At 61.1% G+C, this 227,025-nt stretch carries 215 protein-coding genes and 1 tRNA gene (1 of these 216 only partly in view); 111 read left to right on the plus strand and 105 right to left on the minus strand.

Annotated elements, in window-relative coordinates:
• Positions 1-143: 143 nt before the first annotated feature.
• Positions 144-1,547: a lipopolysaccharide assembly protein LapB gene (locus tag Q1A91_RS17680; RefSeq protein WP_299880573.1), complete on the plus strand. Its 1,404-nt coding sequence runs from the start codon at positions 144-146 to the stop codon at positions 1,545-1,547.
• 170 nt (positions 1,548-1,717) lie between these two features.
• Here the strand turns inward: Q1A91_RS17680 and Q1A91_RS17685 are convergent, their stop codons facing one another.
• From Q1A91_RS17685 to Q1A91_RS17725, 9 genes are all read right to left on the minus strand, one after another.
• Complete coding sequence (locus Q1A91_RS17685; RefSeq protein WP_299880577.1) at positions 1,718-4,165, minus strand: FAD-dependent oxidoreductase; 2,448 nt, start codon at positions 4,163-4,165, stop codon at positions 1,718-1,720.
• Positions 4,166-4,240: 75 nt separating this feature from the next.
• Complete coding sequence (locus tag Q1A91_RS17690; protein WP_299880580.1) at positions 4,241-5,239, minus strand: GlxA family transcriptional regulator; 999 nt, start codon at positions 5,237-5,239, stop codon at positions 4,241-4,243.
• A gap of 7 nt (positions 5,240-5,246) precedes the next feature.
• Positions 5,247-6,140, minus strand: a complete 894-nt coding sequence (locus tag Q1A91_RS17695; protein ID WP_299880583.1) for a homocysteine S-methyltransferase family protein — start codon at positions 6,138-6,140, stop codon at positions 5,247-5,249.
• Positions 6,137-8,590 carry an FAD-dependent oxidoreductase gene (locus tag Q1A91_RS17700; protein ID WP_299880585.1) on the minus strand — a complete coding sequence of 818 codons (2,454 nt, stop codon included), beginning with the start codon at positions 8,588-8,590 and terminating at the stop codon, positions 6,137-6,139. The genes Q1A91_RS17695 and Q1A91_RS17700 overlap by 4 nt, the downstream gene beginning before the upstream one ends.
• 12 nt (positions 8,591-8,602) lie before the next feature.
• Positions 8,603-8,986 carry a GFA family protein gene (locus Q1A91_RS17705; RefSeq protein ID WP_299880587.1) on the minus strand — a complete coding sequence of 128 codons (384 nt, stop codon included), beginning with the start codon at positions 8,984-8,986 and terminating at the stop codon, positions 8,603-8,605.
• Positions 8,987-8,988: 2 nt separating this feature from the next.
• Entirely contained in the window at positions 8,989-9,609 is a 621-nt protein-coding gene (locus Q1A91_RS17710) for a LysE family translocator (RefSeq protein ID WP_299880590.1), read from the minus strand.
• Between the two features lies 1 nt (position 9,610).
• Positions 9,611-10,183, minus strand: coding sequence for a helix-turn-helix domain-containing protein (locus tag Q1A91_RS17715; RefSeq protein WP_299880593.1), 573 nt, complete (start codon positions 10,181-10,183; stop codon positions 9,611-9,613).
• 91 nt (positions 10,184-10,274) lie between these two features.
• Positions 10,275-10,730: a GAF domain-containing protein gene (locus Q1A91_RS17720; RefSeq protein WP_299880596.1), complete on the minus strand. Its 456-nt coding sequence runs from the start codon at positions 10,728-10,730 to the stop codon at positions 10,275-10,277.
• A gap of 108 nt (positions 10,731-10,838) precedes the next feature.
• Complete coding sequence (locus Q1A91_RS17725; protein ID WP_299880599.1) at positions 10,839-12,011, minus strand: acetyl-CoA C-acyltransferase; 1,173 nt, start codon at positions 12,009-12,011, stop codon at positions 10,839-10,841.
• A gap of 86 nt (positions 12,012-12,097) precedes the next feature.
• Between Q1A91_RS17725 and Q1A91_RS17730 the strand changes: the two genes are divergently transcribed.
• From Q1A91_RS17730 to Q1A91_RS17740, 3 genes are all read left to right on the plus strand, one after another.
• On the plus strand, positions 12,098-12,436 hold the full coding sequence (locus tag Q1A91_RS17730; protein ID WP_299880602.1) for an STAS domain-containing protein: 339 nt from the start codon (positions 12,098-12,100) through the stop codon (positions 12,434-12,436).
• 43 nt (positions 12,437-12,479) lie between these two features.
• A complete protein-coding gene (locus Q1A91_RS17735; protein ID WP_299880605.1) occupies positions 12,480-12,923 on the plus strand; it encodes an ATP-binding protein in 444 nt (147 codons plus the stop codon).
• Between the two features lie 473 nt (positions 12,924-13,396).
• On the plus strand, positions 13,397-14,974 hold the full coding sequence (locus Q1A91_RS17740; protein WP_299880607.1) for a gamma-glutamyltransferase family protein: 1,578 nt from the start codon (positions 13,397-13,399) through the stop codon (positions 14,972-14,974).
• A 126-nt stretch (positions 14,975-15,100) separates the two neighbouring features.
• Here Q1A91_RS17740 and hspQ read toward each other — a convergent pair whose 3' ends face one another.
• Positions 15,101-15,427, minus strand: a complete 327-nt coding sequence (hspQ, locus tag Q1A91_RS17745) for a heat shock protein HspQ (protein WP_299880609.1) — start codon at positions 15,425-15,427, stop codon at positions 15,101-15,103.
• An 87-nt stretch (positions 15,428-15,514) separates the two neighbouring features.
• Here hspQ and Q1A91_RS17750 point away from each other — a divergent pair, with 87 nt between their 5' ends.
• The 3 genes from Q1A91_RS17750 (at position 15,515) to Q1A91_RS17760 (ending at position 18,499) form a co-directional block, all read left to right on the plus strand.
• The gene (locus Q1A91_RS17750) at positions 15,515-16,396 is read left to right on the plus strand and encodes an AEC family transporter (protein ID WP_299880613.1); all 882 of its coding nucleotides are present in this window, start codon (positions 15,515-15,517) and stop codon (positions 16,394-16,396) included.
• Positions 16,397-16,467: 71 nt separating this feature from the next.
• Positions 16,468-17,055, plus strand: a complete 588-nt coding sequence (locus Q1A91_RS17755) for a lytic transglycosylase (protein ID WP_299880615.1) — start codon at positions 16,468-16,470, stop codon at positions 17,053-17,055.
• Between the two features lie 82 nt (positions 17,056-17,137).
• Positions 17,138-18,499 (plus strand): hypothetical protein, encoded by a 1,362-nt coding sequence (locus Q1A91_RS17760; protein WP_299880618.1) that lies wholly within the window; start codon positions 17,138-17,140, stop codon positions 18,497-18,499.
• Here the strand turns inward: Q1A91_RS17760 and Q1A91_RS17765 are convergent, their stop codons facing one another.
• Together Q1A91_RS17765 and Q1A91_RS17770 are read right to left on the minus strand one after the other, a co-directional pair.
• On the minus strand, positions 18,500-19,099 hold the full coding sequence (locus Q1A91_RS17765; protein ID WP_299880621.1) for an outer membrane lipoprotein carrier protein LolA: 600 nt from the start codon (positions 19,097-19,099) through the stop codon (positions 18,500-18,502).
• A gap of 132 nt (positions 19,100-19,231) precedes the next feature.
• Positions 19,232-20,113: a LysR family transcriptional regulator gene (locus tag Q1A91_RS17770; RefSeq protein WP_299880624.1), complete on the minus strand. Its 882-nt coding sequence runs from the start codon at positions 20,111-20,113 to the stop codon at positions 19,232-19,234.
• Positions 20,114-20,202: 89 nt separating this feature from the next.
• Between Q1A91_RS17770 and Q1A91_RS17775 the strand changes: the two genes are divergently transcribed.
• On the plus strand, positions 20,203-21,060 hold the full coding sequence (locus tag Q1A91_RS17775) for an NAD-dependent epimerase/dehydratase family protein (protein ID WP_367278691.1): 858 nt from the start codon (positions 20,203-20,205) through the stop codon (positions 21,058-21,060).
• Between the two features lie 68 nt (positions 21,061-21,128).
• Here Q1A91_RS17775 and Q1A91_RS17780 read toward each other — a convergent pair whose 3' ends face one another.
• From Q1A91_RS17780 to Q1A91_RS17790, 3 genes are all read right to left on the minus strand, one after another.
• On the minus strand, positions 21,129-23,984 hold the full coding sequence (locus tag Q1A91_RS17780; protein WP_299880630.1) for a DNA translocase FtsK: 2,856 nt from the start codon (positions 23,982-23,984) through the stop codon (positions 21,129-21,131).
• 14 nt (positions 23,985-23,998) lie between these two features.
• Positions 23,999-25,186: an aminotransferase class I/II-fold pyridoxal phosphate-dependent enzyme gene (locus Q1A91_RS17785; RefSeq protein WP_299880633.1), complete on the minus strand. Its 1,188-nt coding sequence runs from the start codon at positions 25,184-25,186 to the stop codon at positions 23,999-24,001.
• A gap of 127 nt (positions 25,187-25,313) precedes the next feature.
• Positions 25,314-26,648, minus strand: a complete 1,335-nt coding sequence (locus Q1A91_RS17790) for an amidase (protein WP_299880636.1) — start codon at positions 26,646-26,648, stop codon at positions 25,314-25,316.
• A gap of 87 nt (positions 26,649-26,735) precedes the next feature.
• Here Q1A91_RS17790 and Q1A91_RS17795 point away from each other — a divergent pair, with 87 nt between their 5' ends.
• Entirely contained in the window at positions 26,736-27,962 is a 1,227-nt protein-coding gene (locus tag Q1A91_RS17795) for an FAD-dependent monooxygenase (protein ID WP_299880639.1), read from the plus strand.
• Here Q1A91_RS17795 and Q1A91_RS17800 read toward each other — a convergent pair.
• The 6 genes from Q1A91_RS17800 to Q1A91_RS17825 all read right to left on the minus strand — a co-directional run bounded on the left by Q1A91_RS17800 (position 27,959) and on the right by Q1A91_RS17825 (position 32,550).
• A complete protein-coding gene (locus Q1A91_RS17800; RefSeq protein WP_299880641.1) occupies positions 27,959-28,144 on the minus strand; it encodes a Trm112 family protein in 186 nt (61 codons plus the stop codon). The two genes, Q1A91_RS17795 and Q1A91_RS17800, sit on opposite strands and share 4 nt — an antisense overlap.
• Positions 28,141-28,797: an LON peptidase substrate-binding domain-containing protein gene (locus Q1A91_RS17805; protein WP_299880644.1), complete on the minus strand. Its 657-nt coding sequence runs from the start codon at positions 28,795-28,797 to the stop codon at positions 28,141-28,143. Before Q1A91_RS17805 ends, Q1A91_RS17800 begins: the two co-directional genes overlap by 4 nt.
• A 27-nt stretch (positions 28,798-28,824) precedes the next feature.
• On the minus strand, positions 28,825-29,745 hold the full coding sequence (gene trxA / locus Q1A91_RS17810; protein WP_299880647.1) for a thioredoxin: 921 nt from the start codon (positions 29,743-29,745) through the stop codon (positions 28,825-28,827).
• Positions 29,746-29,800: 55 nt separating this feature from the next.
• Positions 29,801-30,589 carry an exodeoxyribonuclease III gene (locus Q1A91_RS17815; RefSeq protein ID WP_299880650.1) on the minus strand — a complete coding sequence of 263 codons (789 nt, stop codon included), beginning with the start codon at positions 30,587-30,589 and terminating at the stop codon, positions 29,801-29,803.
• A gap of 67 nt (positions 30,590-30,656) precedes the next feature.
• Positions 30,657-31,619, minus strand: a complete 963-nt coding sequence (locus Q1A91_RS17820; RefSeq protein ID WP_299880653.1) for a zinc-dependent alcohol dehydrogenase family protein — start codon at positions 31,617-31,619, stop codon at positions 30,657-30,659.
• Between the two features lie 244 nt (positions 31,620-31,863).
• Complete coding sequence (locus Q1A91_RS17825) at positions 31,864-32,550, minus strand: response regulator transcription factor (RefSeq protein WP_299880656.1); 687 nt, start codon at positions 32,548-32,550, stop codon at positions 31,864-31,866.
• A 166-nt stretch (positions 32,551-32,716) separates the two neighbouring features.
• Here Q1A91_RS17825 and ribA point away from each other — a divergent pair, with 166 nt between their 5' ends.
• Together ribA and Q1A91_RS17835 are read left to right on the plus strand one after the other, a co-directional pair.
• Positions 32,717-33,805: a GTP cyclohydrolase II gene (ribA, locus tag Q1A91_RS17830; RefSeq protein WP_299880659.1), complete on the plus strand. Its 1,089-nt coding sequence runs from the start codon at positions 32,717-32,719 to the stop codon at positions 33,803-33,805.
• Positions 33,802-34,296, plus strand: coding sequence for a L,D-transpeptidase family protein (locus Q1A91_RS17835; RefSeq protein ID WP_299880662.1), 495 nt, complete (start codon positions 33,802-33,804; stop codon positions 34,294-34,296). Before ribA ends, Q1A91_RS17835 begins: the two co-directional genes overlap by 4 nt.
• Before the next feature lie 69 nt (positions 34,297-34,365).
• On the opposite strand, the gene Q1A91_RS17840 is transcribed toward Q1A91_RS17835, so the two are convergent.
• Positions 34,366-35,019 (minus strand): YggS family pyridoxal phosphate-dependent enzyme, encoded by a 654-nt coding sequence (locus tag Q1A91_RS17840; protein WP_299880665.1) that lies wholly within the window; start codon positions 35,017-35,019, stop codon positions 34,366-34,368.
• Positions 35,020-35,138: 119 nt separating this feature from the next.
• Positions 35,139-36,242, minus strand: coding sequence for a porin (locus tag Q1A91_RS17845; protein ID WP_299880668.1), 1,104 nt, complete (start codon positions 36,240-36,242; stop codon positions 35,139-35,141).
• A gap of 288 nt (positions 36,243-36,530) precedes the next feature.
• Between Q1A91_RS17845 and Q1A91_RS17850 the strand changes: the two genes are divergently transcribed.
• The 5 genes from Q1A91_RS17850 to Q1A91_RS17870 all read left to right on the plus strand — a co-directional run bounded on the left by Q1A91_RS17850 (position 36,531) and on the right by Q1A91_RS17870 (position 41,771).
• Complete coding sequence (locus Q1A91_RS17850) at positions 36,531-37,025, plus strand: DUF3576 domain-containing protein (RefSeq protein WP_299880671.1); 495 nt, start codon at positions 36,531-36,533, stop codon at positions 37,023-37,025.
• Between the two features lie 83 nt (positions 37,026-37,108).
• A complete protein-coding gene (gene leuS / locus Q1A91_RS17855) occupies positions 37,109-39,700 on the plus strand; it encodes a leucine--tRNA ligase (protein WP_299880674.1) in 2,592 nt (863 codons plus the stop codon).
• Complete coding sequence (gene lptE, locus Q1A91_RS17860) at positions 39,687-40,169, plus strand: LPS assembly lipoprotein LptE (RefSeq protein ID WP_299880677.1); 483 nt, start codon at positions 39,687-39,689, stop codon at positions 40,167-40,169. Before leuS ends, lptE begins: the two co-directional genes overlap by 14 nt.
• Positions 40,166-41,164 (plus strand): DNA polymerase III subunit delta, encoded by a 999-nt coding sequence (holA, locus tag Q1A91_RS17865; RefSeq protein ID WP_299880680.1) that lies wholly within the window; start codon positions 40,166-40,168, stop codon positions 41,162-41,164. Before lptE ends, holA begins: the two co-directional genes overlap by 4 nt.
• Before the next feature lie 19 nt (positions 41,165-41,183).
• Positions 41,184-41,771: a glutathione S-transferase family protein gene (locus Q1A91_RS17870; protein WP_299880683.1), complete on the plus strand. Its 588-nt coding sequence runs from the start codon at positions 41,184-41,186 to the stop codon at positions 41,769-41,771.
• Here the strand turns inward: Q1A91_RS17870 and Q1A91_RS17875 are convergent.
• On the minus strand, positions 41,746-42,942 hold the full coding sequence (locus Q1A91_RS17875; RefSeq protein WP_299880686.1) for a TIGR03862 family flavoprotein: 1,197 nt from the start codon (positions 42,940-42,942) through the stop codon (positions 41,746-41,748). The genes Q1A91_RS17870 and Q1A91_RS17875 overlap by 26 nt on opposite strands.
• Entirely contained in the window at positions 42,939-44,270 is a 1,332-nt protein-coding gene (locus tag Q1A91_RS17880) for a mechanosensitive ion channel domain-containing protein (RefSeq protein ID WP_299880689.1), read from the minus strand. Before Q1A91_RS17880 ends, Q1A91_RS17875 begins: the two co-directional genes overlap by 4 nt.
• Positions 44,271-44,346: 76 nt before the next feature.
• On the opposite strand from Q1A91_RS17880, the gene Q1A91_RS17885 reads away from it, so the two are divergent.
• The gene (locus Q1A91_RS17885; protein ID WP_299880692.1) at positions 44,347-44,640 is read left to right on the plus strand and encodes an HNH endonuclease; all 294 of its coding nucleotides are present in this window, start codon (positions 44,347-44,349) and stop codon (positions 44,638-44,640) included.
• Between the two features lie 145 nt (positions 44,641-44,785).
• Here the strand turns inward: Q1A91_RS17885 and Q1A91_RS17890 are convergent, their stop codons facing one another.
• Positions 44,786-45,397, minus strand: coding sequence for an enoyl-CoA hydratase/isomerase family protein (locus Q1A91_RS17890; protein WP_299880695.1), 612 nt, complete (start codon positions 45,395-45,397; stop codon positions 44,786-44,788).
• Positions 45,394-46,143, minus strand: a complete 750-nt coding sequence (locus Q1A91_RS17895) for an SDR family oxidoreductase (protein WP_299880698.1) — start codon at positions 46,141-46,143, stop codon at positions 45,394-45,396. Before Q1A91_RS17895 ends, Q1A91_RS17890 begins: the two co-directional genes overlap by 4 nt.
• Before the next feature lie 155 nt (positions 46,144-46,298).
• Here Q1A91_RS17895 and Q1A91_RS17900 point away from each other — a divergent pair, with 155 nt between their 5' ends.
• The 6 genes from Q1A91_RS17900 (at position 46,299) to lpxK (ending at position 52,570) form a co-directional block, all read left to right on the plus strand.
• Positions 46,299-47,834, plus strand: coding sequence for a DUF2125 domain-containing protein (locus Q1A91_RS17900; protein WP_299880701.1), 1,536 nt, complete (start codon positions 46,299-46,301; stop codon positions 47,832-47,834).
• A 116-nt stretch (positions 47,835-47,950) separates the two neighbouring features.
• Positions 47,951-49,297 (plus strand): TldD/PmbA family protein, encoded by a 1,347-nt coding sequence (locus Q1A91_RS17905; RefSeq protein WP_299880704.1) that lies wholly within the window; start codon positions 47,951-47,953, stop codon positions 49,295-49,297.
• The gene (locus Q1A91_RS17910) at positions 49,284-50,060 is read left to right on the plus strand and encodes a 3'(2'),5'-bisphosphate nucleotidase CysQ (protein WP_299880707.1); all 777 of its coding nucleotides are present in this window, start codon (positions 49,284-49,286) and stop codon (positions 50,058-50,060) included. Before Q1A91_RS17905 ends, Q1A91_RS17910 begins: the two co-directional genes overlap by 14 nt.
• A 51-nt stretch (positions 50,061-50,111) precedes the next feature.
• Entirely contained in the window at positions 50,112-50,354 is a 243-nt protein-coding gene (locus Q1A91_RS17915) for a DUF4170 domain-containing protein (RefSeq protein ID WP_299880709.1), read from the plus strand.
• Between the two features lie 6 nt (positions 50,355-50,360).
• A complete protein-coding gene (locus Q1A91_RS17920; RefSeq protein WP_299880711.1) occupies positions 50,361-51,581 on the plus strand; it encodes a glycosyltransferase N-terminal domain-containing protein in 1,221 nt (406 codons plus the stop codon).
• Positions 51,578-52,570: a tetraacyldisaccharide 4'-kinase gene (lpxK, locus tag Q1A91_RS17925; RefSeq protein ID WP_299880714.1), complete on the plus strand. Its 993-nt coding sequence runs from the start codon at positions 51,578-51,580 to the stop codon at positions 52,568-52,570. Before Q1A91_RS17920 ends, lpxK begins: the two co-directional genes overlap by 4 nt.
• 55 nt (positions 52,571-52,625) lie before the next feature.
• Here the strand turns inward: lpxK and Q1A91_RS17930 are convergent, their stop codons facing one another.
• Genes Q1A91_RS17930 through Q1A91_RS17940 form a run of 3 tightly spaced genes read right to left on the minus strand, consistent with a single transcriptional unit; the run spans position 52,626 to position 54,980 of the window.
• Positions 52,626-53,738: a CaiB/BaiF CoA-transferase family protein gene (locus Q1A91_RS17930; protein ID WP_299880717.1), complete on the minus strand. Its 1,113-nt coding sequence runs from the start codon at positions 53,736-53,738 to the stop codon at positions 52,626-52,628.
• The gene (locus tag Q1A91_RS17935) at positions 53,738-54,421 is read right to left on the minus strand and encodes a DsbA family protein (RefSeq protein ID WP_299880720.1); all 684 of its coding nucleotides are present in this window, start codon (positions 54,419-54,421) and stop codon (positions 53,738-53,740) included. Before Q1A91_RS17935 ends, Q1A91_RS17930 begins: the two co-directional genes overlap by 1 nt.
• A gap of 52 nt (positions 54,422-54,473) precedes the next feature.
• On the minus strand, positions 54,474-54,980 hold the full coding sequence (locus Q1A91_RS17940; RefSeq protein ID WP_299880723.1) for a DUF721 domain-containing protein: 507 nt from the start codon (positions 54,978-54,980) through the stop codon (positions 54,474-54,476).
• 82 nt (positions 54,981-55,062) lie between these two features.
• Between Q1A91_RS17940 and mutY the strand changes: the two genes are divergently transcribed.
• From mutY to Q1A91_RS17960, 4 genes are all read left to right on the plus strand, one after another.
• The gene (gene mutY / locus Q1A91_RS17945) at positions 55,063-56,130 is read left to right on the plus strand and encodes an A/G-specific adenine glycosylase (RefSeq protein ID WP_299880726.1); all 1,068 of its coding nucleotides are present in this window, start codon (positions 55,063-55,065) and stop codon (positions 56,128-56,130) included.
• A 68-nt stretch (positions 56,131-56,198) separates the two neighbouring features.
• Entirely contained in the window at positions 56,199-57,347 is a 1,149-nt protein-coding gene (locus tag Q1A91_RS17950) for an alkane 1-monooxygenase (RefSeq protein WP_299880729.1), read from the plus strand.
• A gap of 59 nt (positions 57,348-57,406) precedes the next feature.
• On the plus strand, positions 57,407-57,832 hold the full coding sequence (locus tag Q1A91_RS17955; RefSeq protein ID WP_299880732.1) for a response regulator: 426 nt from the start codon (positions 57,407-57,409) through the stop codon (positions 57,830-57,832).
• A 60-nt stretch (positions 57,833-57,892) separates the two neighbouring features.
• Positions 57,893-58,744, plus strand: coding sequence for an MBL fold metallo-hydrolase (locus Q1A91_RS17960; protein ID WP_299880735.1), 852 nt, complete (start codon positions 57,893-57,895; stop codon positions 58,742-58,744).
• 105 nt (positions 58,745-58,849) lie between these two features.
• On the opposite strand, the gene Q1A91_RS17965 is transcribed toward Q1A91_RS17960, so the two are convergent.
• The 3 genes from Q1A91_RS17965 to Q1A91_RS17975 form a co-directional block, all read right to left on the minus strand.
• The gene (locus tag Q1A91_RS17965; RefSeq protein WP_299880738.1) at positions 58,850-59,950 is read right to left on the minus strand and encodes a site-specific DNA-methyltransferase; all 1,101 of its coding nucleotides are present in this window, start codon (positions 59,948-59,950) and stop codon (positions 58,850-58,852) included.
• Positions 59,951-60,064: 114 nt separating this feature from the next.
• A complete protein-coding gene (locus tag Q1A91_RS17970; RefSeq protein WP_299880740.1) occupies positions 60,065-60,670 on the minus strand; it encodes a ribonuclease HII in 606 nt (201 codons plus the stop codon).
• A gap of 117 nt (positions 60,671-60,787) precedes the next feature.
• On the minus strand, positions 60,788-61,258 hold the full coding sequence (locus Q1A91_RS17975; RefSeq protein WP_299880743.1) for a hypothetical protein: 471 nt from the start codon (positions 61,256-61,258) through the stop codon (positions 60,788-60,790).
• 182 nt (positions 61,259-61,440) lie between these two features.
• Between Q1A91_RS17975 and Q1A91_RS17980 the strand changes: the two genes are divergently transcribed.
• From Q1A91_RS17980 to Q1A91_RS18000, 5 genes are all read left to right on the plus strand, one after another.
• Entirely contained in the window at positions 61,441-61,731 is a 291-nt protein-coding gene (locus Q1A91_RS17980) for a hypothetical protein (RefSeq protein ID WP_299880746.1), read from the plus strand.
• 1 nt (position 61,732) lies between these two features.
• Positions 61,733-62,407, plus strand: a complete 675-nt coding sequence (locus Q1A91_RS17985; protein WP_299881385.1) for a hypothetical protein — start codon at positions 61,733-61,735, stop codon at positions 62,405-62,407.
• Between the two features lie 68 nt (positions 62,408-62,475).
• Positions 62,476-63,252 (plus strand): HpcH/HpaI aldolase/citrate lyase family protein, encoded by a 777-nt coding sequence (locus tag Q1A91_RS17990; protein ID WP_299880749.1) that lies wholly within the window; start codon positions 62,476-62,478, stop codon positions 63,250-63,252.
• Positions 63,249-64,430 carry an MFS transporter gene (locus tag Q1A91_RS17995; protein WP_299880752.1) on the plus strand — a complete coding sequence of 394 codons (1,182 nt, stop codon included), beginning with the start codon at positions 63,249-63,251 and terminating at the stop codon, positions 64,428-64,430. The genes Q1A91_RS17990 and Q1A91_RS17995 overlap by 4 nt, the downstream gene beginning before the upstream one ends.
• 75 nt (positions 64,431-64,505) lie before the next feature.
• A complete protein-coding gene (locus Q1A91_RS18000; RefSeq protein ID WP_299880755.1) occupies positions 64,506-65,528 on the plus strand; it encodes an aspartate-semialdehyde dehydrogenase in 1,023 nt (340 codons plus the stop codon).
• Between the two features lie 50 nt (positions 65,529-65,578).
• Here Q1A91_RS18000 and Q1A91_RS18005 read toward each other — a convergent pair whose 3' ends face one another.
• From Q1A91_RS18005 to Q1A91_RS18020, 4 genes are read right to left on the minus strand one after another with little or no spacing between them, the layout of a single operon-like run.
• A complete protein-coding gene (locus Q1A91_RS18005; protein ID WP_299880758.1) occupies positions 65,579-66,343 on the minus strand; it encodes a hypothetical protein in 765 nt (254 codons plus the stop codon).
• Between the two features lie 35 nt (positions 66,344-66,378).
• Entirely contained in the window at positions 66,379-66,690 is a 312-nt protein-coding gene (locus Q1A91_RS18010) for a transcriptional regulator (protein WP_299880761.1), read from the minus strand.
• A 4-nt stretch (positions 66,691-66,694) separates the two neighbouring features.
• Positions 66,695-67,675, minus strand: a complete 981-nt coding sequence (locus tag Q1A91_RS18015; RefSeq protein ID WP_299880764.1) for a sodium-dependent bicarbonate transport family permease — start codon at positions 67,673-67,675, stop codon at positions 66,695-66,697.
• Between the two features lie 58 nt (positions 67,676-67,733).
• Positions 67,734-68,384: a carbonic anhydrase gene (locus tag Q1A91_RS18020; protein ID WP_299880766.1), complete on the minus strand. Its 651-nt coding sequence runs from the start codon at positions 68,382-68,384 to the stop codon at positions 67,734-67,736.
• Between the two features lie 162 nt (positions 68,385-68,546).
• Between Q1A91_RS18020 and Q1A91_RS18025 the strand changes: the two genes are divergently transcribed.
• From Q1A91_RS18025 to Q1A91_RS18035, 3 genes are all read left to right on the plus strand, one after another.
• Positions 68,547-68,909, plus strand: a complete 363-nt coding sequence (locus tag Q1A91_RS18025) for a hypothetical protein (RefSeq protein ID WP_299880769.1) — start codon at positions 68,547-68,549, stop codon at positions 68,907-68,909.
• 99 nt (positions 68,910-69,008) lie between these two features.
• The gene (locus tag Q1A91_RS18030; RefSeq protein WP_299880772.1) at positions 69,009-70,391 is read left to right on the plus strand and encodes a M17 family metallopeptidase; all 1,383 of its coding nucleotides are present in this window, start codon (positions 69,009-69,011) and stop codon (positions 70,389-70,391) included.
• 44 nt (positions 70,392-70,435) lie between these two features.
• A complete protein-coding gene (locus Q1A91_RS18035) occupies positions 70,436-71,203 on the plus strand; it encodes an NlpC/P60 family protein (RefSeq protein ID WP_299880775.1) in 768 nt (255 codons plus the stop codon).
• 137 nt (positions 71,204-71,340) lie between these two features.
• On the opposite strand, the gene Q1A91_RS18040 is transcribed toward Q1A91_RS18035, so the two are convergent.
• Positions 71,341-71,688 carry a DUF2794 domain-containing protein gene (locus Q1A91_RS18040; protein ID WP_299880777.1) on the minus strand — a complete coding sequence of 116 codons (348 nt, stop codon included), beginning with the start codon at positions 71,686-71,688 and terminating at the stop codon, positions 71,341-71,343.
• 124 nt (positions 71,689-71,812) lie between these two features.
• Between Q1A91_RS18040 and paaI the strand changes: the two genes are divergently transcribed.
• Positions 71,813-72,253, plus strand: a complete 441-nt coding sequence (gene paaI, locus Q1A91_RS18045) for a hydroxyphenylacetyl-CoA thioesterase PaaI (RefSeq protein WP_299880780.1) — start codon at positions 71,813-71,815, stop codon at positions 72,251-72,253.
• Positions 72,250-73,560: a phenylacetate--CoA ligase PaaK gene (gene paaK, locus Q1A91_RS18050; protein ID WP_299880783.1), complete on the plus strand. Its 1,311-nt coding sequence runs from the start codon at positions 72,250-72,252 to the stop codon at positions 73,558-73,560. Before paaI ends, paaK begins: the two co-directional genes overlap by 4 nt.
• 101 nt (positions 73,561-73,661) lie before the next feature.
• Here paaK and Q1A91_RS18055 read toward each other — a convergent pair whose 3' ends face one another.
• Positions 73,662-74,279: a TetR/AcrR family transcriptional regulator gene (locus tag Q1A91_RS18055; RefSeq protein ID WP_299880787.1), complete on the minus strand. Its 618-nt coding sequence runs from the start codon at positions 74,277-74,279 to the stop codon at positions 73,662-73,664.
• Between the two features lie 205 nt (positions 74,280-74,484).
• On the opposite strand from Q1A91_RS18055, the gene Q1A91_RS18060 reads away from it, so the two are divergent.
• The 5 genes from Q1A91_RS18060 (at position 74,485) to Q1A91_RS18080 (ending at position 78,315) form a co-directional block, all read left to right on the plus strand.
• On the plus strand, positions 74,485-75,411 hold the full coding sequence (locus tag Q1A91_RS18060; RefSeq protein ID WP_299880790.1) for an AEC family transporter: 927 nt from the start codon (positions 74,485-74,487) through the stop codon (positions 75,409-75,411).
• Between the two features lie 25 nt (positions 75,412-75,436).
• A complete protein-coding gene (fghA, locus tag Q1A91_RS18065) occupies positions 75,437-76,270 on the plus strand; it encodes an S-formylglutathione hydrolase (RefSeq protein ID WP_299880793.1) in 834 nt (277 codons plus the stop codon).
• On the plus strand, positions 76,267-76,719 hold the full coding sequence (locus Q1A91_RS18070; RefSeq protein WP_299880796.1) for a YaiI/YqxD family protein: 453 nt from the start codon (positions 76,267-76,269) through the stop codon (positions 76,717-76,719). The genes fghA and Q1A91_RS18070 overlap by 4 nt, the downstream gene beginning before the upstream one ends.
• 67 nt (positions 76,720-76,786) lie before the next feature.
• Entirely contained in the window at positions 76,787-77,407 is a 621-nt protein-coding gene (locus Q1A91_RS18075; protein WP_299880798.1) for an HAD family phosphatase, read from the plus strand.
• Positions 77,404-78,315 (plus strand): ornithine cyclodeaminase, encoded by a 912-nt coding sequence (locus tag Q1A91_RS18080; protein ID WP_299880801.1) that lies wholly within the window; start codon positions 77,404-77,406, stop codon positions 78,313-78,315. The genes Q1A91_RS18075 and Q1A91_RS18080 overlap by 4 nt, the downstream gene beginning before the upstream one ends.
• Here the strand turns inward: Q1A91_RS18080 and Q1A91_RS18085 are convergent.
• Entirely contained in the window at positions 78,312-79,553 is a 1,242-nt protein-coding gene (locus Q1A91_RS18085; RefSeq protein WP_299880805.1) for an MFS transporter, read from the minus strand. The genes Q1A91_RS18080 and Q1A91_RS18085 overlap by 4 nt on opposite strands.
• Positions 79,554-79,691: 138 nt before the next feature.
• Between Q1A91_RS18085 and zapE the strand changes: the two genes are divergently transcribed.
• Positions 79,692-80,753: a cell division protein ZapE gene (gene zapE, locus Q1A91_RS18090; RefSeq protein WP_299880808.1), complete on the plus strand. Its 1,062-nt coding sequence runs from the start codon at positions 79,692-79,694 to the stop codon at positions 80,751-80,753.
• 22 nt (positions 80,754-80,775) lie between these two features.
• Here the strand turns inward: zapE and Q1A91_RS18095 are convergent, their stop codons facing one another.
• From Q1A91_RS18095 to Q1A91_RS18115, 5 genes are all read right to left on the minus strand, one after another.
• A complete protein-coding gene (locus Q1A91_RS18095) occupies positions 80,776-80,970 on the minus strand; it encodes a hypothetical protein (RefSeq protein ID WP_299880811.1) in 195 nt (64 codons plus the stop codon).
• 129 nt (positions 80,971-81,099) lie between these two features.
• Positions 81,100-82,374, minus strand: coding sequence for a folylpolyglutamate synthase/dihydrofolate synthase family protein (locus Q1A91_RS18100; RefSeq protein WP_299880814.1), 1,275 nt, complete (start codon positions 82,372-82,374; stop codon positions 81,100-81,102).
• Positions 82,371-83,318, minus strand: a complete 948-nt coding sequence (accD, locus tag Q1A91_RS18105) for an acetyl-CoA carboxylase, carboxyltransferase subunit beta (protein WP_299880817.1) — start codon at positions 83,316-83,318, stop codon at positions 82,371-82,373. The genes Q1A91_RS18100 and accD overlap by 4 nt, the downstream gene beginning before the upstream one ends.
• A 58-nt stretch (positions 83,319-83,376) precedes the next feature.
• The gene (locus tag Q1A91_RS18110) at positions 83,377-84,276 is read right to left on the minus strand and encodes a CPBP family intramembrane glutamic endopeptidase (protein ID WP_299880821.1); all 900 of its coding nucleotides are present in this window, start codon (positions 84,274-84,276) and stop codon (positions 83,377-83,379) included.
• Entirely contained in the window at positions 84,273-87,407 is a 3,135-nt protein-coding gene (locus Q1A91_RS18115) for an ABC transporter transmembrane domain-containing protein (RefSeq protein ID WP_367278693.1), read from the minus strand. The genes Q1A91_RS18110 and Q1A91_RS18115 overlap by 4 nt, the downstream gene beginning before the upstream one ends.
• 154 nt (positions 87,408-87,561) lie before the next feature.
• Here Q1A91_RS18115 and ilvD point away from each other — a divergent pair, with 154 nt between their 5' ends.
• The 4 genes from ilvD to Q1A91_RS18135 all read left to right on the plus strand — a co-directional run bounded on the left by ilvD (position 87,562) and on the right by Q1A91_RS18135 (position 91,149).
• Positions 87,562-89,328, plus strand: coding sequence for a dihydroxy-acid dehydratase (gene ilvD, locus Q1A91_RS18120; RefSeq protein ID WP_299880824.1), 1,767 nt, complete (start codon positions 87,562-87,564; stop codon positions 89,326-89,328).
• Positions 89,309-89,878, plus strand: a complete 570-nt coding sequence (locus Q1A91_RS18125) for a hypothetical protein (RefSeq protein ID WP_299880826.1) — start codon at positions 89,309-89,311, stop codon at positions 89,876-89,878. The genes ilvD and Q1A91_RS18125 overlap by 20 nt, the downstream gene beginning before the upstream one ends.
• Before the next feature lie 116 nt (positions 89,879-89,994).
• Positions 89,995-90,768 carry a DUF6478 family protein gene (locus Q1A91_RS18130; RefSeq protein WP_299880829.1) on the plus strand — a complete coding sequence of 258 codons (774 nt, stop codon included), beginning with the start codon at positions 89,995-89,997 and terminating at the stop codon, positions 90,766-90,768.
• Between the two features lie 12 nt (positions 90,769-90,780).
• Positions 90,781-91,149, plus strand: coding sequence for a hypothetical protein (locus Q1A91_RS18135; protein WP_299880832.1), 369 nt, complete (start codon positions 90,781-90,783; stop codon positions 91,147-91,149).
• A 44-nt stretch (positions 91,150-91,193) separates the two neighbouring features.
• Here Q1A91_RS18135 and Q1A91_RS18140 read toward each other — a convergent pair whose 3' ends face one another.
• On the minus strand, positions 91,194-91,787 hold the full coding sequence (locus tag Q1A91_RS18140) for a YceI family protein (RefSeq protein ID WP_299880836.1): 594 nt from the start codon (positions 91,785-91,787) through the stop codon (positions 91,194-91,196).
• Positions 91,788-91,923: 136 nt separating this feature from the next.
• Between Q1A91_RS18140 and Q1A91_RS18145 the strand changes: the two genes are divergently transcribed.
• The gene (locus tag Q1A91_RS18145) at positions 91,924-92,412 is read left to right on the plus strand and encodes an RNA polymerase sigma factor (RefSeq protein WP_299880838.1); all 489 of its coding nucleotides are present in this window, start codon (positions 91,924-91,926) and stop codon (positions 92,410-92,412) included.
• Positions 92,409-93,191, plus strand: a complete 783-nt coding sequence (locus tag Q1A91_RS18150) for a hypothetical protein (RefSeq protein WP_299880841.1) — start codon at positions 92,409-92,411, stop codon at positions 93,189-93,191. The genes Q1A91_RS18145 and Q1A91_RS18150 overlap by 4 nt, the downstream gene beginning before the upstream one ends.
• An 85-nt stretch (positions 93,192-93,276) precedes the next feature.
• Here Q1A91_RS18150 and Q1A91_RS18155 read toward each other — a convergent pair whose 3' ends face one another.
• The 3 genes from Q1A91_RS18155 to Q1A91_RS18165 all read right to left on the minus strand — a co-directional run bounded on the left by Q1A91_RS18155 (position 93,277) and on the right by Q1A91_RS18165 (position 96,575).
• The gene (locus tag Q1A91_RS18155; RefSeq protein ID WP_299880843.1) at positions 93,277-94,287 is read right to left on the minus strand and encodes a cytochrome d ubiquinol oxidase subunit II; all 1,011 of its coding nucleotides are present in this window, start codon (positions 94,285-94,287) and stop codon (positions 93,277-93,279) included.
• A gap of 2 nt (positions 94,288-94,289) precedes the next feature.
• On the minus strand, positions 94,290-95,678 hold the full coding sequence (locus tag Q1A91_RS18160; RefSeq protein ID WP_299880846.1) for a cytochrome ubiquinol oxidase subunit I: 1,389 nt from the start codon (positions 95,676-95,678) through the stop codon (positions 94,290-94,292).
• 192 nt (positions 95,679-95,870) lie between these two features.
• Entirely contained in the window at positions 95,871-96,575 is a 705-nt protein-coding gene (locus Q1A91_RS18165) for a hypothetical protein (RefSeq protein WP_299880849.1), read from the minus strand.
• A 318-nt stretch (positions 96,576-96,893) separates the two neighbouring features.
• Here Q1A91_RS18165 and Q1A91_RS18170 point away from each other — a divergent pair, with 318 nt between their 5' ends.
• Positions 96,894-97,820 carry a DMT family transporter gene (locus tag Q1A91_RS18170; RefSeq protein WP_299880852.1) on the plus strand — a complete coding sequence of 309 codons (927 nt, stop codon included), beginning with the start codon at positions 96,894-96,896 and terminating at the stop codon, positions 97,818-97,820.
• Position 97,821: 1 nt separating this feature from the next.
• Here the strand turns inward: Q1A91_RS18170 and Q1A91_RS18175 are convergent, their stop codons facing one another.
• A complete protein-coding gene (locus Q1A91_RS18175; RefSeq protein WP_299880855.1) occupies positions 97,822-98,862 on the minus strand; it encodes an alpha/beta hydrolase fold domain-containing protein in 1,041 nt (346 codons plus the stop codon).
• An 88-nt stretch (positions 98,863-98,950) separates the two neighbouring features.
• On the opposite strand from Q1A91_RS18175, the gene Q1A91_RS18180 reads away from it, so the two are divergent.
• Positions 98,951-99,775: a helix-turn-helix domain-containing protein gene (locus tag Q1A91_RS18180; protein ID WP_299880858.1), complete on the plus strand. Its 825-nt coding sequence runs from the start codon at positions 98,951-98,953 to the stop codon at positions 99,773-99,775.
• A gap of 114 nt (positions 99,776-99,889) precedes the next feature.
• Positions 99,890-101,281, plus strand: coding sequence for an FAD/NAD(P)-binding protein (locus Q1A91_RS18185; protein WP_299880861.1), 1,392 nt, complete (start codon positions 99,890-99,892; stop codon positions 101,279-101,281).
• A 67-nt stretch (positions 101,282-101,348) separates the two neighbouring features.
• Here the strand turns inward: Q1A91_RS18185 and Q1A91_RS18190 are convergent, their stop codons facing one another.
• The 3 genes from Q1A91_RS18190 to gpmI are packed head-to-tail and all read right to left on the minus strand — an operon-like array spanning position 101,349 to position 105,343.
• Positions 101,349-102,683, minus strand: a complete 1,335-nt coding sequence (locus Q1A91_RS18190; RefSeq protein WP_299880864.1) for a S41 family peptidase — start codon at positions 102,681-102,683, stop codon at positions 101,349-101,351.
• Between the two features lie 3 nt (positions 102,684-102,686).
• Positions 102,687-103,823 carry a peptidoglycan DD-metalloendopeptidase family protein gene (locus Q1A91_RS18195; RefSeq protein WP_299880867.1) on the minus strand — a complete coding sequence of 379 codons (1,137 nt, stop codon included), beginning with the start codon at positions 103,821-103,823 and terminating at the stop codon, positions 102,687-102,689.
• Between the two features lie 2 nt (positions 103,824-103,825).
• On the minus strand, positions 103,826-105,343 hold the full coding sequence (gene gpmI / locus Q1A91_RS18200) for a 2,3-bisphosphoglycerate-independent phosphoglycerate mutase (RefSeq protein ID WP_299880870.1): 1,518 nt from the start codon (positions 105,341-105,343) through the stop codon (positions 103,826-103,828).
• Between the two features lie 157 nt (positions 105,344-105,500).
• Here gpmI and Q1A91_RS18205 point away from each other — a divergent pair, with 157 nt between their 5' ends.
• The 7 genes from Q1A91_RS18205 (at position 105,501) to Q1A91_RS18235 (ending at position 112,254) form a co-directional block, all read left to right on the plus strand.
• A complete protein-coding gene (locus Q1A91_RS18205; protein ID WP_299880873.1) occupies positions 105,501-105,962 on the plus strand; it encodes a DUF1203 domain-containing protein in 462 nt (153 codons plus the stop codon).
• Positions 105,963-106,036: 74 nt separating this feature from the next.
• Positions 106,037-106,216 carry a zinc-finger domain-containing protein gene (locus tag Q1A91_RS18210; protein WP_299880876.1) on the plus strand — a complete coding sequence of 60 codons (180 nt, stop codon included), beginning with the start codon at positions 106,037-106,039 and terminating at the stop codon, positions 106,214-106,216.
• A 204-nt stretch (positions 106,217-106,420) separates the two neighbouring features.
• Positions 106,421-109,213 (plus strand): DNA polymerase I, encoded by a 2,793-nt coding sequence (polA, locus tag Q1A91_RS18215; protein WP_299880879.1) that lies wholly within the window; start codon positions 106,421-106,423, stop codon positions 109,211-109,213.
• A gap of 442 nt (positions 109,214-109,655) precedes the next feature.
• Positions 109,656-110,309, plus strand: a complete 654-nt coding sequence (locus Q1A91_RS18220; protein ID WP_299880882.1) for a Crp/Fnr family transcriptional regulator — start codon at positions 109,656-109,658, stop codon at positions 110,307-110,309.
• Positions 110,310-110,376: 67 nt separating this feature from the next.
• Positions 110,377-110,850: a GNAT family N-acetyltransferase gene (locus Q1A91_RS18225; RefSeq protein WP_299880885.1), complete on the plus strand. Its 474-nt coding sequence runs from the start codon at positions 110,377-110,379 to the stop codon at positions 110,848-110,850.
• A gap of 44 nt (positions 110,851-110,894) precedes the next feature.
• Positions 110,895-111,533 carry a glutathione S-transferase gene (locus Q1A91_RS18230; protein ID WP_299880888.1) on the plus strand — a complete coding sequence of 213 codons (639 nt, stop codon included), beginning with the start codon at positions 110,895-110,897 and terminating at the stop codon, positions 111,531-111,533.
• A 109-nt stretch (positions 111,534-111,642) separates the two neighbouring features.
• On the plus strand, positions 111,643-112,254 hold the full coding sequence (locus tag Q1A91_RS18235; RefSeq protein WP_299880891.1) for a PEP-CTERM sorting domain-containing protein: 612 nt from the start codon (positions 111,643-111,645) through the stop codon (positions 112,252-112,254).
• Positions 112,255-112,420: 166 nt separating this feature from the next.
• Here the strand turns inward: Q1A91_RS18235 and Q1A91_RS18240 are convergent, their stop codons facing one another.
• Both Q1A91_RS18240 and Q1A91_RS18245 read right to left on the minus strand, forming a co-directional pair.
• Positions 112,421-112,642, minus strand: a complete 222-nt coding sequence (locus tag Q1A91_RS18240) for a DUF2798 domain-containing protein (protein ID WP_299880894.1) — start codon at positions 112,640-112,642, stop codon at positions 112,421-112,423.
• Positions 112,643-112,743: 101 nt separating this feature from the next.
• Positions 112,744-113,328, minus strand: a complete 585-nt coding sequence (locus tag Q1A91_RS18245; protein WP_299881390.1) for a DUF1285 domain-containing protein — start codon at positions 113,326-113,328, stop codon at positions 112,744-112,746.
• A gap of 70 nt (positions 113,329-113,398) precedes the next feature.
• Between Q1A91_RS18245 and Q1A91_RS18250 the strand changes: the two genes are divergently transcribed.
• The 4 genes from Q1A91_RS18250 to Q1A91_RS18265 are packed head-to-tail and all read left to right on the plus strand — an operon-like array spanning position 113,399 to position 120,106.
• On the plus strand, positions 113,399-114,406 hold the full coding sequence (locus Q1A91_RS18250) for a MoxR family ATPase (protein ID WP_299880897.1): 1,008 nt from the start codon (positions 113,399-113,401) through the stop codon (positions 114,404-114,406).
• Positions 114,403-115,287, plus strand: a complete 885-nt coding sequence (locus Q1A91_RS18255; RefSeq protein WP_299880900.1) for a DUF58 domain-containing protein — start codon at positions 114,403-114,405, stop codon at positions 115,285-115,287. Before Q1A91_RS18250 ends, Q1A91_RS18255 begins: the two co-directional genes overlap by 4 nt.
• Positions 115,284-118,067, plus strand: coding sequence for a DUF4159 domain-containing protein (locus tag Q1A91_RS18260; RefSeq protein ID WP_299880903.1), 2,784 nt, complete (start codon positions 115,284-115,286; stop codon positions 118,065-118,067). Before Q1A91_RS18255 ends, Q1A91_RS18260 begins: the two co-directional genes overlap by 4 nt.
• Positions 118,064-120,106 (plus strand): hypothetical protein, encoded by a 2,043-nt coding sequence (locus tag Q1A91_RS18265; RefSeq protein WP_299880905.1) that lies wholly within the window; start codon positions 118,064-118,066, stop codon positions 120,104-120,106. The genes Q1A91_RS18260 and Q1A91_RS18265 overlap by 4 nt, the downstream gene beginning before the upstream one ends.
• Here Q1A91_RS18265 and Q1A91_RS18270 read toward each other — a convergent pair.
• The 4 genes from Q1A91_RS18270 to Q1A91_RS18285 all read right to left on the minus strand — a co-directional run bounded on the left by Q1A91_RS18270 (position 120,103) and on the right by Q1A91_RS18285 (position 129,182).
• Entirely contained in the window at positions 120,103-121,002 is a 900-nt protein-coding gene (locus Q1A91_RS18270) for a hypothetical protein (RefSeq protein WP_299880908.1), read from the minus strand. The genes Q1A91_RS18265 and Q1A91_RS18270 overlap by 4 nt on opposite strands.
• The gene (locus Q1A91_RS18275; RefSeq protein WP_299880911.1) at positions 120,987-121,634 is read right to left on the minus strand and encodes a DUF1007 family protein; all 648 of its coding nucleotides are present in this window, start codon (positions 121,632-121,634) and stop codon (positions 120,987-120,989) included. The genes Q1A91_RS18270 and Q1A91_RS18275 overlap by 16 nt, the downstream gene beginning before the upstream one ends.
• Positions 121,635-121,710: 76 nt before the next feature.
• The gene (pbpC, locus tag Q1A91_RS18280; protein ID WP_299880914.1) at positions 121,711-123,732 is read right to left on the minus strand and encodes a penicillin-binding protein 1C; all 2,022 of its coding nucleotides are present in this window, start codon (positions 123,730-123,732) and stop codon (positions 121,711-121,713) included.
• Positions 123,729-129,182, minus strand: a complete 5,454-nt coding sequence (locus tag Q1A91_RS18285) for an alpha-2-macroglobulin family protein (RefSeq protein WP_299880917.1) — start codon at positions 129,180-129,182, stop codon at positions 123,729-123,731. The genes pbpC and Q1A91_RS18285 overlap by 4 nt, the downstream gene beginning before the upstream one ends.
• Positions 129,183-129,308: 126 nt before the next feature.
• Between Q1A91_RS18285 and Q1A91_RS18290 the strand changes: the two genes are divergently transcribed.
• Entirely contained in the window at positions 129,309-131,486 is a 2,178-nt protein-coding gene (locus Q1A91_RS18290) for an ATP-binding protein (protein ID WP_299880920.1), read from the plus strand.
• Here Q1A91_RS18290 and yaaA read toward each other — a convergent pair.
• The 4 genes from yaaA to Q1A91_RS18310 all read right to left on the minus strand — a co-directional run bounded on the left by yaaA (position 131,471) and on the right by Q1A91_RS18310 (position 135,085).
• Positions 131,471-132,250 (minus strand): peroxide stress protein YaaA, encoded by a 780-nt coding sequence (gene yaaA, locus Q1A91_RS18295; RefSeq protein ID WP_299880922.1) that lies wholly within the window; start codon positions 132,248-132,250, stop codon positions 131,471-131,473. The two genes, Q1A91_RS18290 and yaaA, sit on opposite strands and share 16 nt — an antisense overlap.
• A 27-nt stretch (positions 132,251-132,277) precedes the next feature.
• On the minus strand, positions 132,278-134,323 hold the full coding sequence (gene recQ, locus Q1A91_RS18300) for a DNA helicase RecQ (RefSeq protein WP_299880925.1): 2,046 nt from the start codon (positions 134,321-134,323) through the stop codon (positions 132,278-132,280).
• A 75-nt stretch (positions 134,324-134,398) separates the two neighbouring features.
• Positions 134,399-134,686 carry a YggT family protein gene (locus tag Q1A91_RS18305; RefSeq protein WP_299880927.1) on the minus strand — a complete coding sequence of 96 codons (288 nt, stop codon included), beginning with the start codon at positions 134,684-134,686 and terminating at the stop codon, positions 134,399-134,401.
• A 72-nt stretch (positions 134,687-134,758) separates the two neighbouring features.
• Complete coding sequence (locus Q1A91_RS18310; RefSeq protein WP_299880930.1) at positions 134,759-135,085, minus strand: BLUF domain-containing protein; 327 nt, start codon at positions 135,083-135,085, stop codon at positions 134,759-134,761.
• 221 nt (positions 135,086-135,306) lie between these two features.
• Here Q1A91_RS18310 and Q1A91_RS18315 point away from each other — a divergent pair, with 221 nt between their 5' ends.
• The 5 genes from Q1A91_RS18315 to arfB all read left to right on the plus strand — a co-directional run bounded on the left by Q1A91_RS18315 (position 135,307) and on the right by arfB (position 140,020).
• The gene (locus tag Q1A91_RS18315; RefSeq protein ID WP_299880932.1) at positions 135,307-136,680 is read left to right on the plus strand and encodes an MFS transporter; all 1,374 of its coding nucleotides are present in this window, start codon (positions 135,307-135,309) and stop codon (positions 136,678-136,680) included.
• Positions 136,677-137,621, plus strand: a complete 945-nt coding sequence (gene mepA / locus Q1A91_RS18320) for a penicillin-insensitive murein endopeptidase (protein WP_299880935.1) — start codon at positions 136,677-136,679, stop codon at positions 137,619-137,621. The genes Q1A91_RS18315 and mepA overlap by 4 nt, the downstream gene beginning before the upstream one ends.
• Positions 137,622-137,659: 38 nt before the next feature.
• Positions 137,660-138,499 (plus strand): esterase-like activity of phytase family protein, encoded by an 840-nt coding sequence (locus Q1A91_RS18325; protein ID WP_299880938.1) that lies wholly within the window; start codon positions 137,660-137,662, stop codon positions 138,497-138,499.
• Between the two features lie 92 nt (positions 138,500-138,591).
• The gene (locus tag Q1A91_RS18330; protein WP_299880941.1) at positions 138,592-139,212 is read left to right on the plus strand and encodes a queuosine precursor transporter; all 621 of its coding nucleotides are present in this window, start codon (positions 138,592-138,594) and stop codon (positions 139,210-139,212) included.
• Between the two features lie 385 nt (positions 139,213-139,597).
• Positions 139,598-140,020, plus strand: coding sequence for an alternative ribosome rescue aminoacyl-tRNA hydrolase ArfB (gene arfB / locus Q1A91_RS18335; RefSeq protein WP_299880944.1), 423 nt, complete (start codon positions 139,598-139,600; stop codon positions 140,018-140,020).
• Here arfB and Q1A91_RS18340 read toward each other — a convergent pair.
• From Q1A91_RS18340 to smpB, 4 genes are all read right to left on the minus strand, one after another.
• Complete coding sequence (locus Q1A91_RS18340; protein ID WP_299880947.1) at positions 140,017-141,201, minus strand: amino acid aminotransferase; 1,185 nt, start codon at positions 141,199-141,201, stop codon at positions 140,017-140,019. The two genes, arfB and Q1A91_RS18340, sit on opposite strands and share 4 nt — an antisense overlap.
• Entirely contained in the window at positions 141,201-142,055 is an 855-nt protein-coding gene (gene sseA, locus Q1A91_RS18345; protein ID WP_299880950.1) for a 3-mercaptopyruvate sulfurtransferase, read from the minus strand. Before sseA ends, Q1A91_RS18340 begins: the two co-directional genes overlap by 1 nt.
• 82 nt (positions 142,056-142,137) lie before the next feature.
• Entirely contained in the window at positions 142,138-142,785 is a 648-nt protein-coding gene (locus Q1A91_RS18350; RefSeq protein WP_299880953.1) for a glutathione S-transferase family protein, read from the minus strand.
• On the minus strand, positions 142,778-143,266 hold the full coding sequence (smpB, locus tag Q1A91_RS18355; RefSeq protein ID WP_299880956.1) for an SsrA-binding protein SmpB: 489 nt from the start codon (positions 143,264-143,266) through the stop codon (positions 142,778-142,780). The genes Q1A91_RS18350 and smpB overlap by 8 nt, the downstream gene beginning before the upstream one ends.
• A 184-nt stretch (positions 143,267-143,450) precedes the next feature.
• Here smpB and Q1A91_RS18360 point away from each other — a divergent pair, with 184 nt between their 5' ends.
• Together Q1A91_RS18360 and Q1A91_RS18365 are read left to right on the plus strand one after the other, a co-directional pair.
• Positions 143,451-144,140, plus strand: coding sequence for an SGNH/GDSL hydrolase family protein (locus tag Q1A91_RS18360; RefSeq protein WP_299880959.1), 690 nt, complete (start codon positions 143,451-143,453; stop codon positions 144,138-144,140).
• Positions 144,141-144,217: 77 nt separating this feature from the next.
• On the plus strand, positions 144,218-145,912 hold the full coding sequence (locus Q1A91_RS18365) for a hypothetical protein (protein ID WP_299880962.1): 1,695 nt from the start codon (positions 144,218-144,220) through the stop codon (positions 145,910-145,912).
• A 108-nt stretch (positions 145,913-146,020) separates the two neighbouring features.
• Here the strand turns inward: Q1A91_RS18365 and Q1A91_RS18370 are convergent, their stop codons facing one another.
• Positions 146,021-146,839 (minus strand): sulfotransferase family protein, encoded by an 819-nt coding sequence (locus Q1A91_RS18370; RefSeq protein ID WP_299880965.1) that lies wholly within the window; start codon positions 146,837-146,839, stop codon positions 146,021-146,023.
• Positions 146,840-146,981: 142 nt separating this feature from the next.
• On the opposite strand from Q1A91_RS18370, the gene Q1A91_RS18375 reads away from it, so the two are divergent.
• A complete protein-coding gene (locus Q1A91_RS18375) occupies positions 146,982-148,559 on the plus strand; it encodes a DUF5928 domain-containing protein (protein ID WP_299880968.1) in 1,578 nt (525 codons plus the stop codon).
• Between the two features lie 101 nt (positions 148,560-148,660).
• Here the strand turns inward: Q1A91_RS18375 and Q1A91_RS18380 are convergent, their stop codons facing one another.
• From Q1A91_RS18380 to Q1A91_RS18425, 11 genes are all read right to left on the minus strand, one after another.
• Positions 148,661-149,293, minus strand: coding sequence for a DUF1523 family protein (locus Q1A91_RS18380; protein ID WP_299880971.1), 633 nt, complete (start codon positions 149,291-149,293; stop codon positions 148,661-148,663).
• 11 nt (positions 149,294-149,304) lie between these two features.
• Positions 149,305-149,571 (minus strand): hypothetical protein, encoded by a 267-nt coding sequence (locus tag Q1A91_RS18385; RefSeq protein WP_299880974.1) that lies wholly within the window; start codon positions 149,569-149,571, stop codon positions 149,305-149,307.
• Positions 149,568-150,935 carry a DUF6638 family protein gene (locus Q1A91_RS18390; protein ID WP_299880977.1) on the minus strand — a complete coding sequence of 456 codons (1,368 nt, stop codon included), beginning with the start codon at positions 150,933-150,935 and terminating at the stop codon, positions 149,568-149,570. Before Q1A91_RS18390 ends, Q1A91_RS18385 begins: the two co-directional genes overlap by 4 nt.
• Positions 150,932-151,789 carry a putative phage abortive infection protein gene (locus Q1A91_RS18395; protein ID WP_299880980.1) on the minus strand — a complete coding sequence of 286 codons (858 nt, stop codon included), beginning with the start codon at positions 151,787-151,789 and terminating at the stop codon, positions 150,932-150,934. The genes Q1A91_RS18390 and Q1A91_RS18395 overlap by 4 nt, the downstream gene beginning before the upstream one ends.
• Positions 151,790-151,889: 100 nt before the next feature.
• Positions 151,890-153,827: an ATP-binding protein gene (locus Q1A91_RS18400; protein WP_299880984.1), complete on the minus strand. Its 1,938-nt coding sequence runs from the start codon at positions 153,825-153,827 to the stop codon at positions 151,890-151,892.
• 197 nt (positions 153,828-154,024) lie between these two features.
• Positions 154,025-155,152: a hypothetical protein gene (locus tag Q1A91_RS18405; protein ID WP_299880987.1), complete on the minus strand. Its 1,128-nt coding sequence runs from the start codon at positions 155,150-155,152 to the stop codon at positions 154,025-154,027.
• Complete coding sequence (locus Q1A91_RS23715; RefSeq protein ID WP_367278694.1) at positions 155,145-155,426, minus strand: type II toxin-antitoxin system RelE/ParE family toxin; 282 nt, start codon at positions 155,424-155,426, stop codon at positions 155,145-155,147. The genes Q1A91_RS18405 and Q1A91_RS23715 overlap by 8 nt, the downstream gene beginning before the upstream one ends.
• 4 nt (positions 155,427-155,430) lie before the next feature.
• A complete protein-coding gene (locus Q1A91_RS18410; protein WP_299880990.1) occupies positions 155,431-155,697 on the minus strand; it encodes a hypothetical protein in 267 nt (88 codons plus the stop codon).
• Between the two features lie 223 nt (positions 155,698-155,920).
• Complete coding sequence (locus Q1A91_RS18415; RefSeq protein ID WP_299880993.1) at positions 155,921-156,997, minus strand: hypothetical protein; 1,077 nt, start codon at positions 156,995-156,997, stop codon at positions 155,921-155,923.
• Between the two features lie 126 nt (positions 156,998-157,123).
• Positions 157,124-158,338 carry an MFS transporter gene (locus Q1A91_RS18420; protein ID WP_299880996.1) on the minus strand — a complete coding sequence of 405 codons (1,215 nt, stop codon included), beginning with the start codon at positions 158,336-158,338 and terminating at the stop codon, positions 157,124-157,126.
• A gap of 17 nt (positions 158,339-158,355) precedes the next feature.
• Positions 158,356-159,144: an alpha/beta hydrolase gene (locus Q1A91_RS18425; RefSeq protein WP_299880999.1), complete on the minus strand. Its 789-nt coding sequence runs from the start codon at positions 159,142-159,144 to the stop codon at positions 158,356-158,358.
• 106 nt (positions 159,145-159,250) lie between these two features.
• Between Q1A91_RS18425 and Q1A91_RS18430 the strand changes: the two genes are divergently transcribed.
• Positions 159,251-160,723 carry an NAD-dependent succinate-semialdehyde dehydrogenase gene (locus tag Q1A91_RS18430; protein ID WP_299881002.1) on the plus strand — a complete coding sequence of 491 codons (1,473 nt, stop codon included), beginning with the start codon at positions 159,251-159,253 and terminating at the stop codon, positions 160,721-160,723.
• Between the two features lie 49 nt (positions 160,724-160,772).
• On the opposite strand, the gene Q1A91_RS18435 is transcribed toward Q1A91_RS18430, so the two are convergent.
• A complete protein-coding gene (locus Q1A91_RS18435; RefSeq protein ID WP_299881005.1) occupies positions 160,773-161,417 on the minus strand; it encodes a hypothetical protein in 645 nt (214 codons plus the stop codon).
• A 77-nt stretch (positions 161,418-161,494) separates the two neighbouring features.
• Between Q1A91_RS18435 and Q1A91_RS18440 the strand changes: the two genes are divergently transcribed.
• Both Q1A91_RS18440 and Q1A91_RS18445 read left to right on the plus strand, forming a co-directional pair.
• Positions 161,495-162,028, plus strand: a complete 534-nt coding sequence (locus tag Q1A91_RS18440; RefSeq protein ID WP_299881008.1) for an RNA polymerase sigma factor — start codon at positions 161,495-161,497, stop codon at positions 162,026-162,028.
• Positions 162,025-163,917, plus strand: coding sequence for a VWA domain-containing protein (locus Q1A91_RS18445; RefSeq protein WP_299881011.1), 1,893 nt, complete (start codon positions 162,025-162,027; stop codon positions 163,915-163,917). Before Q1A91_RS18440 ends, Q1A91_RS18445 begins: the two co-directional genes overlap by 4 nt.
• Positions 163,918-164,145: 228 nt before the next feature.
• Here the strand turns inward: Q1A91_RS18445 and Q1A91_RS18450 are convergent, their stop codons facing one another.
• From Q1A91_RS18450 to Q1A91_RS18470, 5 genes are all read right to left on the minus strand, one after another.
• Positions 164,146-164,616, minus strand: coding sequence for an Hsp20 family protein (locus Q1A91_RS18450; protein WP_299881014.1), 471 nt, complete (start codon positions 164,614-164,616; stop codon positions 164,146-164,148).
• 158 nt (positions 164,617-164,774) lie between these two features.
• The gene (locus tag Q1A91_RS18455) at positions 164,775-165,563 is read right to left on the minus strand and encodes a trypsin-like serine protease (RefSeq protein ID WP_299881393.1); all 789 of its coding nucleotides are present in this window, start codon (positions 165,561-165,563) and stop codon (positions 164,775-164,777) included.
• Between the two features lie 93 nt (positions 165,564-165,656).
• Entirely contained in the window at positions 165,657-167,003 is a 1,347-nt protein-coding gene (gene glcF / locus Q1A91_RS18460; protein WP_299881017.1) for a glycolate oxidase subunit GlcF, read from the minus strand.
• Positions 167,003-168,142 (minus strand): FAD-binding protein, encoded by a 1,140-nt coding sequence (locus Q1A91_RS18465; RefSeq protein WP_299881020.1) that lies wholly within the window; start codon positions 168,140-168,142, stop codon positions 167,003-167,005. The genes glcF and Q1A91_RS18465 overlap by 1 nt, the downstream gene beginning before the upstream one ends.
• Before the next feature lie 19 nt (positions 168,143-168,161).
• Complete coding sequence (locus tag Q1A91_RS18470; protein ID WP_299881023.1) at positions 168,162-169,604, minus strand: FAD-linked oxidase C-terminal domain-containing protein; 1,443 nt, start codon at positions 169,602-169,604, stop codon at positions 168,162-168,164.
• 80 nt (positions 169,605-169,684) lie between these two features.
• Between Q1A91_RS18470 and Q1A91_RS18475 the strand changes: the two genes are divergently transcribed.
• From Q1A91_RS18475 to leuB, 8 genes are all read left to right on the plus strand, one after another.
• Positions 169,685-170,377, plus strand: coding sequence for a DUF599 domain-containing protein (locus tag Q1A91_RS18475; protein ID WP_299881026.1), 693 nt, complete (start codon positions 169,685-169,687; stop codon positions 170,375-170,377).
• Between the two features lie 72 nt (positions 170,378-170,449).
• On the plus strand, positions 170,450-170,803 hold the full coding sequence (locus tag Q1A91_RS18480; RefSeq protein WP_299881028.1) for a hypothetical protein: 354 nt from the start codon (positions 170,450-170,452) through the stop codon (positions 170,801-170,803).
• Between the two features lie 124 nt (positions 170,804-170,927).
• Positions 170,928-171,050, plus strand: a complete 123-nt coding sequence (locus Q1A91_RS18485; protein ID WP_299881030.1) for a hypothetical protein — start codon at positions 170,928-170,930, stop codon at positions 171,048-171,050.
• A 70-nt stretch (positions 171,051-171,120) separates the two neighbouring features.
• Positions 171,121-172,524, plus strand: a complete 1,404-nt coding sequence (leuC, locus tag Q1A91_RS18490; protein WP_299881033.1) for a 3-isopropylmalate dehydratase large subunit — start codon at positions 171,121-171,123, stop codon at positions 172,522-172,524.
• 117 nt (positions 172,525-172,641) lie between these two features.
• Positions 172,642-173,247 carry a 3-isopropylmalate dehydratase small subunit gene (gene leuD / locus Q1A91_RS18495; RefSeq protein ID WP_299881036.1) on the plus strand — a complete coding sequence of 202 codons (606 nt, stop codon included), beginning with the start codon at positions 172,642-172,644 and terminating at the stop codon, positions 173,245-173,247.
• A gap of 329 nt (positions 173,248-173,576) precedes the next feature.
• Positions 173,577-174,413, plus strand: coding sequence for a hypothetical protein (locus Q1A91_RS18500; protein ID WP_299881040.1), 837 nt, complete (start codon positions 173,577-173,579; stop codon positions 174,411-174,413).
• Complete coding sequence (locus Q1A91_RS18505) at positions 174,410-175,408, plus strand: endonuclease/exonuclease/phosphatase family protein (RefSeq protein ID WP_299881083.1); 999 nt, start codon at positions 174,410-174,412, stop codon at positions 175,406-175,408. Before Q1A91_RS18500 ends, Q1A91_RS18505 begins: the two co-directional genes overlap by 4 nt.
• A 64-nt stretch (positions 175,409-175,472) precedes the next feature.
• Positions 175,473-176,579, plus strand: a complete 1,107-nt coding sequence (gene leuB, locus Q1A91_RS18510) for a 3-isopropylmalate dehydrogenase (protein ID WP_299881087.1) — start codon at positions 175,473-175,475, stop codon at positions 176,577-176,579.
• Between the two features lie 58 nt (positions 176,580-176,637).
• On the opposite strand, the gene Q1A91_RS18515 is transcribed toward leuB, so the two are convergent.
• Positions 176,638-179,139: a methyl-accepting chemotaxis protein gene (locus Q1A91_RS18515; protein WP_367278696.1), complete on the minus strand. Its 2,502-nt coding sequence runs from the start codon at positions 179,137-179,139 to the stop codon at positions 176,638-176,640.
• A 141-nt stretch (positions 179,140-179,280) separates the two neighbouring features.
• On the opposite strand from Q1A91_RS18515, the gene glpD reads away from it, so the two are divergent.
• Together glpD and glpK are read left to right on the plus strand one after the other, a co-directional pair.
• Positions 179,281-180,861, plus strand: coding sequence for a glycerol-3-phosphate dehydrogenase (glpD, locus tag Q1A91_RS18520; protein ID WP_299881090.1), 1,581 nt, complete (start codon positions 179,281-179,283; stop codon positions 180,859-180,861).
• A 48-nt stretch (positions 180,862-180,909) separates the two neighbouring features.
• Positions 180,910-182,397: a glycerol kinase GlpK gene (glpK, locus tag Q1A91_RS18525; protein ID WP_299881093.1), complete on the plus strand. Its 1,488-nt coding sequence runs from the start codon at positions 180,910-180,912 to the stop codon at positions 182,395-182,397.
• Positions 182,398-182,401: 4 nt separating this feature from the next.
• Here the strand turns inward: glpK and Q1A91_RS18530 are convergent, their stop codons facing one another.
• Both Q1A91_RS18530 and Q1A91_RS18535 read right to left on the minus strand, forming a co-directional pair.
• Positions 182,402-183,841, minus strand: coding sequence for an alpha/beta fold hydrolase (locus tag Q1A91_RS18530; RefSeq protein WP_299881095.1), 1,440 nt, complete (start codon positions 183,839-183,841; stop codon positions 182,402-182,404).
• 132 nt (positions 183,842-183,973) lie between these two features.
• Entirely contained in the window at positions 183,974-184,423 is a 450-nt protein-coding gene (locus Q1A91_RS18535) for a MarR family winged helix-turn-helix transcriptional regulator (protein ID WP_299881098.1), read from the minus strand.
• Between the two features lie 72 nt (positions 184,424-184,495).
• On the opposite strand from Q1A91_RS18535, the gene hmgA reads away from it, so the two are divergent.
• From hmgA to maiA, 7 genes are all read left to right on the plus strand, one after another.
• Complete coding sequence (gene hmgA / locus Q1A91_RS18540) at positions 184,496-185,857, plus strand: homogentisate 1,2-dioxygenase (protein ID WP_299881101.1); 1,362 nt, start codon at positions 184,496-184,498, stop codon at positions 185,855-185,857.
• Entirely contained in the window at positions 185,854-186,042 is a 189-nt protein-coding gene (locus Q1A91_RS18545; protein WP_299881104.1) for a hypothetical protein, read from the plus strand. Before hmgA ends, Q1A91_RS18545 begins: the two co-directional genes overlap by 4 nt.
• A gap of 35 nt (positions 186,043-186,077) precedes the next feature.
• Entirely contained in the window at positions 186,078-187,331 is a 1,254-nt protein-coding gene (gene fahA / locus Q1A91_RS18550; RefSeq protein ID WP_299881107.1) for a fumarylacetoacetase, read from the plus strand.
• 72 nt (positions 187,332-187,403) lie between these two features.
• Positions 187,404-188,354: an MBL fold metallo-hydrolase gene (locus Q1A91_RS18555; protein WP_299881110.1), complete on the plus strand. Its 951-nt coding sequence runs from the start codon at positions 187,404-187,406 to the stop codon at positions 188,352-188,354.
• Positions 188,355-188,380: 26 nt separating this feature from the next.
• On the plus strand, positions 188,381-190,009 hold the full coding sequence (locus Q1A91_RS18560) for an FAD-dependent oxidoreductase (RefSeq protein ID WP_299881113.1): 1,629 nt from the start codon (positions 188,381-188,383) through the stop codon (positions 190,007-190,009).
• Positions 190,006-190,188: a DUF2783 domain-containing protein gene (locus tag Q1A91_RS18565; RefSeq protein WP_299881116.1), complete on the plus strand. Its 183-nt coding sequence runs from the start codon at positions 190,006-190,008 to the stop codon at positions 190,186-190,188. Before Q1A91_RS18560 ends, Q1A91_RS18565 begins: the two co-directional genes overlap by 4 nt.
• Positions 190,185-190,799: a maleylacetoacetate isomerase gene (gene maiA, locus Q1A91_RS18570; protein WP_299881119.1), complete on the plus strand. Its 615-nt coding sequence runs from the start codon at positions 190,185-190,187 to the stop codon at positions 190,797-190,799. Before Q1A91_RS18565 ends, maiA begins: the two co-directional genes overlap by 4 nt.
• A 37-nt stretch (positions 190,800-190,836) precedes the next feature.
• Here the strand turns inward: maiA and Q1A91_RS18575 are convergent.
• Positions 190,837-190,913 (minus strand) — tRNA-Arg (locus Q1A91_RS18575).
• Between the two features lie 123 nt (positions 190,914-191,036).
• On the opposite strand from Q1A91_RS18575, the gene Q1A91_RS18580 reads away from it, so the two are divergent.
• Together Q1A91_RS18580 and Q1A91_RS18585 are read left to right on the plus strand one after the other, a co-directional pair.
• On the plus strand, positions 191,037-192,071 hold the full coding sequence (locus Q1A91_RS18580; RefSeq protein WP_299881122.1) for a LacI family DNA-binding transcriptional regulator: 1,035 nt from the start codon (positions 191,037-191,039) through the stop codon (positions 192,069-192,071).
• 5 nt (positions 192,072-192,076) lie between these two features.
• Positions 192,077-193,297 (plus strand): crosslink repair DNA glycosylase YcaQ family protein, encoded by a 1,221-nt coding sequence (locus Q1A91_RS18585; protein ID WP_299881125.1) that lies wholly within the window; start codon positions 192,077-192,079, stop codon positions 193,295-193,297.
• On the opposite strand, the gene Q1A91_RS18590 is transcribed toward Q1A91_RS18585, so the two are convergent.
• The 4 genes from Q1A91_RS18590 to Q1A91_RS18605 all read right to left on the minus strand — a co-directional run bounded on the left by Q1A91_RS18590 (position 193,277) and on the right by Q1A91_RS18605 (position 197,513).
• Complete coding sequence (locus tag Q1A91_RS18590) at positions 193,277-194,050, minus strand: IclR family transcriptional regulator (protein WP_299881128.1); 774 nt, start codon at positions 194,048-194,050, stop codon at positions 193,277-193,279. The two genes, Q1A91_RS18585 and Q1A91_RS18590, sit on opposite strands and share 21 nt — an antisense overlap.
• 56 nt (positions 194,051-194,106) lie before the next feature.
• Positions 194,107-195,501: a TRAP transporter large permease gene (locus Q1A91_RS18595; protein WP_299881131.1), complete on the minus strand. Its 1,395-nt coding sequence runs from the start codon at positions 195,499-195,501 to the stop codon at positions 194,107-194,109.
• Positions 195,501-196,169 carry a TRAP transporter small permease gene (locus Q1A91_RS18600; protein WP_299881134.1) on the minus strand — a complete coding sequence of 223 codons (669 nt, stop codon included), beginning with the start codon at positions 196,167-196,169 and terminating at the stop codon, positions 195,501-195,503. Before Q1A91_RS18600 ends, Q1A91_RS18595 begins: the two co-directional genes overlap by 1 nt.
• A gap of 114 nt (positions 196,170-196,283) precedes the next feature.
• The gene (locus Q1A91_RS18605) at positions 196,284-197,513 is read right to left on the minus strand and encodes a TRAP transporter substrate-binding protein (protein WP_299881137.1); all 1,230 of its coding nucleotides are present in this window, start codon (positions 197,511-197,513) and stop codon (positions 196,284-196,286) included.
• Between the two features lie 119 nt (positions 197,514-197,632).
• Between Q1A91_RS18605 and Q1A91_RS18610 the strand changes: the two genes are divergently transcribed.
• Complete coding sequence (locus Q1A91_RS18610) at positions 197,633-199,234, plus strand: GMC family oxidoreductase (RefSeq protein ID WP_299881140.1); 1,602 nt, start codon at positions 197,633-197,635, stop codon at positions 199,232-199,234.
• On the opposite strand, the gene Q1A91_RS18615 is transcribed toward Q1A91_RS18610, so the two are convergent.
• Entirely contained in the window at positions 199,231-199,923 is a 693-nt protein-coding gene (locus Q1A91_RS18615; RefSeq protein ID WP_299881143.1) for an aspartate/glutamate racemase family protein, read from the minus strand. The genes Q1A91_RS18610 and Q1A91_RS18615 overlap by 4 nt on opposite strands.
• Positions 199,924-200,100: 177 nt before the next feature.
• On the opposite strand from Q1A91_RS18615, the gene Q1A91_RS18620 reads away from it, so the two are divergent.
• The 10 genes from Q1A91_RS18620 to Q1A91_RS18665 all read left to right on the plus strand — a co-directional run bounded on the left by Q1A91_RS18620 (position 200,101) and on the right by Q1A91_RS18665 (position 209,022).
• Positions 200,101-201,345: an FAD-binding oxidoreductase gene (locus Q1A91_RS18620; RefSeq protein WP_299881399.1), complete on the plus strand. Its 1,245-nt coding sequence runs from the start codon at positions 200,101-200,103 to the stop codon at positions 201,343-201,345.
• A gap of 22 nt (positions 201,346-201,367) precedes the next feature.
• On the plus strand, positions 201,368-202,357 hold the full coding sequence (locus Q1A91_RS18625) for a TRAP transporter substrate-binding protein (protein ID WP_299881146.1): 990 nt from the start codon (positions 201,368-201,370) through the stop codon (positions 202,355-202,357).
• A 48-nt stretch (positions 202,358-202,405) separates the two neighbouring features.
• Positions 202,406-203,212 carry a class I SAM-dependent methyltransferase gene (locus Q1A91_RS18630; protein ID WP_299881149.1) on the plus strand — a complete coding sequence of 269 codons (807 nt, stop codon included), beginning with the start codon at positions 202,406-202,408 and terminating at the stop codon, positions 203,210-203,212.
• Complete coding sequence (locus Q1A91_RS18635) at positions 203,209-203,730, plus strand: TRAP transporter small permease (protein WP_299881152.1); 522 nt, start codon at positions 203,209-203,211, stop codon at positions 203,728-203,730. The genes Q1A91_RS18630 and Q1A91_RS18635 overlap by 4 nt, the downstream gene beginning before the upstream one ends.
• A 4-nt stretch (positions 203,731-203,734) precedes the next feature.
• The gene (locus tag Q1A91_RS18640) at positions 203,735-205,051 is read left to right on the plus strand and encodes a TRAP transporter large permease (protein WP_299881155.1); all 1,317 of its coding nucleotides are present in this window, start codon (positions 203,735-203,737) and stop codon (positions 205,049-205,051) included.
• 3 nt (positions 205,052-205,054) lie between these two features.
• Positions 205,055-205,993: a hypothetical protein gene (locus Q1A91_RS18645; protein WP_299881158.1), complete on the plus strand. Its 939-nt coding sequence runs from the start codon at positions 205,055-205,057 to the stop codon at positions 205,991-205,993.
• Positions 205,986-206,720 carry a carboxyltransferase domain-containing protein gene (locus Q1A91_RS18650; protein WP_299881161.1) on the plus strand — a complete coding sequence of 245 codons (735 nt, stop codon included), beginning with the start codon at positions 205,986-205,988 and terminating at the stop codon, positions 206,718-206,720. Before Q1A91_RS18645 ends, Q1A91_RS18650 begins: the two co-directional genes overlap by 8 nt.
• Entirely contained in the window at positions 206,717-207,739 is a 1,023-nt protein-coding gene (locus Q1A91_RS18655; protein WP_299881164.1) for a biotin-dependent carboxyltransferase family protein, read from the plus strand. Before Q1A91_RS18650 ends, Q1A91_RS18655 begins: the two co-directional genes overlap by 4 nt.
• Positions 207,740-207,743: 4 nt before the next feature.
• Positions 207,744-208,514: a LamB/YcsF family protein gene (locus tag Q1A91_RS18660; RefSeq protein ID WP_299881165.1), complete on the plus strand. Its 771-nt coding sequence runs from the start codon at positions 207,744-207,746 to the stop codon at positions 208,512-208,514.
• Between the two features lie 271 nt (positions 208,515-208,785).
• A complete protein-coding gene (locus Q1A91_RS18665; protein ID WP_299881166.1) occupies positions 208,786-209,022 on the plus strand; it encodes a hypothetical protein in 237 nt (78 codons plus the stop codon).
• 25 nt (positions 209,023-209,047) lie between these two features.
• Here the strand turns inward: Q1A91_RS18665 and speB are convergent, their stop codons facing one another.
• The 3 genes from speB to bktB all read right to left on the minus strand — a co-directional run bounded on the left by speB (position 209,048) and on the right by bktB (position 213,289).
• On the minus strand, positions 209,048-209,992 hold the full coding sequence (gene speB, locus Q1A91_RS18670) for an agmatinase (RefSeq protein WP_299881168.1): 945 nt from the start codon (positions 209,990-209,992) through the stop codon (positions 209,048-209,050).
• Positions 209,993-210,058: 66 nt separating this feature from the next.
• Positions 210,059-212,032 carry a DEAD/DEAH box helicase gene (locus tag Q1A91_RS18675; protein ID WP_299881170.1) on the minus strand — a complete coding sequence of 658 codons (1,974 nt, stop codon included), beginning with the start codon at positions 212,030-212,032 and terminating at the stop codon, positions 210,059-210,061.
• An 81-nt stretch (positions 212,033-212,113) separates the two neighbouring features.
• Entirely contained in the window at positions 212,114-213,289 is a 1,176-nt protein-coding gene (bktB, locus tag Q1A91_RS18680) for a beta-ketothiolase BktB (protein WP_299881173.1), read from the minus strand.
• Between the two features lie 147 nt (positions 213,290-213,436).
• On the opposite strand from bktB, the gene Q1A91_RS18685 reads away from it, so the two are divergent.
• Complete coding sequence (locus Q1A91_RS18685) at positions 213,437-214,198, plus strand: PhnD/SsuA/transferrin family substrate-binding protein (RefSeq protein ID WP_299881176.1); 762 nt, start codon at positions 213,437-213,439, stop codon at positions 214,196-214,198.
• Positions 214,199-214,202: 4 nt separating this feature from the next.
• On the opposite strand, the gene hpaH is transcribed toward Q1A91_RS18685, so the two are convergent.
• From hpaH to Q1A91_RS18715, 6 genes are read right to left on the minus strand one after another with little or no spacing between them, the layout of a single operon-like run.
• On the minus strand, positions 214,203-215,003 hold the full coding sequence (hpaH, locus tag Q1A91_RS18690; protein WP_299881179.1) for a 2-oxo-hept-4-ene-1,7-dioate hydratase: 801 nt from the start codon (positions 215,001-215,003) through the stop codon (positions 214,203-214,205).
• Positions 215,000-215,854: a fumarylacetoacetate hydrolase family protein gene (locus tag Q1A91_RS18695; RefSeq protein WP_299881182.1), complete on the minus strand. Its 855-nt coding sequence runs from the start codon at positions 215,852-215,854 to the stop codon at positions 215,000-215,002. Before Q1A91_RS18695 ends, hpaH begins: the two co-directional genes overlap by 4 nt.
• On the minus strand, positions 215,851-217,254 hold the full coding sequence (locus Q1A91_RS18700) for a pyridoxal-dependent decarboxylase (RefSeq protein WP_299881185.1): 1,404 nt from the start codon (positions 217,252-217,254) through the stop codon (positions 215,851-215,853). Before Q1A91_RS18700 ends, Q1A91_RS18695 begins: the two co-directional genes overlap by 4 nt.
• Entirely contained in the window at positions 217,251-218,234 is a 984-nt protein-coding gene (gene hpaD, locus Q1A91_RS18705; RefSeq protein ID WP_299881188.1) for a 3,4-dihydroxyphenylacetate 2,3-dioxygenase, read from the minus strand. The genes Q1A91_RS18700 and hpaD overlap by 4 nt, the downstream gene beginning before the upstream one ends.
• A gap of 14 nt (positions 218,235-218,248) precedes the next feature.
• The gene (hpaE, locus tag Q1A91_RS18710) at positions 218,249-219,760 is read right to left on the minus strand and encodes a 5-carboxymethyl-2-hydroxymuconate semialdehyde dehydrogenase (protein WP_299881191.1); all 1,512 of its coding nucleotides are present in this window, start codon (positions 219,758-219,760) and stop codon (positions 218,249-218,251) included.
• A complete protein-coding gene (locus tag Q1A91_RS18715; RefSeq protein WP_299881194.1) occupies positions 219,757-220,146 on the minus strand; it encodes a 5-carboxymethyl-2-hydroxymuconate isomerase in 390 nt (129 codons plus the stop codon). The genes hpaE and Q1A91_RS18715 overlap by 4 nt, the downstream gene beginning before the upstream one ends.
• Positions 220,147-220,244: 98 nt before the next feature.
• Here Q1A91_RS18715 and hpaR point away from each other — a divergent pair, with 98 nt between their 5' ends.
• A complete protein-coding gene (gene hpaR / locus Q1A91_RS18720; protein ID WP_299881197.1) occupies positions 220,245-220,682 on the plus strand; it encodes a homoprotocatechuate degradation operon regulator HpaR in 438 nt (145 codons plus the stop codon).
• Here hpaR and Q1A91_RS18725 read toward each other — a convergent pair.
• Together Q1A91_RS18725 and Q1A91_RS18730 are read right to left on the minus strand one after the other, a co-directional pair.
• Positions 220,656-222,041: an aminotransferase class III-fold pyridoxal phosphate-dependent enzyme gene (locus Q1A91_RS18725; RefSeq protein WP_299881200.1), complete on the minus strand. Its 1,386-nt coding sequence runs from the start codon at positions 222,039-222,041 to the stop codon at positions 220,656-220,658. The two genes, hpaR and Q1A91_RS18725, sit on opposite strands and share 27 nt — an antisense overlap.
• A complete protein-coding gene (locus Q1A91_RS18730) occupies positions 222,038-222,859 on the minus strand; it encodes an IclR family transcriptional regulator (RefSeq protein WP_299881203.1) in 822 nt (273 codons plus the stop codon). The genes Q1A91_RS18725 and Q1A91_RS18730 overlap by 4 nt, the downstream gene beginning before the upstream one ends.
• Before the next feature lie 114 nt (positions 222,860-222,973).
• Here Q1A91_RS18730 and Q1A91_RS18735 point away from each other — a divergent pair, with 114 nt between their 5' ends.
• The 4 genes from Q1A91_RS18735 to Q1A91_RS18750 all read left to right on the plus strand — a co-directional run.
• Positions 222,974-223,915 carry a tripartite tricarboxylate transporter substrate-binding protein gene (locus tag Q1A91_RS18735; protein WP_299881206.1) on the plus strand — a complete coding sequence of 314 codons (942 nt, stop codon included), beginning with the start codon at positions 222,974-222,976 and terminating at the stop codon, positions 223,913-223,915.
• Positions 223,916-223,989: 74 nt separating this feature from the next.
• Positions 223,990-224,529: a tripartite tricarboxylate transporter TctB family protein gene (locus tag Q1A91_RS18740; RefSeq protein ID WP_299881209.1), complete on the plus strand. Its 540-nt coding sequence runs from the start codon at positions 223,990-223,992 to the stop codon at positions 224,527-224,529.
• 12 nt (positions 224,530-224,541) lie between these two features.
• A complete protein-coding gene (locus Q1A91_RS18745) occupies positions 224,542-226,059 on the plus strand; it encodes a tripartite tricarboxylate transporter permease (protein WP_299881212.1) in 1,518 nt (505 codons plus the stop codon).
• Positions 226,060-226,064: 5 nt separating this feature from the next.
• On the plus strand, positions 226,065-227,025 hold the 5' portion of the coding sequence (locus tag Q1A91_RS18750) for an aldehyde dehydrogenase (protein ID WP_299881402.1). 524 nt of this gene lie beyond the right edge of the window; 961 of the gene's 1,485 nt are visible here — the first part of the coding sequence; the start codon lies at positions 226,065-226,067; its stop codon lies beyond the right edge, outside the window.

Consider the following 227,025-nt stretch of genomic DNA (forward strand, 5'->3'; position numbering starts at 1 on the left):
GGTACCTAAGCCCTATCACATTCGAGGAGCGAGCTATGAAAGCTTAAGTTGCCGTCTACGAAACCAGCAGCAGGCCACTGTCGCTCCCTCGGATCAAGGGTTTCACGACGGTGCCTCGTCAGGGTGCAATGGAGTTGGAAGGAGTGATCCCAACCCGCGAACAAATGCTTGCCCATGGTGCTGTGACCCATGTGCTGGCTGGAACAGTGGCCACCGAAGGCGACCAATTGGTTATCAGATCCCAGTTGAGCGCTATTGATGAAGGAAGTGGTTTCGAAGCCACCGAACTGGAGTCATACAGCGCTCCTGAAGAGCTGTTTGCCAAACTCGCCGAACAAAAGCTTGGACTTACGTCCGCTCTGAACGTTCCTTTGCGCCCGCAGGAGCGCATTGTTCTGGAGCGTGTTCCAACCAAAAATGTCCAAGCGTACCTGCTGTATGCAGAGGCCTTGCATGCCTGGAGGACAGGAGAAATTGCCGACATAAAGCAAGCATTGGCACTGTTGGAACGGGCCAAAGAGATTGATCCGCAGTTCTTTGATGCGAGGGGCACTTATGCCTATCTGAACTACTATGTCTGGTACATGGGCATGAACCCCGTGCGCAACAATCTGGATGCACATGATGCTGCGGTCGCGACATCGACGAAGTTGCTTGAGGATGATCCACTGAACTCTGTTGCATTGTTCGTTCAGTCGGCGATCATGCTGCACAGAGACCGCGAACAAGCTCTGACCATGGCGCGCGGTGCGATTTTCCAGAAGCGGGAGGACCCCAGCTTGCGCCGTGCGTTGGGTTGGGCATTGCTGAGCAACAACCTTCAAAAAGAGGCCCTGGCAGAATTCGAATCCTATCTGGAACTTTCACCCCGACTAACAGCCGAAGAAACACTCGATATCACAAACGCCTTTCTAAGGTTGGACGAACCGGAACGCGCCTTAGAAGTACTATCACAGTTCGATCCAGAAGCCTTGACGGGGCTTTCAGCACTGGTCACTCAGGCAGAGATGTATTCGCGCCTTGGAAATCAGGAAAAAGGTGAAGAGTTTGCGCGCCAATTCCTTCAGTTTTTGCCTTTCTATAGCGTCATGTGGGACGAGCCCAAATTTCGAACTTACGAAGATCCATCTGTTTTTCAAAGCTATTCTGAGGCTCTGCAAGATGTCGGAGTTCCGCTTTGGCCGTTGAACTTTGACAATGGACGAGAGGCGGATCGGCTGAACGAAGAGTCCCTGCACAAGCTTTTCGCCCGCAGCTTCACGACAATTGACACAATAGATCCGGTCGGTGGGCCTTACACCAGCCAATACAACAGCGACGGATCGGTCAGCCTGCGCTACGGATTCCTCCCTGAGATCGAGTTTCAGGGGACGTGGGAGGTCGATGGCAATGAAATCTGCCAGAAGTTCCCCGGTATTTCCATGGGACTGCGAGTTTGCGAAAGGGTCTATCTTGACCGGTCAGAGTCAACACCGGACACGCCTCGATACGTCCAATTGAACGGTTTCGGCCTGCACCGCTTCGGCGTTCAGTATAACGGCGATTAGGCGGCAAACCAGTTAACTTAATGCCGATTGGTCATCACTGCCGCTTTCAGTACCAATGTCAGCAAAGTGCGCTTCTGTGTCATCTACGCTCTTCGCAGCATCCGGAACATTGGCCTCCAACCAGACATCCCCCGAACGCACCAAACGGGGCGCTCAGGCTCGATGTCCCGTCAAACCTTCACCCGCTCCGACTTCGGATCATACATCGGCTTCAAAGAAGCCTCCGCTTTCACCCGCACACCGGCCACATCAATCTCGTAGGTGGAGCCCAGCACATCCGCCGTACTCTCCCCCTTGCACGGCACATACCCCAGACCCATCGCACCGCCCAGCGCGTGACCATAGGCCCCCGAACTGAGATAGCCGACGATCTCACCATCCCGCACAATCGGTTCGTTGTGATACAAAAGCGGCTCGGGGTCGGTCAGCTTGAACTGCACCATGCGGTTTTCCAGCCCCTTCTCCTGCTTGTCCAGAACCGCCTCACGTCCGATGTAGTTGGGCTTGTCCTTCTTCACGGCAAAGCCAAGGCCCGCTTCCAACACATGATCCTCTGAGGTGATGTCATGGCCGAAGTGCCGAAACCCCTTTTCGATCCGGCAAGTGTCCATCATGTGCATCCCGCACAGGCGCTGGCCCAGATCCAGACCGGCTTCTGCCATCACCTCAAAGACGTGACCACATTGATCAGCGGAGACGTAGATCTCCCAGCCCAGCTCCCCCACATAGGTGACGCGGTGCGCACGGGCGAGGCCCATGCCAATCTCGATCTCCTGCGCGGTCCCGAAGGGGTTGGCGTCATTGCTGAAGTCATTGGGTGAAATCCGCTGCAACACCTCGCGGGAACGTGGCCCCATCAGCGCCAGGACACCTTCGCCCGCGGTCACATCGGTGATCACCACCCGGTGGTCGCCCACGTGGCGCTGCATCCATGTCTGATCGGCCAGACGGGTCGCGGCGGGCGTCACCACCAGATAGGCGGTTTCGGACAGGCGGGTGACGGTCACATCCGCCTCGATCCCGCCGCGCGCGTTCAGGAACTGCGTGTAGACGATCTTGCCCACGGGCACCGCATAGTCGCCGCCGCCCACATAGTTCAGGAAGGCTTCCGCATCCGGCCCCTCCACACGGATTTTCCCGAAAGAGGACATGTCATACATGCCCACGGATTCCCGCACGGCCATGTGTTCCTCGCGGACGTTGTCAAAGAAGTTCTGCCGCGACCAGCTGTAGTGGTAGGCGCCTTCCTGCCCGTCACGCGCAAACCAGTTGGCGCGCTCCCAACCGGCCAATTCGCCCATCACCGCACCACGCTCAACAAGGTGGTGGTGGAAAGGTGTGCGGCGGATGCCCCGTGCGGTGGCCTTCTGGCGGAAGGGGAAGTGATCGGCATAGAGCAGGCCCAGCGTCTCCTTGGAGCGTTCGGCCAGATAGGTTTTGTTGCCCTGAAACGGCTGCATACGGGAGATGTCCACATCGCCCAGATCAAACGGCTTTTCGCCCGCGTCCATCCACTGCGCCAGCGCCATGCCCGCCCCGCCTGCGGATTGGATGCCGATGGAATTGAACCCGGCGGCAACCCAGACATTGTCCATCTCTGGCGCAAGGCCAAGGTGGTAGGCGTCATCGGGAGTGAAGCTTTCGGGACCGTTGAAGAAGGTGTGAATCCCCGCTTCCGCCAGCATCGGCATCCGGGCGACGGCATTCTCAAGGATCGGCTCGAAGTGGTCAAAATCCTCGGGCAGTTGGTCGAATTCGAAATCCGCCGGGATACCGTCCAACGCCCAGGGTTTGGACACCGGCTCAAACGCCCCCAGCAGCATCTTGCCCGCGTCTTCCTTGTAGTAGGCGCATTCGTCCGGCACCCGCAGCACCGGCAGTTGCTTCAGCCCCTCAATCGCCTCGGTCACGATGTAGAAGTGTTCGCAAGCCTGAAGCGGGACATTCACCCCCAGCATCCGGCCCACGTCGTGGCCCCACATGCCGCCGCAATTGACCACATGATCGCAGGTGATTTTGCCCTCACTGCCGTCGCCGTTAACGAAGTTGACAGCTGTCAACTTGTTAAGGTTTCGTTCAGCATTGGTCACTTTCACCCGCTCGATGATCCTGGCGCCGCGCTGCCGCGCGCCCTTGGCCAAGGCCAATGCGATGTTGGCCGGATCGCCCTGCCCGTCCTTGTCCAGGTACACCGCGCCCTTCACCCCGTCGATGTTGAGATGTTCATACTTCTCAAGCACTTCCTTGGCGGTGATTTCTTCCACGTCGACGCCGAAAGCCCGCGCCATCGCCGCCTGACGGTAGATCTCCTCACGCCGTTCTTCGGTCAGGGCGACGGTGATCGATCCCACCCGTTTGAAGCCGGTGGCCACGCCCGTTTCCGCTTCCAGATCGCCGTAGAGTTCCTGGCTGTACTTCGCCAGCTTGGTCATGTTCGCGGTTGCGCGCAGCTGCGCAATCAGGCCCGCCGCATGCCATGTGGTGCCGGAGGTCAGCTGTTTGCGTTCCAGCAGCACCACGTCTTTCCACCCCAGTTTGGCAAGGTGGTAAGCCACGGAACAGCCAATGACACCGCCACCAATGATGACAACGCGGGCGTGGGAGGGAACGTCAGACATGAGCCAAACCTTTCAGCATTCAGAATGCCCCTTCTAGACACGTTCAGCGGTCCGGGGCGGGTGTAAAAACGACAGCTATTTGGGGGGAACCGCTGCGGGATGCGGGATGCGCCGCATGCGGCGCGCTTCGGCCGGGGTGTGGCCGAAGACAGATTTGTAGAGCGGGGCGAAACCACTGGAGAAGCCACAGGCCAGACCCACTTCGCGGATGCTGAGCGAGGTGTTCAGCAACAAGGTGGAGGCCTTGTTCAGCCGCAGTTCGCGGTAATAGCTGTTGGGGGTCATGCCCAGCGTGCGGGCGAACTTGCGCTCCAGCGACCGGGAGGAGACTTTCAGGCGCGCGCAGATGTCATGGATCGCCAGCGGTTCTTCCATGTGGGATTGCATCAGGGTGATGCAGGCGTCGATGTCCGGGTCCCCCGTGGGGGCAACCTCGGACCGGGCGAACGGCTGCGGGGTGCGCAGATCGCGGATGCGGTCATGCAGCAGGATGTCCGCAACGTTCATCAGCGCCGGGCGGGAGATGTGATCGCCCACAATCGACAGCATCAGATCGACGGTGGACCCCATGCCGGCACAGGTGGTGATGCCCTCGTGGTCTGACGCCAGTTGCGCGCCCCAGTCGCTGGCATCTGTCTGCTCGGACAGGATCAGGCGGTTCTCCCAATGCGTCGTATGTGCCGCACCTTTGCCATCGGCCTGAATGAACAGGCTGGCGGCTTCGGCCAGCAGGAAGATGCGCGCCCGCCGCCCCCGGTAGAGCTTGAGAAACCCCCGCAGGGGCAGGTTCAGGGTCGCGGTATCGCTGTTGCCCAGAAAGACGGCATAATCGACAGAGACTTTCTCAGGCGGCGGCAGGGTTTCGACCATCGCCGCGCTGCTGGAAATCACGCAGCCGCCCACCGCTGAGCGGTAGGTCCATGTAAAGACCTCATGCTGGCTGACCCGGTTGGCAAGGCGCAACACATCCGTCACGGCTGCCAGTTCGGTCAGCACAAAGTCTGCTTCGACGTAGATGTCGAAACTTGCCGCGCGGGGGGCGGCGCGGTCCAGCAGAGAGGAGCCCCGGCCCACCGCCCGCCTAGACGATGGTATGGCCCGCCGCACGCAGCCGCGCAGCGAGGGTTGCGATATGGGCCGGGCTGACTTCGCAGCACCCGCCGACGATGGTGGCCCCGCCTTCAACCCACCCCATGGCATGATCCGCATAGTCGTCCGGAGAGAAATCCCGCCGCGCGCTCAGGCTGTCGACTGTGGGGGCGTCTTCCAGAAAGCCATCGCTGATGGCAGTGAAGCCATTGGCGTAAGCGCCATAGGGCAAGCCGGATTGTGCCAGCACCGGCAGTCCGGTGGTGATGGCTTCCGGCGTGGAACAGTTGAGCAGCACCGCCGCAACGCCGCCTTCTGCCAGAACCGGCAGGATGTCGGTCAGCGGTTCCCCCGAACGCAGGCGCGTGCCGTCGTTGTCATCCACCGAGAACGCCAGCCACACGGGTTTGCCCGCAACCGCAGCGCCTTCGCGCACCGCGCGGGCATGCGCGAGGGAGACCACCGTTTCGCAGATCACCAGATCACACCAATCCGCATGCCGCGCCGCCACTTCCGCAAAGAGCGCGGCGGCCTTCTCATGCGCGGGCAGCAGGTCGGGGCGGTAGGACGCCCCAAGCGGCCCGATCGCCAGCGCACGGCGCACGTCCCGCCCGGCAGAGGCGGCCACCAGCAGATCGCGCGCCGCGTCGTGCAGTTCGGCAAAACTCGAGGTTGGTTCGCCCATCGCAAGCCGGTCATGGTGGATGGCATAGGTGTTGGAGGTGCCCACTGTCGCACCGGCTTCATAGAAGTCGGTGTGCACGGCCTGCACCAAGGCCGGATCATCCATCATGATCTGCGTGGACCACAGCGGCGTGGGAGCGGCAGTGCTGCGGTGCACCAACTCCTGCCCCATGCCACCATCCAGAAGGGTGATGCCGGTCATGCGCGGATCCGTTCGTTGGCCGGATCCCACAGCGGCTGATCGGGCTGCACCACGGCTTTGCAGAGCGTGCCGTAGATGTTGACCTCCACCTCTGTTCCCGGCTCTGCCAGATCGGCGCGGATGGTGCCCAGCGCGATGGATCTGCCCACCCGGTAGCCCCAATCGCCGGAGGTGGTCTCTCCGATGATTTCGCCATTGTGCGACACGGGCGACATATAGGGCGCATCGGCATCGCCTGCGTCCACGATCATGGTGACAAAGCGTTTCTTGATGCCCTGCTGCTTTTCCGCTGCAAGTGCTGCTTTGCCGGGGAAATCCTGCGGTTTGTCGAATTTGACCCAACGGTCCAGCCCGGCTTCGAGCATGGAGTAATCAGTGGAGAGGTCGCCCTTCCACGTCCGATAGCCTTTTTCGATCCGCATCGCGTTGAGGGCATACATGCCGAAAGGGGTCGCGCCAGCTGCCTTGACGGCCGCGTAGACAGGCGCGCTGTCGGAGAAGGAGGTATGCACCTCCCAGCCCAACTCGCCCGCGAAGGACACGCGGAACAGCTTGGCCGGTTTGCCCGCAACGGTGGCGTCCTGAATGGACATCCATGTGGCAGAGAAATCCGCGCCTTCGGTGATGCCGCTGAGCAGATCGCGGGACGCAGGGCCGGTGACAATCAGGGTGGACCAGTCGGTTGTGATGTCGGTCAGCGTCAGCGACCCATCGGCAGGCAGGCGACCCTTCAGGAGCTCAAAGTCATGCCACAACGCCACGGCGGCGGTCATCAGCCAGAAATCATCCTCACCCCAGCGGATCACGGTCATTTCTGTCAGGATGCGCCCCCGGCTGTCTGCGAAATAGGCCAGGTTCATGCGGCCCACTTTCGGCAGCGCGCCGGTGATCTGACCGCGCAGCCATTCCGCCGCACCGCTGCCCGACAGCGTGTAGCGCGAGAAGCCCGGTATATCGAGCACGCCAGCATGGTCGCGCACGGCTTCGACTTCGTCCTTGATGCGGGCGGCCCATGGGCCATTGCGGTCCCAGGTCTGTGTGCTTTCCTCGGAGGTGTCATCACCCGGTTGCGCGAACCAATTGGCGCGCTCCCACCCGTTGTAGGCACCCATTTGCGCGCCAGAATCCAGCAGGGCCTGATGGTTCGGCGACAGTTTCTTGTCACGGCCCGCAGGCCATTCGTGGTGCGGGAAGTGCATGGCGTATTCGTGGCCGTAGGTTTCCAGCGCCTTGGACAGGCAATAATCGTGATCGCAGTGATCGGTGTAGCGGCGCGGATCGACGGACCACATGTCCAGCTCCGTCTCGCCGTGCATGATCCATTCGGACAGCACCTTGCCCGCACCGCCGCCCTGCGCGATGCCGAAGGTAAAGGAATGCCCCTCAAAGGCGTTCTTCACACCCGGCATCGGGCCGATCATCGGTAGGCCATCGGGGGCGTAGGGGATGGGCCCGTTGATGTTACGCTCCACCCCGCCCTGACCCAGCAGGGGCACACGGGCCATGGCGTCTTCGATGTAGAATTCCAGCCGCTCCAGATCATCAGGGTAAAGCTGGAAGGAGAAATCCTCGGGCATGGGATCGTCGGGTGTGACCCAATGCGCTTTGCAATTGCGCTCATAAGGGCCGAGGTTCAGGCCGTGTTTGTCCTGCCGCAGGTAGTAGGAAATATCCACGTCGCGCACGAGCGGCACCTTGTGGCCTTTCTCCTTGGTCCATGCCTCCAGTTCGGGAAGCTGGCCGGTCAGGAAATACTGGTGGGACATGACAACCATGGGCACGGTGCGCCCGCCGAAGGGTTTGAACATCTCTCCCACGCGTTGCGCGTAGTAGCCGGCACAGTTCACCACGATCTCGGCGCGGATGTCGCCCTTATCGGTCTTGACGATCCATTCGTCACCGTCGCGGTCCAGCCCTTTCATCGGGCAGAAGCGTTCAATCCGTCCGCCCGCATCCCGCGCGCCTTTGGCCATGGCCTGCGTCAGTTGTGCAGGGTCGATGTCACCGTCCAGCGGGTCCCACATGCCGCCCATCAGGTCGTGGGTCTCCAGGAAGGGGTGGTGTTCGCGGAGTTCCGCGTTCGTCAGAATGTCCATTTGCAGCCCCTGATAGCGGGCCTGTGCGGCGACTTTTTCGAACTCCTGCATCCGCTCCTTGGTATGGGCCAGCCGCAGTGATCCGGTGACGTGGTAGTTCATCGGGTAATCCACATCGTCGGCCAGCGTGCGGTACATCTCCAGCCCGAAGCGCTGCATGTTCATCACCGCCCAGTTGCCCGCAAAGTTGGGGCAATTGCCCGCCGCGTGCCATGTGGAGCCGGCAGTGAGTTCGTTTTTCTCCAAAAGCACGCAGTCTTTCCAGCCTGCCTTGGCCAGATGATACAGCGTGGAGGTGCCGACGACACCGCCGCCGATGATGACCACGCGGGCCGTTGTTGGAAAGTCTGACATGGCTTGTGTCCCTTATTGATCGTGCTGCGGCAGGTCGTCCGCGATTTCGTAATAGTCACCCTTGTCGGCGACAAAGATGTGCTTTTCGGTGGTGATCCCGGTGGCCCCCTCAAGGGTGCCGGACATCACGGAGGTGGCGCCGTTGTCGGCGTCATGCCGCCAGAACAGTGAGGACCCGCAGGTGGCGCAAAACCCGCGTTGGGCCTGCGGCGAGGATTGATACCAGCGCAGGCTGTCGTCCCTTGTGATCTTGAGTTGATCCGGCCCCACTTGGGTGGCGGAAACGTAGTGCCCGCTGGTCTTGCGACACTGCAGGCAGTGGCAGGCGACGGAATTGCGCAGCGTGCCGGTGAGGGTGTAGGTGACGCCCCCGCAGAGGCAGCTTCCGGTGTGCATGATCAGGCCCTTCCCGGTGTGGTGGCAGCGCCCAGCAGGACGCCGTAGATGACAAAACACGCGCCCATCAGGCGGCGGAACCAAACGTTGAACACAGCACCAAGGGCCGCGCGACCGATGCCTGCGCCCAGCGCGGTGAAGCCGGTGTAGCTGAGGAAGGTCAGCGTCAGGGCGGTGGGAATGATGACGGTCATCTGGTCCCAGATCGGCACGTCCGGCTGGACGAATTGCGAAAACGCGGCGAGGTAGCCAGCGACGCTCTTGGGGTTGATCACCGCGATGGCGAGGGCGTGGAGGTAGATGGAGCGCGCCGGGCGCTCTTCCACCGCGGGCGGTGTCTTCGCCCGGAGGATGGTGCGGAGGCCGAGGTAGATGAGGAAGCCTGCACCGATGTATTTCGCCACAGTGAAAGCGGCGGGAGAGGCCGCGATCAGGGCGGTGATGCCCAGGGCGGAGAGGACAAGGAAGAGGCTCGCCTGCGTCAGGATTGCCAGAACGCCGATCATCGCGCGGCCAAAGGGCAGGTGCATGCCGTTGGTGATGCAGTTGACCGCATTGGGGCCGGGGGTGGTGACGAACACCACCCAGAACAGCGCGAATATGGTCCATGCCTCGAAACTCATATCAATACACCGGCGGCGCGATGACCCAGATCGCGACAGCAGGATCAGGGTACGGGTTGGCCCAGCGGAACGCCTCCCCCCGGATGCGGAAGCTGTCGCCGGGGTTCAGGAGGTGCGTATGGCCCGCGACTTCGATTTCGAGCTTGCCGGAGAGGATATAGCCGACTTCCTGCGTTGGACGGCTGACGGGCACCTTGATCCGGCTGTGCGGCTGGAAGGTGGAATGCACCATTTCAAAGTCGTCGGTCAGATCGGGGGAGAGGAGTTCCTCAACCAGCCCCATGATCTTGGTCCCGATGGGACGGCGGGCATCGCGGCGCACGACATAGCCTGCTTCATGCGCGGGTGCTGCGCCATGGCGGAAGAGCATGGAGACGGAGACCTCAAGGCAGGCCGCGATGGCGCGCAGGTCGGTGATGCCGGGGTCGGAAATGTCGCGTTCGACCTGGCTGAGCCAGCCGACAGAGCAGTCGAGCGCTTCGGCCATCTGCGCCAGCGTCAACCCACGGCTTTTGCGCAGGGCGCGCAGGTCAGCGCCAAGGCTGTGCGGCGTATCCGGGCGGCTGTGCTCCATGCGATTCCCTGTGAAATTATCCGTTCCTTTTTCATGTCTGGCAGAGCAGGATGAAAAAATCTACAAAAATTTCACGCCGCAGCTGCGAAGGTCAACAGGCGGAGAAGGTCTCTCTCAGGATCGCGGCGAGGGCATCGGCATCTGCGCGGGTGAAGGCATCGGGCTGGTCACTGTCCAGATCGAACACGGCCAGCAGATCGCCCGCACCATTCCAGACGGGCAGCACCAGTTCTGACCGCGTCGACGCAGCGCAGGCGATATGGCCGGGGAAAGCATCCACGTCCGCAACAAGCTGAGTTTCCCCACGCCGCGCCGCAGCGCCGCAGACGCCCCGTGAAAAGGGAATGGTCAGGCAGCCATGTCCCCCCTGATAGGGGCCGATCTTGAGCATTTCAGGCCCGGTCACGCGGTAAAACCCGGTCCAGTCGAAGCGATTGTCGCTGTGATGCACTTCGCAGGCGACAGTGGCCATGAGGGCGATGGGATCATCCTCCCCCTCGGTCAGGGAGGCGATGGTCTTGGCGAGGGTTGGGTATGAGACCTGCATGGACGGTTCCCGGTGGAGAGTGCGGAGAAGGGGCCAGGGCCCCTTGTGGATATTTAAGGCCAAAAAGAGGAGGGGCGTTGGTGGGCACCCTCCCCCTTGTGGCAGGTGTCAGGGGCGCTCAATCGCGATGGCCGTGCCTTCGCCGCCGCCGATGCAGATGGCGGCGATGCCGCGTTTGAGGTTGTGGCGTTCGAGGGCGTTGAGCAGTGTGACCATGATGCGCGCACCGGAGGCGCCGATGGGATGGCCCAGCGCACAGGCGCCGCCGTTGACGTTCACCTGTGCGTGCGACAGGCCCATTTCATGCATGAAAGCGAGCGGGACAACGGCGAAGGCTTCGTTCACTTCCCACAGGTCAACGTCAGATGTGTCCCACCCGAGTTGCGTCAGCAGCTTTTGCGCGGCGGGCACGGGGGCCGTGGTGAAGAGGCCCGGCGCCTGGGCGTGGCTGGCGTGGCCCATGATGCGGGCGCGGATGTTCAGGCCGTTGGCGTTGGCGTGATCCGCGCTGCTGAGCACTAGCGCCGCCGCGCCGTCGGAGATGGAGGAGCTGTTCGCCGCAGTCACTGTGCCGCCCTCACGGAAAGCGGGTTTGAGTTGCGGGATTTTATCGGGGCGGGCGTTGCCGGGTTGCTCATCCGCGCTGATGGTTGTGGTGCCTTTGCGGGTCTTGAGATCCACGGGGGTGATTTCACCGTCAAAGCTGCCGTTCTGCTGCGCCTCAATCGCGCGGGAGAGCGACGCCAGCGCGTAGTCGTCCTGTCGTTCGCGGGTGAACTGGAAGGTTTCGGCGCAATCCTCAGCAAAGGTGCCCATCAGGCGGCCCTTGTCATAGGCGTCTTCCAACCCGTCGAGGAACATGTGGTCAACCACCGCCGCATGGCCCAGCCGCGCGCCACCGCGCATCTTGGGCAGGACGTAAGGCGCGCCTGTCATGCTTTCCATGCCGCCTGCGATCATCACATCCGTGTGGCCGAGCGCGATCTGGTCAAAGGCGATCATCGCCGCTTTCATGCCGGAGCCGCACATCTTGTTGAGGGTGGTGGCGGGCACCTCTTCGCCCAGACCGGCGTGAAAACCTGCCTGGCGCGCGGGCGCCTGTCCCTGCCCTGCGGGCAAAACACAGCCCATCAGCACTTCCTGTGCCGTGGCCGCACCTGCATCAGCCAAAGCGGCACGGATCGCATGGCCGCCCAGTTCCGCCGCTGTCAGATCCGAAAACGCCCCCTGAAACCCGCCCATTGCCGTGCGTGACGCGCCAGAAATAACCGTATGTCGCATGTTCGTCCCCTTCTGAGCCGTTTGATCATGGAATGGTAAGGCTTTGAGGTTAGCCACATGCCATCCGAATTTGTCAGGTGTTTAGTATGAAAATATCAACCAGAACAGAAGGGGACATCTGCATCCTGTGTGTCGAGGAAGCGCGGATTGATGCGGCCTCTGCCCTCGCCTTCAAGGAAGGCGTGCGTAGCGCGGCAGCGGAGGCGCCGCCGATAGTCATTCTTGACCTGCAACAGGTCACCTTTATCGATTCAAGTGGATTGGGGGCCATTGTGGCGATCTTGAAGCATGTGACGCCGGACAGAAAGCTGGTTCTTGCCGGGCTGACCCCGGCGGTACAGCGGGTGTTTGAACTGACCCGGATGGACAAGGTATTCGCCCTCTACCCCACACTGGATGCGGCTTTGGGAACATGTGGTGCCTGAGCACAGATGCGGGTTTGACACCTATGCACGGCAGCGTGGCCCCATGTTGAAACCGATCGAGCTTTGTCTTGTGAACAGGGATCATGGCGTGCGGGACGCCCTGGCCCGCCTGCTGGTGGCGCTGGGTCCGCTGAACCTCGGGGCGGAGGAGCGCAATACTGTTGAGCTGGTGCTGGCAGAGGTGCTGAACAACATCCTTGAACATGCCTACCCCGGCATCGGGCCCCTGGGCACCGTCCGGATATCTGTCGAAGCGCGCAGCAACGGGCTGCACATCAGCGTGCTGGACGATGGCGCGCCCATGCCGGACGGGCAAGCCCCCCTTGGCACCGCGCAGGATCTGAACATGGGCATCCCGGACTTGCCGGAGGGGGGATTTGGCTGGTTCCTGATCCGCGATCTGGCCAAGGACGTACAATACAGGCGCGTGGCCGGGCACAACCAGCTGGACCTGCGCCTTGCCATCGCCCTGCCCCGAAACCACTAGGTGTTTGGTCCCGGCACTCTCGCCCAGCGGGCAATTTGCGACACATATCTGCCGAGAGGGCGCAGGGCGATGCGCGGGACTCTTGTTGAATTTCAAGCGGATGTGGCGTTTCCTGGTGGGATAGTGCATGCGCGATACCCAGTCGGGCAGCGGCGCCTGGGGAACATCCGTCAGAGCCGCTGGCGTCACCGGGTTGATGGGGCCTGATCCAAAGTCGTGTTCGGCCTGATCCGGCCACGCAAAACGCCCCGCTGCTGCCTTAATCGCGCCCACAAAAACCCAACAAGGGTCGCGAAGTGATCACAATTGCGCCCCCTTTGAACAGCATAAGGGACGGGTAGCTGCATATGGCTTCCCTCGGCGCTGCGTTTTATAGCCCCCACCCAGTGCGTGGCGTCGAGGCACTTCTCTTTCTGATTGGCTCTGGCCTGCGACCGTTCTAGGTATGCAGCACTGTCATCAGGAGAGGCTCCATGCGCGATTTTCACCTTCCCGGACGTTCTGCCGTTCTTGCCACCCAAGGCATGTGTGCAACCTCGCACCCGCTTGCGGCGCAGACCGCAATCGACATCCTGTCGCGCGGCGGCAACGCGATGGATGCCGCGATAGCGGGTGCTGTTCTGCTGGGGATTTGTGAGCCGCAGATGACCGGGATCGGGGGAGATTGTTTTGTGCTCTATACCCGGCCCGGAGACGATGAGATTCACGCGCTGAACGGATCGGGCCGTGCGCCCGCCGGGCTGGACGCCGCGATGCTGCGGGCAGAGGGCCACAGCGTTGTGCCGCCCTATGGCCCCCATGCTGTGACCGTGCCCGGCGCGATGGATGCCTTTTGTCATCTGTCCGAAACCGAAGGCAAGCTGGGACTGGATGTGATCCTGGCGCCGACGATCCATTATGCAGAAACCGGCGTGCCGGTGGCCCCGCGCGTGGCTTTTGACTGGGCGCGGGAGACGGAGAAGCTGCAAGGGGCGGCGCGCGATGCCTATCTGGTCGGCGGTCGTGCGCCGGTCATCGGGGAGATGTTCCGCGCCCCCGGTCAGGCAGAGGTACTGCGCCGGGTCGCCAAGGAGGGGCGCAAGGCGTTCTATGAGGGCGAAGTGGCGGAAGATATGCTGGCGTGCCTCAATGGGCTGGGCGGGGTGCACCGGGCTGAGGATTTCGCCTCCGTCGCGGCAACCCCCACAGCGCCGATCAGCGCCATCTATGGCGATCTGGAGGTGGTGGAACATCTCCCGAACGGGCATGGTGCGACGGCTTTGCTGATGCTCAACATCCTGTCGCATTTCGACATCGCTGCCATGGAGGGTCTCGGTGCGGAGCGTGTGCACATCGAAGCGGAAGCCGCCAAGCTGGCTTATGACGCGCGCAACCGGTTCCTGTCGGATCTCGATCACATGGAGCGGTTGGAGCATATGCTCGCGCCTGAGACCGCAGCGAAGCTGGCAAGGCTGATTGATCCCAAACGCGCGATGGCCTCCCCCGCCGCCGTGTCAGAGCAGGTGCACAAGGATACGATCTATATCACCGTGGTGGACAAGGACGGCATGGCTGTCTCGATGATCTATTCGATCTTCCATGGGTTTGGATCGGGGATTGCCTCGGACAAGTTTGGCATTCTGATGCAGAACCGGGGCGCGGGTTTCACGTTGCAGGAAGGCCACCCGAATGAGATGAAAGGCGGCAAACGGCCCCTGCACACGATCATTCCGGGCATGATCCGTGAGGCCGACGGGGCATTGATGCCCTTTGGGGTCATGGGCGGGCAGTACCAGCCCACGGGCCACGCGCGGCTGGCGTCGAACATCGCGGATTTCGGTATCGAATTGCAGGCCGCGCTGGATGCGCCACGTGCGTTTTCGGATAGTGGTGTATTGAAGGTGGAACGGGGCTACACCGATGCGGTGCGCGCGACCCTGAGCGATATGGGCCACACCGTTGAGATCCCGGAGACCGCGATTGGTGGGGCGCAGGCGATCCGGCGGCGGACGGATGGCGTGCTGGAAGGCGCGTCTGATCCGCGTAAAGACGGCTGTGCTTTGGGGTATTGAGGCGGAGGTGGCGGCCTGAACAACTGGCCCGCGCGCGGGGGATGTGGCACTTGGATATTTAAGGCCAAAAAGAGGGGCCACGCTGCGCAGGGGGATTGCCGCCGGGCACCCGGACGCAGGTGTGGGTCAGTTCAGTTGGAAATGCAGCGGGTAAGAGCCATCGGTGAAGGGGCCAAAGAGGTCCGGGATATCGGGATGGTCCACAGGCTCGCCGGAGTAATCCGCGATCAGGTTCTGCTCTGACACATAGGCCACGTAGTAGCTTTGATCGTTCTCTGCCAGCAGGTGATAGAACGGCTGATCCTTGATGGGACGGTTTTCTTCGGGGATTGCCTCATACCATTCTTCGGTATTGGCAAATTCCGGATCGACGTCAAAAATCACCCCTCGGAAGGGATGTTTCTTGTGACGGACGATTTGTCCGAGGTGGTATTTCGCACAACTACGTATCATTACAACTACAGCCCCTACCCCCCACTTGTACGCTGTTCAAGCGGGTTTTGTCCAATAATCCCGATGTGATCCGAAGGAAACAGTCTGTTGACCCTTGCCCTGACCGTGCTGGAAATCGTCGCCCCCGTTTTCATTCTGGCAGCCGTTGGTTTTGCCTGGGTGAAGGCCGGGATCGAGTACCGGATCGCCTTTGTCACGCAATTGTCGATGACCTTGGCGGTGCCCTGTCTGATCTTTGTTTCCTTGATGAAAACGCAGGTCGAGCCTGCGGCGCTGACCGCGCTGACGCTGGCCAGCATGGCGGCCTATGGTGCGTTGTCGGTGGTGATCATCGCGCTGATCCGGGCGCTCAGGCTCAGCCGTCCGACCTATGCCGCGCCGTTGATTTTCGGCAACACCGGAAACCTCGGCCTGCCGCTGGCGCTGTTTGCCTTTGGGGAAGTGGGGCTTGATTACGCGGTGGTGGTTTTTGCCGTTATGGCGGTCTGGTCCTTTACCTTTGGCATCTGGCTGGTGGCGGGCGCAGGGTCGCTCGGCAAGGTGCTGCGCGAGCCGCTGGTGGGGGCGACCCTGCTGGGGGCATTGTTCCTGTGGCAGGGGTGGGAAACGCCGACGCCAATCACCCATGCGCTGGAGCTGATCGGGCAGATGGCGATCCCGCTGATGCTGATCACCCTTGGCGTGGCCGTGGCGCGGCTGACACCCGGCGGCGTGGGGCGCGCGGTGGCCCTGTCAGCGGTGAAGCTGGCGCTGTGTGTGGGCATCGCATGGGGGGTTGGGGTGTGGTTCGAACTGGACCGCACCGCCTTTGGCGTGCTGGTCTTGCAGGTGGCAACACCGGTCGCCGTGACCTCCTTCATGCTGGTGGAGAAGTACGGCGCGGATTCGAATGCGGTGGCCGGGTTGGTGGTGGTTTCCACGCTCATGGCGATCGGCGCCTTGCCGCTGTTGCTGGCCGTCTTGCTTTGAAAATAGGTTGGGAATTCCCGCCCGGATAGGGTATCTTGCGCCAAAATATAAAAAACGAAAGCGAGAGGCAGATGAGCAAAACTCTTCGCGCGTTGATTGTTGTGTTGTTGGTCGCATCCTGCGGCGGGGGGCAATCCTCTGCGCCTCGGGATCTGGACAACGCCTGCGCAATTCTCAAACAGCGCCCCGGTTATTTGAAGGCTTTCCGCGCCACGGAAAGAAAATGGGGCGTGCCGGTGCATGTTCAGATGGCGACGATCTATCAGGAGAGCAAGTTTGTCTCCGATGCCCGCACGCCGTTCCGATACACGCTGGGGGTGATCCCGATGGGTCGCCAGTCCAGCGCATTCGGCTATTCCCAGGCGTTGGATGGCACATGGGATGAATACCGCGAAGCCGCCGGCGGCTTTGGCGCGCGCCGCGACCGGATCAGCGATGCGGCAGACTTCATGGGCTGGTACATGAACCAGACCCGCGACCGCAATGGCATCGCCCTGTCGGACGCCCGCAACCAGTATCTGGCTTATCACGAGGGCCACACCGGTTTTGCGAGGGGCAGCTACAACGGAAAAAGCTGGCTGCTGAATGTGTCGCAGAAGGTGGCAGACCGCTCTGTTCTGTATGAGCAGCAGTTGGGGGCTTGCCGGGTTCGGCGATAGAGCGACGGGTCAGTCGGCTGAAATCGCCCAACAATCGCCATGAAGGGTTACTAAACTTTAAGGCGATTGATGGAGAGACTTGATGACCCCGCTCTTGATTGCCCTGCTGGCCGCTGGCGGCGCCGGAATGGCGCTGATGATGGATACGTCCTCTGACGAGGGGGATGTGGCCAGCGAAGAAGACCTGACCGAAGAACAGGACGCCCCGGAAGAACCGGAGGAAGAAGAGCCGGACCTTGGCGCGTCGGTGGTCGAATTGGAAGACGGACGGATCGAGGTTGAACTGGGGGAGGATGAGACGGGGTCGCTTTTGGCGCTTGTCGAGGAAGCCTATCAGAACGGCGGCAACAGCGCTGGTGGCGAAGACGTTCGAATGACGTTGTATCTGGTGCCGGAAGACGTTGAATTGCCCGCCAACAGACTGGACTTGCCAGATACCGCCACAACTGACGTATACGGTGCGCCCTTTGAAAAAGAGTGGGGCATAGACTGGGAACGCGACGACATTGCTGGTTACTACAATCTGACCGAGCTGGGGGAATGGGATCTCGGCAGCGTCTATTCGAGCAGTACAAACACCCAAGACGGAACAGGCGCAAACACATACTATAGCGACCGAACCGAAATTGAGTTCGTTTCAGACAGCGAAATCAGGGGCCTCGTCATTGACTATATCTCCGGTCAGTTCCTCAGTGATGGGGTGTTCAGATACCACGACGACCTGAGCTTCCTTGACGGGACACAGGCTCTGCATGGAACTAACGACGCAGATGTGCTCATACCGACGGAGGACGTGAGCTTTGTGAACGGGCGTGCCGGGGACGACTTCATCGAGGCTTCAGAAGCTGTGCTGAAAGGCGGCGATGGCGACGACACCATCGTTGGAACAGATTCACACCTGATCGACGGGCAGCGCGGTGACGACTTTATCATCGCGAAAGACAACGCGGCGGCTTGGGGAGGGCAGGGAAATGACACCCTCATAGGAAATGGCGGACCTAATATGGATTTGTTCGGCGATATCGGTGACGACACGTTAATCGCGCTGACCAATTCCGACCTGAGCGGGGACCACTACTCTTACCGCGAGCCTGGGCTCGCCGGAACCGATACCTTCATGGTGTCGGATCAGGGTTTGGGAAGCATAGCATCTGGTGAACCTGTGCAAATATCCAACATTTACGATTTTAACAGCAGCGTTGATCAACTGGTCGTATTGACCCAGGACGGTAACGAACCTGTCTCGGTCGTCTATGAACCGCGCTATACTCCCGATGACGGCAGCTATCCGCGCGTCAGAGGCGGGCACCTGACACTGACCTATACGAACGGTTCCGTCGGGCACATCTTCATGGATGAGGTGGATCCCGCCAATGTGACGTTCCGCGATCTGGATGATGTGTTGGCGATTTATGCCGCAGAAAGCGAACCGCTCGCGTCCTGATCAGCGGTTCACCCCCGGACTGCCCACATCAAACAGCGTATTGGGCAGGTTGCCGCCTTTTTGCAGATCACCCAGCACCACGGTCGTCTGACCGCCACTGCCATCGTTGATGATCCACTGGCGCAATTCCACCGGGTTGCCGGTGAACTTCATCTGGATGTTGCCATATTGGGTGTTGTCGGGGTCTTGCGCCGTCACAATGGTGGCAGTGCCATCATAGTCATGCCCCGTCACCATCCGCGCGCGGTCCAGATCGACGTTTCGGGCAAGGATGATCGACAGTGGCGTCCGGCTGAGCGGGTAGCTCTCGGCGGGCTGGTTGGACTTTTTGTCAAAGATCACAACGGTGTTGGACCCCGCGACCACAAGTGCCGATTCAGGCGGGTTGTATTCAAACCGCACCTTGCCGGGGCGTTTGATGTAGATCGTGCCGGTGCTGATGGAGCCGTCCCCGTTGATCTGGGTGAACTCTCCCTTCGCGGTTTGCAGCTTGTTGAGATAGCCCGAAATCTGGCTCAGCGGCAGTTTCTGGGCAGCAGCGGCAAGGGGCAGCGACAGGGACAGGCCTGCCGCAAGGATGAGGGGGGTGATGAAACGCATGCTCGTCTTCCTTTTGTTTGCACCAGACATAGGGTGAAAGCCGGTGTTATGCGATAACGGCCCGCGGATTTTTGCCGGGATCGCCGCAAGAGCGCCCGAGGGCCAGGCCCCATTCATCTCGTACCGCTGGCGTCAAAACCGCTCGGCCAGAAAATCCCAGACCCGTTTGACCCGTGGCGTCTTGTGCAACGCCTCATGCGCGGCGAGCCAGACCGGCAAAGCAGGCAGATCGGGCTGTATGTTCAGGCGCTGCACGCGCGGTTCTGCGTCGCCAATCACGGCCTGCATCGCCCCCACGCCACAGCCCGCGCAGACCAGCTGCCAGAACACCGCCTGATCATCGCAGCGCACGCCAAAGAAATCGCGCGATACGTCAAAGCCAAAACCGCGCATCGCGCGCAGGATCTGATCATCCCGGTCGAAGCCGACAAAGGGTATGTGTTTGAGGTCTTCAAGGTTTCGAGGTTGGCCAAAGCGCGCCAGCACGCCATGGGCCGCGTAAAGCGCAAGCGGTTGGTCGGCGATTTTGCGCGTCACCACGTCCAGTTGCGTGGGCTGGAACATGCGCAGGGCGATGTCGGCCTCCCGGAACAGCAGGTTTTCGGAGGTGTCAGAGGGGACAAGCTCAAGCGCGATATCGGGTTCGGCCAGACGCAGATCCGCAAGGATCGGGGGCAGGATGGCGTGGGACACCACCACGCTGGCGGTGATCCGGACGGTGCCGGAGAGTTGCTGATCACGCCCGGCGGCCAGCATGCCCAGCCGGGCGGAAGCTGCCGCCATTTCCCGCGCGGGTGCCAGCAGCGACGCACCCACATCCGTCAGGCGCAATCCGCCCGCTTCGCGGATGAACAGCGCCGCCCCGAGAGAGGCTTCGGCGGCCTTGATATGGCGTCCCAGCGTCGGCTGGCTTTGCCCCAACGCGCGCGCCGCGGCACTGAGCGATCCGGTTTCGGCCACGGTGAGGAACGCACGGATGTAGGTCCAGTCGAGCGTGTTTGCAGATTGCTCCATTCAAATATGAATACCCGATCATCTCTTTTCCGCAATACCATATCATTTCTGGACACCCCATCTTCATCAGGCAGATGAAGGAGAGTGTGATGAACAAGCAGGTATTGATCCTTGGGGCCTCTGGCCGCATTGGCCGCCACAGCGTTGCGGCGTTTGAGCAGGCAGGGTGGACGGTGCGGACATATGACCGGGCGACGGGCGACATGAGGGCTGCGGCTCAGGGCTGCGATGTGATTGTGAACGGGCTGAACCCACCGAACTATCACAATTGGGCAAAGACCATCCCCGCAATCACCAGAGACGTCATTGCCGCCGCAAGGGCCAGCGGGGCGACAGTCATCATCCCCGGCAACGTTTACCACTTTGGCGATCAGGGCGGGACATGGTCAGAGCACACACCGCCCCGCCCCGTCAGCCGCAAGGGCCGCATCCGGCTGGAGATGGAGCGGGAGTATGCCGCAAGCGGGGTGCAGACGATCATCCTGCGGGCTGGCAATTTCATGGATCCGGATCGGCAGGGTTGTATCCTTGCGGCGCTCTACCTGCGGGCCATTGAAAAGGGCAAGATCACCCTGCCCGGCCCGGCGCAGACCCGTCAGGCCATGTGTTACCTGCCCGATTGGGCCCGCGCCTGTGTGGCCTTGGCAGAGATGCGGGGAGATCTGGCGCAGTTTGAAGATATCCCCTTTGCCGGTCATACGCTGAGCGCGCAGGAGATGAAGACCGCGCTGGAACGGATAACGGGGCGTGCGTTGACCTTTACCCGCTTCCCCTGGTGGGTGATGACACTGGCCGCCCCTGTGTGGGAATTGGCGCGGGAAATGCAGGAGATGCGATACTTGTGGCAGACCGATCATGCGCTGTCGGATGCGCGGCTGAAGACGCTGCTGCCCGCGTTTGAAAGCACGCCGCTGGACGATGTGATGCGCGCATGTTTGCCGGGGTAAAAAAACACCGCTGAACCCTGCGGTTCGGCGGTGCTAAAGCGTGCCGTCAGGGATGGAGGAGGTAAGCCTTACCCCTGTTCCGGCACCAGAATGTCGCGTTTGCCCACGTGGTTGGCAGGAGAGACGAGGCCTTCGTCCTCCATCTGCTCCACCAGACGCGCGGCTTTGTTGTAGCCAATCGCCAGCTTGCGCTGGATGTAGGAGGTGGAACACTTGCGGTCCTTGATCACCACCTGCACGGCTTGATCATAAAGCGCGTCTTCACCATCGGTATTGCCGCCGGTGTTCAGGCCCAGCACCGTGTCGATGTCGGCCTCCTGTTCGCTCGCCGGGCCTTCGACAACGCCGTTTACATAGTCAGGTTCGCCAAACTGCTTGAGGTGGTTGACGATTTCCTCGACTTCCTCATCGCTCACGAATGGGCCGTGGCAGCGCACGATTTTGGAACCGCCAGCCATATAGAGCATGTCGCCCATGCCCAGCAGTTGCTCCGCACCCATCTCACCCAGAATGGTGCGGCTGTCGATCTTGGAGGTCACCTGGAAGGAAATCCGGGTGGGGAAGTTCGCCTTGATCGTGCCGGTGATGACGTCCACGGAGGGACGCTGCGTGGCCATGATCAGGTGGATGCCGGAGGCACGGGCCATCTGCGCCAGACGCTGGATGCAGGCTTCGATCTCCTTGCCCGCGACCATCATCAGGTCGGCCATCTCGTCCACGATGACGACGATATAGGGCAAGGTTTCGGGTGTTGTCTCTTCGGTCTCGAACACCGGCTCGCCAGTGTCATCGTCAAAGCCCGTCTGCACGGTGCGCTCAAAAATCTCCCCTTTGGAGAGCGCTTCGCGCACGCGACCGTTGTAGCCTTCGATGTTGCGCACGCCCATCTTGGACATCTTGCGGTAGCGTTCTTCCATCTCCCCCACGGTCCATTTCAGCGCCACCAGCGCCTTTTTGGGGTCCGTCACAACGGGGGAGAGCAGATGCGGGATGCCGTCATAGACGGAGAGTTCCAGCATCTTGGGGTCAATCATGATCATCCGGCATTCTTCCGGCGTCAGCTTGTAGAGCAGGCTGAGGATCATGGTGTTGATCGCAACGGATTTACCGGAACCCGTTGTACCGGCGATCAGCAGGTGCGGCATCTTGGCGAGGTTCGCCACGACCGGTTCGCCGCCGATGTCCTTGCCCAAAGCCAGCGGCAGGCGCTGGTTGCCGTCGCCAAAGTCACGGGTGGAGAGGATTTCGCGCAGAACCACCTTCTCGCGGTTTTCATTAGGCAGTTCGATGCCAATCACGGAACGGCCCGGCACGGTGGAGACACGGGCAGAGAGCGCGGCCATCGAGCGCGCGATGTCATCGGCAAGGCCAATCACACGTGACGCCTTGAGGCCCGGCGCGGGTTCAAGTTCATACATGGTGACAACAGGGCCAGGACGCACGGCGACGATTTCGCCTTTGACGCCGTAGTCATCCAGCACCGTTTCCAGCATCCGCGCGTTTTCTTCCAGCGCTTCATCAGACAGGTGCAGACGCTCCACCGTTTCGGGGCTTTCGAGCAATGCCAGCGGCGGAAGCTCAAAACCCGGATGGGTGTCTTCGAACGTGAGTTGCGGCTGCGCTTCGGCCTGCGCCTGTTTGGAGGGCTGCGGCGCCTTGCGGATGGGTTGTTGGACGACCTTGCGCGGCTCGGCCACGGGGATCGTGGGCGCGGGCGGCACCGGGGCGGCATCGGCCAGTGGTCGTTCGATGACCTCCGGCTCGATATACTCGGGCGCGGCGACGCTGGGTGCGGTCAGCGGGGGTTCCACGGGCAGCGGCGTTGCAGCCGCCGTCAGCGGCGGTTCTGGCGGCAATTGCGCGGTGTTCAGCACCAGCGGATCAGGACCACGGCCCCGCCCGCGGGTCAGCGGTGCTGTGGCGGGCGTGTGCACGGCGGTGGTGCTGCGCACGCGGTTCTTGATCACAGAGGCGATCTTGGATTTGATGCGTTCCTCGCCCGGTGCTTCCACATCGTCCACTTCGGCGTTCTCAACCAATTCAGGCTCAGGCATGGATTCGGGGCGTTTGATCAGGCCGGGCATCCGCGCCAGCAGCCCGGTTTTCGCTTCGGCCTGGGGGGCGAAATCGGCAGGCAATTCCGGCGCACCTGCGGTCGGGATGACCTGCTGCGCCTCGAAAGCGGCGTTTTCGGCGGCCATGACCTTGCGTTCTTCCCGGCGTTCGGCCTGACGGGCCTGCAACCCCTGGGCCGCCTGCACTGCACCGCTGGCGCCACGGCCCAACAGGTTCATCAAGGTGGCATAGGCCATAATCGTGCCCAGCAGCATGAATTTGGTGATGCGTGACAACTCCGCGCGGGTGAAGCCCAGCACAAAGGTACCCAGCGCCAGAATGGCAACGCCCATGAGCACGGACATCAGTTTGACCGTAAAGGTGGAGCCCACTGGGAGCACGGTCAGCACGGCCCCCATGACAGTATCCCCAAACAGACCCCCCAGCCCAAAGCTGTGGGTCTGCAACCAATCGGCATCCGGAGCGAGAGTGGCGGCATAGATCGCCCCCAAAGCCACCGCAATCGGGGCAAAGATCAGACGCCCGACGGCGCGTTCCTGTCCACTGTGCAGGGCAAAGCGCACGCCCCAGACCACCAGACACACGGCAATGCCCCATGCGCCCCAGCCCACGATCATAAACAGTGGTGCGGCGATGGAGGCCCCGATCCGGCCCATCCAGTTCTGCACAGGTGCATCCGTGGAGACCATCCAGTTGGGATCATCCGGCGTGTAGCTGCCGATCATCATCGCGGCCATGACGCCCAATACGATCAACACCAGCCCCAGCAGTTCCTTGCCGCGCTTTTCCAGCGCCTCAGCCACTTTACTGTCGAGCAGTGGATCGCGCCCGCGTGTCTGATATGCCATACCCTTGGTCCCTCTTATACCGCGTAGAGGCAGTCGCGGATCAATTCCAACCCGCGTGCCGTCTGTTCTTGTGGAGCCACCAAGGCGGCTCTTATGTATGTCTTGCCGGGGTTGTCCTGCCCCGGAACGGCCTGCGCCAGATAGCCACCCGGCAGCACTTTCACGCCTGTTTCCTTCCACAGCTTGAGCGCTGCGGTCTCATCATCCTCAACCGGCAGCCACAGGAAAAACCCGGCTTCAGGGCTTTGATATCCCGGTACATTGCCGAAAATGCGGTCAGCGGCGTCGAATTTCGCGGCATAAAGGCGGCGGTTTTCCTCAACGTGGTCTTCATCCGCCCAGACGGCAGCGGCAGCGGCCTGCAAGGGCAGCGGCAAAGGGGCACCGGCGTAGTTGCGCAATTGCTTGATCTGGGCAATCGTCTCTGGTCCGCTGGCCACGAAACCTGACCGCAGGCCGGGCAGGTTGGAGCGTTTGGAGAGCGAATGGAAGGCGACGATGCGGTTGCGGTCGGTGCCCACAGCCTCCGCCACTTGCAGCACGCCGACAGGCGGCGTGTCGCGGTAGATCTCGGAGTAGCATTCGTCCGCGAAGATGAAGAAATCGTATCTCTCAGCAAGCGCGATGAGGTCCGCCCAATAGGCGTGATCGGCCACAGCGCCCTGCGGGTTCGCCGGGGAGCAGATATAAACGGCAGCGGTGCGGGCCAGCACATCCTCGGAAACGGAGGAGAAATCAGGCAGGTGGCCTGTCTCCGCCGTGGCGTTGACCATGATCGGATCAGCGGCACCGGAAATCGCGCCGATCATGTAGACTTGGTAAAACGGGTTCGGCATCAGGATGGCGGGCTTCTGGCCGTTCTTCGTCTCAGGACACAAGGCAATCACGGCGTTATAGAGCCCTTCGCGGGTGCCGTTGAGCGCCATGACTTCGCTGGCCGGGTCCATCGCCACATCGTAACGCCGTTTGATCCAGTCGGTGATTGCACCCTTCAGCTCAGGCGAACCGTCATTGGGCGGGTAGCTGTTGAAACCTGCGGCATTGTCGGTGATCACATCGGTGACCCAAGCCGGAAAGGCGTGTTTTGGCTCACCAATTGTCATCTGAATCAGCGGCCCACCCCCTTCGTGCACGTCCAACAGGGCGCGCAGACGCGGCCACGCATGGGCCGGAAGGGTTGAAAACCGCTCAGGATAGATCATCAAAAAACTGCCTCGGGTCGGGATCGTTATCGTCCCGTTGCCCATAAAGTACCCAAGGCCCCCGCTCAGGTCCAGACAATTGGGGCGGGCGCAGGGCTATTGTGGCATTTGGGCCAGTCTTGCAAAATCAGTCTGAAGACAGCGCGGCCTCTGCCGCGACGCCAAGGCGCAGCAGGTGTTCTTCCATCAACGGCGGGGCCATCATCATCAGCCCGCAGGACGGCGTGCCCGTGGGCAGGGTCAGCGCACACAGGCCCATCAGATTGCCAATCCGGGTGTTGCGCAGCGCCAGCAGGTTTTCCGACAGATAGTAATCGTGATCCTCCTCCAGCCGCTTGAGGTTTGGCGGCATGATGCAGGAAGAGGGCAGCAGCACCGCGTCATACCCCGCCACAGCGGTGTCATACCCCAGCCGCGCCGCTTCGAGCCTGGCCCAGGCGGAGACATAATCCGGCCCGGAATGATTGCCGCCCAGACGGAACCGCTCCAGAATTTCGTGGTACATCGCGTCCGGGCGCGCCTCAATCACATCGCGCCAAAGCCCGTAAGCCTCTGTTGTATAGAGACAAGTGGCAAGGGGCATGGCATCTGCCACCTCTGGCACCTCGATCCAGTCGATCTTTGCCCCCGCCGCTTTCAGCTTGTCGAGCGCGCCGGCAAAGGCGTCCGCAGGTTCATCGCGCATTTCATCTTGCGCCACGGTGCAGAGCACTGCCAAACGGCGGCCTTTCAGCGATGTGCCACGCAGATCAGCGGCCTTGCGCCCCTCCATCGCGGCCAGCAGCAGTGCTGCATCCTCAACCGAGCGGGTGAGCGGGCCGATGGTGTCGAATTTCAGCGCCAGCGGCACGACCCCTTCGAGCGTCAGACGGCCCGCAGTGGTTTTCAGGCCGACCAGATCGTTCCACGCCGCAGGGATGCGCACCGAACCGCCCGTATCAGACCCGATCCCCGCAGCCGCCAGATCAAAGGCGACCGAGGCCGCAGCACCAGAGGAAGACCCACCTGACACAGCGTCTTCATCGTTCACGCAAGGGGGTGTTGCGGTGCTGGGGTTGTAGCCGAGACCGGAAAAGGCCAACTCGCTCATGTGGGTTTTGCCAAGGCAGACCAGCCCCGCTGCCGTGGCATTGGTGAGCACGGTGGCGTCCAGATCAGGCACCCGGCCTTCCAGCAATTTCGATCCTGCCTCTGTCTTCACGCCAGCGGTATCGAACAGGTCTTTCCACGATATCGGCACACCATCGAGCGGCGACAAACGGTGACCTGTCTTCGCGCGTTCCGCTGCGGCGGTGGCTTCGGCCAGTGCCCGATCGTGGGTGACCCGCGCGTAGATGCGGTCTTTCATGGGGTGGGCATCGATGGCGTCCAGATAGGTCTGGCACAGTGCAACCGGGTCGATCTCTCCCGCGTCAATCCCCCGCCCCAGCGCTGCTGCGGTCATTTTCAGCCAGTCCTGCATGTCGTCTTCCCCTCCCCCCAATTTGCCGTGACGGTAGCGACGCTTGCGCGCATGGACAATCCCCTGCCCTGCGCCTTATGCAACGGTATGGAATTTGATCACGATATTGCGGTCATCGGCGGCGGGTTGAATGGCACCGCGCTGGCGTTGGCCTTGGCGCAGATTGGTCTGGATGTCTGCGTGATCGATCCCCATCCGGTGAAGCTGCGCAAGAATGCAGGGTTCGACGGGCGGTCCTATGCGTTGGCGCTGACCTCCACACGGCTGCTGGACGGGATCGGGCTGTGGGATGCGGTGGCGGATCACGCCCAGCCGATGTTGCAGATCAAGGTCACGGACGGGCGCGCGGGCGAAGGCCCTTCGCCGCTGTCGATGCAGTTTGATCATGCCGAGATCGAAGAAGGCCCGATGGGGTATATGGTCGAGGACCGCCATCTGCGGCGCGCCCTGCTGGACGCCGTGGGCGCGGCCAAGGGGCTGACGCGCTATGACAGACAATCTGTGGTGGCGCAGGATGCGGCGGGCGCGGGCATAGCGTTGACGTTGGACACGGGCAAGACGCTGCGCACCCGGCTGGCGGTGGGCGCGGATGGCCGGCGCAGCGACACGGCTGCGCGCGCTGGGATCAAACGCATCGGGTGGTCCTATGGCCAGACCGCATTGGTCTGCGCGATCAGTCACGCCGAACCGCATCACGGCATCGCGCATCAGTTCTTCATGCCGCCCGGCCCGCTGGCGATCCTGCCGCTGACCGGGAACCGATCCTCCATTGTGTGGAGCGAGACCGCCACCAACGCTGCTGCGATACATGGTTTGCCGGATGCGGCATATCTGGACGTCCTGCGCCCGCGTTTCGGCAGCTTTCTGGGAGAGATCAGTCTGGCTGGCGCCCGCTATACCTATCCCCTCGGACTGTCGCTGGCGCATCAGATGATTGCGCCACGGATCGCACTGGTGGGGGATGCGGCGCATGGGGTGCATCCCATCGCGGGGCAAGGATTGAACGCGGGCCTGCGCGACATTGCAGCCCTGGCAGAGGTGCTGGCCGATGCCCACCGCCGGGGGGAGGATTTCGGCGCAGAGACGGCATTGATCCAGTACCAGACATGGCGGCGGTTCGATAATGCAACGCTTGCGCTGGCGACAGATGGCTTCAATCGGCTGTTCTCTAACGACAATCCGATCATCCGCATGGCGCGGGACATTGGCATGGGCGCGATCAACGCGATGCCGGGTCTGCGGCGTGGGTTTATTCGTGAAGCAGCAGGATTGACCGGAGACCTGCCGCGCCTGATGCGCGGACAGCCGCTTTAGGCGAGCGCGCGCGCCTCATCAATCAGCATGACAGGAATGCCGTTGCGGATTGGGAAAGCAAGGTGAGCAGCGTCTGACACCAGTTCCTGCGCGTCCGCGTCGTAGCGCAGGGTGGTTTGGGTGCGGGGGCAAATCAACGCCTCCAGCATCCGGCGGTCGAAAGGGGTCTGTTCTTCGCTCATTGCAGCAACCCTTCGTCTTCACCGCCGCGCAGGGAGTATTCAATCAGCGTGACCAGCGTTTCACGCCGCGTCTCAAGCGAGGGCGCTTCGAGGAGCGCCTGCTTATCTTCCGGCTCAAATTCCAGCATCATCGACAGGGAGTTGATCAAAAGCTCATCCTCGGCTTCTTTCAGCGTGTCCCAGTCGGCAGACAGGCCCCGCACTTCAAAATAACGGCCCAGCGTTTCAAGGAAATGCGGGCGGTTGAAACCCAGATCAAAATCCTCTTTCCCCAGATCGCGCTCGAACCCTTCCCAACTCACCTCTCCCCGGCGGTAGGGTTGGAACCCGTCCAGTTCCTGCCGCAGCCGGAACCGGGAGACACCGCCAAGCGTGATCATGTAGCGCCCATCCTCCGTCTCCGAGAACTGGGTAATGCGGCCCGCACAGCCGATGGAATAGAGGCTGGGGCCATTGTCCCCCTCCTTGCCCTTGGCACGGCGGAGCGGTTGGATCATCCCGATGATACGCGCGTCTGTTTTCAGCGCGTCCTCGATCATCTGTAGATACCGCGGCTCAAATATGTGCAGCGGCAGGCGAGACCGGGGCAGCAGCAGCGCGCCACCCAGCGGAAACATCGGAATTGTATCTGGAAGATCTGTTGGCTTGATCATTTCAAACCACCTAGCGCGCCGATGTGATCAGGCAAATATCAGCGAACTTAATTTCCGCCGCCCGTTCAAAACCACCGGGTCTTCGGGCTTGAGTGCGTCGAAAATGGTGAAAAGCTGAGTTTTTGCAGCACCTTCATTCCATTCACGGTCGCGCTTGAAGAGCTCAAGCAGTTGCGCCACCGCCCCTTCTGCGTCGCCATTCGCATAAAGCGCCTGCGCCAGATCGAACCGCGCCTGATGATCGTTTTCATCCGCCTCAACCGCCGCTGTCAGGTCCGCGACCGGGCCCGCATCCGCTGCCTGTTTGGCAAGGTTGAGTTGCGCATGGGCCGCTTCCAGTTCCGGCGCGTTCGAGATTTCGATGGGCGCGCCGTTGAGCAGGGCTTCGGCCTGTTCCAGATCGTCCGCCGCGATATAGGCACGCACCATGCCGCCGTAGGCCGCCGCGTTCTGCGGGTCTTCGCCCAGGATCGCGGCAAAGGTTTGCGCGGCATCCGCCGCCGCCCCTTCGGCCAGCATTTCCTCTGCCGCTTCAATGGCTTCCGCAAGGCCGTCACCGCCCGCTTCACCGCCGCCTGCGGCAACAACACGGTCCACAAATGCCTTCAATTCGGACTGCGGCACAGCGCCCTGAAAGCCATCAATCGGTTGCCCCTTGTGGAAGGCAAAGACCGTCGGGATCGACTGGATCTGCAACTGCCCCGCGATCATCTGCGCCTCATCCACGTTGACCTTGGCCATCCTCACCGCCCCTTTGGCGGCGCGCACGGCGTCTTCCAGCATCGGGCCGAGTGTCTTGCACGGGCCGCACCATGGGGCCCAGAAATCAACGATCACCGGGACGGTTTGGGAAGCCTCGACCACATCGGACATGAAGGTCGCTTCCGACACATCCTTGATCAGGTCGGCATCATCGGCAGGCGCGCCAGCGTTCAGGTTCAGTTCCATGTCGTATATCCTCGCGATCCGCGTTTGCCCCTATATGAGGGCTGCGCGGGTGATGTCAAAGGTCGAAGGTGGCAAAAACCGGGGCGTGGTCGCTGGGCTGCTCCCATCCGCGCACATCGCGCAGCACCCGGCTGGAGTGTGCGGCATTGGCGATGTCGGGCGTGGCCCAGACGTGATCGAGCCTGCGCCCCTTGTCGGCCCCGTTCCAATCGGGTGAACGGTAAGACCACCAGCTGTAGAGCCGCCCCTCGGGGATGTCCTTGCGGGTGATGTCCACCCATTTGCCCGCATCCTGCGTTTCGGCCAAGGCTTCCACCTCAATGGGCGTGTGGCTGACAACTTTCAGCAGTTTCTTGTGGTCCCAAACGTCATCCTCACGCGGGGCGATGTTCAGATCGCCGACAAGGATCGACTTTGCCGGAGCGTCCTTGTGGAACCAGTCGCGCATCTCAGTCAGGTAATCGAGCTTCTGGCCGAATTTCTCATTCACCGCGCGGTCGGGTTTGTCACCGCCCGCAGGCACATAGAAGTTGTGGATGGTGGTGCCGTTCTCCAGCCGCCCCGCGATGTGGCGGGCGTGGCCCAGCGAGGCGAAATCCTCTGCGCCTGCTTCCTCAATCGGCAGACGGGAAAGGATTGCGACGCCGTTGTAGCCCTTCTGACCACGCGCCACCGTGTGGCTGTAGCCTGCGGCCTGAAACACCTCCATCGGGATCTTGTCGACGGGGCTTTTGCACTCCTGTAGGCAGAGAACATCCGGGCCTTCCTCCGCCAACAGACGGGTGACCAGCGGCGCACGCAGTCGGACCGAGTTGATGTTCCAGGTGGCGAGGGTGAATGGCATGAGGCAGCTCCGGCAGATGGGGTTGCGCGCAACCTAACGCGTGCTCCCGCCAGCCGCCATCGCCAAATCAGACCCCGTTGGGTGCAAGGATCACTTTGCCTGTGCGTTCACCCGCCCAGGAGACTTTCGCCGCCTCTGCCACGTCATCAAGGCTGAAGTGCGCAGCCACGGGTGCGTGCAAAGTGCCTGCCAGCACCGCTTTGGTCAGCTCACCATAAAGCGCACGCCGGGTATCGCCGCTGGCCTGCTGGAACCAAGTCATCAGCCAGAAACCGCGCATTTTCAGATCATTGAAGATCAGCATCCCCGCATCCACCGTGCAGGGCTGTTGCGACATGCCGCCGTAGTTCACCAATGTGCCGCCGCGTTCCAGCGTCTGCGCCAGACGACCAAAGGTATCCCCCGCCACCGCATCAATCCCCAGCTTCATCTTCGCCCCGGTGGCCGCCTTGACCTCCGATGCCAGATCCGGCCCATCCACCAGAACGATGTCCGCGCCCAGTTCTTTCAGCCCGGCGATTGCACTTTCGCGGCGCACCACGCTGACAACGTTGATGCCTGCGGCTCTGGCCAATTGCACCAGATATCCGCCCACAGCCGAATTCGCGGCGGACTGGATCATCCAATCGCCCTCCTTGAGGTCCACAAACTCCGTCAGCAGCAATTGTGCGGTGGCCGGATTGACCAGCAGCATCGACAATTGGTCCAGATCCCCTTCGGGCAGCGGCACCAGCGCGCGCGGATTGCAGACCACTTCGCTGACCCATGTGCCGTCTCCGGCAGGCAGAAGAACCAACTGTCCATTGCCTTCCCCCTCGACAATACGTCCCAGCCCTTCGTTCCCGGCGGTGGCGGGCAGCGGTGGCTTTACCCCGTATTCACCTGCTATCTGGATCAGGTCAGACGGGTTGATCGGCGCCCGCAAGACTTCAACGCGCACCTGCCCCTCGGCCAAAGGAGCACTGGGTTCCTCAACCACCTGCAAGACTTTCGCCGGATTACCGAATGTTTCGTAGATCACTTTTTTCATGATGGTCTCCCCTTTGGGGGACACCGTGCCATGCGTGACCACAGACAACCAGACCCGCGCCCCAACGTCACATGCGACTTTCCGCTGCACAAAAAAAGAGGCCAGGCACAAGGCCTGGCCCAAGTCCAACAGGGAGGTATGTGTCATTACCCGGACACAAACTTCGGGATCTTCCACCGGGGGAACGTCATGAAAACCGTTCCTCCAGTATATGTACGCGCGAGATCGGAAAAAGTTCAGAAGATCACGACATTAATCTGTACCCACCACTTTCCGTAACAAGAAGGCGTGCGTTTGACGGATCTGGTTCAATTTTTTGGCGGAGCCGATAAATATGCGTCTCCAGCGTGTGGGTGGTGACACCGGCGTTGTATCCCCAGACCTCGTGCAGCAGCACATCGCGCGGCACCACACCGTCATTGGAGCGGTAGAGGAACTTGAGAATGTTCGTCTCTTTCTCCGTCAGACGCACCTTTTTGTCGTCTTCAGTGATCAGCATCTTCATGGATGGCTTGAAGGTATAGGGCCCAAGCTGGAACACGGCGTCCTCGGACTGCTCATGCTGGCGCAGCTGGGCGCGGATGCGGGCCAGCAACACGGGAAACTTGAAGGGTTTGGAGACGTAGTCATTCGCCCCCGCGTCCAGCCCCAGAATGGTGTCTGCATCACCGTCATGGCCGGTCAGCATCATGATCGGGCTTTTGACGCCCTGTTTGCGCATCAAGCGGCACAGCTCGCGCCCATCTGTATCGGGCAGCCCCACGTCGAGGATGACCAGATCATACAACGCCTCCTTGGCGCGGGACATCCCATCGGCTCCGTTCGCGGCCTCAAAGACATCAAAGTCCTCTGTCATGATCAATTGTTCGCTCAACGCTTCGCGCAGATCATCATCATCGTCCACGAGCAGGATTTTTTTCAACTGGGCCATGGTCACTCTCTTGGTTGCCTGCCCTATAGATGTGCGGCACAGGCCTGTAGGGCAAGGAATGCAGCTCAGGTTTCACGCCCTCGTGTCGCAGGGACCTCTAATGTTTCAATTTGGGGGGCATTGGCCTAGATATGTTTCAGAACACACACGAAAACCGGACCCGCAGATGAGCCTTGGCCCCGACATTACCGAACAACTGGCCCGCGCCCGCGCTGATCTGCGCATGGGTGTGCCGGTGGTGTTGCGCGGGCCATTGCCCGCCCTTGTGCTGGCAGCAGAGACCCTGTCGCCACAGCGGCTGGCGGATGTGCTGGCGCTTGGCGGCTCCCCGGTGCTGGCCATCACGGCGCGGCGGGCGGCAACGTTGAAGGCGCATGTCTATGACGGTGATCTGGCACGGGTGAACCTGCCTGCGGATGCGACCCCCGCCTGGGTCCAAAGCATCGCGGACCCCGCGGATGATCTGCGCGCGCCGATGAAAGGCCCGTTTGTCTGCGCCCGCGGCGGCGACGTCCGCGCCCACCGCACTGCATTGGCGTTGTGCAAGGGCGCGCGGCTGTTGCCTGCGGCCTTGATCCTCGACCTGCCAGCAGGCTCAGCTCTAGGGCGTGTGGCAGGGCTGACGGAACTCGCATTGGAGGCAGCCGCCGCCACCCTTGAGCATTCAAGCCCCCTGCATCCGGTGGTGAACGCGCGCCTGCCGATGGATGTCTCTGAGGCGGGTCGGCTGCACATTTTCCGCCCCGAAGACGGCGGAGAGGAGCATTACGCCATCGAAATCGGCCGCCCGGATCGCGCCAAACCGGTGCTCAGCCGCCTGCATTCCGCGTGCTTTACCGGCGATCTGATGGGCAGCCTCAAATGCGATTGCGGCCCGCAATTGCGCGCCGCCCTCGCCCAGATGGGAGAGGAAGGACACGGCGTGCTCCTCTACCTCAATCAGGAGGGGCGCGGGATCGGGCTGGCCAACAAGATGCGCGCCTATTCGTTGCAGGACCAGGGCTTCGACACGGTGGAGGCAAACCACAGGCTGGGCTTTGAAGATGATGAACGGGATTTTCAGATCGGCGCCAACATCCTGAAATCCATGGGCTTCTCTGCTGTACGCCTGCTCACGAACAATCCACGCAAGGTGGAGATGATGGAGATGAGCGGCGTCGCTGTTGCAGAACGGGTGGCGCTGCGCGTGGGCGAGAATCGCCATAACGCGGGCTATCTGGCGACAAAGGCCAGGAAGTCCGGGCATCTTCTGTGACACCGGACGATCTGGTCCTGACCCCGCGTGGCGTGCGGTTTCAGGGGCGATACTATCCCTGTACCATCGGCAAGGGCGGGTTGACCCGCCACAAAGCCGAAGGGGATGGCGGCACACCCTATGGCATTCACCGCATCACCGGCATGCTTTATCGGCCGGACCGCATGGCATGCCCCACCGGTTGGGCCGTGCCCATTGGCCCTGGAGATCTGTGGTCAGATGACCCCAAGGCGGATGATTACAATACCATGGTCCGCGCGCCCTATGGGTTCAGCCACGAAGTGCTGCGCCGCCCGGATCCGCTGTATGATCTGGTGATCCTGACCGACTGGAACTGGCCCTACGCCGTGTCGGCTCGCGGCTCCGCGATCTTCATCCACCAATGGCGCAGACCCGGCGCGCCCACCGAAGGCTGCATCGCCTTTCCCCGATGGGCGCTTCGCCAGATTGCGCAACGGATTCGACACAAGACAAGACTTATCGTGAAGTAAGAGCGCACCACCCCTTCCAAATGGTTCAAAAAACCCCGCCGGAGGCACAAAATCGAAAGGCGGACCCCATCAAACCGCGACCCGTTCTCCGAAAATCGCCGATCCCACCCGTACATGGGTCGCACCCAGCGCAATCGCCCGCTCAAAATCGCTGCTCATCCCCATGGACAGCCCCTGCAATCCGTTCCGCTCGGCAATCTTGGCCAGTAGCGCGAAATGCAGGCTGGGCTCTTCCTCGACAGGCGGGATACACATCAGGCCTTTGACCGGCAGATCCAGTGCGCGGCATTCGGCGATGAAGGCATCCGCGTCCATCGGCAGCGCGCCTGCCTTTTGCGGCTCTTCGCCGGTATTGATCTGAATGAACAGATCCGGACAGGCCCCTTCCTCCTGCGCCAGCCGCGCAAGGGTCTTGGCCAGTTTCGCGCGATCCACCGAATGGATCGCATCGAACAGCCCCATCGCCTGCCGCGCCTTGTTGGTTTGCAAGGGTCCGATGAGATGCAGGTCAATGCCGTCAAAACGCTCCCGGAACATCGGCCATTTCCCCGCCGCTTCCTGGACCTTGTTTTCGCCGTAACACCGGTGACCCTGCTCCAGCACGGCCTCGACCCGGTCGTTCGGTTGAACCTTGCTCACCGCGATCAGCTTGACCGATCCGGGTGCACGACCTGCGCCTGCTTCGGCAGAAGCGATGCGGGTGATAATATCTGATAGGCCCATGCAGCGTTTCTCCGGTTTTGGGTCGGGTTCATTAGGACCGCGACAAAACACCAGCACTGCGAAAAAGAAAAGGGGCGGACCAAAGGCCCGCCCCAAATCATGTGGTAGATACGTTCAACTTAGAAGTTGAAGCGCACACCGAAGTCAGCACTTGTACCACCGCTCAGACGCTTGGCGATACCACCGCGCAGCGATGTACCGCCGCCCAGGTCGTGGTTGAAGTCGATGCCGTAGCCTGTGTCAGGCTGGTTGTCTGCGTCAGCAATGTAAGCTTCGATGTTTGTGGCTGCGCCAACGTCGAATTTTGCTGCGAGAACAACGTGGTCACCATTTGTGCCGTTGTCAGCCCATGTCAGGAATACGTCGGCTGGGCCGATGGAACCACCGATGGATGCAGTCACTTCGGTGTCTGTTGCCAGGTCGGAGTCCTGCACACCCAAAGCAGCTGTCCAGCCGCTGAATGTGTATGCGATGTGACCCGCAACACGATCGTTGGTGTCGGAAGCAGACACGTGGATGCTCAGATCACCAGCGGAGTAGATTGCTTCAACACCGTTGGAACCTGCGGAACCTGCGCCACCGGAAGAGTAGGCATCTGCGCCGAAGGCATAGGCAGTGTAGTCATAGCCCAGACCGGTCAGGCCGAGGTCAATTGGGTACTGACCAGGCATGAATTCGATCGCGCCGAAGATGTTACCAACACCAACTTCCAGGCCACCGGAGCGAGCGAAGAAGCGAACGCCGTTGATGCCTGTGCCGGAGTTGCCAGCTTCTGCAACTGCGTCTGTTTCGTTCTGCTGGATACGCGCCCGTGCACCGAATGTGATGCCGGAGTCGGATTCAGCGGATACGTCGATCTGCAGGCGGAAACGGCTTGTGATGTCGACAGAGTCGTCACCGGCTGTACCATCAATTGCGTCCAGTGCGGCTGCATCGTTAGCAGCTGTTGCAGCGGCTGCATCAGCAGCTGCGATGTCCGCAGCAGTCAATGTGCCGTTTGCAGTGTTGGTCGCAACTGTCGCAGCAGCTGCGGCGGACGCGGCCGCGGAAGCTGTTGCAGCAGCCTGAGCGGCTGCGATCTGCGCTGCTGTACCAGTGGCCGCAACTGCGGGTGTGTCCTGATAGATGACACCAAAGCGGCCATAACCGCTAAAGCTTACGTCTGCTGCTGCAACGCTGGCTGTCGCGACCAGAGCTGTTGTAGCGAAGAGAACTTTTTTCATGAGTTTTCCCTCGGTTTGAAATCATATGCCCAGACCGGGGAATCCGGAAAGGGTATGCAGGGTGTTTGCATCCAATGGCCTGTCCTTTGCAAGAAGCCTGAAACCACGGCCTGCATTGCCGCATCCAATGGTGCACCTTTGCCACAGTTTTCCCACCTTACCCCGGCTGACTGGCCTAAATCCCCTATTCTAAAGGTCGATAGCCCGCACAACAGTACCGCACATATGCCTTGCCCCGCCCCCACGGCTTGGGTAGACCAAAGTGCAAACAGGCAAAGGATGGCTGGAATGACTCCTCGGACAGCTGGTAGAATCGCTCTTATTTTGGTGGCCATTGCATCTTTGGCGGCATGTGGCACTCGGTTTGGCTCGCCAGCGACAGAGCGGCCAGAGTATTACAACAATCAAAACATCCCCAGTAGCGTAGAATCCAACCCGAATAATACAGTCTGGTCAATCTTCCGGGCGCGTCAGGTGGACAATACGGTATCCGTCAACAAATACCTCTGGTCCGCTTCACTGGAAGTGCTGAACTTCCTGCCTGTGCAGTCCGTTGACCCCTATACCGGCGTCATCGTCACCGGCTATGGCACGCCACCGGGTGGCGGCAGATCCTACCGCGCGACGGTACTGATTGACGATCCGGCGCTTGACGCCCGCTCTCTCAATGTTGCGCTGCAAACCAGCGGCGGTCGCCCGGTCAGCGCGGCAACGGCCCGCGCGGTTGAGGACGCGATCCTATCGCGCGCCCGTGAAATGCGCATCGCCGACAACCGTTTCTAAGCCCCAGCGCTTAACGCCAATCTTGTCGCCGGGCCCTGTAGCAACCAGCAGCCCGGCGTTTTTATGTTCTACGAAAGCATCCGATGACCCGCTACACCCCGTCCGAAATTGAAGCCCGCTGGCAAGCTGCCTGGGAAGAGAGTGCCGTTTTCAAGGCCGTCCGCTCTGCCGACAAGCCAAAGTACTATGTGCTTGAGATGTTCCCCTACCCCTCGGGCCGCATCCACATGGGGCACGTGCGCAACTACACCATGGGCGACGTGATCGCGCGCTACAAGCTGGCTACGGGGCATAACGTGCTGCACCCGATGGGGTGGGACGCCTTTGGGATGCCTGCCGAAAACGCCGCCATGGCGATTGGCGGCCATCCAAAGGACTGGACCTATGGCAACATCAAGGACATGCGCGACCAGATGAAACCGCTGGGCCTGTCGATTGACTGGTCCCGCGAATTCGCAACCTGTGATCCGGAATATTACGGCCAGCAACAGGCGCTTTTCCTTGATTTCCTTGCCGAAGGCCTTGTGTACCGCAAGAACGCCATCGTGAACTGGGATCCGGTCGATATGACCGTGCTGGCCAATGAACAGGTCGAAGCCGGCCGCGGCTGGCGCTCTGGCGCATTGGTGGAACGGCGGGAACTCACCCAGTGGTTCTTCAAGATTTCCGACCATTCAGAGGAATTGCTGAGCGCGCTTGAAACCCTTGATAATTGGCCTGCCAAGGTCAAACTCATGCAAGCCAACTGGATCGGCAAATCGCGTGGCTTGCAGTTTGCCTTCTCCACCGTGAACGCACCTGAAGGGCATGACCGGATTGAGGTCTATACCACACGGCCCGACACGCTGTTGGGCGCGTCATTCGTGGGCGTCTCCCCCGATCACCCGCTCGCCAAAGAGCTTGAGAGAGGCAACCCGGATGTCGCCGCTTTCTGTGCGGAATGCCGCAAGGGTGGCACAACGGAAGAAGCGATTGAAACGGCAGAGAAGCTGGGCTTTGACACGGGCATCACCGTGCGCCACCCCTTTGATACGGCGCATGAATTGCCGGTCTATATCGCCAACTTCATCCTGATGGACTACGGCACGGGTGCCATCTTCGGCTGCCCCGCCCATGATGAGCGGGATTTCGAATTCGCCACAAAGTACGGCTTGCCGATCATCTCCACCTATTTGCCGTCCGAGGACAGCGCGGACGTGCTGGAAGAGGCATATGTGCCCGCCAAGACGGACAAGGTTTTCTACAACCGCGGCTTCGCGGGAGAGCAATGGCAGACCGGCAGTGAGGCCATTGATACCGCCATTGCCTTTTGCGAATCCAACGGCGTGGGGCAAGGCGTCACCAAATTCCGCCTGCGCGACTGGGGGTTGAGCCGCCAGCGCTATTGGGGCTGCCCCATCCCGGTGGTGCATTGCGACACCTGCGGCGTGGTGCCCGAAAAGAAAGAGAACCTGCCGATCGAGCTGCCCTATGACGTGAGCTTTGACACGCCGGGCAACCCGCTTGACCGTCATCCGACATGGCGCGACTGCGCCTGCCCGTCCTGTGGCGCCCCTGCCAGACGTGAAACGGACACGATGGACACCTTTGTGGACAGCTCGTGGTACTTCGCACGGTTCACGGCACCCGACGCAGACACCCCGACTGTGATGGAGGACGCCTCCTACTGGATGAATGTGGACCAGTATATCGGCGGGATCGAGCATGCGATCTTGCACCTGCTCTATTCGCGCTTCTTCGCCCGTGCGATGCAGATCACCGGGCATCTGCCGGAAAGCGCGGTCGAACCCTTCGATGCGCTCTTTACCCAAGGCATGGTGACCCATGAGATTTACCAAACCCATGGCCGTACCCGCGCCGGTGACCGGCGCGGCGAAGGTGTGCCTTTCACCCGCTATCACTTCCCCGAAGAAGTGACCCAGCGCGATGGCAAGATGGTGCTCATCACCGACGGCACGGAGGTGGAGATTGTGCCGTCCGCCAAGATGTCGAAATCCAAAAAGAACGTTGTGGACCCGCTGAACATCATCTCTGCCTACGGCGCCGACACCGCCCGCTGGTTCGTGTTGAGCGATTCGCCTCCCGAACGGGACGTGGAGTGGACGGCCAGCGGTGCCGAAGCTGCGCACAAGCACCTCAGCCGCGTCTGGAACCTCTGCGACCGCATCAGCGCGATGGACAAGGACGCCAAGGGTGAAGGCGACGACGACCTGTTGCGCGCCATGCACAAGACCAGCCATGATGTGACCATGGGGGTGGAGAGCTTTGGCTTTAATGCTGCCATCGCAAAGCTTTATGCTTTCACTGCGACCTTGCAAAAGTCCAAGGCCAGCCACGCGGCACAACGTGAAGCCGTGATGACGCTGGCGCAGCTGATGTCACCGATGACCCCGCATTTGTCCGAAGACATCTGGGCCCATCAGGGTGGCGAAGGGCTGATCGTGACGGCCCCCTGGCCGCAGGCGGATGAGGCGATGCTGGTGGATGACACGGTCACCCTGCCCATTCAGGTCAACGGCAAACGCCGCGCGGAAATACAGGTTCCTGCCGACATGCCGAAAGAAGAGGTTGAAAAGATCGCGCTGGCCCACGAAGCTGTCGTTCGAACCCTTGATGGAGCGGCACCCAAGAAAGTCATCGTGGTGCCCGGACGGATTGTGAATGTCGTTGCCTAACTATCGCGCCCTGTTGTTCGTGCTGCCGCTGCTGGCGGCCTGCGGGTTCACGCCTGTTTACGGCCCCGGAGGCAGCGGCGGCGCGTTGCAAAATCGCGTGCTGGTCACCGCGCCCGAAGACCGCAACAGCTTCGTGCTGACCCGCGAAATTGAAACACGGTTGGGCCGGGCGAACAGCCCGGCATATGGGCTCGACGTCACGATCACCACGACCGAGGAACGCATCGCCATTGACCGCGAAGGCAACACAACGCGCTTCAATCTGGTCGGCGTGGCGGATTACGCGCTGCGCGATACCGCCACGGGTCAGATCGTCACCTCCGGCACGGTGGAGAACTTCACCGGCTATTCTGCGACAGGCACCACAGTGGCCACACTGGCGGGCGAGCAGGACGCGCAGGAGCGTCTGATGACCATTCTGGCCGAACAGATCGTGACGCGGCTTTATGCTGCTGATCTGGGCCAATGAAGCTCAGCCCGCGCGAGGCGACCGGGTATTTTGCCAAACCTGACCCTGCCAAAACGGGCTTGCTGATCTATGGCAGCGACGCAATGCGGGTCGCCCTGAAACGGCAGGAAGTGTTGAAAGCGCTCCTTGGTCCCGCAGCAGAAGAAGAAATGCGCCTGACCCGCATTCCTGCGGCGGATCTGCGTAAAGACCCCGCAATGCTGATGGATGCGATCAAAGCCGTCGGTTTCTTCCCCGGCCCGCGCGCGGCCTTTGTCGAAGACGCCAACGAAAATGTCGCCAAGCCCGTGCTGGACGCATTGGCAGACTGGCAACCGGGGGATGCGCAGATCATCGTGACCGCTGGCGCGCTCAAGAAAACCTCGAAAATCCTCAAGGCATTTGAAGCGCATCAAAACACCTATGCCACGGCGATCTACGACGATCCCCCCGACCGGGCAGAGATTGAACGCATGTTGGCCGAGGCCAGGCTGCGCCCCGAAGGGGACGCGATGGCGGTGCTGACCGATCTGGCACAGGCGCTGGATCCGGGCGATTTTCGCCAGACACTGGAAAAGCTGTCCTTGTACAAAAGCGGCGATGACACGCCCCTGTCCGCCGATGACATTGCCAATTGCGCACCGACCTCCACCGAAGCCGATGTAGACGACATCCTGCATGTGGTGGCTGAAGCCCGCGCCGCAGAGATCGGCCCGGTGATGCAAAAGCTGCAAGCCCAAGGGGTGAATGCGGTCACGCTGACGATTATGGCCACCCGGCATTTCATGACCCTCTACCGTGTTGCCGCCAACCCCGGCGCGCCAATGTGGGGTGTGCGCGACCGCGCGCGCGCCACGCGGCAGGCCCAAAGCTGGGGCGCGGCCAAGCTGGAAACCGCCCTGGGCGTGTTGACCGAAACCGATCTGACCCTGCGATCCGCAGGGCAACATGCGCCTGCGCTGGCTTTGGTCGAACGCGCGTTCATCCGGCTGGCGATGCTGGGCGCGCAAAGATAAGTTCAAGGAGTATGAACCCATGTACACCGTTGTTGGTGCTGTAAAATCTCGTGCGTTCCGGGTCATGTGGATGTTGGAAGAACTGGGCGAGGCCTATGAGGTCAATCCCGCCGCTCCACGGTCAGACGAGGCTTTGAAGCATAACCCATCGGGCAAGATCCCCGCCCTTTTGGACGGCGATCACGTGCTGACCGATTCCGTGGCCATCATGACCTATCTGGGCGACAAGCACGGCGGCCTCACAGCGCCTGCGGGCACGCCCGAACGCGCAGCACAGGACGCCAAGACGCTGTGGCTGATTGATGAGTTTGACGCCATCCTTTGGGCCGCCGCCAAACACAGCTTTGTCCTGCCCGAGGACCTGCGGGTCCCCGCGATCAAGGACAGCCTGAAAGCGGAGTTCCTGCGGTCCTCCGCAACGCTGTCAGAACAGCTTGAGGGTCCGTTCCTGTGTGGCGATCAGATGACCCATGCCGATATTCTGGCCGTGCACTGCATCAACTGGTCCGTGGGCGCGGGTTTCCCCAAAGTCGACAAGAAACTGTGGGACTGGGCATCCGGTTTGCGCAACCGGCCTGCCTTCAAAGCGGCGCAGGCGCGGGGTTGAGCACCCATTTGGCCGCATGCTGCCCCGCCCAGCGACCCGTCGCCAGACAGGCAGAGATCAGATAGCCGCCCGTGGGCGCTTCCCAATCCAGCATCTCCCCGGCGGCAAAAACGCCCGGCAGGGCGCGCAGCATCAACTCCGCATCCAGTGCCGCAAAGGGCACGCCGCCTGCGGTTGAAATCGCCTCGTCCATAGGGCGCAGACCTGCGTGTTTGATCGGCAGCGCCTTGATCAGCCGCGCCGTGGCCCGCAACCCATCCGGCAAGGGACGCGCCATTTCCTGCAACAGCGCAATCTGCTGAGGCGACAGTTTCAACGTCTTGCGCAGGTGGTTCGACAGGCTCGCCTTGCCGCGGGGTTTGCTGAGCTTTGAAGTGATCTCCGGCACGGTCAGATGGGGCAGCAGATCAACAACCAGCGGATGCCCCTCCCGCACACCGCGCGAAACGGAATAGATTCCGCCCCCTTCCAACCCGCCCGCTGACAATGTCGCCTCCCCCTTTGAGGCAAAAGGCCCTGCCGACCACGCAACGCCTTTCAATGGCGCACCCAGATGTTTGGCCATATGCGCAGACCAGGCCACCGCAATCCCTGCATTCGCCGCTGCAAAGGGTGCGGTTGGAATACCCTCGTCCGCCAGCGTCCTCGCCCAGGCACCCGTCGCGCCCAGCCGCGCCCAACTGGCCCCGCCCAGTGCGAGAACCGTCACATCCGGCGTCAAGGTCTGCACCCCACCTGGCGTTTCAAACACCAAAGCGCCCGCATCCCAGCCCTGCCATGCCCAGCGCGTGTGCACCTGAACCCCGAGCGCAGCCAGACGCCCCATCCACGCCCGCAACAAGGGGGAGGCTTTCATCGCCACCGGAAACACCCGCCCCGTGGAGCCGATAAACACCTCCTGCCCCAGTCCGCGCGCCCAGGCCTGCACCGCATCCGCATCAAAGGCCTCCAAAACCGGGGTCAGCGGCCCGCGCGCCTCGGCAAAGGCTTCCATGAAGACTGTGGCATTTTCCGCCTTGGTCAGGTTCAACCCCGACTTGCCCGCCATCAGAAACTTGCGCCCAACGGAAGGTTTTGCTTCGCAGATGGTGACCTGCACACCGGCTTCCGCCAGGACCTCCGCTGCCATCAACCCGGCAGGGCCAGCGCCAATGACAATAGCGCCGCTCATGCCTCTGCCTGTGGCAACCCGCCTTTGATCTCCACCACCCGCTGCGGGAAGGGGATCTCTATCCCGGCATCCTTCAGCGCGTTCCAGATCAGGAACAGCACATCGGAGGTGTATTTGTTCGGACCGTCGTCCAGCCCGTTGACCCAGAATTCCACCGCGAAATCCACGCCACTGTCGCCGAACCCGCGCAACTCGCAATCGGGGGGATAGGGTTCATCCAGAACCTCCGGGTGTTTCGCCACAGCCGCCTCTACGAGCGCGGGCACCAGATTGATGTCGGTGTCATAGCTGACGGAAAAAGGCGCCTCATACCGGTTGGCGGACCCGCTGTCGGAATAATTCGCCACCCGCGTGGTGATGAAATCCTCATTCGGGACCACGATCCAGCGGCCGTCGAAGGTCTCCAGAATGGTGGCGCGCGCCATCATCTTGACGATGGTGCCTGCCTCCCCGCCGTCCAGTTCGACATAATCGCCGACGGTCGCCTGCCCCTCAACCAGCAGGATCACACCGGAAATGAAGTTCGACGCGATCTTTTGCAGGCCAAACCCCAGACCCACACCAATTGCACCACCAAGCACCGCAAGGGCACTCAGGTTGATGCCCATGATGTTCATCAACAGAATGAAGGCGAGGCCGAAAATCAGGAACTCCACCACTTTGATCAGCAACTGCCGGATGGAGGGGCGCATTTCCTCGTTGCGCGAAATAATCTGCGTGGATTGCTGGTTGGACCATTGCCCGAGCCAGAACAGAATGGCCCCGGCAATCACCCCGCGCACGATGGAGATGAGCGAGAACTGGATATTCCCCACACCCACAACCGTTTCCGTCAGCGCCAGCGTCACCATGTCCAGCAGGCCAAAGGTGTAGAGCGCCATGATCGGCAGCAGAATGTAGCGACCCAACAGCTTCAAAAACGGCTCAGTGATGATGTCACGCACCAGCGCGCGGGCAGCAAGGAACAGGAACAGGCGTTTGCCAAAGGCGATCACCGCACCGCTGTCGAAAAGCGACCGCACGATGCTCTCACCCACCCCCGTCAGCGCATAGGCCAGCAACGGCGTAATGAGCGGTAGAAATTGCAGCACGAAATTGCGCGGCTTGGTCAGGATGTTCTGCGTCTCACCGGGGTCAATCACCCGCGCCAACGCAGGCCGCAACCGCCGGGAGACCAGCAGCGCCAGCACATAGGCCACCACGAGAAGCGCAAACTGTGACCAGGCCGCCGGGCTCAGCAGCCAGCTGAGCGCCAGTTCATAGGCCTGCAACGCATAGCCCGCCGCTTGCTGAACGATTTCCGGCTGTTGGGAGAGATCAAACTCCATGGATCAGACCTTGTCTTGTTGGCAGGGCGCGCCATCCTCTTGCCTGCCCCGCCCGCCCGGATCAAGGTCTTTGCCCATGTCAGACCCGATTTGTCCCCTCTGCCTGCGCCCGATCCCTGTGGGTGTGCCGCAAAGCCTGCATCATCTGACCCCGAAGCTGAAAGGCGGCAAGGGCGGCCCCGTGGTGTTGATGCACCACATCTGCCACCGCGAAATCCATGCGTCGCTGACCGAAGCGGAACTGGCACGGGACTACAGCACGCCCGAAGCCCTGCGCAGCCACCCAAGGCTGGCCAGATTCGCGGCCTGGGTGGCCAAACGTCCACCGTCCTTCCGCAGCAAGGTCCCCGGCAAGCGGAGAGGCCGCTGAACAGGACAAGGTTGGTCTTCCAAATGGTTTTAAAAACCCCCTCGGAGAGCTAAAATCTCTTCTGGTGCACCAAAAGAGATTTCAGGCCTCTGGCAGGGTTTTTAGAACCATTTGGAAGGGGAGGCTTTGCAGGACCCCGTTCGCGTTAGCTCTGGCAAAGGCGTTTGATGCCCGCGGCAATTTCAGGTTTCGCGGCGAGGGTATCAGCCGCCAGTTCATGTGCATGCTGCAACAGGGCATCGGTTTCAACGATCCGGTCGATGAGACCGAAAGACAGCGCTTCATCCGCGGTGATCTTTTGGCCGCCCATCAGGATCAGCTTGGCGCGCGCAGGGCCGATCAGGGCAGCCATGCGGCCCGGATCGGAAGGTTGCGGGAGGAAACCGAGTTTCATCACCGGATAGAAAAATTTCGCGCCCGGTACAGAGATGCGGATGTCGCAGGCCAGCGCCATGCCCATCGCGCCGCCTGCCAGCGTGCCGTTCAAAGCCGCGATGCTGAGACCCGGCAGGGCGGCGACGGCAGTGGACAACCGCTCCCACACATCCGATGTCGCCAGACCGGCGCGGGCTTCTTCGAGGTCCGCGCCCGCGCTGAAAACCTTTCCGGTGCCTGTGAGCACCACCACACGCGCGCCCTGCGCGTCTTCCATGATCTCCGCCAATTCGGTCAGCATGCCGTGGGTCAGCGAATTCGCTTTGTCGGGGCGGTTGATGGTGACGGTCCACAGATCGCCGTCGCGGGTGCAGTCGATCATATCAGGCCCACTTCGCGGCGGATGTCTTCGTCGCGCAGGGAGATCTCTTCTCCCATGAAACGATCCGCTGCCGGGGAACACATCCACAGCAGGGTCCGCGCAGGCCACTCAGGGGGGATATGGTCAGACCAATCCAGTTGGCTGACCGGGTTGATGCCGCTGGCTTTGATCTCCCGCTGCATTTGGGTGGCGACGGTGCCGGGAGACAAGCCGATGGTGCGGATACCGTTTTCGCCTTCTTCCTTGTGCAGACACCGCCCCAGCATGTTGACGGCCGCTTTGGAGGCGCAATAGGCGCTCCAGGCTTCGATCGCGCTGTGCGCAGCGCCGGAAGAGATGGTCAGCACAGACCCGCCGCCCCGCGCCTTCATCGCCGGCAGGGCAGCCGCGATCCCGTTCATCACCCCTTTGAGGTTGATGTCGATCACCTGCGCCCAGGTTTCCGGGTCGGCATCCGCAATCCGGGCAATCGGTTCGATCACGCCTGCGTTGTTGATCAGCACATCCAAACCACCAAAGGCCTGCACGGTGGTTTCCACGGCGGATGACATTTCACCAAAGCGCGCGACGTTGCAGGGAATCGCAATGGCCGCTGCGCCGATCTCTCCGGCAATTTCGGCAATCGCGTCCTGGGACCGCGCCAGCAGCGCGACATTTGCCCCGGCACGCGCAAATTCCCGCGCGGCTTCGGCACCGATGCCGCGGCTGGCGCCGGTGATCATCACAGTTTTTCCGGTCATATCCATGGCGTCTTCCTTCCAATTCCAAGAGGGACGTTTTGCATCTGGTTTGACCCCTGTGGTAGTCTCCGGATAAGTGATGGTCCACCCCTTGGTATCGCCACGACGATGCCATATTTGTTGAAGATGGTGCCGCCGAATATTCAGACAAGGAACAGATAATGCGCAGATTCTCCCCTACTACCCTTGCTCTCGCCGTCCCGGCCACGTTGGTGGCACAGATGGCATGGGCCGATCTGACCCCGGCCGAAGTCTGGGGCGATTGGCAGCAGTACATGGAGGGGATGGGATACACCGTCACCGCAACCCAGAGCGAAGCCGGTGATACCCTGACCGTCAGCGACATCAGTTTTGGGATGCAGATCCCCGACAACCAGGGTGACATGCAGATGCAAATCGGCACCATGCAGTTCCAGCAGCTTGGTGATGGCACTGTCGCGGTGATCCTGCCTGACAGCATGCCGATGTCGATGAACATGGCACCCCCTGCCGGTCAGGGCGCGCCAGTTCAGATGTCGATGACACTGACGCAGAGCGGCCAGTCCATGATTGCCAGCGGGTCACCCGATCAGATCATCAGCACCTATGCCGCTGACACGATGGGTATTGTGCTGAACCAGATCGTGGTTGAGGGCACGACAATGGGCGATGAGGCCATGCAGATGAACCTGCTGGCCAGCAACGTCAGCAATGTCACCACCATGACCGGACAGGGTGAGACGCGCGGCTATGATCAGCGCGGCACGGCCAGCAGCGTGACGTATGAGATGGTTGTGGCCCCGCCGGATGAGCCTGCAACTGTTAACATGCAGGGCGAAATGCAGGCGCTGGCCTATGAAACCCAAGGCACTGTGCCCAACACCATGACCAATGCCACAGACATGTCTGCCATGATTGCCGCAGGCTTTGACGTGAAAGGCACGCTGACATATGCCGGTACGCAGGTAATCGCAGACGTGGAAGACCCGCAAAGTGGTGGAATGGCTTTCAATGCAAGCTCTGACAGCGGTACCTTTGGCGTGGAAATGGGCAAAGCCGGTTTGGTTTACACGGCCGACCAGAACAATCTGAAGATCAGCACCAAAACCGGCGACCTGCCTTTCCCGATCGATCTGAGCATGGCCAAAACCGCGTTCAATCTGATGATGCCGGTGACCCCATCAGATGACCCGCAGGATTTTGCCTTTGGCCTGACCATGGGCGACTTTGAAATGTCCGACATGATCTGGGGCATCTTCGATCCGACCTCCCAGCTTCCCCGCGACCCGGCCACCATTGCGCTGGATCTGACCGGGACGGCAAAGATGTTCATCGACTTCCTCAACCCCGAAAGTGCGGCAATGATGGCGACCCAGACACCGGGAGAGCTGGAAACACTGAAGATGAACAACCTTGTTGTCGATCTGGCCGGTGCACGTCTGGACGGCAATGGTGATTTCACCTTTGACAACACCGATACAACCACCTTCCCCGGCATGCCCAAGCCTGTTGGCGAAGTGAACCTCAGCCTTGTGGGCGGCAATGGCCTGATGGACAAGCTGGTGGCCATGGGCCTGCTGCCGCAGGATCAGGCGATGGGCGCCCGGATGATGATGGGTCTGTTTGCCGTTCCCGGCGATGCGCCTGACAGCCTGAGCTCCAAGATCGAGTTCAATGAAGAGGGTCAGATCCTCGCCAACGGCCAGCGCATTCAGTAACACATCGTTATGAACACAAGGGGCGTGCCCGTGCGGCGCGCCCCATTGTGCATCCTGTCCCTTGCCTCGCCCCGGTGCAGGGCATAGGTCAAAGCCACTTGGATAAGGAACCCAGCATGTCCCAGCCTCTTGATGCGCTGACCGATCAGCTTTTGCAGGCGGCCACCCGCGCCGGTGCGGATGGCGCGGATGCAAAGGCTGTGCGCGCAAGTTCGGTTTCGGTCGATGTGCGCGAAGGGGCGCTTGAACAGGCCGAGCGGTCTGAGAGCGTGGATATCGGCCTGCGGGTGTTTGTCGGACAGCGGGTGGCGAACGTCTCTGCCTCCAACACATCTGAGACGACAATCGCCGAAATGGCGGAACGGGCAGTCGCCATGGCGCGCGAAGCGCCAGAGGACGCCTATGCCGGGTTGGCATCAGCCGATCAGATTGCCACCGAATGGGACATCGCTGCGCTTGAGTTGTGCGACCCAACTGACGCTCCCTCACCGCAGGTCCTGCAAGAGGATGCCACCCGTGCCGAAGCCGCAGCGCGCCACGTTGACGGAGTCACACAGGTTCAATCCTCCAGCGCGTACTACGGACATCAGGAATCCCATCTGGCCACTTCAAACGGCTTTTCAGGCGGTTACGCCCGCACGGACCGCGGGTTGTCCTGCGTGGCCATTGCCGGACAAGGCACGGGGATGGAACGGGATTATGACGGCGACAACCGTCTCTTCCAATCCGATCTGCGCAGCCCGGAAGAAATCGGCGCCCGCGCCGCTGCCCGCGCGGTTGAACGGCTGGGCGCGCGCAAACCGCCCACCGGCGCCTATCCGGTTCTTTTTGACGAACGTGTCGCGTCAAGCCTGATTGGACACCTGCTGGGTGCGGTGAACGGCGCGTCCATTGCGCGAGGTGGATCGTTCCTGCGCGACATGATGGGCGAACAGATCCTGCCCGAAGCGCTGTCGCTGACCGAAGACCCCCACCGCCCGCGCACGGGTGGATCGCGCCCCTTTGATGGTGAGGGGCTGCCCACACAAAAACGGTTGATCGTGGAAGACGGTCGGCTGATGGGATGGACGCTTGATCTGGCGAATGCCCGCAAGCTGGGCATGACGCCAACCGGGAATGCGGCAAGACCCACCAGTTCCGGGCCATCACCCAGCACGTGGAACATCGCCCTGACCCAGGGCAACGCCACTCGCGCCGATCTGATCCGCGACATGGGAGAGGGGTTGTTGGTCACTTCGATGATCGGCAGCACCATCAACGCCAACACAGGCGACTATTCGCGCGGGGCGGCGGGGTTCTGGATCAAGGATGGGGAAATCACCCATGCGATCAACGAATGCACGATTGCTGGCAACCTCAAGGATATGCTGCTGGCGATGATCCCCGCCAATGACGCACGTCCACATCTCAGCCGGGTTGTGCCCTCGCTGCTGGTGCCGGGAATGACCCTTGCCGGTGCATGATCTGCCTCTCTTGATTGACGCGGCCCGCATCGCCGGGCGTGTCGCCACCAGCTTTGCGGGTAAGACCGCGCAACGCTGGGACAAGCCGGGGGGTGCCGGTCCGGTGACCGAAGCCGATCTGGCCGTGAATGATCTGCTCAGCACCACGCTGCGCCGCGCCCGGCCTGACTACGGCTGGCTGTCGGAGGAGAGCGATGACAGCGCGGACCGCCTGAACCATGAGCGCGTGTTCATCGTCGATCCCATTGACGGCACCCGCAGCTTTGTCGAAGGGGCACGGACATGGGCGCATGCGATTGCCGTGGCTGAGCGCGGCGAAGTGACCGCCGCCGTGGTGTATCTGCCCCTGCGCGACCGTCTCTATGCAGCCGCCAAGGGGCAAGGGGCGTGGCTCAATGGCACGCCGATCCGCTGCGCGCCTGCTAGGTTGCTGGCCGATGCCACGGTGCTGGCGGCAAAACCCGCGCTTCATGCCCACCACTGGAAATCGGGTACCGCCCCCGAGTTTGAACGCAGCTATCGCCCCTCGTTGGCGTATCGCCTCGCGCTGGTTGGCGCGGGGCGTTTTGACGGGATGATCACGCTGCGCCGCAGTTGGGAATGGGACATCGCCGCAGGCGCGCTGATCGTGACAGAGGCGGGCGGGCGCATTGGCGACCGCAAAAGCCAGCCCTTGCGGTTCAACAACCCTGATCCCTGCCTTGATGGTGTGATTGCCGGCGCTGCCGAGGTGCAGACCGCGCTCAGCGCCGCCCTTGCGTGAGCGGGCCCTTCTGGGTACCCCCTTACAAGCAGTTTTCTACAGGAGCCTGATATGACCCAACGCCTGCACCTTGTCTTCGGAGGCGAGCTGGTCACCCCCAGCGAGAACGTGTTCAAAGACGTCAACGATCTGCATGTCGTGGGTATATTCCCCGATTATGCCGCCGCCTATGACGCCTGGAAGAGTGAGGCCCAGCGGACCGTCGACAACGCACATATGCGGTACTACATCGCCCATCTGCATCGCTTGCGGGATGAAGCGACCGAAGCCTCCTCCACAGAAGAGCTGGGGTAGACGCACATGGCCGGGTCACTGGGTCTGGCAGCATACCGCGCGCTTGTGCGGCGTTCAGAAACGCCGACCACACAGGTGCACGCCCCCAGACCCGATGGAGAAGTGCTGTGGATACACGCGGGCGAGGCGGGCAATTTCCTCGCCGTGCAGGATCTTGCCGCGCGACTGATCCGGGCCCGGCCCGGCTTGCATGTGCTGATCACCCAGCCCCCCGGAGGACCGGCTGCAAAGCTCACACGGGAGGATCTGCCGATCACCCTTGAGGCCGCCCCCAGCGAGCATGAAAACCGGATTGCCGCGTTTCTCGACCACTGGAAACCCGGCGCGGCGATCTGGGTCTGGGGCGGGCTGCGCCCCAATCTGATCCTTGCCGCAGCACCCCGGTTTCCGCTGTTCCTCATTGACGCCGATTCCACCGGTTTCACCCGCCGCCGGGATCGCTGGCTGCCTGACATGACGCAGTCCCTGCTCAATCAGTTCAGCAAAGGGGCCGCCCGCAACATGGACGGGCACCGGCGGCTTGAAAATTTGGGGATGGAACGGGAGCGTCTGCTCAGCCCCAGCCCCCTGCTGGCAGGCGGTGAAGCCCTTCCTTACGTGGACTCCGATCTGACCGAACTCAGCGCCGCCCTTGCGGGCAGGCCCGTCTGGTTTGCAACACAGGTTCAGGGCAAGGAAGTTCCGGTGATCCTTGGTGCACACGCCAGCGCCTTGCGGATGTCACACCGTTTGCTGCTGATCCTGCAACTTGCGCGCCCCGATGAGGTGGCGCGGGTGCATAAAGTTACCTCTGCGGAATTCAACGTGGCCCGCTGGGATGACGGTGAGTTTCCCGATGACAGCACCGAAGTGCTGATCAGCGAGGACACCGCTGACCAGGGATTGTTCTTTCGCACAGCACCTGTTTCCTTTCTGGGCTCATCACTGGTGCCGGGGAACATGGGATGCGATCCCTGCGATGCCGCAGCCCTTGGCTCTGCCGTGCTATACGGCCCGAAAGTGCGCCATTTCCTGTCCTCCTACACCCGGCTTGCTGCGGCAGGTGCCGCGCGGATCGTGAACGATGCCGAAGGGTTGGGCACCGCCGTATCGCGCCTGATTGCACCGGATCAGGCAGCGACGATGGCCCATGCGGGGTGGGATGTGATCTCCAAAGGCGCGGCGCTTGCCGATCAGATCAATGAAATGGTGCAGGACGCGCTTGATCAGTCCATCGGTGCGAAATGACCCGCGCCCCTGCGTTCTGGCACCTGCCGCAGCCGGATTGGCGGGCACAGCTGTTGCGCCCGCTGGGCGCGCTCTATGCCCGCGCGACAGCACGGCGGTTGGCACAGGGGCAACGCCTGAAACTGGATATCCCGGTTGTATGTGTGGGCAACCTCAACGCCGGTGGCACGGGTAAGACGCCAACGGTCATGGCCGTTGTGGAACGTCTGCGCGATCTCTATCACACGCCGCATGTCGTCTCACGCGGGTATGGCGGGACCCTGGACGGGCCTGTGCAGGTTGACCCGACAAAGCACCGCGCCAGTCAGGTCGGGGACGAACCGCTGCTGCTGGCTGCTTTCGCTGAGGTCTGGGTTTCCAAGGACCGGGCTGCTGGCGCACAGGCCGCTGTGGCGGCAGGGGCCAGTGTGATTGTGCTAGATGACGGCTTTCAGAACCCGGCACTCAGCTATGATCTGAGCATTGTCGTGGTTGATGCCGAGAAGGGCTTTGGCAACGGGCTTTGCCTGCCCGCAGGCCCGCTGCGCGAACCCGTCCACGCCGGTCTGACCCGCGCCGATGTCCTGTTATCGATCGGAGACGCGCCAGCGCAGGATGGCTTTGACACGTCAGACCTGCCACCCGGCCTGCCCCATGTGCGTGCAGCCCTTGATCCGCTGCGCACCGGGATGGACTGGCAGGACACCCGTGTTCTGGCTTTTGCCGGCATCGGTCATCCTGAGAAGTTCTTTGCCACCCTGCGCGATCTTGGGACAACGCTCGTACATGCCGAGGCGCTGTCCGATCACCAGCCCCTGACGCCCGCGCTGATGTCCCGGCTGGAGGCGGATGCAGCCGCGCGTGGTGCGCAACTGGTAACCACGGAGAAAGACGCGGTGCGCCTGCCCGCAAAATTCCGCAGCAAAGTGATCACCCTGCCCGTGCGTTTAAGCCTGCCCGAGAACAACGCGCTCTTCGACGCGCTGGATGCACTGCCCAGACCGCCATAGATCGGAAATTTTCAAAATTTCCGACCGCTTTCTTTCAAAGAAAGCGCGGCCCCGATCAGTCGTCTTCGCCCAGTTTTGGCGCAGGACGGCTCAAATCAAGTTCAGCATCCGAGAACACGAACGGCGACCGCAACCCCGGCACGCCGTCCAGTTCAATCTGCATACCCCGCGCGACCACCTGCGGATCGGCCATCACATCATCAAGGTGATTGATTGGTCCTGCGGGCACGGTATGGGCCTCACATGCCTCCTGCAATGCGGCCCGCGTCATCTTTATCGTTTCCGCATTCAGCCGCGCGATCATCTCGGGCCGGTTTGCCACCCGATCCGCGTTGCTGGCAAATTCCGGCGCATGCGCCATGTCGTCCAACCCCAGCAGATGGCACAGCCGCTGGTATTGCCCGTCATTGCCCGTGGCGATGATCAGATGGCCATCCGAACAGGCAAAAACCTCATACGGCGTCAGATTTGGATGCGCATTGCCCATCCGTGTGGGTGCCACCCCGGTGGTCAGATAGTTCATCGCCTGATTGCCCATGATCGACACCGCCGTATCCAGCAGGGCCATATCAATATGCTGCCCGCGCCCGGTTGTCTGGCGCTGAAGAACAGCGGCCAGAATGGCGGTGGTCGCATAGACGCCGGTAAACACATCCGTGATCGCGATGCCGGTCTTTTGCGGCTGGCGGTCCGGTTCACCTGTCACAGACATCAAGCCAGACATGCCCTGCACGATGAAGTCATAGCCCGCATGATGCGCATACGGCCCGGTGTGCCCAAACCCGGTGATGGAGCAATAGATCAGCTGCGGAAACTCCGCGCGCAGGCTGTCGTAGTCCAACCCATACTTCGCCAAACCGCCGGTCTTGAAATTCTCGATCAGGATGTCCGCATCCGCCAGCAGCTCTTTCAGCCGCGCCACACCGTCCGGTGTTCTGAAATCAATCGTGACCGACGCTTTGCCCCGGTTCGTGGAATGGAAATAGGCCGCCGATACATCGTCGTCGCGGGTCACAAACGGCGGCCCCCACTGGCGCGTATCATCGCCTGTGGGGCTTTCCACCTTGATCACGTCACATCCCAGATCAGACAAGGTCTGCCCGGCCCAGGGACCGGCCAGAACGCGGGCCATCTCGACCACTTTCAGGCCGGCAAGGGGGGCAGGCATTAGCTGCCCAGCGCTGTGTCGATGACCGCAGCCATGGCCGCATAGCCTTCGTTGCCGTATTTCTCACCATTGATCAGGAAGCTTGGGGTCGAGGTGATCCCATCCGCTTCGGCATTCTGCTGATACCAGGCATAAAGCGTCTCCGCCTGCGTGGCGTCTGACAGACAGGCATCAAGCGTTTCCTTGTCCAGACCTGCCAGCAGGCCGATCTTGCGCAATTCATCGGCAATCGCCGAAGGCTCTCCCGCGCGGGTCCATTCGGATTGCCCCTTGTAGAGCATGTCGGAAATGCCAAAGAACTTCTCTTCTCCGGCGCAGCGGGCAATCATCGAGGCCCAGAGACCGTAGCGGTCAAAGTACACTTCGCGGTAGATGAACTTCACCTTGCCGGTGTCGATGTAATTGGCCTTGAGCTGCTTGAAATCACTTTCGTGAAAACGCGCGCAATGGGGGCAGGTGTAGGAGGCATATTCGATCACCGTGACCGGCGCATCGTCACTGCCAAGCACCATGTCCGGCACCACACTTGTGTCGATGTCGGACGACTGCGCGTTCGCGGCACCGACCAGCGGGTTCACCGGCGTGCTGCCGCCACCACCACCGCCAACCAGACCAGAGGTCAGCGCCCAGCCGCCAAGGCCGACAAAGGCAAATCCGCCAAGCAGGATATTTCTACGGTTCATGTTCTCATCCCTCTGAAAGCATCGAGTTTGTATGTGTTGTTGTCTTCAAGCGTCAGCTTTGGGTTTTCATCAGTACGTTTGCACCCAGCCGTTCCAGTGCGGCGCGCAGCCCCTCATCAGCAACAGGCTGCGCAGCTTCGGCCGCCTTGCGCTGCAAGGCAGGATCGACGGGCGCTGGTGCTGCCGCCTTTGCAGGCGCAAAGGCCACCTGACCTTCGGCAAAGCCCTGCGGCGCTGTCTGGGTGATCCGCACCCTTGAGATGGCGTTGTAGCCGTAGACCGCATTCACCTTGGCGCGCAGCTGTTCTTTCTGCATCTCCAGCATGGGCGCATTGGGACCAGTGGTCAGCAAGGTCAGCGTCGCCCCCATGCCGCCCCGGCTATAGCTGACCTCAACCGGCAGCGCGATGGCAGCGGTTTCCTCACCCGCGATCTCAGCCCATTGGGTCAAGAGCCGCGTCTGCGCAAAGCCACGCCGCTCAGACGCCGACCGAATCTGCCGGGACAGCAAACTATCGGTGCGTTTGAACCCTTTTGTGCTGGTCCGGCGCGCGGCCATCGCTATCTTCCTCTTGTGTTGGGCATAACATAAGTCATTGCCCATATATCGCCAGCCCAAGCCGCCTGTTGGAGCATAAAGATTGCGTGACCTCAGCCCCAATGACGCCCTCTCGGTCAGCCTGCTGGCGTGGTATGACGTGCATGCGCGCGAAATGCCATGGCGGATTAGACCACAGGACCGTGCAGCGGGCGTGACGCCAGACCCCTACCGCATCTGGATGAGCGAGATCATGCTGCAACAGACCACCGTCGCCACGGTGCGCAGCTATTTCGAACGGTTCACGGTGCGCTGGCCCAGCGTGCGCGATCTTGCGGCCGCCGAAGACGCCGATGTGATGGGCGAATGGGCCGGGCTTGGCTACTATGCCCGCGCGCGCAATCTTCTGAAATGCGCGCGCGCTGTTGTGGCAGATCATGACGGCGCGTTTCCAGACACCTATGAGGCGCTGCTGACGCTGCCCGGTATCGGGCCCTATACCGCCGCTGCCGTCTCTGCCATTGCGTTCGATCGGCAAAGCACGGTGCTGGACGGCAATGTCGAACGGGTGATGGCACGGCTTTACGACATCCACACCCCTCTGCCCGCTGCAAAACCTGAGCTGATGGCAAAGGCCGAAGCGCTGACGCCCGCCACACGCCCCGGCGATTATGCCCAGGCGGTGATGGACCTTGGTGCCACGATTTGCAGCCCCAAATCGCCGGCCTGCGGCATCTGTCCCTGGCGCAGCCCCTGCGTTGCCCGCATCGAAGGCACCGCAGCGGAACTGCCCAAAAAGACCCCGAAGAAAGCCAAACCGGTCCGCCATGGCACAGTTTACCTTGCCCGCCGCAGCGATGGGGCTTGGCTGTTGGAAACCCGGCCCGACAAGGGATTGCTGGGTGGCATGCTGGGCTGGCCCGGATCGGACTGGATCGACACAGCCCATGACTTGCCCAGCGGCACGCCGCCGCTGAACGCGCCATGGCAACACCACCCCGGCGAAGTGCGCCATACCTTCACGCATTTCCACCTGATCCTGCGGATCATGTACGCGGAGGCAGATATGGAGGCTGAACCAACCACAGGCGCATTCATGCCGCCCGCGCAGTTTCGCCCCTCTGACCTGCCAACAGTGATGCGCAAGGCGTTTGATCTGACGCGCGCCTAGGTCAATTTGCCCTCTTTGAGCCGCACCGCTTCCACGATAATGTCTTTGCACCCTGTCATGAGACACACATGAGCGCACCCACCACCATCCCTGCCCGCGATATGGCCCGCATCGGCCGTGCACTGCCGTTCTGGCTGTCGCTGGGGCTGATCCCGCTGGCGTGGTGCGCTGCCATCACAGGCGGCTGGGTGATCGCCCTGCTGCCACTGGTGACATGGTTCCTGTTCTCAATCCTGGACGCCATTGTGGGGCTGAACCTGGACAACGGAGACCTGGATGCGACGGAGGATGATCTGTTCTGGTATCGCCTTGTCACGCTGATCTGGGTGCCTGCGCAGGCAATCACCCTGTTCGGCCTGCTGTGGTACGTCCCGCAAGCGGAACACCTGAGCACATTCGAACGGCTTGCCCTGTTCTTTGGCGTTGGCGTTTTCACCGGTACCATCGGCATCAACTACAGCCATGAATTGATGCACCAGAAGAACAAGCTGGAACGGTTTCTGGCCGATGCCCTGCTGGCCATGGTGCTCTATTCTCACTTCCGGTCGGAACATTTGCTGGTGCATCACCGCTATGTTGCCACGCCGCGTGATCCGGTCACGGCGCGGTATAATGAGGGCTTTCACCGTTTCTATCCGCGCGTGCTGTGGCAATCGCTTGCTTCGGCCTTTGGGGCGGAAAAGGCGATGCTGGCGCGCAAGAACAAGCGCTGGACAGACCTGTCGAACCCGTTCTTCAAGTACTGGGGTTTGCAGGGCATCTGTCTGATCCTCGCCCTGATCCTTGGCGGCTGGTCTGGCCTGATGCTTTTCCTTGTGCAGGCTGGCGTCGCGATCTGGCAGTTGGAACTGGTGAACTACATCGAACACTACGGGCTGACGCGCAAACATCTGGGCGAAGGCAAATATGAACACGTGCAACCGCATCATTCCTGGAACGCTGCGCACCGCGCGTCAAACTGGCTGCTGATCAACCTGCAACGCCATTCCGACCATCACTACAAACCCGACCGCCGGTTTCCAGTGCTGCAAAACTACGGACCCGAGGAAGCCCCGCAACTGCCCTTTGGCTACCCGGTGATGACCATGGCCGCGATGATCCCGCCCCTGTGGCGGCGCATCATGAATCCCCGTGTGCGCGCATGGCGACAGGCTCATTATCCCGAGATCACTGACTGGACGCCCTACAACCGCCGGGAAACGCCGCTGCCGCGCTGAAACGCGATCTTAACCCTCCCTGTGGCATGCGATGATGGCCAACCTAGAAGGGGGACCGCATGCAGCAGCACGCCCAGACCATACCGAATGCACCGCCACCCACCTGTCTGATTGTTGAAGACAGCAGTTTCGACAGTGAGAAAATGCAGCGCGTTCTGGCCCGATCGCATTGCGGGCTGGATGTGACCGTGGCGACCACACTGGCCTCCGCCCGCGCGGCCCTCGCCGAAGAAGACGCGGCACTGATCCTGCTGGACAACAACCTGCCCGATGGGCTGGGCACCAATTTTGCAATGGAACTGGCGCGCGACGAACGGCTGGCACAGATCCCCGTGATCATGGTCAGCGACTGGCCCTCCCCCTTCATGTGGGAAAAGGCCGCTGCCGCCGGGGTGCGCTATGTGCTCAGCAAACGTGAATTTGACACCCGTTATGTTCTGGCCGCCCTGCGGCAGGCGACAGTCACCAGACAAAGGGTGCATTGAGCACCCTGCCAGACAGGGCTACCCTGCCGCAGAACCTCTGCGCAGGACGGGACCCGCATCATGCTATGCAAAATCGGCGATATCGAAGTCTGGCGCATTCTTGAGCTTGATCTGCCTTTCATGCGGCCCGAACAATTGTATCCCAACGCCGGACCAGAGGTCAGCGCAATCATCGAAGCGGAGGTTCCCGGCGCGCTCTGCCCCACGTCGGGACGGTTGATCCTGCCGGTACAGGGGTTTCTGCTGAAGACACCGACGCACACCATTCTGGTCGACAGCTGCGTGGGCAACGACAAGACTGCGCCAAACGATCCTGACTGGAACAAGCGGTCAGACCTCCGCTTTGTCGCCGCCCTGACGGCAGCAGGAGTGGCCTTCGAGGATGTTGATTATGTCCTGTGCACCCATCTTCACATCGATCACGTGGGATGGAACACCCGGCTGGAAGACGGGCGTTGGGTCCCAACCTTCCCGAACGCGCGTTACCTGATGCCCGCCGCTGATGAGGAAATGCAGCGGGCGCGGGATACGCCCGTGTATAACGAAAGCGTTTTGCCCGTGATCGAAGCGGGTCAGGCGGAAATGGTGCTGCCGGGGCATCAGCTGGGGGAAGAGATCACGTTGATGCCCACACCGGGGCATACGCCCGGTCATGTCAGCGTAGTGCTGCAAAGCGGGAACGACCGCGCCGTGATCACCGGCGATGCGATGCACTGCAGCGCACAGTGCCAGCACCTGGAATGGCATTTCCTGTATGACAGCGACCCCAACCTTGCCGTGGCTTCGCGCACAGATCTGCTGGGTCACGCGGCTGAAACAGGCTGCCTCGTCCTTGGCAGCCACTTCTCCCTGCCGTCACTGGGCCGGGTGCAGGAGGACAACGGCAGCTTTGTCTGGAAAGACCTGAAATAGAACAAAAAAAGCCCCGCCAGTGGCGGGGCTAAGTTGAGTGTCTGCGCAGTATCCTTCGGGGTAAGAAGGGGCGCAAACACCGGCGGTGTAGGTATGTCTTGAAATCTAGTTGGCCATTTCCGATCGGATCTGCTGACGCAGCAGATCAATGGGCACGCGTTTGCCGTCCTTTTTGAAGCACCAATAGGTCCAGCCATTGCAACTTGGCGCTTTCTCACAGGCCGCACCGACCTGATGAATGGACCCCTTGGCGTCAGCACCAATCAATGAACCATCGGCGCGCACCTTGGCCTTGTGGCGTCCGTTGAGAGAATACAATTCCTCCCCCGGACGCAGCATGCCACGTTCGACCAACTGGCCGAAAGGCACACGCGGTTCAGCGCGTTTGGACGTTGTGGTTTGCAGCGCTTCACGGTCAAACTTGCGCACTTTCGCGATGCGTTTCTCTGCAACCTCGCGATATGCCGCTTCCCGCTCGATCCCGATAAAATCACGGCCCAGCATCTTGGCCACCGCACCTGTGGTGCCAGTCCCAAAGAAGGGATCCAGCACCACGTCACCGGGGTTGGAGGACCCTACCAGCACGCGATGAAGCAGGCTTTGCGGTTTCTGCGTCGGATGCGCCTTGTCACCTGCCGCGTCTTTCAGACGCTCATGCCCTGTGCACAGGGGCAGGACCCAGTCGCTGCGCATCTGAATGCCCTCGTTCAGGGTCTTCAGCGCTTCGTAGTTGAAGGTGTATTTGCTGTTCTCGTCCTTACCGGCCCAGATCATCGTCTCATGGGCGTTGGTAAACCGCTTGCCACGAAAGTTCGGCATCGGGTTCGACTTGCGCCAGACGACGTCGTTCAGAATCCAGAACCCGGCATCCTGCAACGCCGCACCAACGCGGAAGATGTTGTGATAGCTGCCAATCACCCAGATCGCGCCGTTGGGCTTCAGCAGCCTGCGTGCCTCTTTCAGCCAGGCACGGGTAAAGTCGTCATAGGCCTTGAAACTGGAAAACTGGTCCCACTCATCATCAACCGCATCCACCTTGGAATTGTCAGGACGGTGAAGATCACCCCGCAGCTGCAAATTGTAAGGCGGATCAGCGAAAATCAGGTCAACACTTTCGCTCGGCAAAGACTGCATCGCCTCGATGCAATCGCCGTTCAGAATCGTGTTTAAGGGGAGTGCGGTTGCACCCATTGTTTTGGTCGTCATGTATCTGCCTCTGTCCCCGGTGCTTTGCGCACTCATTGGTTGAGAAACAGCATGTCGCCTTGCCGAATCGGGGTCAATTTCTTTTTTGAATCAGCCGTTTACGATTTTCTCTTGCTACAACATATTGTGGACGGGCTTGAACGAACGTCTATGGTGTGGGGTCACGCCCTGTTTTTGCAGCGCCTCTATGTGGCTTTTTGATCCATATCCCATGTTGGTCTCCCAGCCGTAACCGGGGTGCTGTTGCGCCAGGGACAACATGACACAATCTCGACAAACTTTTGCCATAATTGAAGCCGCCGCGATGGAGACAGAACGGCCATCACCCTTGATCACCGTCTCTGCGGGCAGGGTCAGGTCGCGCGGCAGCATATTGCCATCCACGAGCACATAGTCCGCTGGTATCGCCAACCCGTCCAGCGCGCGCATCATCGCCAGATGACTGGCGCGCAGGATGTTCAGATCGTCGATCTCCTCAACGCTTGCATGCGCGACAGAGACTTCGGCAACCTCCATGATCTGATCATACAGAACCTCACGTCGCCGCTTCGTCAGCTTCTTGGAATCGTTCAGCCCCTCGGGAATCTGCGCCGGGTCCAGCACGACGGCTGCCGCCGTGACCGGTCCCGCAAGCGGCCCCCGCCCCACTTCATCCACACCGGCAATCCGCAAAAACCCACGGCTGCGGGCCGCCACTTCGAAACTGTCATCTGGTCCCATGCCCTGTCTTCCCCCAACGCCGCGCCAACCACAAGACAGCAAAAAGGGGAGGATGCCCGAACATCCTCCCCCAGTTCCCGGAGATCAGGGACATGGCCCCCGGGTCACGACCCGTTGTTATCCACGGGCCAGTCGGTAGCCGGCATCGCGCAGACAACGCGCCTCAAACCCGCGGCGTTTGCCGTCATAGGTGCGGAACGTGTAATGGCAGCGCTGCGGCAGGCTGTTCACATGGCGGTAGTGTTTGTTCAGGCAGCGCTGACCGAACATGCGGTAAGTGCCCTGCCGCGTATCGACGCTGCGGAAACACCGCTGCGGCAGCAGTTTGCGGTTCACTCTCTGTGGCAAGGGGCGCGGCTTGATCCGGTGCGGCTTGTACGCATGTTCTTTGTAGACCGGCGCGGGACGGTGCGCCTTGCGCTTCTTGTCCTTGTTTTTGTCATGGATGATCGCCCCCACCACGGCCAGACCAAGAATGGCGGCAAGGGCGCGGGCGGTGTCGCGGTCATCGGCGTAGGCAGGTGCGCTGCCCAGCGCGGTCAGGGCAATGGCAGCAGCGGAAACGGTAGCAATGAACTTCCTGTACATGGGTTTTCCTTTCATGTGGGCAGCGCGGGGGTATTCCCACACCAGGGCCTTTGGCGGCTCTGACCCAACACTCGGCCCAACCCAGAAAGACAGGCAATAACACCCCCCTGTTATTGGATATCAGCCCGCCCAACCCCCTTGAGATATTGAATAACTGACCCAAAAAGCGCAGACAGGACGACATGAAACACAATGCCCTCTCTTTGCTGACCGCGCTCCTGCTGGCGGCCGCTGTGCCTGCCTCTGCGGCGGGGTGCTATGCGGATTACAAGGCCAAACAGGACAACCCCTTGCGCCTGCACTACGGTGTCGCGGAAATTCGCGGGGCCTGTAATGCCGGTGCGGCGCGGTCCGAACTTGCCGACCGTCTGGCCGCCCAAGGCTGGACCTTGCTGAATATCGTGTCCGTCTTCGGAGAAGAGGGACTTGCCCAAAGGAAGAACAGTGCCGGATCAAACTACCTCCGCTTCTGACATGCGCCGCTTTGGCGGGCGCTTTGTCGGGCTGGGCATCGCGGCCATCATTGTCCTGCTGCTGGTGGGTGCAGTGGTGCTCTTCTGGGCACTCCCGGATGCCAACACCTTTGACGCGCAGGTCACCCGTATCTTTGTCGAAAACGACGATCTGACCAGTGGCGCGGAAATCAAGCTGCTGGAGATCCTCGCCCAGTCCGGGACGGCCTTTTCTGATACGCTGGCCAGCTACCGCGTTGTGATCATGGTGCTGTTGGTCTTTGCCACCGCCATGCTGATCGCCGCACTGGTGTTCCTGATCATGCTGATCAGCTTCAACCGCCGTATGGCCCAGATTGAGCGGACCGGCATTCAGGTGTCTTCCCTTCTGATCAGCCGGGAGGAAAACACCGTCTACCTCAACAACCTCGGCTTCAAGCTGACCGATGCCGCGATGGAGACCATGTCCGTGCTGGCGGAGGCGCGGATGGATGATGACGTGCTGTCGGGCGCTGAGATCGAAGGGATGATCTCAGGCCGCAGTGCGTCCGATTGTGAGGAGGCCGCCGGGGCCACGCGGATCAAACGTCTGCGCGACACGCTGGGCAATCAGATTGTCTCGGAACTGCTGGTCAAGAACATCGCGCGGCGCGGCTATATGCTGTCCATCGACAAAGACGTGATCAAGGTGATCTGACCGCCCCCTCTGGTCATTGCCAGCGCACCGGGTCTAGGGTGCCGTAAAGATCAGCGGAGGAACCCCCCATGCCCGTCCCCAAGAACCCCTTCAAAGCAGCGCTCGCCAAGGGTGAGACCGTCTTTGGCTGCTGGCTTGGCCTTGCCGATACGTTCTCGGCTGAATTGATGGGCACAGCCGGGTTCGACTGGATGGTGATCGATGGTGAGCACGGGCCAAACGACCTGCGGTCCATCATCGCCCAGCTTCAGGTGCTTGAGGCGAGCGACAGCCACCCCGTTGTCCGCCTGCCCATCGGCGAAACCTATATGGTCAAACAGGTGCTGGACGCAGGCGCGCAGACCGTATTGGTCCCCATGGTCGAAAGCGCGGAGCAGGCCCGCCAATTGGTGCGTGATGTGACCTACCCGCCCCATGGCGACCGGGGCGTGGGATATGCCCTGACCCGTGCGGCGCGGTTTTCACAGACCAAGGACTACGGCAAGACGGCAGATGCAGAGATTTGCCTGCTGGTGCAGGTTGAGAACCGCGCCGGGATCGCGGCACTCGATGACATCCTTGGTGTTGAAGGCGTGCACGGCGTCTTTATCGGCCCTGCTGATCTGGCGGCTGACATGGGCCACATGGGTAACGCGCTGCACGAAGACGTGCAGGCGGTGATCATGGACGCGCTCAAACGTATCCGCGCGGCAGGCAAGGCCCCCGGCATCCTGTCCACACATGATCCGATGACCGAAGCGGCCATCGCGGCGGGCGCTCAGTTTGTCGCTGTGGGCGCGGATGTGCTGATCCTGTCGCATGGCGCACAAGCGCTGGCGTCGAAATGGAAGTCCCACAAGGGATGAAAGCTGGCATTCTTCTGCTGGGAGCGGCCTATGTCCTCAGCCAGTTCTTCCGGGCCTTTCTCGCGGTTCTGACACCGATCCTCGGCGCAGATATCGGCGCATCCGCAGATGACCTCGCCCGTGCGTCAGGCCTGTGGTTTCTTGCATTCGCCGCGATGCAGATCCCCGTTGGCTGGGCTTTGGACACGCTTGGACCCCGGCGCACAGCGGGATGGATCCTGCTCGGCGGTGGTGGCGGCGGGGCGGCGATCTTTGCCCTTGCCACGGCACCCTGGCACATTGACGTGGCGATGACCCTCATTGGCGTCGGGTGTTCCCCGGTGCTGATGGCCTCATTCTATATCTTCGGACGGGAATACCCGCCTGCCCGCTTCGCCGTTCTGGCAAGCCTCATGCTCGCCATTGGCAGTTCAGGCAATCTGGTCGCGGCCTACCCGATGGCACTGGCCGCGGAACTTGTCGGCTGGCGCGCCTCCCTTTGGGCACTGGCGAGCCTCAGCACGCTGGTCGCTCTGGGCATCTTCGCCTTTGTACGCGATCCCGCCCCCGTGGAAGGAGAGGAAAGCGGCTCCCTCCTCGCGCTCTTCCGGGTGAGGGCGCTTTGGCTCATCTATCCGCTGATTGGCGTCAGCTATGCCATCTCCATCGCGGTGCGGGGCCTGTGGATCGGACCGTATCTGTCAGACACCTTCGCCGCCACCGTCAGCCAGATCGGGACCGCCAGTCTGGTGATGGGCATTGGCATGGTGGTCGGCGCCCTCGCCTATGCACAGGCGGACCGGATGCTCCCCTCCCGCAAGTGGATGATCGTGGGCGGCAGCGTCTTGATTCTCGGGTTTGGCGGGGTGCTGATCACCGCACCAACCCGTTCGCTCCTGCTCTCGGCCACCATGATGGCCGCAACCGGGTTCTTCGGCGCGAACTATGCCGTGCTGATGGCGCACGGGCGCAGCTTTCTGCCCCCTGCGTTGATCGGACGCGGGGTGACGATGCTGAACCTCTTTTCCATCGGCGGTGTCGGTGTCTTGCAGGTGCTGTCGGGCCGCGTGTACCGCTCAGCACTCGCAAATGGTGCGGCCCCGACCGAAGCCTATGTCGCCGTCTTCACCCTGTTCGTCGCCAGCCTTGCACTGGGACTGGCGTTCTACCTCTTCAGCCGCGACAGTCCCGCTGACTGATCGGGGGCGATCCCCCTTTCCCTCAGGGCCTGCACGCGCTAAAGGGCGCGCACCTTAGTATATTGGAGAGATCAAATGGGGTATCGCGTCGCCGTCGTAGGCGCCACTGGCAATGTGGGCCGCGAAATGCTGAACATCCTGGCCGAGCGCCAGTTTCCTGCGGATGAAGTGGTGGCCCTGGCCAGCCGCCGTTCCCAGGGCACGGAAGTCAGCTTCGGGGACAAGACGCTGAAATGCAAAGACCTCGACACGTTTGATTTCACCGGCTGGGACATGGCGCTTTTCGCCGTAGGGTCCGAAGCCACGAAGAAATACGCGCCGGGGGCCGCGAAGGCGGGCTGCGTGGTGATCGATAACTCATCGCTCTACCGCTATGAGCCCGACATCCCGCTGATCGTGCCAGAGGTGAACCCGCAGGCGATCCATGGCTATGCCAAGCGCAACATCATTGCCAACCCGAATTGTTCGACCGCGCAAATGGTTGTGGCGCTGAAACCCCTGCACGACCGCGCGACGATCAAACGCGTTGTGGTCAGCACCTATCAATCCGTATCGGGTGCCGGCAAGGAAGGTGCGGATGAGCTGTGGGATCAGACCAAGTCGATCTACAACCCCACCGACGACAAGCCGCCCAAGAAGTTCACCAAGCAGATCGCTTTCAACGTGATCCCGCACATCGATGTTTTCATGGAAGACGGCTCGACCAAGGAAGAGTGGAAGATGGTGGCGGAGACGAAGAAGATCGTTGATCCAAAGATCAAGGTCACCGCCACCTGTGTGCGCGTACCTGTCTTCGTCGGCCATTCTGAAGCCGTGAACATCGAGTTCGAAGATCATCTGGACGAGGCAGAAGCCCGCGACATCCTGCGTGAGGCCCCCGGCGTCATGGTGATCGACAAGCGTGAAGACGGCGGCTACGTCACGCCCGTCGAATGTGTGGGCGACTTTGCCACCTTCATCAGCCGCATCCGTCAGGACAGCACGATTGATAACGGCCTGAACCTGTGGTGCGTGTCGGACAACCTGCGCAAGGGTGCTGCGTTGAACGCCGTGCAGATTGCGGAGCTGCTGGGCCGTGAGGTTCTCAAGAAGGGCTGAGCAACCCTTTGCAGTTAAATCATCAAAGGGAGCCGCCGGGCTCCCTTTTTTCATCCCTCATCGTCAATCACGTTGATCTCGTCCTCCAGCAGGTCTCCTTGCCTGCGCCCTGCCAGCCAGTCCTGGCCATGCGGATGCCCCGGCATCGGCGCGCCGAATTTCTTCACCAGCGCGCGATAGCGGTACCCAACTGTCGCGGTGTTACACACAAAGGCGCCACCAATCGTATAGATTGCCAGTCCGCTGCCATGAGGACGAAACACATACCCCCGGCGCTGCATCCGCGCGGTCAGTACATCCCAGTCTTCCGCCAGTTTGAAGACAGGCTCCAACGCCCGTTGCAGACGGCCCTTTTCGGTTGAGGTGAGCGATTTGGTCTCCAGAGGTGACTCTACAAACGCCTCTCCCAAGGTGCCGTGGGGATGGCCGGGCATGGCTGCCGCAAATCGGCGCACCAACGTGCGGTAAGCAAATCCCAATTCGGAGCCTTTGCACACCCGTGTCCCGCAGGACGTTTTGTGCAGCGCGATGCCACCGCCAGCGGGACGCAATTCATACCCATGTCGGCGCAGGCGCAGCGCCAGATCATCCCACCCCTCCGCCTCTGCCATATCCCGGGCGAGGAGCGCCTGAAGGGCGGCGACGAGCCCCTCATCCGCCCGGTTGGCCGTCTTCGGATTAAGGCGGCGGTCCACCTCTTTCGCCAGAAGCACCCGCACCAGATGCCCGACCGTTACATCCTGCGCGGACGCCACACGCCCTGCATTGCTCAACAGTTCGGGAGAGATTTTCAGTGTTACAGTCTCAAGTGTCATACCAAGACACTGCAAGAGAATCGGTTAACCGAAGCTTAAAACCGCTCCGCCCGCAGGACTTCGCAATCCACCACCGACACCACGCCGATGTGCCGCTCAACCACTTCAAACGCAGCATCCAACAGCCCGTCCAGCCGATCCGGCCGGATCATGCAGACCACGCAGACCATCCCACTGGCGCGGCTGACCTGTCCTGACCGGCTCCACTGGCCAGACCGGCCCGATCCGCCAAACACGGGCAGGATCGTATACCCCGTCACGCCCGCCTTGGTCAGCGCATCTGTCAGCCGCGACTGCATGATCGCCTCAATCGTGATTTCCACCCGCTTGGCCTTGTGCGTCTGCATCGCGCTACCCTCCTGTCGCAAAGCTGGCAACCGCCACATAGAGCGGTATCCCCAGCGTCAGATTAAACGGAAATGTCACCCCCAGCGACAGCGTCAGGTAAATCGACGGGTTCGCTTCCGGCAATGCCACCCGCATCGCGGCGGGCACCGCGATGTAGGACGCGGAGGCCGACAGCACCATCATCAACGCCACCCCGCCGGTGCTCAGCCCCAGCAAAAGCCCCGCGGCCAGCCCAAAGGCACTGCCGACAACCGGCATGATCACCCCAAACACCAGCGGACCGGGGCGCAACACCGCGCCCCCTTCCCGCAGCCCGCGCCCGGCGACCAGCCCCATATCCAACAGAAACAGACACAAGACACCCTGAAACGGCGAGACGATGAAACTCTCGATCCGCGCCAGCCCATCTGCACCGGTGATCCCGCCAATGACAAACGACCCCACCAGCAACACGATGGACCCGTTCAACATGATCTCCCGCATCAGCTCGGGATCCATCCGGCGGCCATCGCCCTGCCCGCGTGAAATCAACCACAGCGCGGACAGGATCGCCGGCGCCTCCATCGCCGCAGCAACGGCCACCATGTACCCTTCGGAGGCAATCCCGCTGCTTTCCAGCACCGACGTCGCCGCCACAAAGGTCACAATCGAAATGGAGCCATAGTGAGCCGCCACCGCAGCCGCATCCAGCCGGCTCAACCCCGTCATCCCCCGCAACAACGCAAAGGCAATCAGCGGCAACAGGAAGGACAGCACTATCCCCGCCAGCAGCGACAGGGCCAACCGCGCATCAATCCCATGATCCGCAACACTGACCCCGCCTTTGAAGCCAATGGCAAAGAGCAGATAAATCGACATCCCCTTGGCCACAGCTTCGGGAAAGCTCAGATCAGACCGCGCCAGTGCCGCCAGAACGCCCAGCGCAAAACACAGGATGATCGGTGACAACAGGTTGGTGGCCGCAAGCGATAGGATTTGATCCATGAAACTTTTCCTCTTCAGGCAAAGGCTCCATCGCCACTGACACCGGCGGCGTCAAGCCTCAGACGGGGACAAACTTCTCTTCGTTGGGCAGATATTGTTCCAACCCACCCTCGCCGATGTCGGTCCACAACCCATGCAGGCTCAGCGTCCCGGCCGTCAGCCCGTCTCTCACCCACGGGAAGGTCAGCAGATTTTCCAGCGACACGACCACCGCCTGCCGCTCCAACTGGCGCAGCTGTTCGGTGCTGTCCTCAATCTCGGCAACCTTGTCGAACTTCGGGCGCAGGATATCCATCCAGCGGCCAACAAAGCTCTCGTTGGTTTCCAGCTCCGGCGCTTCGCCCTTGCACATGGCCGCACATCCCGCCACGCCGCCGCAGTTGGAATGGCCAAGCACGATCAGATGCGCAACCTTGAGCGCAGTCACAGCATATTCAATCGCCGCCGAGGTGCCGTGCTGCGATCCGTCAGGCTGGTAGGGCGGCACCAGATTGGCGATATTGCGGTGGATGAACAACTCACCATTATCCGCACCCAGGATAGCGGTGACCTGCACGCGGCTGTCACAACATGAAATTACCATCGCGCGCGGGTGCTGGCCTTCGGCCGCCAGATGGCGATGCCAGGCGGCGTTGTCGGCATATCCGGTCGCTTTCCACCCGTGATAGCGCTGCACCAGATAAGGAGGAAGCGGTTTGATCCGTCTCATGGCGTCTGTCCCTTTGCGACTTTTCCTCGCGATACCCTAAAATTCTTGCCATTTCGAGCGAAAATACCGCCCCGCCTCAACCATTTGCACATCACACTGCCTCATATTTCACCTCAGCCGTGGGGGCTGTTACAGGGGTGAGACGGAATGCAGGTTTTGCAAATGAAACCGGTTGAGCAGGTTGTGCTCGATCAGGACCGGCTGAGCGCCCTCTATTCAGAGCTGGGCGCAGCGGGTGCAGAAGACGTGGTCTGCCGCGCCATGGAGGAACTTGCCCAGCGGCTGGCCCGGTGTGACACGCTTTATCATCAAAGCGACTGGAGCAGTCTGCGCAAGAACACCCGGTCGCTCATTGCGATTGCAGATCAGGTGGGGATGTTCACGCTGTCCAAGGTCGCGGCGGATGTCACCGCATGTATTGATCGCAACGACCACGTGGCGCTGGCTGCAACGCTCTCACGGCTGATCCGCACAGGCGAACGGTCGCTGACGGCGGTCTGGGACATGCACGATATCCCGATCTGACAGGGTGCAGGGTCCGTTTGCATTTGGGGTCCGCGTACTTGCAGGGCCAGCGCAATAGGCTAGGGTCAGCCGCATCACAACCATCACGGATGCCAGCCCATGACTCTCGCCTTTGCCCCTGCCACAGATATCGCGATACCGCTGCATGTGCTGGAGGAAACAGCGCTTAAAGGCTGGCTCGATGCACAAGACGACGCGACCCGCGCCTGGGTCACGGCACAGGGGTTCACCGGCGCAATCGGTCAGGCGCTCAGCCTGCCTGATGCGACAGGCACCCCGCACATGGCCCTCGCGGGCTACGGCACCCCAGCCGCCCGCCGCCGTACACGGTTTGCGCTGGCAGCCGCTGCGGCGCGGTTGCCAAAAGGCACCTATACCATCGCGTCCGGCCTTGATGCGGAGACCCAGCAGATCGAAGCCCTCGGCTGGCTCCTCGCCGCCTACCGCTTTGACCGCTACAAGACCCAAACGCCGCTTGGCGCCAAATTGCAGGCCAATGACGCGCTCAACACCGACCGCATCCTTGCTTTGGCCCATGGCGAAGCCCTCACCCGTACACTGATCAACACTCCCGCCTCCGACATGGGCCCACCCGATCTGGAACAGGCCGCCCGCGACCTGGCAGAGATGCACAGCGCCCAGATCAGCGTGATCACAGGCGACGCCCTGCTGGAACAGAACTTTCCGCTGATCCACACGGTGGGCCGCGCGGCAGACCGTGCGCCGCGCCTGATCGACATGCGCTGGGGCGACAGCGGGCCGACCCTAACGCTGGTGGGCAAAGGCGTGTGCTTTGACACCGGCGGGCTGAACCTCAAATCCGGCGCGTCGATGGGCTTGATGAAAAAGGACATGGGCGGCGCCGCAGCGGTTCTAGGCCTTGCCCATATGATCATGGCAACCCAGCGCAAACTGCAACTGCGCGTTCTGATCCCTGCGGTCGAAAACGCCGTCTCCGGCAACGCTTTCCGCCCCGGTGACATCCTGCCTTCCCGCAAGGGCCTGACGGTTGAGATCAACAACACCGACGCCGAAGGCCGCCTGGTGCTGGCCGATGCTTTGGCGCTCGCTGCCGAAGAAGAGCCCGATCAGATCATCTCCATGGCCACCCTCACCGGTGCCGCCCGCGTCGCCGTCGGCCCAGACCTTGCGCCCTATTACACCGATGCTCCCGCCTTTGCCGCTGCCCTTGAAGCCGCCGCCACAGAAGAATCCGACCCCGTCTGGCGCCTGCCTTTCCATGACCCCTATGAGAGCATGATCGAACCCGGCATCGCAGATCTCGACAACGCGCCCAAAGGCGGCTTCGCAGGCTCCATCACCGCCGCGCTCTTCCTGCGCAGGTTCGCAGGCGATGGTGCCTATGCCCATTTCGACATCTACGGCTGGCAACCCAGCGATGCCCCCGCCCGCGCCAAGGGCGGTGTGGGTCAAGGGACGCGGGCGCTTTATGGGGCGCTGGACCGCATTTTGAAGACATGAGCGACCCGCGCATTACGCCTGACCCGGCACTGATCCACCAAAGAATGCCAGCGACCATTGGTTGGGAAAGCGCAGAACTCTGCCGCGCACCGGGCGGTGACCGGGACCGTGAATTGGTTTTCGGTGATACGGTGATCTGCTTCTCCACCGTGAAAGGACCGCATGAGTGGGATTGGGCTTATCTGCAATCCGACAAGGATGGATACTGCGGTTACGTCGAAATGATGGACCTTGGCACGCCTCATAAAGTCACGCCTGTACCCGCTGGACAAACTGCATCACATCAGGTCATTGCCCGCCAAACCCACTGCTACGAAAAACCCGACTTCAAATCTGACGACTTCGGTCGTCGAAGCTTTGGTAGCAAAGTTATCGTGTTGGATGAAACCGAAAGGTATATTGAAACCCCCGAAGGCTATATCCCCAAACCTCACGTAGCACCCCTCACCGAACTCTTCTCCGACCCCGCCGACGTCGCCGCGATCTTCCTCGGCACCCCCTACCTCTGGGGCGGCAACACCTGCTGGGGCATCGACTGCTCGGGCCTCGTACAGGCTGCCCTGCTTGCCTGTGGCATCCCATGCCCCGGTGACAGCGACATGCAACACTCCCTTGGCAGCCCCGCAACGGGCCCCTACAAACGCAACGATCTGCTGTTCTGGAAAGGCCACGTCGCCCTCGTCACGGACACCAATACCCTGATCCACGCCAACGCCGCCACAATGTCCACCACCTATGAACCCATCGACACCGCCATCGCCCGCATCGCAGCCCAGGGCGACGGCCCTATCACAGCGCACCGCCGGTTGTAACGCGCCGGCCTTCTGCACCAGGCGGGTCCCACGGTCTCGCCATATCCCGTCTCGAACAGGACAACACCACGCCCGCCCCTCTTTTTGGCCAAAAATATCCCTACGCAACGCACGCCACTCAAAGCAACGTCAGTTTGCTACTCCACCGACCGGATCAGCTTGCGCTCCAGCACACGCAACACCGCCTTCAGATCATGCCCCCGGCGCAGCACCTGCCCATCGGTCCCCAGAACCGCGTACATCCCCTGCTTGTTGCGCAGCTTGGGCCGCTTCTCGATCCGGTACAGCGGCACCTCAGCCGTGCGCCGGAACACCGAGAACACCGCGACATCCTTCAAGAACGACATCCCGTAATCCCGCCATTCCCCCGCCGCGACCATCCGCCCGTAAAGCGACAGAATCAAGGACAGTTCAGTACGGTGAAAGGCAACTTGTTCAGGCGGGCGCTCAAACGGGGTCACCTTGGGCGGCAAAGGGATGTTCATACTCTATCAGTTGCGCCATTCGGCCCCCAAATCAAGCCTCTCACAGGGGCAGGTCGCATCAAAACCGTTGAAAGCGTTACAATCTGGTGTAGTGTGCCCGAAATATGAAACATGAAGGCTCCCGATGACCCCACAGGACCGCGCCGAGAAATGCGCTGAATTGATGTTCGCCCAGGACAAGGCCAGCCCCGGTCTGGGCATGCGCATTGTACAGGTTTCCCCCGGTTGTGCGGTGATGGAAATGCCCGTGCGCGCTGATATGCTGAACGGCCATGGCATCTGCCACGGCGGGTTCATCTTCTCGCTCGCTGACAGCGCATTTGCCTTTGCCTGCAACAGCTACAACCGGCTGACCGTTGCCCAGCAGAACCAGATCACCTACCTCACACCGGGCAAGGCAGGCGAAACCCTGCGCGCCGATGCACGCGAAGTGTCCCGCACCGGGCGCTCAGGCGTGTACGACGTCACTGTCACCGGCGAAGACGGCCGCACCGTCGCCCTGTTCCGCGGCCTCTCCCGCACCGTCAAAGGCACCCATTTCGAAGAAGAAAGCACCGCACCATGAAAGACCTCACACCAGACCGCAGCACCCTCGACCCCATCGAAATCGCCAGCCGGGATGAGATCAGCGCGCTGCAAGTCGAACGGCTGAAGTGGTCCCTGCGCCATGCCTATGACAACGTGCCCTTCTACAAGCAAAGCTTCGACGCCGCCGGGGTGCACCCCGATGACCTGAAATCCCTAGAAGACCTCGCGAAGTTCCCCTTCACCGTCAAAACCGACCTGCGCGACAATTATCCTTTCAAGATGTTCGCCGTCCCGCGCACCAAACTGGCGCGGCTGCATGCCTCCTCCGGCACCACAGGCGCACCCACGGTTGTGGGCTATACCCAGAATGATCTGGATGTCTGGGGCACGGTCGTTGCCCGTTCGCTGCGCGCCGCCGGGATGACACCGGGCGACATGCTGCACAACGCCTACGGCTATGGTCTGTTCACCGGAGGGCTGGGCATCCATCTGGGCGCGGATGCGCTGGGGTTGGTCACCTACCCTGTGTCCGGCGGCATGACCCCGCGACAGGTGCGCCTGATCAAGGATTTTGAACCCAAGGGGATCACGGTAACCCCCTCCTATTCCCTCTCGATCCTGGATGAATTCGCCGCGCAGGGCCTGGACCCGCGCGATACCTCACTTGAAGTCGGCATTTTCGGCGCGGAACCCTGGACCAACGCCATGCGGCAGGAAATCGAACAGGCTTTCGACATGCACGCCGTCGACATCTACGGCCTGAGCGAGGTGATGGGCCCCGGCGTTTCCATGGAATGTGTGGAAACAAAAGACGGGCTGCACATCTGGGAGGACCATTTCTACCCCGAGATCATCAACCCCGAAACCGGCCAACCCGTAGCCGAAGGCGAACAGGGGGAGCTGGTCTTTACCTCTCTCAGCAAGGAAGCCTTCCCGATCATCCGCTACCGCACCCGCGATCTGACCCGCCTCTTGCCGGGGACCGCGCGCAGCATGCGCCGGATGGAGAAAGTCACAGGCCGCAGCGATGACATGATCATCCTGCGCGGCGTCAACGTCTTCCCCACGCAGATCGAGGAAGCACTGATGGAAACACCCGGCCTTGCGCCGCACTTCCAGATTGAACTGAGCCGCCCGGAGCGGATGGACGTCATGCGCGTGCTGTGTGAATGCGCCGATGCCAGCATGAGCGCCGACGACCGGAACACCGCGGCACGCGCCTTGTCCGGAAAAATCAAACAAACCGTGGGCGTCAGTGCAAAGGTGGACGTCACGGACGTCGGAGGCGTCGCGCGTTCGGAAGGCAAAGCGGTGCGGATCATCGACAATCGCCCCAAAAGCTGAAAGGTGCGACCTGCCGCAGCAGGATAAGCGGCACATGGCTTCTGGCCTAGGTCGTGTTGACATTCAGCGCGCAACCTCAGCGCGCTGAATGTCAGCGCGACCTAGACTCCGTAGCGGGCCATAAACGTCTCAACCGCCCCATCGACCACGCGGTCGATCTCCTCTGGCGTAACGCTCTTGCTGACCCCGAAGATCAGCCGCGCCCAGACGTCGGCCTTGCACAACTCGCCGAACTGGTCCGCCGCAAGGATATAGTCGTCAATCCGCAACTCTCCCCGCGCTTCGGCTTCCTCGAAATACGCTGCCATCTCCGCCCGCATCACCGCCGGACCGGAGTTGTAGAACCGCTGGCCCAGTTCCGGGAACCTGTCAGATTCTGCCACACACATGCGGAAAATCTGCTGCCCGAAGGTCGAGGTAATGAACCGCAGAAAATGCCGTCCGGCCTGCCCCAGAACGGCGCGCGGCGGGGCGTCCATTTCGATACTGTCGAGCGCCTCTTGCGACTGGCGCACACATTCGGCATTGGCCACTTCCATGAACAATAACCGCTTGTCCGGGAAATAGCTGTAAAGCGTCGCCTTGGACACCGCAGCCACCCGTGCAATCTCATCCACACTTGCCCCTTCGAAACCATCAGCCATGAAAACCGCCCGCGCGCCTTCCAGCACCTGGTCGAATTTCCGGCCTTTTCGAATTCTTGGGGATGGTGCGTTCATGGTGTTCCTGTCTTGGTAGCGGACACGATAGCCAGCGCGCGGCATCGTTCCAAGGTTTTTATGGCATATCACAAGGATGCCGTCGCGTAGGTCGTCCTCTCCCTTGCTGGCAGCAGTCTACCCAAGCCAACACGGACCTGCGTTGACCTGGGTCAAACCCAGCCGCCGCTTGCACCTTTTGCGATTGCTCTCTACCCCTACCATCATGCTCGCCATCTTTCTCAAGACATTGCCATTCTTTGCCCTCATCGGGCTGGGCTACTGGGCGGGCCGCACACGTTTCTTCACGGCCGAAGCGACCGCTTATCTGACGAAATTCGTCTTCTACTTCGCCCTGTCGGCCATGCTGTTCCGCTTCGCCGCCAACCTGTCCCTGAGCGAGGTCTGGGACACCCGGCTTGTCATCGCCTACCTTTGGGGCACGGCGTTCGTCTATGGCATCGCAACGCTCGTCGCCTTCCTGCGCGGCCTGGACGTCGAAACCGCCGCGATTGAGGCGCAGGTGGCTGCCATCGGCAACGTCGGTTTTCTGGGCGTGCCGATGCTGACGCTGCTGCTGGGGCCCGAAGCCATTGGCCCGGTGATGCTGGTTCTTGCGGTGGACCTGATCGTCTTTTCCAGTCTGATCGTGATCCTCATCACCGGGTCGCGCGATGGCCGGATGAGCCCTGCGCTCTTCCGCTCCATCGGTCTTGGCCTGCTGCGCAATCCGATGATCGTGGCAATTGTGCTGGGCTTTGCCTGGTCCAGCCTCGCCATCCCGATCCCTGTACCGATGAACGAATTCCTCGCCATTCTCGGCGCTGCCGCCACGCCCGGCGCGCTTTTTGCCATTGGCGCGTCACTGGCCACCAAATCGGCAGAACGATTGCACATCGCAGGCTGGCTCAGCTTTTGTAAACTCGCCCTGCATCCGCTACTGGTGGGCATTGCCATGCTGATCTTCAAAGTCGACCCTTACAAAGCTGGCGTTGCCATATCCGCCGCCGCCCTGCCGGTGGCGGGAAACGTCTACATGCTGGCCCAGCATTACGGCGTCGCCCCGCACCGTGTCTCTGCCGCCATCCTGATTTCAACCGCCGCCAGCATCATCACGGTCAGCCTGATCGTGGCCTGGGTGCTGACGCAATGAACCTGACAACATGAAAGGAACCCCCATGAAAACAATATCCGAGAACGCCTGTTTCGGCGGCACCCAAGGTGTCTATTCCCATGCCTCCACCGCCTGCGGGTGCGAGATGACCTTTGGCCTTTTCCTGCCCGAAGAAGCGCGCGATGGCCCGGTGCCGGTGCTTTGGTATCTGTCGGGACTGACCTGCACCCACGAAAATGCGATGACAAAAGCCGGTGCACAGGCATGGGCGGCGGAACATGGGATCGCGCTGGTGTTCCCTGACACCTCTCCGCGCGGCGATGATGTCGCGGATGACGAAGCCTATGATCTGGGCAAGGGCGCAGGTTTCTACGTGAACGCCACGCAAGACCCATGGGCACCCCATTTCAAGATGTGGGACTACATTGCCGAAGAACTTCCCACACTGATTGGCAGAAACTTCGAAATCGACATGGACCGCCAAGGCATCACCGGCCACTCCATGGGCGGGCACGGCGCGCTGACGCTGGCGATGAACCTGCCGGGCCGCTATGCCTCTGTCTCCGCCTTTGCGCCGATTACCAACCCCACCGCCAGCGACTGGGGCCGCAAGCAGCTGACCGCCTATCTGGGCCCGGATGAGGCCACATGGGCCCGCCATGACGCAACCCTCCTGATGGCCGACAAGGGCTTTGACGGACCGATCCTGATCGACCAGGGCGCCAGCGATCAATTCCTCGACCTGCTCAAACCCGAAGCGCTGGCCGCCGCCATCGCCAGCAAACGCCAGCAGGCCACCTTCCGCATGCAGCCGGGATACGACCACAGCTACTTCTTCGTCTCCACCTTCATGGAAGACCACGTGGCTTTTCACGCTGAAGCGCTCTACGCCAAATGACCGCGCTCTACATCGACGCGGACGCCTGCCCGGTAAAGGCAGAGGCGGAAAAGGTCGCAACCCGGCACAAGGTCAGGATGTTCGTCGTCTCCAACGGCGGTTTGCGCCCTTCGGCCAACCCGTATGTTGAGACGGTGATCGTCCCGGATGGGCCAGACGTGGCCGACATGTGGATCGCAGACCGGGCAGGGCCCGGCGACGTGGTCGTGACCGGAGACATCCCACTGGCTGCCAAATGTGTGGAAGCAGGTGCGCGCGTCCTCAAACACAACGGCGAAGCCCTGACGGCGGCCAACATCGGCAACGTGCTGGCCACCCGCGATCTGATGGCAGACCTGCGCGCGGCTGACCCGTTCCGACAGGGGGGCGGCAAAGGGTTTACAAAAGCGGACCGCTCCCGTTTCCTCGAAGCACTGGAGCGTGAATTGCGCACTGCCCAGCGACCTTAATCGTTTTCTTTGAAAGAAAACGGTCGGAAAGTTTGAAACTTTCCGATCCTGAGTTGAAAGGCCACCCATGACCATCCAAGCCGTCGTCTTTGACATCGGAAACGTCCTGATCGAATGGGACCCCGAACGCTTCTTTGACAGCGAAATCGGACCCGACCGCCGCCGCGCCTTCTTTGCCGCAGTCGACATGAGCGGCGTGAACGAACGCTCCGACATGGGAGAGGCGTTTCACAAACTCATGGCCGAAACCGCCGCCGCCCACCCGGACTGGGAGACGGAGGTCAACATCTGGCGCGACCGCTGGATCGACCTTGCCAGCCCCGCCATCGACCATTCCGTCCGGCTGATGGCCGCCTTGCAAGCGCGCAAGGTCCCGGTCTTCTCCCTCTCCAACTTCGGCATCCAGACCTATGACATCGCCGCCGCCAAATACCCGTTCCTGCGCCACTTCGACCGCGATTTCGTCTCGGGCCATCTGCGCATGATGAAACCCGATCCCGCGATCTATCAGCACCTCGAACAGGAAAGCGGCATCCCGCCTGACGCCCTCCTCTTTGCCGACGACCGTGCCGACAACATCGTCGCAGCCACCGCGCGCGGCTGGCAGACGCATCTCTTTGAACATCCCCAAGGCTGGGCGGACTGCCTGGTCTCAGAAGGCCTGCTCACAGCGGAGGAAGCACAATGACCGTGCCCTTTATCCCCTTCGCAGAAGCCGAGCCGCTGCTCGACTGGATCGGCCTCACCGATGCACTTGCCGCCGGGCATACCCTGCCAAAGGCCGAGATTGGCGATACCTTCCTCTACCGCAGCCCCGATACCCTGCTCAGCCGCGCAGCATGGATCGACGGGCTTGGCATGGCCGTCAAAACCGCGACCGTTTTTCCGGGCAACCCCGCCAAGGGAAAACCCATGATCAACGGCGGACTGAACCTCTATGCCGACGACGATGGCACGCTTGCCGCCATCGTGGACTTTCACCTCGTTACCAAATGGAAGACCGCCGGGGACAGCCTGCTTGCCGCCCGCCGCCTTGCGCGCCCGGAGAGCGAAAACATCCTGATCGTCGGCGCAGGCAATCAGGGCCGCGCGCTCCACGCCGCCTACAGCGCGGCCTTCCCCCACGCGCAATTCACCGTCTGGAACCGCACCCGCGCCAATGCAGAGGTGATGGCGGACGCACTCCCTAACCTCCGCATCGCCGACGATCTGGAAAGCGCCGTGCGCGCGGCGGACATCATCACCTCCGCCACCATGTCCACTGACCCGCTGATCCAAGGCGACTGGCTGCAACCGGGGCAACACGTCGACCTCATCGGCGCCTACCGCCCAGACATGCGGGAGGTCGATGATACCGCCCTCACCCGCGCCCGTGTCTTTGTCGACAGCTTCGACACCACCATCGGCCATATCGGAGAGATCAACATCCCCCTCGAAGCCGGCACAATCACCCGCGACCACCTGATCGCCGACTACTACGACCTTGCCCGCTTCACCCGACTGCCGGACGACATCACCCTGTTCAAAAATGGCGGCGGTGCGCATCTGGATCTGATGACCAGCCGCTACATTCTGGACCGCTGGAACGCGGGTTAAGCCGTCACCACGCCTTCCAGACGTTTCTCGCGAATGGGCAAATGCACAATCGCGCTGAACGCCCCGACGCCAACGCCGATCCACCACACGGCGGTGTAGCTGCCAAATGCATCATACATCCGCCCGCCCAGCCAGATGCCCATGAAACTGCCAATCTGGTGGCTAAGGAAAATGATGCCGAACAACGTGCCCATATACCGCAGCCCATAGATATGCGCGACCAACCCGGAGGTCAGCGGCACCGTCGCCAGCCACAGCGATCCCATCGCCAGCGAAAACACAATGACTGTCATCGGCGTCATCGGCAGCAGGATGAACACTCCCGTCACCACCGTCCGCGCGGTATAGATCCCGGCCAGCAGGTACTTCTTTGGAAACCGCGCGCCGGCCCAGCCTGCCGCCAGCGTGCCTGCGATGTTGGCCAGACCGATCAGCGCAATCGCCCAGGCCCCCAGCGCCGACGTGGTCGTGATCCCCAGATTGTGCAGCACAGACCCAGCCATGATCGGCCCACAAACCTCTGTCACGAACGCAGGGAAATGCGCGGTGATGAACCCCAACTGATACCCGCATGAGAAAAAGCCGACAAAGATCAACGTATAGGACGGATCCCTGAACGCTTTCACCAGAATCTCACCCAGGCTTTCCTCCAGCTCTGCCCGGCTGGCCATCGCAGGCGCGCGCATCATCGGCAGCAAAAACAGCATCCCCATGATCGCAACCGCAAAGACCAGAAACACTGACTGCCAGCTCATCACGCCCAACAACCATTCGGCTGTCGGCGCGCCGAACACCTGCCCGACACTGCCCGCCGCCGTGACCATCGCCAAAGCCATCGACCGGTTCTCATCCGATGCCGCGCGCCCCACGACTGCCAGAACCACCCCAAACCCCGTGCCCGCAATGCCGAACCCCACCAGCCAGGCATAGGCCTGATGTGCAAAAGGCGTGACCGCATTGGCCGACAACACCAGTCCCAGCGCATAGACCACCGCACCAATCACAATCGCCCGCCGGTCGCCGATCTTCTCCGCCACCGCGCCAAAGATCGGCTGGCCGATTCCCCACGCGAGGTTCTGAATGGCAATCGCCAGCGAAAACTCCGCCCGCAGCCAGCCAAATTCCTCCGCAATGGGGATCTGAAACACGCCGAATGACGCGCGAATGGCGAAACTGACAAGAATGATTGCACAGCTCACCAGCAAGACCGGGGTGAACAGGGAGGCGGATTTGGTCATGGGGGCTCCGATAAGGTCACCGCAGATGTGACCGCATGTACCGGGCATGGTCAAACGACAAGTTGTGATGGCCGCAATTCCCAATCCCGAACGGTCGCACGCTTTTCAAACTGCAATCGGGCGTGTAAGCCCGACACGATGACTGCGATGACAGACCTTTATGCCGCGCACATTGCAGACGGCACCTTGCAGGCAGACGCCGCGCAGCAGGCCGTCCTGCCAGAGTTTGACCGCATCCAGACCGCCCTGAACCAACCCGTCAAAAAAGGGCTGTTCCGCAAAGCGCCGGAGCCGCCGAAGGGCCTTTATCTGTGGGGCGGCGTGGGGCGTGGCAAATCCATGCTGATGGATCTGTTTGTTGAAAACCTGGGCGACATCCCCGCCCGCCGCGTTCATTTCCATGCCTTCATGCAGGAAATCCACAGCGCCATGCACGAGGTCCGCAAAACCGGCGTGGATGATGCAATCGCACCGGTCGCGGCAGATGTCGCAGCCTCCGTGCGCTTGCTCGCCTTTGATGAAATGCAGATCACCGACATCACCGATGCGATGATCGTCGGCCGCTTGTTTGAAGCGCTCTTTGCGGCGGGTGTTGTGGTCATTACCACGTCCAACCGCATCCCGGACGATCTGTACAAACACGGGCTGAACCGGAACCTGTTTTTGCCCTTCATTGACCTGATCAAGGATCGGATGGTGGTCCATGAAATGGTCAGCCCCACCGACTACCGCCAGGACCGGCTTGCCGGGACGCCCGTTTATTTCACCCCCGCCGGGGCTGAGGCACGCGCGCAGATGGATGCGGTCTGGACCGATCTGACAGGGGGACCGGGCGCTCCGCTGACCCTGCGGGTCAAAGGGCGCGACGTGGTGCTTGACGCTTTTCGCAATGGCGTGGCCCGCTCGGGGTTTCATGACCTCTGTGGAAAGGCGCTTGGCCCCGCGGACTATCTGGCCGTGGCAGAAGCGGTGCGGGTCCTGCTGCTGGATGACATCCCGCAACTGGGCCGCAGCAACTTCAACGAAGCCAAACGCTTCGTCACCTTGATTGATGCGCTTTATGAAGCGCGCGTTCGGCTCATCTGCTCTGCCGCGGCAGCGCCGGAGATGCTCTACGTCGAGGGGGAAGGCACGTTCGAATTTGCGCGCACAGCGTCACGCCTGCGCGAAATGCAGTCAGAGGGTTGGGGCGAAGAATAAGATCGCCGCCCCGCCAACAACCTCAGCCGTCAGAAGCAATAACCAATTCACCACCGGTGACAGGCACCTCTGGATGATAGGGCGCGTTGCTTTCTGAAATGAACCAAAGGCCACCAAAAATAATGCCGATGCCGACAGCCGCAAAAATTGCCTGTGCGCGGGTAATACGGTCGGATTCCGCCCCCAACGCCCCGCGTGGGTCGCTCAAATGTGCCATAGCACTCTCCTCAGTCTTTTCAGTATTTTGCGGTCATGCCGCTTTCTGAATTGTGCTCAGGGTACACTAAGAAGTGGTTACCGCAATATGGAAAGTTTCCGGATTTTGAACAATCATGTTAATGCGTGGTTAATTGTTCTCACGTAGAATCGCACCTGCAAGGTAGAGCGATCCGCAGATCAGGATGCGCGCATCCGGGTTCTGGTCCAGAATACGGTCCATCGCCGCTTCGATGTTTTCCGCTTCAAATGCTTCAAATCCGGCCGCGCGCGCCGCTGCTGCTGTCTGAGCCGCTGGCAAGGTTGCGGCTTCTCCGGGGATGGAGACCGCATGCAGGCTCCGTGCCTGTGCCGCCAGCGGGCGCAGATAACCGCCAATGTCCTTGGTGTTCAGCATCCCGCAGATCAGATGCGTCTCCCGGTCCGGCCCTTCGGCCAGCACCGACGCCAGCGCCTCTCCAGCCGCCGGGTTATGCCCGCCATCCAGCCACACATCAGCACGCCCCGCGCGCTCCACCAACGGGCCACCCACCAGCCGCTGCATCCGTGCAGGCCAGCTCACATCGCGCATCGCGGCTTCAAAAGCCGCCTCCCCGCGTTGCAGATGCCGCAAAGCCGCCAGCGCCGTGCCCGCGTTCTCAATCTGATGCGCGCCGCGCAGCGCGGGCAATGGCAGGTCCAGCAACCCGTCTTCGTCCTGAAAGATCAACCGCCCGCCCTCAACGCTGACATGCCAATGCTGACCATGCACCAGCAGCGGCGCACCCAGTTTGGCCGCACGCGCTTCGATCACCTCCAGCGCTTCGTCTTCCTGCCGCCCCACAACACAGGGCACCCCGCGTTTGAGGATCCCGGCTTTCTCCCCGGCTATGGCACCCAGCGTGTCGCCCAGAAACTGCTGATGGTCGATGGAGACCGGCGTGATCACACAAAGCGCAGGTTCATCCACCACGTTCGTCGCATCCAGACGCCCGCCCAGACCGACTTCAAGCAGGGTATAATCCGCAGGGGTACGGGAAAACGCCAGCAAGGCAGCGGCGGTCGTGATCTCAAAATAGGTAATCGCCGCCGTGCCATTTGCGGCATAACATTCATCCAGCACATCCGTCAGCGCGGGTTCACTGATCAAGGTGCCTGCCAGCCTGATCCGCTCATGAAATCGCGCCAGATGCGGCGAGGTATAGACATGCGCAGACGCGCCCGCCCCCTCAAGCCCCGCGCGGATCATTGCCAGCGTCGATCCCTTGCCGTTGGTGCCTGCCACGTGAATGACCGGTGGCATGTCCTTCTGCGGATCGCCCAAAGCGCCCAGCAACCGCCACATCCGGTCCAGCGTGAGGTCAATGATCTTGGGGTGCAACGCCATCATCCGCTCAAGGATGATGTCCGATGTGGCCGCGCTCATTTCTTGGAGGTCTCCGGCGCCTCGGTCTCATCACTCAGCGCGTGATCCAGATCACCACCCGGTTCGGGTGGTGGCAGATCCCCCCGCACGGCAGGGGGCAACCCCAGCAGCATGCGCGTGATGGTGATCAATTCCTCGCGCAGCTCGGTGCGCGATGTGACCCGGTCCAGCATCCCGTGATCCAGCAGGTATTCCGCCCGCTGGAACCCGTCAGGCAGCTTTTCGCGGATGGTCTGTTCAATCACCCGTGGTCCGGCAAAACAGATCAGCGCATTGGGTTCAGCGATATGCACATCGCCCAGCATCGCATAACTGGCCGTCACACCGCCGGTGGTCGGATGGGTCAGCACCACGATGTAAGGCAGGCCCGCCTCTTTGAGCATCTGAACCGCCACAGTCGTGCGCGGCATCTGCATCAGGCTCAATATCCCTTCCTGCATCCGCGCGCCTCCGGCGGCGGAAAACAGGATCAGCGGGCGCTTCAGCTTCACCGCCTCTTCCGCCGCGGCGATGATCGCGTTGCCCACATACATCCCCATGGAACCGGCCATGAAGGAAAAGTCCTGACAGGCCGCCACAATCGGCGTGCGCCCGATCTCTCCGGTGGCCACCAGCATCGCCTCGGCCTCTCCGGTTTGCTTTTGCGCGGCCTTCAGCCGGTCCGGATACCGCTTCTGATCGCGAAACTGCAACGGATCGGCAGGCGGTGAGGGCACGGCAACCTCGGTAAAGATCCCACCATCAAACAGAGAGATAAACCGGTCCCGCGGCCCGATCGGCATGTGATGCCCGCAATTCGTGCAGACGTTCAGATTGTCTGAAACCTCTCGGTGAAACAGCATCGTTCCACAGTCATCACACTTGGTCCAAAGATTGTCCGGCGTCTCCCGACGCGAAAAGATCGAGTTGATCCGGGGGCGGACGTAATTCGTGATCCAGTTCATTGAAATCCTCTAAGGACGCTTGTTCATTGGAGATACGCCCGCGCAGGGTAAATTGCAATCAACGGCGTATCGCCAGCCGGGCGGCAAGCCATGCAACGAACATCGCCGCAAAGTCAACCAACAGCCAATCGCGCACCGCATCTGCGTCCGAAAACCCGAACGGCGTCAGATATAGCGCAAGACCCGACATCTGATCCGGCACAGCCACGAACACCAGCGCAAGGACATTGTTCACCAGATGCACGGCAATCGCCGGACCAAGCGTGCCCGCCCGCGCCGTCAGATCCGCCATCAGCACTCCAAAGACGGTGGCCCATACCGCAACCATCATGGCATTGTCGCCCAGCATATCAGGCTGGTAGTGCAACAGACCGAAAAGGCCCGACGGCACAATCATCCAGATCAGCGGAGACTGAAACCGCGCCGCCAGCTGTTGCTGAACATAGCCGCGAAAGAACACCTCCTCCGCACCCACCTGGATCAGCAAGGCGAGGATCGAAAACGGCAAAATGGCCAACCAAGGCCCAAAAGACAGGTTGGCCGTCAGACCCTCTCCCATGCCCCAGGGCGGCAGAATGGCAAGAACCACATTCAGCAGGATCAGGAGGGCGCAAACCCGCACAAACTGCGCGACCAGAACGGGCCACGGCCCCAGAACGGACCGCAAGGGACGTTGGTGCATCACCCGCGCAGCAAGGCCCGTGGCCGGAATGATCATGCCGAAACTGATCAGAAACACAATCACGGCAAGGGGCGTACTGCCAGCCACCATCTGCTGATGCAGTATCTCAGATCGGGCACCAAACAGCGTATAGACACTGGCAAAAAAGACCTGGTTCAGCGTCACATAGACGATGCCCGCCACAAACACGCCCACCAGCAAACGCCAAAGCTGATCATAGGCCCGCGCCGGGGCGACAAGGACTTCATGCGCCCGATAGTCGGGCCTCCCGCTCAACGGCTTTCTGCCTTGGCCGTGATCGGCGGGGCGGGCGACTGCTCATCTGGGTTGATAACAATGCCGGACGCAATCAGCCTTTCCGCAGCACCGGTCAGATGCCCGCCCACCGTCTTCAGCAGGCTCAGAAGGACCGTGTTGTCCCCTTCGACAACAGCCCGGAACTGATCCGCCCCGATACGCAGAAACTTGGTCTTTTCAACGGCCACCAGATCCAGTTGGCGTGGCTCATCAATCAAGACCGCCAGATCGCCAATCAACCGCCCCGGTTCAACGTTGGTGACATGGTGCAGCACACCGTCTTCATCGGTGTATCCCATCTCTCCCAGACCGGACAAACACAGGTAAGCCGCGTCCGGCCTGTCACCTGCGGTAAAGATCCGGGTGCCGGGCTCGACCTCATACCATTGCGCCGCAAAGGCCAGCAGCCGCTGGTTGCGCGCATCCAGATCGGAAAACAGATCCGCGCGCGCCAGAATACGCATCTTGCGGCGCAGGTCTTCGGAGCCGCTCGCTTCATCCAGCATGGTGTCTGTTTCAGCCAGCCCGTCCACGTGACCATTGCGGATGACCACATGCATGTCGAAATCCTGTGGATTTTCGAACTTGTCATCCAGATAGATCTGCGTGGCTTCCGGCAGCAGGTCCTGCAACCTGTCGCGAATGGCAGAGCGGGCTTCGGCATCCTGATCGTCCAGAACCCGGTCAAATATCATCAGATCCGGGCGTTTGATCACCGCGCGCCCAATTGCGGCCCGTTCCTGGAAGATTGCATTGAGGTTGCTGCCGCCAATCGATGTCGGAATATCAAACAGCATCGTCGCCACGTCCCGCCGCAGATCATGTTTGCGCAACACATCCGCCACCACGTCCTGCACCAGATCGGCCTGCAATCCGGCCACGGCAGAAATCCGGCCAAACAGCAGGTTTTCAAGGATCGTCAGGCGCGGAATGTAGGTGTCATATTCAATCGGAATGAACATCTCTTTCGCCCGCTCCCGCAGCGCAGGACCCTGCGCGCGCCGGATCTCAAGAATTTCCTCTTTGAAGCTTTCCGGAAAGGTTGGCCCGATCTGCTCTGCGGTGAAGGCAAAGGGGACGGTCAGCAGCAGCGTGAACTCTTCTTCCGTCAGGGCCGCATCGCCCTTCTCCCTGCGGCGGGTCGCGATTTCCACCAGCCGCTCATACAGGGCTTCTTCAATATCCAACGCCGTGAACAACGGATGCCCGGTGCCATCGCGCCCAAAGGTCTGGCGCAAGGTTTCGACCAATGTCTGCGAGATCGCAATGATCTGCGCGCCCAACCCATGCTCCATCACCATGCCAAGGAAGGCCTTCTCACCGGCCAGCCCTTCAATGCTGATGTTGCGGCGGGGCGCGGCAAACATCAGGTTCCCGCCCAGCGGCACCGCCGGATTGAACCGTTCCGGGTCCATCCGGTAAACCACCTTGTCCAGACCGTCCTCCTGCAACCGCGCGTGCACTTCGTCGCGCAAACCGACCAGCCGCGCCGTCAATTCGGGGTGCTGTTCGGGGTCGACTTTCTGATGCATCATCCGCTCGAACAGCAACTGCCCGGTGCCCAGCGCCTCCACCACCTGGAACCACCAGCGATAAATGTCATCGCTGTTATCAAGATCGGCCAGCGCCGGGTCGAGCCAATCCGCCTTGGTGCTGTCCAGACTGTTGCCGGAGCGGAACGCCTCAATCGCAGTGCGGTCCAGATGCTTGGGGTCCCACAGCACCGTCTTCGGGCTGGTCCTGAGCGGCATCAGCAGGTTGTCCCCCACCGATCCACGGAACAGATAGGGCTGTGCACGGGCATACCCGATGCGCGCGGCCAGCACCGATTGGTGGAGCGTCGACACATCATGCCCCGCCAGCGTGACTTTCCCGCGTACCGGCAGAATCTCCCGCGTCAGCACCTCTGCAAAGGCCGTTCGTTCAGATTGCGCAGGAATTTCCATCGCCACACGGCTGCCTGCCGGAATGGTCAGGCTCACGTCTTCCAGCAACAGGTTCCCGTCCATGTTCCGAACGGTCACGTTTTCCAGCTCGATATCACCACGCAGATGCGGGATCTCATCGGGCTGACCTGAAATCAGGTCCTCATCAATCATGTTCCGCGGGGCAAACCGCTCCGTCACGATATCCCAGCGCAGCGACATGTCCTGCGTCTGGTTGTAATAAGTCAGCAATTCCTTCCACGGGCTGCTAAGATCCTTGTACGCCGCCAGCGCCGCCACCAACGCACCGACAGTGATCTCTCCTTTGATGGCCAGATACCCGCCGACGGAATAGAAAAAGAATGGCGTCAGCTGGGTGATGAAGTTGTTGAGAAACTTCATGAAGAATTTTTTCTGGTAGATGCGGAACCGCACATCAAAGAGCCGCCCCAGACGGTCCGTATATTGCGCCATGCGCAGACGCCAGCCGCCGTTGGTGCGCAGATCAGTGATGCCCGCCGCTGTCTCGCCAATCTCTCCGGCCAGCAAACGCACTTCGCCAATCCGTTCCTTGTTCAGCAGGTTGATCTGCCGCTGCAACAGCGGGATCACATAGGCCTGCAACGGGATCAGCGCGACCCCCGCAAGCCCGAACCAGAAGGATTGCAGAAACAGGAACAAGACGATGATCGCCATCTGCCCGGCCTGAAACACCGGCTGCGCCACCGCATCGCCCATCAGCCCGCCCATCGGCTCCGCCTCAGAGGTGACCATGGATACCAACTCACCCTGGCTGGTGTTCTGGTAATAGCTGCGGGGGAACAGCATCATCCGGTTCAGCAATTGATACCGGAACCGGCGCAGCATCCGCTCGGCTAGCACGCCTTTCATGGTGTTCAGGCGCATCTTGAGCAACCCGTGCACCAGCACCGCCGCCAGATAGCCAAAACACAACGTCATCAGGAACTGCACCTGGCTGACTTCATAGCCAAACACGTCGATGATATCGCTATCGGCCCCGATCGCATCGTTGATGATCCGCTTAGGCAATTCCAGCGTCACATACAGAAACGGAAAGGTAAAAAGCGTGAAGGCCAGCAGATACAGCTGGTCTCGCCGGGAGTATTTCCAGATGAAAGCAAACAGGCTGCGTTCCATACGCGCGTCTCCTGCTGGGGGTGTCATGCGGCTCAGGCCCATGGTCCGCCAGAGGTCTGCCTAGCCTCCTAACTATGTCGCCTGTATGGGCAATTCAACTCATCCGGTATCTGCGGCCCCTCTTGCAGCCCACTGCGCAGCGCACTATCGAAGGGATAAACGTCCAATCGGGAGCCAAAATATGTCCAGCAACCAGCGCTTTGACAAAACAAAATTGCCCAGCCGCCATGTGACCGAAGGGCCCGCCCGCGCGCCGCACCGGTCCTATTATTACGCCATGGGCATGACCGAAGAGGAAATTCACCAGCCCCTCGTCGGCGTGGCCACCTGCTGGAACGAAGCGGCCCCGTGTAACATCGCCCTCTCGCGTCAGGCGCAGGCCGTGAAGATCGGCGTCAAGGCCGAACAGGGCACGCCCCGCGAGTTTACTACCATCACCGTCACCGACGGCATCGCCATGGGCCACGAAGGCATGCGCTCCTCCCTCGCCTCCCGCGAAGCGATCGCCGACACGGTTGAACTGACCATGCGCGGCCATTGTTACGACGCGATCGTGGGTCTCGCGGGTTGTGACAAATCCCTCCCCGGCATGATGATGGCGATGATCCGCCTGAATGTGCCGTCTGTCTTCCTCTACGGTGGCTCCATCCTGCCCGGCAAAGCACCCAAGGGCGCGGACGTCCCCCAGTCTTTCGCTGAACGTGACCTCACCGTGCAGGACATGTTCGAAGCCGTCGGCAACTACCAATCCGGCACCATGACCGAAGCGGAGCTTGAAATCCTCGAACGCGTCGCCTGCCCCTCTGCCGGTGCCTGCGGTGGCCAGTTCACCGCCAACACCATGGCCTGCGTGTCCGAGGCCATCGGCCTCGCGCTGCCCAACTCCTCCGGCATGCCCGCGCCCTACAAGGACCGCGACGAGTATGGCCAAGCCTCCGGCGCTGCCGTCATGCACCTGATCGAAAAAAACATCCGCGCCCGCGACATCTGCACCCGCGAAGCCTTTGAAAACGCCGCGCGCATCGTCGCCTGCACCGGTGGCTCCACCAACGCGGGCCTCCACCTGCCCGCGATGGCGCATGAAGCGGGCATCGAGTTCTTCCTTGATGACGTCTGCGAGATTTTCCGCGACACGCCCCACTTCGTCGATATGAAGCCCGGAGGCGCCTACGTGGCAAAAGACCTCTATGAAGCGGGCGGCGTACCGGTGGTGATGAAAGAACTGCGCAAAGCGGGTCTGATCCACACCGACTGCATGACCGCGACGGGGTATTCTATGGGCGAGGAACTCGACAAGATCGAACGCGAGGCCGACGGCAAGGTCATCCACGCCGTCACCAACCCGATCAGCACGACGGGTGGTGTCGTGGGCCTCAAAGGCAACCTTGCCCCCGAAGGTGCCATCGTGAAAATAGCCGGCATGGCCGAAGAAGACATCGTCTTCACCGGCCCCGCGCTGATCTTTGAGTGTGAACAAGACGCCTTTGAAGCCGTGCAAAACCGCACCTACGCCGAAGGCGATGTGTTCGTGATCCGCAACGAAGGCCCGCGCGGCGGACCGGGCATGCGCGAAATGCTGGCGACCACGGCGGCGCTGTCTGGCCAAGGCATGGGCAAGAAAGTCGCCCTGATCACCGACGGCCGCTTCTCCGGTGCCACACGCGGCTTCTGCATTGGCCACGTCGGTCCGGAAGCGGCCATGGGCGGGCCCATCGGTCTGCTCAAGAATGGCGACATGATCACCATCGACGCCCGCAAAGGGACCATCGACGTGGACCTGACGGACGAGGAACTCGCCACCCGCAAAGCCGCATGGCCGGGGCCGCGTGAAACCAACTACGCCTCCGGCGCGCTGTGGAAATACGCCCAGCTTGTCGGCCCAACCTACCTTGGTGCCGTCACCCACCCCGGTGCAGTTGCGGAAACGCATGATTACATGGATCTCTAAAGGCGGGGCCGCGCTCTGCGGCCTCTTCTTGCTCAGCGCTTGTGAAGAGGGCGACGCCTTCCTCGCAGGCCTGGCACCCGCCCCACAGGAACCCACGCGGCAGGCCACAATGGCCAGCGGCGCGGTGACAATCGCAGCACCGCAAGGCTATTGCATCGACAACCGCGCATTGGGCCAGCGGTTCGCCCTGATGGCGCGCTGCGATGTGATCAGCGGTCAGGGCAACGCGGCCGCACCGCTGTCGATCATCACCGTCAGCCTGTCTCCGGCCCCCGAAGGCGCACCTTTGCCCACCGCACAGGTCACAGCCGCCGCACTCGGCCTCAGCAACGTGCAGAACACGACCCAAAGGCGCGACACCGTTATCTTCCGCGCAGACGGTCCCGCGCCGTCACAGGCGCTGGACGGAACGCACTGGCGCGGCACCGCGCTGATCGGCAATCAGATCATGGGCGTTGCCCTTTATGGCCCGGCGGGACGTCCGCCCATCGGCCGCGAAGGGCGGGGCATTCTGGCTGACCTCATTGCGGGGACAAAGACAGCGGAGTGAGCTATTGTTTCTCATATGGAAACATCCGAGCAAACCGTTGGACATTGTCCCCGGTTCATTAGTAAGAAACCTCTACGCTGCATAAACCAGGCGCAAATCACGAGGCCCTCAGAACCATGTCCAAGATCGGTTTCGGTTTTATCGAAGGGAAGGTCTTTTCCAAGACCCTCGCCAAATGGGCGCGGGCGGCGCGCCGGGCCCCCACCACCGACCTGTCCATCCTGCGCCGCCAGCGCAGCAAGGCGCGGTTGCTGAAAACCCATCTGGACCGCCTGATCCACACCGCTGACAACCGGCTTGCCCTGCCCGTGCTCGGCTCCACCAGCTTTCCCAAACCGCACAACGCGGATTGGGCCTGGCGGCCTGAACTCTGGCGTGGCCCGCTCGCCACGCCGGGGCTGTCTTCTGTTCAGACCAAGTCGATGCTGGGCGATGAAATCACCCTGTTTCACGACTGCACCCGGTCCGAACTGACCCTGCGCCAATTGCGCAACCAGCGGGAAGAAGACCTCGCCCCTTACGGGTTGCGCATGGACGTCTTCAAATTCGACGGCTCTTTCCTGTCGCTGGTGATCGACCTGCCGGAAGAAGCGGTCACAGACCTCAAACGCACGCATCTGCTGCGCATGGACGCCATTGTGGAGATGGAAAAGCCGCTTGAAATCTTCACCCGCCTGAACATCCGCAACGGCCCCAACACCGAACAGATGGTCCGCGAAATGCCATTGAGCGAAGAACACCACCGCACCGAATTCGATCTGGCCTATTCCAACCTGAACGAAAAACGGGTGGAGCGGGCATGGATCGACATCATTTTCGAAGGCCCCGAAATGAATCAGGTGATCCTGCGCGACCTGACGTTCACCCGCCGTCCCCGCGCGCACCTCTGACAAGGACCCGGTATGACCAATTTGCTCCTGACAAAGACCAAGATCCAACAGGGCCGGTGGCAGGGCCAGATCACCAATGCCGTGGACGAACCACAGATCAATGTCACGCACCTGAACCAAACGGTCGATGGCGTCACCCTCACTGCGGATGACACACCGGGCAAATGGGCCCTCGAAATCCCCATCCCGTCAGAGGCGATTGCCGATGGGGTGCAGACCCTGATCATCACCGACACGGCCAGCGGCGATCAACTGGGGCATATCACCCTGATGGCCGGAGAAGTCATGGGCGACGACATCCGCGCCGAAATGGACCTCTTGCGCGCTGAACTTGACATGCTCAAACGCGCCTTCCGCCGCCACTGCCTCGAAACCAGCTGACCCTCACGGTGACCGCCCCGCCCGAAAGCGGGGCAGCTCCCGGATCAGGCCTTTTGCTCACCCAGATCAAACACCAGACGCAGGGTCACCGGTGAGACCCGCGTGATCCCCGGCAGGTCCGCCAGTTCCATCAGCTTGTCGATGCCCGCCATCAGGCCCACATCTTCCATGCTCAGCATGATCATGTCGTTTGTGCTGACCATGACCCTGTCTTCGCTCAGGCGCAGAATGTACATGTCCGCATAAAGCTCAACCTCTGAACCGACCAACGTCAAAGCCGCATCCGCCTCAAGGACGGTGCTTTCGCCGACAGCAAGATCGGCAACCTCCGCCATATCAATCTGAGCCGCGATTTCCGCTTTCGGCGCGTTCTTGAACACATATTCGATCATGCGCTCGTTGCGGATGTCGATGTTCGTCTCCACCGACGCCAGATCAATGGTAAGGGATACCGCCCCCTCCGCGCTCACCCTGCCGCTGAGCCCGCTGAAATGATGCACCTCACCGTTGCTGTCGCTCTTCACCGACCCAAACGCCACGCGCGACGCATCGCCGTTCAACGTCCAGCTTTCTGCCGACGCAAAACCGCCTATCGCTGTGATCAACCCGGCCAATGCCAATGTTTTGAGTTTGTGCACGGGCAATCCCTCCCCTAATGTTGGACATATGCGCGACCACCGCGCACCCCGGCAGGGTTTTTGGCCCCGCTGATCTATCAACACCCAAGGGAGCGGGTTTATTCGCCTGGGATCGAAAAAATCGGCGCGTGACCATGTGGCCGCAGGGTTGGAGGCGGTCTACCCCCGCCTCTGGCGCTTCGCGCTCAGCCTGTCCGGGACCCGTGCAGGCGCGGATGATCTGGCCCAGCGCACCTGTGAACGCGCGCTCGACCGCGCCGAACAATTTGACCCCGACACCCATCTGGACCGCTGGATGCTGACCATGGCGCGGCGCATCTGGCTGAATGAAATGCGCGCACAGACTGTCCGGCGCGGCAACGGTCTGGTGCCGGTTGAGGACGCCGACCTTGTGTCACCGGAATTTTCGGCAGATGCGAATATTTATCTGGGTGAAGTGTTTAATGCGATAGGGGCTCTGCCTGAAAGCCAGCGGGAAACCGTCATGCTGGTCTACGTAGAGGGGTACGCATACAAAGAGGCCGCCCAGATGCTGGACGTGCCCATCGGAACCGTGATGAGCAGGCTCGCCGCAGCCCGCAAGACAATCGCCGGGGCTTTCCCGGAGAGGAGCGCAATGCCATGAGTGGGCATGAAACACAGTTCACAGATGCCGATCTGACCGGTTATCTGGATGGCGCGCTGGACGCGGAGAGGGCGGCTGCGATTGATGCAGCGCTCGAAACCGATGCCGATCTGGGCGCGCGGTTGATGGCGCTCGACATCCCGCTGGCGGACATTGGCCGCGCCATGGACCCCGCGCTGCTGGGCGCGCCCGCCCTGCCTGCCCACCTCCTCGCCGCACCCGAACAACAGCCCACAGCACCTGCCAAACGTGGCGTGATTTCCTCCTGGCTGATGCCCGCCGCCATCGCGGCCTCTTTCGCAGCGGGCGTCTGGATCACCCCCATCGTGCGCCCCGACGCGCCGCCCCTGCCCGTCGCGGCCACCGGTGGCTGGATCGATTCCATCGCCTCCTATCAAGCGCTTTATGTGACGGAGACACTTGCCGATGCGATGCCAAACGCGGCAGAAACCAGCGCCGTTCTGGCACAGGCCCAATCCGCTCTCGGCGTCGCCATGGCCCCGGCCACAGACGTCGCCGCCCTGGATTTCAAACGCGCGCAGATGCTGGGTTTCAAAGGCAAACCTCTGCTGCAAATGGCGTATCTGTCTGCCGACGGCACACCATTCGCGCTCTGCGTCACCGCCGTCTCCGGTGAAGATCGCGGTGCCAAAACCACCCAGAGCCATGGTTTGACCGGGGTCAGCTGGGTGGAAAACGGCGTGGGTTACCTGCTGATCGGGGGCACCGATGCAGAGGTGGTTGAGGCGCTGTCAGCACAGGTTCAAGCGGTGATCTGATGCAGGGTGCGCATTCACGGCGCCCCCCTTCAATCACCCCGCACGCATTGGTGCGCAATGAATGCGCACCCTACGGCGGACCACGTCAATCATACCGCAACGCCGTCGCCTTCCCCCGGAAGATGTAATACGACAGCACCGTGTACCCCAAAATCGCTGGCAGCACGAACAACGTCCCCAGCAGGATGATGAACAGGCTCTCCGGTGCGGACGCGGCCTCGTAAATGGTGATCTTCTCCGGCACCACATACGGATAGAACGAATAGGCCATCCCGCCATAGGCCAGCGTGAACAGGCCCGTTGCTGCCGCAAAGGGCGTCCACGCCCACTGATCGTCCCGGAACGGCAAGCGCGACAGCTTCCACCACAGGAACCCCACCAGCGCCGCTGACAGGATCGGCAGCGGCGACAGGTACAGCATCTCAGGCCAGCTGAACCATTTGTCAAAAATCCGCACGCTGACAAACGGTGTCGCGAGTGAAATCGCCGCAATACCTGCAACAAGCCCCCAGATCCCGCCCTTGGCCCAGCCAATGGCGCGTTCCTGCAACGCCCCTTCGGTTTTCCAGATCAGCCACGCGGCCCCGATGAAACTATACCCCACCGTCAGGAACACCGCCGTCAGCAGCGCAAAACCCACGTGCGGCAATGTCCAGGTCAGACCCATGATGTACATGCCCAACATGAACCCCTGGCTGAGCGAGGCCATCAAAGACCCCGCAAAGAACGCGCCGTTCCACATGCGCTTCTGCGCAATCGGGGCTTTGGCGCGCATCTCGAACGACACCCCGCGCAGGATCAACCCGATCAGCATCACGAACACGGGCAGATACAGCGCCGTCAGGATCACCCCATGCGCAGGCGGAAACGCCACCAGCAACAGCCCCACGGCCAGCACCAGCCACGTCTCGTTCGCATCCCAGAACGGCCCGATTGAGGCGACAAGCCGATCCTTCTGATCCTCCTCCGCCAAGGGCATCAGCAATCCCACACCCAGATCAAACCCATCCAGTACAACGTAAATCAGGATCGACAGCCCCATCAGCGCCGCGAACGTCCACGGCAGCCAAACAGCGGGGTCTCCAAAGTAATCCATGCCTATTCTCCTGGCTGCAAAGCGGCAACGTTGGCTTCACCCCGTCGCGGATAGCCGCGGGTGGAATAGGGCTCCCCCCGCGTGGCCTTGCGTGCCAGATAGGTGATCACCCCGATGTAGGCCACAATCAGCACCGCATAGACCACCAGATAGCCAATCAGCGTGCCCAGAACCATGCCCGCAGGCACGTCGCTCACCGCGTCTTTGGTCGACAGGACGCCCTGCACCAGCCACGGCTGGCGGCCAATTTCCGTGGTGTACCAGCCTGCAAGCGTGGCAATCCAGCCGCTGAAGCTCATCGCGCAGAAGGCATAAAGCGGCAGCGTCGGCATGTGCCCGGCCCCATAGCGGCGCAGCATCCACACGCCGGCCCAGGACAGCAGCAGCATCGCCATGCCAATGCCCACCATCACCCGGAAGCTGTAGAACACCGGTGCCACGCGCGGGTGCAGCACTTCTCCGTCCTCGCTGACAAAGTCGTTCAGCCCCGGAACCACGCCGCTGGCCTTGTGTTTCAGGATCAGCGACGCACCATTCGGAATGGCGATCTCGAACCGGTTCTCCCGCGCTTCCTCATCGGGAATGGCAAACAGCACCAGCGGAATGTTCGGCCCGGTGTCCCAGTTCCCTTCCATCGCGGCGACTTTTGCGGGCTGGTATTCCAGCGTGTTCAGCCCGTGGAAATCCCCCGCCAGGATCTGCAACGGGATCAGGCTCGCGCCCGTGATGATCCCCACGCGCAGCGCGGTCTTCACGTCTTCACCGCGATCCCCCCACAGCATGCGCAAGGCGGAAATGCCCGCGATCAGGAAGGCCACCGTCAGACCCGACGCCAGCATCATGTGAATGAACCGATAGGGCATCGACGGGTTGAAAACGATCTCCCACCAGCTTGTCGCATGCACCACACCGTCAATGATCTCATACCCCTGCGGCGTGTGCATCCAGGAGTTCAGAACAATGATCCAGAAGGTCGACATCGTGGTGCCGAAGGCCACCAGAAACGTCGCCAGCGTATGCACCCAGGGCTTCACCCGAGAGGCACCGAACAACATGATCCCAAGGAACACCGCCTCCAGAAAGAAGGCCGTCATCACCTCATAGGCCAGCAGCGGCCCGGCCACGTTACCCACAATCTCCATGAACCCCGGCCAGTTGGTGCCAAACTGGAAGGACATCGTGATCCCGGACACAACGCCCATGGCAAAGGACAGGGCGAACACCTTGACCCAGAACATATAGGCATCCATCCACTTGCTTTCGCCCGTCGCGGTGAACCGCAGCCGGAAGAACAGCAAGACCCACCCCAATGCGATCGTGATCGTGGGGAACAGGATGTGAAACGAGATATTTGCACCAAACTGGATGCGCGAGAGGAGAAGTGTGTCCACCGGAAACTCCAAAACCGAAATTCATAACTGTCAGATGATAGGTATCCCCAAACCGCATGAAAAAAAGGCACTGCGACAATAGGTGCAACGCCGCTTGCCCGGCGCGAAACACCTCTGTCCCCCGTCCAGACAAAAGGCCTGCCCAACCTTGTCAGCCGGGCAGACCAATGACCGATCAAACGGAACAGACCGTTACAGTTTGCGCTTTTCCAACGCCATGCCCACGCCTGCTTTCTTCAGGCTGGCATTCACCTCCCGCAGGCTCAGGTCCGACGCAGAAACCGCCATCAGCATCATCGCCAGATCGCGTTCTTCAAACTCCGGCATCTCGGCCGCCTGCAACTCCGCCAGACTCGCAGAAAATCCACCACCCGGCAGGAAGCTGAAGAAACTCTCAGGCTCCACCTCATCAATGGCAGCACCCGACCCTGTCGGCAGCCCGGCTTGCGTCTGATCGTTGATGTCGCCGTTCACATCGAAATAGGTCGCGCGGTTCTGCGGGGTCAGCAGCACCCGTGCGGGCCGGTCCAACTGCGGCTGCAAACTGATCCCGACGCCGTCAAACACGATCACCGGTCGCAGGCGCAGCGTGACATATCCCCTCGCCTCAAAATTCGCAGGCCCCACGGGAGCCGGAAACGGATCACTGGGCAGCACCGCAATCTTGGCCGTCTCATTGGGCGCAATCGTGACGCTGGGGTTCAACACAAAGGACGGCGCCGTCAGCCCGCCCACCAGCGTCGCAGGTGTGTTGTTCACATTTGGCGTGTCGATGAAGGCGATTGTGTTGTTCGCCAGACTGCGATCCGCGTCCGTGACCGACGAGGTGACAAAATTCACCTGAAACGTCAGCTGCGTGTCTTCCAGATTCGTGATGTTCAGAAAATAGCCCTGCAAGACCGTATCCGCGGCACCGCTAGGGGATTGAGGTTTATAGATTAATTCAAAGGATGAAACTTCCATATCGTAAACTCCAAAATAAAATAAAAATCAAAAAATGGCCGAAGCCAACACGAATGGTACGCTTATCATACATCTTTTTACGAGAATCCGGCGCGCTTTCGCCCGTTCAGGGCATGATGAGCGGATTTTGGAGCACGGCCTTCGCTGAAGGTCGCAACACAGATCTGCCCCCTACCCAACGCAGGCCGCATGACCTGCCCAACGGATCAAGTAACAGATTGCAGATCACCAAAGCCGTGATAGGCCTCAAACATGGACACCACCGAAATCCCGGCTGAACCTTCAATGCCCTATGCACTTGCCGCACTTGGCGTCCTGTTTGCGTCCATCTGTTTTGGCTTTGTCCCGCTCTTCAGCCGTGGCCTGACGGATCAGGGCCTCGCCCCCTATGCCATCGCGTTCTACCGCTACATTCTGGCGGCCATGCTGCTGTTGCCGGTGACCCTGCGGTATCTGTCGCAATGGCGCGAAATCCTCTGGGGGATGGGCGCCGGGGCGGTGATGGGCATGGGGTGGATCGGCTATGTCAGCGCGCTTGAAACGGTCCCGGCCTCCACCGTCGGCGTGCTCTACATGACCTACCCGGTGTTCACCGTGCTCATTGCGTGGGTGCTGTTCCGCGAAGGGCCGACGCGCCGCAGCCTCCTTGCTTCAACGCTCATCATCCTCGCGGCAGCCATTGCAGGCGGGCCAGCCTCCGTTCCGGCCGAACAACTGCCGACGTTGCTCTTGTCGCTGGCCGCCCCCTTCGGGTTTGGCTTTGGCATCTGCGTGCTGGTCCACCGGCTGTCCCGTCTGCCGCCATTGGCGCGCATTTCTTCTGTCTCTCTTGGCTCCGTCATCGGGCTGGCACCGCTCATCCTGACCTCCGACATGGCCGAAGTACTGCCATCGGGCCGCCAGCAATGGATGCTGATTGCCGGCATCGGTCTGGTCACCGCGCTGATCCCGCAGCTGATCTACACCATCTGCTCTCCCCTCATCGGCACCACCCGCACTGCCGTGATCGGCAGCGTTGAACTGCCCACAATGTTCGCCATCGGCTTTTTCGCCTTTCAGGAGGCGATCACCGCTTCGCAAGCCATTGGCTGCGTCCTGATCCTGACCGCCATTGCCGTCACCCAAAGCAGATCAACCCGGACCGTGACCACCGTCATCGCGCGCGCGGCAAAGCGGTGATCTAATCCACCGTCACACCCGCCAGCGGTGCCAGCGCGCCGCCCCCGCCTGCATAGGCGTCTATCGCGGCATTCAACCGCTCAAGCGCCTGCGCGGAGGACAGATGCAAACTGTCATAGGCCTGAAAGTTGTGCGGCATGTCCCCCCACAGGTCGAGCGTCACCTCCGCCCCCAGCGCCTTTTGCTTCTGGGCAAACTCGATGATCATATCGCGCAGCACCTCGCGACCGCCTGCTTGCAGATACATCGGGGCAAGGCCTTCGTAATCCTGTGCAATCGGGGACAGAGCCTCCCGTCCGAACCGTTCTTCCGGGTCCAGCCACTGGCCAAACTGCAAAGCCATCCACCCCTGCACCAGATCATATCTGTCATTCTCCCGCAGGCTCGCACCCCGGTCCCCGATGTCCGTCCAGGGGCAGAACCCGGCACAGAGGGCCGGTTGCCGTTCCCCCGCCGTCTTGAGCGCCTGCAACAGCATCAACGCCATGTGTCCACCCGCGCTGTCCCCCGCCACCACGATCCTGTCGGCAGGCACCTCGGCAGTCAGATAGGCCCAGGCCGCCATCGCATCCTCCGCCTGCGCGGGGTGCGGATGTTCCGGCGTCAACCTGTAGTCCGGCGCAAACACCCGCGCGCCTGTGCGGTGGGCCAGCATCTGCGCATAGCGCGCGCTCACCCCGCCATGAAACGCATAGCCACCCCCGTGGAAGTAAAGCAGCACAACCTCCCTGCGCTGCTGTGCAGGGACATACCATTTGGCCCTGAACCCCGCTGCGGGTCGCACATGGACGTCATACACATCGTCCGTTTCAGGCTGGAGGCTGTCGAACAGCAAACGCCCCCGCGCCATGTCGCCGCCGGCCATGGCCCGCGTGAACTGATGCCGGACAAACCGGATGCCCGTCTCCATCTGCGCGTCCCAGTCAGGCGCCATGCGGCGGCCAAGGGCGTGGCGCAGCGCCGTTGCAATCGCGATATGGCTGATCCGGGCAAGGCTGCGCAGCCGCAGCAAAACGGGGCCTGCAAATGAAAGTTTGGCCATCGGGGTTTCCTTTATCTGGACACCCACACTCATTGCCTCCCCCTGGCGCTCCAATATAGAAGGATTGCGTCACATGCGAAGGGTGTCGATGGAACCGATAGCCAGATTGTTTTTGCCGCCCCCTGCCCTGTTCGGCTGCCTGCTGGTCGGCGTCTACCGCAACACGCGCGGGGCCGGGCTCAGCGCGCCGGACCGCACCAACTACTTCCCGGCTTCTCCCATGGCCACCGTGACCCTGATCCGCCATGGCAGCCTGCACATCCTGCCGCCGGGTGCCGATTGGACTGCCGCACACCACTGCCCCAGCCTGCCGCGCCTCACCGCCATGCCCCCGCAGGAAACCCCCGTCACCAGCTGGTCTCCCGGCGATGTGGAGGCGCTGACCCTCGGCATCTACCCCGATGCCTGGCGGACACTTGGGGGCGATCCCGCCTGTTCTGACGTGCCCCCGCCCCTTGCCCGCGCCCTCGCCTGCTTTGACGCGGCACCCGACCCCGAAACCGGCTGGCAGGGCGTTTGCGACACCCTCGTGCCCCACTGGACGCAGGCCCGCCCGACGCCATGGCACCGCGCCACAAACGTCACCGACTGGGTCAAGGGGATCACCACCCGCGCCGCCCTCACCGGTTCAGGCCGCAGCCTGCGCAGCGTCGAACGCCGCATGCAGCGCTTCACCGGCCAGACCCGCCGCACGCTGGAATTCTTCAGCGCCATCGAAACCCTTCAGGGCATCCTACACCGCAACACCGGCGCCCCATTGGCAGAGATCGCCCATGAGGCAGGCTATGCCGATCAATCCCACATGGGCCGCGCTGTCAGACGTGCCACCGGCTTCTCCCCCGCCCGCCTGAACCGGGCCATTCAACATGATGAACCCTTCTGGTGCTACCGCCTGCTGGGAGAGATGTTCTGACCAAGCGCCTCTGTCTCTGACCCGCCTGTCACGCAAGACCGCTTTCCCCCACGTCGAAACTGTGCCTCTATCCTGTACGGGCAGGCAGGATCACACACCATCAGGGAGCGCGGCATGAACAGGTTTGAAACCGATTATCTGATCGCTGGGGCGGGCGCTTCGGGGCTGTCCTTTGCCGACACGCTGCTTGCCGAAACGGACGCGCATATCACGTTGGTGGACAAACGCGACAAACCGGGCGGCCATTGGAACGACGCCTATCCATACGTCCGACTGCACCAACCCTCATCCTATTATGGCGTTGCATCCCGCGATCTGGGCCGTGCCATGCTCGACACGACAGGCCTCAACAAAGGCTATGAAGAACTGGCATCAGGTCAGGAGGTCGCCACCTATTTCCATACGGTGATGAAAGACCGGCTGCTGCAATCGGGGCGCGTCCGCTTCCTGCCCATGTCCGAACATCTGGGCGGCGGGGAGGTGCGGCACCTGCTCTCAAACAAAACCACCCAAATCGATGTGCGCCACCGGTTCGTGGACGCCAGATTGCTGGAAAACGGCATCCCCCTGACCCACCAGCGCACATTCGACGTGGCCGAGGGGGTGGCCTGTATCCCGCCCAACACGCTGCCGCGCATCGCCCCTCAGCACGGCCATTTCACCATCCTCGGCGCGGGCAAGACCGCGATGGACAGTGTCATCTGGCTGCTGGAGAATGGCGCGGACGCCGAACAGATCCGCTGGATCGTGCCGCGCGATCCCTGGATGATCAACCGCGCCTTCACCCAGCCCAGCGGCGCGTTCTACCGGGAAAGCTACGGCGGCACCATGCGCCAGATGGAAGCCGTGACCCAGGCCACCTCCATGGATGATCTTGCCGACAGACTGGAAGCCGCAAACCTGTGGATGCGCCTTGATCCAAACGTGCGCCCGGAGATCATGCACGGGCCAACCGTCTCAACGGCAGAACTCCACCGGCTGCGCGAAGTCCGTGACATCCTGCGTATGGGCCATGTCACCGGGATCGAACCGGGCAGCTTGGACCTGGCCGGCGGCAGCTGTCCCGCGCCCGCGGGCTCCCTCTATGTCGATTGTACCGCGCGCGCCCTTGGCCACTCCAACACTTGGCCGATCTTTCAGGAGGACCAGATCGCCCTGCAAATGATCCGCCTCTACCAGCCAACATTCAGCGCCGCCCTGATCGCCAAAATCGAAGCGAGCTTTGAGACAAACAAGGCCAGGAACGCGCTGGCCATCCCCGTACCGATGACCGACACGGTCCACAGCTGGGTCGTGTCACAACTTGCCAATGCCATGAACCAGTTCAACTGGTCGCAGAACCCCCGGATCAAGGATTGGATCGCCACCTGCCGCCTTGACGGCTTTGGCCGCGCAGGCCGCGAAGTGGACCGCTCGGATCCGGAAGTGCAGGAAATCTATAACCGCATAAAGGCGCTGTCGATGCCCGCCTTCTCCAGCATGCAGAAACTCGCCGCGACACAGTAGACGACGGATGCAATCAAAAAGGCCCGCCAATAAGACGGGCCTTTTCATCAATCACTTCAAATGCAGATCAGTCGCTCGGCCCAAGCGCCGACAGACCTTTGAGAATATCAATGGCATAGGCCAGCTGATAATCCTCTTCCCGCAGCTCTGCGGCTTTCTCCGCCTTCGCACGATCCTCTTCGATCTGCTTGATCTCGTCTTCGGTCAGGCTGTCGTTGTTCAGGCTGCCGCGCAGATCGGCCTCTGACCGGGAGCGGCGGCGGGGCGTATCCTCCGCCTCTTCCTCAACGCGGGCGGGGGGCTGTGCCACGACGATGTCGGGGGACACGCCCAGCGCCTGAATGGACCGGCCTGACGGCGTGTAATACCGCGCCGTGGTCAGCCGCATCGCGCCATTGCCGCGCAGCGGCATCACCGTCTGCACCGACCCTTTGCCAAAGCTCTTGGTGCCAATGACCACCGCGCGGCGGTGATCCTGCAACGCCCCCGCCACAATCTCGGAAGCCGAGGCCGACCCCCCGTTGATCAGCACCACAATCGGCTTGCCACCAGACAGATCGCCCGGCGTCGCATTCACCCGGTCGCCATCTTCCAGCGCGCGGCCACGGGTCGACACGATCTCTCCTTTTTCAAGGAAGGCATCCGACACCGCAATCGCCTGGTTCAGCAATCCGCCCGGATTGTTGCGCAGATCAATAACGATACCATTGATGTTGTCCGCACCCCCTGCCGCTTCAAACTGCGCTTCCAGCCCCTCTTTCATCTTCGGATAGGTCTGCTCATTGAAGGTGCTCAGACGCAGCACAGCGGTGTTGCCTTCCAGCCGCGCGCGCACGGCCTGCAACTGAATGGTGTCGCGGATGATGGAGACATCGAACGGCTCCGGCTCGCCTTCGCGCACCACGGTGATCACAATCTCCGACCCCACCGGCCCGCGCATCAGCTCCACCGCATCATCCAGCAACAGACCCAACAGGCTCTCGCCATTCACATGGGTGATGAAATCCCCCGCTTCGATCCCAGCTTCGGCGGCAGGCGTGCTGTCGATGGGCGAGACGACTTTGACAAAACCGTCTTCCTGCGTGACCTCAATGCCAAGACCGCCGAACTCACCGCGGGTCTGTTCCCGCATCTTGGCGGCGTCCTTGGGGCTGAGGTAGCTGGAATGCGGGTCAAGCGATGTCAGCATGCCGTTGATGGCCGCTTCGATCAGATCACTGCTTTCCACCTCTTCCACGTATTGCGCGCGGATGCGCTCGAAAATGTCGCCAAACAGATCCAGCTGCTCATAGACATTTTCCGTCTTCGCGGTTTCCTGCGCCAGCAGCGGCCCCGCGATCTGCGTGGTGGCAATCACACCCGCAGCCGTGCCGCCCAATGCGGCCATTACAAACTTTTTCATTCCCTACTCATCCTTGTCCGTTCGGAACCAATCCAGTGGATCCTGTGAGGTCGTATTATCTCTTACTTCTATATAGAGCGTTTCTGAACGCTCAGGACCAGACCCTTCACGAAGGGGTGACAATCTATCGCCACTTTCCGGCACGTCACCGCCCATCAGCCCAATCGGTGTGCCCGCCGCAATCACCTGCCCCGCTTCGCCGTAAACCGTCTCCAGTCCCGCCAGCACAAACAGCGTGTTCGCCCGTGGCTCCAGGATCACGACATTGCCGAAATCCAGCAGCGGCCCGGTATAGCGGATGGTGGCTGCCGTGGGCGTGGTGACAATGGCGCGCGGATGTGTGGCCACGATAATGCCGGGACGTTTGACGCCTGCGGCATCCGCTTCGCCTGTCCGGCGCAGCACAATCCCCTGCACCGGCAAAGCCAGCGCGCCAATCTGCCCTTCCAGCGTGATCGGCCCCGGCGCAATTGCATCCGTTGCGATCTCCGACAAGCCGCTGGCAAAACCCTCCAGCGTTTCGCTCGACGCAATCAGGATCGCCGTGCGCACCGGATCTGCGGTGAAACGGCGCGGCAAATCCGTGCGGTCCGCCATCGCCTGATTAAGCGCCGCACGCGCCTGCTGTATCTGGGTCAGCCCGTCTTTCATCCGTATTGCCGCATCCACCTGCAAGGTCCGCAGGGTCTGCACATCCTCCAGATCACGGCGCAGCTGATCGGCCTGCTTGTTCAGCGCCGGTGTCAGCTCTGCCAGCAACATGCCTGCCCGCGCCGTCCCCATCGGCCCCTGCGGGTGCAGCAGGATCACCGGCGATGCCTCCGCCCCAATGCTCTGTAACGCGCCGAGCAGTTCTGCCACTTCCGCGTCGCGCGACTGCAATTTCTGGCTCAACTGCGCCTCATTGATCGCCGCCTGCCGCAACCCCTCGCGCATCGCGGTCAACCCGGTCTCGAACGCCTGTATGGTCTGGGTCAGCGCCCGCACCCGGTCCCGTGCCCCATCTGCGGCATCAAGGCTCAGGGACGCTTCCTCCAACGCCGCCGCCGCTTCCCGCGCCTGCGCGGCAATCTCGCTGCGGGCCATCAACGCCCCCGGCATCATCGCGACAACGGCCAGAGCCGCCACTGCCAACCGCATCCTCATCGGATCAAACACTCCCCGGTCATCTCCGGTGGCGGTGCGATCCCCATCAGATGCAGCACCGTCGGTGCCAGATCCGCCAGCCGCCCGTCCTTCAGATGCGCGCCCTCGGGTCCGCCCACCAGCGCCACCGGCACCGGGTTCAGCGTATGCGCGGTATGCGGCCCGCCGGTCTCGGGATCAATCATCACATCGCAGTTGCCATGATCCGCCGTCACAACCATCGCACCGCCCGCCTTTTCCAAAGCAGCCACAACCCGGCCCAAACCGGCATCCACCGCTTCACAGGCCGCCATCGCCGCCGCCAGATCACCGGTATGCCCGACCATATCGGGGTTCGCATAATTCACCACGATCAGGTCATAGCCCGCTTCAATCGCCCCGATCAGCCTGTCGGTCACCTCGGCAGAGGACATCTCAGGCTGCAAATCATAGGTCGCCACAGCGGGTGACTTCGGCATGAACCGGTCCTCACCCTTCTCCGGCACCTCCACACCGCCGTTCAGAAAGAAGGTCACATGGGGGTATTTCTCCGTCTCGGCAATCCGGAACTGCCGCAACCCCTTGCCTGCGACCCAGGCGCCCAGCGTGTTCACAATCTCCGGCTTGGGATACATCGTGGTCATATAGGCGGCATGCGCGGTTGAGTATTCGGCCATCCCCATCAACGCCGCCCAATCAGACCTTGCCCCGACCGCGTAGGCATCGAAATCCGGCGCGCCCAAGGCTGCCATGATCTCCCGCGCCCGGTCCGCGCGGAAGTTCAGACAAAACAGCGCATCGCCATCCTGAACGCCTTCATACCCCGGCAACACCGCAGGCAAGATGAACTCATCACTCACATCACCCGCATAAGACGCCTCAACCGCCGCTGCTGCGCTCTCAGCCCGCACCCCGTCTCCCGACAGGATCGCCGCCACCGCCTTGGCCACCCGGTCCCAGCGGTTGTCCCGGTCCAGCGCATAATACCGCCCGCTCACCGTCCCGATCCGCGCACTGTCCGGCAGCGCCTCGACCAGCGTCTCCAGATACCCCAACGCCGTGCGCGGCCCCACGTCACGGCCATCGGTCACGGCATGCACAACGCTCCGCACACCCGTAGCATCCAATGCCTTCAGCGTCGCAATCAAATGGCTGATATGCCCATGCACCCCACCGTCCGAGACAACGGCAAGCAGATGCGCCTCGCCCCCCGTGCCCTGTACTTTCTCAATGAAATCAAGCAATCGCGGGTTCTTTGCATAGGACCCCTCCTCAATCGCCAGATCAATCGCGCCCAGATCCATCGCCACCACGCGGCCTGCGCCAATGTTGGTGTGGCCAACTTCCGAATTGCCCATCTGCCCGCGCGGCAGACCAACATCCGGACCATGGGTGATCAACGTCGCGTTCGGGCAATCCGCCATCAACCCGTCAAACACCGGCGTATCCGCCAGCAGAGGCGCATTGCCCTCCCGCTCAGCGGACAACCCCCATCCATCAAGAATACACAACACGACCGGTTTCGGCGGGCTCATCAACGCGCTCTTTCTGCTCTGACCTGGTTTTTGGGGCCTTGTAGCTTGAGTTGGGGCCCGCGTGAACCTTTTTCCCGCCTGAAAGATGCGCATGAATCGGATTGGTCAGGCCCCTCAACCACGCCACAACAGGGCAATACAGCCAAAGGAGCACAAAATGCACATCCACGCCCTCCCCACCGACCTTGTCCGCGACCTGCAAAACGGCGGCACCGACGCCCACGGCAACGCGCCTGAGCGCGCCGTCTCCATCGGCGTTGGCATGCCCTGCCGCCACTGCATGAAAAACGTGCCCGAGGGCGACGAGATGCTGATCCTCGCCCACCGCCCCTTCGCCGAACTGCACCCCTACGCCGAAAGCGGCCCGATCTTCCTCTGCGCAGCCCCTTGCGTGCGCGGCGGCGGCTCATCGGACCTGCCCCCCGTCCTCACAAACTCTCCCACCTATCTGGTCAAAGCCTACGACGCCCGCGAACGCATCATCTACGGCACGGGTGCCATCACTCCGTCCGATCAGATCACCAGTCGCGCCGCCACGTTGATGGAGGACCCGCATGTGGCATTCGTCGATGTCCGCTCGGCCAAAAACAATTGCTATCTGGCCCGGATCACCCGCTAAGCCGCGCCTATGCCTTGTCGCGCCGGGTCGCATTGGGCATATAGGCTGCAGCACAAAAGCCAAGGACACGAGCCATGACCCAAGACGCGCCCGAAACCCGGATCGTGAACGCCTACCGCATCGCCTGCGACGGCGGCGAAGGTGCCTTGGGCCACCCCCGCGTCTGGCTGCAAATCCCACGCGACACCGGCTGGGTGGAATGCGGCTATTGCGACTGCAAATTCGTCCACGCCGATTTTGAGGGCAAGGTCTGATCCCGGACGGCCCGCCCGCCGCCCCTTCCAAATGGTTCTAAAAACCCCGCCGGAGGCATGAAATCTCTTCTGGACCGCCAAAAGAGATTTTAACGCTCCGCGGGGGTTTTTAGAACCATTTGGAAGCAGCAACAGCGCGCAATGTCCACTGGCAGCGCCTGTGGCTTCGTGTCAGAAAGGGGCAACTTGAAGGGGAGCACGCACATGGCATTCGGCAAAGGACATCACCTGCACCTGATTGACGGATCCGCGTTCATTTTCCGCGCCTATCATGCCTTGCCGCCGCTCACGCGCAAATCCGATGGCCTGCCGATTGGCGCGGTATCGGGCTTTTGCAACATGTTGCAGCGCTATGTGCAGGACAACGCAGGGCCCGATGCGCCCACCCATGTTGCGGTGATCTTTGACAAGGGCAGCCACACCTTCCGAAACGACATGTACGACCAGTACAAAGCCAATCGTGAAGCCATGCCCGAGGATCTGCGCCCGCAGATCCCGCTCACCCGCACCGCAACCCATGCCTTCAACATCGCCTGCGAGGAGAAGGAGGGGTTCGAAGCCGATGACATCATCGCCACCCTCGCCGTGCAGGCCCGTGCCGCAGGCGGGCGCTGCACCATCATTTCATCCGACAAGGATCTGATGCAACTGGTCGGTGACGGCGTTGAGATGTTCGATGCGATGAAGAACAACCGCATCGACCGCGAAGGGGTGCTGGAGAAATTCGGCGTCTACCCCGAACGTGTGGTGGATGTGCAGGCGCTGGCCGGCGACAGCGTGGACAATGTCCCCGGCGCGCCGGGCATCGGCATCAAGACCGCCGCGCTGCTGATCAACGAATACGGCGATCTGGAAAGCCTGCTGGCGCGCGCCGAGGAGATCAAGCAGCCCAAGCGCCGCCAGACCCTGATCGACCACGCCGAACAGATCCGCCTTTCCCGCCGTCTGGTGCTGCTGGATGAAAACACCCCGCTTGATTTCACCCTCGATGATCTTGAGGTCCGCGAACCCGACCCCGAAAAGCTGCTGGCATTCCTGGCAGAGATGGAATTCCGCACCCTCACCAAGCGCATCGCAGACCAGCTGGGAGCAGATGCGCCCGCCATCGAAGACACCCCCGCCCTGCCCGACGCGCCGGATGTTGAGGCGATCCCCTTTGATGCCCAGAAATACGAGCAGGTCGGAGACGCGGCCGCCCTGCAAAACTGGATCGACCTGATCTATGAACATGGCCACGTGGCCGTGGACACCGAAACCACCGGCCTTGATGAGATGACCGCCGATCTCGTCGGCATCTCCCTTGCCGTCAATCCCGGCCACGCCTGCTACATTCCGCTTATTCACAAGGCCAACCGCGGTGATGATCTGTTTGGCTCAGATGATCTGGCCGAAGGGCAGATGCCGCTGGAAACCGCGCTTGAGATGCTCAAACCCGTGCTGGAAGACGCCAGCATCCTCAAGATCGGGCAGAACATGAAATATGACGCCAAGATCTTTGCCCAGATCGGCATCACGGTGGCGCCCTTCGATGACACGATGCTGATGTCCTACGCCCAGCACGCAGGCCTGCATGGCCACGGCATGGACGCCCTGTCCGAGCGCTATCTCAATCACACGCCCATCCCGATCAAACCCCTGCTCGGCTCCGGCAAATCCGCAATCACCTTTGACAAGGTACCGCTGGAAGACGCGGTCAAATACGCCGCCGAGGATGCCGACATCACCCTGCGCCTCTGGCAATTGCTGAAGCCACAACTCCACATGGCGCAGGTCACGAAAGTCTATGAAACCCTCGAACGTCCGCTGGTGCCTGTGCTGGCGGACATGGAACGCTCCGGCATCAAGGTCGACCGCGACACGCTTTCGCGCATGTCAAACGCCTTTGCGCAGAAAATGGCGGGGCTGGAGGATGAGCTCTACGAACTCGCCGGTCGCAAATTCAACGTAGGCTCCCCCGCGCAGGTCGGCGAAATCCTCTTTGATGAGATGGGTCTGGAAGGCGGCAAAAAGGGCAAGACCGGCAAATACGCCACCGGGGCCGATGTGCTCGAAGACCTCGCTACCGAACATGAACTCCCCGCGCGCGTGCTGGACTGGCGGCAATTGAGCAAACTCAAATCGACCTACACCGACGCGCTTCAGGACCATATCAACCGCGACACCGGCCGGGTGCACACGTCTTACTCCATCGCGGGTGCCTCCACCGGCCGCCTCGCCTCCACCGATCCCAACCTGCAAAACATCCCGATCCGCACCGAAGAAGGCCGCCGCATCCGCGAGGCTTTTGTCGCGGAACCCGGCAAGACGCTGGTGGCGCTCGATTACTCGCAGATCGAACTGCGCATTCTGGCCCATATCGCCGACATCCCGGCCCTCAAGGAAGCCTTCGCCCGCGGCGATGACATCCACGCCATGACCGCGTCAGAGATGTTCGACGTCCCGATGGAGGACATGACCCCCGACATCCGCCGCCGCGCCAAGGCGATCAACTTCGGCGTGATCTATGGCATCTCGGGTTTCGGTCTGGCGCGCAACCTGCGCATCCCGCGCTCAGAGGCGCAGGGCTTCATCGACCGCTACTTCGAACGTTTCCCCGGCATCCGCACCTACATGGATGACACCAAGGCTTTCGCCAAGGAACACGGCTACGTCCAGACCCTCTTCGGTCGCAAGATCCACACACCCAACATCACCGCCAAAGGCCCGCACGCAGGCTTTGCCGCCCGTGCCGCGATCAACGCGCCCATTCAGGGCACCGCCGCCGACGTGATCCGCCGTGCAATGATCCGCATGCCGGACGCCATCGCCGACCTGCCTGCGAAGATGCTGCTGCAAGTGCATGACGAATTGCTGTTTGAAGTGGAAAACGGGCAGGAAGACGCCCTGATCGCTGCCGCCCGCGAGGTGATGGAAAACGCGAATGATCCGGTGGTGAAGCTGGACGTGAAGCTGACAGTGGACGCTGGAACGGGGGCGAATTGGGCGGCCGCGCATTGATGCACCTGCATCACGCATAACCCGCCCCCGCTGTGCCCCGCGCAGCACCAAGACCACTTGGCCCTCCGGAAGAAGCCGCGCGCGGGCCGTTTATTCAGTGGTAGTTATCCACCTTGATCTGCATTTCGGCGCACTGACGGAAAAAGCGCATGACGGACCGAAGCACGATGACCGGTGGCGAAAGTCTGGGGCTCATCTGATGTGACGTATGACGGGACATTCTTTTTCTCCTGCTGCTGCCACAGTTCTAGCGTAAGTCGCTCGGCCGATCTGTGACCTGGGACACAAAAGCCGACAATTTCCTCACCCACACATCACGCCAGACCCGCAACACACTGAAATCAAACACAAAATCTTCTCCCCCATCCAGCCGGAATTCTCCCTGCATCCCACAGGGGACAGATATGCTACACTGCGCCATCATGCGGATCGGAGGCGTCTCATGTTGGCCGGAGCTGACCTTCTCGAAGACATTGCATCGCGGGACCTGCGCTCGGTGCTGTTGGCCGCGGCCAAACCCGTCAGACTGCCCGCCGGTGAAACCCTCTTTGAAGAGCACGATCAGGGCGATGCGCTCTATGTGCTGCTCGAAGGCCGGGTCGAGCTTTCCGTGGCCTGTGAAGATGGCCGCAAACTGGGGCTGGATGTTCTGTCCAGCGGGGCGGTCTTCGGTGAAATCGCCTTGTTCGATCCGGGTGCCCGCACCGCTTCCGCGACTGCACTGGAAAACTGCCGCCTGCTCAGGCTGCGCCATCACGATCTGAGAAAAGCCATCGAAGGCAACGCCGCACTGGCGTTTGAACTGCTGCGCCTGATGGGGCAGCGCATGCGGTATATGAACACCCAGCTGCATGAATACGTCTTCATGCCCCTGCCCCAGCGGCTGGCCCGCAAGGTGCTGCATTTCACACGGGCGGATGCGGGCAAAAGCAGCCTCAAACTGTCGCATTCCGAACTGGCCGAACTGGCCGGCGCCTCCCGGGAGGCGGTGTCAAAAGTGCTGTCGCACTGGAAAAAGCAAGGCATCCTGAAAACCGGGCGCGGGTCGGTGGAGCTCTTGAACCACGGCGCCCTGCGGGAGATAGCGGGGATCTGAGAGGGGCAGGCAACGCCCCTCCGGTCTCCTGCGTGACTTGGGGTGTCGCCAATGATACGATCCGCACATGAACGACGGCTATGCACTTGAAAGAGCGACCAAAGACCACGCCAAGGGCATCAGTATCATGATCCGGGCCGCGATTGAGAAGGTCAATGCAAAGGACTATCCACCGGCCGAAATTGAACGCCTCGTCCGGAACTTTTCAACTGCGAAAGTTCGGGAAATGTTAGCGCAAAGGCAGACCCTGGTCGCCCTCGCCGAAGGGAAGGTTGTTGGCACAGGAGCGCTTCAAGGCGCTGAAATAAAGTCTGTTTTCGTTTCGCCCGATTGGCACCGAAAAGGGATCGGCACAGCCTTGGTATGTGAATTGGAGCGGATCGCCGCGCGCGAAGGACATGCTACTCTTGAGGTTTCTTCTTCCCTTTCCGCAACTGTCTTATATGCGGCCTTGGGATATAGTGAGAGATCGCGGAAATTCTTTGCGGAAGAGGAAACCGTCACAATGTCGAAAGTGACGGACAAAACCCCATTGGCTTGACCCCTGAACGCACTCACCACCTCGGAAATCACGAAACACACCCCATGCCCCCAATCCTCTACACCTTCCGCCGCTGCCCCTACGCCATGCGCGCCCGCCTTGCCATTGACGTGGCCCTGACCCCCGTTCACCTCCGCGAGGTCAAGCTGGCGGCCAAACCCAAGGCTTTCCTCGACGCCTCCCCCAGCGCCACGGTGCCCTGCCTCGTCACCGACACCCAAACCATCGACGAAAGCCGCGACATCATGCTCTGGGCGCTGGCGCAGCACGATCCCGAGGGCTGGTTGGACATGCCTGCCGAAGGGCACGCCCTGATCGACCTCTGCGATGGCCCGTTCAAACACGCGCTCGACCGCACCAAATACGCCACCCGCTACCCGGATGAAGACCCAATCACCCACCGGGCAGAGGCCGCCACTTTCCTCTCCGATCTCAACGCCCGGATCACCACGCATGTCTTCGGCCACCCCACCCTCGCCGATGCCGCGATCCTGCCGTTCGTCCGGCAGTTCGCCTTCATCGACAAACCATGGTTTGACGCACAGGACTGGCCCAACCTGCAAAATTGGCTCGCCCGGTTTTTGCACAGCGATGCCTTTGCGCGCATCATGCCGAAATTCCCAATCTGGGCCCCCGGCGATGCCCCCGTGACCTTGCCCGCCACCGCACACCAAGCGCATTAGGATTTCATTAAGCTTTCCGCAGAACACTGCCGCAGCGCTGCATCAAAACAATTTAAATCGAATCCCCCCGAAGCGCAGCGCGTTCTGCACCCAAGGAGGTCTCTTTTTCATGACACGTTTTCAAACTCTGCTCACATCCGCGCTGCTCAGCCTGACGCTGACCCCATCCGCGCAGGCCACAACGCTGGTCGATCAAGGCATTGCGATGCGCGATTTCGCAACCAACCTGCTCTGGCTCGATCTGGATCAGACAAATGGCTTGTCACCCAACGCTGCCCTTTCCGCGTTTCCCAATTTTCGCATGGCCACCCATGGCGAAGTTGTCACGTTGTTCCTCAATGCCGGGTTCGACGGCCAGTTCGAGGTGCCCAACACAACGACGAACTTTGATGCCGCTTCACTCTTGACCGATCTGCTGGGCACCACTGCCAGCTTTACCGTTGGCGGCGTTCCAAAAACGGTCGGCCAGGGGTGGGCAGATGATGGAAATGTGTTCCGCGAGCCTTTCTACGAAATCAACTACCCATCAGGGCAGGCTCCGACTGGCAGGTTCTTCGGGGGGAACGCATTCAGCAATTCCGGGACGCAAGCAATCAACGGTGTCGGCACCTTCCTCGTCAGCCAGGTCCCCCTGCCCACAACACTTCCGCTGCTTCTCTCCGCCCTCGCTCTGATCGGCCTCCAGATGCGCGGCAAAAAGCGGCGCGCTGCCCCCGCCTGATCCACCTGTTGCCGTCACCCCAAACCATCGCACGGTCGCTTAACATCTGGCCCAAAATCCGGCTTTGTGCACCGCCGGTGCACAACCTGTGTACAGGTTGTGTACATATTTCGGCGGTTAACGCTTTGTGAATCCCCGGAATTAACCAAATCGGGGCGTACGGGCGCTATTTGGTCAATCTGGCCACAAGACGCCGTGTGATTGGCGCCACAATCAGCACCGCCGGAAAGGCAACCGCCCAGCTTGGCAGCCATGACCCGATCCAGGCTGCAACAAACCCGTCACTCAGCCCGATCACCCGCAGGGTTGAGATGCCGGAGACCATGAAGGACATCAGTCCCGACAGGATAAATCCGAACAACACAGGGGCAAATCGGGCAGGGATCATGGCAGGGGCATCCTTCGGTCGGCGCATCTGTCGCCGCAGCTATACCGCGCACCGCATCCCGTCAATTGTCGGCAGGTGCAAATCACGGCCATCGGGTGCCTCTATTCTTCCTCAAGCATCTCTTTAGATGGGATAATTTCGAAAAACTGGCCACCCGACCAGACGCCGAACCAACCGTCATGATGCACACCCAGATCCACCAATCGGTAGAACGACTTGCGGTCGATCAACGCCTCCAGATTGCGCCGGATCAAAACATAGGGCGAGGGCTCCCCGGTCACGTCATCACGCTCCACCCGAATGGGCAGGGAGGGCCCTGCGATCGCCACATCGTCAAGATTCGTTGTAAAACGCAATTGCTGGTCCTCGCCCGTGCCAACCGCATCAAAGTCCACCGCGACAAAGGGCGCATCTTCCACCCGAATGCCTACTTTTTCGACAGGGGTGACCAAAAAATATTTGCCATCTTCACGCAACAGTATCGTTGAGAAGAGCTTAACAAGCTCAATCCGCCCAATTGGCGTGCCTTCATAGAACCAGGTGCCATCCCGGCGGATTTCCATGTCCAGATCACCGCAAAACGGCGGGTTCCATTTCTCAATCGGCGGCAATCCGCGCCCCTTCGCGGCCTGCGCAGACGCCGCCAGACTGGATGCGGTCGGGGTAACGGTTTTTTGTCCACTCATCGCTTTTGCCATTTCATCAAGAAGAGATACATCTACACTGAACCCAAATAGTCCAAGGGATGCAATTGTCATGAGCCAAGCAGAAGACATGGTCGCCGAAATCGAGGCGCTGGGCGGGAAGCTGGCCGATGCCAAGCAATCCATCACCAACCGCTTTATCGGTCAGGAACGGGTGGTGGACCTGACGCTGACCGCCCTTCTGTGCGGCGGCCACGGGTTGCTGATCGGCCTGCCGGGACTTGGAAAAACCCGGCTTGTGGAAACACTTAGCACCGTGATGGGCCTGCATGGCAACCGGGTGCAATTCACCCCGGACCTGATGCCTGCGGACATTCTGGGCTCCGAAGTGCTCGACACCTCCGAAGACGGCTCGCGGTCCTTTCGCTTCATTGAAGGTCCGATTTTCTGCCAGCTTCTGATGGCAGATGAGATCAACCGCGCCAGCCCGCGCACCCAGTCCGCCCTGTTGCAGGCGATGCAGGAAAAGACCGTGACCGTCGCGGGACAGGCCCGCCAACTGGGCATGCCGTTCCACGTGCTTGCCACGCAAAACCCGATTGAGCAGGAAGGCACCTACCCCCTGCCCGAAGCGCAGCTGGACCGTTTCCTCGTGCAGATCGACGTCGCCTACCCCGACCGGGATACGGAGCGTGACATCCTCCTCGCCACCACCGGGGAGAGCGAGGCTGAATCCACGGAAGTCTTTACAACTGAAGAACTTTTAGCCGCCCAGCGCCTCCTGCGCCGGATGCCCGTGGGCGAGTCTGTGGTGGAGATGATCCTCGATCTGGTGCGCGCCTTCCGCCCCGACGAAGACGGCGTCAGCCAGCAGGTGCGTGAAACCGTGGCATGGGGTCCCGGCCCGCGTGCGGCGCAGGCTCTGATGCTCGCCGTGCGCGCCCGCGCGCTGCTGCAAGGGCGGCTGGCTCCTTCCGCCGAAGACGTGCTGGACATGGCCCGCCCCGTCCTCAGCCACCGCATGGCGCTGAACTTCGCCGCCCGTGCCCGCGGCGACAGCTTGCAGACGTTGATTGATGAGACCTCCGCCAGCCTGACCGGATCCAGGGCTGCCGCGTGACCACGCCCGTCTCCCTGCGCGGCGCCGCTGAAGAGCAGGCCGACCGCTTTCCCGCCCTGCTGGCGCGGGCAGAGCATCTTGCCGGTGCTGTCCTTCTGGGCGCACACGGGCGCAGGCGTGCAGGGCTGGGCGATGATTTCTGGCAATACCGGCCCGCGCAAATGGGCGACAGCCGCCGGATGATTGATCACCGACGTTCGGCCATGGGCGATCAGGAGTTCGTGCGCGAACGCGAATGGCAAATCGCTCAATCGGTGATGCTCTGGGTGGATCAGGGCGCGTCGATGCGGTTCTCTTCTGACCCGAACCTGCCGGAGAAATCCGAACGCGCCCGCGTTCTGGCCATGGCCGCAGCCATCCTGCTGGTGCGTGGCGGCGAACGTGTGGGCTTTACCGGCACCACTCTGCCACCCCGCCGGGGCAATGCGCAGATCCTGCGGATCGCCGAAATGCTCTGCGAGGATGACGCAGCCGACTACAGCCCGCCCGAACACCGCGCGATGATCCCCCATGCCCGCGCCGTGTTCATCTCTGATTTCATGGGCGATCTGGCCGAAGTGCAACTGGCCCTGACCAAAGCCGCCGACCGGGGCGTGCGCGGCGTGTTGTTCCACATCCTCGACCCTTCGGAGGAAGCGTTCCCCTTCACCGGACGGACCATCTTTGAAAGCATGGGCGGCACGCTGCGCCATGAAACGCTCAAGGCAAACGACCTCAAGGACCGCTATCTGGAGCGGCTGGCAACACGCAAGGCAGAGCTGCAATCGCTCTGCGCCGTGACGGGCTGGCAGTACGGCCTGCACCACACCGACGCCTCCGCGCAATCAGCGCTTCTGTGGCTCTATGGTGCACTGGCCGCACGTGTGGGCGTGGCCGCATGACGGTTCTGGGTGGCATCGGTTTCACGGCCCCCTGGCTGTTGGTGGCGCTTGCAGCGCTGCCGATCCTCTGGCTGATCCTGCGCGCCGTACCGCCCGCCCCCCTGCGCCGCCGCTTTCCTGGGGTGGCACTGCTGTTGGGTCTGCGCGACGATGAAAGCGTGTCGGACCGCACGCCGTGGTGGCTGCTTTTGCTGCGCATGCTGGCGGTGGCTGCCATCATCCTTGGCCTTGCCGGTCCCATCCTGAACCCCGAAGAACAACGTGCCGAAGGCGACGGTCCTTTGCTTATTCTGCTGGATGGCAGCTGGGCCGGGGCCACGCGCTGGCCTGCCCAGACCGAAGCGATTGAAGCGCAGTTGTCCCGCGCAGGCCGTGCTGGCCGCACAGTGGCTTTCATGACCCTGACGCAGCCCGAACCGCCTATGTTCCAAAGCGCGGACGTCTGGCGCACACGGCTTGCCGGGTTGCAGCCTGCGCCCTGGCAACCCTCCCCCGATCACGCCGCCCGACTGGCAGAGATCGTGGATGAGATGGAGGCTTTTGACACCCTTTGGTTCAGCGATGCGCTTGATTTCGAGGGGCGCGACGCTGTGCTGTCTGCCCTGCAATCCCAAGGCGCGGTGGAGGTCTACCAGACCGCCGCCAATGTGCTGGCCATCGCGCCCGCGACCTATGAAGACAACGTGGTGACCCTATCTGTGAGCCGCGCCGTGCCCGGTGTGGCGCGCTCTGTCTCCATCCTTGCGGAGGGGCGTGATCCGGCGGGCAACGCCCGCAATCTGGCAACCGCTACGGCAGAATTCGGCCCCGGTGATACCCAGATCAGCACGGACCTGTCGCTGCCCGCCGAACTGCGCGCGCGGATCACCGGGTTCTCCATCGCCGGGCAACGCTCTGCCGGGGCGATCACGCTGGTCGATGATGGATTGCAACGCCGCGAAGTGGCGCTGATCGGCGGGCGCAACGACCGTGAAGGCCTGCAACTGCTGTCCCCGCTGCACTACATCGAACAGGCGCTCGCCCCGACGGCGGACCTGATCGACGGCGGCATCGCCGAAGTCCTGCCCGCCAACCCCGATGTGATCGTTCTGGCCGACATCGCGACCCTGTCTGAAGCGGAAACCACACCGCTGCTCGATTGGATCGACCGTGGTGGCATGCTGATCCGGTTCGCGGGCCCCCGCATCGCCGCCAGCGACGTCAGCCGCATTGACGAAGATCCGCTGATGCCCGTCCGCCTGCGCGCCGGTGGCCGCAGCGTTGGTGGCGCGATGAGCTGGGGAGAGCCGAAGTCCCTTGCCCCCTTCCGCGACACCTCCCCTTTTTTCGGACTGACCTTGCCCGATGACGTCTCCGTCACGGCGCAGGTCGTGGCCCAACCCGACCCCACATTGGCCGAACGTGTCATAGCGGCACTCAGCGATGGCACCCCGCTGGTCACCCGCAAGAACGTCGGACAGGGACAGATCGTGTTGTTCCATGTGACGGCAACAGCAGAATGGTCCTCCCTGCCGCTGTCGGGTCTGTTTGTGCAGATGATGGAACGCCTCGTCGTGTCCTCCGCCGCCAACACGCCGGAGGCGGAGGACCTTGCAGGCACCACTTGGACCCCACTGCGCGTCATGGATGGCTATGGCACCCTGTCGGACGCGGGCACGCTGCCCGGCGTGGACGGCGCAGACCTGATTGATGCCGCCGCCGGTCCCGCACTGCCCCCCGGCATCTACGCCAACGCGGACCAGCGTTTTGCCCGCAACGTCTTTGCCGCCGGAGACACGCTGACACCCGCGACATGGCCCGCCTCCGTTCCCGTGCGGGGATTGAGCGTTGCGCCGGAACAGCCCATCGCCGGATGGCTGCTCAGCCTTGCGATCCTTCTGCTGGCGGTTGATGTGCTGGCCTCCCTCGCCCTGTCCGGGCGTCTTTTCAGCACCAATTCAAAAGCGCGCACCGCCGCCGGACTGGCCCTTGCCCTGCTGCTCCTCCCCGCGCCTCAGGCGCAGGCCCAAAGCGATGCAGAGCTTGAGGAATTCGCGCTGGCCGCCACGGTTGAGGTCTCGCTCGCCTATGTCATCACCGGTGACCGCCGCCTTGATGAGATTTCCGAAGCAGGCATGCGCGGGCTTTCGGACACGCTGTTCTTCCGCACCTCGGTGGAGCCTGCGCAGCCCACCGCCGTCGACCTTGAGACGGATGAACTGGCCTTCTTCCCGATCCTCTACTGGCCCATCACACCCGACCAGCCGCGCCCCTCGTCCGAGGCATATGTGAAACTGAACGACTACCTGCGTTCTGGTGGTCTGATCCTGTTTGACACCCGCGACGCGGACATCGCGCGGTTCGGCGCGGCCAGCCCCAATGGCCGCAAGCTGCAAGACCTTGCTGCCCCGCTGGACATTCCCCCGCTGGAACCACTGCCCAGCGACCATGTGCTGACCCGCACCTTCTACCTGTTGCAGGATTTCCCCGGCCGCCACATCAGCCGCGATGTCTGGGTTGAGGCCGCCCCCCCGGACGCAGAACAGACCCCCGGCATGCCCTTCCGCAATCTCAACGACGGTGTGACACCCGTGGTGATCGGCGGCAACGACTGGGCGTCTGCATGGGCCGTGCGCGAAAACGGCGCGCCACTGCTGCCCATCGGGCGCGGCTTTTCCGGCGAACGACAGCGGGAGCTGGCCAACCGCTTTGGCGTCAATCTGGTGATGCACGTGCTGACGGGCAATTATAAGTCGGATCAGGTCCATGTGCCTGCCCTGCTGGATCGGCTGGGCCAATGACCGGCACGCTGATCCTTGACCCGCTGGTTCCACTGCCCCTGCTGGCCGTGGTTGCTGCGATTGCCTTGGCAGCTGTGGTGATTGCCGTTCTGCGCGGCCTCAACGGCTGGGCCCTGCGCGGGCTGGCCGCCCTTGTCGTGCTTGGCGCGCTGGCCGGACCCTCTTACCAGCAGGAAGACCGCGCGCCGCTCAGTGACATTGTTCTGATGGTCGAAGACCAAAGCGCCAGCCAACGGCTGGGCGACCGCGCAGCACAAAGCAGTGATGCCGCCAATGCACTGGCCGCCAGCATTGCGGCGCGCCCCAACACCGAACTGCGCCGTGTCACCGTGCCCGACGGCGCAGGCGATGCGGGAACCGAGTTGATGCGCACCCTCACGGATGCGCTGGCCGAAGAACCCCGTGGCCGCGTTGCCGGGGTCATCGCGATCAGCGATGGCCGTGTGCATGACGCGGACCTGCCCATCAATCTGCCCGCCCCCATGCACCTGCTGATGAGCGGGCTGGAAGCCGACTGGGACCGCCGTCTGACCGTCCGCAACGCCCCTGCTTTCGCGATCATCGGAGAACCCGTCACCCTGACCCTGCGCATCGACGATCTGGGCGCGGCCCCAGCGGATCAGCAACTGGCCGAGCTCGACATCTCTGTTGACGGGGACGCCCCACAGACCTTCCGCGTGCCTGTTGGCGAAGATCTGGAACTGCCCATCACCCTGCCCCACGGCGGGCGCAACGTGATCCGGTTTTCCCTTCCGCAGGCCGACGGCGAGTTGACCGACCGCAACAACAGCGCGCTCATCCAGATGAACGGCGTGCGCGACCGCCTGCGTGTGCTGCTGGTCAGCGGTGAACCCCATCCCGGCGGCCGCACCTGGCGCAACCTGCTGAAATCAGACAGTTCCGTCGATCTGGTGCATTTCACCATCCTTCGGCCTCCGGAAAAGCAGGATGGCGTGCCCGTCGATGAGCTTTCCCTCATCGCCTTTCCCACGCGCGAGTTGTTCATGGAGAAGATCCAGGACTTCGATCTGATCATCTTCGACCGCTACAAACGCCGTGGCATTCTGCCCGCGCTTTATCTGGACAACGTAGCAAACTACGTGCGCGAAGGGGGTGCGGTGCTGGTTGCCGCAGGTCCTGACTTTGCCTCCGCCGACAGTCTCTTCCGCTCTCCTCTGGGTCAGGTCCTGCCCGCAACGCCCACCGCGCGCGTCGTCGAGGAGCCCTATCTGCCGACGGTCACCGAACTGGGCCAGCGCCATCCCGTCACCACCAACCTGCCTTCCGCCGGCGACTGGGGCCGCTGGCTGCGCCAGATCGATGTGGGCAATCCACAGGGCAACGTGGTGATGCAAGGCGTGGACGAACGCCCGCTGCTGGTGCTGAACCGCGTTGGCGAAGGCCGCGTGGCGCTGATCGCCTCGGACCACGCCTGGCTGTGGAGCCGTGGATATGAGGGCGGTGGTCCGCAACTGGAACTGCTGCGCCGCCTTGCCCATTGGATGATGAAAGAGCCCGAGCTTGAGGAAGAAGCCCTGACCGCCACCGCAGAAGGTCAGACCATGCGCATTTCCCGCCGGACCCTGGGCGAAACTGTTCCGCCCGTCACGATCACCGCGCCTGACGGCAGCACCGTTGAGCTGACGTTTGAAGAAAAGGCACCCGGTCAGTTCGAGACCGTGTTCGAAGGTCCGGAGATTGGCCTGTATCGTCTGGCAAATGGCGACCAGAACGCGGTCATCGGCCTCGGCCCAGCAGCCCCCCGTGAGTTTGTGGAGACCATCGCCAGCGCAGACGCCCTGACGCCGCAGGTGGATGCCCTGCGGGGTGGGGTGATCCGCCTTGAAAACGGCCTGCCGCGCGTGCGCGATGTGCGGGCAGGACGGCCTGCCGCCGGACGCGGCTGGATCGGGCTGACCCCGCGCGACGCGTATGAAACACTGGATGTGCGGCAAACGGCGATCCTGCCGCCATGGCTGGTGCTGCTGCTGTCAGCTGTGTTGATCACCGCTGCATGGCTGCGTGAAGGCCGCCGCTAAAGCGCGCGCAACAACAACCCCCCTGCCAGCAGCACCACAACGCCACCCGCCAGCAATTCAACCACCGCAGCCACCTGTGCAAACCGGGGGGAGCCGGTGATCCCGGCCAACATCCCGCCGCGCAGACCCCCCGCCGCCAGACCAACGGCAATCGTGACGATCCCCGTGCCAAGCGCCATGGCAAAGGCCCCGGCAACCCCGATCATCCCGATCCCCATCTGCCAGGTCAGGATCAATACAAAAAGCGCCCCGGTACAGGGCCGCACCGCGATTCCACCGATCAACATCAACGCATCGCGCAGGCTGCGCGTCTCGCTCACCTGATCCAGCGTCGGCCCATGCGCGTGCCCGCAGCTGGAACAGACCACACCCTCGCCTTCATGGGCATGATCGTGATGCTGAACCGGTTCCCGCACCCGCCGCCAACCCCGCCACATCAGCCACAAGCCAATCAACGCAATCGCACCATAGCTCACCGGCGCCATGACATCCTCCGTCACGCCCACAAGCGCCACACGGCCGAGGTTGAACACCAACACCCCGGCATAGACCAGCGCCACAGCCGTCACCGCCTGCCCCAGTGATGCCGCGAGCGCAATCAGCGACAGGCGCACCATCGGCACGGCGCGCGCCATCCCGTAGCCGCCAATCAGCACCTTGCCATGCCCCGGCCCCGCTGCATGGGCGAGCCCATAGGCGAAACAGGCCCCCAACAAAGCCAGCACCGCCCCAGCCTCTCCGGCACGTGCAGCGCGCAGGGACAAGGCGATGGTCTCCTGAAACCCGCGTTGTTGCTGTGCCGCCCAGAAACCAATCCGGTCAAACGCCCCCGTCATCCAGAGCACGCCCAGCACCACCAGCAGGGTTATCGCAACAAAGCTCAGGATGCGGCGCATGTCACGATCACCGTTGTCGCCAGCTTTGCGCCGATGTCCGGAAACCCGACATCAGCGGGATCAATGTCGGGGTCGAGCGCCTCAAGCTGTGCACGGACCTGCTCCAGCCCTGAGGTCAGATCAGGCATCTCGACACGGGTGCGGCAGGCATCGCTGCCGATAATCTCCGTTGGAAGAGTCACGTCATAGGCGGTGTAATACGTCAGATCGTAGGGTTTCAGCGCCAGCGGTTTGCCTGCTGTCATCCCTTCGACCTGCCGCACATGTGTTGTGGTGATCTGCCCCTCGGCAAATGACGCGGTGTATTCCATCGGTCCCGAAAGCGGCAGCAGCGCGCCCTCCTGCCGGATCTCCAGATCGCCGTTGAACCCCTCGACCCACTGCATGTCGAACCCGGTCAGTTGATCGATCTCCGCCTGCGTCAGCACGCCGTCAAAGTCAGGATCAAGCCGCATGTCCTCAGTCACCAAGAGCGAATAAAGCGGATCATAAATCCACGTCACTTCAACCGTTTGCAACACACCTGCCGCGTCGAACGACAGGCGCAGGCCGGTGTCGATAAAGATATGCGGATGCGCGCCCAGAGGGGCCGCAGTGCCAAGGGTGACAGCAAGGGCAAGCGCGTGTTTCATCCGGGTGGTGATACCCCAGTGACAGGGGGAGGGACAAGTTTCCAAAGGGTCGCAAGGCGGGGGTCCGCCGCCCCTTTCAGTCAATCCGGAACCCGACGCTTGCCGCACGGCCTGCGGCATCAATCACCTTGATCTGCGTGAACCCGTCAAGCGCCGCAGGCAGCATCACATCCCGTCGCCGCAACCCGGTCCGGAAGGGCGCGCCATCCACCAGAACCGTCAGCGGCAACCGCCCCGATTGTATCTTCAGCGGCACGCCATCCCCGCCCCCGGCCAGCACCGCACCTTGCGGCGGAAACCGCACAATCGGTGCATCCCTGGCCCCTGCAAAAGCGGCCTCCCACCCCCTGAACCGTTGCAGGGGCAATGGCAGGGAGGCGGTGGACAGGATCAACGTCTCCGGCGGTGGCGCAGGCAGTGGAGTGAGGGGCATGCCCAAGCGCCCAAAGGCCTCAAACAGGACCGGTGCTGCCAGATCACCACCGAAGGCCCCCGGCACGGGCGTGCCATCGGGCCGTCCCAGCCAGACGCCAATCACATGCCGCCCGTCAAACCCGACAGCCCAGGCATCGCGGTGCCCATAGGACGTGCCGGTTTTATAGGCAATGCGCCCGACTTCGGCCCCGGTGCCCGCAGGTGGCGCGATGCCCGCAAGGATATGCCCCACATGCCAGGCAGCAGCGCGCGACATCACACGTGGGCTCGGCGCCGGACTACCCCCCTGCTCCCAGTGCAAAGGCCGCGCCACGCCGCCCTGCGCGATCCCCGCATAGACCTGAACCAGATCATTCAGGCTGAGCCCGACACCGCCCAGCGCCACCGCCAGCCCCGGCAAACCGCCGGGAAGCTGCGGTTCGGCCCCGCTCCGCCGCAGGCCCTCCATCAGCCGCGCAGGCCCCAGCGCATGGGTCAGCCGCACCGGCGGGATATTGAGCGAGAGCTGCAACGCCTCCCGCACGGTCACATCGCCACGAAACTGCCCGTCGAAATTCTGCGGGGCATACCGGCCAAAGGCGACAGGGCTGTCCTCAATCAGCGTATCGGGATGCGCGAACCCCTGATCAAAGGCCAATCCATAGATCAGCGGCTTCAGCGTCGATCCGGGAGAGCGTGCAGCCCGCGTCATATCGACAAAACCCGCATTGCGCCCATCGTACCAAGGTGCCGCCACAGAAGCGCGCACTGCCCCTGTCTGATGGTCCGCGACGACAATCGCCGCTGACACCCCTGCCGCCTGCCCTGCCACCGCACGCCGCGCCAGCGCGGTGATGGAACGCTGGATTTCAGCATCAACAGTCAGGTCAAAACGCTCAATCCCCGGTCGTGCGACCCGCAATTGATCTGCCAGATGGGCGGCCAGCCGGGGCAAGGGGCGCATGGACTTGGGAACAGGCGCGGACAGAACTGCTTCGGGGGCGTTGATCCGGTGGAGCACACGTGCACGCGCCGCCTTCGCCGCGTCGGGGTAGCGATCCGGGCGGCGTCCCTCTGGCGCTTGCGGCAGGGCCACCAGCAACGCCGCTTCCGCCTGCGTCAGCCGCGCAGGCTCCTTGCCGAACCACGCAAGCGATGCCGCCCGCACCCCCTCCAGCGGCCCGCCATAGGGTGCATGCAGCAGATAGAGGTTCAGGATCTCCGCCTTGGAAAACCGCCGCTCCAACGCCAGCGCCACGCGCATCTGCCGCAGCTTGCCGCGCCAGCGCCCGGTGCCGGAGTTTTCCATCAACCGCGCCACCTGCATGCTCAGCGTCGAGCCGCCAGAGACAACTTCGCCCGCCCGCAACGCCTGCACCCCGGCACGCAGCAGCGCCCGCGCATCAACGCCGTTGTGCTGGTAGAACCGCTTGTCCTCATAGGCGATCAGCATCGCAAGGAACGCGGGATCAACCGCCGCCGCCTGCACCGCCATCCGCACCCGCCCGTCCTCAACCGGAAACACCCGCAACAGCGCGCCGTTGCGGTCCCGAACCTCAACGGAGGTCTCCGCCAGAACGGGCGGCAAATCCGTCTGCGCAATCAGTTCATCCAGATGATCCCGCAGACCAGCCGCCACCCCCAGCAGCAGCACCAGCGCAAAGAGGCCATGCCGCCGAATCATGGCTGCACGATCACCTGACCGGTTGCGGTATTGGCACGATACTCAGGCCGATACATGTCCTCCACCGTGGCGGCCGGGTGACGATAGCTGCCCGGTGTGATCGCACGCACGATATAGGCCAGCTGGAAGGGTGCCGCGCTGCGGTGATCCACGGCGGCCAGAAACCGGTCCGCACGGAACTCGACATGCGCTGTCGTGGTGGTCTTGAGCCAATCCAGCCCGGCAACATCGCCGCTGCGCAGAAGGTTCGGATTGTCGATTTCCAACCCCGCAGGCAGTGTGTCATCCACGATCAACCGCGCGCCCACATCCTCAAAGGGCGACACCTCCAGCACCACCACGCGCCGCTCCCCGGCGGTATAGGGGCCGGACACTTCCGCCCCCTCCATGGTGAAGCTGCGCCGGGTGATGGCATAGCCGTAGCCGCCCGCCTCCGGCGCGACCTCTGGCACACCGTAGGCCGTCAACGTCACGTCCATCGGCTGGTTGGAGACATTCTCGACCGTCGATGCCGCATCGCCCTGACCTGACAAACGCCGCACCACCGGCCCCCGCGCGGGCACGCCGTTCACCGCCAAAGCAGGCACCGCACGTGGATCAGCCAGCGCATGTGCCGCCAACACCACCTGAGCCGCCTCCTGCGTTGACAAGCGCCCCCCGTCGCGGCGCACCTGAGAAATCAGCACCGCCGGTTCCAGCGCCGCACTGCCAGCCTCCGCGCTCAGCTTCAGCACCGCAGCCGTATCCCGCAGGGATGTGCCAAAATCGCTCCGCCAGCCGCTGTCCACAGGCTGCACGTTCAACAAATCCCCCGCCCGCCGGAACATCGCATCCGCCCGCAGGGGATCGCCATAAGCCGCCAAGGCAGCACCCAGCTGCGCCGCTGCCATCGGGGTCGCAAACGCCTCTCGTTTGGTATCCGCGTAATACCGCAAATCCCCCATTTGTGCTGCCCCTTCGCGGGCCAGCACCAACAGGGCATAGGCGATGTCTTCGCCACCACGATCAAAATCAGGTGCATAGTTGATCCGGTTGCGCAGGTTGTCCAGCGCCAGTGTGAAGGCCTGATCCGGCACGGCAAACCCCTCCTGCCGCGCGCGGGACAGGAAATCCGTCACATAGGCATCCAGCCAGAATTCACCCGAAGACGCGCGCCACAGCCCAAACGCCCCATTGCTGCTTTGCCGGGTCAGGACCCTTGCGATGGCATCCTCAACCCGTTTGGCAATCTCCCCCGGTCCGCCAATGCCCGCCTGCTGCGCCACCGAACTGAGGTAGAGCAGCGGCATCGCACCGGATGTGACCTGTTCTGTGCAGCCATACGGGTAGCGGTCCAACTGCCGCAACAGCCCCGGCACATCGAACCGGGCGAGCGGCCCGGCCGTCAGCGTCGCACTGCCTGTACCGGTCCGCAGACCTGCCAGCACTTCCGCATCAAAGGTAAACATCTCCCCCGGCGCGAGCGAGAACTGCCGCGTCACCGCCACCTCCGGATCCGTGTCCCGTACCGGCAAGATCAACGTCTTGCGCAGCGGCGCGCCACCCGGCGGGGTCAGCACAACGTCGATGGTATGATCGCCCGTCTCCAGCGCCCGCAAGGGCACCGCGATCTGGGCTGAGCCTTGCTCCGCCAGCGTCACAGCCTCCGGCACGCCACCCAGCATCACACCACCGCTCTGCGATACGCGCAGCGCCATCTCTCCCGCAGGCCCCTGTGCATGGACCAATTCCAGCAGCAAACGGCTGTCATCCGCAGGTGTCAGGAACCGGGGCAAGGAGGCCGTGACGACCACAGGATCTGCCGCCACCACTTCTGCCACTGCATCGCCCACCCCAGTGTCAGACCACGCCACGGCCATCAGCCGGATCGTACCGTTAAACGCAGGCTTCTCGATCTCCACCACAGCCGTGCCATCCGCGCCCACCGTCACCGGGCCGGAGAACCACGCCATCAGCTTTTCCGTCGGCGGCACCGCCTGCGACCGTGCCGCACTGGCCGCATCCCCGCCTGAACGCACGGTGCCCATTGCCCCGTTCAATCCGTCAATCAGCCGACCATAGACATCGCGCAACTCAACCCCGAGGCGGCGCTGGCCAAAGTAGTGCCCTTTCGGATCGGGCGCCTCAAAACCGGTGAGGTTCAGAATACCCACATCAACCGCAGCCAGCGTCAGATGAGCGTCCTGCCCCGGCGCAACACCGTCCACTGTCACAACAGCGCGCAGCACGCCCGGTTGCCCATCGACGTCGCTTGGCGCATCAATCGACACCTTCAGCGCCCGGTTGCCGGGCCGCACCGCCGCATGGGCCAGCCCCAGACTGCGCGCGGGCATCTGCCCCGCCGCAACATCCATGCCCCGCAGTACCGACGCCGTCACATACGCCCCGCTGCCCCAGTCGGCTGTGACCTCCAGCGGCACAATGTTCTCGCCCGCTGTCACCGGCACCACGCGCCGCTCAACCACCCGGTTCGACAGGACCGTGATCATCGCAATCCCGTCGCTTTCCGGCACGATGCGCAGTTGCACGGGATCGCCCAGATCGTAGGTTTCCGCATCCAGCGACAAGGACAGACGGTCCGGCGTGTCCTTGCCGTCTTCTGCCCCGTACCAGCCGGACTGGAACTGCACCGATGAGGTTACAAACGGCGCGCCCAACTGCTCCACCACCAATTCGTATCGGCCCCAATCGGTCGGCGCGGTGACAGCGACCGGCTCACCGCCCAGCGTCATCTCTCCGGTCGCGACACGAATACGGCGCGTGACCGGCTCCCACTCCCAATTGCCATAGAGCTGATACCATTGATACCGCGTCTGCACCTTGTTGACGGTCCAGCGCACCGGCATGTCTGCCGCCACCCCCTGAGCATCGAGACTGATCAGATCAAACCGCGCCTCTGCCCCCTCCGGCAAAACACCCTCCGCCGCAGGTTTGATCCCGATCAGCGGCAGACCCGGCATCACAGGTTTCTCCAACCGCCGCTCTACGGGGCGACCGGATCCTTCGGCGACGCGCACCACCGCTTCAACGCTCAGCGGCAGGCCGGGGTTTTCATCCAGTTGCGGCAGCCGGAACGGCAAAACGGCGCGACCACTCGCATCGGTTTCCGCCCCTTCCAGCGCGCGGGTCAATGGCCGCAGCGGGGCATCATAGGGCCCAAAGAGATAACCGTTCCATCCCTCCATCGACCGCGTTGCGCGCAACCGCACATCCCCCTCAACCCGCAGCCCCGCACCCGGCGCACCAAACAGATACCGCACTTCGACCGTCAACGGCGGTGCTGCGCGTGGACTGAGAGGCGCATTCGGCAGCGTCAGATCAAAGTCGATCCGTTCGGGCAGGAAATCCTCCACCAGCACGGTCTGGCTGGCAAGTGGGGGCGCATCCACATCCGCCATCACATCCACACGCCACGCCCCGCGCGGCACATCCGTGCCCAGAGGCAGGCTGAACACATGTCCACCTGACCGTGCCTGCTGACTCAACTGACGGCTGTATTCCACCCCATCGGGCCTGCGCAGGATCGCCGTCACCGGCAGCCCGTCCAGCGCATGCGCCTGTTGATCTCGGGTCAATACAGTCGCGTGGATCACTTCGGCCACGCGGTAGGCACCCCGATCCGTGGTCAGAAACGTATCAATCGGCGGTGCAGGGGGGCGTCCCTCCACCCCGCGATCCGACAGATCAAAGGCCGGTCCCGTAAGAGGCAGGAAGGTCACATCCCCCGCCGCCCCTTCCGCCATCAGAACGGCCGGGCTGGCCGCACCTGTCCCACGCATCAAGCCAGCGCTGAATTGCGCATATCCTTCGCCGTCGGTGACCACTTCGCCCAGAACCGCATTGGCTTGCGAAATGAGGCTCAGCGTCACCCCTTCCCGTGCACCCGTGTCCCCAAGGCTCCGTACTGCGACCTGCAATCCATCGACACCGGACCACGTGGACAAGCCCAGATCGGTCAGCACAAACCACTGCGTCGCTGCGGGGTATTCATACGGATCCTGCCCCGGCACCGCAGCGCTCAGCACATAGATCCCTGGCGGTTGGTCTTTGAGCGCCTCGCCCAGCGGCAGCCGTGTCGTCATGTCCTGATTGAGCGTGTTCTGAACCGTCCCTTCGCCCTCCCAAACGGCCTGCGCCAGATCACGGTCGAGGATTTCTGCCTCATATTTGCTCAACGGCCGCCCGACATAGCTGTCACGCAGGGCCCGCACCAGATTGCGGTCGCTAAGACGGTGCAGGGTCAGATCAACCGTATCGACATTCACCGTCTCAATCGGCATCGCGGCATCGGCACTGCGTGGCAGCACATAGGCCCGCCCGCCAAAGCGCGCGACAGGCTGCCGGTCCCGCACATAAAGCGCCAGCGCCACATCCTTGTGCAACACCTCACCGCTTGCCGCAGGCAGGCCCGCGCGGAACGTGACCTCGTACCGCTTGCCATGCTCAACCCCGTCGAGACACAGCTGACTTTCATCCGCCTGCACCACAAGACCCGGCGTGACACTGCGCACAAAGGGGTCATAGTCGACCCCCGCAGGCACAAGTTTCTCAGAGAACTCCGCACAAATGCGCGGGTTGGCGGCGTTGTTGTCCACGCGGTGTTCCGTGATGCGGAACCCGTATTTGCCGATGGCCGTGTCCAGCGCCGTCTCCAGATCTGCCCGCGGTGCATGTGACAGCGCCAGCCGCAGGGCCGCGATCATATCCCGCCCGCGGCGGTTGGCCTCCAGCGCGCGGGCCACAACCTCAGCCGCCGCAGCCTGCTGTGCGGCATCCGGCGCCCGCAGATAGGCATTGACCGAGGCCGCCAATCCCCGCCGGTACGCACGACGACGGTCACTGCCCTTGATCTCAAGCGCCCGCGCCAGCGACAGCTCCGCATAGCGCTGCCAGAGTGCGGCCTGATCCGACAGTGCCACCGCCTTGCCCGCCCAGCCAAGAGCAGAGGGCACATCGCCCCGCTGCGCGGCACCGTCCAGCGCGGCGATCAGATCGCTGATCTGCTCGCCCTGAAAGGAATACAGACGGCTGTTGGCCCGCAGCAGATCCGCCGCCCGCTGGATGTCTGCGGGCGACATGAACCGCAAGGCATCCCGGCGCGCCGGAACAAAGGCCAGCACCTGTGGGTCCGTCGCCACCTTGCGCGCTGAAATCGCCCCCTCATAGGCTTGTTGTTCCGCGACACCGGCCTTGGGAAAGCACGCATTCGACCGGGTGTTGAACGTGAACGCCGTGCAGCCTGCCTGGGCCGAGCAGGCCCGCTCACAGGCCGCTTGATTGGTATTGAACAGATTGGTCAGATCAGCGCCGAAGAAATCCACATCGCGCACGAACAGATACCGATGATCCGGCACGATATCCGCACCGCTCTGCTGCGCCTGCGCGGCTCCCGTCACCCAAACCGCAAGCACCGCAGCAAGACACAGACGCAAATGAGCAAGAAAGGGCATGGGATCACTCCTGTTTGGCTTGCATCAAACGTCGCATGACCGCCCGCCACCCCGCAAGATAAACCAGATATTCACCTCGTTCGGCCAGTTTGCGCCCAGCCGCGTGCAGATGCGCGAAGGAATGTGATGAGCCTTGCAAACAAACTCACCGAAGAGCGTCGCGGCAGGCTGGCTGCGGAACGTATGCTGGAGCTCAAGCAGGCCGAATTGCACGCGGCCAATCGCAAGCTGGGGCTGCACGCGCGCGAGTTGACCGAGAAGATCGTCAAGACACGTGCCGTCGTGGAAACGATCCGCGACGAAAACCAGCGCTTTCGATCCGACCTGACCGCCGCCAATCAGAAGATCGCAATCGCCGAACGCCGTTTGTGGCATTCGATCCAGACCATCCGCGACGGCTTTGCTTTCTTCAACGCGGACAACGAAATGATCATGGCAAATGAGGCCTATCTTGCGACCTTCGACGGGTTGGAAGAGATACGCCCCGGCGTGAACTACATCACGATCCTTCAGGTGCTGACCGAAGAGGGGATTGTGAACACCGGCGCGCTGGGTCCCGAAGACTGGCGCCAGATGATGACCGACCGTCTCTATACGCCGGAGCCTGAGCCGATCGTTATCCAGCTTTGGAACGGCTATTACATCAGGCTGATCGACCAACGCGGACCGGAGGGTGACATGGTCTCCCTTGGCCTCGACATCACGGAGAGCGTCCGTCACGAGAAAAGCCTGTCAGAAGCGCGCGCAATCGCGGAATCCGCCAACCGCGCCAAATCGGCCTTTCTTGCCAATATGAGCCACGAAATCCGAACCCCGATGAACGGCGTCGTCGGCATGTCTGATGTGCTGGCCGAAACTCCGCTCACGGATGAGCAACGCCTCTATGTCGATACGATCAAGAGTTCCGGCGAAGCGCTGCTGCTGATCATCAATGACGTGCTGGACTACTCAAAGATCGAGGCGGGCAAACTTGATCTCCACTTGAGCACCTTCAATCTGGAGCAATCCGTGTTCGAAGTCCTGATGTTGCTTCAACCAACAGCGCGTGCCAAGGGCCTGGCCTTGCTGATGGAGTTTGACGTACATCTCCCGACGGAAGTGACAGGCGACCCCGGCCGGATGCGGCAGGTCCTGACCAATCTCATTGGCAACGCGATCAAATTCACCGCCACCGGGCACGTCGCGGTCAAGATCCTTGCGCGCAAGGGCGCGACTGACCCCGATGATATGATCGAATTCAGAATTGAGGATTCCGGGATTGGCATACCGGAGGTAAGGCTTCAGGACATCTTCGACGATTTCAATCAGGTCGAAAACGAACGCAACCGGCAGTTTGACGGCACCGGTCTGGGCCTCGCCATCAGCCAACGGCTGGTCCGCATGATGGGCGGAGAGATCACCGTGCAGTCAGAGGAGGGGGTCGGCTCGACCTTTGCCTTCTGCCTGAACCTGCCCATTGCACCAGATGCGCCTGCGCTGCCCGCGATACCGCCGAACCTCACCCATGTCCTGATCCTTGATCCGCATGACGTCAGCAGCACGATCTTCCAGCGGCAGATGGAACGGTTGGGGCTCAAGGCCACGCGGTACACCACGCCAGAGGATCTGATCGCCGGCTGCGACGATCAGGTGGCCGCCATCTTCGTCACCCACAGACCTCCGGAGGAGGACGGGTTTGAGATCGCCAAATTCCTGAATGGGCGTGCCCCTTCAATCCCCGTGATCCTGCTCAGTAACATACCCGGTGCAGCCGACCGGGGCGCACCGATAGAGGGTATTCAAGCGGTGCTGACCAGACCGATTTCCCGCCTTGATCTGCTGACCCAGCTTGCATCCCTGCCCTGCGCGCCACGCCCCGCTGACGGGTCCCCAAAGACCCTGCGCCCCATGCGCATCCTCGCGGCGGAGGACAATCGCACCAACCAGTTGGTCTTCCAGAAAATGATCAAGTCGCTGGATGTTGATCTGATCTTTGCCCCAAACGGAGAAGAGGCTGTCACGCAATACACCGCGTTCCAGCCCGATCTCATCTTCATGGACATCTCAATGCCGCGTATGGACGGCAAGGAAGCAACCCGTGCCATTCGTGCACTGGAAGCGCAAAGCGGCACACATGTGCCGATCATCGCGCTGACGGCCCATGCGATTGCAGGCGACGATCAGGCCTTTCTGGAAGCAGGCCTTGACCACTACCTGACCAAGCCCCTGCGCAAACCTGACATCATCGAACAGATCAAAGCCGCCCACACCAGCCAGATGCGCCCCCTGGAGCCGGAACAAAAGCCCGATCAGCTGGTGGGATAAGGCCGCACAAAGACCGGTTTTTCCGGGGTGGAGGCAGCAGGGTCAAACGCATAGCCCCCTGTCTCAAAATCCTTGACCGCTTCAGCATCAGTCAGGCGGTTCTGAATGATGTAGCGGGCCATCGCACCGCGCGCTTTCTTGGCGAAGAAGCTGACCATCTTGGGCCCTTTGCCATCCCCTTTGTCTTCCATGAATTGCGGTGTGATCACCCGCAGCTTCAACGCCTTGGGCGCCACCGCGCCAAAGTATTCCTGACTGGCGCAATTGATCAGAACGTCACTTCCCACTTCCGCCGCCTGCGCATTCAGCGCTTTCGACAGGTCATCACGCCAATAATCATAGAGCGACCCACCGCGCCGGGTCTTGAGCCTGCTGCCCATTTCCAGCCGGTAGGGCTGAATCGCATCCAACGGGCGCAATACACCATAGAGCCCTGACAGGATGCGCAAATGATCCTGCGCCCATGACATCTCATCAGCATCCAGGCTGGCCGCTTCGAGGCCCTGATAGGTGTCGCCCGCAAAAGCCAGCGCAGCAGGGCGGGTAACCTCCTGTCCCGGGGCATCCTCAAAGGCCTTGAACCGGTCCCGGTTCAACCGCGCCAGGTCATCTGACAGGTCCATCAACCCCTTGAGCTTGCCCAAGGTCAGATTGCGGGCCGTCTTCACCAGCCGCACCGCATCATCCTGAAAATCAGGTTCCGTCATCGCCACATCGCGCGCGTCCCAGTCCAGCCTTTTGGCAGGGGAAATAACCACCAGCATTTACGTCTCCTTTGATTTCGGAACTACCTAGCCCGCGTCCCTCAGGACGTCCAGAAACGCCTCACCAAAACGTTCCGCGCGGCGGTCCCCCAACAGGCGTGCCAGTGCGTTCTCATCCGCCCCGCGCAACTGCGCAACCTTGGCCAGTTGCGCGGCAGAACAGCTCAGCGGTTTGTCCGTACCAACTGCCCCGCGCGCCAGTTCGGCCTGCGCTTCCATCAACTGGTCATAGACCTGCCCCGCATCGCGTCCTGCCAGCTTGCGCCGGGTCGGGTGCATCTCTTCGGCAGCCCCGTTGATCACCTCCAGAAAACCGGCCCCGTAGGTCTCCAGCTTCTTCGCACCCACACCGCCGATCCGGGCCATACCGTCCAGATCACGCGGCCGCGTCTCTGCCATCTCGATCAGGGTGCGATCGTTGAAAATGATATAGGCAGGCACTTTCGCCGCCTCCGCCAGCGCACGGCGCTTGGCTTTGAGCGCGGACAAAAGCGGCGCATCCTCTTCGCTGACCATTTGCTTGACCGCTGGTCGCCGGGTGGATCCCGCCGCCTTGATGCTGTCCTTGCGCAAGGTAATGCCCTGCTCATCGCGCAAAATGGGCCGCGCCGCATCGGTCATGCGCAAGGCACCGTGGCGTTCAGGATCAGGCCGGATCAAGTCATGCCCCATCATCTGCCGGAACACAGCCTGCCATTCAGCCTTGGAATACTCCGTCCCCACGCCGTAGGTCGGCAGCGACTGATGCCCGCGCTGGCGCACCTTGTCCGTCTCATTGCCCAGCAGGATGTCAATCAGATGCCCTGCGCCAAACCATTCCTCCGTGCGCAGGATCGCTGACAACGCCTTGCGCACCGCCGTGGTGCCATCAAACGTCTCTGCCGGCGTGTCGCACAGATCGCACCGCCCGCAGGTCACCTCATGCTCATCAAAATAGCCCAGCAATGTCTTGCGCCGGCATTCCAGCGCCTCTGCCAACCCCAGCAGCGCATTCAGCCGTCCGTGATCCGCCGCGCGGCGTTCGGGTGGGGCAAGGCCCTCATCAATCTGGCTGCGGCGCAGACGGATGTCATCGGGACCAAACAGGGTCAACGTCTCCGCCGGTGCCCCGTCCCGGCCTGCGCGGCCAATCTCTTGGTAATAGGCCTCAATCGACTTTGGCAAATCCGCATGGGCGACCCAGCGGATATCCGGTTTATCCACACCCATCCCGAATGCCACGGTCGCACAAACGATCAACCCGTCCTCTTGCTGAAACTTCCGTTCGGCGATGCGGCGGTCCTCCGCCTCCATCCCGCCGTGGTAGTGGATGGCCTTCTGCCCCGCGTCGTTCAGCGCCCGTGCCAGGCCTTCGGTCTTGGCCCGTGTACCGCAATAAACGATCCCTGATTGGCCCTTTCGCGCAGCAGCGAAATTCAGGATCTGATCGCGCGGCTTGTGCTTTGCGGCGAAGGCCAGATGGATGTTGGGCCGGTCAAACCCCCGCAGGAACGCGCGCGGGGCCTGCCCGTCAAACAGCTTCTGAACAATCTCCGCCTGCGTCTCTGTATCCGCCGTCGCGGTAAAAGCCGCCAAGGGCACGTCAAGCGCGCGCCGCAATTCCCCGATCCGCAAATAGTCAGGCCGGAAGTCATGCCCCCACTGGCTGACGCAATGCGCCTCATCCACCGCGATCAGGTTCACCCCGACGCGCTTGAGCATCCCCGTCACCGACCCCGCCGCCAATCGCTCCGGCGCCATATACAACAACCGCAAGGAGCCGTCCTCCAACCCCTCCCACACCGCGTCCGTTTCTTCGGGCGTGTTGCCGGAGGTCAGCGCACCCGCACCCACGCCTGCTTCCTGCAAGGCGCGCACCTGATCGCGCATCAAGGCGATCAGCGGAGAGATCACCACCGTGACCCCCTCCCGCATCAAGGCAGGCAATTGGAAACAAAGGGATTTACCACCGCCCGTCGGCATGATGGCAAGTACGTTTTCGCCTCCGGTGACCGCTTCAACAATTTCTTGCTGGCCGGGGCGGAAGGCATCAAAGCCGAATACGTCAGAGAGAAGCGTGGCAGCGCTTGTCATGGGAACCTGTAATTTGTCTGCTTTTGTTTTTTGCAGACTCCCACACTAACAAAGTGTGAACAAGACCCAGATCATTTAATAGAAAGCCGCAGCGTTGTTCATCAGGATGATCCGCGCAATCGCCACCCCGATCAGCACCACCAATGGCGCCAGATCAATGCCGCCCATCTGCGGCATGAAACTGCGCACACGGGAGTAGATCGGCTCAAGCAGACGGTTCAGCCCGTCCCAGATCTGCGCAACCAGGGGCTGGCGCAGGTTCAGCACCTGAAAGTTGATCAGCCACGACATGATCACATGGGCGATCACGATGAAGTACACCACGTTCAGCAGCAGCATCAGAATTTGAAACAGCGATGTCATGGCAAGCCCTTCTTGTGACGATGCGCCACAGTTAAGTCGCGTCAGCCCTCAAAGCAAGAGAGCACGCCGCCCTCAATCGTTCATCGCATTGATAATTGTCGAAAAGTCGAGGTTGTTGACAAGCTGCATCGACCAGTCGGGGAAGTGAGGCTTGTCGATCTCTTTCTCATCAAGGACCTTAAAGCCGCTGTGCCGGTCATCCGCCTCGATCGCCATCACAAGCTCATGCACGACATCCTCAGGCCCTTCCAGAACCTGACAGAAGTTCCGGCCGTTGTAGGCAAGTGCCCCTGTGACCCCCAACGCTTTGTTCTTTGTCGCAGCATGTGCGACGATTCCTTCCACGTCGCGGCGGTTTATGTTTGCACGCGCCGTGCTGAAGTAGAGTAGTCTGATCACGTAAGTGTGCCTCCAATCTCCGCAAAAGGGCCGCCCTTCCCGCCCCCGCATCGACGGAATTTATTCCTTTGTAGTCTGCGGAATACAATCATTTTTTTAGCACATATCGCCGCAGACCTCAGAACGCAGGGTCAATACAATGCGATGTTGCACGTGCACACCGCTTGCACGACCTGCGGCAGACTGTTCTACCTGATTGACGGGAATCGAAAGGCAGGGGCATGGGCACAACCACCGCACGCAAACGGATTTGGGGCTGGTACGCCTTTGATTGGGCCAGCCAACCGTACAATACGTTGTTGCTGACGTTCATTTTCGGCCCCTATTTCGCCCAGACCGCCACCGCCAGCCTGATGGGCACCGGGATGGAGGAAGGTGCCGCAAAAGCACAGGCCCAAGCCTACTGGGGGTACGGACTTGCCGTTGCGGGCGTCTGCATCGCGGTCCTCGCCCCCATCCTCGGCGGCATCGCTGACAGCTCCGGCAAACGCATGCCCTGGATCTGGTTCTTCTCCGCGCTCTACATCATCGGTGCGGGTGGCTTGTGGTGGACAGCACCTGAGAGTTTTTCACTGCTCTGGGCGCTGTTTTTCTTCGGCATCGGCCTCATCGGGATGGAGTTTGCCACGATCTTCACCAATTCCTACCTGCCGGAACTGGATCCCGACGAAGGGGAGCGTGGCCGCATTTCCGGGTCTGGCTGGGCCTTCGGCTATGTCGGTGGCGTTGTTGCGCTGATCGTGATGCTGGCGCTGTTTCAGGCTGGACCGAATGGCAAGACAATGGCGGGGCTGACCCCGCTCTTCGGGCTGGATACCGCAACCAAGGCCGATACGCGCATCGTGGGACCGTTGGCAGCGGTCTGGTTCATCGTCTTCATGATCCCCTTCTTCCGCTACATCGGCGACAAACCCCGGCCCAGTACACCCCGCGCGCCGCTTCGGCAGGGGATCGCTGATTTGATCCGCACCCTCAAAGGCCTGCCCAAACACCCCTCTCTGATGTCCTTTCTCGGCGCATCCATGTTCTACCGCGACGCGCTGAACGGCATGTATACTTTTGGCGGCATCTTCGCGCTGGGTGTCCTGAACTGGTCGATCATCGATATCGGCATCTTCGGGATCATCGCCGCAATCTCCGGCGCCGTGTTCTGCTGGATCGGCGGTCGCGTGGACCGCGCCATCGGGCCGAAACCTGTGATTGTCTTTTGCACGGTGGTGCTGATTGCCACCGCAATCCTGATCATCTCTCTCACCCCCACGTCCGTGATGGGGATCAGTGTTGGCGAGGGTTCAGCCCTGCCAGATATCATGTTCTACATCGCCGGTGCTGCCATCGGCGCGGCGGGCGGCGCGTTGCAGGCCTCCTCCCGCAACATGCTGACCCGTCAGGGCAACCCCGAACGCATGACAGAAGCCTTCGGCCTCTACGCGCTTTCGGGCAAAGCCACCGCGTTCCTTGCCCCCGCCCTCATCGCGCTGGCCAGCGACCTCACCGGCAGCCAGCGGCTCGGCATTGCCCCGGTTGTGGGCCTGTTCATCATCGGGTTGATTCTGCTAGCATGGGTGAAACGGGACGGAGATTTTGCCAAATGACCCTGACACGTATTCTGGCCTGCGGTGCCCTTGCCCTGACGCTTGCGTCCTGCGGCGGTGGCGGTCGCGACATCAGCGGCGCACCGTCCTCCACCATTCTGCCCACCATAGGCTCCTCCGGCGGCGCCCGCAGCAATGTTGAGGCCAAACGCCTCTTCGGCGCAAAAACCTCAGCCTCTGCCCAGGCACCCGCAGCCCACGGCAGCTATGCAAAAGGCTGCGTTGCAGGTGCCGCGCAACTGCCAGAAACAGGCCCCACATGGCAAGCCATGCGCCTGTCGCGCAACCGCAACTGGGCCCACCCTGAGATGGTCGACATGGTCAAGAAGCTGTCCGTCAAAGCAGCCGCCCAACCCGGTTGGGAAGGTCTCTATGTCGGCGACCTCAGCCAGCCGCGCGGCGGGCCGATGCTGACCGGCCACCGCAGCCACCAGATCGGGCTGGATGCCGACATCTGGATGCTGCCCCCCAAAACCCTCAGCCTGACCCGTCAGCAGCGCGAGAGCATCTCCTCCATTTCCATGCGCCGCGCCAAAGGCGCCTACGTCAACAGTTCATGGACCCGCGCGCATCACGAGATCATCAAGGCCGCTGCCAAAGACCCCCGGACCGAACGCATCTTTGTATTCCCCGGCGCGAAAGTGCAGATGTGCAACGACGAAAAAGGCGACCGCAGCTACCTGCGCAAAATCCGCCCGTGGTATGGGCATCACTACCATTTCCACATCCGCATCGCCTGCCCTTCGGGCTTGCGCGGCTGCGTCAATCAGGCCCCACCGCCCCCCGGTGACGGCTGTGCAGACGCCCGGCAATGGCAGGCCAACATCCTGAACCCGCCGCCACCAAAACCCCGCGACCCCAACGCCCCGCCGCCCAAACCACGGCGCGAACTGGTGCTGGCGGACCTGCCCGCGCAGTGCAAGGCGGTGCTGGACAACTGACCCGGACGCCTCCCCTCTTCCGGGCCATCATCCTGCTGATGGCTCTCACCCTTCCTGTCTCTGCCGATCCGGTCTTGCTGCGCGAGACAGAACTGATCTGGCGGATCGACGCCCCATGGTTCGGCGGTTTTTCCGGGATCGAGGTGCAGGATCACGGCACCACGCTGCGGCTGATCACTGACAAGGGCCGCATGATCGACGCCCGAATGCAGCGCGAAGACGGCAAACTCAAAGCCATCACCAACATCAGTTGGCGCAAACTGCGCTACATCAACGGCATCGGCGTCAAAGGTCCGTTTACAGATTCCGAAGGCCTCGCCATCACGCCGGATGGCCGCATCTTCGTAACCTTTGAGAACAAACACCGCCTCACCGAAGTTGACCCCGCAACCGGCGTCATGACCCAACAGCCCACTCACCCGGACTTCGGCCACTTCACAAAAAACAGCGGGCTCGAAGCCCTCGCTGTCCACCCCGATGGCAGGCTCTTCGCCCTGCCTGAACGCTCCGGAAAACGCGCGGCTCCCTTCAACCTCTACACTTTCGATGGCAACGCATGGCAGATCACAGGCCAGCTGGCGCGCCGCGGTCCATTCCTTCCCGTCGCTGCGGACTTCGATGCAAACGGCATGCTATATCTCCTCGAACGTGCCGCCACCCCACTGGGGTTTCGCAGCCGCATCCGTCGCTTTGACCCGGACCAAAGCAGCCAGGGGGACATTACCCTGCTCACCACCGGGCCTGCGCGTTTTGACAACCTCGAAGGCATCAGCGTCTGGCAAGACGCCACAGGCCAAACCCGCCTCACGCTGATTTCGGACGATAACTTCCTCGCCATCCAGCGCACCCAGATCGTCGAATACCGCGTGCAGGAATAACTTGCGCCCAAGCGGCTTAGCCCCTAAAGCACCCCTGCCTGCGATCCCCGCAGGCCAAGTCGCCGCACCCTTGCACAAAACGGTTTATACATATGACACGCTCGACCCTCCCCGGCATTCTTGCCATGGCCGCCATTGTTGTGGCCTCCAACATCCTTGTTCAATTCCTCTATGGCGACTGGCTCACCTGGGGCGCTTTCACCTATCCGCTGGCCTTCCTGGTGACGGATGTGATGAACCGCGTCTATGGCGCCGCCGCCGCGCGCCGGGTGGTGCTGGTGGGCTTTGTCGTGGGTCTGATCTGTTCACTCATTGGCACACAGATCATGGGCGAATTCGGCCCGCTGGTCACCGTCCGCATCGCCATCGGCTCCGGCATCGCCTTCCTCGTGGCGCAGCTCATTGACGTCTCCGTCTTTGCGGCGCTCAAAGGCGGCACATGGTGGCGCGCGCCGCTGATCAGCACCCTGATCGGCAGCACACTGGACACTGCGATCTTCTTCTCCATCGCCTTCTCCGGCGCGCTCAGCTTCATCCACCCCGCCACGGACGTGTCCTGGGCCAGCGAGGTCCTCCCCCTCCTCGGCAGCGGCCCGATGGCCCCGCTTTGGGTCTCCCTCGCCGTGGCAGACTGGGCCGTCAAACTCTCCATCGCGCTCTTGGCCCTGATCCCCTTCCGGCTGATCACCGCCCGCCTCATCCGCGCGACATAACCCTTCCAAATGGTTTAAAAAACCTTGGGAGTTTGAGGGACTAGTCCCTCATTCCAAAAATAAAATCGCGTGCGGCCCCCTTGGGCCGTGCCTCGCCGTCAGACGCGCCGAAAAAATCCCTTTGCGTTTCACGAAACCTGTGCAAACCTCCCCTTGAGTTCAACAAATGCAAAGGAGGTGATCCAGTGTCGAGAAAGGTATTGGAAAGAGGTGTCGGAACAGCTTGGGAGGGATCTCACTAGGGCAGCCCCTGGTGATTGAAACCACCAAGTGGACCACGGTCTAACCGACCCACTTCCTTAAACCATTCGAAAGGGCCGCCCACATCGGGCGGCCCTTTTCGCATCCTCTGGCCCCCGCCGCGCGGGGATGCAATAAGGCCTGCATGCTGCGGATCAATGACGATATCACCATTCAGGACTGGGAACTGACCGAGAGCTTCATGCGTGCCTCCGGCCCCGGCGGGCAGAACGTGAACAAGGTTTCCTCCGCCGTGGAACTGCGGTTCGAGGCGGCGACCTCCCCCTCCCTGCCCGGTCCGGTGAAAACCCGGCTCAGACGGCTCGCCGGACGGCGTTGGTCCGCCGAAGGGGCATTGATCCTGCAATGTGATGAAACCCGCAGCCAGGCGCGCAACCGCGACATCATCCGTGAACGGCTGGTGGAGCTGATCCGCAAGGCGCTCACCCCACCGAAGCGGCGCATCGCGACGCGCCCCACACTGGGGTCAAAGAAACGCCGCCTGAAAGCGAAAAAGGTCCGCGGAGAGGTCAAATCCCTCCGCGGCAAAGTCGATCCTTCGGACTAAACGCCCACGTCAATAATCGCCGCCGCCAGCACCGGCACTGTCTGCGCGTTCAGGCCCGCGATGTTCATCCGGCTGTCACCCACCATATAGATCCCGTGCTTTTCACGCAGCGCTTCGACCTTCTCAGGGCTGGTCCCGATGCGAGAGAACATGCCGCGGTGCTCTGCCAGAAACCCGAAGCGGTCCGAACCGGACAGCCGTTGCAACTCCCCCGCCAGCTGCTCGCGCAGGCCCAGCATCGCATTCCGCACGTCTTCAAGCTCGGCCATCCAATCGGCGCGCAGGGTGTCATCGTTCAGGATTGTCGTCACAATTCGTGCCCCGTGATCAGGCGGGAAGCTGAAATTCTGACGGTTCAAAAACGCCAGCGTCTGCTGGTTCAAGCCTTGCGCAGAGGTATCGGCGGAGATCGCCATCAACAGCCCCGTGCGTTCGCGGTAGATGCCGAAGTTTTTCGAACAACTCGCCGCGATCAGGCACTCCGGCATAGAAGCCACAACATTGCGCGTCGCTGCCGCATCGGCGTCCAGCCCATCGCCAAAACCCTGATAGGCAATGTCGATCATCGGCGTCGCACCTGTTTCCAGCAACACCTCGATCACCGCATCCCACTGCGCGGCGTTTAGGTTGGCCCCGGTGGGGTTGTGGCAGCAGCCGTGCAGCAATACCACATCACCCTTATGTGCGGTTTTCAGATCCGCGATCATCCCGTCAAAATCCACGCCCCGCGTTTCATCATCGAAATAGCGGTAGGGCACCATCTCCATCTCAAGGTATTTGAGGATCGACAGGTGGTTTGGCCAGGTCGGGTTGCTGACAAAGACCCGTGCATCGGGCCGCGCCATGCGGATCATCTCAAACGCCTGCCGCACCGCGCCGGTGCCGCCCGGCGTCGCCGCCGCCGCCACATTGGCACGTGGCACCGCATCGCCCAGCACCAGCTTGACCATCGCATCGCCGAAGGCCGGATCGCCAATCAGCCCGGTATAGACTTTGCTGTCCTGACTGTCCCAGATCTGCTGCTCCGCCGTTTTCACCGCACGCATGATCGGCGTCAGCCCCGTGGCGTCCTTGTACACCCCGACACCAAGGTCGATCTTCGTCTCCCTTGGGTCTTCCCGGTACATCTGCATCAGCGCCAGAATTTTGTCAGCGGGCTGCGCCTGCAAGGTCTCAAACATTATGCGTCTCCTGTCGCAACAGGTACGGTGGGGAACATCCCCCATTCCGTCCATGATCCATCATACAAAGACCAGTTCCTGTGGCCCATGCGCTGCAAGGACAACGCCAGGATGGCCGCCGTGATCCCTGACCCGCAGGAGGTGATGATCGGCTTGCCCAGATCAACGCCCGCCGCCTCGAATATCGCGCGGGTCTCCTCGGGGGATTTGAGGGTCCTGTCGTCGTTCAGCAGTGTCTCGTAATGCACATTGCGAGAGCCCGGAATATGCCCAGCGCGCAACCCTTCGCGCGGCTCAGGCGCATCGCCGCGGAAACGGGCAGGCGCACGCGCATCCACCACCTGCGGCTCTCCCAGCTTGGAGGCCTGAGACACCTGTGTCACATCCCGCACCAGCGCATTCTGATACCGCACCGTCATATGCCGGTCACGTGGAATGGGCGGCATATCCTCGGTCGGATGCCCTTCGGCCACCCACTTGGGCAGGCCACCATCCAGAACCGCAACATTTTCCTGACCCATCAGCCGGAACAGCCACCACACCCGCGGCGCAGACAGTATTCCAGCCCCGTCATAGACCACCACCTGATGACCGTCTCCGACCCCCATCGCGCGCATCCGCGACATGAATTTCTCAACCGGCGGCACCATATGCGGCAGGTCGGACCGGGCGTCGGAAATCTCATCAATGTCAAAGAACCGCGCGCCGGGAATATGCGCCTCGTCATACTCCGCCTTGGCATCCCGTCCGGCGTCCGGCAGATACCAGGACGCATCCAGCAGTCGAAGATCAGGGTCCTTGAGGTGCTGGGCCAGCCAGTCTGTTGAAACCAGTGTTTTGGGATCATCGGTCATGGCCGGTCCTTTCAGGTTATCTTGTTCCTGCCTATCCCCGCAGACGCAAGCTGGCAAGGGGATGTGGCGGCCTGAACGGCCCTCAATACCCCGCCATCGGGTCCGTGGACCTCAGCGCGGGGCGCGCGCCCATCACCTGCCACCACGCCACCAGCGCAGGGTAGCGTTTGAACATCTCCCCCGCCGCCTCAACCCGCAGGAAATAAGCCATCATCGGCGCCAATTGAATGTCCGCAAGGCTCAGGACAGCGCCACTCAACTGCCTGCCTTCACCTGCGATGCGGTCCAACAGCCCCAGCGCAGGCTTTGCCCCCTCCAGACCTTCCGTCACCCGCGCGTCGTCCCTCTCCCCACCCAGTACGACAGGAGTGTAAAATCCGGGCGAGAACACCTGCCGCACCATCACCGGATATACATCCGCATCCACAATCCCGATGATCTGATCCATCTGCGCCGCCGCAATGGGATCATCCGGCTGCATCGACACGCCATCACTGATCGCATCAAGATACCGCAGGATCGCCGACGTCTCCGTCAACAGCAGATCGCCATGCTGCAACACGGGCACGCGCTTCAATGGTGTGTAGCGCGCCAAAACCGGATCGGGTGGATCTGCAAAGGGGTTCGCTTCGACATAGGCGGCCACATGCCCCATCTCACCCAAGGCAAAACGCACAGCCCACGTGTAAACGGAGTGCTCGAACCCGATCAGGCGCAGCGGATCAGCCATGATCCTTCATCAACCGTGACTTCTGCCGCGACCAATCGCGCTTGGCCTCTGTTTCGCGCTTGTCATGGTTCTTCTTGCCCTTGGCGACCCCGATCTTCAGCTTGGCCTTGCCGCGATGGTTGAAATACATCACCAGCGGCACCAGCGTCATGCCTTTGCGCTGAGTGGCATTCCAAAGATCGCCCAACTGCTTGCGCGACACCAGCAACTTGCGCCGCCGCCGTTCCTCATGGGTAAAGGTCTTGGCCTGTGCGTAAGGCGCGATATAGCTGTTGACCAGCCACAACTCCCCGTCTTCCACCGCCGCATAGCTTTCGGCGATGTTCGCACCACCGCTCCGCAGCGATTTCACCTCGGACCCTTCCAGGATGATCCCGCATTCGACATCGTCCTCAATCGCGTAATCATACCGCGCGCGGCGGTTTTCAGCGATCACCTTGTAGTTGGGATCAGATTTGGAAGCGGATTTTACCTGTGACATGCCATGGGATGTAGAGCGCGCCCGTCCTGCGCGCAAGCATACCCGCGGCGATCATCGCCAGTTGCGCGAACAATCCCGGTTTTTGACCCATCATTGTCGACAACTTGGAGGTGAATTCACCACATTTTTGCCGCATTCTGATGGCAAAAATAAGGCACATTCAACGACGATTCTGGGGGACGTCATGATGCCGCGCACAGCTGCTTGCCTGGGCTTTCTGAGCCTGATCTTTTGCCTTTTAAGCCTCTCTGCAACCGCCAAGGAACCCATGCGGGTGTTGGTGATGGGTGACAGTTTCATGGTCACAAACGCCCGCACGCAATCCGCTGTGCCTCACCTTCTGGAACGCAGCCTGGGTGTCAAAGTCCGCAGTCAGGCGGTTGTCGGCGCGCGCTTTGGCTACAACCTGCCAATCTCGGGCGCATTGGGCATGAACATCTCCAAACAATACCGCGACGGGAATTGGGACTATGTCGTCATGAACGGTGGCGGCAACGATCTGTGGTTGGGGTGCGGCTGCACACGCTGCAAGAAACGCCTGAACCGCCTGATCTCGGCCGACGGTCGCAAAGGCTCGATCCCCGCCACCGTTGCCCGCGCCCGGTCCAGCGGCGCCCGTGTCATCTATGTCGGCTATCTGCGCAGTCCCGGCCTCGGCTCTCCGATTGAACACTGCCGCAAGGTGGGCGACGCGCTGGAAGCCCGCATCGCCGTCATGGCAAAGCAGGATCCCGGTGTCAGCTTCATCTCCCTTGCGGACATGGTGCCCCACGGCGACGCCAGCTTTCACGCCGGTGACATGATCCACCCCTCGCCAAAGGGCAGCGCCGCTGCGGCCAAGCGGGTATTGGCGGCGATCAAGGGGGAGCGGTAGCCCCAGCAAGATCATCCGCACGCCGCAAATACGCCAGATTGCGCTGACAAGGTCTGGGACAACCGAAAGGATGTCCCATGCGCTTTTTGAGCCTACTGAGCCTTTTGACCTGCTTTGCAACCAACCTCTGGGCAGCACCGCCCACCGTGGAAGAATTGCGCAGCGCCATAAAAAACCGCGATGTCACGCAGACCAACGCGCTTCTGAACACAGCACAAGAAGCCTTCCTTGACTGCACCCTCACCGCAGAAGACATTCGCGCGCGCTATCGCCCTTTTATAACCAGCGATCCCGATACTGTTTCATTCGTAGAAGACTGGCTTGCAGCCGAACCAGACAATCCCAAAGCGCAGATCGCACGCGGCTGGAGCCTTTGGAACGGTGCCTGGGCCATCGGCCGGGCCCCAAACAGCTATAGCAGCTACATCGCAAGTGAAATGCGCGGGATGGCCCGCGACCTTTTCACATCCTCATACAAGGCCGACAATGCCCTCACCCCCACATCTGACGCCGCTGTGCGCGGCTACACTCGTGCCTCTTTCGGCGTGCCTGATGCCTATAACTCTCTGATCCGAACACTCCAAAAACACCCCAACTGGGGATCGGTGAAACGGTTTACCGCAATCAACAACTTCGCTTCTGAACAATCGGGTCGAGACCATTGCGCAAAGATCGCAACATATTTCGCCCTTGATCAGGCCGCTGTCATGGAAAACCGGTGCCTGATGCAAGTCGGCACCGAAATGCCCTTCGAAGGACTTCACGCTTACATCGAAGAGCATTTCTGGCGTGACAATGATCCCGAAACGACGCTCTTCCGGCTCGACTACCTGTTACGATGGTCAGACCGCCACAAGCTCAGCAAACGGCATATCGAATGGGCCAAGGACGTTGTTCTGTATCAGCCCTTTAATCAGTATGATCTGGATGACCTGCCCCACATGGTGCACCATCTCAATTTGGCGATGTATATCATGGAGGACATCCCCGCACAGGATCTCATGGCCGAATTCCGCAAGACCCGGCTGCCCGAAGCTGAGGCGTTCCTCAAACACGATCCCCACAGTCTAGCAATGATGGAAATGATCGAAGGCGTCGCCTTCGCGTCGGAAATGACCTACACAAAGCGCAAAACCGGCGACAACAAGACCAGTATGAGCAGCACCGTGGTCCGTGTTGAACGCACCCCGGCCGAAGAAGACGCCTTCAAGGCCGCCAAAGCCGCACAGCGCAAGGATTTCGCACTCCGACGCCTTGGCGCATCACCCTACCACCCTGAACTCTGGTACGAATACGGATACCAGGCAAACCTCAGCAATCCACCCTATTCGACTTTCTCTGGCGATGCTGCACTGCACAACAGCGTCTTGTTCTCAGATGATCCAGCCCGATACCTGCAATACATCCTCAACCACAAACGTCAGGAATTCTGGACGGTGCGGGCTTTGTCAGAACTCGACCTGTCTGAGGCGCTGCCCGAAAACCTTGAAGAATTCACAAACCGCGTCGCATGGGCCAACCAAACCGATATCTACGGCCAGATCGTTTGCCCCTACACCCGTGCCGAACGGCTGTATGATGCGGTCTGCCGGGAGTACCCGGCAGGTGCAATGCAATGTGATCGCAACACCATGCCAACCTACGACCATACCGATGAGCTTGAAGAGCTGGCCAAGACAGCCCCCGCATGCGCCGAAATCCGCGACAGCGCGCTTGAAGATCTCTGGTACGAACCGACCCCCTTCAAGGACGCCATTGTCCAGACACAGTAGATCGGCCAACCTGGCATGCAACGGTCATCCGGCAGCAAGAAACGGCGCCTGAGGAGGGTCGTTCTTGCTAGCAAATGTATTTCTCAGCCCGGTTGAGAAATACAGTTGCTAGTCCCCCAGCTTCGCATGCACCTCATCCAGATCAATCTCTCCCACGGGCATCTTGTTGCCCGGATTGTCGAAGTCATATTTGAACAAGTCAAAGTCGCGCTTGTAGATCTCGCGCACCAGATGCATCGACAGATCGTCAAAATAGTCCTCCACCGGATGCGCGCGTTTGGGGCCGTGCCCCTCGCTCTCGTTGAACCGCGGAATGTCCTTCAGCGTCACTGCATGCGGTGTCTCAATCGCATCGAGCACATCCTGCATCCCGTCGTTGAAGCTCTCCGTCCAGATGATCTTGTCATAGGTGCCACCGTTCACAATGAAGGTGCTCACGTGGCCTGACATCGCAGACCAGTGAATGTCCGGGTCCATCGGGCGCCGCCAGCGGATGGTGTCGCGCGCAAACAGCAGGAACCGGCGGAAACTGGCAATCTGGTCAAACTCCTGCTTGCCGTCATCGCCACCCACTTCGATCCCGTATTTCTGGATCAACAAAGGCACCAGCTTGCCGCGGTAGCGTTTGCCGTTGCGCTGAATGCCGCAGATCTTGTCAAAGAAGGATGACAGGATGCGGGTGTAGGGGTTGCGCACGCAGGTAAACGCGTAGGACCCATGGCTCTGCACATTTTGCGTGATTGGCGCCTGGGACGCATCCAGCGCCCACTTGTGCATGCCCGCCTGTGCATCGTGAATGTCACCGTCAAAAAAGTCGCCATGATCGGAATAGAACATGATCTGACCAATGGTCGAGCAGGCGCATTTGGGCACCACACGGTACACCACGCTCTCGCTCTCTGTCATCCAAGTACCGGGAAACCCCATCGTATACTGCCCTCTGATACGGCCGATCTTGTGCCTGTGACCTGCCTTTGGCACAAAAAAGCAAATAAATCAGGTTTATTCAATCAACCTTCATCATTATCAAGGTTAACAAACGAGCAAAACAAGACAGGCCAACCCTGCAATGGCAAAGATTGCCTACATCTTGCTGTGCCACAAAGACCCGGCTGCCATCATTCGGCAGGCCCGGCGGCTGACGGCTGCGGGGGACTATATGTCCATCCACTTTGATGCCTCGGCACGCGCCGAAGACTTCCAGGAGATCAAGCAGGCCCTGACCGACAATCCACGGGTGACCTTTGCCCACAAGCGGATCAAATGCGGCTGGGGGGAATGGTCCCTGGTGCAGGCGACACTCTATGCAGTGCAATCCGCCGTTGACGCTTTCCCCCGCGCCACCCATTTCTACATGCTGTCGGGCGATTGCATGGCGATCAAATCCGCTGAATACACGCACCAGTTCCTCGACGAAAATGACTTCGATTTCATCGAAAGCCACGACTACTTCGACAGCGACTGGATCAAGACAGGCTGGAAGGAAGAGCGCCTGATCTACCGCCACTGGTTCAACGAACGCACTCAGAAGAAACGCTTCTACGGGATGTTCGAGGTGCAAAAGCGTCTTGGCCTGAAACGGGAGATCCCGGCAGATCTGCAAATCATGATCGGCAGCCAATGGTGGTGCCTGCGCCGTCGCACAATCGAATGGTTGCTGGATTTCGCCAGACAACGCCGCGACGTGATGCGCTTTTTCCGCACCACATGGATCCCCGATGAAACCTTTTTCCAGACCCTCGTGCGCCATCTGGTGCCGGAGCAGGAAATCAAGAGCCGCACGCTCACCTTCCTGATGTTCACCGACTACGGCATGCCGGTGACCTTCTATAACGATCACTATGAGATGTTGCTGAGCCAGGACTATCTTTTTGCCCGCAAGATCAGCCCGGAGGCCAAGGACCTCAAACGCCGCCTCGGGCTGCTCTATGCCGCGCAAGGTGTGCAGTTCCAGATCAGCAACGAAGGGCGCAGCCTGTTCAAATTCCTCTCCGGCCGGGGGCGCATCGGGCGCCGCTTTGCCACGCGGTTCTGGGAGACGGAATCGACGCTGGGCCGGGAACGTGAGCTGCTGATCGTCGTCTGCAAGAAATGGCATGTGGCCAAACGGGTCCTGGAACGCATCCGCCAGACCACGAACGTGCCCGCCATCGAATATCTGTTTAACGAGGAAGACACGCCGCTCCCCGATCTGGGCGGCATCCAAACGACCTTGGGCAAACGCACCCGCCACCGCCGGGCGCTGATGCGCATGCTGTTTGACTATTTTGAGACGGACCGTCTGATCGTCTGCATTGACCCCGCGAACCTCGACCTGCTGAACGACTTCGCCTCCGACCGCTCCGTCACCCGGATTCTCGAAATCGAATGCCAATTCTCGGATGACTACCTGATCGGGCACGCGATGCGCGTGGGTCTGGCCGGGGATCAAACCTCTCAGGACACGCTCACACGCCTGCTGCCCACCATTCGCAACGACATGGTCTATGAGGCCGACCGCATCCGCGACGCGCAGTTCGAAAATCACTGCCGCATGCGCGAGGTTGCCGAACCCGACGATAATGCTGATGCGCTGGCCGCCTTCCTGAAGATTTCGGCAGACAAGGCGCAAGAGATTGCGCAGACGGATTATCTCTTCGCGGATTGAGTGCCCATCCGACAGGTGCCGCCGCCACGCAGGGCGGCGGGTGAGGGCTGTTTGCCCTCACACTCCCAAGGTTTTTGGAACCATTTGGAAGGGGCGGTTGCTCAGGTCTTTTTCCGCCAGGTGCCCAGCCAGCGCCGCACGGCACCACCCTTTTCGGCCAGATCATCCTCAATCGCCTCCAGCGTGGGGTCAATCCGGCGCATCCGAAACCGCCGCCAGCGCACCCAGATCGCCCAGGCCAAGGCAGCAAACAGCGTCAGCACGATGATGTTCACCCACGGGATGCCCTTGGACACCTCCGGCCCCGCCACAGGGCGCAGTGAAATCGCGTTGGGGAAGATCGACAGGTAGAAATTTCGCCAGCCGTAATGCGTGATCAGATACCACTCTGGTGCAGCCTTGGTCGACACCGCATCCGCCGCTTCGGTATAAAGGTTCGCGGTATCGAGTTTGAAATACGGCGGCCAGCCCCAGCCGGTATCCTCATTGCGGTAGACGATGGGCGATCCATCCGGACGCACGGCCTGAATGAACTGCACGTCGCGGTTGATCAGGCTTGCCACCTGATCATCGGGCGCGGACCAGAACATGCGCGTCCAGCCCTCCAGATCCTGCCGTTCTTCATAGGTGTTCACGATCCGCACGATATCCTTCTGCGGCAGCGTATAGTGAAAGAACCCCGCCACAATCACCCAGAAGGTGATCCAGAACGTCCATTTAAAGATCGAAAACATGCGCCACCCCTTCAACTGTGATTGGTCAGATAGATGATGAGCACCACCAACACCATAGGCACCACATAGACACCCCAGATCAGCTTCTTGCGGATCGAGCCGTCATAGCGCTCCAGCCCGCGCTGCACAAAAGTGCGTTTGTCCACCTTCTGCGGCCCCATGTGCCATTTCTCTTCCAGCTTCCCCCGCCGCACTGCGCGCGAATAGAACGACAGACACACGTAGACGACCGTCAAAACGACGAACCCAATGACCACCAAACGTGCCAGTGCTATCATCTGCCTCTCCCCTTTACAGCGCCCCACGGGCCCACGCGCGCGATCATGTCCGGCACCACCTTGCGCGGCGCACGCGGCACCTCCGGCTCCGCCATCTCAGGCTCATGCCCAAAGAGCGCCCGGCGCGCCCCCGCCTTGTCTACCTGATATTCGGCCTTGAGGAAATCAACCACATAGGCCTTCTTCGCCTCCGGCCACCCCGCATAGGTGCGGTAAAACAGCTCCTTGTGACAGATGAACAGCTGCCGAATGTCCTTGGGGGCCAGCTCTGCCAGCAACATGTTGACCAATGCCGCATCCGGCGTATCGGCCGCCCGCAGCGTATAGAAATACGCTGGATGGTCCGAGGTGATGCGCGGCCATGCGCCACCATTCTCCGCCCAGTTCACCAGACTGCTGAGCGCATGAAACTCCGGCGGCAGCTGGTCCCAGTAGATCCGCGCGAGCCTGCGCATATCCGCCCGGCTCGCCCCGCTCAGCCCCTCATGCGTGCCCGCCACCGCATCAACCAGAATGAAATCCATCTTCTGCCGCAGGATCGCCGCCGCATCCACGCCGCGCGCCTCCACAATCGTCTCCGTCAGCCCGTTGAGTTCAAAGAACCGCGCAATCTGGTTGGGTTGCGACGCATCAAAGGCAAAGGGCAGCGGCAAATCCCCCAGCCCCTTGGCACCGCCGGGCGCAATCACCGCCGGATGCGGCACATCCTGAAACAGGTACAGCCCGCCAAAATGCGCTGTCCAGAAGTTGCGCTGATCAAACGACATCTCCTTCAGCCGCACCGGATTGCGCAGCACATCCCCCGTCTTGCCCGCCAGCCCGATCATGTCGGCGATCAACACATCATCGAACCAGCCGTCGGGTTCGGTGCGAAACCGGTCCACCATCTGCCCCAGCTTTTCGGCATTGGCCACGGTCCCGCCGGTCGTATCCGCCTCAATCGTGATCCGCCGAATATCAAACAGCCGGGCGGGGGTGGAGACATCATAGACGCTGTTCACCAACTCCCCCGCCACCGCATCCCGCGCCGTTAGCGCGAACAACTGCGCCTCATTTTCCGCAAAGAACCGTTTCAGAATGTCCCTTGAGGTCGAGAATTTGGTGTTGAGCAGAGGGGCGGTACGCTGCTCCATACTCAGCAGAATAAACTGCCGGTTCACCCCTTGGTGGTTAAGATAGAGATCGTCTTGCAGCGCGTCGCCCACTTCGGGGGAATAGCCGGAGATATCGACGTGGAAATCGGTGAGTTCAGTGCGTTTCCCGGTGAGGTGATGGAGCGCACGGTTGTAGCGGTCGACCAGAGCGGGGCTGTCGATGTGGACGAGGTTGCCAAACATGAGGCCGGATTTGATGAGGCGTTTCATGTACGCCCTTTTCGACCAATATTTATAGAGTGCCTCATGTCTTTAAAGGTGAGCATAGGGTTATCTCCAAAACTCCCTTTTGGTACGCGGCCAGTATGAGACTTGTCGAGGAGCCTGACTGTGGGCAGGTTATCAAAAAGCTGAAATTCCTCAACGTATTCGATAAGTCTTTCGCCCTGAGGTGATAGGCAGTTATAGAAGATTATTAAAAGCTCCTGATCAGAAAGCTGCGAGCGGAACAATTTACCATGGTATTCTTCTGTCAGTCTATTTTCAGATAGGAATTTTAAGACATTATAGAGAAATCGAAAATAATGACTAAGTTCTAGTTGGTGTCGTTTCCAAAAATTCCGATATGCTATCTCTAAACAGATCTCCCCATTATGCCCCTTCTTCTGCTTTTCGCGGTACACTTTGGTGAAGCGGGTGTAGAAAACCTTGAAACAATCACGACCAGATGTCGTCTGACCAGTTTCACTGTTATATAAGTCGATCCCTCTAACTATTTCGTTGTGTGCAGACAGCATCTCAAAAAAAGTCATCTCAAAGCGCTGGCTCAGCATTGAAGCATTCATCGCTTTAAACTCTAATCGCTGCGATTGTAATACTTTTCGCTGTTCTTTCAATTCATTGCTTTGCAGGAAGACCGTAACAATTATCCAAACAAGAGCCAGTGCTGCAAATATACCAGCAAGTGTATCCCCCATTTCACTTGGCTTTAGCTCAAGAAACTCCTCAAGCTTATTCTTGGGGCCGCCATCAGGCGACCGTTGAGGAAGCGCAATGCTTTCAACTAATAAGATCATTGCAATCGTTAACAACCAACCGGTGTCGATCGGCCCCCAGCCGTTCACCTTCCAGTCCCTGCGTAACGCCCGCCAATATACCATTGGGCGCCTCATCCCAGGGCTCCGCCCGTTCGCAATGGAAAGGCTCCACTGGAGCCTTTCTCACTCATTGCTCACCCCCCGACAAATACCGCTTCTTCGCCTCTGCCATCCGCCCCATATCGCGCACAGCATTCTCAATCGCGACCTCATCCGACTTGTCCGCATACCGGAACTCACTATCCGCGTAGCGGTTGATCTCCTGCACCACCATCTCTACCGTGATCGGCTGGCGCATCCCCTCGATCATCGCCTTCTTCTCATCGTAGCCTTTGAACAGGAACAGATCGGGCTGTTCCATCCATTCATCCGGCAGTTCGAAATCCATCGCCCGGACCTTCACCGCATCCGTGATGTTCTTGATCGCGCGGCCCGTGAACCGCGGGTCCGCCTCCTGAATCCCCTTCAGATACGTGCCCAGCTTGTTGATCGTGTCCAACTCACCAATCTCGCCCCGAACCGCCTCATAGACCGTCAACAACCCCGCCTCATGGGGCTTAGAATGCCCCTCAAACGACGCGGCCACTGCTTTCTTGATCTGCTGCGCTTCAAAAACCTCATGCTGCCCCAGCGGAATATCGTGGTTCTTGCCCATCAACAGGTACAGGATATCGACATAATCCTCCCGCGTCTGCGGCCCATCCACCAAAAACCGCGCCCCGGCCCGCTGGCGCAAAGCGTCATCCACATTCTCCGGATAGTTCGAGAACATCCCGAACGTACAATTCCCCCGCACCACGGTATTCGCGCCCGCAAAGCTCTCCATCAACACAGCCGTAATTTCCAACTGCCCCGCCGAGGATTGCCGATCCCCCCGCTTGCCCGCCAGCTGGTCAATATCGTCAATCGTCCCGAACCCGATCACCGACGGATCAATGATGTTATTGATAAACGCCTTCGCGTTCTGCCCTGACTTCCCCTGATAGCTGTCGATATTATCCGTGCTCAGGTTCTGATACCGAAACGGATAGCCCGCGTTCCCGCAATACTCCGAAATCAGCCCCGCCATCATCTGAATAAGCGTCGTCTTCCCCGTCCCCGGTGCGCCGTCGCCCATGAAGGTAAAGATGAACCCGCCCAGTTCGGCAAAGGGGTTCAGCCGCCGGTCAAAGTCATAGGCCATCAACATCTTGGCGAGCTTCATCGCCTGATACTTGGCAATATGGTTGCCCACGACCTCATTGGGCTTCTTGAAGGTCATGGTCAGCTTGGTGGACTTGGCCTTGGACGCAGGAGAGAACCCGGAAACGGTGAAATCATCCGCCTCCACCCGCCAGGACGCGCTGGCAAACCCCTCCAGCCGAGGCGCCCCCTGCGCACGCAGCGCCACCTTTTCCATCAGCACTTCCGCAAAGGCCGCCACCGTCGCCACCAGCCGCTCATCGTCGCTGCCATGCGCTGCAATGTCCTGATCCAACTCCCACAGCGCACCGTGCAACGCAGTCTGACCATTGTCGGTCAACACCTCATCCACATCGCCGACCTCAACGGAAACCTCCGGCAAATGCGAGGACAGCAAATACGCCGTCGCATTCCCGAACACATAAAGCGTCACCAAGGCCTCCGCCGCCAGCAATTCCGAAAACTCCGACTTGCGCGCCGCAGGCAGCGACCCTTCCAGATTGGCCCGCTTGAGATCACCCAGCCCCGACTGCTCCGCCACGTTCTCCGCCACCGCGAGCGCAATCGCAATCGCCCGGCGCAGCACATTCATCACCACCGCCTGTTGAGGCGACACCAAAGCATCCCCCTCATCCGCCCCTTCAATCCGCGCCAGCAACTGCACCGCCCCCGCAGGCGTGCGCCGCTGCGTCACCAACCCCGGCGTGGTCGATCGAAACCGCCGCCGCGTGCCAATGCCCGAAGACTTCTCAACCCCCTGCTCCGCCACCGCCTTGCCAATCCGCGGCGCATGATCAAACCCCGTCAGCAACGCCAGAGCGACGGCCATATGCCCGTTGATATCTTCTTCCCGCAGTTCCATCGCATCTGACGTCTGGCTCATCCCTCAATCCTTCTCATCTCAACAAAACGCACCTCAATAACGACGCGCATCCGCCCCTTCCAAATGGTTCTAAAAACCCCCTCGGAGAGCTAAAATCCATTGCGCTTCGGAAAACACAATGCGCCGACGATACCCTGCTGCGCTACGCGCTCTCGGGACATCGTCGGCATGTGATACATTTGTTTTTCCAAAGCGCCTCAATACTGCAACACCCGCCCCTTGGGGCTGACCACAAATTTCCGAACCGACCCAAATCCCGGCGGGTTCTTCTCCTCCAACACCTGATACGGCCGCTGCGGCAAGATAATGCTCCGCTCCACCCGCGTGGCCCCCAGATCAGCGCCTTTGCCACCAAAGGGATCAAGCGCAAAGACCTCGCGCTCCACCGTGGAGAACCACCCGGATTTTTCGAGGGTCACCCGGTCACTGACCAACTCTTCCTCGGTCCAGACGAGCGCCCAATCCTGCCCCTTCGGTGCCCGTGCCTCTGCCAAGACCTCGCGCAACGGCCCCGCCTGCTGCGTGAACGCATGGCTGTACATCGGCCCCAGATGAAACCGCCGCAGCCGCTTGGGGTGCAGATCGTCGAAATCCTCGTCAAATCCCTTGGCAATGGTCAGCAGTTTCAATCCGCCCAGCGCCTGCGCGCTCAGATGCGCCTGCACCTCCGGCCACCGCCGTGTGTCCTTGGGCAGCCCGATGTCGCCGGAATCCTCCACCTCCATCATGTAGATCACCGGCAGGTTCACCTGGCTGTCATAGCTCGCCCAATGCAGCCGGAACGTGCGCCTCCCGTCGGAATGGGTGACCATCCACTCTGCTTCCGGGTCATTCTGTACCCAGAACAATTCCCCCTTCGCCAGATCCTCATAATAGAGCCGTTGTGACAGCGCGAATTGCAACTTCGTCGGCACCTTGCGGTCGCTCAGAATGGTATGCACCATCTGATCCTTCAGCGCCTCAACGCTGGGCATATCCTCCAGATGCCGTGCGGCCTGCTGCGCGTCATTGGCCATGGTCATGATCTCTTCGGCCACCGGAAACCCAGAATCCCGCGCGTCCATCGTCAGAGAGCCAAAGAACCGACCCGTCTCACGCCCCACCAACAGATACTTCAGGCTCAACGCCCGAAACGTGAACGTCAGCTTGGTCGCATACCGCGTGAGGATCACCACCTCATCCCGCGTCAGCCCACCTTCCGCTTCCATCACGCCTGCGACCCGCAGCATATGCTGCATGATACCTTCGAATTTGTGGAAGTACCGGCGCGACGCGAAAGTATCGGACAGGCCGACATGGTCCTTGTTCGGGGTGTGATCAGCCATCTCGCCCTTGCCTGCTGTCGCGCAGCCTAAGCACCTCGATCTGCGTTTCAGTCACTCTGTAAATGAGAACAAATGGCGTCTTTGGGATTGGCATCCTCCGAACACTTTCCATGTTTGGCACGCGCTGGCCTATATACGGGTGCACCTTCAAAAGACTTTGCAGGTTGATAAGACTTTGCGCGGCGTTTTCACGACCCGCCGGAAAGACACTGCCATAATACTGCCGAAACCAAGCTGAGTCCCGAAGCGCCCTTTCGGAATACTTGATACGCATTCAGTCATTCGACCTTCGGCATCGGGAGCTCGTTTTCCGTATCCCAACTCTCCACCCAAGCGGTGAAGGCTTCTTCACTGATGAATCGGCCTTTGTCCGCTTCGATAATCGCTTCTTCAATTGCAACCCGCTCCGCTGCTTGGCCATTCAAATGGGTTCTAATTGCCCGCGTTGCGATCTGCGTGGCCGACACATCCTGCCGCGCGGCCTCTTCTTCGATGGCTGCTTTCAGGTCCGCGTCAACGCGCATGGTAAAAGGTACGGTGGTCATTGACGTTTCCTTTGGTGGCTATGTATCACAATGTATGACATTGCGCACATTTGGTCAAATTGCAGACCTGTAGGATTGCTCATAACCCTACATGACAAATGCATCGACAACCCAGATCGCACCAACTGCAAGGGCAGCCGCAATCCCAAAGACCAACCTCAGGTTCGCGTAGTGCCACCGGGTACGAGTTGTCGTCTTAACCTCAGGCGTTTTCGACGTGCCATCACCCCCCATACTGATTGCTGTCATGCTTCTCGATAATCTTCTGGAACCGCCGGGCAAACCGCTCATCCGCCTTCGCCTTCGCCTCCAAAACCTCCCGCGCAAAGACCATATGATCCTCGTGTTTCTCCATCATCTCCGCCATCCGCGCGTTCGTTGCCGCACCGATCCCGGCCATGGCGCTCTGCGCTTCCTGATCCGTCTGCACGCCGATCTCGTTGATCCTGTGCGCCACGTCCTGCTGCTGCGCGGTCTTCAGTGACTTGGTCAGCGCATCATAGAGCACAACCCGCTGCTTGGTGTCTGTCTGCAACTTGTTGATCAACACCATCTGCGTCGCCGCCTGGTTTTGCAGTGAATCGATCCAGGTCTTCCCCTTCTCGATATACCGCTCCAGCGTCTGGCTCTTGGCCAGCTTCACCTGCTCGTCCTGCACCATCGCATTGTAGCGCGTGTTGGCATCCGCCAACTCCGTCTCCAGCTTGGTGCGCTTGGCGGCGTCGGTCTCTGACGCAATGGCGTTCTCCAGCTTGATGATCTCCGGATCCATGCCTTGAATATCGCTGCGCAGGCTCTCCAATTCACCCACCGTGAACTCCCGTTCATCCAGCGTTTCGGTCAGGTTCGCCTCCACCTTGACCTTCTGCTCTTCGAGCATGGTCAACTGGCCCTCCAGCAACTGCACAATGGTATCCGACTTCGAGATCAGATCCTGCAACTTGTCGTCAATCGATGCCGTGCGCACGCGTTCCTGCCGCATGCTGTCCGCCTTGGCCGACGAAAAGATACCGACAAAGCTCTCCCAGCCCGTCTTGTTGCGCATCTCATCAAAGTCTTTGCTGAACCCGGCGGTCACATCGTCCAGCCCCATGATCAGCTCAGCGATATTGGCGTTCATGACTTCCGTATGGGCATGCACATCCTCAAGCGAGGCGTTCTCGATGTCGATCATCGCATCATCGCCCGTCTTCATCTTGGCGCGCGCGGTCTCGATCCGGGCCGTCAGTTCCGCGATCTTGCCCTGCGCCTCCGCCACCTGCGACTGGGATTCCCGCACCTGTGCATCCAAATTGGCCATCTAACGCTCCCTTTTCACTATTCTTTTCATCAATATATGCAATGTGAAGGCATTTTACATCCCCTCACACCACCGTTTAGTCAAGTCTTGCAAAAGCCAGCCGCCTTGAAAAGACCCCGCAATGGGTCATGAACCATCAGCCGCCCGGCCCGGATTGACACCTGCGCGGCGGGCCGTCGCAGCCAACCCCAGCAGGAACAGAACACCCGCGGCCACGTACCCTCCCAGGATCTGCTGGATGTCGCCGTAAGGCAGTGCCGTCACATCCGACGCGGCCCCGGCGGCCAAGAACAGCGACGCGGCAAAGGCCAACTTCCCAGCCAAGTTCTGCATCGACACATAGGTCGCCCGCACCTCATCGCGCAGCAGCGGCTGGATGCGCCCCATCTTGAACGGATGCGACAGCGCATCCGGCACGATCCGCAAGAACAGCACCGCAATGGCAATCCAGCTTTGCGTCAGCGTCAGAACCGCGATCAGGCCGATCTGCATCCCGAAGGCCAGCAGCAAGATCCCCGTCAACCCCAGGCGCCTGCGCAGCCGCAAGGCATAGAGCGACGCCGCGAAAGACATCAACATCATCACCGCAGAAACCACGCCACTCACCAAGGGGGTTTCATCCCTGAGCCCCACCTCTGCCAGCGATGCGGCGATAAAGGGCTGGCCAAAGACAAACGGCAAATGGCTGAACCCGTACATCACCACCGCCAGCACAAAGATCCAGCGCAGAACCGGCTGGCCAAAGGCCTCGCGCAGCGCGGGCAATTGCCCGATCATGGGTCCAACGCTCTGCTGGGTTGGAGGCTCCGTCAGCCGCCAGGCCAGCAGCATTGCGACCCCCATCGCCATGCCACCCGCCCAGAACGTGGCCGGATAAGACCACAACGCCATCGCCCCGCCCAGGATCGCAGAAATCGCAAACCCCCAGAGCGAGAATTGCAGCGCGCGGGTTTCCTGCGCCTCCACCTCATCCTCCCGCCCCAAGGCCGCAAGGGTCTCATAGAGCGTCGCACTGTCCGTCCCGGACAGAAACGCCGTCCCCGCCCCGATCAGGGTTTGCCCCAGAACAAACACTGCAAATCCATCTCCAAGGGCCAGACACACCGCCCCCATCGCGCCAAAAAGCGCCCCTGCGATCAACGTCCGGCGGCGCCCCATCCGGTCTGACAACACGCCCAACGGCACCTCCAAAACCGTGACGGAGATGTCATAGATCGCATAAAGCGCAATCGCAGCAGCGGGCGATACCTCTTGCTGGAAGTACAAAAACCAGATCGCCTGCCAAAACAGCAGCGAATGGGCGAACTTGAACCACGGATACAGCCGCAGATTTCTGGCCATACCGGTTCCGGCCAGGCTCACGATCCGATCAGCGCCTTGATCATGTCGCTGTCCGGATCGCCAAAGGCATCGATCACATCAAAGTGGTGCAACCCTTCGGCCACAACGCGCCGTGCCCCCCATGCGCGCGACAATGCTTCCGCCTGCTCCAGAAACGCGGGCCGCTCATCGCCGCCGACCCAGACGGTCACCTTGACCCCATGCGGTGGGGTCATGTTCACCGGGCTTTCGGCCAGTGCCGCCGCCTCATCCAGCCCGAAAATCTCATTCATCGAGGTCTGCAAAAGCGGCATCAGATCCGCCACCGGAGAGATCGGCACAACCGCCTCGATCCGGTCGCGCACCTCCGCAGGCAGCACCAGCGGGTCCATCATCCGCGCCACCAGATGCCCGCCTGCCGAATGGCCCGCCAGCGCCATCGGCCCGTGGGTCCGGCTGGCCACCTTGGTCACAGCCGCTGCAATCTGTCGGGTGATATCACCAATCGCCACATCCGGGCACAGATCATAAGACGGCATCGCCACGGCCCAGCCCCGCGCCAGCGGCCCCGCTGCCAGATGCGACCAAAAGCTGTTGTCGAAAGCCTTCCAGTAGCCGCCATGCACAAACACCGCCGTGCCACGCGGCACCCCTTCGGGCATGAACATGTCAAACACCTGCCGCGGGGAGGGTCCATAAGACACACCCACCTGCGCCCGCGCGCCCAGAGAGGCCCGAAACGCAGCCGCAGCTTTCTCCCATCTGGGCGGAAAATCAGCAGCCCCTTCAATGTACTCACCGTTTTTGTAGGCCTCATCAAGCTGCATCTGTCTTCTCCTTCTGACGTGCCCGCGTGCCACACAATGCAAAGCGGAACTGGACAATCATAGCCATTGTTGCTTTGGGTGCCACAAACAAAAGCGGAGACATCTCATGACCAACGCGACAACTGATCTGAAATCCATGCTCAAAGACCCCAGCCTGCTGGAAACCCGCGCCTATATCGGCGGCCAGTGGGTCGATGGCGATGATGGCACCTTTGACGTAACCAACCCCGCCCGTGGCGATGTGGTGGCAAAGGTCGCCAATCTCAGCCGCGCGCAGGTGGCAGGTGCCATTGCCCAGGCCGAAGCCGCGCAAAAGGAATGGGCCAGCTGGACCGGCAAAGAACGCGCAGGCGTGCTGCGCAAATGGTTCGATCTGATGATGGCCAACCAGGACGACCTCGGCGCGATTCTGACAGCAGAGCAGGGCAAACCGCTTGCCGAAGCCAAGGGTGAGATCGGCTATGGCGCGTCCTTCATCGAATTCTTCGGCGAAGAAGCCAAACGCATCTACGGCGAGACGATCCCCGGCCACCAGCGCGACAAACGCATCACTGTGCTGAAGCAGCCCATCGGGGTTGCAGCCTCCATCACGCCATGGAACTTCCCTAACGCAATGATCACCCGCAAAGCCGCCCCCGCGCTGGCTGCCGGCTGTTCCTTCGTCGCCCGCCCCGCCGCTGAAACCCCGCTGTCGGCCATCGTCATGGGTGTCTTGGCCGAACGCGCAGGCATCCCCGCAGGCGTGTTCAACGTGGTGCCGTCCTCCTCCTCCTCCGCCGTTGGCAAGGAATTCTGCGAAAACCCCGCCGTGCGCAAAATCACCTTCACAGGCTCCACCGAAGTGGGTCGCATCCTGCTGCGCCAGGCGGCTGATCAGGTGATGAAATGCTCCATGGAACTGGGCGGCAACGCGCCGTTCATCGTGTTTGATGATGCAGACCTCGATGCCGCCGTCGAAGGCGCGATACTCTGCAAATTCCGCAACAACGGCCAGACCTGCGTCTGCGCCAACCGCATCTACGTGCAGGCAGGCGTCTACGACACCTTCGCCGAGAAACTGAAGGCGCGCGTGAGCCAGATGAAAATCGGCGACGGTTTTGAAGAAGGCGTCGACCTCGGCCCCCTCATCAACCCCGCCGCAGGTGAGAAGGTCAAAGAGCACATCGACGACGCGGTTGCCAAAGGTGCCACCGTGATCCTCGGCGGCAATGGCGCGATGGACGGCAACTTTCTGCCCCCCACCATCGTCACCGGCGTCACGCAGGACATGCAGGTCGCACAGGACGAAACATTCGGCCCTTTCGCCCCGCTCTTCAAATTCACCGACGAAGACGAAGTCATCGCCATGGCGAACGACACCATCTTCGGCCTCGCCTCCTACTTCTACGCCAAAGACCTTTCCCGCGTGTACAAGGTCGCCGAGGCACTGGAATACGGCATCGTCGGCGTGAACACCGGCATCATCTCGACCGAAGTTGCACCCTTCGGTGGCGTCAAGCAATCCGGCCTTGGCCGCGAAGGCTCCCACCACGGGATCGAAGACTATCTTGAGATGAAATACATCTGCATGTCGGTCTGATCCGACACCACCACCACATCAAAGGGCCGCGCATCGCAGCGGCCCTTTTTCATGCACTCTGCACCGCCGCCCTCACCGCATTGAACGCCTCCACAGGCATCCGCGCAAAGGTCAGGTCAATCGGTAACTCGTTGTCCTCCTGCCACTGGTTGAGCGTGTAAACGACACCCGCACCAGCCCAGACCCAGCTGCGCGGGTCCAACCCTGTGTCGATCAGCGCATCCGCATCTTCGGCACGGTAGAGCTGCTTGAGGGTGACACCAAGCGCCTCCGCCAACCCCTGTCCGGGCAGGCCAATCGCCTGTGCCGCAGCCGCCTTGTAGCGCCCGAACAACTCAGCGACCTGTGCCTCCCGCTCCTCATGGTCGATCGACGCATGGGGGTCCTCAAAGAACATGTGCGACGTCGCCAGCCCAACCTCCGGCGTGCCCTCCGCCGCTGCGACCTCTGCCCAAGCCTCCTCCTCTTCCAGCATCGCCTCCAACCCTTTGAGTATGGTCGCCAGCTCCGCCTCCGGCAGGCCCATCTCGCGCATCTTGGCTTCTGTTGCTGCGGCCATATCCGCAAGCCGTTTGCCGGACACGCCCTCCGCAGCGATCCGCGCAAAACCGTCCGCATCCGCCGCAACAAGCCGTGTGAACAACGCGCCCAGATCGTCGGTCACCGCCCACTGCCAAATCGAAACCTCGCCCATTGCACCCACCTTCCCAAAAAAATGTGATCAACCGCCAAGGATTGACCATTCAGCCCCGTCATACTCCTGTAGTGCTTATGGAAACCAGTGATAACAGCCTTGCGCAGGCCGCCGCAGATGGTGACAGAACCGCTTTCGCCACCCTGCTGGAGCGGCAATACGACCGGCTGTTCCGCCTGTGTTTCCGCCTGACCGGCGCGCAGGCAGAGGCCGAAGACCTGACCCAGGACATCTGCGCCGCCCTGCCCGCCAAGCTGCGCAGCTACCGGGCAGAAGCGGCGTTCACCACATGGCTCTACCGGATCGCGGTCAATGCCGCCCACGACCGCCGCCGCAAACAGGCCAGCCATGCAAAGGCCGCTGACGGCTGGGGCGATTGGGAAGTGAACCGACGGGCGGGAGATGATGAAGCGGCTGAAGCCGTCGACTGGCTGACCACCGCAATGCGCAGCCTGCCTCCCGACTTGCGCGACACGCTGGCGCTGGTGCTGGATGACATGACCCACGCCGCTGCCGCCGACATCCTGAACGTCTCCGAAGGCACCATCAGCTGGCGCATCTCCGAGGCCAAGAAACACCTCAAACAAAAGCGCAAGGAGGAAGAGCAATGAGCGACGACCTCGACGATCTCAAATCTCTCATGGACGCGGCCACGCCCCGTCCTGACCCGGCGCGCCGTGCAGAAAACATCGCCCTTGCGCAAAAAAACTTCGATGCGCTCCAAGGATCGCGGACCGCCGCGCGTCCTACTTCTGATCGCCCGAAACGGGGCGTCTTTTCAGGAGTAGTTCACATGTTTTCCAATCTTGTCTCATCACGCGCCGGTCTCACTGCCTCGACTGCCCTGGTGGCCGTCGGCCTCGTTATGGTCACGCCGATGCGTGACAACCTGCGTCTGCCCGGAGGGCTTGAGAGCCGCAACGAAGCAATCCCGGTTGTTGAGCCAGCCATCGAGGACGAACCGTTTGCCGACATCCCGTTTATGGTCGAACCCACAGAACCCATGCTGGAAGCCGAAATCGCAGCCGCCCCGCTGGCCGCAACACGCAGCCGCAAGGCGGTTTCCGGCATCGCGCTGGACCAAGACGCGCCCATCGCGCTCCCCGAATCCAACACCGAAACCTTCGCCAATGCCCCGGCAAACCCAGTACAGATCACGGCGGAAACGCCCGTCTCAACCTTCTCCATCGACGTGGACACTGCGTCCTACGCGGTCATCCGCCGCGCCCTCACAGGCGGCATGATGCCCCCACAAGACGCCGTGCGGATCGAGGAAATGGTGAATTACTTCACCTACGACTATGCCGCACCTGAGGCAGGCACCGCCTTCCAACCAACCGTCTCGGTCACGCAAACCCCGTGGAACCCTGACACCCAACTGCTGCACATCGCCCTGCAAGGCGACATGCCCGCCGTCGCGGACCGCCCGCCGCTGAACCTTGTGTTCCTCATCGACACGTCTGGCTCCATGAACAGCCCCGACAAACTGCCCCTGCTCAAACAGAGCTTCCGCCTGATGCTGAGCCAGCTGCGCCCCGAGGATGAAGTCGCCATCGTCACCTATGCCGGCAGCGCAGGCGAAGTCCTCGCCCCCACCAAGGCGTCAGAACGCAGCACGATCCTCGCAGCGCTCAACCTGCTGGATGCAGGCGGCTCCACCGCTGGGCAAGCAGGCCTGCAACAGGCCTACGCCACCGCCGATGCGATGCGCGCGGAGGGTGAAGTCAACCGCGTGATCCTGGCCACCGACGGCGATTTCAACGTCGGGCTTTCCGACCCCGACGCACTGAAAACCTACATCGCCGACAAACGCGACACCGGCACCTACCTCAGCGTGCTGGGCTTTGGTCGTGGCAATCTGGATGACGCCACGATGCAGGCGCTGGCGCAGAACGGGAACGGGCAAGCCGCCTATATCGACACGCTGTCCGAAGCGCAGAAAGTGCTGGTTGACCAACTCACCGGCGCGCTTTTCCCCATCGCCAATGACGTCAAGATACAGGTTGAGTTCAATCCCGCCACCGTGTCGGAATACCGCCTGATCGGCTATGAAACCCGGAGCTTGCGCCGGGAGGATTTCAACAACGACCGCGTGGATGCAGGCGACATTGGCGCAGGGCATCAGGTGACGGCCCTCTATGAACTCACGCCGACAGGCTCCCCCGCGCAGCTTTCTGACCCGCTGCGCTATGGCAATGGCGACAACGCGACAGCCCCAAGCGATGAACTCGCCTTCCTGCGCCTGCGCTACAAGACGCCCGGCGATGCGGACAGCGCCCTGATCGAAACCCCGATCACCACTGGCGCCTCAGCGCCCGCATCCTTCGCAGCCGCCATCGCTGGCTTCGGCCAACTGCTGCGCGGCGGCACCTATGTGGGCGACTGGAGCTATGCCGACGCCATCGCACTGGCCACCGCAACCAAAGGCGCAGACCCCTACGGCAGCCGGGCCGAGGCCATCCAGCTGATGCGGCTGGCGCAAAGCCTCTCGGCACAATGATCTGCCGCCTGTCCTGACAGTCAGGACACGGCACACCCGCGCAGCAGCTTCCAAATGGTTCTAAAAACCCCACCGGAGGTCTGGAATCTCTTTTGATGGTCCAGAAGAGATTTTAACGCTCCGCGGGGGTTTTTGAACCATTTGGAAGAGCAGGAGCGCGGCGATCCACAAACAAGAAAGGCCCAGTGTCCTGCACTGGGCCTTCCTTTTCTTAACCTACTGAAAGGATCAGTTTACCGCAGCGGCCTCTACAACGTCCTTTTGCAGGGAGGGCGTGTCAGACGCGATCTGGATCTGGCGTGGTTTCAGGGCCTCAGGCACCTGACGCTCCAGCTCGATGTGCAGCATACCGTCGGCGTGGGCCGCACCGGTGACCTGCACATGATCGGCCAGATGGAAGCGGCGCTCAAATGCGCGCGTGGCGATGCCACGGTGCAGGAATGTCTTGTCCTTGTCCTCATCCGCTTTGCGGGCGGAGACGATCAATGCTTTTTCACGGACCTCAACGCTCAGATCAGCGTCGGAGAAACCTGCAACCGCGATGGAGATGCGGTAGGCATCATCGGCGGTTTTCTCAATGTTGTAAGGCGGATAGCTGGGGATGGTCCCCTCGTTGCTCAATACCCTGTCCATCATGTTGGCAATCTGGTCGAAACCGACGCTGGAACGGTAGAGCGGTGCAAAATCAAAAGTACGCATGTGTCATCCTCATCTTTGAGCGATTATGGTCAGGACCTTCCATCAGCGGACAGGCCCGATTGCAGTGTCGTCCGAACCCTGAAGCGGCATTCGGACAATTCGTATTTGGTGAGGGTCAATCCGGGTTTCAAGACCCTTTTTGAAAGGGCCAGAGCCAATCAGGGTTTGACGAACTTTGCGCCGGTGTCCCGCGCATCCTTGCCCACCAGCACCCGCTTGCGGCCCGGACCGGAGGCGTCATAGACACCCTTTCCTGCCAGCAGATCCGCCTGCAACTGGGCCAAAGGCGCGTCCAGCGCCGTGCCCAGCGACACCTGCGCGCCATCCACTTCTGCCTTGGCCGACACGACCGACACGATATGCACCTTGCCGTTCAACACGGTGAAAATCGGCGCGCCGCTTGATCCAAAGTCAACAGAACAGGAGGTGACCAGCACCCCTTCCTGTTGGGTGATCACCGTGCAGACCTCTTGCAAGGTTGGTGCCTCTGACCGGTCGCGGGCATAACTCACGATGCCAACGGAATCGCCCGGACGGGGCCGCGCGCCGGTGGCCAGCGGGGTGATGGTCGTGTTGCGGATGGGGCGTTCCAGTTCCAGCAACGCCAGATCATTGCGCACCCGGCCCGAAGACACTTCACCGTCATACATGTATTCAGGATGCACCACGGCGCGGCGGATGTTGCGATAAGCACCCGCACGCCCATTGCGCCAGCCCGCCAGAAACTGCACGTCAGCGGGATTGATCCGCTCTTTGCTGTCGCGATCAAACAGGCAATGCGCCGCCGTCAGCACCAGACGCGGCGCGATCAGTGCCCCCGTGCAAAACCCGGTCCCGCCGATGTTGAGACGGCCCACGGCCTCCCAGGCATCTGCTTCGACACCGGAATCAAGGCGTTTGAGCGCCGCATCCTGCGCCGTTGCCGTTGTCGTGAGGACGACGGCCATCAAAAAGAGTACCAGATAACGCAGCACAACAAACCCCAGAACAATGGATGGCCCGAAGTTGCCGTAAAGTTGAGGCAAAACTAAGGCAAAAGTTTACCGTAATCTGGGCACGCCATCGAAGGCACCCTGTTCTGTGCTCAGGGCAGGCGGCTTTGGCCCGCCCCATGCCCAGTCCAGCAATTCCACCGTATGCACCACCGGAACCCCGGCGGCGGACCCGATCTGCATCATGCAGCCGATGTTGCCCGCCGCAATGATATCCGGGTTGCGCGCTTCCAGCGTCTTCACCTTGCGCTCTTTCAACTGGGCCGAAATCTCCGGCTGCATCAGGTTGTATGTGCCTGCCGATCCACAACACAAATGGCTGTCTGCTGGCTCCACCACCTTGAACCCCGCCTGCTTCAGCAGATCCTTCGGGTAGGTCTTGATCTGCTGGCCATGCTGCAAGGAACAGGCCGCGTGGTAGGCAATCGTCAGCCCCTCGGGCACCGGGTCTTTGGGCGCGCCCATCTCAACAGCATCCCTGCGCAGCTCAATCAGCACTTCGGAGATATCCTTCGCCCGCGCCGACACCCGCGCCGCATCCCCCGCCAGCGGATCATTGCGGAACATATGCCCGTAGTCCTTCACGGTCGTGCCACACCCGGACGTATTGATCACAATCGCATCCAGCCCACCTGCATCCATCTCAGCGCACCACGCCTTGATGTTGCGCGCGGCTGTCGCGTGGCTCTCATCTTCTTTGCCCATGTGATGCGTCAGCGCCCCACAACACCCCGCACCTTCGGCCACCACAACCTCACAGCCCATCCGGGTCAGCAGCCGGATGGTGGCATCATTGATGTCCGTGTTCAGCGCTTTCTGCGCACAGCCTGTCATCAAGGCCACCCGCTTCTTGCGCGCCCCCACGGGCGCAAAACTCTGCGGGTCATCATTGCGACTAACCGGCGGGATCACCTTCGGCGCCATCTCGATCATCGCGCGCAACCGGGCGTCGGGCATCAGCCGCGCAAAGGGCCGCGCCATCTTGGCGCCCAACAGCGCCAACCGGAACCGCATCGGATAGGGCAACACCCGCGCCAGCACCCAGCGCAACGCGCGGTCGGTGAAGGGCCGTTTGTAGCGTTCCTCGATATACGCCCGCGCATGGTCGACCAGATGCATGTAGTGCACGCCCGAGGGGCACGTGGTCATACAGGCCAGACAAGACAGGCAGCGGTCGATGTGCTTGACCGTCTTTTCATCCGGGTCGCGGTCGTTCTCCAGCATGTCCTTGATCAGGTAAATCCGCCCACGCGGGCTGTCCAATTCATCGCCCAGCACCTGATAGGTCGGACAGGTCGCCGTGCAGAACCCGCAATGCACGCAGGCCCGCAGAATCTCATTGGCACGCGCCGTGCCGGGGTCTTTGAGCTGCTCTGGTGTAAAGGTCGTCTGCATCAGGTCATCACTCCGGGGTTGAGGATCCCGCGGGGATCGAACTTCGCACGCAGCCCTTCGGACAAGGCCGTAACAGTCGGGTTCTGCGGCTGGAACGACGGCACGCTGCGGCGCAGGTCTTCGGGTGCTTTGACAACCGTCGTATGCCCGCCCAGACGCGCAGCCGCCCCGTGCATCACGGAGACCGCATCACCAGCGCCGACATCCAGACCGCTCCAGATCAACCCGCCGCCCCAGTCAAGGTAATGCGTCGCCTCAGCCCCCTCATCCACCGCTGCGATGAAGGCCGCGGCCTGACTGGGCCTCAGCGCTGTGCGCGTCACGCAGGCACTCTCCGCCAGATAGGCCATATCTCGGATGTCGGCCCAGAGCGTTGCTGTCCCATCGCTCTCAACCGTCGCCGCGCCATAGGCGGCCAACTCTTTGACCAATGCCCCCGCGCGATAGGCGACAGAGCCTTCCATCCCCTCCACCCGCAGATGCAATGTGCCACCGTCCCCGAACGGCCCATAAAACGCCCCCGTCACCTCAAACGGCGTGGTCAGAGCAGCCGACATCGCGGCAACCGCCCGGCCCGCGTCCAGACCCGCAATCGTCACCGTCACCGCTGCATCCGGGCGCGGCAGTACCTTCAGGGACACTTCCGTCAGTGCCCCCAACGTGCCGTAGGCCCCGCACATCATCTTGGTCAGATCATAGCCGGTGACGTTCTTCATCACCCGCCCACCGTTCTTCAGCACCGTGCCCGCGCCATCCACAAACCGCACGCCCAGCAGCGAGTCGCGACAGGCCCCGACCGCGGACACCCGGCGCGGACCGGACACATTACACGCCACCACACCGCCAATCGTCGGCACGCCCTCTGTGCCCAGCAGTCGCCGCATGTCAGATGGCTCAAACGCCAGCATCTGCCGCTCCGCGTCCAGCGCGGCCTCCACTTCCGCCAGCGGCGTGCCGGCCTTTGCCACAAGCGTCAGCGCGCCCGGTTCATACAAGGTGATCCCGCTCAGCCCCGCCAGCGACAGCACATCGCCGTCTACAGGCCGTCCAATGGGCCGTGTGCCACCGCCTTCGATCCGCAATGGACCCTTGGCCGCCGCGATCTGCGCAGCAACCGCGTCTTCCGTCTCTGGTCGCATGAGGGCGCCCCTTCTTTGATTATTCTGCGGCAACCCGCCGGTGGGGGGCGCTGGTCTCCAACGGGAAAACCTTCGCAGGGTTCAGCAGCCACTGCGGGTCAAACACGTCTTTCACCGCCATCTGCGCGGCCATATCCTCAGGCGCGAATTGCACGTTCATCAGATCGCGCTTCTCAATCCCCACGCCATGTTCACCAGTCAGGCATCCGCCGACTTCCACGCACAGCTTGAGAATATCCGCGCCAAACGCCTCGCACAGTTCCAGATCACCGGGCTTGTTGGCGTCAAACAGGATCAGCGGGTGCATGTTCCCGTCTCCTGCATGGAACACATTGGCCACGCCCAGCCCGTATTCCTTGGACATCTCGCCAATCCGGCGCAGCACCAGCGGCAGTTCCGACACCGGGATCGTGCCATCCAGACACATGTAATCATTGATTTGCCCCATCGCGCCAAAGGCCGACTTGCGCCCCAGCCAGATGCGCCCCGCTTCCTCCGCATCCGCCGCTTCGCGCAGTTCAACCGGGTTATGCTTGGCGGCGATCTGCTTGATCAGACCCAGTTGCGCGTCAATCTCCGCGTCAGATCCTTCGACCTCCACGATCAGCAGCGCCTCGCACATCGGATAGCCCGCTTTGGCAAAGGCCTCACAGGCTTCGATGCAGGGGCGGTCCATAAACTCAATCGCCACAGGCAGAATGCCCGCCTTGATGATGTCGCTCACCACCTGCCCCGCCACTTCGCTGCTGTCATAGCCCATCAGCACCGGCCGTGCCCCTTCGGGCTTGGGCAGGATGCGCAATGTGGCTTCCGTCACCACGCCCAACTGCCCTTCGGAGCCGCAGATGAGACTGAGCAGATCCAACCCAGCCGCATCCATATGCCCGCCACCCAACTCCGTCACCGTGCCATCCATCAGCACCAGCTTGACGCCAAGCAGGTTGTTCGTGGTCACGCCATACTTCAGACAATGCGCCCCGCCGGAATTCATCGCGATATTGCCCGCAATCGCGCAGGCCAACTGGCTGGAAGGATCAGGCGCGTAAAAGAACCCGTCCGCCTCAACCGCACCTGTGACACTCAGGTTGGTGCGGCCCGTCTGCACCCGGATAAGCCGGTCGTCATAATCCACCTCCAGCACATCGGCCATGCGCGCCACACCCAGGATCACACTGTCGGCTGTGGGCAACGCCCCACCGGCCAGCGATGTGCCCGACCCGCGCGGCACCACGGGTACGCCTTCCTCATGGCAAATGCGCAGGACGGCGGACACTTCTTCGGTGTCGCGCGGCAGGACCGCCACCATCGGCGGGCAGCGGTAGGCCGCCAGCCCGTCACACTCATAGGCCTTGGTCTCTGCCACGTCGTGAATCACGGCGTCATCGGGCAGGACCTCTTGCAGGCGCGCAACGACGCGGGCCTTGCGCGCCAGAATGGCGGGATCGGGGCGTGGCATTTCCATCGTGCATCTCCTCTTTGGTAAAATAATATTACCAATTTTGCGGGCTGGCAAGTTCTATCCGCAGACCCTAAGAACGCGCCATGACCCTGCTTGACCGCCTGACCCTGTTTTCGCCCCTCGATTTTGTCGCCATCACGACGATAATCGTGGTCTGGCTGGCGATGGGCTGGCGCATTGAGCATCCTAGCGCGAAAAAGCAGTCCGTCTCCAAAATAATGGCGGAGTATCGGCGCGAATGGATGCGCCAGATGATCACGCGCGAGCCGCGCATCTTCGATGCCCAGACCATCTCGACCCTGCGGCAGGGCACGTCGTTTCTGGCATCCACCTGCGTGATCGCAATTGGCGGCTGCCTTGCCCTGATCGGCAACACCGAAAGCCTTTCTGGCGTGGCAGAGGAGTTGATCTCCACCATGCACCCGAAAATCGTTTGGGAAATCAAAATCTTGCTGGTGGTGTTCTTTCTGACCAACGGGTTTTTGAAGTTCCTGTGGTCCAACCGATTGTTTGGATATTGTTCGGTCCTGATGGCCGCCGTGCCCAATGACCCCAAAGACCCAAACGCCCCCCGCATGGCCCATAAAGCCGCCGAACTGAACGTCGCCGCCGCGCGCAGCTTCAACCGCGGCCTGCGCGCCGTCTACTTCGGCCTCGCCTCTGTCGCCTGGCTGGCCGGCGCGCTGCCGCTGCTTGGCACAACGCTGATCACGCTGATCGTCATCTGGCGGCGGGAATTCGCTTCCCGATCCCGTGAGGTGCTATTGGAAACGTAAACCGGCAAGTTATATGCTATTTACATAACATCCGGCGCATTTACGCCATGTTTTCAATTCAGAGTGTCTGTCATGTTGCTACGAACCACTATTGCCTTTGCCCTTTGCGCGGCCCCCGTTTTCGGGGATCCTCCTGTCATCAATGACGTGAAAGCCAAGAAATCTGGGGGTTCATGGACCTTTGACGTCACCCTCAGCCATGGCGATACCGGCTGGGACGACTATGCCGACGGCTGGCGTATCCTGGACGCCAACGGCGCTGTGCTTGGCCTGCGCAAACTGGCCCACCCGCATGTCAACGAACAACCCTTTACCCGGTCGCTGTCCGGCGTTTCCATCCCCGAAGGCCTGGGCACCGTGGGCATTCAAGCCAGCGATTCGCGCGGCGGCTGGTCCTCCGGCGTGATGCAGTACAAACTGCCCTGATCACCACACCGATCAACCGGATCTTCGGTGCGACCCTCGCCGCTGTTGCAATCCGGATGACCGTGAGCCGAGGATGGCCGGGCAGGCCAGTGTCTCTCCCCTGCGCACCCCCCACGTTCCACCCTTGATAGACAGGCCCACGGGGTGCTATTGCAGCCCCATGACACAAGTGTTTGATATCGGCGATCACGCCCGCCTGCTGGAGCGGTTCTTTACCCTCTTTGCGCAACTGCGCGCGCAATCCTGATCAGACCCTGACGGTGCCCCCGGCACCACTGCGCCTTTCTGCTGACATTCCATCGAAATGAGAGACACCAATGTCCCCTAAAACGCTCTATGATAAAATCTGGGATGCCCACCTCGCCCATGAGGCTGAGGACGGCACCTGCCTTCTGTATATCGACCGCCATCTGGTGCACGAAGTGACCAGCCCGCAAGCCTTCGAAGGGCTGCGCATGACAGGCCGCACCGTGCGCGCGCCGGACAAGACCATCGCCGTGCCGGACCATAACGTGCCCACCACGCTGGACCGCGCAAACGCCGCGACCATGACCGAAGACAGCCGCGTGCAGGTCGAAGCGCTCGACAAGAACGCCAAGGACTTTGGCATTCACTACTATCCTGTGTCCGACATCCGTCAGGGCATCGTGCACATCGTCGGACCCGAACAGGGCTGGACCCTGCCCGGCATGACCGTCGTCTGCGGCGACAGCCATACCGCGACCCACGGTGCCTTTGGCGCACTGGCGCACGGCATCGGCACCTCCGAGGTGGAACACGTTCTGGCCACGCAAACGCTGATCCAGCAAAAGTCCAAGAACATGAAGGTCGAAATCACCGGCAAACTCCGCCCCGGCGTCACCGCCAAGGACATCACCATGTCCGTCATCGGCGTCACCGGCACGGCAGGCGGCACCGGCTATGTGATTGAGTATTGCGGTGAAGCAATCCGCGACCTGTCCATGGAAGGGCGCATGACCGTCTGCAACATGGCCATCGAAGGCGGTGCACGTGCGGGCCTGATCGCACCGGATGAAAAGACGTTCGAATATTGCAAGGGCCGCCCCCACGCGCCCAAGGGTGCCCAGTGGGAAGCCGCGATGGAATGGTGGAAGACCCTCTACTCCGACGATGACGCCGCGTGGGACAAGGTGATCACCATCAAGGGCGAAGACATCGCGCCGGTTGTCACATGGGGCACCTCCCCCGAAGACGTGCTGCCCATCACCGCCAACGTCCCCGCCGCCAGCGACTTCGAAGGCGGCAAGGTTGGTGCGGCGGAACGCGCGCTCGAATACATGGGCCTGACCTCCGGCACACCGCTGGCTGATATTGAAATCGACACCGTGTTCATCGGCTCCTGCACCAACGGCCGGATCGAGGATCTGCGCGCCGCTGCGGATATCCTCAAGGGCAAGAAGATCGCCGTGAAGCGCGCGATGGTCGTTCCCGGTTCCGGCCTTGTCCGCGCACAGGCCGAGGAGGAAGGGCTTGCCGACATCTTCAAGGAAGCCGGTTTTGAGTGGCGTCTGGCAGGGTGTTCGATGTGTCTGGCGATGAACCCCGATCAGCTGCAACCCGGCGAACGCTGTGCCGCGACCTCCAACCGCAACTTCGAAGGCCGTCAGGGCCGCGGTGGTCGGACGCATCTGATGTCGCCAGCAATGGCGGCCGCTGCGGCGGTGACCGGAAAGTTAACAGATGTGCGGGAGCTGATGTAAATCACGCAACGTACGTTGCCGGTGTACAGGTTGTGTACAGTTTGTGCACAGCCTGTGACACTTAACAAAATCTTACCACATCAACATCTTGTGGCCCGACCTTAGGAGTCCCCTAGAATGGACAAATTCGACACTCTCACCGGCATTGCAGCGCCGATGCCCCTGATCAACATCGACACCGATATGATCATCCCCAAACAGTTCCTCAAAACCATCAAGCGCTCCGGCCTTGGGGTGAACCTGTTTGACGAAATGCGCTACGATGACGACGGCAATGAGATCCCCGATTTCGTGCTGAACAAAACCCAGTATCGCGACGCTGAAATCCTCGTCGCCGGCGATAACTTCGGCTGTGGTTCCTCCCGCGAACACGCCCCCTGGGCGATCAAGGACTTCGGCATCCGCTGCGTTATCGCGCCCAGCTACGCCGATATCTTCTACAATAACTGCTTCAAGAACGGCATTCTGCCCATCGCCCTGCCCCAGGAACAGGTCGATGTGATCATGAAGGATGCCGAAAAAGGGGCGAACGCCCGCGTCTCAATCGACCTTGACGCACAAACTGTGACCACATCCGACGGTGAGGTTTTCAGCTTCGAAGTAGATGCGTTCAAGAAGCATTGCCTGATGAACGGCCTTGATGACATCGGTCTGACCATGGAAAAGGCCGCTTCCATCGACAGTTTCGAGGCCGCAGCGGCACAAAGCCGCCCGTGGGTGTAAGTCTGCGCAAAGAAATTGCAGAAAAAATGGGCGCATAAGTCGCTGATTTTTAGAAATTATTGTGGGCACTGCGGAGGTGCCCACAACATCTTGCGTTCTGCCATCAATTCGCCTTTTTGTTGATGCAAGAACGCACCACCCTCTCCATCAAATCGCCCCATACCTTTCGTCTTATTAACCAACGCACTTGAGGAATGTGACGAAAGAAGGCACAAATTGGGCAGAATTGAGGCAGCCCTCCATACCGCTTGGAGGCAACAAGTTGGGACAAGCACACGGCAACGTATCGTGGCTGACCAGTTTGGAAGGGTAGATACGTGATTGGACGGATGACAGGCGCAGCCGTGCGCGGGTTGTTGGTGGCGTTGCTGATTGCAACGCCTGCTTTGCTGTTGCCCGGCGTCGCAGCGGATTCCACCCAGATCACCGTGCTTGTGGCTCTCCTTGCCGCTTTCCTCACCTTCGTTGAGTACAACTCCAATTTCCCCAGCATCGTTGAGTTCCGCGATGCCCCACCGTTCAACCGCCTGCGGTACCTCGCGCTGCTGGTCACGGTGGTCATGCTGAGCCTTATCATCAAGGGGGAGACCGACCCGACACCAATGACCAACGCGCTCGCGTCCATTGGCACGATCCTGGGCAATGCGATTGATTTCCCCTACTCACCTGTGCGGCTGGTGGTTCTCATGCTGCCCGCTGAAGCCAGTACAGCACTGGTGGATTCTGTGCGCACTTCGGCTGGTCTGGCCTATCTGATCTCTCTGGTCACCATGACCGCTTTCTTGTTTCTGGTCCGCGTTCTGGGCTGGCCTGCACGGGGCGGTGCCTTCAACGTGTGGGTCAACCTGCCGCTGTTTGACCCGACCGCAGGCGGTGATGTCCTGCAACGTTTGCAGCGTGATGCGCGGATCAACATCGCCCTTGGTTTCCTGCTGCCTTTTGTCATTCCCGCAGTGGTCAAGGCGGCTGCTGATCTGATAGACCCGATCACATTGCAAAACCCGCAAACCCTCATCTGGACACTCAGCGCTTGGGCCTTCCTACCTGCCAGTATGATCATGCGCGGCATCGCCATGGGCCGGGTCGCGGATATGATCCTCGACAAACGCCGTCGTGCCTACGCAGACGCCGAAGCGCAGGGCGAGGGCGACTTTCAAGCCGCTTGAGACAGTTCTGCACGGCACTTTTACTCTGTCTGATTGCGCTTCCTGCAACCGCTGAGACGCTACGCATCGCCACATTCAACACCGAACTCAGCCGCAAGGGCCCCGGCCTTCTGCTGCGCGACATCCGCAAGGGGGACGATCCGCAGGTCAATGCGGTTCTGGATACCCTCCAACAGGCGGACGCGGATGTTATCACCCTGCAAGGGTTTGACTATGATCTTGGCAACGCCGCCCTTGAAGCCTTTGCCAAAGCCCTCAGCGACCGGGGTTCGCCCTATCCTTACCACTTCGCAGGGCCACCCAATGCCGGGTTGCAGACCGATCTGGACATGGACGGCGATGGAAAACCCGGTGGCGCAGGGGACGCCCAAGGCTATGGCCGCTTCTATGGCGCTGGCAGCATGGCAATCCTTTCCAAATTACCGATAGCAGGTGAAGACATCGATGACTTCTCGACCCTGCTCTGGCGCGATCTGCCGGGCGCGCTGTTGCCGCAGACCGAAGCCGGGCCGTTCCCGAGTGCTGAGGCGCAATCGATCCAGCGGCTGTCCTCCCACGGTCATTGGATCATCCCACTGGAGCATCCCACATTGGGACGCATCCAGTTGATGACCTTCCACGCCAGCCCCCCGGTTTTTGATGGTCCCGAAGACCGCAACGGCAAGCGCAACCATGACGAGGTGATCTTCTGGATCCATCTTCTGGAGGGACGCTTGGACGTGGTGCCAAAAAAGCCCTTTGTCCTGACAGGCGATGCCAACCTTGATCCCGCCAAGGGCGATGGCCGCAGCATTGCCATTCAGAACCTACTGGCCCATCCCATGCTGCAAGACCCGCTGCCAGACCAGCCCACGGTCACGTGGAGCCAAACCGGCCCGATGCGCGTGGATTACGTTCTGCCCTCACGCGACTGGCAGATCACAGGCGCGCAGGTCATGCCAATCAACCCTGAAGCGAGCCGCCACAGCCTGGTCTGGGTGGACCTGACAAAGTAGCCCTTCTTGACCCTCCGCCCCGGTCACGCTACCCCGCCCCTGATAGATTTTTCAGGAGCATCCCATGGCCAATCCAACACTGCTTATCCTTGCCGGCGACGGTATCGGACCCGAAGTCATGGGGCAGGTCACAAGGGTGATCGACTGGTTCGGCGCAAAGCGCGATCTGGCCTTTGATGTTTCCCACGATCTGGTCGGCGGTGCGGCCTATGACGCGCACGGCACGCCCCTGCATGACGACACGATGGCCAAAGCGCTGGAAGCGGACGCGGTGCTGCTGGGCGCTGTAGGCGGGCCGAAATACGACGATCTGGATTTCTCCGTCAAACCCGAACGCGGCCTTTTGCGCCTGCGCAAGGAGATGGACCTGTTTTCCAACCTGCGCCCGGCGCAGTGTTTTGACGCACTGGCAGATTTCTCCTCGCTCAAGAAAGAGCTGATTGCAGGCCTCGACATCATGATCGTGCGCGAGCTGACCTCCGGCGTTTATTTCGGAGAGCCGCGCGGCATCATCGAGGAAGGCAATGAGCGGGTCGGCATCAACACCCAGCGTTACACCGAGAGCGAGATTGACCGCGTCGCGCGCTCCGCCTTTGAACTGGCGCGCCGTCGCGGGAACAAGGTCTGTTCCATGGAAAAGGCCAACGTGATGGAAAGCGGCATCCTCTGGCGTGAGGTTGTGCAAAAGGTGCACGACACCGACTATCCGGGTGTTGAGTTGAGCCACATGTATGCCGACAATGGTGCCATGCAGTTGGTCCGCGCGCCCAAGCAGTTCGACGTGATCCTGACCGACAACCTCTTTGGTGACATCCTGTCCGATTGCGCCGCGATGCTCACCGGTTCCCTGGGCATGCTGCCTTCTGCCTCCCTTGGTGCGCCAAATGCAGATGGCCGCCCGAAGGCGCTTTATGAACCCGTGCACGGCTCCGCCCCGGACATCACCGGGCAGGGCAAAGCCAATCCGATCGCCTGCATCCTCAGCTTTGCAATGGCACTGCGCTATTCCTTTGATGAAGGGGAAGAAGCGACGCGATTGGAAAGAGCGGTTGAGAAGGTACTCGCAGACGGTGCACGCACCGCTGATCTGATGGGGCCGGAGGGCGGCACGCCGATCTCTACCACGCAGATGGGCGATGCGATCCTGGCGGCCTTGGACAACAGCCTCTGAAATCAGTTTTCAGATCATAGGGGGTGGCCCCGCAATACCGGCATGACCGACTTTCAGGTCAGGCCGCTTTGTCGGCGCCAGTCGCCATATCCTGCGCGGCATCGCTTTGGAATCTGCGCACCGTCTCCGCCAGCTTCACCTCACTCTGGGACAGCGTTTTCATGACTTGATCGTTGGAGTTGGCAAGCGTCGCATTTTGCTGCGCGCTTGTGTCCAGTTGCGACATTGCGGCCACGAGGGCCGAAATTTCTTTTGCCTGATCCTCGCCCGCAGCGCTGACGCCGCCGATCAATTCAAGCACTTCGCGCATGGCTGCTTCGATCTGTTCAATTGCCGCACCCGTCATACGTACCTTTTCCGAACCGTTCTTCACCTTCTCCAGATTGTTGGCAATGAGCCCGCCAATCTGATGGGACGCATCCGCTGACCGCTCAGCCAGGATGCGCACCTCCGACGCCACAACAGAGAACCCCTTGCCCGCTTCCCCCGCTCGCGCTGCCTCGACAGAGGCATTCAAAGCCAACAGATTGGTTTGAAAAGCAATATCATCAATTGCCGCGACAATCTTGCCCATCTCAGCCGAGACGTTCTCAACACTTTCGATCTGCGCCACAGCATCATCGGCAATCTGATAGCTGGAGGTGGTCTTTTGACCGACCTCTTTCACAAGGACCTGGCACTGTTGAAGTTGGGCGGCATTTACCGAAACCGTCGATGACAGCACATCGGCAACCCCGGCGGACTCCGCGATGGTTTCAGCTTGCTGGGCAGATCGCGTTTTGAGTTCGGCCACACCGTCCTGCATGTGCCGGGACGCTGCCTTCAACGCGTCTGACTCGGTCTGGATGTCGTGAAAGGCGCCTGACAAGGAACCCAGGGAAGCATTCATCGCCCGGCCAATTTCAGCGAATGTGCCTTTGTACTGCGGACCCATCTGTTTGGTGAGATCCCCTTGCGCAAGCGCGGTCATGATCATCTTGATGTCCTGCAACGCCTGATCTGACATATCCGCAGTGCGGTTTATTCCTTCTGCGATGTCATACCACACGCCGGTCTTGCCATCTGTCTCCACCCGCATCGAGAAATCGCCTTCCGCACAGGCCGCAACGATCATGTTGATTTCCCGCACCGCCTCGTTTTGCAGTTTTGTCTGCGCCTTTTGCTGTTCGATCAGCCCTTCGTCACGTGCACGCTGCTTTGTAACAACATCTTCAACCACGCCGAGGATTTCATTGATGCCACGACCCAGGATCAGGGACGCGCCGCTGAGATCCTGCAAATCGATGTTCAGCGTAGAGGAAAAATCACCCTGTGCTGCTTGCGCGACCAACTGCTGGATGCCGGCGGTCGAATGAAGTTCCAACGCTTCTTGTACCTCGCGTTGGCGTTCGCGCGCCTGTTCACCCAGCTGGAACTTCTCAAGCCCATCTGTAATCTTCCGCAGATCCTTCTGCGGTGCATGCACAACCGGGGAATGGATGTCGCCCTGCGCCAAGGCCGCAACGCGGTCCGCTGTTGCACGTATTGACCGGCTTGACCGCACCACGAGGTAGGTTGAAAGCATCCCGATAATCACGCTGATCACCATCATTTTGGTCACGGACAAGAGAATGGTCTGCCTGGCTTCTGCATTGGCGCGGATCATGTTGGTGTCAATTTCCAACGCGCCTGCATCTTCAAGCGCCTTGATCAGATTGATCTTGCCGGTGATCGTCCCGAACCATTCCTCCGGCGCGACTTTCAGCCGCGCGGCTGGATCATCACCCATCAAGACCCCGCGCAGTTCACGGACCGCGCGCGTGTCGGGCGCAGTGTTGATCTGGTCAACATCTGCCGCCATCGATGCGGACGCCAGCGCTCCGTACATTCGAAAAAGACCATCCTGCTCTGAAACAAGGTCAAGGAACTGACTGCGGATGGCACCCGGCAGAACACCGTCATTTGCCCCTGCGACTGCAAACCCTCTGGCCCCCACGGCACGTTCCAGACCGGCGATGTCCTTTGCAGTCATCAAGATGGCATGGCGTTGCAACGCGTTCGCGGTGGGCGCATGCGACACCTTTTTGCCCATTTCAACAATCAGCCGGATCGCATCGCGGTTGATAGATGTGATCTGCCCCACCGCCTCCGGTACGGTAACCTCAAACTGATCGACCTGAGCGCGAAGCGCCTCGAGTTGTTCCACATCCACCAAAAGCGCTTGCAACCGCGACCGCAGGTCCGCGTCCAATTTCAACGCCAGCAACGCATGAACATCATCGAAAAAGCGCGACTTCACCATATCGCTGTTTTTACGTTGTGCAGGTAGTTCAGTGACAAAGGCGTTGCCATTGCTCGCAAGGAAGCCAGCACTTGCGCCCCTTTCCTTTTGCAACTCGTGGGTAAGCGCCCCGATAGAGCGGCTGAGCTGCGTCTTTTTTCCATCGTCTATGATTTGATTTCTGGTGCGCCAGTCCGCCGAAATTTGCAGGCCGAAAAACAAGAAAGCTGCCAAAAACCCGGAAAGGGCCAGAACGACCATCGTGTTGCTCACGGAAAGCCTTTGGAGAGGTTTCAGCATGTTGTACCTATCAGATTACGTCTTACCTCCCGCCGTACTAGAGACCTGAACTTAACGGCCTGCTAATGCCTGACTTTCAATTGTTTGCGGGCAACCCGGCCCTGCGATAGAGACATGAAGTGTTCTGCAACGGAGGTCGCAATGGCAAAAGCAGTGCCCGCCGAAAAGGATCAGACATTTGACCTTTTCGTCATCGGTGGCGGGATCAATGGCTGCGGGATCGCGCGGGATGCGGCAGGGCGTGGCATGTCCGTTGCTCTGGCAGAGATGAACGATCTGGCTTCTGCCACCTCCTCCGCCTCCACCAAGCTCTTTCACGGCGGGCTGCGGTATCTGGAGTACTTTGAGATCAACCTTGTCCGCCACGCCTTGGTCGAACGGGAAGTTCTGCTCAAAGCCATGCCGCATATCTCATGGCCGATGCGATTTGTGCTGCCCTATCACAGGGACATGCGGTTTGAGGGAGAAACACCGACGTCGAAACTGCTCAACATCGTGATGCCCTGGATGCGCGGCCGCCGACCTGCCTGGCTGATCCGGCTTGGATTGTTCCTGTATGACAATCTGGGAGGGCGCAAGATCCTGCCCGCGACAAGAACGCTGCGCCTGAACGGGACGCCTGAAGGCGCGCCGCTGGTGCCCAAATTCCAAAAGGCGTTTGAGTACTCCGACTGCTGGATCGAAGATTCCCGCCTTGTCGTGCTCAACGCCCGCGACGCCGAAGCGCGCGGGGCGCAGATCATGGTCGGCACCAAGGTCACATCCGCCAGCCGCGAAGATGGCCTGTGGCGGATTGAGACGGAAGATACCCGAACCGGCGAGACCCACGCCTTTCGCGCCCGCATGATCGTCAATGCCGGCGGACCCTGGGTTGGCGACATCATCCAGACCAAGGTGCGGGTGAACTCCACCGAAGGCGTGCGCTTGGTGCGCGGCAGTCATATCGTGACGCGCAAGCTCTATGACCACGACAAATGCTACTTCTTTCAGGGCACAGATGGGCGGATCATCTTCGCCATTCCCTATGAGTCCGATTTCACCCTGATCGGGACGACGGACGCGGATCACCCCGATCCCTCCCTCAAACCCGAATGCACCAGCGAAGAGCAGACATACCTGCTGGATTTCGCCAACCAGTATTTTTCCGAAACGCTGACGGACGAAGATGTCGTCTGGACTTATTCAGGCGTGCGCCCGCTCTACGACGATGGCGCAAGCTCTGCCGCCGCAGCCACACGCGATTATACGCTCAAGGTGGAAGCCGCAGGCGGTGCGCCCATCCTCAACATCTTTGGCGGCAAGATCACCACCTACCGCAAGCTGGCCGAAGACGCGATGGACAAGATCGTTCCGTATTTCCCGGGCACCTCCGACCATTGGACCGCAGGCGTCCCCCTCCCCGGTGGGGATTTTGCAGTGGGTGAGGTGGAGACGCTGATCGGTACATTGCAGACGGACTACCCGTTCCTGACCCCCAAATGGGCGCGCCGACTGATCCGCGCCTACGGCACGGACAGTTGGAAACTTTTGGGCGATGTGACCGCCGCCAACGCCCTTGGGCAGGACTTTGGTGCCACGCTGACCGAAGCCGAAGTGCGCTGGCTGATGCAGCATGAATACGCACGCACGGCCGCCGATGTCGTCTGGCGGCGCAGCAAACTGGGTCTGAGGTTGAGCAAGGCTGAGGTGCAGACGCTCGATACCTGGATGGCCACCGCTTGACTTCCGCCGCCTGCCGCCGACACCATTGCGCAGCTACGGAGGATACCGATGACCCACATTCTGGCCATTGATCAAGGCACCACCTCGACCCGCGCGCTGGTCTTTGATTCAGAGATGCAGATCACCGCGACCGCGCAACAGGAATTCCCACAGCACTTTCCGCAAAGCGGCTGGGTGGAGCATGACCCGAGCGATCTGTGGCAAACAACACTGGACACCTGCCGGGGTGCCCTTGGCAATGCCGGGATAAGCGCCGATCAGATCGCCGCCATCGGCATCACCAACCAGCGGGAGACAACCATCGTCTGGGATAAGACAACTGGTGAGCCCATTCACAAAGCCATCGTCTGGCAAGACCGCCGCACCGCACCCTATTGCGCCGAACTGCGAGACGCAGGCCATGCGGAGATGATCACCGCCAAGACCGGGTTGCTGGCGGATCCCTATTTCTCTGGCACCAAGTTGAAATGGCTGCTGGACGAAGTGCCCGGCGCGCGCGCACGCGCGCAGGCCGGAGAGCTGCTGTTTGGCACGGTGGATTGCTATCTGATCTGGAAGCTGACGGGCGGGGCGACCCATGCGACCGATGCAACCAATGCCGCGCGCACGCTGCTCTATGACATCCACAACGGCCGGTGGAGCAAGACGATCTGCGACCTTTTTGACATCCCCCTGCACATGTTGCCGGAGGTGAAGGATTGCGCCGCTGACTTCGGCAGCACCGCGCCGGATCTTCTGGGCGCCGCCATCCCGATCATGGGCGTCGCAGGGGATCAGCAAGCGGCGACCATCGGGCAGGCCTGCTTTGAACCGGGGATGATGAAATCAACCTATGGCACGGGCTGCTTTGCGCTGCTGAACACCGGCACCACGCCCGTTGCCTCGCAAAACCGTCTGCTGACCACAATCGCCTATCAGCTGGACGGAGAGACGACCTACGCACTGGAAGGGTCGATCTTTGTGGCGGGAGCGGTGGTTCAATGGCTGCGCGACGGGGCGCAGATGATCGCACATGCCGCCGATACACAAGCCATGGCCGAAGGTGCAGACCCCCATCAGGAGGTGATCATTGTCCCGGCGTTCACCGGCCTTGGCGCCCCCTATTGGAATGCGGAATGCCGCGGTGCGGTCTATGGCCTCACGCGCAACTCCGGCCCTGCTGAATTTGCCCGCGCTGCCCTGGAAAGCGTCGGCTTCCAGACCCGCGACCTGCTGGACGCGATGCACGCCGACTGGCAAGGCAGCGACGCGGACCCCACCCTGCGCGTCGATGGCGGGATGAGCGCGAATGACTGGGCAATGCAGTTCCTGTCAGACATCATCGACGCCCCTGTCGACCGCCCGGCAGTGTTGGAGACGACCGCGATGGGAGCCGCATGGCTGGCCGGGCAGCGGGCAGGCCTTTACCCTGACATGGCAGAATTCGCCAAGGGATGGGCTGCGGATCAGAGCTTTGCACCCGCGATGCCAGCAGACACCCGCGATCAACGCTATGCCGGATGGCAGCGCGCGGTCGCGGCAACCTTGACCGTCTGACCGGTCATACCTGAAACAGCGGGAAGCTGACCCCCAGCGCCCAGGCCAACACAAGACCAAGCGCAAGACCCGGCGCCAGCGGTCCGGATATCCGCGCCGCTTGCCTGCCAACGGTGCCAAAGATCAGGTAGAACAGCACCATCACCGGCGCGATCATGATCAGGAAAAACAGCCCTTCAAAATCCAGCGCAACAGCCAGGATCAGCGACGCCAGAAAGCCCATGCGACAGGCCAGCCGCTGCCACAACGGGCCCTGCACGCACAATACCACGTCTGCCAGCATGTAGGGCACGGCACCCACGAGGATGACGGCGATGATCCACACCCGCTCCGCCGTGGGCCAGAAATTGGCGGCATAGCGATCCAGCGCAAAGCCAAACGCCGCACACCACAAGATCAACACTGCGAAAGCCCACATCGAAAAGCCACCAAAGGGGACGCGCCAGTACCGCAGGAACGCCAGTTGCAGGCCGCCAAAAACAAGCAGATGCAGCATCAGGTGATCCGCAACCAGAACCGGCAGGAAAGACATATCAAGAGCCACCGCTGTCAACGGCGCCAGCACAGCGGGCACCAAGACTACATTCAACACCTGCCACCACACCAGCGATACCGGTGCGCTCGGCCGTTCAGGCAGCCGCGCCGCAAGGGGCCGGAAGATCAACACCAACCCCAGAAACAGCGTCATCAACGCCCAGCCCGTCGGCAGGATCTGAACCTGAGAACTGCGACCATAAGACTGATCCAGCCATGCCAAGGCTTCCGTCCGCCCAACCCGGCTTTGCAGGACGGAGACATGCTCGCTCAAGGGCGCAATCACCGCGCGGCGGGCCAACGTGCCTTCCCGAACCGTTTGTCCTTCGACAGCGGCAGGATCGACCATCTGTGCCGCCTCCAGCGCAAAGGCACGCAGTCCCGGCTCCCATGCACCGGTCACCAACAACAGCGCATCCGGCCCGCGCGCATCAATTGCCTGCGAAAAGGCCGAGATCAGCACCAATGGCCCCACATCACTGCGCGTCGCAGCAACGCGGGCAAGGATATCGGTTGCCATTGAATGGCCAAGCAAGGCGACAGGCTGGTGCGATGGTCCGATGTCATCAAGCACCGCAGCCACCTGCGCCATCAGCAAGCGCGTTGTGCCGTCGATCGCAGTCACATCGCCCGACATTGGCAAAGGGTGACGGCCATGGCCCAGAAATTCAAACGCCAGCACACGATACCCTGCACGCGCCAGAGGCAGCGCATATCCCTGCATCATCTGTTGAGAGCCGGCAAATCCATGCGCCACGACGACAACAGGGCCATCTGCACCCGGTATGGCGTATTCAGTGACCGGAGTCTGACCAACGCTCCGCTGGGTGATGTCGACACCGGTACGGGCAGAGGACAAGACCCAGACAGAAATCACAATGATCACGCCCGCCAGCACCGCACGCATCATCGGCAGAACTCTGTCATGAACACGCGACGGCAGGGCATGATGGGGAAATCCTTTCGCTGAACATGCGGTTGCACAAGAGCTATCTCAATGCACTGCCAAAACCAGTTCAAAGGCAGAAAACCAGACCCTGTGTCATGCGTCGGGATTTCGCATGTCGGCAATCTGACGCAAACAGGCGCGTAGCATGTCGCGCTGTGCAGCGGGCACCTGCGACATCAATGCGCGGTCATATCGCTTTGCCTCTAGGCTCAGATCTCCATAAGCAGCCTGCCCCTGACGGGTCAGCTGAAGCTCTTCGTGGCGGCGGTCCTTTGGGACCTCCGTGCGTGTCAGATACCGCTTTTGCTCCAACGCCCGCACCGCGCGGCTGACTTTGGTCTTGTGAATGCCTGCCCGCGCGCAAATCTCCTTGGCAGTCATGCGCCCATATCGGCCCAAATGGAACAGCACCCGCCATTCGGTCCGCAGCATTCCATATTTTGCTTTATAGTATGACTGAAAACCATTGCTGGAGGCATCCGCCGCCTGATTCAAAAGGTACGGCAGAAAGTCCTGCAAATCAAAATCATCAGCCTTGGTCATTTTTGACGAATAGGCATTGTTAGTTACAAAAACAACTAATATCTGAGTCTGATCCACACAGAGGAGCCAGCCATGAACAAAGACGTTTCCCCCAGCATGTTGCAAAGCGCGGCATCGCCCGTCGGCACCACCGAAGGCTATATGCCCGGTTTCGGAAATGACTTTGAAACCGAGGCCCTCCCCGGTGCGCTGCCTCAGGGGATGAACTCCCCGCAAAAGGTGAATTATGGCCTCTACGGCGAACAGCTGTCCGGCACGGCCTTCACCGCGCCCAGCCACCAGAATGAGCGGACATGGTGCTACCGCATCCGCCCTTCCGTGAAACACACGCACCGCTTCCAGAAGATCGACTTGCCCTATTGGAAGTCCGCGCCTCATGTGGATCCTGATGTGATCTCCCTCGGACAGTATCGCTGGGACCCGGTGCCGCATTCCGATAAAGGGCTGACCTGGCTCACCGGCATGCGCACCATGACCACTGCGGGGGATGTGAACACCCAGGTCGGCATGGCCAGCCATATCTATCTGGTGACCGAAAGCATGGTCGACAGCTATTTCTTCTCTGCCGACAGCGAACTGCTGGTCGTCCCACAGGAAGGCCGTCTGCGCTTTGCCACCGAACTTGGCGTGATTGACATCGAACCGCAGGAGATTGCGATCATCCCCCGTGGTCTTGTCTACCGGGTTGAGGTGCTGGAAGGCCCCGCACGCGGTTTCGTCTGTGAGAACTACGGTCAGAAATACCAACTGCCCGGACGCGGCCCTATTGGCGCAAACTGCATGGCCAACCCGCGGGATTTCAAGACACCTGTGGCGGCGTTTGAGGACCGCGATGCGCCATCAACTGTCACAGTAAAATGGGCAGGCCAGTTTCACGAAACCAAGGTCGGTCATTCCCCGCTGGACGTCGTCGCATGGCATGGCAACTATGCGCCCTGCAAATACGACCTGCGCACCTATTGTCCCGTCGGCGCGATCCTGTTCGATCATCCAGACCCGTCGATCTTCACGGTGCTGACCGCCCCCTCCGGCGTCGAAGGCACCGCCAACATCGACTTCGTACTGTTCCGCGACCGCTGGATGGTGGCCGAAGACACCTTCCGCCCACCGTGGTACCACAAGAACGTCATGTCCGAACTGATGGGCAACATCCACGGCATCTATGACGCAAAGCCCGAAGGGTTTATCCCCGGCGGCATGTCCCTGCACAACATGATGCTGCCCCATGGGCCGGACAAGAACGCCTTTGAAGGCGCCTCCAACGCGGATCTGGGGCCGGAGTTTCTGGCCAACACGATGTCCTTCATGTTTGAGACGCGTTTCCCCCAGCACCTGACGGCCTTTGCCGCCAACGAGGCGCCATTGCAGGATGATTACATCGACTGCTGGGCGGACCTGGAGAAGAAATTCGACGGCACACCGGGCAAGAAATGATCGACCCCGGCTACATCGTCATTGCCATCTTTGCAGGCATCGTCGGCCTGATCTTTTGGTCGAAACGCAGCCCCTCCAGACGCAGGTTTCCAGGCGGCCTTACATCGCAGCCCGGAAGGCGGCATGAAGGGGCCGATTACACCAGAAACACGTCCGGCGGCGATGACGGCGGGATGTCAGACTAACCTCGAAACCCAGATACCAGGAACCGGATCACCATATGACACGAATGACTTCATGGGTCGTCAGCGCGAATACCGCTGACACTCACTTCCCGCTGAACAACCTGCCATACGGTGTGTTCTCAACCAACGGCACCGACCCGCGCTGTGGCGTCGCGATTGGCGATATGATCCTCGACATGGCAGCGGTTGAGGCGGCAGGACTGGTCACCCTCGACGAAGACGCCGCCTTTGACCTGCCGTTCTGGAACGACGTGATGGAATTGGGGCCCGAGGTCTGGAGCAAACTGCGCGCACGTCTGATCGAATTGCTGAGCGAGGGCGCCGCAGAGCAAGACGCTGTCGCCCCGCATCTGGTTCCACAGGCAGACGCAGAAATGCACATGCCGATGCTGGTCTCTGAATACACCGATTTCTACGCGGGCAAGCACCACGCCATGAACGTCGGCACCATGTTCCGTGGCCCGGAACATGCACTGCCGCCGAACTGGCTGCACATCCCCATAGGTTACAACGGACGCGCATCCTCCGTGGTTGTCTCCGGCACAGACATCGCCCGGCCCAATGGCCAGACGAAAGCGCCCGATGCCGATGCGCCGTCCTTTGGCCCGTGCAAACGGCTGGATATCGAGCTGGAAATGGGTGCGATTGTCGGCACCACCACCGAGCTTGGCCAACCTATCACCGTCGCCGAAGCAGACCAGATGATCTTCGGCTACGTCCTGCTGAACGACTGGTCCGCGCGCGATATTCAGGCATGGGAATACCAGCCCCTTGGGCCGTTTCAAGCCAAGGCATTCGCCACCTCCATCAGCCCGTGGATCGTCACCCGTGCCGCCCTTGAGCCTTTCCGCACCTCCACGCCGGAGCGGGAAAAGGACCTGCTGCCTTACCTGCAGGAACCCGGACCGATGCTCTATGACATTGATCTTGAGATCACGATGGCCCCCGCAGGCAAAGCCGCGACAACCATCGCACGCACCAACTACAGCCAGATGTATTATTCCGCCGCCCAGCAGCTTGCGCATCATGCCTCATCAGGGTGTCCGATGACGGCAGGTGACCTGCTTGGATCCGGCACGATATCGGGGCCGGAAAAAGCTGAACGCGGCTCGCTTCTGGAACTCAGCTGGGGCGGCAAGGAGCCACTGACCCTCGACACCGGGGAGACGCGCACATTCATCGAAGACGGCGACACCCTGACCCTGACGGGCGCCGCCAGGGGTGACGGCTACCAGATCGGCTTTGGCACCTGCGTTGGCACAATCACACCGGCGGTGACGTTCCCCTGACCTTCAGGCTTCATTTGGCCCTTAAACTCAATCCTGCACTCTCCACCAGTGCGACAGACTGAAAGACACACCATGGCAAAAGCATTCGCATCACAGGGCGACCTGACCGAAAAAAAAATCACCTTTGATGAAGTGGGCCGCGATCTGTGGGCCTTCACGGCTGAAGGTGATCCGAACTCCGGCGTGATCATCGGCGATGAAAGCGTGATGATCGTTGAGGCGCAGGCCACCCCACGACTGGCCGAAAAGGTCATCGAAAAGGTGCGCAGCGTTACCGACAAACCCATCAGCCATGTGGTGCTGACCCACTACCATGCCGTCCGTGTTTTGGGTGCATCCGCCTACAATGCCGACCAGATCATCATGTCCGACGCCGCGCGCGGCATGGTCGAAGAACGCGGGCAGGAAGACTGGGACAGCGAATTCCAACGCTTCCCTCGTCTGTTTGAGGGGCATGAGAGCATTCCGGGCCTCACCTATCCCACAAGCACCTTCAGCGACAGCATGACTGTCTATCTGGGCAAACGCCGGGTGGACATCAAACACATCGGGCGCGCGCATACGGCAGGGGATGCGGTGATCCACGTGGCAGATGAAAACGTGATGTTCACCGGCGACATCGTGGAAGACCACTCCGCCTGTTACTGCGGCGACGGGTACTTCAACGAATGGGGCCCGACGCTGGACCGCATTCAGGCTTATGATGTGGACGCCATTGCACCCGGTCGTGGCGATGCGCTGGTCGGCAAAGACGCCGTGGCACGGGCCATAGAAAGCACCCGTGACTTCGTGGACAGCACCTTTCAGCCCGCCGCCCGTGTTGCCGCGCGCGGAGGGTCTTTGAAAGAGGCATGGGACGCCGTCCGCGCTTCCTGTGATCCCAAGTTCAAGGACTACGCCATTTACGAGCACTGCCTGCCCTTCAACGTCAGCCGCGCCTACGACGAAGCACGCGGCATCTCACACCCGCGTATCTGGACCGACAAACGCGATCTGGAAATGTGGGCGGAGTTGCAGGGCTAACCACGCACCAAGACAGGAGGACAGGCATGGTTGCCGTCAGATATCAAACCGCTTTCAAGCTTTACCCATACGCAAAGGTGCCCGCCCAATCACAGCCCCCTGTCCGCCACCCGGTTGTGATCGTCGGCGGCGGGCCCATCGGCCTCGCCCTCGCGCTGGATCTGGGAAAGAAAGGCACGCCCGCCCTTGTGCTGGATGACCACGAAGGCGCGGGTCTGGGCAGCAAGGCAATCTGTTTTGCCAAACGCACGCTCGACATCATGAGCCGCCTTGGGGCCAGTGACGCGATGGTCGACAAAGGTGTGGTCTGGAACGTGGGCCGTGTGTTTCACGGCGATGGCAAGGTGTTTGAATTCAACCTGCTCCCCGAAAAGGGTCACCGCAACCCGGCTTTCATCAACCTCCAACAGCCCTATTTTGAACGCTACATCGTCGACGCCATCCGCGAAGCGCAAGCGGCAGGCGCTCCGATTGAGATACGCGGGCGTAATGCCGTCACCGGGATCACCCGTCACGACACCCATGCCACCATCGAAGTCGATACGCCTGACGGCCCCTATCAGATCGAGGCGGATTACCTGATCGCCTGCGACGGCGCGCGCTCTCCTATTCGTGACATGATGGGCCTGACCTTTGACGGGCGCATGTTCGAGGACAACTTCCTGATCGCCGACGTCAAGATGAAGGCCGATTTCCCGACCGAACGATGGTTCTGGTTTGAACCACCCTTCAAGGACAGCGGCCAATCCGCCCTGTTGCACAAACAGCCCGACGACATCTGGCGTATTGATTTCCAACTGGGCTGGGACATCGACCGCGAGAAAGAACTGGACCCCGACCGCATCCGCGCCCGCGTCAATGCGATGCTCTCCAGCCAATCCGGCACGATCCCGGAGTATGAACTGGAATGGACATCCATCTACACCTTCCAGTGTCGCCGCATGAAAGACTTCCGACACGGCCCAGTCCTGTTTGCAGGCGATAGCGCGCATCAGGTCTCTCCCTTTGGGGCACGCGGCGCGAACTCGGGCGTGCAGGACATCGACAATCTTGGCTGGAAACTCGATCTGGTGCTCAAGGGGCTGGCAGATGACAGCCTGCTCGACACCTATGCGACCGAGCGTGCCTTTGGTGCGGATGAGAACATCCTCAACTCCTCCCGCGCGACCGATTTCATGACACCAAAAAGCGAGATGTCGAAGATCTTCCGCAACGCGGTGCTGGATCTGGCCGGGAAACACGCTTTTGCCCGACCGCTGGTCAACTCAGGCCGTCTGTCTGTGCCTTGTGTTTATGACGACTTCCCCTTGTTCGGAGAAGACGCACTGAAAGGACCATCCGTGACCCGTCCAGGCGCCTCATGCGTTGACGCTCCGCTGGAGAACGGATTTCTGCTCGATCAGCTGGGCGGTGATTTCACCCTGTTGGCGCTGGGTGGCAGCGCGCCAGAACCTGTGGCAGCCAACGGCCTGACCGCAAAGGTCCTGCACATCGCAATGCCAGGCCCTGAGTTGGCAGAACGGTATCAGGGATCAGCCCCGCAAGCCGTCTATCTGATCCGCCCCGATCAACATGTGGTTGCCCGCTGGCCCGCGTTTGACGCTGAAGCCATTGCCAACGCGATACGAAATGCCATTGGAAAGGCCGCACAATGACCCTGACCCTTGACCCCAACATTGCCGATCCCGATGGGTTCTATGACGAATTGCTCCGCGCCCACGAGGGCCTCAGCAAAGACGAAAGCGATGCGTTCAATGCCCGCCTGATCCTCGTGCTTTGTAACCACATCGGCGACCGCGACGTGCTGCGCGCCGCCCTTGAGGCCGCGAAATGAGCGATATCACCCTCTGGGACTATCCCAAATCCTCCGCCAGCTACCGTGTGCGCATTGCGCTGAACCTCGCTGGCCTCGATTACCGGATTGAAACGGTGGACCTGCTGGGCAAGGCGCATAAGTCCCCCGAACATCTCGCGCGTAACCCGCAAGGGCTGGTGCCGGTGCTGGATATTGATGGCCACCGCCTCACCCAGTCTCTGGCAATGCTGGAATACCTCGACACCACCCGTGACCTGGGTTTGCTCCCCAGTGCCCCCGCCGACCGCGCCCGCGTACAGGCATTGGCCTATGCCATTGCCGTAGACCTCCACCCGGTGTGCAACTTGTCGGTGATGGTCCATGCCACGGGCGGGCAGGAACCTGCGCGCACCCAATGGATGCAGCATTTCATCCGCCCCGGACTGGAAGCGTTCGAGAGCTTGCTGGGTGGTTTCGACCAATCCCCCTTTGCCGCAAGCATGACACCCGGACTGGCCGACCTCTGCCTGATCCCGCAACTCTACAACGCAAACAGATGGGGCGTTGACTACGCCGACCTGCCAAGGATCAACGCCATCGAAACCGCCTGCGCCGCACTTCCAGCTTTCAAGGAGGCATATCCTGCATAGGCTTCGAGCTGAGGTGCTGCAGATGTGCAGGCAATGCTGGCGACCCCGGCAGGATTCGAACCTGCAACCTGCCCCTTAGGAGGGGGCTGCTCTATCCAGTTGAGCCACGGGGCCGCGCAGGCTTGGTTTAGACCAGCCTGCACGCCTTGTCATGGTCAGAATGCGCACACCCGTGACGAGCCTTGATTGAACCGGCGCGTTCGCGCTAACTGTTGGGAAACAGACTGGATGCCTCCTTTGACCACACCTTCCCGCCGCCCGCTGACACTGCGTGATGTATCAGATGCCTGCGGGGTGTCGGAAATGACGGTGAGCCGCGTGCTGCGCAACAGGGGGGATGTCTCGCAGGCAACCCGCGACCGGGTTTTGGCGGCGGCCAAGGAATTGGGGTATGTGCCCAACCAGATTGCCGGATCGCTGGCATCACAGCGGGTCAATCTGGTGGCGGTGATCATTCCGTCCCTGTCCAACATGGTCTTTCCCGAAGTGCTGAACGGCATCAATCAGGTGCTCGAAGACACGCCTTTGCAGCCTGTCGTCGGCGTGACCGATTACCTCCCCGAAAAGGAAGAGCGCGTCTTGTACGAAATGCTCTCCTGGCGACCTTCTGGTGTCATTATCGCAGGGCTGGAGCATTCCGAAGCGACCACCGCCATGCTGCGCAACGCTGGCATTCCCGTGGTGGAGGTCATGGACACCGACGGGCGGCCCATTGACGCAATGGTCGGGATCTCTCACCGCCGTGCAGGACGGGAGATGGCCAATGCGATCCTCAAGGAAGGCTATGAACATATCGGTTTCATGGGCACCAAGATGCCTCTGGATCATCGCGCGCGAAAGCGGTTTGAAGGTTTCACCGAAGGCCTTGCCAAAGCCGGGGTAGAGATTGAGGACCGCGCATTTTACTCCGGTGGTTCAGCGCTGGCCAAGGGGCGGGAGATGACGCAGGAGATGCTGGAACGTTCTCCGGATCTGGATTTTCTCTATTACTCCAATGATATGATCGGCGCAGGCGGGTTGCTGTATCTGATTGATCAGGGCGTTGATATCCCCGGTCAGATTGGCCTTGCCGGGTTCAATGGGGTTGAGTTGTTGCAGGGCCTGCCGCGGCAGCTGGCCACCATGGATGCCTGCCGGGCTGAGATTGGTCAGGCCGCAGCGCGGATCATTCTCAATGAGACTGAAAACGAACCGGACCCCGATCTGCCACAGCAGGTGACATTGACGCCCACGCTGTCCTTTGGTGACACCTTGCGGCGCAGACGCCGCTGACACTGATGTACACGCTGAGCAATGCAGACGCGCGGCGTATCTTTCTGGACCGCCACCGGTTAAGCGAAGCCCCGCAGGGAGAGGCGCGCGGGGCGGCCTTGGCTGACCTGATTGACTCCTTGGGCTTTGTTCAACTCGACAGCATAAACACCGTTGCCAGGGCGCATGATCTGATCCTCTTTGCCCGGCGGCCACGGTATCGGCCCAAGGCGCTCAAACACCTCTATGAAAGCGACCGCGGTTTGTTTGAGCATTGGACCCATGATGCTGCGGTTATCCCCATGGCGTTTTATCCGTGGTGGCACCTGCGCCGTCAACGTGACGCGGAACGGTTGCAGTCCCGGTGGAAAGATGGCCGCAGGGCCGGCTTCGAAAAACAGTTTCAGGTCGTGCTGGATCAGATCAAGAGCGAAGGCCCCGTGACGTCCGGCGACGTTGGCAAGGACGAGGCGCGCGGGTCGGGTGGCTGGTGGGACTGGCATCCCTCAAAAACAGCCTTGGAGTACCTTTGGCGGTCCGGCGCGCTCTGCGTGGTGGGGCGTGAGGGGTTTCGCAAGCGGTATGACCTGACAGAGCGGGTGCTGGAGGCGCATCTGTGCACGGACACCAATGCCCCCAGCATTGAAGCAACAATAGACTGGTGCTGTGATCAGGCATTGAAACGTCTGGGCTTTGGCACCCATGGAGAGATTGCAGCCTTTTGGGCGCATATCACCCCCGCCGAGGCAAAGGTCTGGTGTCTGGCCGAAAAGGCGGCTGGACGGTTGGAAGAGGTGGCAATCACCGCCGCGGACGGGAGCGTGAAACCCGCCTTCGCACGCCCCGGACTGGCGAACGATCCAGCCCTCGATGTTGCCCCCTGCCCCCGGCTGCGCGTGCTCAGCCCCTTTGACCCGGCCTTGCGTGACCGCAAGCGGGCAGAGCGCTTGTTTGGTTTTGACTACCGGATCGAGGTCTTTGTTCCCGCGCCAAAGCGGCGCTTTGGCTATTATGTCTTTCCCATTCTCGAAGGAGACCGTCTGGTGGGCCGCGTTGATATGAAAGCCTTCCGGGATGCCGATCATCTGCGCGTCCATGCGCTGTGGCCAGAAGGCAAGATCGCATGGGGCAAAGGCAGGCAGCAGGCGTTTGAGCGTGAGTTGGACAGGCTAATCAAGCTGGCTGGTGTCAGTCAGGTGATCTTTGACGACGGGTGGTTGCGCGGTTCAGCGCAGGGCTATCTCTGACAGATCGGTTGCGGCGCGCACCAACCGGTCCAGATGGCCCTGAAGCTCTGACATTGAAATGCGCTGTGTGGGTGCATGCACAGACAGGGTCGACATCATGCGGCCCAGATCGTCCATGATCGGCACCGCAATTGCGACCATGCCATCCATGAATTCCTCGTTGTCGGTAGAATAGCCATTCACACGGATCTTCTCGATCTCACGGTGCACGTCCTCGGGCTGTGTCAGAGTCTTTGGGGTGTGCTGATCCAGAATGGCGGCGGAGAGGTACTTGGACAGCATCCGCGGCGCGAGAGTGGAAAGATACATCTTGCCACTGGCGGTGCAGTGAAACGGCACCGTGGTCCCAATAGGCAGTTGAATACGCAACGGCCACTTGGTTTCCACACGGTCCAGATACACCATGCCGTCCCGCTCTGGCGTGGCGATGTTGCAGGTTTCTCCGATATCTTCGGTCAGTGCGTTCAGCACCGCCAGTCGCACGGACCGCACGCGGCTTGAGGACAGCACGTTCACCGCCATCTTGCGCAGCCGCAGCCCTGCGGAATAGGACCGGCCATCGATATCGCGTTGCAAGAAGCCTTCCTGCTCCAACCGGTGAAACAGCCGATGGACAGTCGCCTTGGGCAGGCCAAGGACTTCGTTTGCCGCGGTGGGCGTGACAGGCACGCCCACCGTTGCGATTTCTTCCAACAGCAAGAGCAACCGCAAATTCGTAGGTATCGATTTATCGGTCGCGCTTGCGTCAGCCATGGAGAGGTCTCGTTCTCATAGTTAAGAATTCATACTTACCACGTCGTTAAGTCACCTCAACCGCCACCACCACCGCTGAGCAACTCATACAGGAAGCCGCCGGGCAAAAGCGTCTTTGACAACGCCGGGGTCAAGGCAACGAGGAACCAAACAGAGATCAACGCAGCAAGATACATCGTGGCGTATCGCAGAAGTCGGAAATACGGTACCCCTGTTACGCCCGACGCCACGTAAAGGTTAAGCCCGTAGGGCGGTGTAATGAAACCGATAGATGCACCCACAAGGAAGATTACCGCAAAATGGATCGGGTCGATGCCAACTGACACCGCGATCGGCGCGAGAATAGGCGCAAGGATGATCGTCACCGGCAGGGATTCCAGAATCATGCCTGTGACAAAAACAATCGCCATGGATGTGAACAGAACGGCGTAGTAGCCACCCATACCCGTCACAAACGCGCCAATCGTTTCCTTCGCCCCAAGGGACGACAGCACCTGCTGCATCGCGACCGACACCGCGATCAACGGCACCAGAATACCGGTGATTTGCGCGGACCGGGAGACAATCGCGGGCACGCTGGGCAGCGTGAACCCTTCGACCACAATCATCGACAGCAGGCTCTTGTCATTGACAGGAATGTCTTTGCCGCTGCCCATGAACTTGTTCAGCGGATAACAGATCAGACCAACGATGATACAGAAGCCCACCGTCACACCCGCCGCTTCGGTGGGAGAGAACTTACCGGTGTAGATACCCCAAAGCACCAGACCGATGGCAAAGAAACCCAACCATGCACCGACGGCGGTCTTGATCACACGCCACGGGCTCAGGCCAATCAGGATGCCCCAGCCGTTGAGCGTGCAGATGATAAACGCCGCTGTCATCATGCCCAGAACCATCAGGCTGCCGGGGACGATACCGGCGATGAACAGTTCCGAAATCGGCAGGTTCATCAGAAAGCCGTAGACGATAAAGATGATCGACGGTGGAATGATGATCCCGACCGTACCACCCGCCGCCGCTGTGGCGGCAGAGAACCGTTCGTCATAGTTGCCCTTGACCATCTCGGGATGCAGCATCGAACCAATCGTTGCCGTCGTGGCAGAGTTTGAACCCGAGATTGCCGCGAACAGGCCACAGGCCGCGATGGAGGCCATCGCCAAACCGCCCCGCAGCCAGCCCAGACAGGAATAGGCGAAATCCGACAGTCGCCTTGCGATCCCTGATTGGTTGATCAAGTCACCCGTCAGAATGAAGAGTGGCATCGCAAGCAAGGCAAAGCCCTTGTTGAAGACGTTCAGCAGTTCGTTTCCGGTGTTGTCGATCGGCAGCCCGATCACGAAGCTGCACCCGACAACCCAATAGAAGATGACCAGCAGAACCGGCGTGCCGAGCATGAAAAAGACAGTCACGCCCAATGAGATTAATGTGACCCATGTTCCGTCAGTCATCAGACGTCCCCCCCGATTACGGCTTGTTTGATAATCGGTTGACCCGATCTGAAGTTGTTCCAGTCTTCCAGCCAGTTGCCGATCACCCGGCCTGACATCAGCGTGAAGGCAATCGGCACCGTGATGTAGAACCACCACTTCATCGTGTCATCGACGCCGTCCACCATCTGGAAGTTGTCCGCAGACAGGGCAGTAAACTTCAATGACGTGGTGATCGCGATCCAGCAGAACCCAAACCACAGCATGAAATCCAGCGTCAGCGCTGCCATCTGCCCTGAGGGCGACATCTTTGAACGGAATTCGCTAAAGCTCAGATGCGTCCGCAAACGCACGTTATAGGAACAACCGAACCAGGCCATGATCATGAACAGGAAAGGTGGCACCGTGGTCGAGCCGGACCACTGATGCGAAAACACGAAGCGGTCGATCACACCCCAGAAGATAATTGCGGCGATCATCAGATAGGTTAAAACCGCGATCCCGCGTTCCAGATGCTTGTCCATGAACGGAATGCGCCTGAAGAACTCACGCGCCAGAAACCCGCCAAAGAGGGTCAAGAAAAAGCAAAAAAGCCACATGCCGTCGGTGTAAAAAGCATCCCGCATTTTCCACGCACTGCCGGAAAAAATGGCAGGAATAACGGCTCCTGCTTCAGCCAATAAAGACATCTGTAATCTCCCCCCTGATTGGTTTGTCCATCACCGCCCTCCCGACGATGAGGTCAAAAAGGGTCGGCCCTCAACAGAAAGCCGACCCTCGCATTCACTCTAACCCCAAAGGGATCAGGCTTTCCACCACCGACGTGGCTCGACATTCTCGGCCAGTGTGTGCGGGTTCTGACGCACGGTGTCATAGATTTCCTGATAGGTATCGCGACCACCGGACCAGCCGTTCAGACGCTCACGCCAGTCTTCCCACAGCTGGGGCTGGAACTCGGGAGAGCACATCTCTTCGGCCATCTTGATCTGATCGTCACCCAGATCGGCAACGCGCACGTTGTTCTGAGCAAAGATCGTGTCAGGATGCTGAGGGTTGGAAGCGCCAACGGTATTGACCAGCGCCGCTTCGTTCGCTGCCTGCACGTGAACCTGCGCAAGATACGCTGATTCCATCACAACGTCCTGCAACTCACCACCAAGACCGTCGAAGGCTTTCGCAGACATCGCCGTGTGCTCTGTACCGCAGAAGAACTTCAGATCAACGGACTGGGATACCACGGGTGACATGTTGGCATACGCCACGGCAGACGCCCATGTTTCCGCACCATCAATCAGGCCCTGCTTCAGACCGTCGAGCGTCTCTTCCCATGCAACCGGAACCGGGTTCAGGTTCAGCGCTTCCATTGCGATCCGGCCCAGCTGAGTACCAGTCACGCGGTTCTTGGTGCCGAACATATCTTCCAGCTTGGTGATCGTCGGCGCGTCCTGCCACTTCAGACCCATCTGGATGCCACGCAGTTCGCAGTGCGAGAACAGGAACTTCAGGCCATGACGCTTTTCATAAGGCTCACGCAGCAGCGCCTGCGACTCAGGAGAGTACAGGAAGTAGTACTGGTCCGCACGGCTGCGGAACATGTAGGCGTAGTCCAGAACGTTCAGATAAGGCGCGCCACCAGCGGAGTTCTGCGTGGAGGCAGCATAGATGTCGACAATGCCCTGCTGGGTCTTCTCAACGCAGGATGTCTGACCACAAATCTGGTTGTCGCCGATGAACTCAACGCGGATTTCACCGTCGGAGCGGCTTTCCAGGTCGCGGGCAAACTCAAGGCAGCCTGCACGTTCGATCAGCAGGTTGCGCTGGTTGAAACCGGCCGCACCAAATTTGAAGGTGAATTTCGCTTCTTTGGCGAAGCGTTTTTCATATGTGGATTCCGCAGCCTTTGCCAGGTTGCCAAGGCTCATCGCCCCACCAAATGTACCCGCGGCAAGCAGCGTAGAGCTCATGCCGTACTGGCCCGCAAGCCGGAACAAGTCACGGCGCGAGATGTTCTTGAGTTTGTCTTGTACTTTCATAATGGTTCCTCCCGTTTGAAGTACGTTCTCAATTATTGAGACTTTTTGTTTCAAAAAACACTAGCTTGGTTTCGGCCATCTGTATAGAAGTTTCTTCAACTCTGGGGAGGATTCTTACCATGAACGCAGATTTTGTCGTCGTTGGCGCAGGTTCAGCCGGGTGCGTCCTCGCAAATCGCCTGAGCGCCGATCCAAGCAACAAAGTGATTCTGCTTGAAGCGGGTGGGCGTGATCTGAACCCCTGGATCCATATCCCTGTCGGCTATTTCAAAACCATCCATAATCCCAAGGTCGATTGGTGCTACAAAACCGAACCGGACCCCGGCCTCAACGGACGTTCCATTGAGTGGCCGCGCGGCAAGGTTCTTGGCGGCTCCTCCTCTCTTAACGGGTTGTTGTATGTCCGGGGACAACCACAAGACTACGACCGCTGGCGCCAAATGGGCAATACCGGATGGGGCTGGGACGACGTTTTACCTCTTTTCAAACGCGCAGAACGCAATGAGCGCGGCGCTGATGAATACCACGGTGACGAAGGCCCGCTGTCTGTGTCCAACATGCGGATCCAGCGGCCAATCACCGACGCCTGGGTCGCTGCGGCGCAGGCCGCAGGCTATCCGTTCAACCCAGATTACAATGGGGAAAAGCAGGAAGGCGTCGGTTTTTTCCAACTGACCGCCCGCAACGGCCGAAGATGCAGTTCCGCCGTGGCCTACCTCAACCCTGTCAAGAAACGCGAAAACCTCCAGATCATCACCCATGCACAGGTCGATCGCATCCAGATCGATGGTAACCGCGCCACTGCGGTCACCTACAAGGATCGCAGCGGCAAGACCCAGACCGTGACCGCCAACCGTGAAATTGTTCTGTGTGGCGGCGCAATCAATTCACCCCAATTGCTGATGGTGTCCGGGATTGGTGAGGCGGCCCAATTGGCGGAGCATGGTATCGAGGTGAAGAAAGATCTGGGAGGTGTTGGCAAGAACATGCAGGACCATTTGCAGGCCCGGCTGGTCTACAAGTGCAACGAGCCCACTCTGAACGACGAAGTCAGCAGCCTGTACGGTCAGGCCAAGATCGGGCTGAAATACATGATGTTCCGCGCAGGTCCCATGACCATGGCGGCCAGCCTTGCGACCGGCTTCATGAAAACCCGCGATGATCTGGAGACGCCTGACATTCAGTTCCACGTGCAACCCCTCTCGGCGGAGAATCCCGGCAAGGGGGCGGACAAGTTCTCTGCGTTCACGATGTCGGTGTGTCAGCTGCGCCCGGAAAGCAAGGGTGAGATCAGGCTCAATGATGCCAACCCACGGACCTATCCGAAGATCATCCCGAACTACCTGTCCACGCAAACTGACTGCGACACAGTGGTCAAAGGGGTCAACATCGCCCGCACCATCGCGCGCCATGCGCCGCTGACCTCCAAGATTTCTGAAGAATACCGTCCGCACGCCGACCTTGACATGGATGACTATGACGCCACGCTGGATTGGGCCCGCAACAACACCGCGTCAATCTACCACCCGACGGGTACTTGCAAAATGGGTAACGATAAATCCGCTGTGGTGGATGCCAGACTGCGCGTGCACGGCATTGCAGGTCTGCGTGTTGCAGATTGCTCAATCATGCCAGAGATCGTATCGGGCAACACCAACGCACCCGCGATCATGATTGGTGAGAAAGCCAGCGATCTGATCCTCGAAGACGCCCGCGCTTAGCCAAAGGAACGGGGCGCAAGCCCCGCTTCGAACCACGTTAGATAGCTGAACATGGAATGCACCGGCAGGCTGGTGGCAGCTGCTATGTCATCTGCGTAGGGTGGCATGTTCGTGCATTCCAGGACGAGCGCCCCAAGACCCGGTGTTTCTTCGGCAAACTGGCGGGCTGCTGCGACAATCTCTGCCCGCGCGACGCCCGGATCCAGCTCAGGCGCATTGCCAATAATTGCCGTTGCAAAGTGGCTGCCATCCATGCCGCGCACGGGCGTGTCCACCGGTGCACCGGCGATGCGCAAATGCTCCGGCGTCAGGCTTTCTGCACTGATGGTCAGCACCCCGGCGCGCTTCCCTTCCGGCAGCGCCGCATTGATCTGTGCGATCTGCTCCAACGCAGAAGCAGCGACAGGCACGCCCAGCGCCGTCGCCAGTTGCGGCCTGATCAGGGAAAGAAACCCGCAGGTCGTCGCAATCCCCCTGCATCCCGTGGCCACCAGACCTTTCCCCGCCACGATGAACTCCTGCACAAAAGGTGCCGGGTCTCGCTGCACAATCGCCTGTGGTGTTGCACCTTCCACAACGGCGTAACGCACCGCGAAGGGGAAGCTTTGCGCATTGCCGATGTCTCCCAAGACCCGCGGAAAAGCTGTGTCGAGCATCAGGATCCCAAGTTGTGCATTTTTATCAGACATGTCTGATCGCCCCTAATTTCTTGGTCCAAACCTGCATCCAACGCGCGATAATCACAAGCGGTCCAATCAACGATGACAATTTGCAAACAATTTGTTGATGTTTTGCTCATTCATGCAATGATGCGGCAACAAAGGGAGATTCGACCGCATGCCAGCCAAGCCACAGGCCAAGTCATCGTGACGCGCCATGCCGTTGTCATAGGTGCTGGCATCGTCGGGGTGTCATCCGCGATCTGGCTGCGCCGGGCGGGGCTGGACGTGACCCTGGTTGACCGCGCGGCGCCCGGCACCGGCACGTCACATGGGAACGGCGGTGTTTTGGCGGCCTGTGCGATGGTGCCTGTCACAGCGCCGGGGTTGATACACAAAGCGCCGGGCATGCTGCTGAATGGGGACTTTCCGCTGTTCATGCGCTGGTCCTACATGCCCCGCCTCTTGCCATGGCTGATGAAATACCTCGGCAATGCAAATGACGCGGATACCCGTCGCATCGCCCAGGATCTGACCCCCATCGTCAGCGACAGCGTGGAGCAGCACAAAAGTCTTTGCAGGGAACTCGGGCTGGGCGACTGGGTGAGCGAGAGCGACTACTGCTTTGCCTACCGCAGCCGCGCCGACTTCGAAAAAGAAGCATACACCTGGGAACTCAGAGAAGCTGCCGGGTTCACGCCTGAACTGATTTCCGGCCCGGAGCTGCGCAACTATGAACCCAATCTCGGGCCAGAGATTACCTGCCTCGCGATCATGAAAAACCATGGCTACATCCGCAGCCCCGGCGGATATGTACAGGCCCTTGCCAAGGCGTTTGAGGGCATGGGCGGTACGATCCGAATGGCTGAGGTCAAGGATGTGACCATGACAGACGGGGCCGTCACTGCCGTGGAAACCACGCAAGGCACCATAGCCTGCGATGAACTGGTGCTGGCAACCGGCGTCTGGTCAAAACCACTGATGGCAAAGCTCGGCCTGAACGTGCCCTTGGAGGCCGAACGTGGGTATCACATCGTCTTCAAGGATGCGACCGACGGCCCATTGCACCCCATGATGGTGGCCAGTGGCAAATTCGTGGCAACGCCCATGGAACAAGGGTTGCGCTGCGCGGGCATTGTTGAGTTCGGCGGGTTGGACGCTGGCCCTTCCGAAGCGCCGCTTGCCTTGCTGCGCCGTCAGGCCCGCGCAGCCTTTCCGAACATGCAAGCGACCGAAGAGATCGAATGGCTGGGGCACCGACCCGCACCCAGCGACAGCCTGCCCCTGATCGGGCAGATTGGCACAAGCCGGGTCTACACTGCCTTCGGGCATCACCACATCGGGTTGACGGGTGGTCCGAAAACGGGCCGACTGATCGCCGGATTGATTGCGGGGCAGGGGATCAACACCGATCTTGCCCCCTATCACCCTCAACGGTTCACGAACCGATAGAAAACCAACTGGGAGAAACCATATGAAACTGACGACAAAACTGATGACAGGCGTGGCAAGCGCCGCCATTGCAGTCACCGCCGCCCTGCCCGCCTTCGCGGCAGAAAAGTGGGACATGCCAATGGCCTACTCCGCGTCCAACTTCCATTCAGAGAATGGCGTGGCCTTTGCCGATTGTGTGCGGGACGCCACGTCGGGCGAGATTGACATCACCGTCCACCCCGGCGGATCGCTCTTTGCAGGCGCTGACATCAAACGCGCCATCCAGACCGGTCAGGTCCAGATCGGCGAACGTCTGATGTCCGGCCACCAGAACGAAAACCCCGTGTTCGGCTTTGACAGCATCCCCTTCCTCGCGCCTTCGTTCGATGCAAGCGCCAAGCTGTTTGAAGCGGCCAAGCCCAAGATGGACGAATTGCTGGCAGAGCAGAACCTGACCATGCTCTACGCCGTGCCATGGCCCCCACAGGGTTTGTACTTCAACAAGGAAGTGAACAGCGTCGCCGACATGGCGGGCCTCAAGTTCCGCTCCTACAACAACGCCACCTCGCGTCTGGCGGAACTGACCGGCATGCTGCCCGTCACCATCGAAGCGGCTGAAATCTCTCAGGCGTTTGCAACGGGCGTGGCGGAATCCATGATCTCCTCCGGAGCAACCGGCTATGACCGCAAGGTCTGGGAAAGCCTGAGCCACTTCTACGAAGTCGACGCATGGCTGCCCTACAACTACGTCATGGTGAACAATGATGTGTGGTCCGGCGTGTCCGATGCCAACAAATCCGCCATCACCACCTGCGCTGGCGAAGCCGCCGCGCGTGGCCTGCAAGCCTCCAAGGACTATACCCAGTTCACCATGGACGGTCTGGCCGCAGGTGGCATGACCGTTGGCCCAGCCGGTGAAGAATTGATGTCCGGCCTGCGCGAAGTGGGTGAGACGATGACGTCCGAATGGCTGGCAGCGGCGGGTGATGATGGCGCTGCCATCGTTGACGCCTTCAAAGCATCCAACTGATGCCAACATGAAAGGCAGGGCCGCACCCGCGGCCCTGCACTCCCCCCCATGACATTTGACGCATTCATCGCTGCAGAAAAACAGGGCTGGCACGACCGGGCCGCCGCCTATGCCGATCACACGGCGCTGGCGACGATCCAGATCATTCCTGCTTTGCTTTATGCCCTTGCCATCCGTCCGGGCCATCGGCTGCTTGATGTGGCCTGTGGCACGGGTCATGTGGCCGGCGCTGCTGCCGCGCTCGATTTGACAGCGCAGGGAGTGGATTACGCCCCCGGCATGGTTGCCGCTGCACGATCCCGCTTTCCCGACCTCACCTTTGCAGAAGCTGACGCCGAGGCGCTCCCTTTCCCGGACGACAGCTTTGATGCTGTCGCCTGCAACATGGGCCTGTTCCACATGGGCAACCCGTTGCGCGCAACCAGTGAAGCCACCCGCGTGCTGCGCCCCGGTGGCCGGTTTGCCTTCAGCCAATGGACGGGCCCGGCAGATTCAGAACTCTACGCCCGCCTTTTCACCGCCCTGACGGACATCGCGGATATGTCCCGCGCAGACCCCGCCCCAAACGCCTATGCACTGTCGGAGACAGAGCCAGCCTTTCAAATGATGCGGGACGCCGGGCTGAGCAAGCCTACTGTCACCCGACTGGAAACCACCCTCATTGCACGCGGCGATGATTTCTTTTCGTTTTTCATGCAGTTCGGCGTGCGTGTGCCCCTGATCGTTCAGGCGCAGGATGCAGGTGTTCAAACCCGACTGCGCGACAGGATCAACACCGATATGGCCCCCTATAAAACCGCCACCGGGTACGAAGTGCCCATGCCCAGCCTTGTTTATGCAGGAACCAAACCATGACAGCGATACGCAAGCTCCTTGACTTCCTCTATGCGCTCGCGGGCGTCCTCGCAGCACTTTGCCTCATCGCGATCCTGTCGTTGATCGTTGCACAGATGGTCGCGCGCTGGACCGGAGAGATCTTCCCCGGTGCGCCAAATTATGCCGGATACGCGATGGCCGCCGCCAGCTTCCTGGCTTTCGCCAACGCACTGAACCGCGGCGCACATATCCGCGTCTCCATCCTCCTGAACGCTGTGCCCGCCGGGCCAAAGCGCCTGCTGGAAATCTGGTGCTTTGGTCTGGCCGCGGCCATCGCCTGGTACTTCACCTACTACGCTTACTGGTTCGTGTACTGGTCGTGGAAGTTCAAGGAAGTCAGCCAGGGTCAGGACGCGATCCATCTTTGGATACCTCAGTCCGTGATGGTGTTCGGCGGAGGCCTGCTGGCGCTCGCGCTGACCGATAACCTTCTGCATGTGCTGTTCAAGGGCGATCACCGCATCGTCCGCGACACAGTCGATACACACGGGGAATAGCACCATGGCCGAACTTTATGCGATCATTCTGTTTCTGTTTGTCCTGTTCCTGCTGCTTGGCACGGGCGTCTGGGTCGGCCTTGCGCTGATGGGCGTGGCCTGGGTCGGGATGGAGCTTTTTACCACCCGCCCCGTGGGCGACGTGATGATCACGACAATTTGGGCGTCCTCCTCTAGCTGGACCCTCACTGCGCTGCCGCTGTTCATCTGGATGGGCGAAATCCTCTATCGCACGCGCCTGTCTGAGGACATGTTCAAGGGCCTGTCCCCCTGGCTTGCCCGCCTGCCGGGCGGATTGGTTCACACCAATATCGTCTCCTGCACTGTCTTCGCCGCCGTCTCCGGCTCCTCTGCCGCGACCCTTACGACTGTCGGCAAGATGGCCATCCCCGAACTGCGCGCCCGCAAGTATCCCGAGAAGATGGTCATCGGCACGCTCGCAGGTGCGGCCACCCTTGGCCTGATGATCCCGCCTTCGCTGGCTCTGATCGTCTACGGCGTGACCGTGAATGAAAGCATCACCAAGCTCTTTTTCGCTGGCGTCTTCCCCGGTCTCGTCCTTGCCGGCATGTTCATGGCCTATGTCGCCATCACCAGCTTTGTTTCAAAAGACTGGAACCCCACGGTCGAACGCGGGATGAGCTTCACTGAAAAGCTCTCCAACTCCCGCTTCCTCCTGCCCGTCTTCGCGCTGATCACGGTTGTCATCGGCTCCATGTACGCAGGCCTCGCCACCGCGACCGAAGCGGCCGCTATCGGTGTCATTGGCGCGCTGGTGCTGGCCCTTTTCCAGGGATCCCTCAACTGGGACACGTTCCGCGAAAGCCTGATGGGGGCCACACGCACCTCTGCCATGATCGCGCTGATCCTTGCGGGTGCGGCCTTCCTGAAACTGTCGATGGGCTTCACCGGCCTGCCCCGCGCGCTTGCCGATGGCATTGCCGCGATGGAACTCACACGCTTCCAACTCCTCATGGCGCTTTTGGTGTTCTACATCATCCTCGGCATGTTCCTCGATGGCATCTCCGCCATTGTGCTGACCATGGCGGTGGTCGAACCCATGGTGCGCGGCGCGGGCATCGACCTGATCTGGTTCGGTATCTTCGTCGTTGTCGTGATCGAGATGGCCCAGATCACCCCGCCCATCGGCTTCAATCTCTTTGTGCTGCAAGGCATGACGAACCACGAAATGGGTTACATCACGCGCGCCGCGCTGCCGATGTTCCTGATCATGGTGCTGATGGTCTTTGTCCTGATCCTCTTCCCCGAGATCGCCACTTGGCTGCCCGACAACATGCGCAACACGGCCGGTGCAGGGTGAGACATGCTGCACCGCATTCTCTGGGCGGCATCGACCCACGCGCGGACCTGCCTGATCGCAGGCCTTGTCGCGGGTCTGGCCTTGCCAGGTCTGGCGGCGGCGATGGTCCCATGGCTGCCCCACATGGTGGCGCTGCTGCTGGTCACGACCGCGCTGCGCATCGGGTTTCGCGATGCGATAGGCGCGATCGGAGACCTGCGCTGGGGGCTTGGCGTGGTCGTGGCCCTGCAGATGGCTGTCCCGCTGACACTGCTGGGTCTGCTGTATCTGGCAGGCCTCAGCCAGACCCCCGCAGCGCTTGCCATCGTCCTGACCTCCGCAGCGCCTGCGATCACAGGCAGTGTGAACCTTGCGCTGATCATGCGGATGGACGCGGGCCGGATGATGCAGATCCTCGTACTGGGCACCGCCGTCTTCCCTTTGACCGTCCTGCCCGTCCTGTGGGCCATGCCGCAGCTCGGGGCCGCGCAGGAGGTGATCTCCGCCGCCCTCACCCTGCTGGCCGTCATTATCGCAGCAACCGCGGCGGGGTTCCTCATTCGCGCCCGCGCGTTTCCCAATCCCACGGCGGACCAGATCAAGGCCCTGGACGGGCTGTCTGTCCTCGCCTTTGCCATCATCGTGGTGGGTCTGATGGCCGCCCTGACACCCGCGCTTCAGGCCGACCCATGGGCGGTCCTGAACTGGGCGCTTCTGGCCTTCGCCATCGGCTACGGACTGCAACTGCTGGCGCTGGTCGCCCTGCGCCGCAGCCCGCTCCAATCCCTCGCGGGTCCCATCGCCATAGCGGCAGGCAACCGGAACATTGCAATCTTTCTCATCGCGCTGCCCCCGGATATCATCGCGCCCCTGATGATCTTCATCGGCTGCTGGCAACTGCCCATGTATCTGACGCCGATGCTGATGCCGCGCCTCTACGCCTGGGCCTTGCGCCATGACTGAACCGCTGATCCGCACCGTTGGCCTGTCCGGTATCCTCGTCACCTTTGCGCAGGCCATGAACGAACCCGCCAACCGCGCCGCCCTCGCCTTCCGCGCCGCAGTGGAAGAGGCCGCATGGCCCGAAGTGACAGAGACCAGCACATCGCTTGTCTCCACCTTTCTCGCTGTCGACCTGTCCGCGACCCCGTTGGGGCAAATCACCGACCGCATCCAGTCGCTGCTGGCCACCCAGGACTGGACCCAGGCTCCCCTGCCCGCAGGGCGCACGCTGTGGCATGTACCGACCGTCTACGGCACCGACCTTGCCCCGCAGCTGGAAGAGGCAGCCGCAGTCGCAGGCGTCGACCCTGACGCCGCAATCGCGGAGCTCTCCACCTCCCGCGTGCGCGTATTGACCATCGGCTTCGCCCCCGGCCAACCCTACATGGGTGAATTGTCCGACACATGGAACATTCCCCGTCAGGAAGGTTTGACCAAATCCGTGCCGCCCGGCGCATTGGTCATCGCCATCCGGCAGTTGATCACCTTCACCAACGCCTCTCCCACCGGCTGGCGCCACATCGGTCAGACGGCATTTGCCAACTTCCGTCCCGGCACCGACACCCCTTTCGCCCTGTCACCCGGAGACGAATTGACTTTCCCCGCCATCACCCGCGCCGAACTGGAAGACATCCGCGCCAAGGACACATCCGGCAACGGCGGCGCATCGCGGGAGGCGTTGACATGAGCGCGGCACTGGACATCCTGCAAGGTGGCCCCAGCCTCAGCATTCAGGACATGGGTCGCCGGGGCTACCGCGCGGTTGGTCTGACGGAGGCAGGCGCCATGGACCCCGAAGCCCTGCACGAAGGCGCGGCCCTGCTGCATCAATCGCCTGACTTTGCCGCAATCGAAATGGCGGGTTCCGGCGGCAGCTTTCGCGCGACGGCCGACATCCGCATCGCCCTCACTGGGGCCACCATGGCTGCCAGCCTCGACGGCGAAGCGCTCACGTGGAACGCCAGCCATGCGATGCCCGCAGGTGCCACGTTGACCATCGGCGGCGCGCGCCGGGGCAGCTATGGCTATCTTCACATCGGCGGCGGCATCGCCACAGACCCGGTCATGGGATCGCGCAGCAGCCATCTGCGCGCGGGCGTCGGCCAAACGCTGGAAACCGAGGATACCCTGCCCATCGGCCCTGATGTCCACACCGAAGTGTCAAACGGTCTGACCCCGTCCGACCGATTTGACGGCGGCAAGGTGCGCATCGTTGCCTCGATGCAGACCGAGGCATTTGATCAGGACACCCGCGACCGCTTCACCGCAACCACCTTTCGCCGCGACCCGCGTGGCAACCGCATGGGCGTGCGCATGGACAGTGAAGGCGCAGGCTTCAGCACCGGCAGCGGGCTCAGCATTGTGTCGGAAATCGTGGTGGCGGGCGACATCCAGATCACGGGCGACGGTGCCCCCTTCGTGCTGATGTGCGAATGCCAGACAACGGGCGGCTACCCCCGGATCGGCACCGTCATCCCCTGCGACCTGCCGCGTATCGCACAAGCGCAACCCGGCACTGCCATCAGGTTCGAATTCATCACCATGGCGCAGGCGATCGCCCTTGGGCAACGCCATGCCGCCGACATGGCAGGCCTGCGCAGCCGCGTGGCCCCCCTGATCCGAGACCCCGCAACGATCCGCGACCTGCTGTCCTACACGCTGATCAGCGGCGTCATCTCCGCCACTACGAACCCGTTTGAGGAGTAATCAAATGCCAACCGTCGATCTGAACGCCGACATGGGCGAAAGCTTTGGCCCCTGGACCATGGGCGATGACGCCAGCCTGCTGAGCATCGTCACCTCTGCCAACATCGCCTGCGGTGGTCACGCGGGCGATGCGGATGTGATGGCCGCGACGATGACCCTCGCCCATGCCAACAACGTGGGCATTGGCGCGCATCCCGGTTTCATGGACATTGCAGGCTTTGGCCGCAACCGCATGTCAGTGCCGCGCGGCACGCTGCAAAACCAGATCCGCTATCAGGTCGCTGCGAGCCTTGGCATGGCCCGCAGCGTGGGCGCCACCGTCCGGCATCTGAAACTGCATGGCGCGCTGGCCAACATGGCGTCCGAGGATGAAACCCTCGCCCGTGACCTTTATGACGCCGCCCTCAGCGTCGCCCCCGATCTGATCGTCATGGTTCTTGCCGCAACAGCGCAACAGGACGCCGTCCGCGCATTGGGCTGCGCCTGGGCCGGAGAGATATTTGCAGACCGCGCCTACAACGACGATGCCACGCTGGTCGACCGTTCCAAACCCGGTGCGGTGATCCACGATGCCGATCTGGCGGGTCGTCGTATGGTCGACATGGTGCAGGCAGGCGCGATCATCACCGAAAGCGGCAAGCGGATCGAGACGCAGATCGACACGATCTGCCTGCACGGTGACACGGCCGAGGCGGTTGAGATCGCGGCATCCGTGCGGCAGCAACTCGAAGCCGCCGGGATCACGCTGCGCACCTTTGAGGGCCACAAAGGCTGAACCGGAAGGCGGGTGATTCTGTTTCGGCGGGTCCGCCTGCGCCGGAATATCCATTTCCACACCGGAATCAGCCGCTTTCCGCGCCAATTTCTCTGCAAAATTGCGCTGAATTCTCCGCACAATCACGGCCAATTCTGTCCTTAGTTTCCAAATTGTGGACAATCAGGGGTCATACACCGCTTTGAATTCAAAGCTGTTTCGCATTTGATGGGTAAAGAAATCATCCGTTGCGGGAAGATTTTTTGGCCCCAAAAGACGCATTTTCTGTCAATTGAGCGAAGGCACAGGATCGGGGAAAGTGCTTTTGTATCAACCCCAATCCCCGAAGGCGGGCACCTGTACCAAAGGCATTTCCATGCTACCCTTAAGCGGTTTATTCAGTGACATTTCTGACGATTTCCCCGAAGTACGCGCGGCCCGCCGCGCTTATCGTGAGTACATTGCATGCCTGCTGGCTGCGGTGCTGCTGCCCGGTCTGCTCTTTTTACTGTACGCGCTGACGAATTGACCGCAACTGGTCGCCATCTCCGCCATTACCGGTGCGCCATCACCCTGCCGATCAGGTTGAGCAGTATCTGAGCCGCGAGAATTGCCGTGCTGCCGGAGTGATCGTAATCTGGCGCGACCTCCACCAGATCAACCCCGACGACGCGGCCCTTCTTGCTGATGCCATCCAACAATTCCAACACGTCATAGTACAAGAACCCGCCGTGGCTGGGCGTGCCCGTTCCCGGCGCGATGGACGGATCAAAGCCGTCGATATCAATCGTGATGTAGTAGTCGACGCCATCCGGTATCCGGGCAAGAACGGCCTCAACCCCCAGCTTTCGGATCTGGCGGACAGACAGGATATCTGATCCCATGCGCCGCGCATCCGCGTACCCCTCTTTGGCCGTGGAACTGACATTGCGGATACCAAGCTGTGTCAGACCCGTTACATAGCTTTTCTCTGCGGCGCGCCGCATCGGGTTGCCATGACCAAACCTGACCCCGTGTCGCTCATCCACAAAATCCAGATGGGCATCAAACTGGATCACGTGAATTGGGCCGTGCGTGTCAAAGGCGTTGATGCAGGGAATGTTGATCGAATGGTCGCCCCCCAGAACCACGGGCAAGGCGCCTGCTTTCAGGATGGCGCGCACGCCTGTCTCGATATTGGCATGGCTGTTGGACGTATCGGTGTGCACGATATCCGCGTCGCCCAGATCAACCATGCGCACGTTCTCTAGATAGGTGATGTCGTCTTCGTGGTCGTAGGCCCCACCATGCCCGAACGCGAACAGCGTGCTTGCCTCCCGGATCGACCGGGGGCCAAACCGTGCGCCAGACCGCCATTGCGTGCCAAAATCATAAGGCGCACCAAGGATCGCCACATCGGCGTCGATGGCCTCCCAATCCGGCTGGTAGGGAGACTTCCCAAAGGTGGAAATGCCGACAAAAGGCAGGTTCAAACGTCCGGTGTCATAGGTATTGGCCATGGGGGTCCGCTTTACTTTGCAATACCCGGCCACCATTCCCCAATTCCACAGGTAAGGCAAAGGGGCTTAGCTGTCCTTGGGCCGCCGTGGTTTGGGCGCACCGCCTTTTGGCCCGCCCTTGCCCCCTTTTGAAACAAGCGCGCGGGCGCGATTTTTCTTGCTGTTGGACTTCCCCTTTGGCGGCGGAGGCCCCTTGGGCCCTGTGCGTGGTTTGCGGGCGCGCACCGGCGCATCCCCCCCGGTGGCATCGGGGTTGAGCGACAGCTTCTTGCGTGATGCAGCCTCCTTGGCAGGACGGTCCTGCGGTTTGGGTTTGCGTTTGCGGGGCTCGGGCTGGTCATTCCACTCTGTCGGCGGCGTAGGTTTTCCGCGCGGTTTTGGCGGCTCATCGCGGCCATCAGCCTGGCCACGATGTGCCGACTTGCGGGGGCCTTTGCCCGGACCTTTGCCGCCGGGCTTCGGACCCTTCGCGAAAGCCGGAGGCGTGTCGAGCGCGCTGACCGCGTCGCCTTCGATGTTCATCCCCTGCCCCAGCGTCTCCAGAAACCCGGCTACACTGCTTTCCTTGATCTCTACGACCGAGTGATCATCCTGAATGCGGATCGCGCCGATGTCATCCTTGCTCAGACCACCGGCCTTGCACAGCATCGGCAACAACCGCCGTGGTTCCGCGCCCTTCTGCCGACCACCTGCAACGGCGAACCACTTGCTGGGCCCGAAAGGCTTGCGCGGCTCCGGCTTTGAACCCACGTCCGCCAGTTCTTCCGGCGCGGACCGCACTGCGCGGTAAAGCCGCAAATAAGCTGCTGCCAACTGCTCGGTTGAGAACCCTTCAACCAATTTGCCAACCGTCTCCTGCTCCCCTTCGGACACGTCCTGCGTCCAATCGGTCTCTGTCAGCATCCGCTCTTCTTCGCGGGCGTTCACCTCATCTGAGGACGGGGCCGTCGCCCATTCTGCGCGCAGCTTGGCCATGCCCAGAATGCGCTCCGCCTTCTTGCGGGTCTTGTTGGTCACAACCAGCGCGGAGGTCCCCTTCCGCCCTGCCCGACCCGTCCGGCCAGAACGGTGCAGCAATGTCTCATGGTTCGATGGCAGTTCCGCGTGGACCACCAGATCAAGGTTTGGCAGGTCGATCCCCCGCGCCGCCACGTCGGTGGCGACACAAACATCCGCCCGCCCGTCGCGCATGGCCTGCAACGCATGTGTCCGCTCCGACTGGGACAACTCCCCCGACAGGGCCACAACCCGGAACCCCCGGTTCGACAACCGTGTCGTCAGCCGGTTCACCATCGCGCGGGTGTTGCCAAATACGATGGCATTGGGCGCGCGATGATAAAGGAGCGCGTTGATGACCGCGTTTTCGGTGTCGCGTTCGGCCACCATCATGGCGCGGTACTCAATATCGGCGTGCTGCTTGGCTTCCGACTTGGTGACAACCCGAACCGCGTCTTTCTGATAGCTCTTGGCCAACTGACCGATGGATTTCGGCACCGTGGCGGAAAACAGCAGGGTCTGCCGCGTCTCCGGAGATTCACCCAGAATGAACTCAAGATCCTCACGGAAGCCCAGATCAAGCATCTCGTCGGCCTCATCCAGCACCACGGCGCGCAGGCCGCTCAGGTCAATCGACCCGCGCATGATATGATCGCGCAAACGTCCCGGTGTCGCCACCACGATATGCGCACCGCGGGCCAGCGCACGCCGTTCATCCCGCATGTCCATGCCGCCAACGCACGACGCCAGCATCGCGCCCGCCTTCGCAAAGAGCCAACTCAGCTCCCGCTTGACTTGCAGGGCCAACTCACGCGTGGGTGCAATGACCAGCGCCAGGGGCGCCCCTGCTGCATCAAAGGCTTCAGCCTCCCCCAACACGGTCGGCGCAATCGCCAGACCAAAGCCCAGTGTCTTGCCTGATCCGGTTTGGGCGGAGACCAGCAGATCCTTGCCGTCCAGATCGGGATCCAGCACCGCCTCCTGCACGGGGGTCAGCGTGGTGTAACCACGGTCATCGAGGGCGGCGCGCAGGGCTTGTTTCACGGGGAGGGTTTCTTTCGTCGGGAGGGATAGGCGTCAAAGGCTGCCGCCTATCCCATCAGCCGGGGGAAGTACACCCGCTGATCACAACGCCTCAATCGCCACCGCAATGCCCTGACCACCGCCGATGCACATGGTGCAGATCGCACGACCACCGCCACGCCGCTCCAGTTCATAGAGCGCTTTGACCATGATGATCGCACCTGTCGCCCCCACCGGATGGCCCAATGCGATTGCGCCGCCATTGGGGTTCACCTGCTCGGCCGAGAAGCCCAGTTCCTTGGACACGGCACAGGCCTGCGCGGCGAAGGCTTCATTGGATTCCACCACGTCGAAGTCGCTGACCTTCATGTCCAGTTTCTGCAACAGCGTCTGCACAGCCGGGACAGGCCCGATGCCCATCACTTCGGGCCGAACACCCGCATGGGCATAGCCCAACACCCGCGCGCGCGGTTTCAACCCGGCAGCCTGCGCCGCAGTCGCCGTTGCCATCACAACCGCCGCGGCTCCATCATTGATGCCCGATGCGTTGCCCGCCGTCACACTGCCGTCTTTCGCAAAGGCCGCGCGCAGGCCTGCCAACGCCTCCATTGAGGTTGCCTTGGGGTGCTCATCAGTATCGAACATGGCGGTCTGTCGCTTCACCTTGATCTCAATCGGTGCGATCTGGCTGGCAAAAACGCCATCCGTAATTGCGGCCTGTGCACGCCGCTGGCTCTCCATCGCGAAGGCGTCCTGATCTTCACGTGTGATCCCGTGTTCCTTCGCCACGTTCTCTGCCGTGACACCCATGTGACCGGTGCCAAATGGGCACATCAGCGCGTTCAGCATCATATCGACGGCACCCGTGTCGCCCATCTTCTGACCAAAGCGTGCCGATTGCATGATATGCGGCCCGCGCGACATGCTTTCCGCCCCACCGGCAAGCGCAAATGCCGCATCGCCCAGCATCAGGTTCTGCGCGCAAGACACAATCGCCTGCAACCCGGACCCGCACAGACGGTTCACGTTCATCGCAGGTGTTCCGTCGGGAATGCCCGCTTCGATCGCCGTAACGCGGGACAGATACATATCGCGGGGTTCGGTGTTGATCACATGCCCCATGGCCACGTGACCAATCTGATCCGGGCTGACGCCTGCACGCGCCATCGCGGCTTTGGCCACATGCACCCCCAGAGCTGTCGGAGGGGTCGCGACAAGGCTGCCGCCAAATGTGCCAACAGCGGTGCGCGCGCCGTCCAGAATGACAATATCTTCCATGATCTCTTTCCTTGAACTGGGCAAACCGTTGCCCTGTTTCTAAGCCCTTTGCGACAGAAACGCATGTGTTGTTTGATGGTTCGACGCAACGTGACGCGGGGCCAGGTTTGGCGCATACTCGCCGCGACAATTGCACAGGACCCCCCCATGCACGCCAGCCTGCCCATGTATGCCCTGCCTGCCTTGCGCGACGCGCATGAAAGGTACTGGGCGCTGATCCGCACAGCGTTACAGGCAGCAGGGGTCAGCGCCCCGGACGCCCTCAACCAGAATGGCATCGGCACTGCGTTCTGGAGCGCCCCCGATCTGGTTTTCAGCCAGACCTGCGGCATGCCCTACCGGACACTGCTGCCGAGGAAGGTGCAGATTGTCGGCACGCCAGACTATGCTGTGCCCGGTTGCGCGCCCGGATACTACATGTCCCAGCTGATCAAGCGCCGCGATGATCCACGCAATACGCTGCGGGAATTTGCAGGTGCGACCGTAGCCTTGAACGAATACGGCTCCCAATCCGGGTTTGCGGCCCTCGCCAGTGCAATGCAAAGCGCTCAGATCACAGCAGGCCAAGTGCGGATCACCGGTGCACATGCCGCCTCAATCGAGGCTGTTGCCGACGGCGTGGCGGATGTCGCTGCCATTGATGCTGTGACATGGAGGCTCCTGTGCGCTCACCACAACGCCGGGGCAGAAGTTGAGGCATTTGCCCAGACCACGCCCACCCCCGGCCTGCCCTACATCTGTAGCCTGTCGGTTGACCGTCAAAAGGTCTTTGATGCCGTCGCTGCGGCCATCAATGACCTGTCCCAAGCCGACAAAGACCTGCTGATGCTGCGCGGGTTGGTTCACCTTGGTCCAGACGTCTACACCGCAGTGCCGACACCTGATCCAACGGTCCTGACCGGCCCCTGATGCTTCAGGCGAAAGCCACGCGCACGCTGCCGAAATTGCCAAAGTCCGCCAGAACCTCAGCCCCCGAGGGGCATTCAAGCGGCCGGATAAAGCTGCCCGACAGGATCACCTGCCCCACTTCGATCTGCTGCCCATACTGCGCCATCCGCCGCGCCAGCCAGACCACACTTTCCACCGGATCGTTCAGCACACCTGCGCCCAGACCTGTCTCTTCAACTTCCCCGTTGCGGCTGACAATCGCACCGACCCAGCGCAGATCAACGTCCTCAATCCCATGGCGCTGCGGGCCCAACACGATCCCCGCATTCGCGGCATTGTCGCTGATGGTGTCAAAGATAACCCGCGTCTTGCCTGTCTCAGGGTCCACCCGCAAAATGCGCGTATCCAGCACCTCGATCGAGGGTGCCACATAATCCGTCGCCGCCACCACATCCGCGCGACTGACATCCGCCCCGCCCAGCGCGGATTTCATGACAAAGGCAATCTCCGCCTCCATCCGCGGCTGGATGAACCGCCCCTTGGGCACCACGGCGTTATCGTCAAAGACCATGTCGTCAAACAAGATCCCGCTATCGGGAATGTCGATGTTCAGCGCCTGCTGCATCGCCTTGGAGGTCAGCCCGATCTTCCACCCGATCACATGCCGCCCCTGCGCCAGCTTTTGATCATAGATCGCCCGCTGGATGGCATAGGCGTCATCCATGGTCATCTCAGGATACCGCAGGCTGAGCAGACCAATCTGCCGCCCGGTCGCCTCGGCGTTCAGCAAATCCGCAGCGGCGGCGGCGTGTTCCTGAGGGGTCATACCACTTCATCCTCTACACCATTGCGCAGCACACCGATGCCTTCGACGGCCACCTCCACCACATCGCCGGGCTTGAGATATCGAGGCGGATCAAACCGCGCACCTGCCCCGGTGGGCGTCCCGGTGACAATAATGTCCCCCGGCTGCAACGTCATGAAGGTGGAGATATAGGCGATCTCCCGACGGATCGGGAAGACCATCCGCGACAGTGTATCATCCTGCCGCAGCTCCCCATTCACATGCGTCGTGATCCGCGCGTCATCCAATTGCGCGGCATCCGTAAACGGCACCAGCCACGGACCCATCGCACCGGACTTGTCCCAGTTCTTGCCTTGCGTGACATTGAACTTCGCATGCCGGACCCAATCGCGGATTGTCCCCTCATTGCACAGCGTCAAAGCGGCGATGTGATCATAGGCATCGGTTTCGGCAATCCGCCGCCCGCCTTTGCCGATGACAATCGCCACCTCGCCTTCGTAATCGAGCGTCTCATTCTCCGGCGGACGCACCAGATTGCGGCCATGCCCAGTGAACCCGCTGGCAAAGCGGGGGAACAGCGACATGTACTTCGGCGCATCCGAGCCGTCCTTGTACTCTGCATTCCGGTCGGGGAAATTCACACCGACACACAGGATACGTGGCGCGTTGGGCAGGACCATCTCGTATTCAAATTCGGTATGCGTCACCGCCTTGCCAGCCGTCAGCCCAGCCAACTGATCCAACGCCCCCGCGCGCACCACATCCAGCAACGTGTGCCACTGCGGGCAATCGGGGCTAAGCGCGATCATCCCAGCATCTGTCACCGCACCGTAGAAGGTCTCTCCCCCCGCCGAATAGGTCGCGAATTTCATCTCAGCTTCCCCCAAACATCCGCAATGACATCCTTCGTCATCATCACATCCTCCCGCGTCGTCTCAAACTGGCCAGCCTGAAATCGGATCATCTTGCGTCCTTCGTGCATGCCTTGAGTGATGTAGATCCGCCCATCGTCATTAAGCGCATCGACCAGTCGTTGTTGTGCTGCATCGTCGCCGGAACAGCGGAAGGTAAACAGGCTCAGGATCGGCTCGGTCACAATCTCAAACCCTTCCATCCCGCGGATTTCCTCGCACAGCTCCTGCGCCCACCGTACATGATTGCGCATCCGGTTGCGCAGTTCTTCCAGCCCATAGGAACGCATCAGGAACCACAGCTTCAACGCCCGGAACCGCCGCCCCAGCGGGATGGTCCATTCAGAGTAATTCGTCACCGCATCGCCGGAGGTCTTCAGATATTCCGGCTCAATCTTCAGCGTGTTCAGCTGCGGTTTCGCATCCGCCAGAAACTGCACCGAACAATCAAACTGCGTCCCCAGCCATTTGTGCGGGTTAAACACGATGCTGTCGTAGTGTTCGACCCCCGCCCAGAACTGGTCGCGGTATTCCGGGCAGATCATCGCCGCCCCGGCCCAGGCAGCATCCAGATGGGTATAGAGGTCTTCAGCCTTGGCAATCTCTGCGATCGGTTCAAGGAAGTCCCAGGCCCCGATCCCCGTACCCCCGGTGATCGCGATGATGCCAGCCGGGGTGTGTCCGGCCTTGCGATCCTCGGTAATCCGCGACTGGAGCTCATAGGGGTCCATCTCAAACGCATGACCGCTGGTGCCATGGCCAATCTTGACCAGATTGTCCTGCCCGATGCCCGCCACCCAACAGGCGCGGTCAATCGACGAATGCACCTGTTCCGAACAATAGATCCGCAAATGGCCCTTGCCCGACAACCCCTCGCGGTTGCCGGTATACCCGGTCGCCCGTTCGCGCATGGTCAGGACGGCGGACAATGTCGCGGAGGAAGCACTGTCCTGAGTAACACCTGTAAAATGATCCGGCAGCCCCATGGCCTGCCGAAGCCAGTCCACCATCACACCTTCCATTTCCGTCGCAGCGGGGGAGGTTTGCCACAACATGCACTGCACAGCGAGGGTGCTGACCAGCATCTCTGCCAGAATCGACGGGGGGGCTGCATTTGCGGGGAAGTAGGCGAAGAAACGCGGGTGCTGCCAATGGGTGATGCCGGGCATCACGATGCGTTCGAAATCGGCCATAATAGCGTCCATCGCTTCGCCAGTTTCAGGGGCGGTGGCGGCAAGCTGCGCTGCGATCTGCCCCGGCGAGGTCTGGGCGCGCACGGGCAGATCGCCAATCGTCTTGTGATAATCCGCAGCCCAGTCAGCGATATGCTTGCCCCAATGGGCGAATTCATCCCAGTTCATGGCGCGATGATCGGGCTGGCGGCGAGGTCGGATTCCTGTGGTGTGACACCCTCAAACGGGCTGCCGTTCTCAAACCAGCTGCGCGGCGCGGGTGCGCCCCAAAGCGTCTGGCGCTGGGGGTCTTTGAGGTCCCATTTGATCGGCTCCAGATCGGGATCGACGGTCTGATAATCCGAACAGTAAATCTCTATCCGGTGCCCGTCGGGGTCGAGGACATAGAGGAAAAACGCATTCGAAATCCCATGCCGCCCCGGCCCGCGTTCGATGTTGTCGACATATCCGGTGGTAGACATCAGATCCAAGAGGTCAATGATGTTGAGCGGCGTCGGCACCCAGAACGCCACATGGTGCATCCGTGGCCCGGTGCCATTGGTGAACGCCATGTCATGCACGCCGCCCTTGCGGTGCATCCATGCAGCCCAGAGTTTTTGGCTCTCTGCGTCCTCCGTATATTCCGTCACGCGGAACCCCATGTCACTGTAAAACGCAACCGATGCGTCCACGTCCGGAGAGAAGCAATTGAAGTGGTCAATGCGCAGCGGCTTGACCCCGCGATACAGCGCATATTTCTGATGGATCGGCTCAAGCCGGTCCATTTTATGATAGAATTCCAATGGGATGCCAAAGTTGTCAGCTGTCAACAATGTGCGCCCCTGATAGGGCCGTTCGACCCAGGAAGTGGGCCTCCCCTTGGCTTGAAAGAACGCCTCTGCCCGGTCCAGATCGGCGTCATCGAAAGTTTTGAATCCCATCACCTCCACCGTGCCTGGCGCGTCGGATCGTTGCAGGATGATGCAGTGATGACCGCGTTCTTCCATGGCGCGCAGGTAGACGTGATTGTTTGTCTCATCCGTCACCTGTAGGCCGAGGATGTCCGTATAGAACGTCTTGGACGCGGCCAGATCCGACACGTTCAGGCAGACGTGGCTCAACCGGATGGTGTTGAAATCAGGGTAGAGGTTTGGGGCAGGTACGGGCATGTCGCCTCCTTTTTCTACAGCGCGCCGAGCTGCGGGATTTTGTGCTGACCGGTGGCAAAGCCGATGTGCTTTTGCTCCATGTAGAACTCAAACGACCAGTCGCCGCCGTCGCGGCCAATGCCGCTGGCTTTGACCCCACCGAAAGGCGTGGGCAGGTGGCGGACATTCTCGGAATTGACCCAGATCATCCCCGCTTCCAGCTTGTCGGTGAACCGCATCGCGCGGGTCAGGTCATTGGTCCAGACGTATCCTGTCAGGCCATAGTCAGTGTCATTGGCGATGTGCAGCGCGTCTTCTGCGGTGGTGAATGAAATGGAGGTGAGGACAGGGCCGAAAATCTCCTCCCGCGCGATGCGCATGTCGTTGGTGGCGCCAGTGAACAGCGTTGGGCGGACGAAGTAGCCGTCATTGCCAACCGTCACACCACCCGCCGCAACCGTCGCGCCGTCTTGTTTGGCGATGTCGAAGTAGGACGTCACCTTGTCATAGTGCTCTTGCGAAATGAGTGGGCCGATTTCTGTGGTGGGGTCCAGCGGATGGCCGACCTTGATGTTGTTCACGCGCGCGGTCAGTTTCGCTTCGAACGCCTCCCGGATCGTGTCCTGCACCAGCAGGCGGGAAGAAGACGTGCAGCGCTCCCCGTTGATCGAATAGATCATGAAGATCACAGCATCCAGCGCACGGTCGAGGTCCGCATCCTCAAACACGATCACCGGGTTCTTGCCGCCCAACTCCAGATGGTTGCGTTTGAGCGTATCGGCCCCCTGTTTGGTGATCATGCTGCCCGTCCGGCTCTCGCCAACGAATGCGATGGCTTTGATCTTGGGGTGCTCACACAGCGCCTTGCCGGCATCTTCCCCAAACCCGTTCACGGTGTTGAGCACGCCGGGGGGCAATCCGGCCTCTTCGGCAATCTCCACCAGCAGACGGGCGGTCAGGGGCGAGGCTTCGGCAGGCTTGTGCACAACAGTGCAGCCAGCGGCGAGTGCCGGAGCGATCTTCCAAGTGGACAGCATAAACGGCGTGTTCCACGGCGTGATCACCCCAACCGGACCGATGGGCACACGGGTCGTGACATTCATCAATGTCGGCGATTTGAGATGCTGACCGTCGCGCGCCTGCACAACCTGATCGGCGAAATAGCGAAAGTTCTCCGCCCCGCGCAGGGCAGCTTTGGACATGAAGCGCAGCGCCTGGCCTGTGTCCCAGCATTCGCACAGAGCGATCTCCTCAGCGCGGGCCTCGATCCCTTCGGCGATGCGGATCAGGATCTTGCGCCGTTCGGTCGCGGGCATGTCGCGCCAATCGGCAAAGGCATCGGCGGCGGCGTTGGCAGCCTGGTCAATGTCGCTGGCGGCCCCCCTTGCGACCGTGCAGATCAGGCCTTTGTCAACTGGAGAGGTATTGTCGAACGTCCCGCCGCTGCCCGCATGATCGACACCCGCAATCCGGTTCATCACTCCGCCCCCCTGAAACCGGGTCAGATAACCCTGAAGCTTTTTGATGTTCTGTTCGAGAACGCTCATGATGTTTTCTCCAGATGGTCACGGATGGTGCCGTATTTGGGGGACAGGGCCTCATCAATATCACGCAGTTCAAGCGAGAGGGCGATGGAATGCTGCACCAGAGCAGGGTCTAGAAAACGGCGCGCAGCGTCAAAGATGTGTTGAGCTGCCGCCGCCTTGACCGCATCGCTGCGGCCTTCACGGATGCGGATCGACAGATCAACAAAGCCGTGTTTGGGGTCACCATCCGCCACTGCATAATGATCCACCCGTATGGCCCGCACGCGGATGCCGGGCATAGGGAAGGCCTCTATCTCCGCAGCCGCAGCGCGGATCGCTTCACAGAACGCACCCATATCCACAACCCCGTCCAGATTGCCGGAATATTCGATGTGGAAGTGAGGCATGGCTTTCCCTTAACATGTTAATTGTTGTGATGTTAAATATAACTTAGCCTGACTGTCAAGACCACCTATTGTACCAGAAGGCAGGCATAGAGGCTCCAATGACCAAGAAGTTGCCGCCCACGAACCGGTCCCTGCCGATTGCGCTGATCCGCGCGCGCGAAGGGGTGATGCAGCCCATACGGGATATGCTGGCGGAGACCGGGATCACCGAACAGCAGTGGCGGGTTTTGCGCGTTCTGGCTGAACACGGACCGCAAGACGCCTCAACCCTTGCGCGGGGCGCCAGCCTTCTGTTTCCCAGCCTGACACGGATCACCCAATCCATGAACAGCAAGGGATTGATCACCCAAACACGAGACGCGCAGGATCGCCGGAGACAGATGATCGCCATCTCACCGAAAGGGCAGAAAATCATCGACGATTATGCCGGGCAGGCCGTCCAGATCGTCGCAGGCTTCAAGGCCGCGTTGGGTGACGCGCAATATGAGCAACTGCTGGATCTGCTGGCGCTACTTGATCCGGGACGCCTCGATTAACTCCATCCCGGCCGCTGCCGCCTGACAGCCGGCATCAAGGGCCGAAAGGATCACCTGCGCATCTGCTTCCGTCAGCACCAGTGAGGGTGAAATGATCATGTTCGGACCCGAGACCCGGATCATCGCCCCGCTCTGATAGGCAACCTCCTGAATGGTATTGGCAATCGCTGCGTCTATGGGCTTTTTGGTGGCGCGGTCGCTGACAAACTCAAGTGCTGTCATCAGGCCGTAGCCGCCGCGCACATCGCCGATGATCTCGTATTTCTCCATCAACGCCTTGCAGCCTTCGTAGATTTGCGTGCCCCGCGCCGCAGCATTCTCTGTCACGTTCAGACGTTTGGTTTCCGCCAGACAGGCCAGCGCGGCTGCCGCACCGACGGGATGGCCGGAATAGGTATAGCCATGGCCGATCTTGGCTGCCGGATTGTTCTCAAACGCTTCAATCATCTTGTCGCCCAGCATCACGGCGCCGAAAGGGAAGAACCCATTGGTGATGGCCTTGGCCGTGGCCATCATATCCGGCTTGATCCCCCACAGCCGCGCACCGGACCACGCGCCAGTCCGGCCGTAGGCGGTAATCACTTCATCCGTGATCAGCAAAATGCCATGGCGGTTACAGATCTCCTCAACCATTGGCGCAAAGGACGGATGCGGCACGATCACACCGCCGGCCCCCAGAATCGGCTCCATGATCATGGCCGCGATGGTGTTTGCCCCCTGAAATGCGATCTCATCCTCAAGTGCCGCCGCGCAAAGCTGCGCCAGCTTCTCCGGATCCGTTTCATTGAACGGATTGCGATAGGTGTACGGGGCGGGAATGTGGAAACAGCCCGGCATCAGCGGCTCATAGGCAGTACGAAAGTTCGCATTGCCATTCACCGATGCACACCCCATGTGTGTGCCGTGGTAGCCCTTCTTGAGGCTGAGGAATTTCACCCGCCCCGGCTCCCCCCGCAACTTGTGGTACTGGCGCGCAAGGCGCAGGGAGGTTTCAACCGAATCCGATCCGCCGGAGGTAAAAAACGCCCGGCTCATCCCGTCAGGGGCAAAGAACTCGGCCAATTCGTATGACAGCTCAATGACCGCATCGTTCGATGTGCCCCGGAAGGTCGAATAGTACGGCAGCGTCTGCAACTGCGCTGCAATCGCGTCTTTCACAGGCTGGCAGGAATAACCCAGATTGACATTCCACAAACCGCCCACCGCATCAACGACATCATGTCCGTCGATGTCCTTGATCCGCACCCCTTCGGAACTGACGATGATCTTGGGCGGCGTTGCCTGACTGTCATCATGGGACGTCATCGGATGCCAGAAATGGCGCGCGTTGTTTTCCTTGAGGAAGTTCGAGTCTTTCATGGCGTTGGCACTTTCTGGGCAATGTCCCGGCTGGTAGGGTGAAGGGTGGTCTGCCAGAGGGTCTGGATTTCCTCTGGAATGGAACCACCCCAATTGTGCGAAATTTCATGGGCCGCTTGGGTAAGGCCCTTCTTGATTGCAAGGGCGGCATCCGGTGTAATCCGGCTGGCGACACTGGCCACGGCGACAGCACCTGCAATCTCACCGGTGCGATCATAAACCGGGGCGGCAAGGCTGTATATTTCATCCTCGAACGCGCGATCGGATTCCCCAAAACCGCCTGCCTTGGCAGCAGCGATTGCTGCGTCCAATCGCTGTTCGGACGTCGGCGTGTTCGGTGTGAACGGCGTGAGGTTTGAAAGTGCGGCATGTCGCAGCTCATCAGAACCGAAGGCCAGCAGGCAGATACCAGAGGCCGTCGCATGCAGCGGCAAGGTCTGAAGGTCAATAACGGCGCGCGTGCTGTGCCGCGTTGATTCGCTATGCGCCATCGCATGCAGCACCACACCCGACAGAACCGAGACATGAGCCGTCTCTCCCGTCTGCTCTGCCAGCAACCGAAGCGGCACCATTGCGCCGTCACGCCGGGGCACCGTGGCCTCTCTTACATCAGCCAGATGCAGGACGGCCGGACCGATCCGATACGCCTTTGTCACCGGGTTCTGCTCCAGAAAGCCCAACGCTTCCAACGCCGTAAGATGCCGATAGGTGGTCGCCTTGTCGCGCTTTGCCAATCGGCAGAGTTGCGACAAACCAAGCTCCGGCCTGCGCACCGAAAAGTGGCTGAGCAGCTCAATCGCTTTGGCAACAACAGACATCCGACCCTTTCCCCGATCCGCGGCTTACACAAAAAGTTTGACGGAAACCATTTATCAAGGCAAACTATTTTTTGCAACAACGGTTCATTAAATGAACCACGCAGGGAGAATGAAATGTTGAAAGTTGTAAAAACACTCGCGGTGACAGCGCTGGCTGCAACCGCGCTGACGGGTGCCGCGCAGGCCGAATATCCAGAAAAGCCGGTAGAGTTCGTGGTGCCTTGGCCTCCGGGTGATCTGGAAGATGTCCTCACCCGCATGATCGCGGAGGATTTTCAAGAAGCATACGGTGTCGCAGCGGCGGTCGTGAACAAGCCCGGCGGCGGCGGTGGCCCCTTCCCCGGTGCGATTGAAGTGGCGAACGCACCTGCGGATGGATACACCGTCGGATCCTTCATCATCGCCATTCCGGTTGTCGGACCCCAGATCGGCATTCCCGAACTGAACCCCAATCCATTTGAGCCTTTGGGCAACTTCCTGACATACCCGTTCGTCATCGCGACAAGAGGCAATGCGCCATATAGCGACATGGCAGGTCTTGCCGCCCATGCGGGCGACAACGACGTAGTTCTGGGTCACTTCGGCGCGCCCTTGGTACCAACACGGGTGACCATGGCACTGGCCAAGGAAATGGGCTTTTCCTATGCGTCCGACGCGGCATTTGACGCACTGGATTGCAACACGCTGGCCTCTGGCGATGTGGATGTGATCAACACCACGCTGCAACTGATCCTGCCCTGTCTGGATGACGTCAAAGTCCTCGCCTCCATCGGGTCGGAACGGATCGCCCTGACGCCTGACACACCAACCGTGGCAGAGCTTGCACCTGATCTGAATGTCGCCCTGTGGAACGGCCTCTTCGTGCACAAGGATACGCCGGCAGATGTGCGGGCGAAGATCATCGCCGTGGCGGAAAAGACCGTGATGTCCGACCGGGCGCAAAAGCTGGCCGCCGAAACAGGCGCGCTGGTCTATTGGCAAAGTGCGGACGAGGTGTCTGCACAGATCGCCAAGGATATCGACACTCTTGGCCGCATTGGCGAGATGCTGGAGTAGCGCATTCGCACATGACCCATCGTCCGGGCCCACACGCGGCCCGGACCTGACCGCAGCCGACAGGGGACTGATACATGTCGCGCGTGAAAACACTCCAGAGCCTGTTCAAAAGATACCGACGCCCCGGAGACATCGTCTTTGCCTGGGTTGTGCTGATCGTGGCGGTGTTTCTGCTGTCGCAACTGCTGTCGCAGACGCAATGGAAAAGCGGTGGGAAACTGTTTGCTCAACCACGATTCTGGCCGGGTCTTTCGCTGATCCTGATGACAAGTTTCGCCGCACTGCACCTGTTCGGCTCCGCCCTTTCGGAACGGCTGGAGGGGCGCTGGCGGGAGATCGGGCTTTGGATTGCCTCCATTGAATATGCCCTTTGGTTCGTTGTCTACGCCATCGCGGTCCCCTACGCCGGGTATCTGCCAACCACCTTTGCCTTTGCCATTCTGCTTGTCCTGCGTGCGGGGTACCGCAGTGTCAGGGCCCTGTTCTGGGCGGGCGTCTCTGCCATAGTGATCGTGCTTTTGTTCAAGACCTTCTTGCAGGTGAAACTGCCAGCGGGTCAAATCTATGACAGCCTGCCGGACGGCTTGCGTCAGATCATGCTCAACTACTTCTGATCGGAGCGGGCGATGGAAAACCTTCTTGCAGGCGCGGAAATGCTGGCGCGGGTCGATGTGATGATTGCGCTGCTGGTGGGTTCCGTCGGCGGGGTGATCATCGGCGCGATCCCCGGTGTCGGCCCTGCTGTGGCCATCGCGATCCTGTTGCCCGCGACCTTCTCGCTTGAACCCATCGTCGGGCTGACCATGTTGCTGGGCATCTACGGATCATCAATGTACGGCGGCGCAATCCCCGCGATCCTGATCAACACGCCGGGCACAGCGGTCAATGCGCTGACCTCATACGACGGCTACCCAATGACCAAGGCGGGTCAGGCCCGCAGGGCACTTTCACTTGCCTATAGCGCGTCATTCTTCGGCGGAATCTTCGGCATCCTCTGCCTGATCCTGCTCTCCCCCGTGCTGGCCATCATCGCCCCGATGTTCGGCAGCAGAGAGATCTTTCTGGCCGCCCTTCTGGGCATCATCCTCGTGGTGCTGGCCCACCGCGGGCAGATCTTTGCCGCAGGGATGCTGGCGATGTTCGGCATCTTCCTCAACACCGTTGGACTGGACGCGGTCACCTATACCCAACGCTATACCTTCGGGCTGAGCTTTCTCAGTTCCGGGATCAACCTGATCGTCGTGGTGCTGGGCCTCTTTGCGCTGAGCCAAGCTTTCTTCCTGCTCACCAACCCCGACAGCAGTCCCGATGCCAAACCCGTCAGCGGGAGTCTGACCGCAGGTTTCAAGGAACTGATGCAGCACAAACGTGTTGCCGGTGTCGCCTCCAGCCTCGGGGTGATCATGGGCATGATCCCCGGCGTGGGTGAATTTACCGCACAGTTCATGAGCTACACCTACGCCCAAAAATCCTCCGCCAACCCCGACGCCTTCGGCAAAGGCGCGCCCGACGGCCTGATCGCATCCGAAGCCGCCAACAACGCCGTGCCCGCTGCCGCGATGATCCCATTGCTGGCGCTTGGCATACCGGGCGAAGCACTGACAGCAATGATGCTGTCGGTCTTCTACGTGCACAACGTCATCCCCGGACCGCAACTGTTTCAGAACAACATTGATCTGGTTTACGGCCTCTATCTGGCGCTGATCCTGCTGAACGTGGTGGTGATCTGCTTTCTCATGGTCTCCACAAATCTGCTGACCAAGATCATCCGTGTGCCAACGCGGTTCCTTGGGGTGATGATCCTGATCCTGTCTTTTGTGGGTGTCTATTCGCTGCGGAACTCCCTGACCGACTGCATGCTGGCGGCGGGCTTTGGCGTGCTCGGACTGATCCTGAAACGGTTGAACCTGCCCATCGTGCCGATCATCCTCGGCATGGTGCTGGGCGGCATCATGGAGGTGAAGCTGCGTTCCGCCCTGCCCCGGCTGAAAACGCCACTGGACATGATCGACCGGCCCATTGCGATGATCATCTTTGCGATGATCCTGATGGTCCTTGCCTTGCATCTGCGCACGCTGATCAAGGAAATCCGGGCGCATCAAACGGACGATGACCACGACCTTCACGACACACAAATGCGGTGAGCATGATGAACCAAGACCAGATCAACACCCTGCGCGCGCACCCCGTCGCCCCGCAGCATCACCTGATAGAGGGCATAGCGGTCCCGGCGTCAGACGGTGCGGTGATGGAGGTGATCTCTCCCATCGACGGCAGCAGGTTGACCACCATCGCGCGCGGTACGGCCGCAGACATGGATGCCGCCATCGCCTCCGCCCGAGCTGCATTTGAAGATGGCCGCTGGGCCGGTCAGCCACCTGCCGCGCGCAAGAAGGTCCTGATGAAATGGGCCGAACTGATAGAAGCCAATGCGCCGAAACTGGCGGTGCTGGGCGTGCGCGACAACGGCACCGAAATCGGCATGGCCCTGAAGGCGGAACCGGGGTCCGCCGCAGGCACGATCCGCTACTACGCCGAAGCGCTCGACAAGGTATATGGAGAGATTGCGCCAACGCCAAACGATACGCTCGGCCTGATTCACAAGGAACCTGTGGGCGTTGTGGGCGCGATCATCCCGTGGAACTTCCCGCTGATGATCGGCGCATGGAAACTGGGTCCGGCACTGGCCACGGGCAACTCAGTCGTCCTCAAACCCGCAGAAGGCGCGTCCCTCACGCTCATTCGCATGGCCGAACTGGCGCTGGAAGCAGGCCTGCCGCCCGGCGTGCTGAACGTCGTCACCGGCGAAGGCGCCGTGGTGGGCGAAGCGATGGGGTTGTCGATGGACGTCGATGTGCTGGTCTTTACCGGGTCTGGTGCCACCGGGCGCCGCCTTCTCGACTACGCCGCGCGGTCCAACCTCAAGCGGGTGTATCTGGAGCTGGGCGGCAAATCCCCCAACATCGTTTTCGCGGACGCGCCTGACCTGCATGAAGCCGCCAAGGTCTCGGCAATGGGCATCTTTCGCAACTCCGGGCAAGTCTGTGTCGCGGGGTCGCGCCTGCTGGTCGAAGCCCCGATCCATGATGACTTCGTTGCCGAAGTCTCGA

The organism is uncultured Sulfitobacter sp. (genome assembly GCF_947500075.1).
Classification (GTDB): Bacteria; Pseudomonadota; Alphaproteobacteria; order Rhodobacterales; family Rhodobacteraceae; genus Sulfitobacter.

What these genes read in the sequence shown, in the direction of transcription:
- Q1A91_RS17685 (WP_299880577.1), bottom strand. Translation starts at nt 4,165, where the DNA reads ATGTCTGACGTTCCCTCCCACGCCCGCGTTGTCATCATTGGTGGCGGT.
- Q1A91_RS17695 (WP_299880583.1), bottom strand. Translation starts at nt 6,140, where the DNA reads ATGACCGGCATCACCCTTCTGGATGGTGGCATGGGGCAGGAGTTGGTG.
- Q1A91_RS17700 (WP_299880585.1), bottom strand. Translation starts at nt 8,590, where the DNA reads ATGTCAGACTTTCCAACAACGGCCCGCGTGGTCATCATCGGCGGCGGT.
- Q1A91_RS17705 (WP_299880587.1), bottom strand. Translation starts at nt 8,986, where the DNA reads ATGCACACCGGAAGCTGCCTCTGCGGGGGCGTCACCTACACCCTCACC.
- Q1A91_RS17710 (WP_299880590.1), bottom strand. Translation starts at nt 9,609, where the DNA reads ATGAGTTTCGAGGCATGGACCATATTCGCGCTGTTCTGGGTGGTGTTC.
- Q1A91_RS17715 (WP_299880593.1), bottom strand. Translation starts at nt 10,183, where the DNA reads ATGGAGCACAGCCGCCCGGATACGCCGCACAGCCTTGGCGCTGACCTG.
- Q1A91_RS17720 (WP_299880596.1), bottom strand. Translation starts at nt 10,730, where the DNA reads ATGCAGGTCTCATACCCAACCCTCGCCAAGACCATCGCCTCCCTGACC.
- Q1A91_RS17725 (WP_299880599.1), bottom strand. Translation starts at nt 12,011, where the DNA reads ATGCGACATACGGTTATTTCTGGCGCGTCACGCACGGCAATGGGCGGG.
- Q1A91_RS17730 (WP_299880602.1), top strand. Translation starts at nt 12,098, where the DNA reads ATGAAAATATCAACCAGAACAGAAGGGGACATCTGCATCCTGTGTGTC.
- Q1A91_RS17735 (WP_299880605.1), top strand. Translation starts at nt 12,480, where the DNA reads ATGTTGAAACCGATCGAGCTTTGTCTTGTGAACAGGGATCATGGCGTG.
- Q1A91_RS17740 (WP_299880607.1), top strand. Translation starts at nt 13,397, where the DNA reads ATGCGCGATTTTCACCTTCCCGGACGTTCTGCCGTTCTTGCCACCCAA.
- hspQ (WP_299880609.1), bottom strand. Translation starts at nt 15,427, where the DNA reads ATGATACGTAGTTGTGCGAAATACCACCTCGGACAAATCGTCCGTCAC.
- Q1A91_RS17755 (WP_299880615.1), top strand. Translation starts at nt 16,468, where the DNA reads ATGAGCAAAACTCTTCGCGCGTTGATTGTTGTGTTGTTGGTCGCATCC.
- Q1A91_RS17760 (WP_299880618.1), top strand. Translation starts at nt 17,138, where the DNA reads ATGACCCCGCTCTTGATTGCCCTGCTGGCCGCTGGCGGCGCCGGAATG.
- Q1A91_RS17765 (WP_299880621.1), bottom strand. Translation starts at nt 19,099, where the DNA reads ATGCGTTTCATCACCCCCCTCATCCTTGCGGCAGGCCTGTCCCTGTCG.
- Q1A91_RS17770 (WP_299880624.1), bottom strand. Translation starts at nt 20,113, where the DNA reads ATGGAGCAATCTGCAAACACGCTCGACTGGACCTACATCCGTGCGTTC.
- Q1A91_RS17775 (WP_367278691.1), top strand. Translation starts at nt 20,203, where the DNA reads ATGAACAAGCAGGTATTGATCCTTGGGGCCTCTGGCCGCATTGGCCGC.
- Q1A91_RS17780 (WP_299880630.1), bottom strand. Translation starts at nt 23,984, where the DNA reads ATGGCATATCAGACACGCGGGCGCGATCCACTGCTCGACAGTAAAGTG.
- Q1A91_RS17785 (WP_299880633.1), bottom strand. Translation starts at nt 25,186, where the DNA reads ATGATCTATCCTGAGCGGTTTTCAACCCTTCCGGCCCATGCGTGGCCG.
- Q1A91_RS17790 (WP_299880636.1), bottom strand. Translation starts at nt 26,648, where the DNA reads ATGCAGGACTGGCTGAAAATGACCGCAGCAGCGCTGGGGCGGGGGATT.
- Q1A91_RS17795 (WP_299880639.1), top strand. Translation starts at nt 26,736, where the DNA reads ATGGAATTTGATCACGATATTGCGGTCATCGGCGGCGGGTTGAATGGC.
- Q1A91_RS17800 (WP_299880641.1), bottom strand. Translation starts at nt 28,144, where the DNA reads ATGAGCGAAGAACAGACCCCTTTCGACCGCCGGATGCTGGAGGCGTTG.
- Q1A91_RS17805 (WP_299880644.1), bottom strand. Translation starts at nt 28,797, where the DNA reads ATGATCAAGCCAACAGATCTTCCAGATACAATTCCGATGTTTCCGCTG.
- trxA (WP_299880647.1), bottom strand. Translation starts at nt 29,745, where the DNA reads ATGGAACTGAACCTGAACGCTGGCGCGCCTGCCGATGATGCCGACCTG.
- Q1A91_RS17815 (WP_299880650.1), bottom strand. Translation starts at nt 30,589, where the DNA reads ATGCCATTCACCCTCGCCACCTGGAACATCAACTCGGTCCGACTGCGT.
- Q1A91_RS17820 (WP_299880653.1), bottom strand. Translation starts at nt 31,619, where the DNA reads ATGAAAAAAGTGATCTACGAAACATTCGGTAATCCGGCGAAAGTCTTG.
- Q1A91_RS17825 (WP_299880656.1), bottom strand. Translation starts at nt 32,550, where the DNA reads ATGGCCCAGTTGAAAAAAATCCTGCTCGTGGACGATGATGATGATCTG.
- ribA (WP_299880659.1), top strand. Translation starts at nt 32,717, where the DNA reads ATGAGCCTTGGCCCCGACATTACCGAACAACTGGCCCGCGCCCGCGCT.
- Q1A91_RS17840 (WP_299880665.1), bottom strand. Translation starts at nt 35,019, where the DNA reads ATGGGCCTATCAGATATTATCACCCGCATCGCTTCTGCCGAAGCAGGC.
- Q1A91_RS17845 (WP_299880668.1), bottom strand. Translation starts at nt 36,242, where the DNA reads ATGAAAAAAGTTCTCTTCGCTACAACAGCTCTGGTCGCGACAGCCAGC.
- Q1A91_RS17850 (WP_299880671.1), top strand. Translation starts at nt 36,531, where the DNA reads ATGACTCCTCGGACAGCTGGTAGAATCGCTCTTATTTTGGTGGCCATT.
- leuS (WP_299880674.1), top strand. Translation starts at nt 37,109, where the DNA reads ATGACCCGCTACACCCCGTCCGAAATTGAAGCCCGCTGGCAAGCTGCC.
- lptE (WP_299880677.1), top strand. Translation starts at nt 39,687, where the DNA reads ATGTCGTTGCCTAACTATCGCGCCCTGTTGTTCGTGCTGCCGCTGCTG.
- holA (WP_299880680.1), top strand. Translation starts at nt 40,166, where the DNA reads ATGAAGCTCAGCCCGCGCGAGGCGACCGGGTATTTTGCCAAACCTGAC.
- Q1A91_RS17870 (WP_299880683.1), top strand. Translation starts at nt 41,184, where the DNA reads ATGTACACCGTTGTTGGTGCTGTAAAATCTCGTGCGTTCCGGGTCATG.
- Q1A91_RS17875 (WP_299880686.1), bottom strand. Translation starts at nt 42,942, where the DNA reads ATGAGCGGCGCTATTGTCATTGGCGCTGGCCCTGCCGGGTTGATGGCA.
- Q1A91_RS17880 (WP_299880689.1), bottom strand. Translation starts at nt 44,270, where the DNA reads ATGGAGTTTGATCTCTCCCAACAGCCGGAAATCGTTCAGCAAGCGGCG.
- Q1A91_RS17885 (WP_299880692.1), top strand. Translation starts at nt 44,347, where the DNA reads ATGTCAGACCCGATTTGTCCCCTCTGCCTGCGCCCGATCCCTGTGGGT.
- Q1A91_RS17890 (WP_299880695.1), bottom strand. Translation starts at nt 45,397, where the DNA reads ATGATCGACTGCACCCGCGACGGCGATCTGTGGACCGTCACCATCAAC.
- Q1A91_RS17895 (WP_299880698.1), bottom strand. Translation starts at nt 46,143, where the DNA reads ATGGATATGACCGGAAAAACTGTGATGATCACCGGCGCCAGCCGCGGC.
- Q1A91_RS17900 (WP_299880701.1), top strand. Translation starts at nt 46,299, where the DNA reads ATGCGCAGATTCTCCCCTACTACCCTTGCTCTCGCCGTCCCGGCCACG.
- Q1A91_RS17905 (WP_299880704.1), top strand. Translation starts at nt 47,951, where the DNA reads ATGTCCCAGCCTCTTGATGCGCTGACCGATCAGCTTTTGCAGGCGGCC.
- Q1A91_RS17915 (WP_299880709.1), top strand. Translation starts at nt 50,112, where the DNA reads ATGACCCAACGCCTGCACCTTGTCTTCGGAGGCGAGCTGGTCACCCCC.
- Q1A91_RS17920 (WP_299880711.1), top strand. Translation starts at nt 50,361, where the DNA reads ATGGCCGGGTCACTGGGTCTGGCAGCATACCGCGCGCTTGTGCGGCGT.
- lpxK (WP_299880714.1), top strand. Translation starts at nt 51,578, where the DNA reads ATGACCCGCGCCCCTGCGTTCTGGCACCTGCCGCAGCCGGATTGGCGG.
- Q1A91_RS17930 (WP_299880717.1), bottom strand. Translation starts at nt 53,738, where the DNA reads ATGCCTGCCCCCCTTGCCGGCCTGAAAGTGGTCGAGATGGCCCGCGTT.
- Q1A91_RS17935 (WP_299880720.1), bottom strand. Translation starts at nt 54,421, where the DNA reads ATGAACCGTAGAAATATCCTGCTTGGCGGATTTGCCTTTGTCGGCCTT.
- Q1A91_RS17940 (WP_299880723.1), bottom strand. Translation starts at nt 54,980, where the DNA reads ATGGCCGCGCGCCGGACCAGCACAAAAGGGTTCAAACGCACCGATAGT.
- Q1A91_RS17950 (WP_299880729.1), top strand. Translation starts at nt 56,199, where the DNA reads ATGAGCGCACCCACCACCATCCCTGCCCGCGATATGGCCCGCATCGGC.
- Q1A91_RS17955 (WP_299880732.1), top strand. Translation starts at nt 57,407, where the DNA reads ATGCAGCAGCACGCCCAGACCATACCGAATGCACCGCCACCCACCTGT.
- Q1A91_RS17960 (WP_299880735.1), top strand. Translation starts at nt 57,893, where the DNA reads ATGCTATGCAAAATCGGCGATATCGAAGTCTGGCGCATTCTTGAGCTT.
- Q1A91_RS17965 (WP_299880738.1), bottom strand. Translation starts at nt 59,950, where the DNA reads ATGACGACCAAAACAATGGGTGCAACCGCACTCCCCTTAAACACGATT.
- Q1A91_RS17970 (WP_299880740.1), bottom strand. Translation starts at nt 60,670, where the DNA reads ATGGGACCAGATGACAGTTTCGAAGTGGCGGCCCGCAGCCGTGGGTTT.
- Q1A91_RS17975 (WP_299880743.1), bottom strand. Translation starts at nt 61,258, where the DNA reads ATGTACAGGAAGTTCATTGCTACCGTTTCCGCTGCTGCCATTGCCCTG.
- Q1A91_RS17980 (WP_299880746.1), top strand. Translation starts at nt 61,441, where the DNA reads ATGAAACACAATGCCCTCTCTTTGCTGACCGCGCTCCTGCTGGCGGCC.
- Q1A91_RS17985 (WP_299881385.1), top strand. Translation starts at nt 61,733, where the DNA reads ATGCGCCGCTTTGGCGGGCGCTTTGTCGGGCTGGGCATCGCGGCCATC.
- Q1A91_RS17990 (WP_299880749.1), top strand. Translation starts at nt 62,476, where the DNA reads ATGCCCGTCCCCAAGAACCCCTTCAAAGCAGCGCTCGCCAAGGGTGAG.
- Q1A91_RS17995 (WP_299880752.1), top strand. Translation starts at nt 63,249, where the DNA reads ATGAAAGCTGGCATTCTTCTGCTGGGAGCGGCCTATGTCCTCAGCCAG.
- Q1A91_RS18000 (WP_299880755.1), top strand. Translation starts at nt 64,506, where the DNA reads ATGGGGTATCGCGTCGCCGTCGTAGGCGCCACTGGCAATGTGGGCCGC.
- Q1A91_RS18005 (WP_299880758.1), bottom strand. Translation starts at nt 66,343, where the DNA reads ATGACACTTGAGACTGTAACACTGAAAATCTCTCCCGAACTGTTGAGC.
- Q1A91_RS18010 (WP_299880761.1), bottom strand. Translation starts at nt 66,690, where the DNA reads ATGCAGACGCACAAGGCCAAGCGGGTGGAAATCACGATTGAGGCGATC.
- Q1A91_RS18015 (WP_299880764.1), bottom strand. Translation starts at nt 67,675, where the DNA reads ATGGATCAAATCCTATCGCTTGCGGCCACCAACCTGTTGTCACCGATC.
- Q1A91_RS18020 (WP_299880766.1), bottom strand. Translation starts at nt 68,384, where the DNA reads ATGAGACGGATCAAACCGCTTCCTCCTTATCTGGTGCAGCGCTATCAC.
- Q1A91_RS18025 (WP_299880769.1), top strand. Translation starts at nt 68,547, where the DNA reads ATGAAACCGGTTGAGCAGGTTGTGCTCGATCAGGACCGGCTGAGCGCC.
- Q1A91_RS18030 (WP_299880772.1), top strand. Translation starts at nt 69,009, where the DNA reads ATGACTCTCGCCTTTGCCCCTGCCACAGATATCGCGATACCGCTGCAT.
- Q1A91_RS18035 (WP_299880775.1), top strand. Translation starts at nt 70,436, where the DNA reads ATGCCAGCGACCATTGGTTGGGAAAGCGCAGAACTCTGCCGCGCACCG.
- Q1A91_RS18040 (WP_299880777.1), bottom strand. Translation starts at nt 71,688, where the DNA reads ATGAACATCCCTTTGCCGCCCAAGGTGACCCCGTTTGAGCGCCCGCCT.
- paaI (WP_299880780.1), top strand. Translation starts at nt 71,813, where the DNA reads ATGACCCCACAGGACCGCGCCGAGAAATGCGCTGAATTGATGTTCGCC.
- paaK (WP_299880783.1), top strand. Translation starts at nt 72,250, where the DNA reads ATGAAAGACCTCACACCAGACCGCAGCACCCTCGACCCCATCGAAATC.
- Q1A91_RS18055 (WP_299880787.1), bottom strand. Translation starts at nt 74,279, where the DNA reads ATGAACGCACCATCCCCAAGAATTCGAAAAGGCCGGAAATTCGACCAG.
- Q1A91_RS18060 (WP_299880790.1), top strand. Translation starts at nt 74,485, where the DNA reads ATGCTCGCCATCTTTCTCAAGACATTGCCATTCTTTGCCCTCATCGGG.
- fghA (WP_299880793.1), top strand. Translation starts at nt 75,437, where the DNA reads ATGAAAACAATATCCGAGAACGCCTGTTTCGGCGGCACCCAAGGTGTC.
- Q1A91_RS18070 (WP_299880796.1), top strand. Translation starts at nt 76,267, where the DNA reads ATGACCGCGCTCTACATCGACGCGGACGCCTGCCCGGTAAAGGCAGAG.
- Q1A91_RS18075 (WP_299880798.1), top strand. Translation starts at nt 76,787, where the DNA reads ATGACCATCCAAGCCGTCGTCTTTGACATCGGAAACGTCCTGATCGAA.
- Q1A91_RS18080 (WP_299880801.1), top strand. Translation starts at nt 77,404, where the DNA reads ATGACCGTGCCCTTTATCCCCTTCGCAGAAGCCGAGCCGCTGCTCGAC.
- Q1A91_RS18085 (WP_299880805.1), bottom strand. Translation starts at nt 79,553, where the DNA reads ATGACCAAATCCGCCTCCCTGTTCACCCCGGTCTTGCTGGTGAGCTGT.
- zapE (WP_299880808.1), top strand. Translation starts at nt 79,692, where the DNA reads ATGACTGCGATGACAGACCTTTATGCCGCGCACATTGCAGACGGCACC.
- Q1A91_RS18095 (WP_299880811.1), bottom strand. Translation starts at nt 80,970, where the DNA reads ATGGCACATTTGAGCGACCCACGCGGGGCGTTGGGGGCGGAATCCGAC.
- Q1A91_RS18100 (WP_299880814.1), bottom strand. Translation starts at nt 82,374, where the DNA reads ATGAGCGCGGCCACATCGGACATCATCCTTGAGCGGATGATGGCGTTG.
- accD (WP_299880817.1), bottom strand. Translation starts at nt 83,318, where the DNA reads ATGAACTGGATCACGAATTACGTCCGCCCCCGGATCAACTCGATCTTT.
- Q1A91_RS18115 (WP_367278693.1), bottom strand. Translation starts at nt 87,407, where the DNA reads ATGACACCCCCAGCAGGAGACGCGCGTATGGAACGCAGCCTGTTTGCT.
- ilvD (WP_299880824.1), top strand. Translation starts at nt 87,562, where the DNA reads ATGTCCAGCAACCAGCGCTTTGACAAAACAAAATTGCCCAGCCGCCAT.
- Q1A91_RS18125 (WP_299880826.1), top strand. Translation starts at nt 89,309, where the DNA reads ATGATTACATGGATCTCTAAAGGCGGGGCCGCGCTCTGCGGCCTCTTC.
- Q1A91_RS18130 (WP_299880829.1), top strand. Translation starts at nt 89,995, where the DNA reads ATGTCCAAGATCGGTTTCGGTTTTATCGAAGGGAAGGTCTTTTCCAAG.
- Q1A91_RS18135 (WP_299880832.1), top strand. Translation starts at nt 90,781, where the DNA reads ATGACCAATTTGCTCCTGACAAAGACCAAGATCCAACAGGGCCGGTGG.
- Q1A91_RS18150 (WP_299880841.1), top strand. Translation starts at nt 92,409, where the DNA reads ATGAGTGGGCATGAAACACAGTTCACAGATGCCGATCTGACCGGTTAT.
- Q1A91_RS18155 (WP_299880843.1), bottom strand. Translation starts at nt 94,287, where the DNA reads ATGGATTACTTTGGAGACCCCGCTGTTTGGCTGCCGTGGACGTTCGCG.
- Q1A91_RS18170 (WP_299880852.1), top strand. Translation starts at nt 96,894, where the DNA reads ATGGACACCACCGAAATCCCGGCTGAACCTTCAATGCCCTATGCACTT.
- Q1A91_RS18175 (WP_299880855.1), bottom strand. Translation starts at nt 98,862, where the DNA reads ATGGCCAAACTTTCATTTGCAGGCCCCGTTTTGCTGCGGCTGCGCAGC.
- Q1A91_RS18180 (WP_299880858.1), top strand. Translation starts at nt 98,951, where the DNA reads ATGGAACCGATAGCCAGATTGTTTTTGCCGCCCCCTGCCCTGTTCGGC.
- Q1A91_RS18185 (WP_299880861.1), top strand. Translation starts at nt 99,890, where the DNA reads ATGAACAGGTTTGAAACCGATTATCTGATCGCTGGGGCGGGCGCTTCG.
- Q1A91_RS18190 (WP_299880864.1), bottom strand. Translation starts at nt 102,683, where the DNA reads ATGAAAAAGTTTGTAATGGCCGCATTGGGCGGCACGGCTGCGGGTGTG.
- Q1A91_RS18195 (WP_299880867.1), bottom strand. Translation starts at nt 103,823, where the DNA reads ATGCGGTTGGCAGTGGCGGCTCTGGCCGTTGTCGCGATGATGCCGGGG.
- gpmI (WP_299880870.1), bottom strand. Translation starts at nt 105,343, where the DNA reads ATGAGCCCGCCGAAACCGGTCGTGTTGTGTATTCTTGATGGATGGGGG.
- Q1A91_RS18205 (WP_299880873.1), top strand. Translation starts at nt 105,501, where the DNA reads ATGCACATCCACGCCCTCCCCACCGACCTTGTCCGCGACCTGCAAAAC.
- Q1A91_RS18210 (WP_299880876.1), top strand. Translation starts at nt 106,037, where the DNA reads ATGACCCAAGACGCGCCCGAAACCCGGATCGTGAACGCCTACCGCATC.
- polA (WP_299880879.1), top strand. Translation starts at nt 106,421, where the DNA reads ATGGCATTCGGCAAAGGACATCACCTGCACCTGATTGACGGATCCGCG.
- Q1A91_RS18220 (WP_299880882.1), top strand. Translation starts at nt 109,656, where the DNA reads ATGTTGGCCGGAGCTGACCTTCTCGAAGACATTGCATCGCGGGACCTG.
- Q1A91_RS18225 (WP_299880885.1), top strand. Translation starts at nt 110,377, where the DNA reads ATGAACGACGGCTATGCACTTGAAAGAGCGACCAAAGACCACGCCAAG.
- Q1A91_RS18230 (WP_299880888.1), top strand. Translation starts at nt 110,895, where the DNA reads ATGCCCCCAATCCTCTACACCTTCCGCCGCTGCCCCTACGCCATGCGC.
- Q1A91_RS18235 (WP_299880891.1), top strand. Translation starts at nt 111,643, where the DNA reads ATGACACGTTTTCAAACTCTGCTCACATCCGCGCTGCTCAGCCTGACG.
- Q1A91_RS18240 (WP_299880894.1), bottom strand. Translation starts at nt 112,642, where the DNA reads ATGATCCCTGCCCGATTTGCCCCTGTGTTGTTCGGATTTATCCTGTCG.
- Q1A91_RS18245 (WP_299881390.1), bottom strand. Translation starts at nt 113,328, where the DNA reads ATGAGTGGACAAAAAACCGTTACCCCGACCGCATCCAGTCTGGCGGCG.
- Q1A91_RS18250 (WP_299880897.1), top strand. Translation starts at nt 113,399, where the DNA reads ATGAGCCAAGCAGAAGACATGGTCGCCGAAATCGAGGCGCTGGGCGGG.
- Q1A91_RS18260 (WP_299880903.1), top strand. Translation starts at nt 115,284, where the DNA reads ATGACGGTTCTGGGTGGCATCGGTTTCACGGCCCCCTGGCTGTTGGTG.
- Q1A91_RS18265 (WP_299880905.1), top strand. Translation starts at nt 118,064, where the DNA reads ATGACCGGCACGCTGATCCTTGACCCGCTGGTTCCACTGCCCCTGCTG.
- Q1A91_RS18270 (WP_299880908.1), bottom strand. Translation starts at nt 121,002, where the DNA reads ATGCGCCGCATCCTGAGCTTTGTTGCGATAACCCTGCTGGTGGTGCTG.
- Q1A91_RS18275 (WP_299880911.1), bottom strand. Translation starts at nt 121,634, where the DNA reads ATGAAACACGCGCTTGCCCTTGCTGTCACCCTTGGCACTGCGGCCCCT.
- pbpC (WP_299880914.1), bottom strand. Translation starts at nt 123,732, where the DNA reads ATGATTCGGCGGCATGGCCTCTTTGCGCTGGTGCTGCTGCTGGGGGTG.
- Q1A91_RS18285 (WP_299880917.1), bottom strand. Translation starts at nt 129,182, where the DNA reads ATGCCCTTTCTTGCTCATTTGCGTCTGTGTCTTGCTGCGGTGCTTGCG.
- Q1A91_RS18290 (WP_299880920.1), top strand. Translation starts at nt 129,309, where the DNA reads ATGAGCCTTGCAAACAAACTCACCGAAGAGCGTCGCGGCAGGCTGGCT.
- yaaA (WP_299880922.1), bottom strand. Translation starts at nt 132,250, where the DNA reads ATGCTGGTGGTTATTTCCCCTGCCAAAAGGCTGGACTGGGACGCGCGC.
- recQ (WP_299880925.1), bottom strand. Translation starts at nt 134,323, where the DNA reads ATGACAAGCGCTGCCACGCTTCTCTCTGACGTATTCGGCTTTGATGCC.
- Q1A91_RS18305 (WP_299880927.1), bottom strand. Translation starts at nt 134,686, where the DNA reads ATGACATCGCTGTTTCAAATTCTGATGCTGCTGCTGAACGTGGTGTAC.
- Q1A91_RS18315 (WP_299880932.1), top strand. Translation starts at nt 135,307, where the DNA reads ATGGGCACAACCACCGCACGCAAACGGATTTGGGGCTGGTACGCCTTT.
- mepA (WP_299880935.1), top strand. Translation starts at nt 136,677, where the DNA reads ATGACCCTGACACGTATTCTGGCCTGCGGTGCCCTTGCCCTGACGCTT.
- Q1A91_RS18325 (WP_299880938.1), top strand. Translation starts at nt 137,660, where the DNA reads ATGGCTCTCACCCTTCCTGTCTCTGCCGATCCGGTCTTGCTGCGCGAG.
- Q1A91_RS18330 (WP_299880941.1), top strand. Translation starts at nt 138,592, where the DNA reads ATGACACGCTCGACCCTCCCCGGCATTCTTGCCATGGCCGCCATTGTT.
- arfB (WP_299880944.1), top strand. Translation starts at nt 139,598, where the DNA reads ATGCTGCGGATCAATGACGATATCACCATTCAGGACTGGGAACTGACC.
- Q1A91_RS18340 (WP_299880947.1), bottom strand. Translation starts at nt 141,201, where the DNA reads ATGTTTGAGACCTTGCAGGCGCAGCCCGCTGACAAAATTCTGGCGCTG.
- sseA (WP_299880950.1), bottom strand. Translation starts at nt 142,055, where the DNA reads ATGACCGATGATCCCAAAACACTGGTTTCAACAGACTGGCTGGCCCAG.
- Q1A91_RS18350 (WP_299880953.1), bottom strand. Translation starts at nt 142,785, where the DNA reads ATGGCTGATCCGCTGCGCCTGATCGGGTTCGAGCACTCCGTTTACACG.
- smpB (WP_299880956.1), bottom strand. Translation starts at nt 143,266, where the DNA reads ATGTCACAGGTAAAATCCGCTTCCAAATCTGATCCCAACTACAAGGTG.
- Q1A91_RS18360 (WP_299880959.1), top strand. Translation starts at nt 143,451, where the DNA reads ATGATGCCGCGCACAGCTGCTTGCCTGGGCTTTCTGAGCCTGATCTTT.
- Q1A91_RS18365 (WP_299880962.1), top strand. Translation starts at nt 144,218, where the DNA reads ATGCGCTTTTTGAGCCTACTGAGCCTTTTGACCTGCTTTGCAACCAAC.
- Q1A91_RS18370 (WP_299880965.1), bottom strand. Translation starts at nt 146,839, where the DNA reads ATGGGGTTTCCCGGTACTTGGATGACAGAGAGCGAGAGCGTGGTGTAC.
- Q1A91_RS18375 (WP_299880968.1), top strand. Translation starts at nt 146,982, where the DNA reads ATGGCAAAGATTGCCTACATCTTGCTGTGCCACAAAGACCCGGCTGCC.
- Q1A91_RS18380 (WP_299880971.1), bottom strand. Translation starts at nt 149,293, where the DNA reads ATGTTTTCGATCTTTAAATGGACGTTCTGGATCACCTTCTGGGTGATT.
- Q1A91_RS18385 (WP_299880974.1), bottom strand. Translation starts at nt 149,571, where the DNA reads ATGATAGCACTGGCACGTTTGGTGGTCATTGGGTTCGTCGTTTTGACG.
- Q1A91_RS18390 (WP_299880977.1), bottom strand. Translation starts at nt 150,935, where the DNA reads ATGAAACGCCTCATCAAATCCGGCCTCATGTTTGGCAACCTCGTCCAC.
- Q1A91_RS18400 (WP_299880984.1), bottom strand. Translation starts at nt 153,827, where the DNA reads ATGAGCCAGACGTCAGATGCGATGGAACTGCGGGAAGAAGATATCAAC.
- Q1A91_RS18405 (WP_299880987.1), bottom strand. Translation starts at nt 155,152, where the DNA reads ATGGCTGATCACACCCCGAACAAGGACCATGTCGGCCTGTCCGATACT.
- Q1A91_RS23715 (WP_367278694.1), bottom strand. Translation starts at nt 155,426, where the DNA reads ATGCGTATCAAGTATTCCGAAAGGGCGCTTCGGGACTCAGCTTGGTTT.
- Q1A91_RS18410 (WP_299880990.1), bottom strand. Translation starts at nt 155,697, where the DNA reads ATGACCACCGTACCTTTTACCATGCGCGTTGACGCGGACCTGAAAGCA.
- Q1A91_RS18415 (WP_299880993.1), bottom strand. Translation starts at nt 156,997, where the DNA reads ATGGCCAATTTGGATGCACAGGTGCGGGAATCCCAGTCGCAGGTGGCG.
- Q1A91_RS18420 (WP_299880996.1), bottom strand. Translation starts at nt 158,338, where the DNA reads ATGGCCAGAAATCTGCGGCTGTATCCGTGGTTCAAGTTCGCCCATTCG.
- Q1A91_RS18425 (WP_299880999.1), bottom strand. Translation starts at nt 159,144, where the DNA reads ATGCAGCTTGATGAGGCCTACAAAAACGGTGAGTACATTGAAGGGGCT.
- Q1A91_RS18430 (WP_299881002.1), top strand. Translation starts at nt 159,251, where the DNA reads ATGACCAACGCGACAACTGATCTGAAATCCATGCTCAAAGACCCCAGC.
- Q1A91_RS18435 (WP_299881005.1), bottom strand. Translation starts at nt 161,417, where the DNA reads ATGGGCGAGGTTTCGATTTGGCAGTGGGCGGTGACCGACGATCTGGGC.
- Q1A91_RS18440 (WP_299881008.1), top strand. Translation starts at nt 161,495, where the DNA reads ATGGAAACCAGTGATAACAGCCTTGCGCAGGCCGCCGCAGATGGTGAC.
- Q1A91_RS18445 (WP_299881011.1), top strand. Translation starts at nt 162,025, where the DNA reads ATGAGCGACGACCTCGACGATCTCAAATCTCTCATGGACGCGGCCACG.
- Q1A91_RS18450 (WP_299881014.1), bottom strand. Translation starts at nt 164,616, where the DNA reads ATGCGTACTTTTGATTTTGCACCGCTCTACCGTTCCAGCGTCGGTTTC.
- Q1A91_RS18455 (WP_299881393.1), bottom strand. Translation starts at nt 165,563, where the DNA reads ATGGCCGTCGTCCTCACGACAACGGCAACGGCGCAGGATGCGGCGCTC.
- glcF (WP_299881017.1), bottom strand. Translation starts at nt 167,003, where the DNA reads ATGCAGACGACCTTTACACCAGAGCAGCTCAAAGACCCCGGCACGGCG.
- Q1A91_RS18465 (WP_299881020.1), bottom strand. Translation starts at nt 168,142, where the DNA reads ATGCGACCAGAGACGGAAGACGCGGTTGCTGCGCAGATCGCGGCGGCC.
- Q1A91_RS18470 (WP_299881023.1), bottom strand. Translation starts at nt 169,604, where the DNA reads ATGGAAATGCCACGCCCCGATCCCGCCATTCTGGCGCGCAAGGCCCGC.
- Q1A91_RS18475 (WP_299881026.1), top strand. Translation starts at nt 169,685, where the DNA reads ATGACCCTGCTTGACCGCCTGACCCTGTTTTCGCCCCTCGATTTTGTC.
- Q1A91_RS18480 (WP_299881028.1), top strand. Translation starts at nt 170,450, where the DNA reads ATGTTGCTACGAACCACTATTGCCTTTGCCCTTTGCGCGGCCCCCGTT.
- leuC (WP_299881033.1), top strand. Translation starts at nt 171,121, where the DNA reads ATGTCCCCTAAAACGCTCTATGATAAAATCTGGGATGCCCACCTCGCC.
- leuD (WP_299881036.1), top strand. Translation starts at nt 172,642, where the DNA reads ATGGACAAATTCGACACTCTCACCGGCATTGCAGCGCCGATGCCCCTG.
- Q1A91_RS18500 (WP_299881040.1), top strand. Translation starts at nt 173,577, where the DNA reads ATGACAGGCGCAGCCGTGCGCGGGTTGTTGGTGGCGTTGCTGATTGCA.
- leuB (WP_299881087.1), top strand. Translation starts at nt 175,473, where the DNA reads ATGGCCAATCCAACACTGCTTATCCTTGCCGGCGACGGTATCGGACCC.
- Q1A91_RS18515 (WP_367278696.1), bottom strand. Translation starts at nt 179,139, where the DNA reads ATGCTGAAACCTCTCCAAAGGCTTTCCGTGAGCAACACGATGGTCGTT.
- glpD (WP_299881090.1), top strand. Translation starts at nt 179,281, where the DNA reads ATGGCAAAAGCAGTGCCCGCCGAAAAGGATCAGACATTTGACCTTTTC.
- glpK (WP_299881093.1), top strand. Translation starts at nt 180,910, where the DNA reads ATGACCCACATTCTGGCCATTGATCAAGGCACCACCTCGACCCGCGCG.
- Q1A91_RS18530 (WP_299881095.1), bottom strand. Translation starts at nt 183,841, where the DNA reads ATGATGCGTGCGGTGCTGGCGGGCGTGATCATTGTGATTTCTGTCTGG.
- Q1A91_RS18535 (WP_299881098.1), bottom strand. Translation starts at nt 184,423, where the DNA reads ATGACCAAGGCTGATGATTTTGATTTGCAGGACTTTCTGCCGTACCTT.
- hmgA (WP_299881101.1), top strand. Translation starts at nt 184,496, where the DNA reads ATGAACAAAGACGTTTCCCCCAGCATGTTGCAAAGCGCGGCATCGCCC.
- Q1A91_RS18545 (WP_299881104.1), top strand. Translation starts at nt 185,854, where the DNA reads ATGATCGACCCCGGCTACATCGTCATTGCCATCTTTGCAGGCATCGTC.
- fahA (WP_299881107.1), top strand. Translation starts at nt 186,078, where the DNA reads ATGACACGAATGACTTCATGGGTCGTCAGCGCGAATACCGCTGACACT.
- Q1A91_RS18555 (WP_299881110.1), top strand. Translation starts at nt 187,404, where the DNA reads ATGGCAAAAGCATTCGCATCACAGGGCGACCTGACCGAAAAAAAAATC.
- Q1A91_RS18560 (WP_299881113.1), top strand. Translation starts at nt 188,381, where the DNA reads ATGGTTGCCGTCAGATATCAAACCGCTTTCAAGCTTTACCCATACGCA.
- Q1A91_RS18565 (WP_299881116.1), top strand. Translation starts at nt 190,006, where the DNA reads ATGACCCTGACCCTTGACCCCAACATTGCCGATCCCGATGGGTTCTAT.
- maiA (WP_299881119.1), top strand. Translation starts at nt 190,185, where the DNA reads ATGAGCGATATCACCCTCTGGGACTATCCCAAATCCTCCGCCAGCTAC.
- Q1A91_RS18585 (WP_299881125.1), top strand. Translation starts at nt 192,077, where the DNA reads ATGTACACGCTGAGCAATGCAGACGCGCGGCGTATCTTTCTGGACCGC.
- Q1A91_RS18590 (WP_299881128.1), bottom strand. Translation starts at nt 194,050, where the DNA reads ATGGCTGACGCAAGCGCGACCGATAAATCGATACCTACGAATTTGCGG.
- Q1A91_RS18595 (WP_299881131.1), bottom strand. Translation starts at nt 195,501, where the DNA reads ATGACTGACGGAACATGGGTCACATTAATCTCATTGGGCGTGACTGTC.
- Q1A91_RS18600 (WP_299881134.1), bottom strand. Translation starts at nt 196,169, where the DNA reads ATGTCTTTATTGGCTGAAGCAGGAGCCGTTATTCCTGCCATTTTTTCC.
- Q1A91_RS18605 (WP_299881137.1), bottom strand. Translation starts at nt 197,513, where the DNA reads ATGAAAGTACAAGACAAACTCAAGAACATCTCGCGCCGTGACTTGTTC.
- Q1A91_RS18610 (WP_299881140.1), top strand. Translation starts at nt 197,633, where the DNA reads ATGAACGCAGATTTTGTCGTCGTTGGCGCAGGTTCAGCCGGGTGCGTC.
- Q1A91_RS18615 (WP_299881143.1), bottom strand. Translation starts at nt 199,923, where the DNA reads ATGTCTGATAAAAATGCACAACTTGGGATCCTGATGCTCGACACAGCT.
- Q1A91_RS18625 (WP_299881146.1), top strand. Translation starts at nt 201,368, where the DNA reads ATGAAACTGACGACAAAACTGATGACAGGCGTGGCAAGCGCCGCCATT.
- Q1A91_RS18630 (WP_299881149.1), top strand. Translation starts at nt 202,406, where the DNA reads ATGACATTTGACGCATTCATCGCTGCAGAAAAACAGGGCTGGCACGAC.
- Q1A91_RS18635 (WP_299881152.1), top strand. Translation starts at nt 203,209, where the DNA reads ATGACAGCGATACGCAAGCTCCTTGACTTCCTCTATGCGCTCGCGGGC.
- Q1A91_RS18640 (WP_299881155.1), top strand. Translation starts at nt 203,735, where the DNA reads ATGGCCGAACTTTATGCGATCATTCTGTTTCTGTTTGTCCTGTTCCTG.
- Q1A91_RS18645 (WP_299881158.1), top strand. Translation starts at nt 205,055, where the DNA reads ATGCTGCACCGCATTCTCTGGGCGGCATCGACCCACGCGCGGACCTGC.
- Q1A91_RS18650 (WP_299881161.1), top strand. Translation starts at nt 205,986, where the DNA reads ATGACTGAACCGCTGATCCGCACCGTTGGCCTGTCCGGTATCCTCGTC.
- Q1A91_RS18655 (WP_299881164.1), top strand. Translation starts at nt 206,717, where the DNA reads ATGAGCGCGGCACTGGACATCCTGCAAGGTGGCCCCAGCCTCAGCATT.
- Q1A91_RS18660 (WP_299881165.1), top strand. Translation starts at nt 207,744, where the DNA reads ATGCCAACCGTCGATCTGAACGCCGACATGGGCGAAAGCTTTGGCCCC.
- speB (WP_299881168.1), bottom strand. Translation starts at nt 209,992, where the DNA reads ATGGCCAATACCTATGACACCGGACGTTTGAACCTGCCTTTTGTCGGC.
- bktB (WP_299881173.1), bottom strand. Translation starts at nt 213,289, where the DNA reads ATGGAAGATATTGTCATTCTGGACGGCGCGCGCACCGCTGTTGGCACA.
- Q1A91_RS18685 (WP_299881176.1), top strand. Translation starts at nt 213,437, where the DNA reads ATGCACGCCAGCCTGCCCATGTATGCCCTGCCTGCCTTGCGCGACGCG.
- hpaH (WP_299881179.1), bottom strand. Translation starts at nt 215,003, where the DNA reads ATGACCCCTCAGGAACACGCCGCCGCCGCTGCGGATTTGCTGAACGCC.
- Q1A91_RS18695 (WP_299881182.1), bottom strand. Translation starts at nt 215,854, where the DNA reads ATGAAATTCGCGACCTATTCGGCGGGGGGAGAGACCTTCTACGGTGCG.
- Q1A91_RS18700 (WP_299881185.1), bottom strand. Translation starts at nt 217,254, where the DNA reads ATGAACTGGGATGAATTCGCCCATTGGGGCAAGCATATCGCTGACTGG.
- hpaD (WP_299881188.1), bottom strand. Translation starts at nt 218,234, where the DNA reads ATGCCCGTACCTGCCCCAAACCTCTACCCTGATTTCAACACCATCCGG.
- hpaE (WP_299881191.1), bottom strand. Translation starts at nt 219,760, where the DNA reads ATGAGCGTTCTCGAACAGAACATCAAAAAGCTTCAGGGTTATCTGACC.
- Q1A91_RS18715 (WP_299881194.1), bottom strand. Translation starts at nt 220,146, where the DNA reads ATGCCTCACTTCCACATCGAATATTCCGGCAATCTGGACGGGGTTGTG.
- hpaR (WP_299881197.1), top strand. Translation starts at nt 220,245, where the DNA reads ATGACCAAGAAGTTGCCGCCCACGAACCGGTCCCTGCCGATTGCGCTG.
- Q1A91_RS18725 (WP_299881200.1), bottom strand. Translation starts at nt 222,041, where the DNA reads ATGAAAGACTCGAACTTCCTCAAGGAAAACAACGCGCGCCATTTCTGG.
- Q1A91_RS18730 (WP_299881203.1), bottom strand. Translation starts at nt 222,859, where the DNA reads ATGTCTGTTGTTGCCAAAGCGATTGAGCTGCTCAGCCACTTTTCGGTG.
- Q1A91_RS18735 (WP_299881206.1), top strand. Translation starts at nt 222,974, where the DNA reads ATGTTGAAAGTTGTAAAAACACTCGCGGTGACAGCGCTGGCTGCAACC.
- Q1A91_RS18740 (WP_299881209.1), top strand. Translation starts at nt 223,990, where the DNA reads ATGTCGCGCGTGAAAACACTCCAGAGCCTGTTCAAAAGATACCGACGC.
- Q1A91_RS18745 (WP_299881212.1), top strand. Translation starts at nt 224,542, where the DNA reads ATGGAAAACCTTCTTGCAGGCGCGGAAATGCTGGCGCGGGTCGATGTG.